This is a genomic window from Thalassobacter sp. HA4-2, assembly GCF_055693705.1.
In genome coordinates, this window is record NZ_JBVFUK010000001.1 from 1,855,024 (window position 1) to 2,085,709 (window position 230,686).

Here is a 230,686-nt window from a genome sequence, read left to right on the forward strand (position 1 = left end):
AGTCGAACATCCAAATGTCCTTTCGCGGTTGATCCAATAAAAAAGGCCCCCGGCGGGGACCTTAAAGCGTACGCACCTGCGGGCGGCTCCAGCGTCTGGCGGGGGTGATCATCCCCTCGGTGATCGCCCAGACAAGGGCATCGACCCGGTCCGGGCTGCCCTGCCCCTGAAACCCGTGATGGGTCATCTGCACCATCTCGTCCTCCAGCGGACCGAAGGCGCCGTAGTGCTTGACCCGCCCCTGTTCATAGAGCGCGGCCACAGGTTCGGCCCGCGCCGACTTGCCCCGGCTGGCCCGCACCGCACTGTAGGGGATCAGGGGATCCACCTGCCGCACGGTCGTCTCGACCAGATCGCCGCCTTGGTTCACCTCGGCCACCAGACGGTCGGCGTGGTGACGACGGCAGGCCTCCACGGCGGCCTCTGCCCATTCAAGGGGGCTGGCGGCAGCGATGCTGGCGTCCTCCATCACGTAGGCCGTCCAGTTCGCGGGCGGCCCCTGGGTCGAGAAGCCCACGACCATGATCCCGCAGGCGTCCGACCCAGCGTGCCCTGTGACGGGCGGGTCCACGGCCACCACGACCCGATCCAACTGGGGCAGCTTGTCGACCCGCGCGGCCTCCAGCGTTCGCGTGGTCCAGAACGCGCCCTGCACATCTTCCAGCAAGACGCCCTCCAACTCCTGCCGGCCCAGACGGGTGCCGGCGTAGCGGGCGGTCACTTCCTCCAGAAAGGACCGGGCCAGATGCGCCCGGTTGGCAGAGGTGGGGGCATGGGTGGTCACGGTACTGGGCCGGGACAACAGACGTTTCATTATTTCAACATTTCGGGGCGTCGTCGTCACGACAACGCGCGGGTCACCCCCCAAACGCACACAAAATTGCAACATATCCCAAGCATCCTGCGCCTTCTTCCACTTGGCCAGTTCATCGACCCAAGCGGCGTCAAATTGCGGCCCCCGCAGCGCCTCGGGCTCGGACGCGGAAAAGCACTGGGCCTCGGCCCCATTGGGCCAGACCAGCTTGCGCTGCGTGGCTTTCCACACGGGGCGACGGTCGGGGGGCTGCATTCCAGAATACCGCTGTCCCCCATGACCATCACGTCGCGGGCCTGATCGTAGGTTTCCCCCACCAAGGCCACGCGCCGCGCGCGCCCGGGATCGAGGGGGCGTGCCCCCTCGACCATGGATCGGACCCATTCGGCCCCGGCGCGGGTCTTGCCCGCACCGCGACCGCCCAGGATCACCCACGTCCGCCAGTCCCCCGGCGGCGGCAATTGGTGATCCAGCGCCCAGAATTCGAACAGCCAAGGCAATGCTGCAAGTGCCTGTGGGCTGAGCGATTCCAGAAACGCCTCAGCCGTTTTGAGCGGCGCGGAGGCGAGCCAGTCTGCGCCCGATCTCAGATCGGGCTGCGGACAGGTCGTGTGCGCCTCGGGTAAGTCCCCCAGTGGATTTTGCATGGGCGTCCTCCATCTTGCGCGCCTCCTCCAACGCGAGCATGAGGGCGCGGTTCAAGTCTTTGATTTCTTTGGTCAGTTCCGTTGTGCCGACGGCATCGCCCTCGGCCATGTTTTCGAGCAAGGCGATCCGATCCTTAATCACCTGTCTCATGCGATCCAGAACGCCAGAGGCGTCCTCGACCATGCCACGACTATCAAAACGTTCAATAATTTCGAAAGACATGTGGTCTCTCCCGTGCTTGAAATTCCCGCACGAGCGAAGGATGGGACCCACACACCGGTGTTCAGCGACCGGTGGGCGACTAACCCAACTTCTCCAGCATGTATGTTTTATTGTTTTGAGCGTGCGCTGCGGTCAACAGGTTTTGTGAAAAACCCTTTGGATACCGTGCGTTAACCGGACATTAACCGAACATCACCCGCTAAGTCGTTGATAAGTGGATGATGAACGAGATGTTAACGCAGAACGCCGCCCCCGGGGTCTGGGGACGGCGTGTCAGATCAGCGGTGGAATCACGTAAGGCTCACTCAGCCTGGCGCTGCCGTTCGATCTCGCGCCAGCGGGCCACGGCCGCGTTATGCCCCTCCAGCGTGACGTTGAACTCGTGCCCCCCGGTGCCATCGGCCACAAAGAAGATGTAGTCGGTGTCGTCCGGGTTCACCGCCGCCTCAAGGCTGGCGCGGCTGACGTTGGCAATGGGGGTGGGCGGCAGCCCCTCAATCACATAGGTGTTCCAATCCGTGCGCGTGCGCAATTCGCTGCGGCGCAGGCCTCGGCCCAGAACGCCGCGCCCCTCGGTCACACCATAGATCACCGTGGGGTCCGTTTGCAGGCGCATGCCGCGGCGCAGGCGGTTGGTAAAGACGCTGGCCACGGTGTAACGCTCTTCGGGGACGCTGGTCTCTTTCTCGATGATGCTGGCAAGGATCAGCATTTCCTCGGGCGTCTCGATGGGCAGGCCTTCGGCGCGCAGGGCCCAGACCTCGGCCATCTGGCGGTCGTGGATCGCACGCATACGGTTGATGACCTCGGCCCGCTCCGTGCCCCGGCTGACCTCGTAGGTATCGGGGGCCAGGACCCCTTCGGCGGGCACGTCCGCAATCTCGCCTGTCAGGAAATCCGCACCCTTCAACCCCTCGACGATCTGCCAAGAGGTCAGACCCGGGGCGATGGACACGCGGTAGACCATGGGCACGCCTTCGTCGATCAAGGCCTGATAGGGGGCCGGGATCGCCTCGCCACTGGCAAAAGTTGCAATGTCCTCAAGGGCCTGCTGGCCGGGGATCCGTTCGCGCACCCGCGTCTCGCCCCCTTGGGACCGAATGATGTAGGTGACGGTATAGCGGAACAGCGAGGGGCCACCGCTGGTCACGATGTCCAACACCTCTGCCATGGAGGCCCCGGCGGGGATTTCGTAATTGCCGAATTTCAGGTCCCCCGCCCGGTCCGCGTAGCGCGCGCCGATGCGGAAAATCTGGGCGCTGGTGATCGCGCCACTGCGTTCCAGCGCGTCCCCCACCCGCGACAGGCTGGCGCCGCGCGGCACTTCGAAGAAGATCGGCTGTTCCAGCGGACCCTCGGCCACGTATTGGCTTTGTCCCCAGCTGACCAGACCCGCAAGTGCCGCCAAAAGGACAATGCCAAGCGTCAGGGCGTTGGCGGTGATGTGTTTCCACATGGGCTAGACTTTCCCCATCACAAGCGAGGCGTTCGTCCCGCCAAACCCAAAGGAGTTGGACAGGGCGATGTTGATCTCCCGCGCCTCTGCCTCTTTGGGGGCCAGGGACAGCTTGGGCTCCACCGCCGGGTTGTCTAGGTTCAGCGTGGGCGGTGCCACCTGATCCCGGATCGCAAGGATGCTGAAGATCGCCTCGACCGCGCCAGCGGCCCCCAGCAAGTGCCCGATGGCGGATTTGGTCGATGTCATCGTGGCCTTTTCCGCCGCCGCACCCATCATCCGTTCCACAGCCCCCAGTTCAATGGTGTCGGCCATGGTGGATGTGCCGTGGGCGTTGATGTAGTCGATATCCTCGGCCTTGATGCCTGCGCGTTTGACTGCGGCGCGCATAGCACGCTCCCCCTTCGCCATCCTCGGACGGGGCGGTGATGTGATAGGCGTCACCGGACAAGCCGTAGCCCAGGATCTCTGCATAGATCTTGGCCCCACGCGCCTTGGCATGTTCGTATTCTTCCAGCACGACAACTCCGGCCCCCTCGCCCATGACGAAGCCATCGCGGTCCGCGTCATAGGGGCGGCTGGCGGCCTTGGGGTCGTCGGCGCGCTTGGTGGACAGGGCCTTGCAGGCGTTGAAACCCGCGATGCCGATCTCGCTGATGGGGCTTTCCGCGCCGCCCGCGATCATCACATCTGCATCGTCCAGCGCAATCAGGCGGGCCGCATCGCCGATGGCATGCGCCCCGGTGGAGCACGCCGTCACAACCGCGTGGTTCGGCCCCTTGAAGCCGTACTTGATGCTGACCTGACCGGACACAAGGTTGATCAGGGCGGATGGAATAAAGAAGGGCGAGACCCGCCGCGGCCCCCGTTCCTTGAGCAGCACAGCCGTGTCCGCAATGGACGACAGCCCGCCGATGCCGGATCCGATCATCACGCCCGTACGCTCTCGCGCCTCCGTGTCCTCGGGGGTCCAGCCAGCGTCCTCGACCGCTTGGGTCGCGGCGGCGATGCCGTAGAGGATAAAGTCATCCACTTTCCGCTGTTCCTTGGGTTCCATCCAGTCGTCGGGGTTGAAACTGCCGTCCGAACCGTCCCCACGGGGAATTTCGCAGGCGTATTTCGTCGTGACCCGTTCCGCGTCGAACTTGGTGATCAGCCCCGCGCCCGATTGCGCGTCCAGTATACGCTTCCACGTCTCTTCGACCCCGCAGGCCAAAGGCGATACCATTCCCAATCCGGTGACGACCACTCGACGCATGACATATCCTTTGCGTGACCCGTTTGCGCCTGTCTACACGGGTGGGTTTGGGGCCTCAAGGGGGGCAGGTGCGGGCGGCGGGCCTTAGCGCGGCAAAACGATTTCCGCGCGCAGACCGCCCATGGCGCTGTCGCCCAGGCGCAGGGTGCCCCCATGGATGCGCGCCACGTCGGACACGATGGCCAGCCCCAACCCGACAGAGCCTTGCGGCGTGGCCCCCCGCGCCTGATCGAGCCGGGCAAAGGGTTTGACCGCCTCCTCCCGCAGGGCCTCGGGGATGCCGGGGCCGTCGTCTTCGACCACGATGCGCAGGGCGGCGTCGCTGACGATCAGGGACAGACGCGCCCGGGTGCCGTAGCGCGCAGCATTGCGCAGCAGGTTTTCCACCGCCCGGCGCAGGGCCATGGGGCGCAACCGGGCCTGAGTGGGCGTGTCCGCGTCCACCTCGACCACCTGCCCCGCCCGTGCCGCGTCGATGGCAATCCCGCGCAAAAGGACCGACAGGTCCATACGCGTGGCATCCTCTCCGGCCCCTTCGCGGGCATAATCCAGAAAGGCATCCAACATGGTCTGCATCTCGTCCACATCCCGGGCGAGGGCCGCGACCTCCTCCCCCTCCATCATGCTCAATTCCAGCCGCATCCGGGTCAAAGGGGTGCGTAAGTCGTGACTAACCCCCGACAACATCAGGGTCCGCTGTTCGATCTGCCGCTCGATCCGGGCGCGCATGTCCAGAAACGCCGTGCCCGCCGCCCGCACCTCTTGCGCGCCCGAGGGGCTGTAGCGGACGACCCGACCCTTGCCAAAGGCCTCCGCCGCGTTGGCCAGCCGCCGGATCGGCCGCACCTGGTTGCGCAGGAACAAAAACGCCACCCCCGTCATCACCAAAGAGGCAAAGACCATGATCACCAGCAACTGGTGCGGGTTGGACGCCGACACCCGGGCACGGGGGAACCGTAACGCCCCCTCGGGCAGGGCCACCGTCACCACCTTGTCATCGGGGGCCAATTCGATCGCGCCGATGTCGTCGAACCGGTCCCGCAGGACTGACCGCACGACGATGCCGGAAAAGTCATAAAACAGCCGCCCCTGCCCCACAGGCCCCTCGACCCAGTCAAACCCCAGATCGCCCGCCAACTCCGGCATCCGCCGCACGAGGGCGATTTCGGTGGCTATGGTATCGGTCATCTGGCGGGTCACATCCTCGAAATGCCGTTGCAGGAAGTTCACGGACACGACAAGCTGGATCGTGATTACCGGCGCGATCAGGATCAGCGCCGCCCGGCCATATAGTCCCCGTGGGGACAGTCGTTTCAAAAGGGAGTGCGCCATGGATCGACCCTACCCCAGCCAAGGGGACGCGCCAATGGTCCAGTTGGCCCCGGGCCTGCAGCGCCTGACCGCCGACAACCCCTCGCCCATGACCCAGGCCGGGACCTGCACCTATCTCGTCGGGCACGGCACTGTTGCAGTGATCGACCCCGGCCCGTTGGGGCACAACGTGGCGATCATGGCCGCACTGGCGGGCCGCCCGCTCAGCCACATCCTTGTGACCCACAGCCACGTGGACCACTCCCCGGCCGCCCGGGCGTTGTCCCAAGCCACGGGCGCGACGATCTGCGCCTTTGGCCCCAGCGACGCGGGCCGCAGCCCCCTGATGCAAGCCTTGGCCCGGGACGGCGCGTTGCAGGGGGGCGAAGGGGTGGATGCCGACTTCGCCCCCGATATGACCCTTGCGGACGGCCAGACCGTCATGGGCGACGGCTGGACCCTGCGCGCCCACTGGACGCCCGGGCACATGGCCAACCACCTGTGTTTCGAATGGAGCGAGACGGGCGCGCTGTTTACGGGGGATCTGATCATGGGCTGGTCCACCTCACTGATCTCGCCCCCGATGGAGACGTGGCACAGTTCATGGCCAGTCTGGACCGGGTCGCGACGCTGGCCCCGCGCATCCTTTATCCCGGTCACGGCGACCCGGTGACGGACCCCGCCGCCCGCGTGGCAGAGTTGCGCGCCCACTGCGCCGCCCGCCGCGCCCAAGTGCTGGCCGCCCTGCGCGAGGTGCCCGAGGATCTGGCGACCCTGACCGCGCGCGCCTACGCCGACGTCCCCCCCGCCTTGTGGCCCATGGCCCAGCGTAACCTGTTGGCACAATTGATAGAATTCGTAGAAACCGGCGCCGCTACCGCCCAGCCGGCCCTGTCTTCCCAAGCCCTGTTCCATAGGGCCCGCCCCGAATGACAGGGCCGCAGACAAAAAGTGCAAAATCCCTCTGGACGCCCCCAAAGGCCATTGCTATACGGCCCTCAGTTCCGGCGTAGCTCAGCGGTAGAGCAGTTGACTGTTAATCAATTGGTCGTAGGTTCGATCCCTACCGCCGGAGCCAATTTCCCTACAAGCTACTGAAAACGTGTGATTTTCGGATTTAGCTCCGAACGCTTTTGGCGAGTTCTGCGCTCTGCTGACACACAGATGTCACAACGCGCGCACTTCGGGGGAACAGGTCAGTCCATCGGTGTCCCTCATCAGGAGGGCATCATGCGAGCCCAAACATACCTCTACCGCCAAGGCCGCCACTATCATTTTCGGCGGCGTATCCCGGGGTTATCCACATCTATTCGTCCTGTGCGTATCGCTCTGGGGACGACAGATGAAAAAACGGCGCATACGTGGTCCCGAACGCTGATTACAGAGTTCGAAGCCATGCTCGATGCATTCTTATTTGTCCTAGACCCGCTCCCCGAAGAGCTGATCGCGCAGTACTTTGATGCGCGGCTGAAGCAGACCCTGAATACCCTGCGCCGCCAGTCACGCATGGAACGAATGTCTGAGCGGAAAGGCACGTTAGCTACGGCCATCCATATCCAGCGTGTCGTGTTGACCAGCCTTTTGACCGACGGTCTTGGAGATGCTCTTCCGCCGTCGCGTCTTGATGCTACCTGGTCTTCCAACGAAGTGACGGCTGCGGTCAGCCTCTACGCCAGGGAGGTCGAAGTCCTACGATCTTCTGCATCTCGCAAATCCATTATCGGCGAATTCGAGGCTCTCACAGGATTGAAGCCCCGGTCTTCCGAACACGAGTATCAGGTGATCGAAACCCATCTACACGCACGACTCGCAGCTTTGGGAGCGGAGCACGAAGGTCAGCGTATCCGGGCGAAGGTGTTCGAAGACCGCGCTAAAGAGCTGGTTTCTTCACAGGGACTCTTTCACCCGATCGCAACGCGGCATCCTGAACCGCTTCCGACGATTGTCACTCATGCGCCAGTACAACACGGATCGCCACCGCCACTCGACACCAATGCGGTTCCCGGCACAGAAGATGAGGAAGCCGGATCGGCGGTTCAGCCTAGGCCGCCCTTTACCGAAGGTGTTGCGGAGATCGAGGGGCCCATCACCGTCGAAAAACTCCGGGTACAGCTGAACCAAGCCGAACACATCGCCAAGGAGGGTGCGCCCAGACCGGACGGGGCTGATATTTCCAGCGTTTTCTGGCGCATGGCTCTTGTGGACGGCTTTACCAAGCAGACCATCGACCAGCGCGTGACTGGTGTTCGATTGTTTTGCTTCGTTACTGGCCTTCAGCGCGTTGACCAAATTCGTCAGCATCAGCTGTCCAGTTTCCGCGATGCACTTGCCGAGTTCCCGTCAAACTTCTTGCGGTCCGAACATGATGCGAAGAAAACTTTCGGGGAGATCAGGTACGAAGCCAGACATTCGTCGAAACCACCCAAGGCACTGAGTGGAACGACACGCAAAAGGCACACCAAGACAATCGAACTGCTATTGGAAAGAGCTGAGTCCGAAGGCCATCAGGTCGATCAAAAACTTGGCATCAAGAAAATCAAACCCAAGCTGAAAGGCGCGGGCAAAAAGCACAATCGTCGCCCTGCATTCAGGTTCCCGGAGCTTCAGAAAGTGTTCGGTCACACTTTGTGGCAAGGCGCGCAGAGCAAGGGCCGTCGGCATTTGCCGGGCGAGGTCATCACCAAGGATTGCCGATACTGGATCCCCTTGATCCTTGCATACACCGGCGCACGGCGCGCCGAAATCGCTGGTCTCCTCGCCTCAGATATCCAAAAGCGCGACGGCCACCATTGCATCGTGATTCAGGCAAACCAATACCGCGGCATCAAGGGTGAAGAGCCCGACGAAACTGATCCCACGAAAAAGAAGCCCAGGGTCGTTCCGGTCCATCCTCACCTCATCGAACTTGGGTTTCTTGAGTTTTCGGAGAAGCAAAAGCGGGGGCGGAGTCCTCTTCTCTTTCCTGATGTCGTACCCAAACCGCGAAAAGACTCGAAAAGAGCACTCGCTCCTGATCCGGCCATGATGGTCGAAAAATTTGGCGAGTTGATTGACGATATGTGGCGGAACAGCCTCGAGAAGACATTGGATGGAAATCCACGGGGCTTGGTCATGCACTCGTTGCGCCATTACGTGAACAACGCGTTCCTTTTCGACCAGCACCTGAAAGCACCAGTGCGACTTGATTTGGTAGGTCACGTCGATGACGAAAAGGAGAATACGAACAGGGACGTTTACCGCGATGAGTCTCCGATGGAGTTAAAGGTGGCAGCTATTAATCTACTCCCAAGGATCTTTTAGTCAGAAGTCCCCTGGTACTCGCGGAATATGATCATCCCCCTCGAGATGAACGCCCTGCCGAGCACATCCTGTAGACGAACAAAACACCTCGATCAGTTCGGACAGGGGCCGTGACCGGCTGACATCGTCCTCGATGAGACACGCTTCGGACATGTCAATAACCAGACTTTCGCCGTCTGAAACAGATACCATGAGGGCGGTTCCCTGATGGACGTGGCGGTGACGCACACGGACTCCACAACCACGAGCCACAGCATGTAACCGCATCACCCAGTCGTATCGCGTTCGGGGTCGCCCAGAAGGAAGGCGATCGATTGCTTCATTTGCTCCATCTCGCGGCGGAGCTGGGACATCTCTAAGGCCATCTGGCGAAAGGCTTTCGCCTGCTGCTCCATCGCCTCCTCGTTGCGGATCAACAAACCGATCAGGCGCTCGGCGAACTCCATCGTGACGTCCGTCTGCTCGGGATCGAGGAGCTGCAGGAGAGGGTGAAGCGTCCGCACGTCCTCCCTGGTCAGGTCGAGTTTGCGATGAGTGAAGGTGTGGTTGTCGAGCATTTCGGTCACGGTCAGGTCCTTTATCGAGGTTCATGAGGTTTGGAATTTGTCGAAAGAGGTCGACGGCACGCCGAAACAGGAGCGCTATGCCCGCCAATCGCAGCCGGGCCGCCAGGACGAGCCGCCGCAAAATCATGGACGATGCGAATGCGTGACCCGCGTCTCGAGGATTCACGCCCCGTCCGGTCAAGATATTGGACGGAACCAGAAAGCCTAGACGATCAGGGGACGGCTCAACCCGCCACGGCGATCCCTGGGCCTCCAGTGCCATGTTCAAATCTGCCACCGTGGAGGGACCCACGGACCTCATCACGGCGTTAACGTCGGAGGCCAGCCATGCCGCCTGCCCCGCATGCCGCTGCGACCGCTTGGTGACGGGCGCCGATAGGACGCGTTTCGGATCTGGCCTCCATTGTGGCTCGGGCAGCCCAAGTCGCTGACACAGGTCCCTTTCGAGCGCGTCGGTTGAGCGGACAGATGTAGAAACCTCAAGAGGCCGACCGCCGAAAGTCTGGAGCGCAGACACGATATGAATGTGGTCACAGCGGGTGTCTTCACCGCCCCACAATGTCCAGGGAACCATCTCAGCTGGCAGCCCGCTGCGTGTCAGAACGAAGCGCGCAACGTCCGCCCACGTCGAGTGGCTCAATTCCGCACCCGCCGGCATCGAGAGCGTCATGTGAACGAGGCCCTTACCGTCCGGACGCTCGAACGGTTTCAGCATTCCGCGGGCTTGCCTCCAAGTCAGGACTGGCAATGAGCCGAATAAGATCTGACCATCTTTTGCGAGGTAACCATAAATCGAGGATGCCTCATTATGAAACGTCGTGTACCGTCTCATTGCGCATTCCGATCAATGACAGATCTTAGAGCCTCTCGGGCCTCCCGACCAATCGCAAGGATATCTCGCCGCTTCAGCAGGTGGAGGCGACCGGTTTCAGCGCGGTTGAGCTGATGCAGCGCGAAGCTGATCCGGGCCAGTTCAGCTGCGATCACAACATCGGTCTCGCCGCCGTATTGGAGCGCAGCATGTGTCATGAACTTTGCCCGTGTTCCGAAACCGTTCTTGCGGGCGATAGCATCTATCTGATCCGCAACTTCCTGCGGCTGGCGAACGGAATATGATATGATCTTCTCGGACATGGCTCGAACCTCGTTGGTAGGACTTCGTTCTACCGGTTTGGTTCAGCTGAGTGAAAACGATGCGTGCCTCTGCAATTTCGACTGACGCTAGGGAGGATGCCTAGTCGCCTTGTTTTTCAGGTTAAAATCAACCGAGCTATACAATCCCATTGCGAAATTAATTGCTTAGGGAAAAAGCGGCCTCTCAACCTTGGAAAACAAATTTCACGGGCGAATTGGGAAAATGACGCCACGCCTTAGGTTCTAAGATCAGGACTGACTGAGGGAACTTGTTAAACGATCCCCTAAACCTCATCGGCCCGCTTGCTGATGCGTATTGTTAAACGACTTCCGATTGCGCTCCTGAGGCGCAGGCGACATGATGGGGAAAACAATATCTTAGTGAGTTTTCCTTGAGCCACGACCTCAACCAAGATCCAGAGCAGATCGCCCGAGACCGGATCGACGAACGCCTGCGTGCGGCGGGCTGGCAGGTCCAGGACAAGGGCGCGATGGACTTCTCCTCAGGCCTCGGTGTGGCTGTCCGGGAGTATCAGACGGACGTGGGGCCGGCGGACTACGTCTTGTTCGTCGACCGTCAAGCCGCAGGCGTGGTCGAAGCGAAGCAGGACGACCTAGGCGTGCGCCTAACATCCGTAGAAGAACAGTCCGAGGGGTATGCCAAAGCTAAGTTGAAGTGGGTCCAGAACAGCGCGCCCTTACCGTTTCTCTACGAGGCGACAGGAGAGATCACGCGCTTCACAAGCGGTCTGGATCCTGCACCGCGCTCCCGCGAAGTCTTCACGTTTCACAGGCCAGAAACCCTGAAGACGTGGCTTGCCAACCCGGCATCTCTCCGCACCGGGATTGCGGCCTTGCCAGAACTGAAGACCGACGGCCTGCGGGACTGCCAGATCACCGCGATCACCAACCTTGAGGCCTCACTCAAGGCTAACAAGCCCCGGGCGCTGGTCCAGATGGCAACTGGATCAGGCAAGACCTTCACGGCGATCACCCAGGTTTACCGCCTTTTGAAGCACGCAGGCGCTAAGCGCATCTTGTTCCTCGTGGACACCAAGAATCTGGGCGAGCAGGCCGAGCAGGAGTTCATGTCGTTCCTACCCAACGACGACAACCGCAAGTTTACCGAGCTCTACAATGTCCAGCGCCTGACCAGCCCCTCGATCGCCGGCGACAGCCAGGTCGTGATTTCAACGATCCAGCGGATGTATGCGACGCTTAAGGGCGAGGAACTGGCCGAGGGTGCAGAGGATGAAGGTGGCGCGGCAACGCCCAACTACCGCAAGAAGCCCCTGCCAGTCGTTTACAATCCGAAACTCCCGCCCGAGCATTTCGACGTCATCGTCATCGACGAATGTCACCGCTCCATCTATGGGCTCTGGCGGCAGGTGCTGGACTACTTCGACGCCTTCCTGATCGGCCTCACCGCAACCCCGGACAACCGCACCTTCGGCTTCTTCCAGAAGAACGTCGTCAGCGAATACACCCACGAAAAGGCTGTCGCCGACAAGGTCAACGTCGGGAACGAGATCTACCTGATCGAAACCCAGATTACCAAGGCTGGAGAAACACTGAAGGCCAAACAGCTGATCGAGAAACGCGAACGCGACACCCGGGCCAAGCGATGGGAAAGCCAGGAAGATGAACAGGCCTACGCCGCCACCCAGCTTGACCGATCTGTCGTGAACCCCGACCAGATCCGCACGGTCATCCGCACCTATAAGGATAACTGGCCCGATATCTTCCCCGGCCGCAAGGAGGTGCCTAAGACGCTGATCTTCGCCAAGACCGACAGCCACGCAGACGACATCATCCAGACCGTCCGGCAGGAGTTCGGCCAGGGCAACGACTTCTGCCGCAAGATCACCGGCGGGGCGAAGAACCCGAAATCCTCGCTCGCGGCCTTTCGCAACAACTACGACCCGCGCATTGCCGTCACCGTGGACATGATCGCCACCGGGACGGACGTGAAACCGCTGGAATGCTTGATCTTCATGCGGGACGTGAAATCCAAGAACTACTTCGAACAGATGAAGGGGCGCGGCACCCGGGTGGTGAAGCCCGATGACCTGCGCAAGGTCTCCCCCTCTGCCGATGCCAAAACGCACTACGTGATTGTCGATGCCGTGGGCGTCACCAAGTCGCTCAAGACCGCCAGCCAGCCGCTCGACACCAAACCGTCGATCCCGTTCAAGGACCTCGCCATGGGGCTGATGATGGGCGACCGGTCAGAGGAGACGGTCAGCTCCCTTGCCGCCCGTCTGGCACGGCTGGATCACAAGCTCGGCGCGGAGGAGCAAGAGCAGATCACGCAAGCCGCAGGCAAACCCCTAACGGCCATCGTGCGCGATCTGTTTGACGCCATCGACCCGGACAAGGTGGAGGCCGATGCCAAGGCCGCAGGCCATGCGGAGCCGGACGATGCCGCAATGACCGCCGCGCGCGACGAACGGGTGCGGCAGGCGGCCAACGTCTTCACCGGCCCGCTGATCACCACGCTGGACACGATCCGCCGCGATACGGAACAGACCATCGACCATGACAACATGGACACCCTCTTGCGCGCGGAATGGGCGGGCGACGCGGACGCAAACGCCAAGACCATCCAGCAGGACTTCGAGGCCTACCTGACCGAGAACCGCGACGAGATCGAGGCGCTGACCATCTATTTCAACACCCCTGCCCGGCGGTCAGAGGTGACGCTGTCCATGCTCAAGGACGTGCTGACCCGCGTGAGGCAGGATCAACCCCGCCTTGCGCCGCTGACCGTCTGGCGCGCCTATGCGCATCTGGACGGCTACAAGGGCGACGACCCGGCCAGTAACCTGACCGCGCTGGTGGCGCTGATCCGGCGGGTGACGGGACTGGATCAGACCTTGACCCGCCATTCCGACAGGGTGCGGCGCAGCTTTCAGGACTGGATCCTGAAGCGCCACGCGGGCAAGGGAGAGAAATTCTCGGACGCGCAGATGGACTGGCTGCGCATGATCCGCGACCACCTGACGGCAAGTTTTACGATTGAGCGCGACGACCTGGAGCTTGCGCCTTTCGATGCCCATGGCGGCATGGGCCAGATGTATGCGCTGTTTGGCGATCAGACGGATGCGGTGATGGCCGAGATGAATGAGGCGCTTTCGGCATGACTACTAATCCTTGGTTAACAGAGGAACTACCGACTGGCTGGGCGCGCACGGAATTTCAGGAATTCTGCACAGTGGTCAGAGGCGGATCGCCACGCCCCAAGGGCTCGCCCAAGTATTTCGGCGGAACAATCCCGTTCATCAAAATCAGCGATGTAACCGCAAGTGACGGGATGACACTTCGAAAGACGGTAGACACCGTTAATGAGGAAGGCGCTAAGAAGAGCCGTCTGATTGAAGCTGGCAGACTAATACTTAGCAATAGCGGAACGGTCTGCGTTCCCATCTTCCTGGCAGTAGACGCATGCATACACGACGGATTCGTCGCGTTCGAAAGTCTACCCAAACATATCAATCAGAATTATCTATTTCACTTCTTCAAGTATATTCGCCCTTTCATCCTTGATCAAAACAGGCAAGGTGTTACCCAGGTCAATCTCAACACGGGAATTGTTTCAGAAATTCAAATTGACATTCCCCCCTCAACGAACAACGCCGCATCGTGGAGAAGATCGAGGCGCTGTTTGAGGAGATCGACGCGGGGGTCGAGAGTCTCAGGACGGCGCGGGTCAAGCTGGGGTTGTATCGTCAATCCCTGCTGAAATCCGCCTTTGAGGGCCGCCTCACCGCCAATTGGCGCGCGCAGAATGCGGACAAGCTGGAGCCCCCCGAGACCCTCCTCGCCCGCATCCAATCCGAACGCGACACCCGCTACAAAGCCGCCCTCGACGTCTGGCAAACCGCCCTCACCGAATGGCGCGCGGACGGAGAGCAAGGGAAGAAGCCCGGGAAGCCCAAGCGGCCTGCTGATCTTGACCCCAACTCGGACATCACTTTGGGACATATCGTGTTAGACGTTGCCCAAGGATGGTCGCCGAAATGCAAAAACCATGCGTCCAACGACGATAGCGTCTGGGGAGTAATCAAAACAACGGCCATCCAGGCTGCCAAGTTCCTACCAGCTGAAAACAAAGAACTGCCTGATGCACTTCCGCCCCGAAAATGGCTGGAATTGGAAGAAGGCGACGTGATCATTACTCGCGCGGGCCCTCGGTCCCGGGTTGGCGTCGCTTGTATGGTCAAGAACACCCGCCCGAAATTGATGCTTTGCGACAAGGCTTACAGGCTGAACTATTTGGAAACGATGGTTCTTCCCGAATTTCTTGAAGGGTATCTGAACGCACCCGACACCCAGAAGCGCATCGAGGTTATCAAGAGCGGGATAAACGACAGCGGGCTGAACCTGAAACAGGAACAGTTCTTAGCGTTGGACTTCTGGCTACCCAGTCTCGCCGAACAAACCGAAATCGTCCGCATCCTCGACGAAAAACTCTCCGCCGCCGACGCCATGGAGGCCGAGATCGACGCCGCCCTCACCCGCGCGGACGCCCTGCGCCAATCCATCCTGAAAAAAGCCTTCTCCGGCAAACTCGTCCCACAAGACCCAAACGACGAGCCCGCCTCCACCCTCCTCGCCCGCATCCAAACCGCCCGCGCCGCCGCCCCCAAGGCCAAGCGCCCCAGAAGGACACCCGCATGAACACCTCAGCCATCGTCAGCCGCGTCATGTCTTTCCGCAACACCTTGCGCGATGACGGTGTGGGCGCGGGCGATTACCTGGAGCAGCTGACCTACCTCATCTTTCTGAAGATGGCCGATGAGTACAGCAAGCCGCCCTACAACCGTGACGTCGGCGTGCCGGACGAGTTCGCCTGGCCCACCCTGACCGCCCGGCGCGGCGCCGAGCTGGAGGCGCATTACGTCCGCCTGCTGCGCGAGCTGGGCCTGTTGCCCGGAATGCTGGGACAGATCTTCACCAAGTCCCAGAACAAGATCACCGACCCTGCCAAGCTGTTCCGCCTGATCGACATGGTGGATGGGGTCACCTGGGTCACGCTCGGCGCCGACCTGAAGGGCGACATGTACGAGGAGATCCTGGAGGCGGACGCGGCCGACAAGAAATCCGGTGCGGGCCAATATTTCACCCCCGTCCCCTGATCCGCGCCATGGTCGAGTGTGTCCGGCCCGAGCCCGGCAAGACCATCGCCGACCCAGCCTGCGGCACGGGCGGCTTCTTCCTCGCCGCGCAGGAGTTTCTAACGGAGCCGGCGCACCATTCGCTGGACCGCGATCAGAAGCAATTCCTGAAGCACCACACTTTCTTTGGCAATGAGATCGTCGCGGGGACGCGCCGTCTATGCCTGATGAACATGTTCCTGCACGGGATCGGCGATATCACTGGGGATAATCTGATCTCCCCGGCCGATGCGCTGATTTCGCCGCCGTCTGATACTGTCGACTATGTCCTCGCCAACCCGCCTTTCGGCAAAAAAAGCTCCATGAGCTTCACGAACGCCGAGGGGGAACAGGAAACGGATGACCTGACCTATAACCGCCAGGATTTCTGGGCCACGACGTCGAACAAGCAGCTGAATTTCGTCCAACACATCCGCACCATGTTGAAGACCACGGGTCGCGCCGCGATCGTGGTTCCGGACAACGTGCTGTTCGAAGGCGGCGCCGGCGAGACGATCCGGCGCCAGCTGATCCAGACGACTGACCTACATACCATCCTACGGCTGCCGACCGGAATCTTCTACGCGCAGGGCGTCAAGGCGAACGTTATCTTCTTTGACAACCGCGCCGCTAGCCCGGACCCGCAGACATCGAAGATCTGGTACTACGACTACCGGACGAATGTGCATCACACCTTGAAGCAACGCCCGCTAACGTATGCCCACCTCGAAGAGTTCGTGCGATGCTATAACCCGGACAATCGGCATGGAAGAGCGGCGACCTGGAGTGAACAGAACCCGGACGGGCGTTGGAGATCTTTTGACCGCGATGAGGTTCTCTCTCGCGACAAGGCGAGCCTCGATCTTTTCTGGCTGCGCGATGCCTCGATGACGGATCTGGACAACTTACCCGAACCCGAAATCCTCGCCGAGGAGATCATAGACAACCTGCGCGCTGCTCTTGACAGTTTTGAAGCTGCGAAGGTGTGAGGGGCGGGAAGCGGTCGTTCGCTGCTCGAGCGATATCGAGTTCAAAGCTTGTCGAAAGCAGACGTTAGACTGCATGGGCGAGCGACCCTCACGAACAAATCTATGTTGTTATATGTCAATCACGATATATAGTGCCTATGCAGCAGGAACTTCGAGCATTTAGCGTAATCTGATATGCGACTTGACCCCGTCCGACCCAGTAGAGCCGGAGACCAATTTCACTACCTTTGGGCCGCCAGACGCAGTCTACGTCTTCTGACGCCTGCTTCGGATTTGGTCGCAATCGCGATCGAAGGTGTTTCAGAGTCTGAAACCAGTGAGTCAAGTATTGAGAGCGGCGAGGAAGTAATTGATGTCGCTGAGTATTTTGGAAGCGAAGAGCTCACCAAGTGCAAAAAAGTGACGTATCTGCAGCTCAAGCACTCGACCTTGAATAGAGGGAAAACTTGGGTACTAGGCGATCTGAAGACAACATTGGTGGGCTTCTACAAAAGGTACCATGCGTTTCTGTCAGGCATTGCGGATCCGGAAAAGCAGTCAGTAGAGTTTGTTTTTCTAACCAACCGGCCTGTTGCGGACTGGGTGCACAGTTTGCTGGACAGGATCAAATCAAGGAAACTTTTGCCTAGCGACAACAAAAAATGGCAGCAGATCAAACGGTACCTTTCGGCAGACGATGAGGCGGCATACGACTTCCTTGGCCATTTCAGTATTGCCGACTCGACGGATGGGTATTGGGAACAGCGAAACATCCTGCACCAGGAATTGACCGGGTATCTTCCTGGTCCCGATCAAGACGGGGCGGACCAACTCCTGCTGTTGGTAACCAAGAAGGCGTTGCCCGAAAGCGCTGGAAATCCTTCCATAAGAAAAGAGGATGTCCTTCGTGCTCTGAAGACCGACGAAGAGCGACTCTTTCCTGCGCCATGTCTTATTGAAGATGCAGCTGAACTGCTTCCTCGTGAGCAAGAAAATGAGTTCGTCGATGCTATTTTGAGTGAGCGCCATGATCCAATTATAATTCATGCTGGCGGCGGCGTGGGAAAAACAGCGTTAGCCCGTAGGGTGTCGAACCGGCTGCAAGAAGAATGTGAAGTCGTGCTGTACGATTGCTTTGGAAACGGCGGATACCGCAGCACAATCAGTCCCCGACATCGACACGAAGTTGCATGCTGTCAGATAGCAAACGAATTGGCCGCAAGAGGTTTGTGTCACCCACTTATCCCATCAAATCTCGCAAATGCGGCGGATTACTTAAGAGCCTTCAATCGACGCCTGACTCAGGCAATGGAAATACTGGCCGTCGCAAATGCGCACGCCAAAATCGTCATCATAATCGACGCTGCTGACAATGCTCAGATGGCAGCACAAGAGTGTGATGAACGAACGAGTTTTCCTCGTGATCTATTGAGGCAGAGCCTACCCAAGGGCGTTGTTTTGGTATGCTTGAGCCGATCGCACCGCGTCGCCGAATATCTCGCTCCGCCTCTGGACTGCAAAACCCTGGAACTAGCGTCTTTCTCACAGGCGGAGACAACGCAGTTTCTCCACAAGACCTACCCGAAAGCGTCCGGGCATGACTTGCTAGAGTTTCACCGGCTGACTTCCCAAAACCCAAGGGTTCAAGCAACAGCTCTTGAAACAACTTCGTCTCTGAGTGAAGCCTTGGAGGCATTAGGTCCCACAGCAACTACGGTCGAAGATACTATCCGCCAGTTGTTCGCTCGATCAATTGAAGCATTGAGAGATCAATCGCCCAACGCAGAATCGGCTCAGATTCAGTTGTTTTGCGAGGCGTTGGCAGCGCTCAGGCCGTTTGTTCCAATCAAAGTTTTATCGCTCGCTTCGGGCCTGCCAGAAGAAGCAATCAAGAGCTTCGTCGTGGACATCGGTCGCCCTCTACAGATCCGGTCCGATGCTGTTCAGTTCATAGATGAACCTTCCGAGACATGGTTTCGAGAGACCTACAAACCGAGCCACAGGGAAATGTCAGATTTTGTCGACAAGGTCATGCCACTTGCGACGAGCAGCAGCTATGTAGCATCAGCTTTACCGCAACTCCTGCTTGAAGCCGGTAGATACAACGACTTAGTGGAGATGGTCTTATCAGAGGCCGCGCTTCCTCAAGGCACTCCAGCAGAAATGCGGCAGGCGTCACTCAGCAGACTTCAGTTTGCTCTCAAGGCGGCGCTAAGAGACAAGCGTTTGGCGGATTCAGCAAAGCTGGCATTGAAAGCTGGCATTGAAACGGCAGGGGACGATCGTCAGCAGCAATTGTTTCAAGACAATGTTGATCTAGTGGCGCATTTTCTTTCGGACGATCAAGTGCGCGAAACAGCCGCAAACAACGGATTCTCCACTTCTTGGCATGGAGGTCAGCGCGCCTACGAGGCAGCCCTACTCGCAAACAATGAAAGCACAATCTCAGAAGCAAGAAACACTCTCCGCGTTGCGAAGAGATGGCTGAAAGCATGGGCTGGTCTCGACCCAAAGGCACGTGAAAAGGAGGAGATGTCGGATAGTGACATCGCCGCACTAGCACTCGCTTCATTGAAGGTCTCTGGAGCCGCCGCATTCGTAGCGGAGCTTGAGAGTTGGACTCCAAAAAGCGTGGCTTATCGTGCGGGGTTTATTGTTGCCGAGAAGCTAGTCGATCTCGGCTACTACGAACTCCTCGACGAGATCAGCAACGCGGCAAAGGATAACCTTTGTATTCTGCTCGCAATAACCCGAGCGCAGTCGAAGGTACTGCGGTTCCCACCGAAGGACGCCGTGCTACGTGCCTTCAACGGTGTGGCTGCTTCGCCGAAACGTTTGAAAAAATTGAGAACCAGCATGACTACAGGCAGCCGCTCCTATCGATCGTACGAGATGTAGCACTTGCTGCTGCCCACCACGGCGTCGCCCCCCGTGCAGCTATTGCAGCCATGCTCACGAAATACATTCCTGATCCGTCCAAAACCTACTTCAGCAAATTTTCGTCCGAGCCGAAGTCGACCATAATTTCTGCTCAGTGCCTAAGAGCCAAACTAGCTGGCGACAATATCAAGATGGAAGACTTGGCGAAATCAGAAATTCGAGAAGAGCTGGCTAAAGACCGACAGGTACATAGTAGAGAGGCGCGAGAGTTTCTTGACGAAGTTGGACCAGTGTTTCGGTGGCATATGCTTTGGGCCAGTGTCCAGCTTGGCGAAGCAATCACAGACCAACTCAACGACGAGATAACTCTCTGTATCAAAGACTATAACAAGAACCTAGAATACCGAGATCGCGATCGACGCCACATTGCCGGCGAAGTTTCGAGACTCTGGGTGCAGGTCCTCTCTCGGATCGATGATCCTGCTCCCTACATGTCTCGGTTCATCGAGTGGAAAAACGGCTTAAAGCGTCAGTTGTTCACGCCCGACCTGGGTCTCCTCGCACGTGTCTGTTCGAGTTCGAACCCGCTCAAAGGCTATGCGATAGACTTTGCGTTGGAAGCCGCCGACATCCTCCAGAACGAGCGTATGGAGGCTGAGCAAAAAGTTGAGGGTTTCTGCGAAATATCACGCTCTATCTTTGGTCTAAGTCCCGATGAAGCGAATTGCTATTTTGACCAAGCAGTCGAGGTTGCAGGTAGGATAGGCCAAGAGCACCTAGACTATTGGAAAGCAATCATCGAGCTGTCTGAGCAATCAGCGACGATAGATTCACCCCAAGCCGAGCTAGCATATCGTGTCTCTCGCGGAGCCGAGGTCGCTTATGAGTACGTCGCCCGCGACAAGTACTTTGACTGGGAAGGTACCGTTGAGGCAATCACGATGCTCTGTCCTGCATCGTCGCTCGCAATACTAAGCCGCTGGAGAGATCGAGGTTTTGGGTGGCAGGAGCGAATTCTACCGATCGCTTTGTCAAAGCTGGTTAATATGGGCGAAATCAGCCGTTTGGGGCAACTATCCACGATTGGATTTGATATTCACTCAACGACACCCGAGTTACTTGAGGCGGCTTTGGCCACCTGTGAAAATGAGCATCTCCGACGGAGGATCTTTGATGAGACCGCAAAATATACATTAGTCTCAGGCGCTTCGTCATCTCACCTCAGCAGTTTTGTTCAAATTGGCCAGTCAAATGGCTGGCCGGTTGAACGGTTGAGTTCGCATTTGTCTGTGGCAAAGTGCAGAGAAGCAAAATCCGACAACAACAGTGGTTTCGCGAGAACAGCCGGGAGAAACGAAGAAAAGGATTGGAACCAAATCTTCTCCGGAATGCGGTTTGATGATCCGGTTACCGTCCGAGGGTGTTATCAGCGGTTTAGGGACTCTGAACCTCCGTACCATTTATCGAGCTTTTCTGCTCGGTTTTTCGAGCGCATCAGTATAGGGAAAGAGGCCGACGCACTGAAGTCGCTGTTCTTGATGAAGGACATCAGCCTCTATGACGTGCAAGGTATATTGGAGGCGGTTCCTGAGGATTGGAAAAAGCTTCAAAGCGTAAGACGAGCGCTAAGAGAAATCATAGAAGAGGTGTGCCGAACCCACTTTTATGAAATAGCAAAGAGCAGATACTATCAACCTTTGCCCTTTGAATTTATTACTGAAGTGACGGGAATATCAACATCAGAGGTGTTTGCCTTTGTCGTGGACGAAAGTGCGAAGCATCCAGATCTTTTCGGTTCTCAGCGCTTGTTGACCCTTGTGGGGCTGATAGCAAGTCAGATCTCACCGCAAGAAGCACAAGATACCTTGAGCTACGGTTTGGCTCTCTTTGAGAAGGAAATGAACGAAAGTGATGGAGACGGGGAATGGAAGACTGAGCTCTTCCCACCTTCTGATGCGACAACTGGCTTAGCTGGGTACTTATGGTCCAGTTTGGCAGCTCCCGAAGTATCAACCAGATGGCAAGCGGCACACGTCGTTTGCCTATTGGCCAGTTTCGGTGAAACAAAGGTTTTGGGAGCTCTCGGTCGGCTGGCAAATGCCGAACAACCCAACGTTTTCTTTGATTTTTCGTTGCCGTTCTACAAACATGCCGCTGAGCAATGGTTGTTGATCGCACTTTGGCGAACGCTCAGTGCTGGCCATGGTATCCCCCAGGAGTTGATAGAGTTCATCATGAACTCCTGTTCGCCAACGGTGACCCACACAATCATACGCGGGGTCGCCTCTCAATGTGCGTTGTTGTTGAACAATAGCGGTACCGTAACGCTTGATGAGAAAGAGGTTGTCAGGTTGCAGCGGATCAATGCATCCGATTTTGCTCCTGTCTCTAAGCAGGACACGGCTACTGAACCAACGAGCCAAAACAAGCTGTTAAGTGAAGATGACCGTTACTACTTTGGTATTGATCTGCCTCAGTATTGGTTCAGCCCTTTGGGGCGGGTTTTTGGAATTTCGCAAAACGAAATCGAACGACGCGTTCTGGGTGTCATTCGGAACAAGTGGTCGTCAGCAGATACCGGTGCTTGGGTTGAAGATCCACGAGGTAAACGGGGCCATTATCGAGACATGATTGCTCATCACTCGCACGGAAGCTATCCGCGAGTTGAGAGCCTAAGCTTCTATCGCGCATATCACGCGATGATGGAGGTCGCTGGTACTCTGATCGATGAAGTTCCGGCACTTGAGAACCCAGATTACTATGATCGACTTGAAGATTGGATTGAACGACATTGGATCACCCGGCCCGATGGCAACTGGTTGGCCGATCGTCGCGATCCAAAGCCTCCTTATTGGCCCGATTGGAAAGACACCGAAGAGACGGATGAATGGCCAACTTCGGTATCGAAGGACGTTCTGCTTAGGCAAATCGAGCATCGAGATTTCATTCCGATTTGGGGCAGCTGGAGGGAAGTCGCCGGAGACAGAGAGCAGTTCGTCCGTATTTCTTCCGCACTTGTTTCGCCGGAGCGGTCAGGATCGCTGGTTCGAGCCCTGCAGACCGCCACAAATCCAATGGATTATCGCCTTCCGCCGGCGGACGATGAATTTGAGGTCAATGCGGGTGCGTTCCAGCTCCAAGGTTGGGTGGCCACGGATTCAAGAAGTGAAGGAATTGATGAGTTTGATCCTTGGGCTGGGGTTGTTCATTTTCCAAGCCTTCGTCCGGCGAATTGGCTTTGCGATGAGTTTGATCTGTCTCCAGATAGTGAATGTCGTGTCTGGCACAACCGCTCTGACCCAGATGGTGTTCAGTTCAGATCGCTGACATGGGGTCGAAAGGAACAAGAACGGGAATTCCGGACCGCCGAGACGGGCTCTCGCCTCGAGATGCAACGAGAAGCACTCTTGGCGTGTTTAGAGCGGCTAGATCGAGAACTAGTTTTTGAAGTTCAAGTTGAACGAGAATTCAGGAGAGACTCCTATCGAAATCGCGAAAGATCGATAGAGACTTACACTCCACCATACACACTCATTCTAACCATGGGCTCCGATGGAACATTCCGAACAACATAAGAGGGTAATTGAGCTTGGGAAAAGGATTGTCCAAGAACTGGAACTCGATAGGAGCTGCGATACACTAGGTCGCTGGATGGCTCATCATTTGGCCCAGCTTATTGCGGAAGCTGAGCAAGGACCTGAAGACGACGCGAGCGCGGCACAGCAGGAATGTAGGGCAGCAATCTTTGAGCTATGGGAGCACATACTCTCTGTTCCAACTGCGACCAGACCGTTTCGCGACCTGGAACCTATCGTTGAGACGATTAGAGCCCTGGACCCCGACGAGCGCATCTATTTCTATCAGACCCGCGCTCAGGAAGTCGCCGATAACTCAGATTTGCCTGTGGCGGCAAAGGATTGGCTGAAGCTATCCAGAGGGATTGATTATAGTGCAAGGCTCCTAATCCAAATGTGCTTCGACCGCGTCGCCAATGAGACTTCTGGAAAACTCAAAGAGTGGATCGAACTCGCGTCTGATGCTGGGGCACGCGACCTACCAATCGTAACGGTGATTCATCAGCTCGAAGATCAGCGCACCAGCAGTGAGCGAGGTGTGGAGGCGCAAAGAGAAAAGCTTCAGGAACGCCTAGAGCGCCTACACAGCGTGGTTCGGCTGTCTGAGTTGCTCGCGCGCGACATTCAGCATCAGCTTGATGAACTGAATGGAAGTTAAGCCGCTTTGTGTTGGAAGCTACCCGACCAATCTCCCCCGCCCGCTAAACGGGCCTTTTGGGCTTGCGGCAGACGTCAGTTCTGGTGGGCCGCACTGCAGCATCGTGGCCATCGGCTGGATGTCCGCTTAGGGCCGGTAGCGGTCTAAATATGGACAAGAGCGCTCGGTTGGCCCCTTGCGCTTCAGTCCAACCACTCTCGAACGTCATAGCCTTGGTCGCGTAGGCTCTGCTTTAACACACGCCGAATCATCTCGGGTCGAGATGGCTTGTCGTCGGCTTTGTCTATCAGATCATCGATTGCTTCGAGCGTGGCAGCATGAAGCCTTACCATGATCGCCTTGGTGTCTCTCTTCGGCGGCGCCATTTTACTACCTTTATTGATATTAATCTTAATAGCACACGTACCACCACGTCGCGAGAAAATTTACGGGGGCTCTTGCGATACTGATATTAATATCATATACAGTATCAGGCGTGAGGGAGTTGCACCTCCCAACACGCCCTAACCATCAAGATCTATAAGGAGATCATAATGGCTGAGACAATCACTATCATGTCCCCCGGCACGACGAAACTCGATGCATCCGTGTCGGACCGCAACGCCCTTCAGGCTACCAATGCGCTTTACGAAGAAGCGCTGAAGGCGGACTGGGCTCTCCACGCTTCGAAATCGTCGCAGGATTCGGCACATGGCGCGGATCTTGCCCATGAGGCCGCATGTGCCTGGGCGACCTGCGTCGAAGTACTGCAAGATCTACAGGACATGACCGAGGTCGATCCACGCATCGCCGAGGCCGCTGTCCATCTTGAAGCGATGATGCCGCCAGCATTCCCGGACATCGCGGAAATGAGCGCGCGTTTCTGCTCATTGGTCGAAGAGGCAAAGGCCGTCCGGAAATCTGACCCCGAATTGGCCGAGTTATTGCAGCAGACAGGCTGCCTCATCCATGTTCACGGTGCCAATCTGCAGCTCATGTCTGTGCGCTAGGCAGCCTGAACAAACCTACCCGATCGTGCAGTGATCAAGTCAGTCGATCCGCCTCGGGTCGACTGACCATACGGCTGCGCCTCCCTCGTCCCACGCGCTGACGTCTCCCTCTGGGAGAACGAATGCCTTCTGCTGTCCGGAGTTCAAATGCCCACAACGACCATGAACTATCCCTTTAAGATTGGCGGCGAGCATCCGCGCCTCTTCATTGGCCCAATTCATGACAACTGGCGCAATTGCGCTGAAAGCAAGGGTTTTGTGGTCCTCGGCCGCGGCGGCGAGGGCCATCAAACGCTGGTACTGGGATGTCGCACCTCCGGCGAGCCGCTTCTCCGTCGGATCAATGTTGTCCTGGGCAACCGGATCGAGTGCCGTTCTTGCATCCAAAGACCCAATAAACTGGCGGCTGAGAGTATCGGAGCTCGAGTGATCGCACAGGATCCCGAGGGAGATCGGCACTACCGTATCTGGCGGCTCTCCTGCGGGCATACAGTCCGGCTGCAACTCGGCCAGATGCTCACGGTGGAACAAGGGCTGGTTGACGTCGACTGCGTGCCGTGCCGGCATAAACGATATGCGAATGAAGCCGCAGCCCACGGCTGGAGTTTCCTCGAAACTTCATCGAGCCAGCAAGGCTATGCCCTCTACCGCCACAAATGCGGGGTCGAACATGAAGTTCACATCGGCAATATGCGCCTCGGCCAATGCGCGTGTCCGGAATGCGGGCCGAAGAATGGCCCAGTATCATCTGGGATCTACATCTTTCGGATCGACCTGCCCGGACTTCCCGTCGTCAAGCTCGGACATAGCCATCGGCACAATGATCGGCTTCGCCGCGACTTGAAGATCGCGGCCGATGTCCACACCGAAGTTCTTCGGTATCATCCCATGCGGACTAAGTATCTCGCTCAGACGCAGGAACAACCGCGCATGATTTTCTGAAGGCTCGGCACCCGGAGTGGGTCGTACCAAAACACCTCTTCGGTGACGCGATCGCCGTCAAATCCGAGATCTATCGGCCCGAAGCTCTATCGACGATCCATCGCCTCCTCGACGAGATCGCAGTGCGCCACCCGGCCCCATCTTCGGACACTCCCGCCCAGTTCTAACCTGCCCCCTTTTTCGGAACCTTCAACAATGTCTCCGTCATCAATGAACACGCGCGATAGCGCGCGCTCGTCGCATGCCCGGACACGGTCCCTCGCCCACCGCCTCACGCGGGCGATCATGGATCGCCATCGTGAGAGCCACGGCGACGAGCTTTCTAAATCGTGGGGTGCGGACAACGCACCCCGCCCGCCACGGCTCCCGGACATCGCACGCTTGCTCGCAATTTCCGGACAAGGCGTCACGACGGCGTCCCAAATGACGCCGGAGGAAATCGCAGACGCGATCAAATCCGGTATCGACCCGTACGCTGCTGCCATCGACGGAACAGCAGTTCGACAAGCCCTGCATCCGCCGCTCACGGACCTCCTCTGCGCGATCCATCTCGCGCGCTGGTTCGCGGACAGTGATCCGTTGATCGGGCCGTTTCCCCCTGGGCTGACGCTGATCCGGGTCGCAGATCTCGCGCTGCGGGATCGGCTCGAAGACGCAATGCAGCTCGTCTTGCCATTTGTGTGGGAGGCGATGACGGCGGAACAGAGGGCGTTCCCGGACAACGTCACATTTGTGACTTTGGAGCAGGCAAGCAGCTTCTTGAAGTCTGACCCACGGGAGAAGTTCCGCGAGAGCTTGGACGACGCGCTCGCGAAGGGCCTTGGCGTTGTCGCCCTCGCGACAGATCCGTCGGATCTCTCAGAGGGTGGCCGCATGTTGCTTGTCCGGGATGTAACGTGGCCTGCGTTCGACGGCGGCGCCGTCATTGAACTCCTGCGTGCGACCCATAGCGCGACGGGTGACCTTGCTGTGTCCGAGATTCGGACGAGGCTGGCCGCCAATGAACGGATCAGCGATGTGCCGTGGCCTGTCGTGAATCATGCCTTTCACGCCAAGACGACTCTGATGGTGGCAGACCGCTTGGCCAGCGTCCGTATCGCGGCCAATCCGTCGCCGCGCCGCACGCTGGACGACGTCTGCGGACTGCCCGAGGTCACCGGCCATTTCCGGCATCTCGTCGAGGATGTCCGGGAATGGCAAGCGGACCAACTCGACTGGTCCGATGTCTCCGCCAGCATCCTGCTCCATGGGCCGCCCGGCACGGGCAAGACGATGATCGCGGAAGCCCTCGCCGGAAGCGCGGGCGCGACCTTCATCGCCACGTCCTACGCCGAGGCGCAGAAAGCCGGACATCTGGGAGACTATCTCCGGACAATGGGGCAGCAGGTCGATCGCGCCATCGCAAACGCGCCATCGGTCTTCTTTCTCGACGAGCTGGATAGCTACAGGGCTCGGCAGAAGTCCGGAAGCCACTTTTCGACCTATATGCACTCGGTCGTCAACGGCCTCCTCGAGCAGTTGACGAAGTTGAATGAGGCTCCTGGCGTGATCGTCATTGCAGCGACCAACCACCCCAGCATCATCGATCCCGCCCTGATCCGCGCGGGCAGGTTCGATCGCAAGATCGCAGTCGGACTTCCGGACAAGGACGGCATCGCAGCCATCCTGTCCGGGCACCTTCGAACAGACGCGATCCCCCTCGACAACCTGTCGCCCCGTCTCGTCGGTCTCTCTGGCGCGGACATCGCTGGCATCGCAAGGACGGCAAAAGGAAACGCGCGGCATGCACGGGAACCGCTCGCCCTTTGCCACGTTCTCTCCGCTGTTGATCAGCGCGCGTCCCGGCCCGACCCCGAACACATCCGCCGCAAGGCGATCCACGAGGCGGGTCACACCGTCGTCGGCCATGTCCTCGGCCTCAAGCCCGGACACCGGATCTTCGTGGGCGCGATCGGCGGAGGCTATGACTCGCCAGTTCCTCCGGTCATGACCCCGGACACGGCTGATCGCGAACTGGCAATGCGGTAGATCAGACCGCAACCCGCGAAGACGTCATGACAAAATCAGCCACCCTGCCCGCCAAAAAAGTCGGCCTGTCCGTCGGCACCGTGAACCGGCACCTCGAGCACCTAAACCAGATCGCGGAATGGGCCCGTAACGAAGGGCTCGCCGTCGATGCGAACCTGAAGCCGTCACGCCTGAGAAAGCGCGAAACTGTACGGGCGCGCGACAAACGCGATGCGTTTACGCTGGATCAGCTTCACAGGGTGTTCCGGAACCCCGTTTGGACGGGGTCCCGATCCGAATACCATCAAACCGACCCCGGACACACAATCTACAAGAACGGCATCTATTGGTGCCCCCTCATCGGCGCGTTCACTGGAGCACGGCGCGAGGAAATCGGCGGACTGGCCGCTGCTGACATCATCCAAAAGGACGGCATCTGGTGCTTCTCAATCGAGCATTCCGAACTGCGCCGCGTGAAGAACCTGTCCTCCCACAGCGTCGTCCCTGTCCACCCGCAACTGATCGACCTCGGCTTCCTCGACCACGTCCAGACCGCGAAAGGCTCCGGCCAACGCGGCCTCTTTCCGGAACTTTACGAGCCCGGAAACAACGCCTTCGGCCACAAAGTGGTCCGTCGGATGCGCCAGGTTATCGACCAAGAATTGGGGGCCGAAGGATCAGAACTCTCATTCCAAAGCCTACGCCACTACGTTCAAAATGAACTGGACCATGCGGGAGTAGACGACCAGCTTGTCCGGGATATCGTCGGCCGTGAAGGCATCAATATCCATGACAACGTGTCCCGCAAAGCTGCACCTAGCCGGACACTCGCCGATGCAATCGCAACGTTGCCGGAGGTTATGTCGAGCTGAAAATGTTCGTGGGATCAGCGGTAAGCCGACCTTCGCTGCATTGCCGCGCTTTCTGATAGCTCTCGCCAAAGCAGGCGTTCAGAGTTACCAATCCCTTACTGCACACAATGAGTAGTCAATGCCTTTTGTGAACCGAAAAACCTTGTCTTTCGCTTTGCTACCTTCGCGAAGAATAATAAGGGCAGGCGCCGGGGTTTTGGATGAATGTTCTTTAATCGAGACGATCTAAAAGTTACCCGACCGGTGACGTTGAATAACATGGTTCGCTTGAAATTGTACCTGCACTATGAACGGGAGTTTAAGGTCAGTACGTATGATGTCGGAAGGTACTTACGAGAGGTCGTATCGCAGGCATAGACTGCGGAAAAGACTAGCATTACACGCCCTCGTGCCTGCTTTTGAGGCAAAACAGAGGGGAAGTTAACGTTCCATTGAAGGCGCGGTTGACGTTACCGCAGGCTAGGCAAAACAAGTCTGCATGGACCGAGACCTGCGTATTCTTGTAGTTGAGCCCGACCCTGAACGGGTTCAAGAGATCATCGATGCCCTCAGCGATACGGGATGGTCTGACGTAAAGGCTTTGGCGCAGATTTCAGCGTTAGACCGGACGGTCAAGGAATTCGCGCCTGATATAGTACTGATTGATCTGGCCAACCCGGACCGGGACACGCTTGAACATATCTCTTATGCATCGGGGCCTGCGAAACGTGCTGTGGCATTGTTTGTGGATCAAACCGATGCGACGCTGACCCAGGCGGCATTGAATGCGGGCGTCAGCGCCTATGTCGTAGATGGCCTGCAAAGGGAACGGATCAAGCCCGTGTTGGAAACTGCAATCGCGCGGTTCAAGGTGATGCACCAGATGCGTTCTGAACTGGATGCGGCCAAGCAAGCCTTGCAAGACCGTAAGACGATCGACCGGGCCAAGGGCCTACTGATGCGCAAGCGGAATATGTCCGAGGATGAAGCCTATACCCTGCTGCGCACCACGGCGATGAGCCAGAACCTCAAAGTCATTGATGTGGCCCAGGCATTGGTGACAGCCGCGGACCTATTGGCATGAGCGGGACCGTGCTGAACTGCGGTTATGTGCCGTTGGTGGATTGCGCTCCGCTGGTGATCGCCAAGGAACTGGGTTTTGCGGCCGAACAGGGACTTGATTTGAACTTGGTCCGGCAGCCATCGTGGTCAGCCTTGCGCGATATGCTGGCGCTTGGGCATCTGGATGCGGCGCAAATGCTGGCACCGCTTGCCGTGGCCATGTCCATCGGGATGGGCGGACTGCAAGCGCAGGTCGATGCTTTGATGGTCTTGTCTGTGAATGGGACGGTCTTTGGCGTTTCGAACAGGTTACAAGTCGACGTGCAGTCTGTGCCTTTCGGGGATGCAAATGGGCTTCTTGCCGCACTTGTAGAGCGCAACGGCCCGCCTCTGCGCATTGGCGTGCCGTTTCATCAATCCATGCACCGTTTGCTTTTGTCTTACTGGGCGGCTGCGGCCCCCAATTTGCAGATCGACACGATAACCATCCCGCCACCGCGCATGGCCGATGCAGTAGCCGACGGTGTCGTCGATGCCTTTTGGGTGGGCGAACCGTGGGGCAGCGTCGCTGTGCAACAGGACTGCGCGCAACTGATGATGGTCGGGCGCAATGTCTGGCAATTCGCACCGGAAAAAGTACTGGCGGTGCGGCGCGAATGGACCGAAGGCCATCAGGATGAGGCGCGACGCTTGATGCGCGCTGTCTATCAGGCAGCGGCTTGGCTGGATCTGCCACGGAACAAACCACTTGCGGTGGAAATACTCGGGCGGAGCGAACACCTTAGCATGTCGCCCGATGTGATTGACCCAGCACTCAGCGGACAGATCGTCCCCAAGCGGGGAGCACCGCCGGTGAATGTGCCGGGGTTCCTGCAATTCCACAAACACGCCGCCACTTTCCCATGGCGCAGTCAGGCGGCATGGATCGCGCAGCAGCTTGGGGCAGACTCTACTGGAATCGCGAAAGCCAAGGCCTGCTTCCGTTCGGACCTTTACCGTCAGAACCTGACAGATATCGGGGTCGATATGCCCGGTGCGTCCGAAAAAAACGAAGGGGCGCTGCGCTATGAAACCGCCGTCGCCTCGACCCGTGGGCATATGATTCTTGCACCTGATGCTTACTTTGACGGCAGGACCTTTGATTTCAGCCAAAATGTCTGATCAATAAATGGGCAGTTTCTGCATCGCCGCAAAAACCCATGCGGCAGCGCAGAAATTTCATTGAGACCGCCCCCGTCCTGCGTCAATCTACCGACAAGGGGCAACGATGCCCACATCCCTCGCGCTGATCGCTGCTGATTGCGCACCCTCAAAGAGCAATGCCGCTCGTTTGGATCACGGACCTCCTCCCCCGTGACCCGAACGTGCGGCTTTTTTTGTTTTTGCCCACCTCCCGGGCGTTGAAAAGGAACTGATCATGAAAAAAACACTATCCATGTTGATGCTGACCTCCAGTCTGGTCGCGACCTCGGCTGTGGCACAATCGCTTGATCTTGAAAAAGAAGACCTGACATTTGGGTTTATCAAGCTGACAGATATGGCACCGCTCGCGGTGGCTTATGAGCTTGGGTACTTCGAGGACGAAGGCCTTTTCGTCACCCTCGAAGCGCAGGCCAACTGGAAGGTTCTTCTGGACGGTGTGATCAGCGGACAGCTGGATGGCGCGCACATGCTGGCCGGTCAGCCGTTGGCTGCCACGATCGGCTATGGGACCGAAGCGCATATCATCACGCCTTTCTCCATGGATCTGAACGGCAACGCGATCACCGTATCCAATGAAATCTGGGACGAGATGAAGCCAAACGTCCCGCTGATGGACGACGGCCGCCCGCAGCACCCGATCAGCGCCAGCGCACTTGCCCCTGTGGTTGAAGACTACAAAGACCGGGGGAGCCTTTCAACATGGGCATGGTGTTTCCCGTGTCAACTCACAACTACGAAATCCGCTACTGGCTGGCCGCCGGTGGGCTAGAGCCTGGGTATTACAGCCCGCAGGATATCTCAGGTCAGATTGGCGCGGATGTTCTTCTTTCCGTGACACCACCGCCGCAGATGCCTGCGACGATGGAAGCGGGCACGATCTTTGGTTACGCCGTGGGCGAGCCTTGGAACCAGCAGGCCGTGTTCAAGGGCATCGGTGTTCCGGTGATCACTGATTACGACATGTGGAAGAACAACCCTGAAAAGGTCTTCGGCATCACCAAGGAATTCGCCGAAGAAAACCCCAACACCACGCTGGCCCTGACCAAAGCCTTGATCCGCGCCGCCATGTGGCTCGATGAAAACGACAACGCCAACCGTCCCGAAGCGGTCGAGATCCTGTCGCGCTCTGAGTACGTTGGCGCTGATTACGAGGTGATCGCCAACTCGATGACCGGCTTCTTTGAGTTCGAAAAAGGCGATGTGCGCCCGGCACCGGATTTCAACGTATTCTTCCGCTACAATGCCACGTACCCTTACTATTCGGACGCGATCTGGTATCTGACGCAGATGCGCCGCTGGGGCCAAATCCCCGAAACCATGTCTGATGAGTGGTACTTTGAAACCGCCGCCGACGTTTACCGCCCTGACATCTACCTTGAGGCCGCCCGTCTGCTGGTCGACGAAGGCATGGCGAATGAAGCGGACTTCCCGTGGGACAGCGATGGCTTCAAGGCTGCGACTCCAGCCGCCGATATCATCGATGGCATCCCTTACGATGGGCGCACACCGAACGCTTATATCGACAGCCTGCCGATCGGCCTGAAGTCCGGGCAGACCATCGTGGATAGCGAAATCCAAGGCTAAGCCAAAGGCTGCGCGGGGCATTGGCCCTGCGCAGCATACGTCCTTCCCAATTTTTACAGATTGAGGCACAGATCATGACCGCCATCGACCCCGACACACTTAACGCAGAGGCCCGCCGCGCCCGCCGTTTCACCCGCATTAACAAAGCGGATAAGTGGTTTCAGGTGCTTGGACTTGCATGGCTTACGCCGATCCTGAAAGCGGTCGCAGGGGACAACCCGCGTGCGCAGATGGGCGAAATCTGGCGGTTGCTGGGCGTGCCACTTTTGGCCATTACAGTCTTCCTGATGCTCTGGGGCACGCTTGCGCCACGGGTGCAAACATCGCTTGGGGCCGTGCCCGGCCCGGCAGAGGTTTGGGAGCAAGTTGGCGCGTTGCGCCAAGATGCAATCCGCGAGAAAGAGAAGGAAGTCGCCTTCTATGAACGGCAGGAGGCCCGCAACGCCGAACACATCGCCAATGGCGATACGGATAAGGTCCGCGATCGACTTTATACCGGTAAGCCAACTTACTACGACCAAATCTGGACCTCGATCAAAACTGTTTTCTTCGGCTTCCTTATCGCGTCTATCGTGGCCATCCCACTTGGCATCGCCGCTGGGCTTTCGATTACGGCGAATGCGGCGCTGAACCCTTTGATCCAAATCTTCAAACCCGTCTCGCCACTTGCGTGGCTGCCAATCGTCACGATGATTGTCTCGGCCGTCTACACGACCAACGATGGCTGGTTCGAAAAGTCCTTTCTTGTGTCCGCGATCACCGTGACGCTCTGCTCACTCTGGCCGACGCTGATCAACACCGCGTTGGGTGTATCCAGCATCGACAAAGACCTCGTCAGCGTCTCCCGCGTCCTGAAAATGAACACCTATACCAAGATCACAAAGCTGGTCCTCCCATCTGCCTTGCCACTGATCTTTACAGGTCTGCGCCTGTCCCTGGGTGTGGGCTGGATGGTGCTGATTGCGGCGGAAATGCTGGCGCAGAACCCCGGCCTTGGGAAATTCGTCTGGGATGAGTTCCAGAATGGCTCGTCCCAGTCGCTTGCACGTATCATGGTTGCGGTGTTCACCATCGGCATCATCGGGTTCCTGCTGGACCGTGTGATGTATGCCCTGCAGTCCATGTTCACCTTCTCGAACAATCGGTGATCGCAATGAGCATACTTTCCCTCAAAGACGTCTCGAAGAGCTATGGCGACACGCCGGTTTTGAAGGACATTAATCTGGATGTGGCAGAAGGAGAGTTCGTTGTGCTCCTCGGCTTCTCCGGTACCGGCAAGACGACGTTGATCAACCTGATGGCTGGGCTAGAGCAGCCCACCAGCGGCACCGCGACTTTCAAAGGCGTGCCGATCAAAGAACCCGGGTGCGAGCGTGGCGTGATCTTTCAAAGCTATTCGCTGATGCCGTGGCTGACGGTGAACGGCAATGTGGCGCTGGCGGTGGACACGATGTTCCCTGAGCTTTCAAAGGACGAGCGCGCCAAGAAGGTCGATCACTACGTCGCCATGGTCGGCCTGTCCCACGCCGCCACCCGCCGCCCGGCAGAGCTGTCAGGAGGGATGCGCCAGCGCGTGAACGTCGCCCGCGCCCTAGCGATGGACCCGGAGATGCTGCTGCTGGATGAGCCGCTTTCGGCTTTGGACGCGCTCACCCGTGCGAACCTTGCCGATGAGATAGAGGCGATCTGGGACAAGGACAAAAAGACCTGTGTCTTGATCACCAACGACGTGGACGAGGCGATTATTCTGGCCGACCGCATCATTGCGCTGAACCCGGACGGGACGCTGGGCGATGAATTCAAAGTCGACATCCCGCGCCCCCGCGACCGCGTCGCGATGAACAATGACGCAACCTTCAAAGCGCTGCGTGCAAAGGTCACAACTTACCTCATGGACGTTGGAATAGCAGCCAAAGTCGAAGAAACGCGCATCCTGCCAAACGTCACCCCCATTCATGGGGTGCCAGCCGCCGTCGCCATAGCACAAGAAGGCGGCATCGAAGAACGTTTCCTGAACTTCTCGCAACTCGACAAGGTTTATCCAACGCCCAAAGGGCCGCTGACGGTCGTCGAAAACTTCGATCTCAAGATCAGCAAAGGCGAATTTATCTCGCTCATCGGGCACTCCGGCTGCGGCAAATCCACGGTGTTGACCATGGCTGCCGGGCTGAACCCGATCAGCAAAGGCGCGATCCGTCTGGATGGATGGAACGTCGAAGGGGCCGACCCGGAACGCGCCGTGGTCTTCCAATCGCCCAACCTGTTTCCATGGTTAAGCGCCAAGGAAAACGTCGCAATTGGGGTTGATAAGGTCTACCCCAAAGCGTCCCAAGCCGAACGGCAGGATGTGGTAGAGTATTATCTCGAACGGGTCGGTCTGGCCGACAGCATGGATAAGAACGCAGCCTCCCTGTCCAACGGGATGAAGCAGCGTGTAGGCATTGCGCGCGCCTTTGCGCTGTCTCCAAAACTCCTGCTGCTGGATGAACCTTTCGGGATGCTCGACAGCCTCACCCGCTGGGAGTTGCAAGAGGTGCTGATGGAAGTCTGGTCGCGCACCAAGGTCACAGCCATCTGCGTGACCCATGACGTGGACGAGGCGATCCTTCTGGCTGACCGCGTGGTGATGATGACCAACGGACCGCAAGCGACCATCGGTAAGATCACGGATGTGAACCTGCCCCGGCCCCGCACGCGCAAGGCGCTGTTGGAGCATCCTGATTACTACGCTTACCGCCAAGAGGTGCTCGATTTCCTTGAGGAATATGAGCACGGCGCGAAGCCCAAGTCCCCCACCGCCGGCGGTGCGCCAAAAAAGACTGAAGCCCCTAAAGCCGTCGCAGCGGAGTGAATGATATGACCCAGAAACTCATCGTCATCGGCGCGGGCATGGCCACGGGGCGGATGCTGGAAAAGCTGCTGGATGCGGGCGCGGACTACGAAATCACCCTGATCAACGGCGAGCCGCGCGGCAACTACAACCGCATCATGCTGTCCCCGGTCTTGTCCGGCGACAAAACCTACGCGGAAATCGTGACCCATGACGACGCATGGTACACCGAGAACAAGATCACCACGCGCTTTGGCTGTTTCGTCGAAACCATCGACCGCGCGGCCAAGACCGCGACCCTGACGGGCGGCGAGGTGCTGGCTTACGACAAGCTGGTCTTTGGCACCGGGTCCAACCCCTTCATGATCCCACTGCCGGGGGCTGATCTGGAGGGCGTCATCGCCTACCGCGACCTCGAAGACACCGAGCGGATGATGGCCCTCGGACCCAGCAATAAGTGCGTCGTCATCGGCGGCGGACTTTTGGGGCTGGAGGCCGCTGCGGGCATGGCCGCCCGGGGTGTCGATGTGACCGTCGTGCACATCATGGGCCACCTGATGGAGCGGCAGTTGGACGAAGCCGCAGGATACCTCCTGCGCAAGGCGCTGATCGACAAGGGCATCACGGTCAAATGTTCCGCCAACTCGACGGAGATTTTGGGCGCGGACGGCCATGTCCGAGCGCTCTTGCTTGACGATGGGACTGAGCTGCCCTGTGACTTGCTGGTGATGGCCGTGGGCATTCGCCCCAACGTGAAGCTGGCCCAAGACAGCGGCCTCGCCGTGGGCAAGGGCATCCATGTGGACGACCAAATGGTGACCTCTGACGCGGATGTTCTGGCTGTGGGCGAATGTGTGGAACACGACGGCGCGATCTTTGGCCTTGTCGCCCCGCTTTACGATCAAGCGGCGGTCGCGGCGCAAACCCTCATGGGGGAGCCTGCGCAATTCGTGCAAAAGGAGCTGTCGACCAAGCTGAAGGTCACGGGCTGTGATCTCTTTAGCGCGGGCGACTTTGCCGATGGCGACGGGCGCGAGGATATCGTCTTCCGCGATCCAGCGCGCGGCGTCTACCGTCGCCTCGTGATTGAGGACAATGTTGTCAAAGGCGCCGTGATGTACGGCGACACCGCCGACAGCAATTGGTTCTTTGGCCTGATCCGCGACAAGACCGATATCGCAGAAATGCGCGATACGTTGATCTTTGGCCCCGCCTACCAAGGGGGGACCCCCTGGACCCTTTAGCAGCTGTTGCAGCCTTACCGCGTGATGCGGAGATCTGTGGCTGCAACGGAATATGCAAAGGGCAAATCGAAGATGCGATTGCTGCGGGCGCCACTGATCTAGGCGCAATCAAAGCCACCACAAAGGCCAGTGCCTCTTGTGGGACCTGCACCGGTTTGGTGGAACAGGTCTTGGCCGTCACGCTGGGGGACGATTTCGTGATCCCGGCGGCGGCTTCGGTCTGTGGCTGCACGGACATGACCCACGAAGACGTGCGGCGCATGATCAAGTCGCAGCGCCTGACCTCCATGCCTGCGGTCTGGCAGGAATGTGGTTGGAAAACGCCTGATGGTTGCCACGTCTGTCGGCCTGCGTTGAATTTCTACCTGTTGGCCGATTGGCCGCTAGAGTATCAAGACGACCCGCAATCGCGGTTCATCAACGAACGCAAGCACGCCAACATCCAAAAGGACGGCACCTATAGTGTCGTGCCGCGCATGTGGGGCGGGATCACCACGCCCGCCGAGCTGCGCGCGATTGCCGATGCCGCCGACAAATACATGGTGCCCACAGTGAAGGTCACCGGGGGGCAGCGGATTGATCTGCTGGGCGTGAAGGGCGAGGACCTGCCCGATATCTGGGCCGATCTGAACGCGGCGGGCATGGTGTCGGGCTATGCCTATTCCAAAGGTCTACGCACGGTGAAAACCTGCGTCGGCACCGATCATTGTCGGTTCGGAACGCAAGACAGCACGGGGCTTGGCATCAAGTTGGAGAAGACCCTTCACGGGGCTTGGACACCGCATAAGTTGAAGCTGGCCGTGTCGGGATGCCCGCGCAATTGTGCGGAGGCGACCTGCAAGGACATCGGTGTCGTCTGTGTCGATAGCGGCTATCAGGTCAGCATCGGCGGGGCCGCTGGCATGGACGTCAAAGAGACGGAGTTGCTGTGTCAGGTCCCCACCGAGGACGAGGCGATCTTGGTCATCAAAGCGGTGACGCAGCTGTATCGTGAAAACGCCAAATACCTCGACCGGATTTACAAATGGATGGCCAAGGTGGGTCTGGATTGGATCAAGGAGCGGGTCGAGGCCGAGCGCGATGCGCTGGTCGACCGGTTCGAGGTGAGCCAGACGATCTATCGCCACGACCCATGGGCGGAGCATGCCACCAAACAGGCAAAGCGCTACCAACCCCTTGCCAACCTTGCGCTGGAGGCTGCGGAATGAGCGACTGGATCGATATTGCGGCCCTGAACGACGTGCCCCAACGGGGCGCACGCATGGTCAAAACCGCCCTTGGCTGCGTCGCTGTGTTCCGCACGGCGGACGACGCGGTCTATGCGCTCGACAACGCCTGCCCGCATAAGGCGGGACCCTTGGCCGAAGGGATCGTCCATGGGGCGTCGGTCACTTGCCCTTTGCACAACTGGGTGATCTCCTTAGAGACCGGCGAGGCGCAGGGCGCGGATGAGGGGCGCGTTGCGACCTACCCCGCCCGGGTCGAAGACGGGCGTATATTGCTCGACCGCACCTTCTTGCAAGCGCGGCCTGCGGCATGACCCTGACGCGGACCACCTGTCCTTATTGCGGCGTGGGCTGCGGGGTGCTGGCCGGGGCGGACGGCACGATCAAAGGCGATCCGGAGCACCCGGCGAACTTCGGGCGGCTCTGCTCCAAAGGGTCGGCGCTGGGTGAAACGATTGATCTGGAGGGGCGGCTTTTGCACCCACAGGTGCATGGGCAGCAAGCCGATTGGGACACGGCGCTTGATCTGGTGGCCGGGAAATTCAGCGCGGCGATTGCAGAACACGGCCCCGAAAGCGTGGCTTTCTATGCCTCCGGCCAACTGCTGACCGAGGATTACTACGTCGCCAACAAGCTGATGAAAGGCTTCATTGGCGCGGCAAATATAGACACCAATTCAAGGCTTTGCATGGCCTCTTCGGTTGCCGGGCACAAGCGGGCATTCGGCACAGACACAGTGCCTGGCACCTATGAAGACCTCGAACAAGCCGACTTGATCGTGCTGGTCGGATCAAACCTCGCGTGGTGTCACCCGGTTCTCTACCAGCGGATCGCGGCGGCGAAAGAGGCCCGTCCCGACATGCGCGTCGTCAACATCGACCCACGCCGCACGGCGTCAACCGATCTGGCCGACATGCACCTGCAAATCGCCCCCGACGGCGATGTGGCGCTGTTCAACGGGTTGCTTGCGCATCTGGCCGATACGCATGCTGTCGATCTGGGCTACATCCAAAACCACGTCAACGGCTGCTTTGGTGCGATTGAAGCGGCGCGCAAAAGTGACCCGTTCAGCAGTGGCATCGATGCCGAGGCCATCATGCACTTCTATCAGATGTGGGCGGGCAGAAAGAAGGTCGTGACGATCTATAGCCAAGGGGTGAACCAATCATCCTCTGGCACCGACAAGGTCAACGCGATCCTGAACTGCCATTTGGCCACGGGCCGCATCGGCAAGCCCGGCATGGGTCCATTTTCAGTCACCGGCCAGCCCAACGCAATGGGTGGGCGCGAGGTGGGAGGGTTGGCCAATATGCTGGCCAATCACCTTGAACTTGGGAACGCGGACCACCGCCAAGCGGTGCAGGGTTTCTGGGACAGCCCGACGATCTGCACAGAGCCGGGACTGAAAGCGGTTGATCTGTTTCAGGCCTGCGCGGAGGGCAAGATCAAGGCGCTCTGGATCATGTCCACGAACCCGGCGGTATCCTTGCCCGATGCCGACGGGGTCGCCGCCGCGATCAAGAACGTGCCTTTCGTTGTAACCTCTGACATTATGAAGCGCACAGACACCAACGATCTCGCCCACGTGCTGCTGCCTGCCACAGGCTGGGGCGAAAAGGATGGCACCGTCACGAACTCCGAACGGCGCATTTCACGGCAGCGGGCGTTTTTGCCCGCGCCCGGCGATGCGCGGCCCGATTGGGCGATCATCAGCGCTGTGGCGCAGCGGATGGGATTCGGAGACGCGTTCGCCTTTGAAACCCCGCGCGAAATCTTCGTAGAATACGTCGCGCTTGATGCGGCTGTGTCCCAATTCCCGCGCGATCTGGACCTGAGCATCTTTGCTGATGCCGACTACGCCAACCTGATCCCAACCCAATGGCCCCACGACGGAAAGCGCTTCTTTGCGGACGGTCAATTCTATCACGAAGACGGCAAAGCCAAGATGATCCCCGTGCAGGCCCCTGCGCTGACGAAACCACGCTTTGCGCTCAACACCGGGCGCAATCGCGACCAGTGGCATACGATGACGCGCACCGGCAAGGCGCCGCGCCTTGGGGCACATCTGGCCGAACCTTACGTCGAAATTCACCCGAACGATGCCGCCGCACTCAAGGCCGGACCGGGCAGTCTGATCGCAGTTGAAAGTGTCTACGGGCGCACGATCCTGCGCGCCTTGATCACCGACAGGGTCGCGCCGGGCCAGCTCTTTGCCCCCATGCACTGGACACGGCAGCGCACGACGCAAGGGACGGTGAACGCGATCACCGCACCGGTCACGGACCCGGTCTCGGGCCAGCCTGCGCTGAAGTCGGGCAGCGTGACAGCCGAAGTCTACAAACCCAAATGGTACGGGTTCCTTGCCTGCACCGCAGAGCCTACGCCTCAAACGTACTATGCCGCAATCGCACGCACACAAACCGGCTGGCAGGCAGAGCTTGCGGACACACAAACGCCAACCGATTGGGAAACCCAGGCCCGCCAGCTTTCGGGCATCGCGGGTGGCGAGGTCTCTGTTCAAACAGACTTGGTTAACGGCACGCAACGCGTGGCGCTGTGCCGCGACGGGCGCATCACCGCGCTTTTCTTTGCTTCCCCCAACCCGGTCATCCTGTCCCGCGCGTCGATCGTATCGCTCATCGGGACCGAGACGCCGGCACTCGCCGCGCTAGCCGGGCGGGCCCCTGCGGACCAACCCGATCCGGGCGCGACTGTCTGTGCCTGCTTCAACGTTGGACGCAACACGTTGCTGGCAGCAGTCGCCAATGGCGCCCGCAGTGTGACAGCTTTGGGCGAAGCCACATGCGCCGGGACGAACTGCGGGTCTTGCAAGCCCGAACTCACCGCGCTTTTGGCGGACGCCACGCTTCCGATGGCCGCCGAATGAGCCTCGGGCCCTTTGTCCAGATCGTCGCGCGCGGCAAGGGCCGGGCGCGGGCGATGACATTGGCCGAGGCGCAAGAGGCCATGACCCTGATCCTGCAAGGCGATGCGGCCCCCGAAGCGGTCGGCGCTTTGCTGATGGTCATGCGCCTGCGGGGCGAAACGGCGGAAGAGATCGCAGGTTTCACCGCCGCCCTGCGCGCCCATGTTGACGGGAAACTGCCTGCCGCCGACCTCGATTGGCCCTCATATGCCGCGGGGCGCAGCCGGGGCGCGCCGCTGTTTCTGTTGGCCGCAAGGCTAGTCGGCCAAGCTGGCTATAGCGTGTCGATGCACGGTTGGAATTCGCACCAATCTGCGGCGGCCTCTGTCCGGGTTGCGCTCGATCTGGCCGGGCCGCATGTGCAATATACACCGCTCGAAACGCTCAGCCCCGCGGCCTTCAACCTGCTGAAACTACGCGATACATTAGGGCTGCGGTCCTGCTTCAACACCGTGCTGCGCATGTGGAACCCGGCCCAAGCGCGCGCCAGCGTGCAAGGCGTGTTCCATCCCTCCTATCGCAGTTTGCAGGCCGAGGCCGCGCAGATGCTGGGCGCAACAGACCTCAGCATCATCAAAGGCGGCGGCGGCGAATTTGAGCGTCACCCGTCCAAAGAGATCTCCATTTTCGGGCTGCGCGACGGGGGGCATATTCAGGAACCTGCCACACCGCTGATCCAAGACACCCGGCGTCTGCACGATCCGGGCACCACGCTGGATCTGCATGCCCTATGGGAAGGGCGCGTGGATGATCCCTTTGCAGTTGCGACCATCACCGGCACTGCCGCACTGGCGCTTTGGACGCTCAAAGCCGCACCAACGCTGAACGCCGCCGATCAACTGGCCACCCGCCTTTGGGCGGCGCGCCACCAACCAGAAAGCCTGTCCGCATGAAGACCTTTCCAATGTTCCTGCAAATGGCAGGCCGCCGCGTCGTGATCGCAGGTGGGGGCGAGCAAGCCGCGCAGAAGGCGCGGTTGATCCTGAAATCCGAGGCGCATGTAGAGATCTGGGCCCCAACGCTGGACGCGGAACTGAACGGCCTAGCGCAAGACGGCCGCATCACTCACCACACAGGCCCAATCACGCCGCAGAGCTTCCGAGACACGGCCCTAGTCTTCATCGCCAACGGCTGTCCGGGGATCGACATGGCGCTGCACGCGCTCGCCAAAGAGGGTGGCGCGACGGTGAATGTCGTCGACCAGCCGCAGCTATGCGACGCCATTACACCTTCTATCGTGGACCGCGACCCGGTTGTGGTGGCGATTGGCACCGAAGGCACCGCCCCGGTGCTCGCGCGCCAAATCAAGACCAAGCTGGAAGAATCCCTTGAACCGCGCCTTGGCGATCTGGCGTCCCTCGCGGGGCGCTTGCGCAGCGCCGCAGCGGCACGGCTTGGCCCACGGGCACGGCGCGATCTGTGGCGCTGGGTGTTTAACGATGAACCCCGCCAGATGTTCACCAGCGGAGCGGAACGGGACGCTGCCAAGCTGATCAAAACGGCGATTGAAACGGGCGAATTCGGGGCCTCAAAAGGCGGCAGCGTCAGTCTTGTCGGGGCTGGGCCGGGGGCCAAAGACCTGATCACCCTGCGCGGTGTGCAGCGCCTGCAAGAGGCGGATGTGATCTATTATGACCGGCTGCTCGACCCCGAAATCCTCGAACTCGCGCGGCGCGATGCAGAACGCATCTATGTGGGCAAAGCCCCCGGTTGTCACAGCTGGCCGCAGGACAAGATCACGCAGACGCTGGTCGCAGCAGCCAAGCGCGGGCAACGCGTCGTGCGGCTGAAATGCGGTGATCCCGGTGTCTTCGGGCGCAGTACTGAAGAAATGGACGCTTTGCGCGGGGCGGGGATCCCTGTCGAAGTTGTCCCCGGCGTCACAGCTGCTTGCGCTGCGGCTGCAAGTGCAGGCCATAGCCTGACAGATCGCGGTAAAATCGACACGCTTGTGTTCACAACAGGCCATCGTGCAGACGGGTATACGATTCCCGATCCTTTGCATTACGTCAGGCCCGGCACTTGCGTGGCGCTTTACATGGCCGTTGGCGCAGCACCCCAAATCATCGCTCACTTAAAGGCACAGCACCCAGACGTTCCATTTGTTGTCCAGATCGCCGCCAAAGCCCAACGAAGCGGACAAATTCTATGTGACTGCACCCTTGAAGATCTAGAGGAGACAATGCGTATCCATGACATTCGTGGGGAAACGATGATTTTTGTGAAGTGGCCGCGCAAATGCGAGGAAACGCAATTTCATGCTTTGCGGTTTGCCTGAGGCGTTTGCCCGACTTTCGTAACTGTCTTTCAACTTGCCTTAGAAGACATCGCGGCACCGTTGGATGAGTTGCAGGATTATGCATTTTGCCCAGCCATGAACGAACTTCCAGCGCAAGAATGCCCGCAGTTGCAGCTGATTTACTTGAGCGAGGACAGTCGCTTTTCCACAGTTCGATTGAAGAAATCCGCTTTGCCCTTATGGAATCACGCGGTGGTGCCAAGGCGACATCATCTTCGGATCGGGCATCAGCTGGGATACGTGGATGGTCAACGGTCGGCCTGAATGGGGTTATCGTGCCCCTACTCCCGCTCCATGATCATCTCATCGACCTCGGCTTGATCGAACACTGCGCCCGCCTTCGCGCACGGGGCGAAACGCTTCTGTTCCCAGAACTGCGCCCAAAAAGCCGAAAAAGAAGGTCATGTCTGCGTTGAGATACAACTGGGAAAAGATCAGAGAGATCCAACTGGACGGCAATCCCAAAGCCCTCGACGGCCATAGCCTGCGGCACACCTTCAACCAGTTCCTGAAAAACCGGCCTGTGGTCTTGAAGGATGTTCGGCTGGACATTCTCGGTCACGCTGGTTCTGACCGCAACGAGGAGACCTACGGTGACGAACCCAAGTCGAAATCCAGCTCGAGAAGGCGCAAACCTACCCAGGCCTTAGGATCCTCGAGCGGTAACGGCCTCTTACCCAATCAAGCAGATTTGCCATTCATCGAACAAGATCAAGCAACGGTCCAAGACATTGAGAGACACGATAAGCTGCAGAGCAAGCAGTGCGACTTCGCAGTTCCGACTGCCTCTGGAAAGACGTGCCATGCCCCCAGCAACCTGCCTTCATTGCGATACCGTTTTGGACCGAAATTCAATGTTGAAAGGGCACTCGTGAGACGCCACTCCAGGTCACTTGTCCACAACCAGCTGCGCGAGGTCGACGATGCCCACATTCGGAAGCAGGTCTCGCGCGATGTCCACAAGGTGCTGGTGGTGCGTGAACATGATGGCTTGACCGGCAAGGCCGATCTCGGCGCAAAGCGTCAGGGCCGCACGGGCCCTGTCGTCATCAAAGGTTTCCATGATGTCGTCGAGCACCATGGGAAGCGGGCCGGGACTGCGCGCAAAGCTTTTGTAGCCCGCCAGCCGCAAGGCGAAGTAGAGCTGGCCCATGGTGCCGGTCGACATTTTGTCGGCAGGTGTGGTGCGCCCATCGGCCCCGATGCCCACAAGCTTTTCGCCTTCTGCTTCTGACCAGACTTCGACGCCGCGCCATTTCGGGGCTGTCATCTGCACGAACGCGCGCTCGACATCCTTGAGCATGTCGCCGCGCCGTTCCGCCGCCAAGCGTTTCAAGGCCCCCCGCGCCGCGAGGGTGCCCAGCCGGGCGACCGCTGCATCGCGCGCGCCATCGCGCAGCACCTCTTGCAGGGCTGCGGCCTCTGTGGCGAGGTCGGCGCGCGTGTCGGCCCCCAGTTCGGCCTCGTAAACCCGCGCCGCTTCGGTCTTGTTTTTGAACGCCGCATCGCGCGCGCTTTGTGCATCTTTCAGGATTTGCGCCACTTCCCCCGCGCGGGATGCGTTCGGCAACAGCGCAAGTTCGTGGGAAAAGAGCGCTTTGTCCACCGCGTCGCGGGCGGTTTGCCGGGTGCGGTTTGCCTGGCGCACCTGCGCACGCAAACGGTCCCGCTCTTCCAGCAGGCTTATCCGCGTTGCTGGGGCGAGGTCCGCTCCGCCTTGATCCGCAAAGAGAGTGTCCAGTTCCCCTTTGGCCCGTGATACCGCTTGGTCTGCCTCCTTTGCCACCTGCTGTGCGGTGTCGATCTGGGTCTTTAAGCCTTGCGCCTGCGCCTGTGCCGCGCGGGCCCCGTCAAGGCGCGATTTGGCCCCTATGATCGTGGCAAGGGGCGTGTCCAGTTCCTCGGCACCAAGGGTCGCAAGGCGTTCCACAAACCCGCCCGCCAATTTCAAGGCATGTTCCATGTTCTCAATGCGGCCGGTCAGCGAGCCCTGCGTTTCAGCCTCCCGCGCCATGGCCTGCAAAACGGGCAGAGCACTTTGCAGCGCCGCAGCAGACCTGTCTTGGAGCGGCAAGGCACTGGCGCATGCATCCATATCCACAGTGGCACGCTCGGCATTGTCCGCTGCGTGCTGCGCGCGCTCGCGCAATGCGTCCAATTCCTCGTGCGCCTTTTTCCAGCGCGCCCAAGTATCCGCCTGTTGGCCTGCCGTCGCCAGACGCGTCGTTACGTTCTGCTCAAACCCGTCCCCATCGACCGCAAGGTCGAACGACTGCGCCACTTGGCCAAGATCCGTGCGCGCGGCGCGTTCTGATTTGGCGGCGCTGTCCCATGCGGTCTGCGCGACCTGCAATGCGGCGGCCGCCTTCTCTGCCGTCCGCAGCGCGACCAACATCGGTGCAAGATCGGGCGGCGTGAAACCCGCTGCGAGGCCAAGGCGGGTGGCCATCTCTGCCACTTCGTCTTTGCAGGCAGCCAGCTCGGTTTCGCACCTGTGTTCCGTCTTTTGAGCGGTCTCCAGACGACCACGCGCTTTGGCCTCTGCCTCCGCCGCTTGGGTCAGGCGCTGCCGCGCGGCGGCACTTGCGAAGAATTGCGCGCGCGCGGTGTCGTCGGCGTGCATCTGCGCCTCGAAGGCCTCGGCGCTTGCGCTATCCAACGCGGCCCTGTGCGTCTGCCACGCCTCATCCCGGGCCCGGCGCGTCATCTCAATGGCGGCTTGATCCGTGGTCGCATCGTCGGAGCTGCGCGCCGCGCACAGCTTTGCGGCCTCCAGGGCCTCGGCTTCGGCGGCGCGGGTGGCGGCGCGGGCTTGCTTGCACTCGAATGCAGCCTTGGACAGCCGCGCAACGGCATCCTCGATGGCCGCAGGGGTGGGCAAGCCGGACTTCACCAAGGCTCGCCAACGGTCCGGCAAGCCCAACGCGGCCTCTTGCGCCTGCCCCTCGGCCAACCGCAGCCCTTCGCGCTCTGACGCAGTGTCTGCGACACGCTGCCATCTGTCGAAAGCCTTTTGCAGGGGGGTGACGTCCTTAGGTTGCGGCGGTTCGGCACCCAACATCTCGTCCATGCGCTGAACCTCCGCATTGGCGGCGCGCGCGGCCTCAGCCTTTTCGCGCGCCTTATCCACTGCGTCGGTCAGCCGGTCCAGATCTGCAGCGCGCAGAACCAGCCTGTTCCGATCGGCCTCGGCCACCTCAAGCCGCGCCGCAAAATCACGTAACTTGCCGGTTGAGACGTCCCGTTCTGACGTGCGCCGATCAAGATCGGCCCAAGCCGTGCGCGCACGATCCATCAGCGGCGCGTCATCAATCTGCGTGGCCTCAAACTCCGCAAGGATCGGTGCCAAAGCCTCTGCCTCTGGATCAAGGTCCAGAGCGTTCAAGTCACCTTCCAGAGCCTTGACGTTGTCCCGGGTCCGTTCGGCCTGCGTGGATTGCGTCTCAATCGTTGCGATCAAGGCCGTGATCTGCCCCGCAACACCATTGCCCAAATCCGGGCCGGACGGCAGCTGATCCAAACGCGTTTGCCACTCCGACAACTCCTCCTCTGCGTCGTACCATGTCTTTGCGGCTTTGGCGGCCTCCTCGCGATTACGGGCAGACCTAAGTTCGTCATCGGCCTGCGAAAACAGCGCATCGGCGTCGTCAACAGCCGCTTGCAATTCCTGCTCGCGCTGTGCTGTCAGTCGGCTGGCTTTGAGCAGCGCCGCAATCTCGTTCAGACGCTTCTTTCCCTGCGCCAACGTACTCTTCTGTGCGCCCTTGCGGTGGAACGTGGTCGCTCGGGCTTCTATTGCCTCCAACGCCTCGGACACGCCGGTCAGGCCCGAAAGACCCGCGTGCAGCAGCTCGCCCAGATCCCCTTCGGCCTTGGCAATCCGCGCCCCGCCGGTCCTGAGACTGTCATCATTGAGACTGAGACGTTCGACATAGGTCTCGCGCGTCAATCCGTGCAGCGCACTGGCCAGCACCGCTTCGTCCACGGCGCGCCCGCTGTCATCCAATAGGGTCTGTCTGGTCTTGCTGGTGCGTTGAAACGCCACCACGCCACGGCCGGGGATCTCCAGCTCCGCCCCGACGCGCAAATCGGCACGATCAAACCGGAAGGCGTAGGAATGCTCGCCCCTTTTCATTCCGAACACGAACTCAAGATAGGCCTCAAAGGCGGTCGATTTGCCCGCCTCATTCGGGCCGAAGACAAGCGTGACGTCCGGCGCACCGGGCTCAGGCTTCGGGAACCGCAACGCTGCATCCTGAAACCGCCCATAGCGGATAAGATCGAGCCTGTTCAGCCTCATGGCACAGCTCGGATGCGCCGCAGGACGTCGGTCACCGCATCCTCCAGCAGGGCCGCCTCGTCGTCCAACACATCCCGCAGGTCTTTCGGCAAAGCGTCGCGCAGGTCGCGCATGGTCTGCGTCGCCACCAATGCGAACGCGTCCGAGCCGATCTCGTCGCGCAACAGCCGTGCCATATCATCACTGGCCGCCTCTGACGTCGTCGCCGGTCCCAGAACGATCTTGTCGAGGAACACACCCGCCATGTCGTCCAGCGCCACGTCCGCTATGCCCTGCACATCCTCAGCGGTCAGATGGTCGGAGGCCACGCGCAGTCGAACGGCCACGTCGACGCCGGGCCGCGCGGCGGTGTGCAAAGCCGCGCGGATTTGATCGTCAGGGGGCGCATCGGGGTCCAGCGTGACGTCGGCCGCCGCAAAGGCAAGCCGTGCGATCGGCCGCGTGTCCACCTGAACGCGACCCGGCGCCACCGTGCACAGGGCAACCTGTCCGCCGTGGAGTTCCCCGTAGTGGCGCGGCTGTGGGATGCCGGGCATGACCCACGCCCTGCCCTCCCGCGCCCCTGTGGCGGGTTTGTGGATATGGCCAAGGCACCACAGATCGTAGCCATGGGCCAGCAGGTCCGCCTCTGAACAGGGCGCATAGGGGTCGTGCCCCGCCGCGCCGCCCAGCGACGTGTGCATCAGCCCCACATTCGCGCGCACCGGGTCAGGGGCCGGATAGTCGGGCAAAACGCTGCCCTTGGTGTGGGCGGCGTCAAAGGACAGACCGTGAAAGGCCACATCGCCCAGGATGACGGTGGGTCTGTTCCGGTCCAGCAGATGGATGTCCTCGCCAAGGCGGCCCAACCGGTCGTGGTCGAAGGTCGCGTCGTGATTGCCCCGGATTAACACCGACGGCACGCCCGCTTTTGCCGCGCGGCCCAGTTCGGACCGCAGCTTGGCCACCATCCGCACATCCGGCGCATCGGTGTCGAACAGGTCCCCGGCCAGGGCCAGAACATCCGCCCGCTCTGCGATGGCGAGGTCTACGATACGGGTCAGGGCATCCTCGCTCGAACGCAGGACGCGGGCCCCGAGTGCGGGGCTTCGCGTTGCAAGGGACCGGATGGGGGAGCCCAGATGAAGATCAGCCGTCGCCAGTATGCGCATTGTGCAACCCTATCGACTTCGCCCGCCACGACAACCCACGGCATCGCCGGGAGGGCGGTTTAGGCCGCGGCCCGTTCGGCGGGGATCACAGCGCCTTTTCCATGACCACGGACAGGCGGCGGACATAGGCGGCGGGATCGAGGGGGCCTTCGCCCTCCACGATGCGCGCCTGATCCAGCAACAGGTGTGCCGCGTCTTTCAGCAGCGCGTCGTCTGCATCCCCTGCCCGTTCGGCCAGCTTGGTGATGACGGCGTGCGTCGGGTTCAACTCCAGCACGCGGGGCATCCCGTGTTGCAGCTGCCCGTGACGTTTCAGCAGACGTTCCAGGTTCACATCCATGTCCCCCTCGTCCGCGATCAGACAAACGGGGCTGTCCGTCAAACGCTTGGACGGGCGCACGTCCTTGACCGCCTCGCCCAGTTCCGCCTTGATCGCGGCGATAAGGGCCGTCAGATCGGCGGCGTCGGGCGTCTCGTCTTCGGATGTATCCTCTCCCTTGATGCCCTCCAGATCGGCGGCCCCCCGGGTAATGGACCGAAGCGGCTTGCCCTCGAATTCGGTGATGTGTTGCAGCCAGAACTCGTCCACGTGATCGGACAGCAGCAGCACCTCGACGCCCTTGGCCTTGAAGCCCTCAAGGTGCGGCGACTGCGCCAGCTTGGCCGCATCCTCGCCCGCGATGTAGAAGATCGCCTCTTGGCCCTCTTTCATCCGCTCCACATATCCCGCAAGGCTGGTAAGCGGCGCACCGGTCGAGGCAAAGCGACAAACCTCAAGGATCCGGTCGCGCAGGGCCGGGTCCTCCACCAGCCCCTCTTTCAGCACCGCGCCGAAGTTGCCCCAGAATTTGGCATACTCCTCGGGCGCCTTGCTGGCCTTTTTCTTCAGCTCACTCAGCACTTTCTTGGTGACTTGCGTCTTGATCTTGGCCAGTTTCGGGTCGGTTTGCAGCATCTCGCGGCTGACATTCAGGGACAGGTCCTGACTGTCCACCACCCCGCGCAGGAACCGCAGGTAGGCGGGCATCAGGTCGGTGGTGGTCTCGGAGATGAAGACGCGGTTCACGTACAGCTTCACGTGGCTTTTGCGGTCCGCGTCAAACAGATCAAAGGGCTGGACCGATGGCACGAACAGCAGGCTGGTGTGGTTCAGCGTGCCCTCGACCCGATTGTGCATCACGTGCCAAGGGGTGTCGAAGGCGGCGGCGCTGGCCTTGTAGAAGGCGGTGTATTGATCTTCGGTGATGTTCTTGGGCGTTTTGGTCCAAAGCGCCTCCGCCGCGTTCAGCGTGTCCTCGCCCAGACGGATCGGAAAGCTGATATGCTCGGAATAGGTCTTGATGATCTGGCGCAGGCGCGCCTCTTGGGCGAATGCCTTGGCGTCTTTTTTCAGGTGCAGCGTGACGGTGGTGCCGGCCTCCTCGCGGGTGGCCGGTTCGATGGTAAACGACCCCTTGCCGTCCGACGACCACAGCCACGCCTCGGCCTCGCCCGCCTTGCGCGTGGTCACATCAACGCGGTCTGCGACCATGAAGGCCGAATAGAACCCCACGCCGAATTGCCCGATCAGGCCCGGTTTGTCGCCTTCGGCCTTCAGGGCCTCGATAAACGCCCCCGTGCCGGACTTGGCGATGGTGCCCAGCGTGTCCAGCAGGTCCGCGTGGTTCATCCCGATGCCGTTGTCCGCGATGGACAGCGTTTTTTTCCCCACCTCCAGCGTGATCGCGAAATCCCCCTCCGGCGCAAGGCTGGCGTCGGTCAGCGCCCCATAGCGCCGCTTGTCGCAGGCGTCCGAGGCGTTGGACACCAGTTCGCGCAAAAACACCTCGCGGTTGGAATACAGCGAACCCGCCACGATTTCGAGCAGTTGGCCCACCTCGGTCTGGAAGGAAAACGTCTCTTTCTCAATCACTTCGGTCATGTCGGAAACCTCCAATCTTCGTCTTTGGTGCGGATGTAGGAACCTTGAGGCGGGGTTCAACTACCCCCATGGCCCGGTGTTTTGCTGCGGGCGCGCACGTCCCATGGACGCGCCCCCTTTGGACCCGCTCAACTTGCGCAATTCGGCAATACGCTTGTCGATAGGCGGGTGCGTGGCGAACAGGCTGTCCACCGCCTGCATGTGTAGCGGGTTGACGATGAACATATGGGCTGTGGCGGGGTTACGCTCGGCTGCGATATTGTCGATCCGGCCCGACAGCACGCCCAGCCGGTTCAGCGCCGAGGCCAGCCATTCAGGATTGCCGCAGATCTCTGCGCCCACGGCGTCCGCCTCATATTCGCGCACCCGGCTGATCGCCATCTGCACCATCCCCGCCGCCATGGGGGCAAGCATCATCATCGCAATCGTACCGATGATCCCAAAGGGCCGGTCGCGGCCCCCGCCGAAGAAGAACGCAAAATTGGCCAGCATCGACACCGCCCCCGCAAGCGTCGCCGTGATCGTCATCGTCAGGGTGTCGCGGTTCTTGATATGGGCGAGTTCATGGGCCACGACGCCCGCCACCTCTTCGCGGGACATGTTCTGCATCAGCCCCCGGGTCACGGCGACGGCGGCGTTTTCGGGGTTGCGGCCGGTGGCAAAGGCGTTGGGCTGATCCGTCTCTATGATATACAGCGCGGGCATCGGCATCCCGGCCCGCCGCGCCATGCTTTCGGTCATGGCCCAAAGCTCTGGCGCGGACCGCTGATCCACAGGGCGCGCACCATGCATCCGCAGCACCGCCTTGTCCGAATTCCAGTAGGCGTAGAAATTCATCCCAAAGGTGACGATCAGCGCAATCAAAAGACCCGCCTCGCCGCCCAGCAGCAATCCGATCACGCCCACAAAGGCCGTCATTGCCGCCATCAAAAGAAATGTCCGCGCCATCTCGCAAAGCCCTCTCGACCTCAAGTCCCTTGTATATAAGCGCACCCACGGCCCCCGACAATGCCCGCGGATTACAGGAGAGTGCGCCCTAACCTTCTGCTTTTATTTCACAATTTATCGCAGACATTGAGCCACAGAAATGACCCCTTACAAAGACCCGGCCTTGACACTGCGTCGATCCAGGCGTGGCGCGGCCCGGATCAGTCGCCAGATTGTCGATGCCATACGAAAGGTCGGCAATGGCGGCGTGATCACCGTTGCGGCCATCAGGGGCCCAAAGACACAAGCTGTCCCGGCGCGATACACTCTGGACCCGCACCACGGACGTGACCGGGGTCCACGCTGCCGCGAGGCGCATAACGAAAATTTCACCATCCGTGAAAGTGACCTTACGATCCGCCTGCGTTCGCGCAACGATTGGGCATGTCCCTGACGCTTAAAATGTTGAAGGCCTTTCCAAAAGGTCGTTCTACCGAAGACGTCTTGGTCCTGACCGGGGCGGCGTTTTCCCATGACAAACGCCTTGCCACCTTGGCAGAGTTGCAAGACCTCGTGTCCCAAGGGGCTGTGCGGCGCACCAGTGCTGGATTATGGTGCGCGACCGTCTACGATCCGGGGGCGCGCAGCACGCCGCCACAGCGGACACCCCTGCCCGGGGCGCAGGGGTCGGACGCTCTGCTGGACGCCTCTGTGGCCACCTTCAAAACCACGTCGCTTGACACGCTCGACGGCACGCAAACAGACACTGAGGCCGACACCGAGGCCGATTTTGCGCCACAGCCCAAACAGCTGTTGCAATACTGGCGCGGGGCGTTGCGCTCGGACCCGCGCGGCGCAACCACCCAAGTGGTGGACAAACACGGGTTTGAATGGGCGCTGATTTCAGGGCGCGGCCCGCTGGTGCTGGAAGAGGGGCAAGCCCTTACGATTGAGATCGCGAAGGACGCGCTGCCCGCCTCGTTCCGAGAGGCGTTGATGCGGCGCGAGGGCAGTGCCAATGCGCTGGCGGTGGGCTGGCCCCTAGCCGTGGGCAACAGTACGATGCCACAGGTATTGCCCGTGGGCATGTTTGCGGCGCAGTGGACCAGCGACGCGCAGACGCTGCAGGTGATCATTGAACGCGATGACATTCTGGTAAACCCCATTGGGTCAGGGCCGCCGCGCGTCTGAGCGGTTGGAGCAGAACGGACCTTCAGGACGTTTTTGCAGACCACGGGACCCAGGGCCTGCCCGGGGCAGAGTTTGTGGAGCGGTTACGCTCTGCCGTCGCACGTCAGATCAAGGGGACGCTCAACGGTCAGGATCTTGCCGCGCAACTGGATGCGGGCGCCCCCGGGATCTACGATGCCTGCGCGCTGTTTTTGCCCAGCGACGCGTCGTTTACGGCGGGGGTGTCACGGGATTTGGATGCCATTTCAAACTGGCCCACGGACCGGATCGCGGCCACCGGGCTGGGCGCGGCCCTTGGGTTGGACCGCCCCTCCATCGCGCCCCCTGTCGCACTGGACGCGGGTCCCTTGAACAAGGAACAGCTGACAGCGGTGCGCTATGCCTTGGGCGGCGGGATCACTGTGGTCACAGGCCCCCCGGGGACCGGTAAAAGCCAAGCCATCGTCTCTATGGCCGCATCTATGATGGCTGCGGGCCAAAGCGTGCTGGTGGCGTCAAAGAACCACCAAGCGCTGGACGCCGTCGAAGACCGTCTGAGGGCCCTGGCACCCGGTGTGCCCTTTGCCGTGCGCACCCGTGATCCCAGACGGGAACGGGACACTGATTTCAAAAAGACCCTTGCCGCGGTGCTGAACGGGGACACCCAGACCGCGCCCCGGGGTCTGGATGACATGGCCGTCGCGCGATTGCACGATCTGGCCCAGCAGCGCGCGCAGGCCTTGGACAGTCTCGAACGGCTGTCGCATATCGAGGTGGCCTTGGCCGATGCCTTGGACACCATCGCCTTTCGCGAGGCACGTGATGATGCGGCGGCGGATACCCCCTCTCTCCACGCGGACAGACCCGGTCTGTGGGTGCGCCTGTTGCACAGGCTTGGCCTGCGGCGGGCGGTGGCACCGGCAACATCGCAGCCGGGGGTCCGAACGCTGCGCGACCTCAAGCGCCACGTGACCGGCCTGCGCCGGGACAAGGCCGCCCTTGATGATATCGCGGACCCAATCGCCCTTGGCCAAGAGGTGCAGGACCTCGTGCAGCAGCTTGTACCCAAGATGCTGGGCAATCGGACAATCCTGTCCCACCAGCGCCGCCAAAGCCTGACGGAAGCGTTTGAGAACTGGGATTTCAGCGACGGGAAGGGACAGCCGCCCTCCGATATCTCGCGCGCATTGATTGCCCACCGCCCCCTGTGGCTGGCCTCGGTTCTCGGTGCGCCCAAGCGGATCCCGCTGGACGATGGGCTGTTTGACTATGTGATCTTTGACGAGGCCAGCCAGTGCGACGTCGCCTCCGCCGTGCCCCTGATGGCCCGGGCCCGTCACGTCGTCGTGGTGGGCGATGACCGGCAGCTGTCGTTTATCCCGCAACTGGGGCAGGCACAGGACCGCAACCTGATGCAGGCACACGGCCTGCCCCCGCGCGCATGGGTCGCTTTGCCCAAAGCCGGCGGTCCCTGTTTGATTTCGCCGCCCGCATCCCCGGGGCCAAACGCGTCACCCTGCGACAGCAATATCGCTCTGCGGGACCGATCGTCGATTATATCAGCGGCACGTTTTATGGTGGGCAATTGTCCGTCGCCTACGACCCCAAGGGGCTGACTGTCCCCATGGGGACAAAGCCCGGGATCGCGTGGTCCCATGTCCCGGCCCCTGCCCGCACCTACGAAGGCAACGTGAATCCCGCCGAGGTGCAGGCCATCGTCGCGCATCTGAAAACCCTTCTGCTGAACCAGAACTATACGGGCAGCATCGGAGTAATCTCGCCCTTCCGGCCACAGGTCGCCGCCCTTGAGGCCGCGATCTGGCAGGCCATCCCGGAACCCCGGCGGATCACCTGCGAATTGCGCGTGGGCACCGTGGACAGCTTTCAGGGGCAGGAACGGGACCTGATCCTGTTCTCGCCCTGTGTGGGGCCGCGCAGCCGGCAAAGCGCGCTCACCTTCTTTTCCCGCGACGCCCGGCGGTTGAACGTGGCGATATCCCGGGCCCGCGCCGTGGCCATGGTGTTCGGGGATCTGGAGTTTGCCCAAAGCGGCAAGATCGCCGCCCTTGGCAGGCTGGCGGGTTTTGCAACGACCCCACGCGCCAAACCGGGCGAGGCCGTGTTCGACAGCGACTGGGAACGGCGGGTCTACTATGCCCTCAAGGCGCGGGGCCTTGACCCCCACCCACAATACGACATCGCGGGCCGGCGCTTGGACTTTGCCCTGTTTGGCACGGGCGACATCAAGCTGGACCTCGAAGTGGACGGGCGCCGGTGGCACGAAGGCCCGGACGGGCGGCGCAAGACGTCCGATCTGTGGCGCGATCATCAACTGAAATCGCTCGGCTGGCGCGTGCGCCGGTTCTGGGTGGATGAATTGGCAAAAGACATGGAGCGGTGCATTGACCTCGTCGAACAAGACCTCACCTAAGGGCAGCCGACACGGCCTTTTCGCAGCCCTCATGGGCACGGCCACCATTGGCGCCTGCGGCTACCTGATCTATGCCGTGAACGATCTGGACACCCGCTTTGGCCGGATTGCCGAGGATCGGGACTTCTATCTGGGCGAGGTCCGCACCGCCGAGGCGGATTTGGCCACATTGCGCGCGGAAATCGCCCTGCTGTCGGCGCAAAAGCTGGACCTGACACAACAGGCATCCGCGGCACAGGCCCAAAGCCAGAGTGCCGCACAACAAGAGGGTGACGCCCTCGCCCGGGCCGAGGCCGCGCGCGCCGAACTGGCGGATCTGCAACAGGACCTCGCCGCCGCGCAATTGGCCATCGCAGAGGCTCAGCGCGCCGAACGCCTGACCACAGAGCGTCGCGCACAGGCCGTCCAGTTGGAAAGGGATCTGGCTAGCCTGCGCGATCAGGCCGACCAGACCCGATCCGCCACCGCAGACCTGGAAACCCGCAGGCTGGATGTCGAACGCCAGCTGTCCCAGCTGCAAGATCGCCAGTCCACCCTGCAAGCGGAGGTGGACCGCCTTGCGCCCTTGGTCGAGGATCTGCGCGCCCAGGAACGCCGGGTGGCCGAGTTGCAGCGTGACGCGGATCGCCTGTCGGCCAGCGTCACCAGCCTGACGGATGCGCAATCGGCCCTGCGCGCGGACAGTGCCGCCGCACAGACGCGCCTTGGCGAGACACGGACGCAGCTTGCAACACTTGGCACGCAGATCGCCACCGCAGCGGCACAGCGCACGGGCCTGCGCCAGGAGGTGGACACCCTGACCCAGACGCGCGACGGGCTGGCCGCACAGATCGCCGGGGCCGAGGCGCGCCTGCGCACCTTGCAAAACGAGGCAGAGGTGCTGGAGGGCGCGCGCCAACGCAGCGCCGCCCAGTTGGAGGCCACCCGCGCCGCTGCCCAGTCCGAGGGCACAGACCTTGCGGCCTTGCGCGTGGAATACACCCAATTGCAAAGCGATGTGGCCCAAGCCCGAGATGCCTTGGCAGATCTGGACCAACAGCGCGCCACCCGTGATGCCCTGCTGGCGGAGGTGGACCGGTTGCAAAGCCGCGAGGCCGCGTTGACCAGCGCTCTGCCCGACCTTGAGGCGCAGGTGGCGGAACAGCGCGCGGCCTTGGTCCAAGTGCAAAGCGACCTGACAGAGGCGCAAGACCAAAGCGCCGCCCAGCTGGGCCGCCTTGGCGCTTTGGAGGCGGAGGTGCAAAGGCTGCAATCGGCGCGGCAAGACAGCGACGCCCGGGCAGCCTCTGCCCAAGCCGCCGCCGAGGTCGCCTCGGCACAGCTGGCCACGGTGCGGGCCGAATACGACCAAATGCAGGCAGAGATGGCGAGCGCACGGGCACAGATGGCAGAGCTGGACCAACAGCGCGCCACCTTGGCCGGCCTGCAATCGGAAGTGGCTTTGTTGCAGGCGCGCGAAGACGCCCTCGGCCCCCAGATCGCCACCGCGCGCCAGACACTGGCCAACACCATACAGGCCCGCGACAGCGCACAGGCCCAGTTGGCCACGCTGGAACGCCAGATCGCCGCCGCGCAGGCCCGGTTGGAGGCCCTGCCCGCGCCCGCCCCCGAAGCCGAAACCGCCACTGATGCCGTTGAATAAGGAAAAGCCAGATGTTGACTGACAATACCATCATCGTGCTGGTGATCACCGGGGCCGTGGCCATCGTCGCCATCGTGCAGATTATCCTCGCGGTGCAGCACGATCGCGCCGTGGCTGCCGCTGGCCCCATCGCGAAGCTGGAAATCTACGAAGAGCGCCTCGCCGCCAAGCGCGCGCTGATGGAGGAGCTGGACGGCGAGTTGGCCAAGATGCGCGACGATCTTGCCGACGTGGCCCGTCTCAATGCGGATGTCGACGGGCTCCGCCGTCAGAAAGAGGAACTGTTGGCGGAATGGGCCAGCATGGAAGACCGCCGCGCGGCTGTCGCCGAATTGCGCCAAGAGATTGAGGACGCGGTTGTGGAACAATTGGGTCTGACAGAAAAGTTGGTCCCCCTGCGCGCAGAATATCTGGAGGTCAAGGACCGGTTGGAGGCCGCCGAACGCCTGCAAGGCGACATCTCGGACATGCAGGCACAGCACGCGCAACTGGCCCAAGACATCGCCGCCCAACAGCAGACGCTGGCACAGTTGGACGCCGCACATGCCAAAGTCGAACGGCTTGAAAAACACGCGCTTGATCTGGAAACGGATCACGCCCGCCTGTCGGGGCAGATCGAGGCCCAGACCGCCACGCTCGCGACCTTGGAAACCAGTGTCGCGGCCCAGAGACAGGCTTTGGAACAGGCCCAGACCGAGGCCTCCGCGCTGCAGGCGAACGTCGCGGCGGCCCGCCAGACCATCAGCGAAAAAGAAGACCAGCGCAGCACCCTGGAGGCCCGGCTGGCGTTCTTGACCGACGAGATCAAACGCAAGACCGACACCGTTGGCGCAGACCCGGACACCGACCCCTTGCGCGCGTTGAAACAGGCCCCGCCCGTGATCACGGAGATGTTGGGCTGGCCCAAAGCCCCGCAAGAGAATGAAAGCGAGGCGCTGAAACGTGTGCAACGGCGGTTCAAGGCCAAGGGGCTGATCTACCCCGAGCGGACCCTTCGGGCCTTCCACACCGCCATGAAGGTGAACGAGACCACCCAAATGGCCGTGCTGGCCGGGATTTCTGGCACGGGCAAAAGCCAGCTGCCCCGCCAATACGCCGCCGGTATGGGGATCGGGTTTCTACAGGTGCCGGTACAGCCCCGCTGGGACAGCCCGCAGGACCTGATGGGCTTTTACAACTATATCGAAGGACGGTTCCGTCCCACGGACATGGCTCGCGCCCTATGGGCGTTGGACACGCAAAACAACCCCGATCCGGCCTTGGAGGACCGCATGATGATGGTGCTCTTGGACGAGATGAACCTGGCACGGGTAGAATACTATTTCTCGGACTTCCTCAGCCGGTTGGAAAGCCGTCCCGGGCGGGATGCGGTGGACAACCCCAACGAACGCAAGGACGCCGTGATCGAGTTGGAGATCCCCAACATGGACCAGCCGCCCCGGATCTTCCCGGGCTACAACCTGTTGTTCGCGGGCACCATGAACGAGGATGAAAGCACGCAAGCCCTGTCGGACAAGGTCGTGGACCGAGCCAATGTGCTGCGCTTTGCAGCGCCCAAGACCCTGCGGACCGGCACGCCCCAGGGCCAGCCCGAAGGCCCGATGCACCTGTCGAAGGCGCGCTGGAACAGCTGGATCAAACCGCCCCAAGACAGCGCCGACGTGAACGCCCATATCGACAAGATGGCCGATGTCATGCGCCAGTTGGGCCGCCCCTTCGGTCACCGCTTGGGCGGCGCCGTAAAGGCCTATATCGCGAATTATCCGCAGGTCGAAGGCCGCGAGGCCCTAAGCGATGCCCTGGCCGATCAGGTGGAAATGCGCCTGCTGCCCAAGTTGCGCGGAATCGAAGTCGACACTTGCGCCCCGGGTTTGGACGCCTTGCAAAAGCTGGTCGAGGCTGACTTTGATGACGCCCCCTTGGCCGATGCCATCGCCAAGTCCCGGCAAATGGCCGAAGACACAACGGGCCAATTCGTCTGGCACGGGGTGGAGCGCGGATGAACCTGCTGGCGCGGCCCTGGGCGTCCTACCTTGCGCACGATCATGCCTTTGGCCCCGGCGACTGTGTGTTGGGCGAAACCCACGCAGGCGGGCCCAAGGGAATGGACCACACCGTCTTGCAACGGGGCCGCGTGCGCGGGCAGGACACCGCGCTGGTGTTGTTCCCCTACCCCAAGCGCGAGGCGGGCCAAGGACCGGTCCGCGCAGGCTTTCCCACGCGGCCCAAACGCGGCCAAGACCCCAGTACCCCGGCCGAACACCACGGCAGCCACGTTCTGAAAACCATGAATGCGGTCCTTGCCCGGGTCCAGGAATTGCAAGAGGCCCTTGCCGATCCCGGCCAAACCTGGCCCCGCCTGCGCGCCGCATGGAAACGCGCCGAGGACGAGGCGGACCCGCGCATGGCCGACATCGTGCGCCAAGCCCGCGAGATGCAGCCGGTGCTGGGCGATCTAGAGGGCCGTTTGCGCCGGGTGCTGCGTCGGGTGCGCGAGATGACGCCTCTGGACCGGGTCCAAGAGATGGACCGCGCCGCGATGGTGTGGCTCAGCCGTCAACCGGGCGCCAGCGTGGCACAGCGGGCCGGGGCGGCGCAACGGATCCTGGCCACCGCCCGCAAAGAGGATTTCAACACGCTCGAAAATCAGGTCCTGCGGGCCTATTGCCTCTTGGCCTTCGAGGTGGCGCGGACATGGATGCGCGATCACGCCAGCGCCTGTGATACGGTGCGGTTCAAACAGGTGGCGCTTTTCGCCCGGGCCTGCCGCCGACTGGACCGCGCCCTGCACGCCAAGGGCGTCAGCGTGGCCGAGGCCGACATCACCCCGAACTACGTGCTGATGCAAGACCGCAGCTACCGACGGCTTCATGCGAACTGGCTCAAGCTGTTGCGGCGCAAAAGGATCGAAGACGACCTGTGGGCCTGGCAGGCGGAAACATGGACCGACTTTGCCGTGCTGGCCATGATCCTTGCCATCGAAGGCTTGGACGACAGTGTCGTCGTGGCGCAATCTCCCATCCGCTGGCGGGCCGAGGCGGACCGGGGACGCCTGTTCGACATGGACCGCCCGTTGGCCGTCTTCTGGCTGCGCCGACACAACCGGATCGTCGAAATCCTGTCCAGACCTGCGGCCCCAAGCGAAGGGCTGGTTTCAGCGCGGGCCCATGTTTCCCTGAAAATCACCTCCCTTTATGATCAAAGGGATCCGGCCACCCGGGTGGCGGTCTGGACCCCCCACGCCTTGACCGCGCTGGATGTGCACGAGGCCGCAACCCAGGCCGCCGCACGCCTTGCGCAGGTGCGCGCGGCCTCTCCCGGTGACAAGCTGACCAAGGGTCTGGTGCTGACCCCGGCTTGGCAAGGCTATGCCCGGCACAGGGTCGGGGGGTGACGGCCGTAGCCATCGGGCCCACCGGTGCCCCCTTGGCTCAAGGGTTTGCGGCCATCCGCGACTTTGTGCGCGACGAAGTGCAGACGGTTGCGCCATGAAACTGTGCGGGTTCGACATGAACGGCTGGCACGACCGGGTGGCCAAGAACTGGGTCTCGACCCCGGGCGAAGAGGATGACCTGACGCGGACAGAGGTCTTGGCAAACGGCCCCCTTTCAAGTGTCGTTCAGACCGGCACGGACAATGGCAAGGGCGGAACATGGATCGGCGGCCCCCAAGCGGACTTGGCCCCCCATGGCTTGGGTGGGGGCTGGGGCGACGTCGGGTCGGAGGAAAAGCGCGTGCGTGTGCGCGATTGCCTGCAGGACCCGGCCGACCACGGTCCACAGATCGGCGCAGCACTGGCCGGAATGGCGCGCGGGGCGGCCCACACTGTCTTGGCCATCGACGAGGGCTTTGACGAAAGGGCGCGCGAGGCGCTGTTGTCGGCCCTAGCGGCCGCACGGATCAAGAACCCGCTTTTGGTCTGGCGCCCGGTGCTGGCCGCGCTGACAGCGATCGAGGACCATGCCCTCGCCGCAGATCAAACCGTCGCCGTGATCTGCCATGACGCCGAGGGCGTCTCGATTCAGAGGCTGCGCATTTTGCGCGATGCGGACGGCAGCCTTGCGCCGGAACGTCGCCAAACCGCCCGCGCCCTTGTCTGCCATTTGGGCTATGGGGCCTTGGTTCAGCGATGCCGCACCGCCGCCTTGGCGGGTGCCCCCTATAACGCGCGGACAGCGCACCGGGTGTTGGCCGCTTCGGTCGGGCGCTGCGCCTTGGGCCAAGCCACCCCGCCCGAGGTGCTGCGCACGTGGGACGGCGGGTGGGATGTCATGGACCTGAGCACCGTGCGCCTTGTGGATGACACAGCGCCGATGCCCATCCTGCCCGACCTGTCCGGGTGTGATGCCGTTGTACTGGAAACCGTGGCCGAGGGGCCCGTCCGCGCCGCCCTGCACACTTGGGTCAAGGCCCATGTGCAGGGACCGGTGACGGCCCTGCCACCCGACACCGTGGCGCGGGGTGCCCTGCTGGCCGCCGGGCGCGTCGCACAGGGGCGGGCGGTCTATTTCGACTTTCTGCCGCAACTGTCGACCATAGTCTTCGACCGGCATGCGGCCACCAACTTTGACCTGATCACCCCGGGCGATACCGTGCGCGCCGGTGCCCTTTACCGCAGCCCCAAACCCGCCGTGCTGACCATTCCCGCGGGCAAGGATGCGATCACGGTGTACCTGCGCAAAGAGGCCGCGCCTGCCCCGCGCAAGGCCATCGTTCCCTTGGGGCGCACCGTGGCCACGCAGACCGATGTCGCCTTGCGGGTGGAACAAAAGCCCGCAGCCGGGCGCGCCAAGATCCTGCTGGACGCCCCCGGCTTGGGCCGCAGCTTCACCGTGAACTGGGACGAGGCCACCCCCGAGGATCAAGACTGGGACGCGATCATCGACAGCCTGAAATTCAAGGTGTCGATCCCGAACCGCATGGTGCTGCCCTGTGGCCCACAAGGGTGGCAGGGCCCCGGCGGTCTGGGCGCGCTGTTGCAGGAAAACGCAGACAAACGCGTGCCGGACTGGGAGGTTTTGGCAAAGCGCATGGCCAATCGGCTGGATGGGGTGCACTGCATTTCCAGCGATGGGGACATTCCAGCCGGGCCAGACGGGCCACCTGCGCATCAGATCGACGCATTGACCGCCGCCAACGCGCGCGCCTTGGAGTTGATCGCGGACCGCCTGAAGGGTCGCGACGCCCATGGCTACAACAGGGCGCTGCGCTTTGTGACGTGGCAGTTCAAACACTGCCCGCGCCCGGTGGCGGACTGGCTGTGCGACTGTGTCCGCGACCAATCCAATGCCCACCCGTTCATGGCCGCCTATGAACGCAGCGGCGCCTATCATTTCGGGTGGAAGCTGATCTACCACGGGTTGGGCCGTATCTGCCACGGCCCTGACATGGAGGCCAAGGCCCTGCGCACCCTTCTTGGTACGGACCTCAAAGGCTGGACCTGGGATCAGCAAACCGCAGGCGTGGCCTTTCTGCTCAGCCGTTCGGACAGCGCGGCCGCGGTGCTGACCCGGCGGGACGTGGAGGCCTTGTGCAACCGGGCCATCTGGGAAATCTACGACGCCCGCGAAAACCTGAGGGCCCGGCGATGGACGCTGGACTACGCGCCCTTGTTGATTGTCGGGCTGATGCGGCACCGGATCAAGGATCCCACCACGCTTGTGCTGGGCATGGATCCCCTGGCGCAAGAGGTACAGGCCGCGCTGGACACTTTTGAACAGGCCCTGCCCGCCCGGTCGTCCTTCGGGCAGCGCGTGCAAAACAAGCTGCGCAAATTCAACACCAATGCCGCCGGCATCCGCAAGGAGTTGGAAGGCGCGGGCACCAATCCGGACCTGCTGATGAACCTCTACGACGCGACGTCCTGATGGGGTCTGATGGGGCGCATCGCTGTGCGCCCCGTCAAGGCCCCTACTCAAGCCCCCGCATCTTGGCCCGCATCTTGGCCCGCATTTTGTCCGGCGCATCGGCCAAACACCGCGCCGGATGTCAGGCCCGATCCGCCGGGATACCCTTCGAAAAACACGCCGCCCACCATCTCACCGGCCGCATACAGCCCCGCAATCGGCGCGCCCTGCCCGTCCAGCACCGCACAGGTGTCCGACACCTTCAGCCCGCCGTAGGTAAAGGTAATGCCCGCCGTCACCGGATAGGCCTTGAACGGGGGCGTGTCCAACCGCTGCGCCCAGTTGGATTTGGGCAGGTCCAGCCCTTGGGTGCCCTTGCCGTCCAACGTGGTCGGATCAAACGGCACCGCGTCATCCACCGCTCCGTTGAAGGCATCCAGCGTGGCGCGGGCGGCGGCGGGATCCACCCCGTCCAGCTTGGCGCACAGATCGTCCAGCGTATCGGCCTGCACGAAATGGGCATCGTGGAACCGGTACTCGGCGTACAGCAGATCATCCACCTTGGCGTCAAAGACCTGCCACGCGAAATGCCCGGGCTGATCCAACACCGCCTTGCCGAATTGCGCATAGGTGTAGTTGCGGAAATTCTCGCCCTCGTCCACAAAGCGCGCGCCCTCGGCGTTCAGCATCACCCCGAGGAAGTAACAGATCTTGCGGTAGTTCTTCCGTTCTCCGGCGGGCAGGTCGAGGTTGGCGTAATCGGGCATATGCAGGTCCATGGGCGTGGCGTGGCAGCCATCCATCAGGCCGTAGGTCTGTGCGCCCACGGCCACCGCCATCTCCAGACCGTCCCCGGTGTTCATGGGGGTGCCCCGGACCTTGGCCTTGTCCCAATGCCCGCCCATCCAGTCGCGCCGCCGCTCCGTGCTGGCCTCAAAGCCGCCACAGGCCAGAATGACCGCATCGGCGGGAATGGCCTCTGCGCCCACCTGCACGCCCGTGACCCGGCCCGCGTCGTACAACAGGCCCGTGACCCCACTGTTGTACCGGATCGTGCCGCCCAGCCGTTCAAAGGCCGCCAGTTCCATGTCAAACAGGCCCACGCCCTCGTTCTCGGCGGCCAGGGTCAGCCCCCCCAAAAGACGTGCCGCCCGTCCTTTTCAAAACTCTGCCGTGAATAGATCGGTTCGAACTTCACCCCGTGGGACCCCAGCCACTGCATCGCGGGCAGGGACTGCGCGATCAACTGCTCCTGCTCGGGCGACAGGGGACGGCCGCCGTTGAACATCAACAGATCCTCGGCGAACTTCGCGGTGGTGTAGCCCCCGAAATCCGTATGGGCCAGACGCGGGTCGTGCGTGTCTTTCAGCAAGGGCATCAGATCCGCAACCCCGTCATAGGCGAACCGCATGGCCCCGGCGGTGTACTTGGTGTTGCCCCCCGCAAGGGCCGCATCCGCCTTTTCCAGCATCAGGACCTCGGCCCCCGCCTCCAACGCGGCAATCCCGGCACACAAGGCCGCGTTGCCCGATCCGACGACGATAATCTTCTTTGACATCTGCGATTCTCCTCTTTAGGGAATTGTGTATCCAAGCGGATACAATTTGCAAAGAGGGTTCCAGGATGCGGGCCGATCCCACCGACATGTCGCAAGACAAATCCCAGGGCGCCGTCGCTTTTGCCAAGCTGATGCAGGCCATTGAAACGGGGCTGTATCAACCGGGCGACCGCCTGCGCGAGGTCGAGATCGCCGAGCGTTTGGCCCTGTCGCGCACCCCCATCCGCGAGGCCCTGCGCCGATTGGAGGCCGAAAACATCGTCGAACACCGCCCCCGCGTGGGGGCCGTGATCCGCAAGCTGGGCCAGTCAGAGGTGGTGGAGCTGTACGAGATGCGCCTTGTCCTTGAACGCACCGCCGCCGAGATGGCCGCAAAACACAGCGCCGAGGCCGAGACCGACACATTGGCCAGCCTGAACGCGCAAATCGCCCAGACCCCGGACAACGCCGCGCGCGCCGCCGCGATCAACCAGAAGTTTCACCGCGCGATCTATCTGGCCGGGCGCAACCGCTTCTTGCTGGATGCGGCGCGGGCGATCAACAATGCGCTGTTGCTGTTGGGGCCGACGACCCTTGCGGATGCCGACCGGATCACGACCGTGGTCCATCAGCACTGCCAGATCATCGACGCGATCAGCGCGGGCGACATCGAAGGGGCCGGAGCCGCCGCCGAGGCGCATCTGCAAACCTCCCTGCGTTACCGCCTACAGGTCATGCGAGGATGAAGAACATCCTGCAAACCCATGTGATTGCTGGCCTTGGCGTGCTGGTCTTTCACACCCTGGGCCTGCCGCTGCCGTGGCTGCTGGGGCCTATCATCGCCTGCCTGATTGCCGCCCTCATGGGCGCGCAAATGCGCAGCGTGGCCTTTGTGAACAACGCAATGCGCTCGATCCTCGGGGTGGCGGTGGGGGCCACGTTCACCACGGCCCTTGTGGTCAGCATGGCGGGATACTGGACGACCCTGCTGCTGGTGCCGGTGATGGTGTTTCTGATCGGCCTGATCGGCGTGCCCTATTTCCAGCGCCTGTGGGGGTTTGATTTCGCCACCAGCTATTACTCGGCCATGCCCGGCGGGTTGCAGGACATGCTGCTGTTCGGCGAGGAGGCGGGCGGCGACGTACGCGCCCTGTCCCTGATCCACGCCACCCGCGTGATGGTCATCGTCGTGGCCCTGCCGTTCATCCTGAAGGGGTACTGGGGCGTTGATCTGAGCAATCCGCCCGGCGCGCCCGCCGCCAGCCTGCCCCTGTCGCAACTGGCGCTGATGGTCGTGGCCGGTCTGGCGGGGTGGCGCATCGCCAAGGCGGTGGGGCTGTTCGGGGCCTCGATCCTTGGGCCGATGATCCTTGCGGGGGTGATGGCGCTGACAGGGGTGCTGGAACACCGCCCCCCGGCCGAGGCGATCTGGGCCGCGCAATTTTTCATCGGCATGACCGTGGGCACCAAATACGCGGGCGTCACAGGCGAGGAGGTGCGCCGCGACGTGGCCGCCGCCCTTGGGTTTTGCGTTCTGCTGCTGATCCTGTCGGCGGCCTTTGTCGAGGTGATCTACCTGTTCCAGCTGGCCCCGCCCATGGAAACCCTGCTGGCCTTTGCCCCCGGCGGTCAGGCCGAGATGACCGTGCTGGCCCTGATTGCCGGGGCGGACATGGCCTTTGTCATTGCCCACCACGTGTTGCGGATCGTCACCGTGATCGTGGGGGCCCCCATCGCCGCGCGTCTGTTCAGTCAGTCCCCTGAAGATTGATCATTGGGGTATGATTACTGGGGTTTGATCATTGGGGATTGATCACATGGATCGGCGCGCCTGCGGCATAGGCGTTGATCTGGTCAAAGATGTCGCTGAATTGCAGGTCGTACTCATCCTCGGTCACAAAGCCGATGTGGGGCGTGGGCAGCACGTTTGGATGGGTCAGCAACGGGTGCGCCGTATCGCGCAGGGGTTCGGTGTCAAACACGTCTACCGCGGCGTGCAGCCCACCCCGGGTCACTGCATCCTCTAGGGCGCCGGGGGCGATCAGACCGGACCGCGCAGTGTTCACCAGCAGGCTGCGCGGGGCCATGGCGGCCAGATCCTCGGCGGTGATGATCCCGCGCGTGGCCGGTTTCAGGCGCACATGCAGGCTGACGATGTCAGAGGTGGCAAAGAAGGCCGCGCGGGTGTCGGCCACCCGCTGTCCGTCGGCACGCGCCCGGGCACGCCCCGCGTCAGAGGCCCACCACTGCACCCGCAGCCCCATGGCCCCGGCATACTCCGCCACGGCCCGCGCAATGCGCCCATAGCCATAAAGACCCAGCGTCCGCCCCCGCAGGGTGCGGCCCACGCCCATCTGCCAATGGCCCGCGCGCAGGCTTGCGACCTGTTGCGGGATCTGGCGATAGCTGGCCAGGATCAGGGCCAGCGTCATTTCCGCCGCCGCATAATTCGCCCCGCCCCCGGACATGTTGGAACACAGCATCACGCCGTGGGCCGTGCAGGCGGACACATCGATATGGGGATAGACGCTGCGCTGGCTGATCAGCTTCAGGTTCGGGGTGCGCTGCAACAGATCGGCCCCGATCTGCGTGCGTTCGCGGAACAGGACCAGCGCCTCGGCCTCCTGGATGCGGGCGGCCAGTCGCACGGGGTCGGGTTCGTGGTCTGTCCAGACGGTGACGTCATGGCCCGCCAGCTTGGCAAAACAGGGCAAGCCGCGCAGGGTGTCAAACCAATCGTCGAGGATATGGACCTTCATGGCCTGCACCAGACGGTTGCGGGGACCATGACCGCGCCCCGGGCCAACAGGCGGGCAGTGCGCACCAGACCGGCGGACCGCAGGTCGATGCCGTCCCCGGTCAGGTCATAATCCACCAAAACGTCAATCTGGCCCGCGGCGTGTTCCAGGGTCACGGTCGCGGGCCGCGCGTCGGACCGGGCGGCCATCCCCTCGGCCACGGTGCCCGGCGTCAACACGCACGAGGCCAGACATTGCGCCCCGGTGACGGCCATGGTCGGATGCGCCTTCCACGGCATGAAATAGCGCGTGGCGATGGTGCCGCCGTCCCGCGCGGGGGCCAAAAGACCGAACTTCGGCGTGACAGAGGACGCCACATCCTTGATCCCCATCGCCGTGCCCGCCTGAATCCGCACCGCCTCCATCGCGGCGAGGAAATCGGCGTTGTCGTTCAGCGCCTCGGCACTTTCATAACCCGTCAGGCCAAAGGCGGCCGCCCGTGCAATCACCATGGGCATGGCCACGTCCATGCAGGTCACGTCCACCCCGTCAAAGGTATCCACCAGCCGCCCCGTGGGCAGAAACGCCCCCGTGGCCCCGCCGATGGTGTCCATGAACTGCAACCCCACGGGGGCGGCGGTGCCGGGCACGCCGTCAATGGCCGCCTGCCCTGCATAGTCGACCACGCCGCCCGGGGTCTGGACCGTTGCGATGACCCGCGCGCCCGTGTTCACGGCGCGGATGTTCACGGTCGTCTGGCCGGGCACGGCGGGGACCAGCCCCATCTCGATCGCCGCAGGGCCCACGCCGGACAGGATGTTGCCGCAGGTGGGTTTGAAATCCACCGTGCGGTCCGTCACGCTGACCTGGGCAAAGAAGTAATCCACGTCCGCCCAATCCTCTTGCGCGGGGGACAACATCGCCACCTTGGTCGTCACGGCATTGCCGCCCCCGATCCCGTCGATGTTCAGGGGATGGCCCGCGCCGACCATGGCGATCAGCACCTGCGCCAGCGTGTCCAGATCCTGCGGCAGGTCCGCGCGGTTCAGGTAGGGGCCACGGGATGTGCCGCCGCGCAGGAACAGGAAGGGGATCTCGGTTTGGCTCGCGAAAACCGGCACGGGATTGAGATTGGAATTTGGTGTGGAATTTGGCATGGGCACACTCACGTCAGGGGCCAGGGCAGGTCGAAATAGGCTTGCAGCAGGCCCGGTGGGAAATCCCGGTTCAGCGTCCACGCCATGGCACAGATGAAGGCGATGCCCGCGCACGTATACAGCGCCGCATAGCCCCAGCCCTTGCCCGCGCGGATGCGGATGAACAGCAGTAGAAAGCCTGCAAGGGCGAGGATGAACCCAAACACCGCCGAGGCCAGCAACAGGGCCGCGAACCAGCCCAGGGTGGGCCACAGGCCGTGGACGTTGTCCGCCGCCTCCTCCGCCTCGCGGTCGGCAAAGATCGGCGATGTCTCGGGCGCGCGCATCATCTGCACCAGCAGCAGGGCGCAGCCCACAAGGGCGACCGTGGCCACAAAGACCGGGAACACACGGTCCATGCGGGCATAATCCGGGATGATCGCCGCGTTCCAGTAGGTCAGCGCGATATACCCCGTCACCGCCAGCAGAAAGATCAGCGGCGCCCGTTTGCTGCCTGCGGCCACGGCCCCTTCGGCCTGGATGTTCTTGGCCTGACGCAGGCCGATGACGACCGACAGCAGGGTGATGATGATCAGCACGATGACGATAGGGCTGAAGATGTATTCGATCCCCTCTTCAAAGCCGCGCCGAAAGCGGGACGCCCCGATCTGATAGGCTTGGTTGGTGTAGCGTTCCGCAGGCCCCGCCAGCACGAAACCGATCAGAAAGGCCGGGCGCGACCAGTCAAAGCGGCGCATCAGGATGCCCAGCAGGCCGATGCCGAACAGGGCCACCAGATCCCAGATTTCCTGACGGGACTGGAAGGCGGCAAAGGCGATGATCATGAACAGGAACGGGGCCAGCAGGGCAAAGCGGATCTCGGTCAGCTTGGCGATCCCACCCGAGGCGGCGATGCAGATCAGCGTGCCCACCACATTGGCCAGGGCCAGCAGCCAGACAATGGCATAGGTGAAATCAAGGTTGTTCTTGAGCATGGACGGCCCGACCTCGATCGAGCCTGTGCCCAGCAGGGCCACCGCCGAGATGAAGATCGCCATGGAGCCGGAGCCGGGGATGCCGAACAGCAGGGTCGGCACCAGACCGCCGCCCTCCTTGGCGTTGTTGGAGCTTTCGGGCCCGATGACCCCGCGCACATCGCCCGAACCGAACTGGGATTTGTCCTTGGCGGTCTGCACCGTGTGGCCATAGGCGATCCAATCCACCACGGACCCGCCCAGCCCCGGGATCACACCCACGATTACCCCGATCAGCGAACAGCGCACCGACAGCCATTTGTTGGCCCACCAATCCTTGACCCCTTCAAGCCACCCGCCCCCCAGCGGCGCGCGGTCCGAAATGGCCTTGTCCCGGCGCAGCAGGGCCACGATTTCGGGAATGGCAAAGATGCCAAGGCCAACGATCACCAGTTTAAGCCCGTCCACAAGGTAGGGCATGTCGTAGGTGGACATGCGCAGGGCGCCGGAACTGGCCCCCTCGCCGATGGTGCCCACAAGGATGCCAAGGCAGGCGGCGACCAGCCCCTTCAGGGCGATGCGCCCCGCAAGGATGCCCACCATGGACAGGCCAAAGATGGTGATCATCAACAGCTCTGGCGTCTGGAACAGCAGGACGATGGGACGGGCGGCCAGAATGAACACCGTCAGGAACGCCGCCCCCACCAGCCCGCCAAACAGCGACGCGGCAAAGGCGGCGGACAGGGCCCGCGCGGCCTTGCCCTTCTTGGCCATGGGAAAGCCGTCCAGCACCGTGGCCTGAGACGCCGAGGACCCCGGTATCCCCATCAGCACAGAGGCAAAGGTGTCAGAGGTCGGCACCACCGCCACCATGCCCACCATCAGGGCCAGCCCGGTGACAGGCTCCATCCCGAACATGAACGGCAACAGCAGGGACAGCCCCGCAATGCCCCCCAATCCGGGAAACACCCCGATACACAGCCCCATCATGACCCCAAGGACCAGAAAGCCGATCACGTGCGGTTGCAGGATCATGGCGAATGCGTCGTTCAACGCAGGCAATGCTGTCGCAAAGACCTCCATGGCGTCGTACCCCGAGTGTTAGGAATGGTGGGTTGTGTGGCTGCACGGCAAAACCCCACCCGCCCGGGGGCGGATGGGGTCGGTCGTGTGGCGTTACTGAAGGACGACGCCGTAGCGGTCCGCCAGCCAGCCAATGACATAGTCCTTGGCCTCTTGTGGCACGTCCGTGGCGCTGGCCATGGCTTTTTGCGCCGCCGCACCGGTCAGCTGCGGGTAGACACCCAGTCGCGCCTTGCTGATTTCGGCAAAGTCGTCACGCTCCTGAATGGCGGCAAAGGCCTCTGTAAAGGCGGTGATGGCCTCTTCAGGGGCACCGCGGGGCAGGAAGACCATCTTCTGGGCGGGGAAACCGGCCACGAAGAAGGCTTTCCACGCATCCCACTGCGCACCCGAGGTTTCGCAACCCTCGGTCGCATCGCAGACTTCCTTGAACGTCGGCATGTCAGGGAATGTGGGGTCGCGCACGATGTTGCCATCGGCGTCCAGCGCCCCGAAGGAGAACCACGGCACAGCCGTCCCCGCCTCGACCAGTGGCGTCACACCGGACAGAAAGCTGGACGAGGTCTGGTAGTCGATATTCGCCTCGCCCCGTTCAAACATCAAACGGCCATCGCCCCGGCCTTCGATCCCGAACACAGGCTCCACCTGCAGGCCCAGCATTTCCCAGGCCAACAGGGGCACAAGGTCCAGACGGGTCGCCCCCTGGGAGCCGTAGATGAAATCCTCACCCGCCAGCGCAGTGGCATCGCCGCCCTCGCCCAGTTGCCCATGCAGCGCAGGCGGCAGATAGGCCACACCGCCGGTGCCCGAGGCCAGAACCACATTCCAGTCGCGGTATTCATACCGCACCCGAGGATCGTTCAGCAGATAGGGAAACTGCGTGGACCCGGACGACCCAAAGATGGTCGTGCCATCCTCGTATTCCATGGCCTGAAACGCATTGGCCCCCTTGGTGGACCCAGCGCCGGGGTTGAACGTCACCACCACCGTGGGATTGCCTGGCAGCGCCTCGGACAGCAGGGGCGCATAGAAGTTGGCCCATTTCGCGGACCCACCGGTTTCCGAGAACGGGATGATCCATTCCACCGTCTTGCCGGACAGATCGAACCCATGACCATCGGCCATGGATTGCGTGGCCACCAAAGCGGACGTCAGCGCAAGCGCGCCAAGTGTTTTCTTGAGCATTGTTTTCCTCCCAGAAGGACCTGCTAGGCCCTGATCAACAGAATCAGAAGGTCTCCACACCTTCTTGATGCCGCGACCATGGGGTGGCATCCTTGCGTGAACCTTGCATCGCCCATCAAAGTTTAAGGACGCCGCCCGTGCGCATACTCGTCGTCGAAGACAATATCGCGGTCGCCAAGGGCCTGCGCTACCACCTGCAAGACAGCGGCCATGCCGTGGACATGGTGCACACCGGGGCGGACGCCGAGGCCCTGTTGCGCGGCGAGGACGTGGACATCGTGGTGCTGGATATCAACCTGCCCGAAATGGACGGGCTGACGGTGCTGCGCCGGATGCGCGCCCGGGACGACCTGCGCCCTGTCCTGCTGCTGACGGCGCAATCGGAAACCGAGGACAAGGTCACAGGGCTGGACGCGGGCGCCGACGACTACCTCAGCAAACCCTTCGAGATGGCCGAATTCGCCGCCCGCATCCGCGCCCTGTCCCGACGGGTGGTGGAAAAGCCCCGCGCGACACGGACCATCGGCGCGCTGACCTTCGACCAGACCGCGCGGATGATCGAGGGGCCAGGCGGCCCCCTTGATATCCCCCGACGCGAAGTGGCGCTGTTTGAACGGCTGTTGATGGCCAATGGCCGCATCGTCTCCAAACAGGCCCTGCTGGACAGCCTCTATGGCACCGGGGCCGAGGTGGACGAACCCGTGGTCGAGGTCTACGTGTCGCGCCTGCGCAAACGCCTTGCCCCCCATGGGGTGAAGATCACGGTCAAACGGGGCTTGGGCTATATGTTGCAGGCCGCCCCATGAAGCCCCCTATACGGCACAGCCTGTCCCTGCGCGCGCGCCTGACCCTGATCATCCTGCTGCCCCTGATGGGGGTCGCGGCCTTTGTGGGGGCTTGGGCCTACCGCGATGCACAGGACAACGCGGCACAGCAGTTCGACCGGTCCTTGCTGTCCACGGCGCTTGCGATCTCGCGGGATACGGCCGCCACCGGGGGCGATGCCCTGAGCGAAGAGACGCGCGACCTGTTGCGCGACACCTCTGGTGGGCTGGTGTTCTATCACGTCTATGCGCCCGACGGCGTCTTCGTCACCGGGTATGCCACGCCCCCCGTGCCGCCCAACGCCATCGGACCGGGCACGACGCAGACCTATTACAACGCCGTCTACCAGGGCGACCCCGTGCGCGCCCTGCGGTTTTCGCAGACCACCACCATTGACCGGATCGCCGGACCCTTCACCTTTACCGTGTGGCAACGGTTTTCCGTGCGCGATGGCTTTCTGGCGGCGCGCACGCGTCCAGTGTTCCTGATCATCGCGGCCCTGATTGGGGCCGTCGCCATCATCGTTTGGTTCGGCGTGGCCCAGGGCCTTGCCCCCCTGATTGATCTGGAAGAGGCGATTGCCCGCCGTTCCGCCCGGGATCTGTCCCCGATCAAGCGGCGCATCCCCCAAGAGGTGACGGGCATCGTGGGTCAGTTCAACGCCCTGTTGGCCGAACTGTCCCGCACCCTGGAGGTCAAGAACGCCTTTATCTCGGACGCGGCGCACCAGCTGCGCAATCCCATTGCCGGGGTGCTGGGCTTGGCGGAATCCGTGGCCAGCGCCAAGACCCCCGAGGCCCTGCGCGAACGCACCGCCGACCTGCTGGACGCCGCCCGGGACGCAGGGCACCTGGCCAACAACCTGCTGACCCTCGAACGGGCGCAGGCGGGCCTGTCGGACGATCAGTGCACCCGGTTCAGCCCCGGGCCAACCCTGCGCACCATCGCCGACAAAGCGGCGGCGCAGGCGCAGGCGCAGGGCGTCACCCTGCACACCGCCATAGGCGACGCCCTGCCCCCGGTCCAAGGCGACCCGGTGATGTTTGAACAGGCCCTTTTGAACATCCTGCGCAATGCCCTGAACCACGGCGGCCCGAACCTGTCAGGGATCTGGATCACAGCCACCCACGCGGCGGGTGCCCTGGTCGTGCAGATCACCGATGACGGCAAGGGCATCGCCGAGGCGGACTTTGACCGCGCCCTCGGTCGGTTCAGTCAGATCGGCCCCAGTGCGGGGTCCGGTCTGGGCCTGCCCATCGCCGCCGCCGTGGCCCGGGGCTTTGGCGGCGATCTGACCCTGTCACGCACCGGCGGGGCGCAGGGGTCGCAGGGCACCTTCACGGTGACATTCCGCTGCCCCGTGTGACGGGCTTGGTCAGGGGCGCGTTGTAAGGTGGGTCAGGCATCGCACATCCGCCCCGATTTCACCGACCTGCGCGCAAACATGCACGGGTCGCGCCCGACCCGAGCGGGATCGTGCACGCATCAGCGCGCCCCCTTTGCCGGGGCAAAAGCGCCCTGACCGGCCCATGGCTGCGCACCGACAGCACGCGTGGTGCCCGTGCGGGGGGACCGCGCCCGCCCCCCGGTTTCGGGCCGGCGGATCGGCACGCAGCGGTCCGCGAGGCCTTTGGCGGTGCGGGTGTCGTGGGGGTGGTTGTCGTGGGGTGTGGCGGGGTGAAAATTCGCTTATTTATCAGTGACAAAGCGGTCGATCAGCGCGCCCACATCCACAAAGGCCCCCAACCGCGCGCCCAGCAGAAACACGCCCCCCAGCTTGCGCTGCACCAGCAGCACATCCAGGGGCAGCGGCGGCGGGACATAGCCCCCCTCGGCCAGCTTTATCCCCTCGGCCTGCATGGCGCGGTTCAGGGTCGGGTCCGCAAAATCAAACGGCACCTGATCCCGAATCGCCCCAAACGCCAGCCGCACCATGGCCACCAATCGCTCCGCGTGTGCCGCGGCGGTGTCGGGCGTCAGCACCCCCATCTCGGTCAGGCCTGCGTGCAGCGCGCCCGCATCATCCGCCCGCGCCGCGCGCAACATCCGGCGGTATTGGTCCAGGATCACCGGGTCAATCGCGCGACTGGCCCCGAAATCCAGCAGGATAATCCGTTCGTTTTCAGTATCATAGAGGTAGTTGGCAAAGTTCGGGTCCGTCTGCATGACGCCAAACACGAACAACTCGCGCAAGGTCAGTTCGATCATGTCATGGGCGATGCGGTTGCGGGTGTCCTGATCCAGATCCCGCGCGGCCTCGATGGGGCGGCCGGCCACATACTCCATGGCAAGGATCTGATCCGTGCTGAAATCCGGGTACATCCGGGGCACCTTGAAGCGCGGCTGATCCGCCAGCAGAGCGCCAAAGCGCGACAGCTCCGCCCCCTCGCGGGCATAATCCGTTTCCTCGTGCAGCTGCTTGCGCGCTTCCTCCAGATAGGGGGCCAGTTCGAACCCCTTGGGCAAAAGGCCCGACATCTTGATCAGCACACCGACGTTGGCCACATCGCTGTCGATGCTTTGGGCAACACCGGGGTATTGCACCTTGATCGCCATATCGCGGCCATCGTGCGTCTGGGCGCGGTGGACCTGCCCGATCGACGCCGCCGCGATAGGCCGCACGTCGAACCGCTTGAACCGGCGCAGCCAGTCGGGCGACCACTGGGTGGTCAGCACCTGTTTCAACTGCGCAGGCGGCATGAAATGGGCATCGTCCCGCAGGCGCGCCATGATCTGCGCAAGCTCCGGCGGCAGCATGTCGCCCGTATCCATCGAGACCAGCTGTCCGATTTTCATCGCCGCCCCGCGCATCTTGGCCAGCTGATCGGCCACTCGGGACACATTGCCGGGCGTCAGCAACAGGTTTCGCATGCGCGGGCGTTGCCCCTGACCCAACTGCACCAGCCCGCCCACGGCCATGTTCCCCGCGACCCCAGCGGTCATGGCAGACAGGCGGGCCACCCGGGACAAGCGGCTGGCGGGGACGGGCATGGGGCGGGGATCGGGGCGCTGTGTGGTCATGAAGGGAAGGTAGGGCGCTGTGCCAACGCGCCTACTTGTAATGGGCGCGGCGGTCGGAAAAGCTGCGCACCCGCTTGCGCCAAGCCCTGTAGCTGCCCGGTTTCAGGGTGTCGCGCATCAAGGCTTTGACCTGTTTTTCGGACAGCCCGTACTCTGCCTCGATCTGGGCAAAGCTGGCGTGATCGGACAGGGCCATTTCGACAATGGCGCTGACGTATGCGGGGGGCAGGGTTTCAGGTGCATCTTGTGACATGGCACACAGGTAGGGGGCGCGGCCCTCTGGGCAAATGGGTCGGGAAAACTAGCTGGCGGGTCATGGACAAACTGAACCGCCTGATCGCTTTGGCCCTTGGGGCCCTGCGCCCGCCCCCGGGGCGGGGCCGCATTGCGCTGGCCTATGCCTATGGGATCACTTGCCACACGATCTTTGCCGCCGCCGTGCTGGCCATGATCGTGGCGATGTTCTTTGGCATGTCGCGCAGTTTCGGGGCGGTGCCTGCCCCTTGGGGCTGGCTGGCCAACCTTGCCCTGATCGTGCAATTCCCGCTGCTCCATTCGATCCTGCTGACCCCGCGCGGCGGCTGGGTCTTGGGCCGCCTTGCGCCGGGGGGCCACGGGCGCACCCTGTCCACCACGACCTACGCCATCATCGCCTCGATACAACTGTTGGCGCTGTTTGCCCTGTGGACGCCCAGCGGCGTGATCTGGTGGCAGGCCACGGGCACGGCGTTTTACGCCATTTGCGCCGCATATGCCGCATCCTGGCTGTTGTTGATGTGGGCCAGCTTTGACGCCGGGGCCGAGGTGCAGTCGGGTGCGCTTGGCTGGATGTCCCTCGCCGCCGCCCGCGCGCCTCGGTTCCCCGACATGCCCGAGGCGGGCCTGTTCCGCGTGATCCGACAGCCGATCTACGTGGCCTTTGCCCTGACCACGTGGACCGTGCCGGTCTGGACGCCGGACCAGTTGATGCTGGCGGTGGGGCTGACAAGCTACTGCCTGCTGGCCCCCATCCTGAAGGAGCGGCGGTTCCACACCCGCTACGGCCCCCGCTTTGCCGCCTACGCCGCCCGGGTGCCCTATGCCCTGCCCCGCCTGACCCGCTTGCGCGGGAAATAAGGAGAAGTGGGGGTTTGCGCCCCCGCGCGCCGTATCCTAGGACAGATGCATGACTGATATGCCCGCCCCCCAGACCACCCGTTCCCAGACCGCGCGCTCCCGGTTCTCCGGCATTGGGGCCATGATGATCCTTGCGGCCGTGATCGCGGCCCTCTGCGCCCTGCCCCTGATCGGTGTGGCTCTTGTGGGGCTGCTGTCGGACGGGGCCACCTTTGCCCGGCTGGCGGACACGGTCCTGCCCGGCTATGTGGGCAACACGCTGGGCCTTGTGGCGCTGGTGGCCACGGGCACCTTTGTGATCGGTACGGGCACGGCGTGGCTGGTGACGACCTGCGCCTTTCCGGGCCGCCGCGTGTTGGAGGTGCTGCTGGTCGTACCGCTCGCCTTCCCGGCCTATGTGCTGGCCTATGCCTACACCCATGTGCTGGACCATCCGGGCATCGTGCAATCGACCTTGCGTGATGTGATGGGCTGGGGCCCGAGGGACTATTGGTTCCCCGAAATCCGGTCCCTGGGCGGGGCGGCGGCGATGCTGACGATCGTGCTGTACCCTTACGTCTATCTGCTGGCCCGCACGGCGTTCGGTGCGCAAGGGGCGGCGGTGGTGCTGGCCGCGCGCAGCCTGGGGCAATCGGCCTGGGGCACTTTCCTGCGCGTGTCCCTGCCCATGGCGCGGCCTGCCATCGCCTCGGGCGTGCTGCTGGCCACGATGGAGACCATTGCCGACTTCGGCACCGTCGCCCATTTCGGAGTGCAGACCTTTGCCACGGGCATCTATACCAGTTGGTTCACCCTCGCCGACCGCGGGGCGGCGGCACAACTGGCCCTTGGCCTGCTGGCCTTTGCCCTGCTGCTAGCCCTGTTGGAGCGTTATGGCCGCAGGCGGGCCACCTACGCCACCAAGCACACCCGCGCCATGGACCGGGTACACCTGACCGGCACGCGCGCCTGGGCCGCCACCGCCGCCTGTGCCCTGCCCGTCCTGCTGGGTGTCGTGATCCCGACCGTGACCCTGCTGATCATGGCCGTGGGGTCGGGGCAGGACCTGACGTCGCGCCGCTACATGGGCTTCATCACCAATTCCCTGACATTGGCCAGCGTGGCCGCCCTGATCACCGTGGCCGCCGCCATCATCCTGGGCAGTGTGCAGCGCGCGGCACCGGGGCGTCTGACCAACGGTGCGATCTACATCGGGCGGCTGGGCTATGCGGTGCCGGGCGGGGTGATCGCCGTGGGCCTGTTCGTGCCCTTTGCCGCCTTTGACAATGCGTTGGATGCATGGATGCGGGCGACCTTCGACATCTCGACGGGGCTCTTGTTCACAGGCTCCATCTGGGTGCTGGTGATCGCCTATCTGGTACGCTTCATGGCCGCGGCCCTTGGCGCCTACGAGACCGGCGTGTCCAGCATCGGCCCCAACCTCGACGCGGTCTCGCGCGTGTTGGGGCAATCGGCGGCGGGAACGGTACGGCGCATCCACATTCCGCTGATGACGCCCGCGATCCTGACCGCAGGCCTGATCGTGTTTGTGGACGTGATGAAGGAGTTGCCCGCAACCCTGATCATGCGCCCCTTCAACTATGACACGTTGGCGGTCCAGGCCTTCCGCCTTGCGGCCGATGAACGGCTGGAGGGGGCGGCGGTCCCCTCCTCGTCATTGCGGGCATCGGGTTGATCCCGGTGATCCTGCTGTGCCGCCGGGTGCGCCAAGGCGTCTAGGCGCGCCACCCGAAACGCAAACAGGCCCCCGAAGGGGCCTGCCGCGCACCGCTGATCGGGGGATTATTCCCAGCCGACGCGCCCAAAGATCTCGTTCGCCGTGGCCACATTGGCCGCGATGTCAGAGGCCTTCAGATCGTCCGGCTTGAACAAACCCAGTGCGGCCACCGATGGGGACAGACCCACACCTGGCACGGCGGGGTATTCATCGTTGCCCGCGCTGAAGTACTGCTGCGCCTGATCGCTGGCGAGATACTCCAGGAACTTCACCGCGTTTTCCTTGTTGGGCGCATTGGCTGCCACACCGCCGCCCGACAGGTTCATATGCGCCCCTTCGGCGTCCTGGGCCGGGAAGACCCAACCGATGTTGTCCAGCGCCTCTGCGTCCAGCCCGCTGACGTCTTTGCGCAGGGCCCGTGCAAAGTAGTAGGTGTTGGAGATCGAGATATCACACTCCCCCGACGCCAGCCCGCGCAGCTGGTCCGTGTCGCCGCCCTGTGGGTCACGGGCAAAGTTGTTCACAAAGCCTTGGGCCCAAGCCTCGGCTGCCTCAGCCCCGTGGTTGGCGATGACAGCCGCCGTCAGTGTTTGCGAATACACGTTGGTCGAGGACCGATGGCACACCATGCCCGCATAGGCCGGATCGGCCAGATCGGTGTAGGACTTCGGTGGGTTTGCTACGTCCGTCTTGTCGTAGAAGATGATCCGCGCGCGCTGGCTGAAGCCGAACCACTGGTTGTCGTCATCTTGCAGATAGGCCGGGATGCGCGCCTCCAGGACATCGCTGTCCACGGATTGCAGCACGCCTGCGGCCTTGGCCCGCTCCAGACGCGAGGTGTCGACTGTCAGCAGAATGTCAGCCGGAGAGTTGGCCCCCTCTGCCTCCATACGTGCGATCAGCTCGTCCGCCTTGCCTTCGATCCGGTTGATGGTGATGCCTGTCATCTCTTCGAAATCCGAATACAGACGCTCGTCCGTGTCGTAGTGACGCGACGAGTACAGGTTCAGCTCGCCTTCTGCAAAGGCAGGCACGGCAGGCAAGGCAACGGTCGCGGCCAGAACGGCCATGATGGTCTTGGTACGCATGGTGTGTTTCCCTGAGTGTTAAAAACGCCCTCTGCATACCCGACCAATTTACTTGGTCAATCCTTTTCCGACAAAAACACTCTGTAAAAGAAAATCGCCAAGCGCACCGCCGCTCCGTCCCCACGGGGACAGAGGCCACGGGCGCCCCAAAACATCGCGTCGCGCGTCAGCGCGTCCTTTTGGTCAAACAACCAGCGGCGTTATTGTGCGGCCATGGCACTGCGCGCCAGCTTGCACTGGCCCCACAGGTCAGACAGCGCCCCCACCAGCCGATCCAGGTCCGCTTGGCTATGCACCGGGCCGGGCGTAATCCGCAGGCGTTCCGTCCCCTTGGGGACAGTGGGGTAGTTGATCGGCTGGATATAGATCCCGTGATCCCGCATCAGCATGTCGCTGATAAATTTGCACTTCACCGGACAGCCGACCATGACGGGGATGATGTGGCTCGGGTTCGGCTCGTGCGGGATTCCGGCGGCGTCCAACAGGGCGCGCAACTGTCGCACCCGGTCCCTTTGGGCCGTCCGCTCGGCGCTGCTGTCCTTGAGATGCCGGATCGAGGCCGCGGCCCCGGCGGCCACTGCGGGCGGCAGGGCCGTGGTAAAGATGAACCCGCTGGCAAAGGACCGCACGAAATCGCACAGATCTGCGCTGGCGGCGATATAGCCGCCCATGACGCCGAACGCCTTGCCCAGCGTGCCCTCGATCACCGTGATCCGGTCCATCAGCCCCTCGCGCTCGGCCACGCCGCCGCCGCGCGCGCCGTACATACCGACGGCGTGCACCTCGTCCAGATAGGTCATGGCATTGTACTTGTCGGCCAGATCGCAAATCTCGGACATGGGGGCGATGTCACCGTCCATGGAATAGACGCTCTCGAAGGCAATCATCTTGGGCGCATCCAGGGGCAGGCTGGCCAGGTGCCGCTCCAGATCTTCCAGATCGTTGTGTTTCCAGATGATCCGGTCCGCCTTTGAATGACGGATCCCTTCGATCATGGAGGCATGGTTCAACGCGTCAGACAGGATCGTCAGCCCGGGGATTTTCGCGCCCAGCGTGCCAAGGGCCGCCCAGTTCGACACGTAGCCGCTGGTGAACAGCAGGGCCGCCTCCTTGCCGTGCAAGTCCGCAAGCTCGCGCTCCAGCACCACGTGGTGGTGCGTGGTGCCGGAAATGTTGCGCGTGCCCCCCGCGCCCGCGCCGCAGGCGTCAAGGGCCGCGTGCATGGCCGTCAGCACCTTGGGGTGCTGGCCCATGCCCAGATAATCGTTGGAACACCAGATCGTCACCGGCGCCTCTGCGCCCGATCCATCGCGCCATGTGGCGTGGGGAAAATTGCCCTGCTCGCGTTCCAGATCGGCAAAGACGCGGTAGTTGCCCTCCGCGCGCAAGGCATCCAATCGGTCGGCGAAAAAGGCGTCATAGTTCATCTGGGCGGTCTCCGAATAGGCGAAGCGAAGGGTCACCCCGGTTCAGCATGGGGTGCGGTTGCGCACCCGTCCTACCAAAGCGACCCTCAACGCCCTTTGATTTAGATCAAAACGCCGCGTGCCCAACCGTGCCGGCCCTTGTTTTGCGGGACATCCCGTCGCACCATGAGCCATGGGTTTGTCATGGAGCCACAAGATGCAGGATTTGAACGACGCCCTTCTGGCCGCTCACGCCGCCGGGGATCACCGGGCCCTTGTGGGCCTGTACAGTGCCGCCGCAGACGCCACGGCGGATCTGGATGCGGCCTGTTTCTACCTGACACAGGCCTATGTCTTTGCCCTGGACACCGGTGCGCCAGAGGCCAGCGCGATCAGCCGCCGTCTGGCCGCCCATGGCCGCGAAGCCCCGCTTTAGACGCACATCTCAAACGCACATAGGGCGCAGTGCTGCAACACCGCGCCCCATGGCCCCCAAGGTGGCACCCTTGGGACAGGAACGGAGACCTCCGATCCTATGACGTGACCCTATTGCGCCGCGATGGCCGCAGGCTGGGTCTGTTTTTGCGTGGGCTTCCACCCCTCCCGCGTCCAGCGGTGGGACAATTGACCGTCTGCCTCCAGGGACATCAGGTGCAGCCAACCGTTGTCGAACAAGGCTTTGACACCGGGGTGTTTTTCCAGGATCGCCTGCATGGCTTCACGTGGGGCCTCGATCACAACAGTCAAGCGCAAAGGCTGGTGCATCGCCTTTTCGCCGTCATGGATCGACTGCATCGGCAAGCCCCCGCGCAACAGACCGCCGTTGCCCTCGACCACACCGATGCCACCGGTCACATTGTGCAGCAGCTTGTTGCCGCCACCAAAGATTTCCGGTGCCAGAGCGGACCCGTAGTATTGCAGCCCGATCCAGCTGGCCACGACCACGGGGGCAGTCATGATGGTTTCCAACAGGCCGTAGCCTTCGTCTTGGGTGTGGTCGTAGGTGTTCAGAAACGCCCGACCGTCCAGCTTGCGCCCCCGGGTCCGGGCGCGCGGGGCGGCGATGAACGCTGCACAACCCGCAAGGCCCCATTCGGGGCGCGTCTCGGCCCAGTCCAGCGCGCGGTCCGCCACATCCCGCGCCGTGACCGCCCGAGGCAGATCGCCCGCCCGCGCCGTGGCCGCATCGACGGTCGCCTGATCGCACCACTGTTGCAGTTGGTTCAGGGCGTCCGACCCTTCGATCCCCGCATCCGCCCCAAACAGCTTGATCCGGTCGGTGGTGGTGTAGTGCATACCGGCCACGAAAACCGTGTCTTCGGGCACCGCGTCGCCCAGGGCCGCGCGCACCTGCGGATCGTTCAGCAGGCCCGCGGCCAGCCGCGCGTTCACGTCACCCGCGTGCCCGCCACAGGCCCCGCAGTTCAAACCGCTTTCGTGGGGGTTCAGGGTGACGTGGGACCCGTGCCCGATGATCGCGACAATGGGGGCCAGGGGTTTGGGCAGACCCATCAGGGTCAGGATGCCCTTGGCCATGCCGATCTTGTCCTCCAACGTGATCTCTGGGCCGAAGTTGGGCATGGGGTCCGCCTCGGCTTTGGATTTGGGCAATGGCACGCCGCTGTCCTTGAGCAGCTTGGCGATGTAGAGCGGGCCTGCCGCCTCCACAAAGGCGAAAGAGCTGACAGCCGCCCCCGGAACCGACCCCAGGCGCGCAGGGCGCGGGCCTGGATCCGCAGGTCCACTTCATCCTCCGCATGGGCCTCGGACGGGGTGGACACGGGCACCAGCACGGGGCCCCGCGCCTCGGTCACGTCAGAGCCGGAGCCCTTGTGCGCGGGCAGCACCCCGAAGAACCCGGCAACGCCCCCGGTTTCGATGCCCGCGTCCTGTGCCTCCAGGGCGCGGCGGAACGGCTCTGACCGGACATCGATGCAAAAGGCGGCCTGGGCCTTGGCGCGGCCCGCGTGGCTATGGGTGGCAGGCGTGGTCAGTGTCGCGCCCAGCTTGCGCTGATGGGCCAGTTCTGCCGCCGTTTGCAGGGCGGCATCCACATGCTGCGCCGGGGTGGCTGTCAGGGGTTGGGCGTGGGCCGCGACGATATCCGCCCACTGCGCGCCGATCTGGTCGCGGTAGAAATCCAACAGCGCCGCTTCCCACTGAATGCGGATGGTCAACAGGTCCGTCACCGTGCCTTTTTGCTGGCCCGTCCAATCCAGATGCCGGGCATATTGCGCCCAGCCCACCAAGGTGATCAGCAGCCTGTGAAAGGCGGTCTCGGCGGCGTCAGGGTCAATCCCCAGCGTGTAGCACGCTTGCCCAAGGGCCGTGGGCGCAGACCGGGACGTATCGGCAATGCGCGCGGCAAAGCCGGTCAGCCCGTGCAATTCCACAGTCAGGTCGCGCCGGGCAAAGCCGTGCCAGCTGGTGTACGCGTCCCGCTGGGGCGCGGGCCACAGGGCCTGACCTTGGTCAAAATGCCCCGCCGCCCACAGGCCGAACCGTTCGGCAATGATGGCGGGCCAGTCCACACCGCTGACACCGGCGGCCAAGTCGGCAACGGTTGGCAGGGCCTTGGGGTCTGTGCCTGTCTCTTGCGCGGCCTGCAGCAAACCGTCAGCGGTGGTGATGCCCGCCACGGGCGACAGGGTCAGCGCCTCGGCCAGATCGGCGTCAGTGATCTCGCCCGCTGCTACCTGCGCCAACAGATCGGCACGCGGGGTGGTCACGCGGACCCCGGCGACCCGGTCCAGCCGGGCGGCGGTCAGGGACAGCGGCTCTTCAGTCTGGCCCAGAAAGGGGTTCACCGCGACCGATGTGGACAGGGGCCACAGGGGCGGGATGGCATTGGCTGCAGTGTCGGCCAAGGCGAACAGGCGCAGGGTGTCACCGGAGTGTACGTTTTGCAAAATCATCTTACTGTTCCTTCACTTTCCAGCCGCCCAGGGCGCGGTCAAAGATTGCATTGAGATAGAGGCCGTTCATCAGGTGCACCCGCAGCCCTTCGGTCGCGGGGTGGCGCGCCCACAGGGGGAAACAGGCCTGCGCCAGCGCCACGGCGCCAAACGACACCACAGCCACCTTGATCAGCACCCATTCCAGCGCGCCCGGCGCGGGGGCTGGGGCAAGGCCCCTGCGGTCAGGGCCGTGGCCGCCAGTTGCAGGGTGAAATAGCCCGTCGTCACCGCCAGCGAGATCGCCGCCGTGTAGATCGTCAGCTTTTTGGGTGCCGCATCCGCCAGACCCTGGGCCAGCATGTAGGCTACGCCGAACACAAGGATCGCCCCCAAGGCCACCGCTTGGACCGACTTGTCCCCGATGCCGAACAGCATCGCCACCGCCGCGTAGATCGCCAAGGCGATGATGAAAGCGCGGCTGACGGCCTTGAGGTTGGGCACAGCCACCGGGCCGGGCCGCTTGATTGCCGCCACTGCGTTCACCGCCCCGCCCGAGGACAGGAAGGCGTGGGCCTTGTAAAGGGAGTGTGCCACGATGTGCAGCAGGGCCAGAGGGAACAGGGCAAAGCCCGCCTGCAACAGCATGAACCCCATCTGCGCCACGGTGGACCACGCCAGCGCGGTCTTGATCGCCGGCTGCGTCAGCATCACCAGCCCGCCGATCAGGGCCGAAATGCCCCCCAGCATGACCAGAACCGACATCACCCCCGGGGCTACGAGCAGGACGTCCGCGAACCGGATCAGGACGACCCCGCCCGCGTTCACCACGCCCGCGTGCAGCAGGGCAGAGACGGGCGTTGGGGCCTCCATCACCTCTGTCAGCCAGCCGTGCAGCGGGATCATGGCCGAGGCCAGCACCGCAAACAGCGCCAGCAGGGCCGCAGCGGTGATCGTCGCGCCGTCCCGGGTGGCGGTGTCAAGGATCGTGGCGATGTCGCCGGTCCCTGCCCCGCGCGCCAAGATCAGCCCCGCAAGGACCAGTGCGGCGGTCGAGGCCAAATCAACAACCGTCTTCTTGCGCGCCGCCCGTTGGGCCGCCCGCCGTTCAGGGTAGAACAACAGCAGCGACCGCAACCCGATGCAGGTGCCGATCCAGCCCAGGATCAACTGCACCACGTTGCCCGTGGTCACGAACAGCAAAACAGCGGCCAGCGTCAGGGCCAAGGTGCCAAGGAACCGGGCTTGGTTCCCCTCGCCGTCGGTGTAGCGGATCGCAAACCTGGTCACGACCCAGCCGATGAAGCTGACGAGCGTCAACATGGTCACCGACACGATGTCCAGCCGCGCCGAGAAACCCGCACCCTGCGCCCCGATCAGCCCGCTTGTGGCCGACCCGCCCGAGATCAACGCGGCAATGGCCAGCACCGAAGTGCCCATGGCCACAAACGCCGCCCATTCGCCCACGCGCAAGGCGCGCGCCGTGCGACAGGGGGTCTGTGTCAAAAGGTAAATGCCCGCCAGCACAAAGGCCAAGGGCGCGAGGTAGATCATCAGCATCGGGGTGCCTCCTATTGCGCTTGAAGGTCAGGTAGCCCGGTGCGACAAAATAGAAAAATATATTGTTTGCGCCCTATCGTTCGATATAAATGAACGATGGACCTGAATTACCACCATCTGCGCTATTTCTGGGCCGTGGCCCATGACGGCAACCTGACCCGCACCGCAGAGCGGATGAACCTATCTCAATCGGCGCTTTCGTCCCAGATCAAGGCCTTGGAGGCGCGATTGGGCCACAAGCTGTTTGACCGCCGGGGCCGGACGCTGGCCCTGACCGAGGCCGGGCGCATCGCGCTGGATCACGCGGATACGATCTTTGACGCGGGCGCGGAACTGGTCGGAACGCTCAAGGGGGCGGGGCCTGCGCAACAGGTCTTGCGCGTGGGCGCCCTGTCTACCCTGTCGCGCAACTTTCAGATGACCTTTCTCAGGCCGATCCTGGGCCGCGCGGATACGGAGATCATCTTGCGCTCCGGCTCTGCCACCGAACTTTATGCCGCCCTGACGGCCCTGAACCTTGACGTGCTGCTGACCACACGGCCGCCCCCCGCCGACAGCGCGCAACCCTTTGTGGCCCAAAGGCTGGATGCCCAGGGGGTGGACCTGATCTGCCTGCCCGGGGTGGCGCGGGAGCGGACGCTGGATCAACTGCTGGCAGAGGAACCCCTGCTGGTGCCCACCCGCGAATCCGCGATCCGGGGCGAGTTCGACGCCTTGATGGCCCGCATGGCCCGCCAGCCCGTCATCGCGGCGGAGGTCGACGACATGGCCATGCTGCGCCTGCTGGCGCGGGCGGGCGCGGGGTTGGCCGTGGTGCCCCCCATCGTGGTGCAGGATGAATTGGCCAACGGCACGCTGGAGGTGGCCGCCGAACTGCCCCTGACCGAAAGCTTCTACGCCGTCACCGTGGACCGCCGCTTTCCCAACCCGCTGGTGGCCGACCTACTGTCCCAGCCGTAGGATCCGCCCGCCCGGGGGCACGTCCTCGGCGTCGTGAGTGACAAGGATCACCGGCAGGCCCCGGTCTCGCGCCTGGGCAAAGACCAGATCGCGCATCTGGGTGCGCAGGTCCGCATCCAGACGGCTGAACGGCTCGTCCAGCAGCAGGGCCTTGGGGTCCGACAGCAACATGCGCATCATGGCCACCCGGGCACGTTGCCCGCCCGACAGGCTGGCGGGGTCCCGGGGCCCGTAGCCGGGCAGACCGATTGCGGCGAGGGCGGCTTCGATCCGGGCGGCGCGGTTGTCCCGCGCGCGCAGACCAAAGGCCAGATTTCCCGCCACGGACAGATGGGGAAACAGCAGGTGATCCTGGAACAGGATGCCAAGGGCGCGGTCCTCGGGGCGTTTGTCGCACAGCGCCTCACCCGCCAAGAACGCTTGTCCCTCGGCCCGAAATCCCTGGGCCAGCGTGCCCGTCAACCACGCCAGCAGGGTGGATTTGCCAGACCCCGATGGCCCCATGACCGACAGCACCTCGCCCGGGGCCACCTGCGCGGAGAACGCCATCAGGGGTGTCCCCATGGGGACACGGATCACCAATCTGTCTATCTGCAAACCGCTATCCATGCCGCATCCCCCTGCGCCGGGCATACACCACGGCAGGCACAAGCAAGGCCAGCGCAAAGGGCACCAGCGCGGCCCCCGTCTGCACCAGACCCCAGACGCCGATGGCCCGCCGGTCCCCACCGGACGCAAGCGTGACGGCCTCGGTCGCAAGGGTCGCCACGCGCCCGCCCCCGATCAGCAACGTCGGCAGGTATTGCCCCACGCTGACGGCCATGCCCACGGCCAGCGCCACAAGGATCGGGCCCAGCAGCATCGGCAGGCGCAGCCGCCACAGCACGGCCTCTGGCCCCCGGCCCATGGCGGCGGCGATCGTGGCCTGCCGCCGGTCCCAGGCCCGAAACGGCCCAGCCAGCGACAGGAACACGTAAGGCAGCACAAACACCAGATGGGCCGCCAGAACCGGGCCAAAGCCGCTGTCCCAGCCCACCAAAAGGGCCAAATGCTGCAACCCCGGCAGGAAGGCGACCTGGGGTACGATCAGGGGCAGGTACAACAACCACACGGCCCCCGGTCCCATGGGGCGGGCGCGGCGGTGCTCGGCCTCCAGACAGCCGATGGTGAGGATCAGGGCGATCAGGGCCGTGGCCCCGGCCAGGGCCATGGTGATCAGGGCGGTGTCCGCGACCTCGGGGCCATGACGGGCCCAAGTGCGCAAGGTGAACCCTTGCGGCAAGGCATCGGGGAACCGCCAGCGCGCCGCGACCGACCACACTGCGAGGGATGCGATCCCGGCCAGCACTGCCAGCGCCGCCCCTGCCCCAAGTCCAAGGCCCGCCCAGCGGAGCGCGCCGTCGCGCCTCGCCCGGCCCCCGCCCGTGGCCCAGCGAGTGCCCAGGCGGGCCACGGCCCCCTCGCCCAGACGCCAGGCACCCAGAACCGCCACCACCAGCGCCAGTTGCACCAGGGCTCCGGCGGCGGCGGGCATCCGCAGGGCCAGATCTGGGTCCGCCATCCAGCGCACGATCTGCACAGACAGGGTCGGCGGAGTGTTGGGGCCAAGGATGATCGCCACGTCCACCACGCTCATGCCATAGGCCAGCACCACGTAAACAGGCAGGCGGATCTGGGCATAGACCGCCGGGAAGACCGCCACCAGCCAGGCCTTGATCCGGCCATAGCCCAAGGCGCGGGCCACGGCCATGCGGGGCCCCGGGTTGGCTTGGGGCAGCGCAGCAAGGGTCATCAGCAGAATAAAAGGCACCTCCTTGGCGATCAGCCCCGCGATCAGGGCCAGCCCCCAAGGGTCCTGCACCGTCAACAGGTCAGGCGGGCGGTCCCAGCCGGTGATCCCGGGCGACACCGCCCGCGCGATCCAACCCGAGGGGACGATCAGAAATGCCAGCCCCAAGGCGGCGGCCGCATGGGGTACGGACAACAGCGGCGACAGCAGGCGTTCCAACGCCGTAAAGGCCCGCGACCCGTGCCAGCCCGCCACCACCAGCATGGCGATGGTCAGCGCACCCAGGGTGGCCAGCACCCCGACCCAGACCGACAGGAAGGCCGCGCGCGGCAGGCCCGGCCAGTCCAGCAACATGGCCGTTGGTTTCAGGGACAGCCCCGTGCCGCCCCCCGATGGAAAATACCCCAAGGCGGGCGCCAGCGTCCCCGCCAGCCCCGCCGCCACGGGCAGGGTCAGCACCGCGACCGTCAGGGCGGGGATGGGGCCCAGACGTGTCTTGCTCAAACCCTACGCCCCCACCTTGTTCGGGCCAAAAATATACGCGCCCCAAAAACCTTCGGGACGCCCACGCATACGCGGGGGCTGGCCCGCCGACGCCGCTTGCACAGGGCACAGGTCTAGTTGGCAACGCCGTACCGCTCGACCCAATCGGCCTCGATCCGGGTGGCCCAGCTGGGGTGTGGTTCCGGCAGGGCCGTGCCCAGTTCGGCCGGTGTCAGGGTGGCCACGCCCAGCTCCAACGCATCAAAGGCCGCGCGTTGTTCCGCGCTGATCGCGTCCATATCCAGAACCGTGCCATAGCCCAGCACGTTGGGGTCCTGGGCGCGGGCCTGAGCCTCGGGGGACATTAGGAAGTTGGCCACCACCATGGCCCCGGCCTGCGCGTTGGCGTTGTAGGGGATCGCCACAAAGGACGCGTTGCCCAAGGTCCCCCCGTCCAGCACAAAGGTGCGCGCGGTTTCAGGCAGTTGGAAGTTTGCGATGGCCGCCGAAGCCTCGCCGGGGCTGAAGCTGATGGCCATGTCCACTTCGCCGTCATTGATCAATTGCAGCTGGCGCGGGCCGGTCTGGGGATAGGCGCGCCCCTCGCGCCACAGGCTGGGTGTCAGCGCCTCCAGGAAGGCCCACATGGGCGCCGTCACCGCCTCGTAATTGTCGCCTGCGGGGGCTTGCAGGACCGATGGGTCGTCGACCAACTCGATCAGCATCTGTTTCAGGAACGTGGTGCCAAGGAAATCGGGGGGCTGGGGGAAGGTGAACCGCCCCGGATTGGCCTGCGCCCATTCAAGGATGGCGGCTGCGGATTTCGGCGGCTCTGGCAGGGTGGCGCTATCATAGATGAAGACCACTTGCGCCATGGCCCACGGGGCCTCGTACCCCTCTGTGGGGACGGTGAAATCCGTGGTCACGGTCTTGCCGTCCACATCCACGAATTGCCAGTTCGGCAGGTCCTCGGCAAAGGGGCCGAACAGCAGGTCAGCCTCTTTCATGGCGTTGAAGTTGGCGCCGTTGATCCAGATCATGTCAACGGCACCACCCTCGTCTTTACCGGCGGCCTTCTCGGCCACAACGCGGGACACGGCGTCGGCGGTGTCTGTCAGTTTGACGTGTTCGAGGGTAACGCCATAATCCTCGGCCACGCGGGACCCGACCCAAGCGATAAAGTCATTGGTGGTCGTGGACCCGCCCCAGGCGTTCCAATAGACGGTCTGGCCCTTGGCCTCGGCCAGAACGGCGTCCCAGTCGGCGGGATTTGAATCGGCATAGGCCGGCAGGGTCAAGGCGGTCAGGGCCGCCAGCGTGGCAAAGGGTTTCATGGGTCTTCCTTTTCAGTATCGAACACGGTGCGGGCCAACAGGACCCGGGATATGGCAGTGACAAAACACAAGGCACCGAACACAAAGGCCAGCGGTGCGAAATAGGCGGGCAGCAGGCACAGGATCACGAAAAACACGATGGTTTCCGTGCCTTCCAACAAACCGCCCGTGAAGTACAGGGATTTGGACCCGCGATCGGACGTGGTCATGTCGCGTTTTTCGGCCAGGATCGCGTAGCCCAGAAAGCTGGTTCCGTTGACGTAGAACGCCAGCAGCAGAAACGCCCCCGCCACCCCATTGGCACCGGGGTCCATGACCACAAAGGCAAAGGGGATTGCGCCGTAGAACAGAAAGTCGCTGGCAATATCAAGGTAGCCGCCAAAGTCGGTCTTGGCCGTGGCCCGCGCGACCGCGCCGTCCAGCCCATCCGCGATGCGCGACATCAGCAGCGGCACCAACGCCAGCCCCACCAGCCCCACCATGATCAACGCCGCCGACAGCAGGCCAAGGCCCAGACCCGCCAGCGTCACCCCGTTGGCAGTGATCCCCGCACCTGCCAGAACTGCGCCCAGGCGGCTGAGGGGGGATCAATCAAAGGGCGGATATGGACGTCGAGCATGGGGTCTTTCAGCGTTTTACCCGTGGTGCCCCATTGCCGCGCCCAATATCAAGGGGGACACGCAACTGTGAGCGCTAGCGCAGTCCCCGCAGCGTCAGGGCCGAGGCGGTAGCCATGACGCTTGCCACCCCCAGACACAGGGGCAACCCCCCGACTTGATAGCTGACCCCGGACATGAGCGTGCCCACCAAGCGCCCCGCCGCATTGGCCATGTAGTAGAAGCCGACGTCCATGGTCACCCGCTCTGCCCGGGAGAAGGACAGGATCAGGTAGGAATGAAGGGCGGAGTTCACGGCAAAGACCGCTCCGAACGCCAACAGGCCCGCCACCAGTACCCAGAACAGTGTCCCCGTGGGGACGGTAAGCGCTGCAAGGGTCAGAGCCGCGGGCACAAGGGCCAGCGCCGTGGCCCAACCCCAAGCCTGGGTCGCCGTGCCCTGCCCCACCAAACGCGGCGCGCCGGCCTGCACCGCCCCATACAGGATGATCCAGAGCGCCATGAAGCTACCGACCACGAAAAACGCCCACCGCGCGCCCTCGGGCGTGCCGTCGGACAGGGCGGTCTTGAAATAGATCGGCACGCCCACGACGAACCACACGTCCCGCGCCCCGAACAGGAACAGGCGCGCTGCCGAAAGGCGGTTGATGCGGGCGTCGCGGCTGAACACGGCAGTGAACTTGGTGCCCTTGGTCCCCCCGGGCAGGCCACCGGGCATAAAGGCCACCACGGCGATCAGGATCACCGCCAGCCCGCCCGCCATGCCCAGAACCGCGCCCTGAAACCCGACCACCGCCAGCAGCCCCGCGCCCACAAAGAACCCAAGGCCCTTGACCGCGTTCTTCGACCCGGTCAGCACGGCCACCCATTTGAACAGGCCCGCCTCGGGGGCCAGCAGTTTCACGGCGGATTTGCTGGCGGTCTTGGACAGATCCTTGGCCACGCCAGACACGCCCTGAACGGCCATGACAAAGGCAACACTGGCCGGGATGGTCCAAGCGGGGTCGAGCTGCGCCAAGGCCACCAGCGCGCCCACCTGCAAGGCGAGGCCCGCATAGAGCGTCACCGCCAGCCCGAACCGCGCCGCCAGCCAGCCCGCCGACAGGTTGGTGACGATTCCCGCCACCTCGTAAAGGACGAACAGATAGGCCAGCTGGATCGGCGAAAAGCCCAGCGTGTGAAAATGCAACAGCACCAACATGCGCAAGGCCCCATCCGTCAGCATGAACGCCCAATAAGCCGCTGTGACCGCGATATAGGCCGACAGACCGGCCGGGCGTGCGCGGGTCATCGTCCGGTCATCCCGCCATCATCCGCGCGATGTCACAGGTCCGCGCGGCGTAGCCGTATTCGTTGTCGTACCACGCATAGACCTTCAGGTGTGTGCCCTGCACCACCACCGTGGACGGCCCGTCGATGATCGTGGACCGGGGGTCATTGGTGTAATCGGTGCTGACCAGCGGCTTGGCCTCAAAGCCCAGAATGCCGCGCAAGGAGCCTTCGGACGCAGCCATGAAGGCTTCGTTCACCTCGTCTGTCGTGGTCGCGCGGTCCAGCTCGAACACGCAGTCGGTCAGGCTCGCGTTCAGCAAGGGCACCCGTATCGCATGCCCCATCAAGCGCCCTTCCAGATCAGGGAAAATCTGCATGATCGCCTTGGCGGACCCGGTGGTCGTGGGCACAAGGTTCATCAGGGCCGAGCGCGCGCGCCGGGGATCTTTGTGCGCTCGGTCGACGATGGTCTGCGTGTTGGTTACATCATGGATTGTCGTGAAAGACCCGTGCTTTATACCAAAGGCTTCACGTATCACCTGCACAACGGGGGCCAAACAGTTGGTCGTACAGGACGCAGCCGTGACGATCCGCTGCGACCCGTCATAGAGGGCGTGGTTTACCCCATAGACCAGGTTCAACGCGCCCTCTTTCACCGGTGCACTCACCAGCACCCGGCCCACGCCTGCGTCGAAGTAGGGCTGCAACGCCTGCGGGGATTTGAACGCGCCGGTGCAGTCAACCACCATGTCAATGCCGGACAGGTCCAGATCCTCGATCCGCGCAGCGTGGCTCAGGGGCAGCACCCGGCCTCGCATATGCAGAGCGCCGTTCTGGCCCACCACTTCGTGCCAGCGACCATGGACACTGTCACGTTCCAGCAACAGGGCGTGGATCTCTACGTCCCCGGTTGCGTCGTTCAGGGCCACAACCTCCGCCTCGCCGGGACTGTCGATCAACATGCGGGTGACCAGCTTGCCGATCCGCCCCAATCCATTCACCATCACTCGCATCGCATTCTCCTTCCCCCGCGCAGCTAGACCGCGTTCGTAACAGTTTTGCGACAGGGTTCCAGAATCAATCGACCTGTCCTAGGCAATCGCCAGCGGAGGTTTGGCAGAGTGGTCGAATGCACCGGTCTTGAAAACCGGCGGGCGTGAAAGCGTCCCCAGGGTTCGAATCCCTGAGCCTCCGCCACAATCACTCGACAACGTCCCGCGGGAGGGCGGGTGGGGCGAAGCGCGTTCGCGCGAGCGTCCCGGCCTCCAGCGTACTAGCGCAGAGGCAAGCGGCGCAGGACGGTTTTGAGCATCAGCGCCAAGTCCAGACACAGGGTCCGGTTTTTCTGATAGATCAGGTCCAGCTTGGCCTTACGCGGCACGCAAGCGCGGCCGTAGACTGCCTCCGCCTCTGCCCCGGTTTTGCAATCACGCATCAGCCATTCTTCGTGGCCGTGAAAAATGATCGACGCCAGACCCGTTACACCGGGCCGCGATTGCAGCACCTCTGCATAGACCTGCGGGTATTTTTCCACCACAGATCGCAGGGGCGGCCTTGGCCCGACAAAACTGATATCCCCGCGCAGGATGTTCCAAAGCTGCGGCACCTCGTCCAGCCGGGTACGGCGCAGAAAATGGCCTGTGCGCGTGATCCGGTCAGTCTTGTGCCCACCTGTCACCCCGGTGTTGTTGTCCGACGGCTTCATGGTGCGGAATTTCACAAGGGCAAAGCCCTGGGTCGGGCTGCGCATCCTTTCAGAAACGTAGAAAACCGGCCGCCCGTCCATCACCAAGATCACCAGCCCCACGACAATCATCACCGGCAGCAGGATGCACCCAAGGGCTAAAGCCGCAAGTACGTCCAGCACACGTTTACCTAGAGTCATGGGGTCGTCCTTTGGTCACAGAAGAGGCGTTGCACCCGCGCGAAGTGACCGATTTGGGCAGCTGCGACAAGTGGCAAATTGAGGGCGATTATCAGAGCAGTCTCGAGGCAACAAAATCAGAAAGTATCCATGGCCAGTCCGTCATACATCAAGCGGCTGGTGTCCAGCGCGGCCCCTTCGTCCCCGAGGGGACGGTAAATCACGTTCCACGGCGAGGGGTGCAAGCGGTCGGGCAATTGCATGCTGCCCTTGGGGATCGGGAAGATCGGCGTAAGGTTGGGCAACCACGGCAACCTGTGAACCGGCGCGTCAAGACCTGTAGCTGGGATCTGATCTGCGGGCACCACCCCCATGGTGACACCCAACCCCTTTTCGCGGGTCTGGATACGCACCATGCCCCCTGCCGCCCGGGACAGGCGATACTGCGCCCCCGGGCGCGCCAGCCGCCACGACAGCCAATCGGGCCGCACATCCAGTGCAAGGCCATCCGCAGAGGTCTGGCCTCGGTTCAACCATGCGACCATGCGGATCTGGCCCAGATGCTCAAAGCCAAGGCTTTTGACAAAGCCGTGGGTGGAATTGCCGTTGGCCGCCCCCACGACGAACTGAAAGCCCGCGCCCTGCCCGGCCTCGTAGGTGGCATTGGCCAGACGTTTGAACAGGCCCTTGCGCTGGTGGCCCGGATGGGTGGCGGTGTTGACCGACAACAAGGCGCGATGTGTGGTGTTGCCCATGCGATACGTGCGCGGGATGGTGACGTAGTGGGCCGCAAGTTCGTCCCCCATATAGGCGTCCACCCCCACCGCACGGCCATCGGGATTGTGCAAGTACAGCCATTCAAGATAGCTGCGCCCCAACTTATCATTTCCCGGGAAGGCCAGATCGAACAGGTGGATATAGTCGTCGATGCTGGCGCGTTCCAGCGCCGGGTGCAGGGTGTAGTCTGTCATCTCGTATCCCCTTTGACCTTGGCGTTTGTGCCCAATTGCGCGGCGTAAAACTCGCGGAAGTGTTCTATGATCACCGATTGCTCGAACGCGGCGCGGGTGCGGGCCACGCCGTTCTGACCAAATGTATGGCGCAGATCCGGGTCCGACAGCAGGCGGTCCATCTGATCGGCCATGTCGCTTGCGTCACCAACGTCAAACAGCAGTCCGGTCTCCCCTTCGGCCACGGCACAGCTGATGCCATAGATGCGAGAGGCCACGGCAGGCACTCCCATGGCCGCTGCCTCGATCAGGACCATGCCGAACCCTTCGCGAAAGCTGGGCAGTACGAGGATGTCGGCGGCCGCGATAAAATCCTCGGGCCGTTCGGAATAGGGTAACACGGTCGCATCCGCGCCGAACGCATCCAGCAGGCCCTGCCCCAACTCGTCCTCGTCCGGCCCGACAGCCAACAGTCGAATGGGCGCATCACTGCGCGCCTTCAGCTGTTGCAGCGCCTCCTGCAGGATGTGCAGACCCTTGTCGCGCTGCAATCGGCCCAGATAAAGGATCACCTGATCCTCATTGCGATAGCCAAGCTGATCGCGCATGGCGGCGCGCTTCGGCGCGTCAGGTTTGAACCGTTCGGTGTCCACCCCGCAGATAGAGCCCGCACCCAGAACAATCCCTTGATCGGGACGCAGCACGCCCTGGGCGCGCAGAAAATCACGCTCTGACTTTGACACCACAGTGATTTCGGTCGCCATGCGCGAGACCAGCCAATCCACCCCCTTGAACACAGCGCGTTTGACGCCGGTGAAATGGGGCCAAACCTCTCCTTGAAAGGTGTGCACGCGGCGGGGCACACGGGCCAGATAGGCAGCCATCATTCCGATCAGGCCGCCCTTGGCGGTGGTGCTGTTGACCAAATCGGGCTGATCCCGGCGCAGGGCCCGCCACAGAACCCAAAGCGCCTTGAGATCGGCCCAAGGGTCCACGTGCCGGGCGATGGGGATCTCCACGACCGTGGCCGGAATATCCAGATTGGCCAGAATGTCCGGCGCGTCGTTGTGCAGGTACAGGTACACATCGTGATCCTCCCCCAACATGCGCAGGTGGGGGATCAAAAAACTTGGCGTTGTAGACACTGTGCATGACCCACGCCACGCGTGGGCGACGCTGTTGCGGGTCAGAGGCCTGGGACATGGGTGCCTCGGATCATTTCGATATCGGCCTTCACCTTGGCGATCAGTGCGGCGTCCGTCAGCGGAGCAGAGCGGCGGCGCACCAGCCAGTCCAGTCGCCCCGTTGCCACGATCAGGGCCAGAGCGGCGGTCTTGAGGTAGGACTTAAGGACAAAGCGCGCCTCCCACAGGTTGGCGCGATTGCGCCACAGGGCGCGCCGATCAATGCGGTATGACCGGAACATCTTTGCCGGTGTCACGCTGCCGACCTCGCGCACATAGTACAGAGGTTCTTGCAGGATGCGCACGGGTAATGGCGCCTTGGCGCTGGCACGCAGCCAAAGCTCGTAGTCTTGGGCGATGGGCATCGTCGGGTCATAGCGATTGGCCAGAAACCATGCCCGCCGCCCCACCACGGCCGCGTGTACGATGCCCGCCCCCTGTTTGCGCAGAAGATTGTCTCGCGTCACGGTATCTGCAAAGTGGGTCCGCGCGCCAAAGGGCGTGTCCGACCCATCAATGGACACAAGACCGGTCGAGACGAATTGCACCTCCGGTTCGCGATCCAGCACCGCCAGCTCTTTCTCGATCCGGTCGGGGGCCATCAGGTCATCGGCATCCATGCGCACTATGATATCCGTCTGGGCCAGATCGACGATCTGATTCAGGCGCGTGGCCAAGCGGTGGTTTTCGCCATCGGACACCACGCGCACGCGCGGATCATCGACCGAACGCGCAATCTCCAGCGACCGATCGGTGGAGCCGTCGTCGACCAAAATCAACTCCCAATCCTGATGGGTCTGCGCAAAGACCGACCGGATCGCGTCCGGCAGATCATCCTCGGCGTTGAAGAACGGCAGGCCGATGGTGACTTTCATGGGCTGTGCCCCCTTGGGACTGGGTTTGCCGTAGTCCGTGTCCAAAAGTTGGCACATGCGGCCTGCGTGCTGAAACTCATCAAAAATGCGGCCCAGCTTGGTCAGGGCCCCTTTGTTGCCCACCAGGTGCCATTGCCATTGCCGCGCCCGATACCAAAGGCGCTGTCCCCATGGCAAGCCTGCCAAATCGCCCCACCGCAACATGAACGACTGGTCATCGACGAACTCATAGGGATGCAGATACATCATTGGCAGCAGATCGTTGGCCGTGGTGGTGCGCATCAGGTCCAGCGTGTACTTGACAGGGAACAGCTTGAAATAGGATCCGCCCGTGCGCAAAGGCTTGGGAAACCCCGGAACCTTATGACGGCCCACAGGAAATTCGCGCAGACGCGTCAGGCCAAGGTGATCGGTCTTGCGCTGCAAATCCTGCGGCGTGTCCACGACGATAGAGCTGTCGTAGTCAAAGACCTGTTCTAACATCGCAAAGCGCGCCCGATCCCCTTCGGGCAGCGAGAACTGCGGCGCGCGAAACCCGCGCACGGGCTGTCCGCTGACGTCTTGCAACACAGCTTGGGCGTCCCGGATGTAACGGTCAAACTGGGCCGGGGTGTCGTTGTAGATTTTCTGCTCGTAGTAGTAGTGACAGGCCACTTCATGCCCGTGATCGGCAATCCGGCGCACAACATCGGGGCATTTCTTGGCCACGATCCCGGTGCAGAAAAACGTCATGCGCGGATCGTCAAATCGCGCCTCTGCAAAGGCCTGAATGATATCAAAGGACCTGTGCAGCGCATCGCGGCGCATCTCGTAGCCCGACATCAGCCCCTTTTCGCGGCGCTTGTCATAGGCGAAGTCTTCGAAATCAATGCTCATATACACAGGCCGCGCGACTTGGGTCATATCCATTCCTTTGTCACCAACAGATCAGCGCGTGGCGTAGGGGACATAGGCCCCGACCTGGCTTAGATAAACGGCGTAAAACGCACAGCCGCCAAGGACAGTGCCCACAATACCCACCAACCGAAGCGACGGGTGACGCTGGGACCGGATCAAAATCGGCATCAGCATGGCCATAGAGACCGTGAAATACAGGGCCATCCGCGTGGTCTCAATATACAACCCTCCCACCACAACAACCACATAGATCATCGCGCCGAAGGTCATCATCATCAAAAAAATGTCGTAGTCCCGCCGCCATGCCTGACGCACAGTCTTGCGCCCCAGCCAAAAAATCACGGTCAAAAGCACGTAGGACAGCGCCAGCAGCTGCCCGCCGGTCTCGGACCGATCCCCGTACAGCAGATACCGATCATGCGCCAAACCGCCCAACTGAAAGATCACACTGTTGAAATTGACCGCAATCGCCGTTGTGCCCACCAAAAGCGGGATGGACCAGATAGAGATCTTCTGTCGAAAAAACCAATACAGCGGCAAGGCAAACACGACCGAGACATGGAACAGCGTCGCAGCCGCCACCACACCCACGTAGTAAAGCGGGCGCCCTGCGATCAGGTAGGGGATGGCATGCATGTAAACCCCAAGGGCCAATCCTTGCCGCAACCCGTTCATATGGAACACAAAGTACCCAAACGCCATGAACACAAACAGGCCGAGTGGAGCCACGACATTCAACCGGTACAAGGCCGTGACATACAATGTCGACGCGACAATGGACGTCACCAAAAGATTCGCCGTGGGATCATCAGAGATCAGGCGCGCCACCGCCATCAGGGATTTGTATCCCGGTTCGGATGACCCAAGGGTGTCCCATACTGCGTTGATACTGACCAAGTAGACAAAGCGGCCGACATAGCCCGCGGTGTCAGCCCCGACGCTGTCAGCCCGCAAACCCGCAAACAAGGCCAGCATCAAGATCAGGACAGCCCATATAAGCTTTCGGATGCCTGATGAAAACCGCGGCCTGTGGGCGAATATCGCCAATGAAGACACACCGAACAATAGGACGAAATGAGGTAACATCGATTACACGATCACTTCTAACGGACTAGTAGACAAGGCCCGCCGCGCGCAGCGGTTTACCGCGTTCTCCATCACAACTGTACCGTCCCGTTACACTCACTGACGCGTCCTTAGCAGGTCACTTCCCCTGTGGCCAGATCACCACACATCTGAGCACAGGCATAGGCAAGAATGGCCCCGTCCGCGCGGGACGGTGGGTGGGGCGACGCGCAGGGCGCGAGCGTCACCCCACTGGCCTTACCCGGCCCGGCGAGCCCCTTCCGACAGGGCCGACAGCTTGGCATAGGCGATATCGGGGTCCACGGCGCCAAAGCCTGCAAATGTTCCAAAACCACAATCACTGCCCGCAATCACGCGGTCTTCGCCCACAATATCCACGAAACGTGCAATACGTTCGGCCACCAAATCGGGGTGTTCGACAAAGTTCGTCGTCGTATCCACCACCCCCGGCACCAGCACTTTGGTGTCGGGAATGTCCGCCTTGCGGTCCCGGAACACGGACCATTCGTGCCCATGGCGCGGGTTTGAGGTTTCGAACAAAACATAGCGGGCCTTTGCCGACATCAGCGTGTCGAACATCTTGGCCATGGGAATATCACAGATGTGCGGTCCTTCGTAATTGCCCCAACAGATGTGAATCCGAACCTTGTCTTCGGGCACGCCCTTCAGGGCGTGGTTCAACGCTTCCACGTGGCTGGCGGCGACCTTGATGAACTCCGCGTCCGTCAGATCCTCGAACAGCATATGGCGCGACAGGGCAAGGTCAGGGCAATCAAGTTGCAGATCAAGCCCAGAGGCGACGATGGTCTCGTATTCCTCCTTCATCGCATCGGCCAGCGCAGCCAGATAGGCCTCGCGCGTCTTGTAGTGCCGGTTGGCCAGAAACAGGCTGATCACCCCTGGGGAAGCCGCGTTCATGAACCCACGCTCGACCCCGTGTTTGGCCATCCCCGCCTTGAGGTTGGCGATATCCTTGTGCAGCTCGTCCTGGCCCTTGGACTTCACCTCGCCCATACACATGGGACGGGCGTATTGCGGGGTGCCGCCGTCATCGGCCAGACGCTTCAGAAAGGACGGAAACTTCTTCAGGTCCCCCGGCGCGTTGCGTGGGCTGTCCCCGTCGAACCCGGTGTAGCGATCCTTGACGTAGGTCGCGTAGCTGATCTTGGAGGTCTCGCCGTCCGACACAATGTCGATCCCGGCGGCAACCTGTTTGGCCACAGTGGCATCAACGGCTGCCGTCATGCAGGCATCAAAGGCCCCTTGGTCGTAATCCTTACCATGTTCCCGCTGAAAGATGAAATCGACCACATCTTGTGTGCGGGGCAAGCTGCCTACGTGGGTTGTCTTGACGGTCATGCGGGGCCTCCCAGCCTATTGTTTTCTGCGTGGAAACTACGCCGGGGGCGTGTCAGCCTCAAGCGTTTGACGCTCCAAAAACCAAGTGTTCAGCCGCCACAGCCCCCAAGCCGCCGGGATCGCCACCAAACCGCCGATCACATAGGCCAAGGGTTGGTCATAAAAGGTCTCGAAGGCTTGAGTATAGGCATGGATGCCGCCGAAGGTGACCGCCGTGTTGAACAGCCCCCGTCGGTGGGTGTGGGCCGCCCAGAACGCCGTTACAGCCAGCGCTGTGGCCCACAAAACGGAATAGACGTGTTCGTGGATGGTCAGCGCAGCGGCGCGGTAGGCGGCGCGGGCGGCGGTCCAAGCCTCCAATCCCTCGAAATCGCTGCGTGTATTGGCGGCCCGCCAGAAGCTTTCGCCAACCACATCACCCCAAAGGCTGCCAACCAGCGCACACAGGTTGGCCACGATGAACCCCATCAGGGCCAAGATCCGCAGGTGTCGCTGGCCTCGGTCTGTCAGGCGCGATGCTGCCCACAGGCACAGCCCCATCAGCGCCACCATCTGCAAGATCGACAGGGTGGATTCGGGTGAATAGAACACATAGGCCGCGTGGAAATAGGCGGTCCCCGTGTCCAGCATCTGGGCAAAGGGGGCAATGGCCAGGGCCGTAATGAACCGCACATCCGTGATCCAGCCCGTAGCCAGCACAACCGCCGCGCAGTAGCCGTAGAAGGCCGCGATTGGCGCGCCGGTCAAGGCGTAATCCTCGACCAGTGCAAACAGGCCCAGCAGATGCAATGCTACGCCCATGCACCCCACAGCGCCCAAAACAAAGGAAGGCCCCCGCCCCATGAGTCCAAAAGCAACCCCCGCGACAACCGCGCCAAGGGGCAGCATCACCCAACCGGCGATCTCTTCATAGTTGGAAGATAACTCGGCGGCGGCCCCGCCCAGCAACAGACCCGCGCCGATCAGCACGGCGGCATTGCCGAACATGGCATAGAGCGGCTTGCCCCGGGTCAGCACCGCTGCCCCGACCACCACTAGGACCAGACCGCAGATTGCCACCGCCAGCGCATCGGCCAACCACACAATCAGCCCGCCTGTTGCGAACAGAATGCCCGCACACAGCAGTGTGTTGATCGCCAGCATGATCATGATCTGGCGCGCGCGGGCTTGGATTATCCGGGCGGCGTCAGGGGTAATGATCCCCTCGTCGACCAATTGCGAAGTGTTTACGAGACTGTACATGGCGCGCCCTTCCTTGAACTGCGTTCAGGCAGCTATCGCAGGATTTTGAACTGCGTTCAAGGTAAAAATGAACACAGTTCAATCTAAGCAAGCCATCAGGACAGAATGACGGTCCACCTGCACGTCTTCGGCCAGAAACCCGATCAGGCGCAGACCGTTGTCGGCCAGACATTGGGCATACTCTAGGGGCGACAGGGACGCATGATAGACGGGTTCACCGCCAACCGTGCCCACGGCCTCGCCCGCTTTGGGGCCCACGGTTGTCAGAAAGATGCCGCCGGGGTCCAGGTGTGCTGCGACCCGTGCGATACAGGCCCGTTGCGCCTGCGGGGTCAGGTGGAAAAAGCTGTCCCAGGCGATGATGCCCGCAAATCGGTCAGGCAGGTCCAGCGCGACCATATCGCCCTGCCGCCAGTCCCCGTCCGGCCAGCGGCTGCGCGCGATATCCAGCATGGCGCGGGATTGGTCCACGCCCGTGACACGGTAGCCTTGGTCGATCAGCCAAGCGGTGATCGGCTCCCCCGCGCCGCAGCCCAGATCCAACACCGCCGCCCCTTTTGGCAGCGTCGCAGTGAACCGGCTCAACCACGGCAACTCAAACAGGGATTTCAGGCGTGCGGCGTCATAGGCCGCCGCCTGCCGTTCATAGACGCCCAGGATATCCCCCGGGCGGCCTGTGCTTACCCCATCCATGTTGCGCCCGGGGCGTCGTCCGTGGCAATCACGTGATACAGGGCCGCATCCCCGGTCATGGACGGCACGACTGCGTGGGCCAACCCTTCGGGCACGGACATGGTGTCACCGGGGGCCAGCGTGGTGGTGCCCCCGTCCCAGGTCACGCGCCAATGCCCTGTGACGGGCATCAGGACGGATGGTTTGTCATGGCTGTGCATTTCAGCGCTGGCAGAGCCGCGGGTCACGAAGGACACCTCGAAGCCGGGTTTGTCGCGCAGGATCCCGGTCGCCCCGATCACAGTAGCGGGGGATTTGTCGGCCAGCGCGTGCATGTCCCAATACCGGGCCACGTAGTTCGGGATGACGTCCGCGGTGGTAGGCGCCGGATAGGCATCGGCCTCTGCATCGCTCATGACGGGCATGGGGGCGACGCCCTCGGGCAGGGTTTCCCCCCGCTTGGTGTCATAAAGCTTGCCTGTTTCGGCAAGTACCAGCCCGTGGTCCGCCGCATCCGTGATTACCTGCGGGGCCCAGATCACGCCGCCGCCTGCATCGTCACCGCCCAGGATCGCCATGATCATTCCATAATCGTCACCGATGTTTTCAAACCCGCGAAAAATGCCCGTGGGGATGTTGAAGATATCGCCCTTTTCCAGCACCACTTCGCCCGCGTCCCCGTAGCGGCCCCAAAAGAACCGCCAACGCCCGGACAGCACAAAGAACACCTCTGCCGTGCGGTGGGAGTGGAGCGAGTTGCGGCACTTGGGCGGCTGGCCCGCCGCCCCGATGTTGAACCCGTGCGGGATGCCAATGTGCACGTGCTGATCAGGGGACTCGGATACGCCGCCGCCGATGATGGTGAAGTTTTCCTTTTGGTCGGACCCGGGCGTGTGGGCGTCGATAAAAGCAGTCCGGCAAGGCATCAATTCGCCATAGCGAACAATGCGGTCTGACAGGTCGGTCATGTGGTCTTCCTAAGGTTGGGTGCGCCCCGGTCTGGTGGGGCGCATGGATATTACGCCTGATGCATCAAAATTTGTTTCCAGATCGCGATTTCGTCATACAGGCAGAATTCGCGGCGCAGGCCCCAGGGTCCGAATTCCGCGTGGCACATCCCCATCACATGCACGGGCGCACCCGTGGGCTTGCCGAACGCTCCCCAGCCCTCGTGGATGCCATCAAGGCTCCAACGGATCGAGGCACGGGGCGAAAGCATATCTGCGTCCATGCCGATCTGGTGGTGGATCTTGAACTCGGCATTTGGGAAGGACGACCGCAGGCCGATCCAGAATTTCACCACCTCCTGAGCCGACACCAACTGCTGCGCCCCGGCATATTCGCCGATCACCGCGCGATCGTATTCTGTGTGGATGTGGTTGAAATCGGTCGCCATGATGCGGTGCAGGATATCTGCGTATTTCTGGCCCCACGCGTTGTCGTTGCCGGTGCCCTTGTAGTCCCCTTCCACATCCATCGCAGGCGTGAACACGGGCGTCCCGCCGTCGGCGTCGATCAACCCTTGGGCAAAGGCGCGCGGGTCCATACCCATCTGGCGCACCATCCCGCCATAGTCCCGGATCAGCCATTCGTCATAGATGCAATCGTCCTTGGCCGCACAATCGGCAATCACCCGGATCGTCCATTTCTTGCCCGTTGCAGGGCCAAACTGGCCATCCGCGCTGTGGGTCGCCACGGTCAGCAAGCGGTGCGACGACAGCAGCCCATGTTCCGAGTCGTCGGAATAGATGACATCCTCGGCGAACAACTGACGGTCAGGAAACTCGTTGCAGGTTGCCATGGTCGAGGCTTTGACAGCCTCGTTTCCACGCTGCACGCCCATGGGGCTGCGCACGGGGATGTCCTTGGCGTAGTAGTGATCGAGGGTCGCGATTCCGCGATCCTCCCAGATCTCTTTGGTGACCCCGATGATGTAGTCGGGAAAGTCTTTCCAGCGGTTGGAAAAGCCCTTCATTCTGTGCGTCCTTCTTTGGTGCGGGCAGAGCCGCGAATGATCAGCGGTCCCCCGATGGCCAGCTTTTGCGGCAGGCTGTCGGGGTGTTCGAGGTGTTGCAAAAGGGTGTCCACGGTCGCCTCGACCATACGGTTGATCGGCTGGCGCAGGGTGGTCAGGTCGTAGCCGCCCCACGCGGCCATGGGCACATCGTCATAGCCGACGACGGACACATCCTCGGGCACGCGCAGCCCATCGGCACGCAGGGCATCCACGACCGCAAAGGCCATGTGATCGTTGCCCACAAAGATTGCATCCGGCGGCGTCGCGCTGTCCATCATGGTGCGCGCGGCGGCGGCAGCGATATCGCGGTTGAACATGCCGCAGATCACGGGGCCGGGCGTAATGCCAGCGGCCAACAAGCCCTGTCGGAAGCCAAGGGCACGGTCGCGGCCCGTGGACGACCCTTCCCACCCCGAGATGTGGGCGATGCGTGCGTGCCCGCCTGCGATCAGGAAATCCGCCACGGCGCGCCCGCCCGCAAGGTTGTCAGAGGTGACTTGGCTGAACGTCGCCTCGTCTTGGCCCCGGTTGAACAGGACGACAGGGATCCCCGCTGACTGACAGCGCTCGGTCAGTTCCGACCCAATGGAAACGCTTGCCGCAATGATCCCGTCCACTTGGTAATCCATCAATTCCCGCACCGTGCTGTCCACGGCGTCGGTGCCGTTCTCGGCCATGAAGACAAGGATGTGATAGCCCTCGTCCTTCAGGCGCTTGGACAGACGTTCCAGAGCCTCGGGGTAGAATTGGTTGTCGAGATAGGCCACCAGCAGACCAATGATCCGGCTTTTGCCGGTGATCATCGCACGGGCCATGGCGTTGGGGCGGTAACCCAGCGTATCGGCCGCCGCGCGCACCTTGGCCGCCGTGGCCTTGGACGCGCTGCGCCCGGAGAACACGCGGCTGACGGCCGACTGGCTGACGCCTGCCATACGCGCCACATCCAGCGAGGTTATGCGCGTCTGTTCCCCCATCAGTCTGCCGTCCAGCCCCCGTCGATCAGCAGGCTGGTACCCGTGACCAGCGCGCTGGCCTCGGACGCCAGATAGAGCACGCCGCCCATAATGTCCGAGACCTCGCCCACGCGGCCCAGCTTGATCTTTTCCTCGATCCACGCGACGCGGTCGGGATTGTCGAAGGTCTGTTCGGTCAGGGGGTGCGGATGAATGTGGGACAGATCGTGTTCACGCGGATCCGTTTCGGCCCCCATTCGATGGCCATGGATTTGGTGAAGCCCTCGACGGCGTGTTTGGACGCGCAGTAAACCGCCCGATCGATGCCCCCCACATGACCCATCTGGCTGGACACCGTGATGATCGAACCCGGCTTGCCTGCCTTGGCCATGCCGCGCGCCACCCCTTGGGCCAGAAAATACGCGCCCTTCACGTTGGCATCCATCACCGCGTCGTAATCACCGGGGTCCGTGTCCAGCGCAGGGGTGTGCCGCGCCAGCCCGGCGGAATTCACCATGGCGTCCAGTGGCCCGATCTCGGCCAGTGCGGCCCGGATGGCGTCCACGTCCGCGACATCCACCACCCGCGCCTCGGCCGACAGACCCACTGCGCGCATCTCTGCCACGGCGGCCTCCAGCTTGGATACGCCACGGGCGGCAAGGATCACATGGGCCCCCGCCTCGGCCAGCGCCACGGCGCAGCCCAACCCGATGCCAGAGGACGCGCCCGCGACCAGCGCACGCTTGCCATCCATGCGGAAGGAGGGTGTCTTGGGCAGGGTCATGCGTCCCTCCAATCCAACGGGGGCACTACCCCGGGCACGCGCATCTTGTTGAACTCGCGCATCCGGGCCAGCACATCGACACCCAGCTGACGGTACACATCCAGCAGGTCCACAAGCACCCAGTTTTCTCGGATCAGGCCATCCTCCATGCGCCAGAAGTCGAGGGATTTCATCAGGACCTCGGTACCCGAGGGCGCGATGCCCATCCAGCCATCCCCCGAAACCGTCAGCCGCATGTTGGGCCAACCGGTCTCGCAAACATAGTCCCCCGTGGCAAACCAGTGGGACAACAAATCCCCAAGGGCATCGAGCTTGCGGTCCGGCATACCGCGTAAAAACGGGCCCTGGTGGAAATTGCGAAAACCCTCGATCCCGCGGCAGGTGCCGATGCCTGCAGGCCCGTACCAGTTCACCTGCGGGTGCCAGTAGTCGTGCAGGTTCATCACCACCGGATCAGGATTGCCGGGAAACTTGCACAGGTCGGTAAGCATCGCGATCACGTGATCCATCGCCCCCTGCCCGTCCCCATTGCACGTCAGCCCATCACCCGAGGCCGGCGCAGGTGTGCACAGGAAGGCGCCCAACTGTGGGCCCATGGGCCACGCGCCCGCCTGCATCATCAGCTCTGGCAGGTCCCAGATGATCTGCGCCTCGGTGACCTTGCCGCCCTCAATGCGGAAAAACTCGTGATAGCGCATGTGCACCAGGCGACCGTTTGGCGGAATGTCCAGGAAGGGCGCGCGGAAGGTGCCCATGTAATTGCCCATGCACCCGACCCACGACTGGCCCTCAGGCGTCACCCCCTCCATCACGATCATGTCGCGGCGTTCCAGATCGGGCATGGCGGCAAACAAAGGGGCCCAGGCTGCGTCGAACGCCTCTGCCCCAGTGATATCTCCAAAGGGGTGACACATCTGCCAGTGCGCATCGCGGGCGACCACGGCGTCAAAGGCAACCCGCGCGGCCTTCACACCACCGCTGGAGGCCGCCACCTGCCAATCCGCCAAAACCGTCTTCAAACCAAGCGCCACGCCTAACTCCTCATTGCTCTAGAAATACCCTCGGTGGGGGCTTGGGGGAGGCAGAGCCTCCCCCAATTGGCTCGGGGATCCGGGGGCTTGGCCCCCGGCGGGTCGCCGTCAGGCGAAACTACTCAGCCGCTTTCAGGGGCATGGCGGCCTCGCCATAGGGCACATTGCGCCCACCGTAGCGGCGCACGCGGATGTTGCACTGCTCGGCGTGGCCAACGAAGCCCTCCAACATGCAAAGGCGTGACCCATACTCGCCAATCATCGCCGCCGCTGCATCCGTCGTCACGCGCTGGTAGGAGTGGGTTTTCAGGAATTTACCAACCCAAAGCCCGCCCGTATAGCGACCCGCCTTCTTGGTGGGCAGGGTGTGGTTGGTGCCAATCACCTTGTCGCCATTGGCCACGTTGGTGCGCGGCCCCAAGAACAGCGCGCCGTAGCTGTGCATGTTCTCCAGATACCAATCGTCGCGGTCCGTCATGATCTGCACATGCTCGTAGGCCATGTCGTTGGCGACCTCCAGCATCTCCTCGTGGGTGTCGCAAAGGATCAGGTCGCCATAGTTGTCCCACGAAGCCCGCGCCGTCTCGGCGGTGGGGATGATGCCCAGCAGCCGGTCAATCTCGCGCAGGGTTTCTTCGGCCAGCTTGCGGGACGTGGTGATCATGCAAGCTGGAGAGTTATAGCCATGCTCCGCCTGGCCAATCAGGTCCGTGGCGCACATCTCGGCGTCCACGGTGTCGTCTGCGATCACCATCGTCTCGGTCGGACCTGCGAACAGGTCAATGCCCACACGGCCATAAAGCTGGCGCTTGGCCTCGGCCACAAAGGCGTTGCCGGGGCCGACCAGCATGTGAACAGGCTCGATCGTCTCTGTCCCGATGGCCATGGCACCTACCGCCTGCATGCCGCCCATGACGTAGATCTCGTGCGCACCGCCAAGGTGCATGGCCGCGACAATGGCCGGATGTGGCTTGCCGTTCACCGGGGGCGCGCTGGCCACGATGCGCGGGACCCCCGCCACGGAGGCCGTCAGCACCGACATATGGGCGCTGGCGACCATCGGGAACTTGCCGCCGGGCACATAGCAGCCCACCGATTGGACGGGGATGTTCTTGTGGCCCAGGATCACACCAGGCAAGGTCTCGACCTCCACATCCGTCATGGATGCGCGCTGCGCCTGCGCAAAGTTGCGGATCTGGTCTTGGGCGAACTTGATGTCGGCCATATCCTGATCGGACACTTGGGACATGGCTTCTTCGATCTGTTCGGGCGTCAGGCGGAACGCCTCCGGCTCGTAGCCGTCAAACTTCTTGGACAGATCCCGGATTGCCGCGTCGCCGCGCGCCTCGATATCGGCCAGCGTGGTTTCGACAATGGCGCGAACCTTGGCGTCCTCTTCCTTCTTCTCGGATTCAGGTTTGGAGCGTTTGAGGTATTCGATGGTCATCACTCTCTCCTACAGGTGGGCGCCGGTCTTGGCGTCGAACAGATGGCAGATGCTGGCGGGTATATCGGCGCTGAAGGGCGCGCCGATGTCGATGCGGTAGTCCTTGGGGGCCTTCACGGACACCAGCCCGCCGCCCGCCTTGACGGTGATCATGGTGGCGTCGCCCAGCAATTCGATGGAATAGGCGGGCGCGTTGATCTGGCCGCCCTGCCCCACGGATGCATCTTCGGCGCGGAAGCCCAGGGTAATTGGCCCATCGGGCGCATCCAGACCGGGGATCGAAACGCCGTCACAGGTGAACGTGCCGCCCTTCATCGTGCCGTCCATCAGGTTCATGGCCGGGGAGCCGATGAAGCTGGCCACGAATGTATTGGCGGGGGTGTCGTAGATTTCGGTCGGAGTGCCCACCTGCTGTACGACCCCCTTGGACATCACGACCACACGATCGGCCAGGGTCATCGCCTCGATCTGGTCGTGGGTCACGTAGATGGTCGTCACCTTCAATTCGTGGCTGAGGTTTTTGATCTGGGCTCTGGTGGACACGCGCAGTTTGGCGTCGAGGTTCGACAGCGGCTCGTCCATCAAGAACACATTGGGTTCGCGGACAATGGCGCGGGCCAAGGCCACGCGCTGACGCTGACCGCCGGACAGTTCGGACGGTTTGCGGTGCAAGAACTCGTCCAATTCCACCATCGCGCTGGCGCGCATCACCCGCGCGTCATGTTCCTCCTGCGGGATTTTGCGCACCTTCAGGGGAAAGCGGATATTTTCATAGACGTTCAGGTTTGGGTACAGCGCGTAGGATTGGAACACCATGGCCACGTCGCGGTCCTTGGGATCGAGGTCATTCACTCGCACACCGTCCACGACGATGTCGCCCTCGGTCGCATCCTCGAGGCCCGCGATCATGCGCATGGTCGTCGTCTTGCCACAGCCTGAAGGGCCGAGCAGGACCAGAAACTCTTGATCCGCAATCGTGAGGTCGAAATTGTCCACCCCGACAAAGGACCCCCATCGCTTCGAGATGTTTTTAAGCTGAATCTCTGCCACGGGTCCACCCTCCTTGCAAACGTATGCAACAGGTGTAAGGGCGATTCTGCCCACGGCGCAAGCATTATTCTTATGAGTTAAATCGTTTGCGCGCAGAGTGTCATACCTCTTGCAATGACGCAGGGACTTCGCCCATGCTTGCACACGTATGCACAGGTCGGGTCGATTCGGCGCGTCCTTGGCGACCCACACAACTGGCATCCATGCCGGGACCTAAAACCAAGGCGCACCCCTCCCCGGGGGCGTCACGACATGGGAGAATTGGGGAATGAAACATATGAAAACGACTGCTTTCGCATCGGTGGCCGCCGTGCTGCTGTCCGGCACATCGGCGCTGGCCGCCTGCCCCGTGACCGAAGGATCCGTGCGCGTGCTGTCCAACGACTTTGCCGCCATCCACGCCGTGATCGGCGGGGCCGAGGCCTGCATCTCCGGCAACGCCACGATCGAGTCCAACAAAACGACAGAGCACCGCGACCTACAGGTCGCAGCACTGACCGCCAACCCCGCGCAGTACACCTCTGCGATTGTTGCGAACTCGTCCATTGTGCCGCTGATGAACAACGACCTGATCCGCCCTCTGGACGATCTGATCGCAGCCCACGCCCCGGATCTGCCAGCCGTGAACAAGGTGATGATCGACGGGCAAACCATGGCGATTGCCTTCATGGCGAACGCACAACACCTGTTCGTCCGCTCCGACATTCTAGAGCAGGTCGGCGCAGACGTTCCCACGACCTATGAAGAAGTGGTGCAGGTGGCGCAGGCCATCAAAGATGCCGGCATCATGGAGCATCCCTTTGCCAAGAACACCAAGACCGGCTGGAACCTTGGCGAAGAATTCGTGAACATGTACCTCGGCATGGGCGGGGAGTTCTTTGAACCCGGCACCGCCAACGCCGCGATCAACAACGAAAAGGGTGTCGCCGCCCTGGAGATGATGAAACAGCTGGCAGACCTGTCCAACCCGGACTTCCTGACCTTCGATTCCAACGCAACGGCGGCCCTTTGGGAAGCGGGCGAGCTGGCCATCGCACAGATGTGGGGCTCTCGCGGGGGGCCGATCCTTGATGACGAAGGCTCCACCGAGGAGATCACCTCCAACACCTTGCTGGTCTCCGCACCGACCGTAGGCGGTAATGCCACGCCCGCCTCCACCCTCTGGTGGGACGGCTTCACCATTGCCAAGAACATCTCGGACGAGGACGCAGAGGCGACCTTTATCGCCCTGATGAACGGCCTGCGCGACGAGGTGATCCAGGAAAACAACGATGACACCGTCTGGCTGTCCTCGGCCTATGTGCCCGGCAAGGCCGCCGAAGGTGTGGCTGCAACCGCCGCCAACGGCACCCAGCCCTACCCCATGCTGCCCTTCATGGGTCTGATGCACACAGCCCTCGGCGCTGAACTGGCTGACTTCCTGCAAGGTCAGGAAAGCGCAGAGCAGGCCTTGATGGACGTCGAGGCCGCCTACACCGAGGCCGCCAAGGAACAAGGCTTCCTGCAATAAGACCCATGGGCGCGCCGGGACACTGGCGCGCCCTTTTCCCATCCGGGAAACCGTAATCTGGGGGGCAACCCATGCCGCATCGTACCTTTATCATGTTCATCGCGCCGTCCCTTGTGGCGATGATCCTGTTTATCCTGCTGCCCCTTGTGTCGGTGGTGGCGCAGTCGCTGTTCGTGGAACATGAACAAGTCCTGGTGACGGTGGAGAACTGCGGCCCCTTCGGATGTACCCAGTCCACGCGCGTGGACACCGACGCGACCGCCGCCCTGCGCGAGGCTCAGCCCATGGGCCAATTCAACGGCTTTGGCACCTATTTCAACCGCGGCCACCTTGCCACCACCGAGATCGGCGAGGCCTGGCGCACATCCGAGACGATGGGCGCGTTCTGGGGCGAGGTGATGAACCTGCCCTTTTACCGCGCGCTGGCCTTTACCCTGACCTACACCTTCGTCTGCACGCCCCTGCTGATCCTGCTGGGTCTGGCGATTGCCTTGGGCGTCAACGGCCTGCCCAAGCTGTTGAAGGGGCCGACCATCTTTCTGTCCCTACTGCCGATGATCGTCACACCCCTGATCGGGTCGCTGATCCTGTTCTGGATGATCGACGCGGACGGGGTGCTGGGGGCGACCTTGCAGATCCTGTTCGATGACCCTGACCTGTCGCTCAAGGCCTCGCCGACCCTGACGTGGGTGATGTTGATCACCTATGGGGTCTGGTCCTCTGCCCCCTTCGCGTTTGTCGTGTTCTACGCAGGCCTGCAAACCGTGCCGGAAGAAACCCTAGAGGCCGCGATGATCGACGGGGCCACCCGCTGGCAGCGCATCCGCTATGTCGTGATCCCGCATCTGATGCCCCTGACCGTGTTCATCACATTGATCCAACTGATGGACAACTTCCGGGTGCTGGAACCGATCATCGGCTTTTCGGCCGAGGCGAATGCCACATCCCTGTCCTACATCATCTTCTCAGACCTGCGCGGCGATATCCAACGCTTCAACTCCGCCGCGGCCACTTCCGTGCTGACGATCCTCGGGGTCGCCATCCTGCTGACGCCCGTGCTGATCCGCACATGGCGCGATTTCAACGCAAAGAGGGCCTAATCCATGGCATCCGTCGCACATCGCAAATCCCCGGCCCTCGTCTTCATCTGTACGGCCCTTGTGGCGGTCTGGATCGTCGTCGCGGCCTTCCCCTTCCTGTGGACCCTTTGGGGCAGCTTCAAGGTGCAAGGCGACTTCTTTTCCAAGGCCGACTGGATGAACGCCATCCGGGGCACCTTTACCACAGCCGAGACGGGCGGCGCCTTTACCGGGCAAGGGTACTACGGCGCTTGGGTGGAAACAGAGTTCTGGCGCGCCGCCCTTAACACCTTCATCGTGGTGTTTTTCACAGTTGTGATCTCCCTCACGCTTGGGACACTCGGGGGCTACGCGCTGGCCCGCTCCGGCTTTCGCTATGCATTCTGGCTGCTGATGATCGCGCTTGTGTTCCGCGCCATGCCACACATCACGCTGGTGTCGGGCTACCTGCTGCCGTTCTTTGAATGGAACGTCTGGGGCCACCTGCCCACGACGATTATCGTGCTGGTGGCAATCAACCAGCCGTTCACCCTGTGGATGTTGCACAGCTTTTTCCTGAACATCCCCAAGGATCTGGACGAGGCAGCCATGGTGGACGGCTGCACAAGGTTCCAAGCCTTCCGTCACGTGATCATCCCCGTCATGTGGCCCGGCGTGATCACCACGGGGCTGTTCAGCTTTCTGCTGGCCTACAACGACTTCACCGTCACCGCGATGCTGCTGTCTCAGGAAAACCAGACCATGGTCCCCAAGATCGCCAGCTACTTGGGCAGCACGTTTGAAGAAGGCAACGTCATGTTCGCCGTGGCGGCCGTGGTTTCGGCCACTGCCCCCCTGTTCGTGCTGGTCCTGTTCTTCCAACGCCAAATCGTCAGCGGCCTGACAGCGGGGGCCGTAAAAGGATGAGCACGCTCGTTTCGCGCCACTGGGGCGGCCAACCGCGCCGCCCCTACCGTCGCTACCGCCATGGGCCTGTGTTGACGGCGCCGCCTGCCTAAGCGCAGCCAAGCCCGACAACAGCCATACAGACCTGGATATACAAATGACCGACCTTCAATCCGCCAAGGCCGTGGTGCGCACACATCACGCCGCCCTTGACGCTGCCACGGGCAACGACCTCGTCACCGTCATGGCAGACACTCTCACCGAGGATCACCTCTGGCGCGGGTACTTCCCGTTTCACGAAGTCACCAACGGCCTGGACGCCGCCCGCCAGTTCTGGGCGCCCCTGAAACAGGCGCTCACGTCCCTGCAGCGCCGCGAGGATATCTTCTTTGCCGGCACCAACGAGATCGACAACCACGCCACCACATGGGTCGTCTCCATGGGCCACCTCATGGGCAATTTCGACCGGCCTTGGCTGGGCATCCGCCCGAACCGCAAGGTGGCTCTTCTGCGGTACTGCGAGTTCAACCGGGTCGAGGGCGACAAGATCGCCGAAACCGCCCTCTATATCGACATCCCCCACCTCATGGTGCAGGCCGGACAAAACCCCTTCGGCCCGCAAACAGGTCACCACCTTGTGCAACCTGGTCCCCGGTCCGGCCAAGGGGTGCTGACCAAGCCACAAGACCCCGCCGAGGGTCGCGCCACCATGGCCGCCATCGAATTCATGATCAACGATCTCGCCCGATGGGCCGGCGGCAAATCGGAACCCCTCGTGGACGAGCTGCGTCGCAGCTGGCACGAAGACATGCTGTGGTGGGGGCCAGAGGGCATCGGCGCCAGCTACACCATCCCGCGCTACGCCGAACAACACTCCGGCCCCTTCCGCGCGGCCTTTGTGGAGCGTAAATTCAACGGCCACGTCGCCAAACTGGCCGAGGGCAACTTCGGCGGCTTCTTCGGCTGGCCCAACCTCGCCGTTGCCCACCACGGCGGCTTCATGGGTATGCCCGCCACCCAAACATGGGCCGACATGCGCGTGATCGACATCTACCGCCGCGAGGGCGACAAACTCGCGGAAAACTGGATCTTCATCGACTTGCTCTACTTCTGGCACCAACAAGGCGTGAACATCCTCGATCGCACCACGGGGATCACAGGTATGGGCACCCTGTCTTCATTGGGTTGAAAATACCCCCGAGAGCGCGAGAGTGGCACTCTCGTCCGCTCAGGCGGGGCTCGATGCCCCGCCTGAGCGGCCCCTGCCCCTAGTTGCAAGCACCAAGGCTTTCGGCAACGCCGCTCATCAAACCGACGTAGTGGTCGGGACCCGCTGCGACATCTGCCCCAAGCAGGTCAATCTCGACGATAGGCGTATCGCCCCCCTCCAACACCGCTTCGATACTGTCGGGGCGGTTGCCGAATTCATACAGACCACAGCCCACATCCCCGGATTGAGCCGCATCACGCAGGTCTTGCATCGTGCGCGGCGCGGCGGAGGCATCATCGGCCCCCGTGACCGCCCCATAAACCTGCAGGCCAAAGCTGGCTTCTAGGTATTGCAAGGCATCGTGGCGCAGCACGACCGGGGATGGCGGAATTGCGGCTTGGATCACAGGGACGACAGCCGCGATCTCGGCTTTGCCCGCGGCTGCATTGGCTCGGTAGGTCTCCGCCCCTTCGGGGTCTGCGGCGCTGAGCGTCTCGGCAATCACGTCCAGCCAAGTCATGGCGTTCACCGGGTCCAGCCAACCGTGTGGGTCCGTCAAACCCATCTCAGCATGGTCATCGTGGCCATGGGCGGCGTGGTCATGCGTATCGTGATCATGATCTTCGTGGGCATGATCTTCGTCGTCTTTGTGATCTTCGTCCCCGTGGGCATGGTGATCATCATGGCCGTGATCATCGTGATCCTTGTGATCATCGTCGCCGTGCGCGTGGTCGTCATGCCCGTGATCATCATGATCGTCATGCTTCTTGTCCCCATGAGCATGGTCATGCTCGAACAAGCCTCCCTCGCGCATGTTCAGCTTGGCCGTCGCGGGGTGCGCCATCAGGTTGATCACCTGCGCGTCTTGCGCCAGCGTCTCGATGGGCCGCTCCAGACCCGGGGTCATGATCGGCCCCATCCATATGACGATGTCCGCCTGCTCCAACGCCCCGGCCCGGCTGGGGCGCAGCGCAGCGTGGTGCGGATCATCGTTTTGCGCAAACAGGGCCGTTGGGGTGCCACGATCCCCCATCACGCGGGCCACGAGCCCCTCGGCCACGGCGAAATCGGTAACCACCGTGGGCACATCTGCCATAGCGGGCAAGGCAACGGTGGCGGCAAGGATCGAAAGGACGGTGCGCATGGCAGGCTCCTGTTATGTTGTAACATGTCTCGGGCTTGTTAGCTGTTACAATATATCATATCAACCCCTTATGACAGTTCTCGGCTTTTCCCCTCACGACCACCACCAGTGCATCACAACGGGCGTCGCCCACGCGAAAACCGTTTGCGCGGAACGGGGTCTGCAATTCACCCCCACCCGCCAGCGGGTGCTTGAAATCCTGTTGGAACGGCACACCGCCATGGGCGCTTATGATATCCTTGAGGTCCTGCGCGCCGAGGGCTTGGGCAGCCAGCCCCCCGTGGCCTACCGCGCGCTGGACTTTCTGGTGCGCGAGGGGTTCGCCCACAAGATCGAACGCCTGAACGCCTTTATCGCCTGCGCCCATCCCGGCGGCGATCATGCGCCCGCCTTCTTGATCTGCCGCAGCTGCGACCGCGTGGCCGAGGCCCATACCGATCTGACCAAGGGGCGCCTCGGGGATACCGCAACGGACACCGGCTTTCAGATCGAGCGTTTGACGGTCGAGGCCTTGGGCCTGTGCGCCGCATGCGATGCCCAACCATGACCGCCCTGATCGAAACGCGCGGGCTGACCCTGTCCCATGGGGCCCATACGGTCCTGCGAGACATGAACTTCACCCTACAACCCTCCGAAATTGTGACTATTGTCGGACCTAATGGTTCGGGAAAATCCACGTTCCTGCAGGCCTTGATCGGCGCACTTGCGCCCTCTGGCGGCTCCATCACCCGTAAGCCTGGGCTGACCATTGGCTACGTGCCGCAAAAGCTGCACATCGACCCAACCCTGCCCATCACAGTGGAGCGTTTCCTGAACCTGCCCCGCCGCCAACCCCGCGCGGCCGTGGCGGAGGCGCTGGCCACCGCCGGGGTCGGCGCGCAGGCCCGTGCGCAAATGGCCAACCTGTCGGGAGGGCAGTTCCAGCGCGTGTTGCTGGCCCGTGCCCTGCTGACGAAACCCGATCTGCTGATACTGGATGAGGCGACACAAGGTCTGGACCAACCGGGGTCGGCGGCGTTTTACCGGCAGATTGAGGACGTGCGCGCACAGCTTGGCTGCGCCGTATTGATGGTAAGTCACGAGTTACACGTGGTCATGGCTGCCAGCGACCGGGTGATCTGTCTGAACGGGCACATCTGTTGCGAAGGTCGCCCCGAACAGGTCGCCAGCGCGCCCGAGTACAGGGCCCTGTTTGGCACAGGCACCGGCGGAGCACTGGCCCTGTACCGCCACCAACACGACCATGAACACGACGCCAGTTGCGGGCACGATCACGGCCCCGAGATCGCGCCCCTGCACCTGCCCGAGGATGCCACCCCATGACCTTGTTCGATTCGTTCCTGACCCGCGCCTTGTTTGCCGGGGTGGGTGTTGCGGTGGCGGCGGCCCCCTTGGGATGTTTTGTCGTCTGGCGGCGCATGGCGTATTTTGGCGATGCCACAGCCCATGCGGCCTTGCTTGGGGTGGCCCTGTCCTTGGCCCTGTCGCTGCCGTTCTTCGCAGGCGTCCTCGCCGTGGCCTTTGTTACGGCCACGCTTGTGACCCTGTTGCCCCGGGGCGGACAAACCACAGACGGGCTGCTGGGGGTGATTGCCCACGGCGCGCTGGCCTTGGGCTTGATGTCGGTATCCCTGCTGCCGGGGGCGCGCCTGAACCTTGAAGGCTGGCTGTTCGGGGACATCCTTGCCGTGTCGGGCATGGACCTTGTGACGATCTGGGTCGGAGCCGCGGTCATCGTGGCCCTGCTGGCGTGGCGCTGGTCGGCCCTGCTGACTGTGACCCTGAATCCAAGCCTTGCCCAAGCGGCAGGCCTGAACCCGCGCCGCGAAGAACTGGTCCTGACCCTGACCCTTGCACTGGCCGTCGCCGTGGCGATCAAGGTCGTGGGTGCCCTTTTGATCGGCGCGCTGTTGTTGATGCCCGCCGCCGCCGCCCGCCCCTTTGCCGCCACGCCCGAGCGTATGGCCATAATGGCGGGCGTGCTGGGCATCGCCAGCGCGGTGTTGGGGCTGGGACTGGCCTGGAACCTCGACACCCCCGCAGGCCCGTCGATCGTGACGGTTGCCCTGCTGATTTTCGTGGCAAGCCAAGGCGCATACGCCCTGCGCAACCGTCGCGCCTGAACCGTCGCAGATCGCCCCTTGCTATTGGGACGAATCTTTGTATTTTCCGCGCTCATTCACCGCTCAAGCCAGATTGCCTCTGGACCGTTCTGATGGACCGGGTTAAGCGGTGTGGAAATCATACACCGGGCCACGCTAGGCCCCCCAGCATTAAGGGTGCGACATGGCCGTCCCTCAGAATAAGATCACACGCTCGCGCCGCAACATGCGCCGGTCTCACGACGCACTGGTTGCAGGTAACCCTGCAGAGTGCCCCAACTGCGGCGAGTTGCGCCGTCCACACCACGTGTGTGGCGCATGCGGTCACTATGATGACCGCGAAGTCGTGGCGCAGGCCGACGACATTGATCTGGACGACGACGCGGCCTAAGGCCGGTTGTCCGACACCGATCCGCCCGGGGGCCAGATGAACCAGCGGTCCGACTCACATGTCCAACGCTGATCTCAAGGCGCCCCCGGTCCGCGCCCCCATTTTGTCGATTGACGCGATGGGGGGCGATCACGGTCCGGCCACGGTAGTGGCCGGGATCGCAAAATTTGCCTCCAAACATGACGACGCGCGATTTATCGTGCACGGTGATAGCGCACAGCTGACGCCCCTGCTTGCCAAGCGCAAGTGGTTGGAGGCGCGCGTGGAGATCCGCCACGCGGATGCCGTTGTGAGCATGGAGGACAAGCCGTCCCACGTGCTGCGCACGGGCAAGAACACCTCCATGTGGTCTGCGGTGGATGCGGTGCGCGAAAAGGACGCCGACGTCGTCGTGTCCTGCGGGAACACTGGCGCCCTGATGGCGGTCAGCATGATCCGTCTGCGCAAGCTGCCCGGCGTCAACCGCCCCGCCATTGCGATCCTGTGGCCCAGCCGGAACCCCGGTGGGTTCAACGTGATGCTGGACGTGGGCGCGGACATTCGCGCGGATGCCAGAGACCTGCTGCAATACGCGCTGATGGGGATGTCCTACGCGCGCAACGGGCTGGGCCTGCAATCGCCGCGCGTGGGCCTGTTGAACGTGGGCACCGAGGAGCACAAGGGCCGGGCAGAGCTGAAAGAGGCGCATGAGCTGATCGCCGCCGCAGCCCCCCACAACCGCTTTGAATTCAAGGGATTTGTCGAAGGGGGCGATATACCCGGCGACACCGTCGACGTGATCGTCACGGATGGGTTCACCGGCAACGTCGCCCTGAAAACCGGCGAGGGCACAGCCGCGCTGATCCGCGACTTTCTGAAAGAGGCGTTCAAGGCCACGCCCCTGTCCCGCATTGCGGCGCTGCTGGCGCTGACGTCCCTTCGCCGCCTGACCAAACGCATCGACCCGCGCCGCGTGAATGGCGGGGTGTTTCTGGGCCTCAACGGCACGGTCGTGAAATCCCACGGATCGGCGGACGAGACCGGGGTCGCGGCGGCAATCCAGTTGGCGTGGGACCTTGCGCAATCGGGCTTTGCAGATCGGCTGGCTGCGCGTCTTGCATCCCTCCCGCAACAGGTTCAAACTGCCCAGAACGATCAACCATCGGACGGCTGACCCCATGAAGACCACCCGCGCAGTCGTAACAGGCGTCGGCCACTATCTGCCCGAACGTGTGGTGGAAAACAGCTGGTTTGAAACCTTCCTCGACACCTCTGACGAATGGATCAAGTCCCGCTCCGGCATCGAACGCCGTCACTTCGCGGCCGAGGGGCAGACGACATCCGACCTCGCGATCCGGGCTGCGACGGCTGCTTTGGCAGATGCGGGCTGCACCGCCGACGATATCGACGCGGTGGTTGTGGCAACCTCGACCCCCGATTTCACCTTCCCGTCCGTGGCCACCATGGTACAGGCGGGCCTTGGCATGACGCGCGGCTTTGCCTTTGACATCCAGGCGGTCTGCGCGGGCTTTGTCTATGCGCTGACCAACGCCAACGGGTTGATCCTGTCGGGCCAAGCCAACCGCGTGTTGGTTATCGGGGCCGAAACCTTCAGCCGGATCATGAACTGGGAAGACCGGGGCACCTGTGTCTTGTTCGGAGATGGCGCAGGCGCATTGGTGCTGGAGGCCGCCGAGGGCGCGGGCACCCCCGCCGACAGGGGCATCCTGGCCACGGACCTGCATTCAGACGGACGTTTCCGCGACATCTTGCAGGTGTCGGGCGGGGTATCGTCGTCGCAAACCACCGGCCATCTGACCATGGAAGGCAAGGAAGTCTTCCGCCACGCCGTTGAAAAGCTGGCAAAATCCACCTTCGACGTGTTGGAAAAGGCAGGTGTGTCCGTGGCGGATGTGGACCGCGTTGTCCCCCATCAAGCCAACCTGCGGATCATCAACCGCACCGCTGCGAAACTGGGCCTGTCCACAGACAAGGTTGTGATCACGGTGCAAGACCACGGCAACACCTCTGCCGCCTCGATCCCACTGGCCATGTCCGTGGGCAAGGCGCGCGGCGAAATCAACCCCGGAGAGCTGGTCGTGACCGAAGCCATCGGCGGTGGGTTGGCTTGGGGCGCCGTCGTCCTGCGCTGGTAGGCGCACAAAGACCACCCCGCAAACCCTTGATATTGACTCGGAAAACCGTATCGCCCAAGGTGCGTTAACGGGATGTAAAGGATTGGGATATGGCCGATAAAACTCTGACACGCATGGACCTCAGCGAGGCTGTTTTTCAAGAGGTCGGCCTGTCGCGCAACGAATCTGCGCAGATGGTGGAACAGGTTTTGCAACACATGTCCGACGCTTTGGTGAGGGGCGAACAGGTCAAGATCAGCTCTTTCGGGACGTTTTCCGTGCGCGAAAAGACCGCCCGCGTGGGCCGGAACCCCAAAACTGGCGAAGAGGCCCCGATCCCGCCCCGCCGCGTCCTGACCTTCCGCCCCAGCCACCTGATGAAAGACCGCGTCGCCACCGGCAATCGGAGCTAGTCATGGCCAAAAGCGCGGACGCCTTTCGCACCATCCGCGAGGTGGCGGATTGGATCGGAGTGCCGACCCATGTCCTGCGGTTCTGGGAAAGCAAGTTTCCTGCCGTCACCCCCGTCAAGGGCCCCGGCGGCCGCAGGTACTACCGGCCCGAGGACATGCAACTGCTGGGCGGTATCAAGGTGCTGCTCCACGATCAGGGCATGACCATCCGCGGCGTGCAAAAGATGATTGAAGAAGGCGGCGTGGATGACGTGATCGCCGAGGCGCCGGAACTTTCGGCAGCCCCCGCCACGGCCCCCGCCGCGCCCCGCGCCGGGTGATCCGTATGGGCGACACCCCGTCTGAGACCTCCGGCACCACCGAAAAGGGCGGTGTTTACGACATCGCAGCTTTGGCAAAAGACAAGACCGAGGCCAACGATCGGGCCAAAGACACGCCCGACGGCGCGCAAGGATCCGAGGAGGACGTGCGCGAGGCACCCTTCATGGAGGTAAGCGACGCCGAGGCCGCAGAAATGGAGGCCGAACGCGGTGAGGGTCCAACCACGGCGGAGGTTGTGCACATTGGTAAATCGCCAGACGACGTTGATGCAACAGTCGCCTCAACGCCCCCGCCCGAGACCGTAACGGCCACCGAGTCAGATCCCGCGCCTGAGCCTGAGCCTGAGCCTGAGCCTGAGCCTGAGCCTGAGCCTGAGCCTGAGCCTGAGCCTGAGCCTGAGCCTGAGCCTGAGAACGCGGACCCTGCAGCAAATGCAAGGGCAAGCGACAAAATGCTTCGCCCCGAAAGCGCTGCCCTGCTGGCGCGTATCCAATCCCGCCGCGCCCATCCGCGCCCCTTTGATGTGGCCGAGGCCGCGCGCCTCAAGGTGGTCACCCGCCGCCTGCGCCGCCTTGCGGACGATCTGGCGGATGACCTGGCGGAGTGATCCAATTCACCGTGCCTGTAGCGCCGCGAAACTTCGCGCGAAGGGTGGTTTTCACCCTTGCACCGGGCCACAGAATCTCTATGACTGCGCGTCAGTCGGGCTATGGCGCAGCCTGGTAGCGCGTCCGTCTGGGGGACGGAAGGTCGCAGGTTCGAGTCCTGCTAGCCCGACCAAAACAACAACCGCCCGGCCCTTTGGGCTTGGGCGGTTTTGTCATTCAAAGGGGTGCGCATGACCGCCACGCAAACGGGCGTTCTGCCCAGCCAAGTCATTTCCCAAATGCTGGACCGGGGCCAGATCACGGTGACCGCGCCGGTGGTGGATGGCCAAGTGCAACCCGCATCCCTCGACCTGCGACTGGGCACCGTAGCCTATCGCGTGCGCGCCTCGTTCCTGTCGGGGGGTGGGCGCACCGTGGCCGAGCGGTTGGATGAATTCCAGATGCACGCCATCGACCTGGGCGGCGGCGCGGTACTGGAAAAGGGCTGCGTCTACGTTGTTCCTCTGATGGAGGGCCTCGCCCTGCCCGACGGCATAACCGCAGTGGCCAACGCCAAATCCTCGACCGGGCGGCTGGACCTTCTGACCCGCACCATCACCGACGGCGGCACAGAATTCGACCGCATCGGCGCAGGCTATACCGGCCCCCTGTTTGCCGAGATTTGCCCCCGATCCTTCAGCGTTCTGGTCCGCCCCGGCATGCGCCTGAACCAGATCCGGTTTCGCCACGGACAGGCGGTGCTGGACGACGCCGCCCTGACCGCCCTGCACGCGGACACCCCACTGGTCGACGGCCCCGCCCTGATCTCCGAAGGGTTGGGGTTTTCCGTCGATCTGCAACCGGACACAGGCACCTTGGTGGGCTACCGCGCCAAACCCCACACCGGGGTCATTGACCTCGACAAATTGGGCCACTACGCCCCCGCGGATTTTTGGGAAGAAGTGCGCAGTGACGCAGGTTCCATCATCCTCGATCCCGGCGCCTTCTACATCCTTGTCAGCCGCGAGGCTGTCAGCATCCCACCCGACTACGCCGCCGAAATGGCCCCCTTTCTGGCCATGGTCGGCGAGTTTCGCGTGCACTACGCGGGCTTCTTCGATCCGGGCTTTGGCCACGGCGTGCCTGCGCGCGGGGTGCTGGAGGTGCGCTGCCACGAAGCCCCCTTCGTGCTGGAACACGGACAAACCGTGGGCCGCCTGGTCTATGAACGCATGGCGGCCGTGCCAGCGGTCCTCTATGGCGCGGACCTGTCCAGTAACTACCAAGGCCAGGGGCTGAAACTGTCCAAACACTTCGCCGCTCCATGAGTGAAACACGGGTCTTTCCATACCGACCCAAGGTTTGGGTCTTTGCCGCCTGCATCGCCTTTTTTGGGTTTTGCGCCGCGATGATCCTGCCGTGGGCCCTAGGGGCCACACGGCCCCTTTCCATGCTTTTCGGCACTCTGAACTTCCCCCACACCAAGCCGTCTATGTCTGGTGGGCCATGGTGCTGGCCAACTTTTGTTTCATCGCAATCGGCCTTCTGGCCCTCTACGTGCGCGCAACGCGCGACACCTATGTCCAACTGACACCCACCACCCTGTCGGCGCCCCGTCGCATGTGGTCGCAAAATCAAACTCACGTCCCGCTGCGCTCCATCCGCCGCGTCCGGCGTGTCAATGTCTCCGGCCAAAGGTTTGTTGAAATCACGCACACCACAGGCTCTCTGACCCTACAGGCCCAAATGTTTGCCAACCGTAAAGCCTTCGAAGATTTCTACACCGCCCTAATGGCCGCCCGTCCCCGCTAGCGTGCTTCATTGGGTTTCAAATACCCCCAAGAGTTTGAGAGCGGAGCGTCTCAACCGGGGCCGGCGGGCTCGATGCCCGGTGGGACCGGCCACCGCCGCGACGATGGAATCGGCGCAAGATGTTACGCATGCGCAACAATAGATTGAATTCTATGTATTTTCCCGTTGCCGTCCCGCAACAGACCAATGTCTGACATTCCTGACCCCCACGACCCTTCACAGGTTCTTAACGCAGCGGACAATGTGCACGTTGCGCAGGGGTGAGTCGCTCGAACGGTACGACATAGGTGTGGATCAGAAACGCCACAGCATCCGTGCACGACAAACGCAAAATAGTCTGCCGTTCCGACCGCAAGAACCGGGGCACCCCCTCGGGCGGCACCCTTGGATCATTTTCCGACCGGGGCTGATGCAGCTCCGCGTCGTGATACATCAAGGCGTTGGCCCGCCAAAGGGGCTGTCCCGGGCGAACCCAATCGAACATCCGCTGCACCCGTCCGGCAACGGTGTCGTACGCCGGCACTGGCCCGTGGATCGCAGAAAGCGGTTTCATGAACTTCTCCGCCAGGGTCCAAGATGCCGGAAAACACAGCAGCGCCCCGGTCAGCACATGCTCAGCCTCGCGTTTTTGCAAGATCGTCACATCTTCTTGAATCAACGCACCAAGGGTCTGCAAAGGCTGCGCAAAGTCTGGCACCACCCGCCGCCCATCGGGGCATAGGACGCTTTCGCCCCGGGTGAAGCCCGCAGGCAGGGCGTCAAGAACCATGTCCAACAGCTCGCTCGCCGCCGCCACCGCACCGGGGTCCAACGCCAAGACCTCCGCCCCTTTTTCCGCCATCAGCTTTGCTTTATAGGCCATTTGCGCGTCATAGACCTCCTCCACACACAGCCAGTCCCCCGCCACAGGCTGCACCCCTGGCAGGCGCGACAGGGCAGGATCGTCCCATGGGGTATAGGGCAGATGGTCGTTGAGAATATCCATTTGCGGCACCCTCGCCCGAACCCCGTGCCGTTTTCAAGCGAGAACGCCAGCACCCTTTGAGGCCAGCCTGACGGGGACGGAGGGCCCCATGAACCAACACTACCGCGACACTCGCAAGATTGACCCCACCAAGGGCAGCCACCTGCCCGACGGCACCCCCAACGACAACGACCGGATGGAGATCGGGCCCACCAAGCTGGCCTATGACGCTTGGGACGCGGCCGGACTGGACCTGCCCAACCTGCCCGCCATGCGCGCCTATCGCCACCAGCGGCTGGTGCAAGGCGTGCAGCAACGCGACCTCGGCGGGCTTTTGGTGTTCGACCCCCTGAACATCCGTTACGCCACCGACAGCACCAACATGCAGCTGTGGAACACCCACAACCCGTTCCGGGCGGTGTTGGTCTGCGCCGACGGCTACATGGTGATCTGGGACTACAAGAACGCCAAGTTCCTCAGCACATTCAACCCGCTGGTGCGCGAACAACGCAGCGGCGCGGATCTGTTCTACTTCGACCGAGGCGATAAAATCGACGTGGCCGCAGATGTGTTCAGCAACGAGGTCCGCGCCCTGATCCACGCACACGGCGGCGGCAATATGCGATTGGCTGTGGACAAACCCATGATCCACGGGCTGCGCGCCCTCGAGGCGCAGGGCTTCGAAGTCATCCCAGGCGAAGAGCTGACGGAAAAAGCCCGCGCCATCAAAGGCCCCGATGAAATCCGCGCCATGCGCTGCGCCTCCCACGCCTGCGAGGCTGCCGTATCCGAGATGGAGGCCTTCGCCCGCCGGGAAATCCCGAACGGCCATACCTCCGAAGACGACGTCTGGGCGGTGCTTCACGCCGAAAACATCCGACGCGGTGGCGAATGGATCGAAACGCGCCTGCTGTCCTCGGGCCCCCGCACCAACCCTTGGTTTCAGGAATGCGGGCCACGCATCATCCAGAACAACGAAATCGTGGCCTTCGACACCGATCTGGTGGGCAGCTACGGCATCTGCGTCGATATCTCCCGCACGTGGTGGGTGGGCGATGAAAAACCCCGCCAAGACATGATCGACACCATGAAACACAGCGTCGAACACATCCAAACCAATATGGAGATGCTCAGACCCGGCGTGCCCCTGCGCGATTTAACCTTCAACGCCCATACGCTCTGGCCCCACCTGCAGGACCTGAAATACGGCTGCCTGATGCACGGGGTGGGCCTGTGCGATGAATGGCCCCTGATCGCCTACCCTGACCAACACGTGCCCGGCGCCTTCGACAGCTATGAACTGCAACCGGGCATGGTCCTATGTGTCGAGGTGCTGGCTTCGCCAAAGGGCGGCGACTTTTCGATCAAACTCGAAGACCAGGTGCTGATCACCGAAACGGGCTATGAAAACCTGACCAAATACCCCTTCGATCCGGCCCTCATGGGGCACTGATCCCCCCTTCATTGGGTCCGAAATACCCCCCGAGAGTGTGAGAGCGGCGCGTCTCACCCGGGCGCGTGGGGGCTCGATGCCCTCCAAGCCCGGCCCGCCACACCAGCCACCCTTGTGCCACAGACAAAGCGGCAATGCGTCACTGGCGTTGGTGCCCCGCAAGAATTAGTTTAAGCCTCAACAAACGCCCGCCTCAGGAGCATCTCTGATGACGACCCAAACCCGCGACCTCAAGATCCCGCAGCAGCGCCATCCTGAAAAGGCCCACCGCCCGGACAAGCCGCAGCCAAAGAAACCACACTGGATCCGCGTCAAGGCCCCCGTGGGCGAGGCGTACCAGCAAACCGCCGACATCATGCGCGAGAATAAACTCGTCACCGTCTGCGAAGAGGCCGGCTGCCCCAATGCGGGCGAATGCTGGTCCCAGGGGCACGCCACCATGATGATCATGGGCGAGATCTGCACCCGCGGCTGCACCTTTTGCAACATCGCCACGGGCAAACCCCAGACCCTGGATGCCTTTGAACCCGGGCGCGTGGCGGACGCCGTGCAAAAGCTGGGCCTGAACCACGTCGTCATCACCTCTGTGGACCGCGACGACCTAGAGGATGGCGGCGCCGAACACTTCGCCCAGACCATCCGCGCGATCCGCCACCGGTCCCCGGGCACCACGATCGAGATCCTGACGCCCGACTTTATCAAATGCGACGACAGCGCGCTGGAAACCGTGGTGGCGGCCCGCCCTGACGTGTTCAACCACAACCTTGAAACCGTGCCGGGCCTCTACCCCGAGGTGCGCCCCGGCGCGCGCTACTTCCACTCCCTGCGCCTGCTGCAACGGGTCAAGGAACTCGACCCCAGCATCTTTACCAAATCCGGCATCATGGTGGGCTTGGGCGAGGATCGCCAAGGGGTGACACAGGTGATGGACGACATGCGTGCGGCCGACATCGACTTCCTGACCATCGGACAATACCTGCAACCGACCCCGAAACACCACGCGGTGGATCGTTTTGTGCACCCGGACGAATTCAAAGCCTATGAAAAAGCCGCCTACGGCAAAGGCTTCTTGATGGTCTCGGCCACGCCCCTGACCCGGTCGTCCTACCACGCGGGCGATGACTTTGCCCGCTTGCGCGCCGCTCGAGAGGCAAAGCTGGCCTAGACGCCCCAATCTTGCCCAACTGCCGTCCCACTCTCGCCAGAGAGAGGGGGCAGCGTCATTCTCAGGCAAGGCACGAGGGCGCGATGGAAAACCAACCGCAGCACATCAAAGACAATGGCATGATCCGGTCCTACCGGGTCTTCAACCTGATCCTTTATGCCGCCTATGGCGCGGCCCTGATCTATACGGCCCTTGTGGTGCGGGTCTGGGCCGAAACGGACAATCCCGCCCTTGATGCGTTGATGGTGGGTGTCCCCTATAGCCCCGTGTTCGGCGCGGGCCTGATGGGGCTGGGCGGTGGGATGATCCTGTGTTGCATCCTGCCCCTGCTGCGTCGCGGCCCGACCTCCATCGGCGGGGGCGTTGCGGCCGCGCTGGCCATGGTGGCGCTGTCGGTGCTGCTCTATCACATCCTGAACACGTTTCTGGCCAACGGGCTGACGTCCCATTTCGAGGAGTTCTCGGAGATCACGCCCTTGCTGTTCAAATCCTTCGCGGGCATGTCCGTCACAGGCCACGTCCTGATCGGGTTTTCCCGTCAGATGGCACGCCCGGCGGCCCCCTCCGCCAAGGGCAAACGCGCGCGCAAAACCGCCCCAAAGGCGACGCAAGTCGGCCCGCAAAAGCGCCCCAAACACGAGGGCTGGCGCCCCGAGGAAAACAGCTTTGGCAAGGCCCGTCTCGACAACGACGCCCTGCGCAGCCTGCGCCACGCGCGCATGCCCTCTAATCCGTAAAGCGAACCTTGCCGATATAGGGCAGGTTGCGATTGCGCTGCGCGTAGTCGATGCCGTAGCCCACGACGAATTCATCGGGGATTTCGAACCCGGTCCAGCTGGCCTTCACATCCACCTCGCGCCGGGCTGGCTTGTCCAACAGGGCAATCGTCTCCAGCCGTTTCGGACCGCGCGTGCGCAACAACTTGATCACCTGGTGCAAGGTGTGGCCCGTGTCCACGATATCCTCGACCACCAGCACATCGCGCCCGGCAATCTCGCCCCGCAGGTCCTTGAGGATCCGCACCTCGCGCGAACTCTCCATCCCGTCGCCATAGCTGGAGGCCTCGAGGAAATCGACCTCCACAGGCAGGTCCAACTCGCGCACAATGTCTGCGATGAACACGAACGACCCGCGCAACAGACCCACAACCACCAGCTTGTCGGTCCCCACATAGGCCGCCTCGATCTCGCGGGCCAGCTCTTCGATCCGGGCGGCAATGGTCTTGGCACTGATCATCTGATCAATCACATAGTTTGGCTGCGCCATTATGGCCCTCCCGCCGGGTTTTCCTTGAAATTCAGCCCCAACATACGACATCAACAGGCACTGTCACCCGGGAAAAGGCCGACCATGCCCACACATTCCGAGACCCGCGCCCTGCCCTACAGCGCCCAGCAGATGTATGATCTGGTGGCGGATGTGGCGAACTACCCCAAGTTTCTGCCCTGGACCGCCGCCGCGCGCATCCGGTCTGTCACGGACAAGGGCGACCGGCAGGTGATGCTGGCCGATCTGGTGATCTCGTTCAAAGTCTTCAGGGAACGGTTCGGCAGCCGGGTGGACCTCTATGCGTCGGACAAGAAGATCGACACCGCCTACCTGGACGGCCCCTTCAAGCACATGATCTCCACCTGGACCTTCGAGGACACCGAGCAGGGGTGCAACGTGCATTTCCACGTGGATTTCGAGTTCAAGAACCGCATCCTGCAATCGGCCGCTGGCATGTTTTTCAACGACGCCATGCAACGGGTGGTGCGCGCGTTTGAACGCCGCGCCGCAGAGCTTTACAGCTAACGCCTCATTGTTCCCGAAATACCTCGGGGGTGTGTGAGGGGGCTGGCCCCCTCATGACAGCGCGCGGGCGACCAGCCCGCACATTTTGGTGACAGCGGCTTATGACAGCGGCCTACAGGAACGGCAGGGCCACCAGTTCCGCCGACACGGGGCCGGTGTTGCGGTCCACCACCACGTGGTCGCCTACCTGCATCTCACGGCTGATCAGGGCATAACCGATGTTTTGCTGCATCCGGTAGGACCACGCGCAATTGGTCATGTCGCCCACTTTGACCCCGTCCTTCAGGATCGGCTCCCAGGCAAAGCCTAGGGGCTGTGGGCTCACGCCCTCCAGCTTCAGGCCCAGTTGATGGCGCACGGGCCTCTCGGCATGGATTCGGCGCAAGGCCTGGATGCCCACGGTGTCATCGGGCACATCCAGATTGGTGAACGGACCCATCCGCACTTCAAACGGGTTGGTCTGGTCGTCCGTATCGGCACCCACGGAGACCAACCCGCTTTCGGTCCGCTCCGGCGTGGCAGGGGCACCGGGGCCGATGTCATAGGGTTCTCCGGCTTCGCGCACGATGTTCCACAGATCAACGCCACGCGTCTCGTCCTTGAGGTAGATTTCAAAGCCCCCCTGCTTTGACCAACCGGACCGCTGCACGGCCACGGGGATGCCTTCGATCTCCGCCTCTTTGAACCAGAAGTACTTGAGGTCCCGCACCCAGTCGCCGAACACATCGGCTACGACGTCCTCCGCCATGGGGCCCTGCACGGCCATGGGGGACACACCGGGATCGCAGACCTCTACATTCAACCCGCGCTCCGCCGCGATCGCCCGGGCCCAGAACCAGATGTCGCTGTCTGCGATAGACAGCCACCACAGGTCCTCGTCGAACTTCAGCGCGATGGGGTCGTTGATCAGCGTCCCCTCGTGGTTGCAGATCGGCACGTATTTGCCCTGCCCCGGTTTGCAGGTATCCAACTTGCGCGCCGACAGCGCTTGGGCCAGCACGCTCGCGTCGGGGCCTTTCAACTGCACCTGCCGTTCCACCGCGACATCCCACTGGGACACACCGTTGATCAGACGCCAATACTCCGCCTCTGGGTTGCCATAGGACGTAGGCAGGATCATCGAGTTGTAGATCGAGGCCGTGGCCAACCCTTCGGACATGGTGGCCGAGAAATAGGGCGACGGTTTAATCCGCGCCGTAGGAAAAATCTGAAACATCGAAGCCTCCCCGCCAAATGTCAGACATTTATTTGTAGGACAATTGCCCAAGGCGGCCACAGCGGTCTGCGCATTTCCGACAAAAACTTGTCCACAGGCGGCGCAAGGGGGACAGGCCTGCAAAAAACTGCGACATTTTGGCTTGCCTAAGAGGCCGCGTGCCTTAGCATTTAGTGGGACCGGACCTGACGCCGTGCGAGGATCGCTATGGCCCAGTTGAAATTGATATGGTTCGCCCTGTGCAATTATTCCGCCTACGCCACCCACCGCGCAGGTGCCGAGATGTACGGCGGAGAGTTACGCCGTCAGCGCTGCATGGCACGGCGAGACCTGACATTAGACGCGCTGGATGCGCTCAAGACGCGGGATCCACACGCCCGCGCCGTCCCCCACGACGACCCGTCCTAGCGTGGGATTGCAACCCTTCGGCCAAAACCTCGCTCATGGGATGGTCAGCGGCTTCATGGGCATGGCGGGCTTGTAGCTTCAGGATCGCGGCTTTGTGCGGTTCACTGTCGGGCAGGCTCAGGGCCCAATCCAGAAAGATCGACCGACATTCGGGCTTGGTTATGCCCTCGATCCGGTAGGCCTCCCAGATGACGGCCTTGGGGTCAAACGTATCTCGTCCTTGCATGGGCTAACCCTTTGCTACCCTTCCAATAAAGCAGTGATGACCTGATCGGCGGCCCGGGGTCGGTCCACCAGCGCCGCGCCAAGGTCTGCAAGCGACGCAAGTCCCGTGGCCCGCAACATGAACCCCTGCGCCCCGCGTGCCAGCGTGTTTGGATCCGGGGTTCCGTCGGTCAACAGGCGCAGGCCTTGTTGGTAGTCCGACAGCAAGGTGTAGGTGGATTGCAGCACCTCTGCCGCCGATCTATCCACGATGCCGCCGCCCTTTCCCGGGCGCAGCTGCGCGCGCAGGGCCCGTTGGGTGTGACCTGCGACCAGCGCATTGGCTTGGGCCATCAGCTCGATTTCCTGCAAGCGGCCCGGCCCCTCTTTCGGGGAATGCCCGGCCCCGGTACGCCCCGCAGCAAGGAACCGTTCGCGCATGTCGATCAGCCCTGCACGCACGGCCGCCGCGTCAAACCGGCTGGACCCGATGATGTCGCAGCGCAGCGCCTCGAACCGCTGCTGCAACTCCGGCACACCCACCAGCACCCGCGCGCGGGTGAGGGCGAGGTGTTCCCAGACCCACGCCTCTTCGCGCTGATACCGCTCAAAACTGCTCAGGGACGTGGCCACTGGCCCGCTGTTGCCCGAGGGGCGCAGGCGCATGTCCACCTCGTACAGACGCCCCTCCCCGGTGGGGGCGGTCAGCGCGGTGATCAGCGCTTGGGTCAGGCGCGCGAAATAGGGCCGCGCGGACAGGGACCGGGGGCCGTCCGACACCGCGTCCGGGGCCGCATCGTAGACCACGATCAAGTCCAGGTCGGACCGGGCGGACAGACGCCGCGCGCCCAGCGATCCCATGGCAACAACCGCGGCCCCCAGCCCCGGAACCAGCCCGTGTTTGCGGGCAAATTCGGCGCAGACCTGGGGCCACAGCCCTTGCAGGACCGCGTCCGCCAGATCGGCATAGCGCGCGCCCGCCTCCTCTGCGCTGATCTTGCCGCGTAGGAAGTGGACGCCGATGCGAAAATGCGCCTCTTTTTGCCACCGGCGGGCGTGATCCAGCTGCCCCTCGTAATCCTCGCAGGCCCGCAGACCCGCGCATAGATCATCGCGCAGGGTGCTGCGCAGGGGCAGCGGTTCAAAGAAATCCCCCCGATTACCGCATCAAACACCTGCGCGTTGCGCGACAGGTAGTGGGCCAAGTCCGGAGCCGTGGCACAGATATCCACAATCAAATCAACCAGCTGCGGGTTGGCCGCGAACAGGCTGAACAGCTGTACGCCCCCCGGCAGACCCGCCAGAAACCGATCAAAGGCCCGCAGTGCATCGTCAGGCACGGCGGCCCGGGACAGGCAGCGCAGGATGTCCGGGCGCAGACGTTCGAACAACGCGCGCCCCCGTTCGCTGCGCAAGGCGGGATAGGTGGTCCACCGGTCCGTGATGGCCAGCGCGTCGTCGCTGAACCCGTCCGGCGGGGCGTCGTCAGCGGGGGCATCGGGGGTAAAAAAGTCCTCGGTCTGCGCCTCGGTGGCACGGATGCGAGCGGTCAGGTCGGCGGCCAGCGCCGCACGGTCCGTACCACAGAAGGCGGCGAGCCTATGCCACTCCTCGTCCGATTTCGGCAAGGCATGGGTCTGGGCGTCCTGTACCATTTGCAGGCGATGTTCCACCTCGCGGTACATCTGGTAATTGTCGGACAATTGATGGGCGACTTGCGGTTCGATCCAACCCTTTTCGGCCAGGGTGGCAAGGCTTTGCAGGGTGCGCCGGTCGCGCAGATCCGGGTCGCGGCCACCTGCGATCAACTGCCGGGTTTGGGTAAAAAACTCGATCTCTCGGATGCCGCCGCGCCCCAGTTTCAGGTCATGGCCCACCAGATCCAACGGCCCGCCCAGCCCCTTGTGCGCCTTGATCTTCAGGCGGATCGAATGGGCGTCCTCAATGGCGGCAAAGTCCAGATGGCGCCGGTACACGAAGGGTTGCAGCCGGTCCAGATAGGCTGCCCCTGCCCCCACATCCCCCGCACAGGCCCGCGCCTTGATGTGGGCGGCGCGTTCCCAGGTGCGGCCCAGAGCTTCGTAGTAGCGCTCCGCCGCCTCCATGGAAAGGCACACGGGCGTCACGCTGGGATCGGGGCGCAGGCGCAGATCTGTGCGAAAGACATAGCCCTCGCCGGTATTGTCGGACAACAGCTTCATCGCCACGCGCGTCGCCTTGATGAAGCCCGCGCGTACCTCGCCGTAATCCTCGGGCGCGTGCTGGGTCTCGTCGAACAGGATGATCAGGTCGATGTCGCTGGAGTAGTTCAGCTCGCCCGCGCCCATCTTGCCCATGGCCAGGGCGGTCATGCCCGCACAATTGTGCAGATCGTCCAAGGTCTTACCCGGGATCTTACCCCGGCGCAGCAACGGCTCCAGCCCCGCGCGCAGGGCGCGGTCCGTGGCGGCATCGGCAAAGTCGGTCAGGGCTTGGGTCACCTGCATCACCGGCCAGACGCCGCCCAGATCCGCCAGCGCGGTCAGCAAGGCGGCCTGCCGTTTCAACCGTCGCAGGTCCGACGCGGCGCTCGCCGTGGGCAGATCGCGGGTCTGGAACAAAAGGTCGGCCAGCACGTCCTCGGGCGCACGGCCCCAAAGATCGGTAACGAAATCCGCCTCTTTGGTGATCAGGCCGCTCAGATAGGGGCTGCACCCCATGGTGCCCGCCAGCAGATCGCGGGCGGCCTCCGGCGCGGTGGGCAGATCGCAGGAACGAAAGGCGCGCGGGGCGCGGGTGATGCGAGACAGGAAATCCATAGCCTATGTTTTGACCCTTGCGCCGGGCGCGTCAACGACCCACCCTGCCCCCATGAGCAAATCGTTGAAAAGAGTGGTCGCGGCCCTGAACGCCGCCGGGATCGACAGCACCCCCGTGGAAATGCCCGACCAGACCCGGACCGCCGCGCAGGCTGCCGCCGCCGTGGGCTGTCAGATCGACCAGATCGCGAAATCCATCATCTTTGCCCGCGCCGACACCGGGGCGGCGGTGCTGTTCGTGACGGCCGGGGGCAATCAGGTGGACGCGGCCAAGGCGGCAGGGCTTGTGGGGGCCCCGCTGGCGCGGGCCGACGCCACTATGGTGCGCGCACAAACCGGCTTCGCCATTGGCGGTGTCAGTCCCGTGGGGCACCTGACGCCCTGCGCCACTTGGTTTGACCCCAGACTGTTGGACTTTGACACGGTCTGGGCTGCGGGCGGCACCCCGCGCCACGTCTTTGCCATCGCACCCAACGATCTGTGCCGGATTGCCGGGGCGATACGCGCTGATTTTACGTAAAGCCGCGGCGGGATAAATCCCGCCCTACCGGTAGGGTGGGACTTGTCCCACCACCCCCGCGCCGCAGGCCCCTTAGGCGAACAGATCGTGGCACAGCTCCAACGCATCCACGAGGGCGTCCACCTCTGCCTCGGTGTTGTACATGCCAAAGGACGCGCGGCAGGTGGCGGGGATGTCCATGAACTCCATCAGCGGTTGCGCGCAATGTTGACCTGCGCGCACGGCCACACCCTTTTTGTCCAGCACCGTCGAGATATCGTGGGCATGGGCCGCCCCTTCCAGCGTGAAGGAAAAGATCGCCCCCTTATCGGCACTGTTGCCCTGCACGTTCAGCCAGTTCAACCCATCCAGACGGGACCGGGCGTAGTCGCGCAAGGCCCGTTCGTGGGCCGCGATGTTGTCCATCCCGATCTCCATCATGTAATCCAGCGCGACGCCCAGGCCGATTTGCTGGACGATGCCCGGGGTGCCCGCCTCGAACTTCATGGGCGGATCGTTGTAGATCACCGTGTCCCGGTGCACATCGCGGATCATATCGCCGCCGCCGATGAAGGGGCGCATTTCGGCCATGCGTTCCTTGCGGATATAGATCGCCCCGGACCCCGACGGACCATAAAGCTTGTGCCCCGTGATCGCGTAGAAATCGCAGCCAATCTCCTCGACATTCACAGGCCCGTGGACCGCCCCTTGGGACCCATCCACCAGCACCGGCACGCCCTTTTCGCGCGCGCCTGCGCAGATGGTTTTCACATCCACCTGCGTGCCCAGCACGTTGGACATTTGCGTGACCGCAATCAGTTTGGTGCGCGGCGTAATCGCGTCCAGCACCGCTTGGGGGTCCAGATCGCCCTTGGCGTCCACCTCGACCCATTTGATCACCACCCCCTGGCGTTCGCGTAGGAAATGCCACGGCACGATATTGGCGTGGTGTTCCATGATCGACAGGATGATCTCGTCCCCCGCCTGCAGGCGCGGCGCGGCCCAGCCGTAGCTGACAAGGTTGATCGCCTCGGTGGTGCCGGAGGCAAAGACGATCTCTTCCTCGTCACTTGCCCCCAGAAAGCGGGCGATCTTGCCGCGCACGGCCTCGTACTTGTCCGTGGCGAGGTTGGACAGATAGTGCAGGCCCCGGTGCACATTGGCGTATTCGTGGGAATAGGCCTGCGTCACCGCATCAATCACCACCTGCGGTTTCTGCGCGCTGGCCCCGTTGTCCAGATAGACCAGCGGCTTGCCGTTGACCTCGCGGCTCAGGATCGGGAAATCGGCACGGATCTTTGCGACGTCATACGCGGAGTTCGTCATGGTTTCACCTATAGGTTCGGTGGGGGCGGGCGCGGCTACGCCGAGGATCGACAGAAGCACGCTAAGCAAAAGGGCGGTGGCGAACATGGTCACGATGATCATCACAAACACGGACCACGGATTGTCGAAGCCGTGCAGTTCCGCCACAAAACCCGTCAACACGTAGAAAAAGAGCGCCAGTGACAGCATACTGACCAGCGAGGCCAGCGCCGGGGCCGCCGGGATCAGGACCAGTTGCACGACCTGTACGGCGATCAGGATGGCTTGCAACCAGACCACGAGGGCCATCGCCTCGTGCAGGCGGCCGCGGCCGCCGAACCAGCTGCCCACCTGGAACGCCACAAAGCCCAGAACCGCCGTCATCGCACCCTGTACCATGGCCGTCAGGATCGGCGCGCCGCGGAACGGGTCCACCAGCCAGCCCGCCTCGACTTGCGCAAAGGTGCTGATGCCAGCGGTCATCAGGGTGGCCACCACGGCCGTCAGGGCCAGCGCCAGCCAGACCACGGGCATGGGCAGGCCAAGGGCCAGCACCGCCGCCGCCCCTTCGCGCGGGGACCGGACCGACAGGATCATCAGATCAATCAGGGATTTCAGGGTCATAGCGCCGCTCCGCCTCGTAGACTGCATTGCCGTAAATCCACACAAACCCGATGACCACAAGGGTGGATGTGATGTTCAGCTCCACCCCCGGTCCGATGAAGCCCGCCGTCAGCCCCTGCAACAGCATCAGGGGTGACACCGCCAGAAGGGACCAGAACAGGGCGACCCGCGCGCCGTAGGGCGTGCCGTGGCCGCGAAACAACCGGGCGACGAATCGGGCGAACATAGCGATCCCGTACAGGATCAGAGGCATGAAAAAGACCCACGCAATCAGCGCCCCGCCCATGCGCGCATCCAGCGGCACGGTGGGGTCCAGGTGCGCTTGGCGCGACAACAAAGGCCACTGGGCGATAAAGATCAACACGCAGGCCCCCATCATATAGGCCAAGGCGCGGCCCTCGTGGTAGGGCAGCGCCAGCTTGCGCGCTATGACCGCCCGGGGGCGGACATAGCTTTGGGCGATGTCGGTGGTCAGGGGCACGTCAGCCGCGCCGCCGTGCCAGCCAGGCGTCCAGCCGGTCGATGATCTCGTCCCGCAGGGCCTCGTCCTCGATCTCTTCGATGGCCTCGGCCAGGAAGGACAGCACCAGCAGGTCCGTTGCCGGCCCTTCTGGCACCCCGCGCGAGCGCAGGTAGAACAGCGCATCTTCATCGATCGCACCGGTGGTGGACCCGTGAGAGCACGCCACATCGTCGGCATAGATCTCCAACTCCGGCTTGGCGAGGAACACGCTGTCGTCGTCCAGCAACAAGGATTGGCTGATCTGATAGCCGTCGGTTTTCTGGGCGTCTTCCTTCACAAGGATCTTGCCCTGAAACACGCCCGTTGCCCCGTTACGCAGCACCTTTTTGAACACCTGGCGGCTTTCGCAATTCACCGCGTCATGGGTGATGAACACCGTATCGTCGTGGTGAAAATCGCCGTCCCCCGCGCAAGCGCCCGCCACCGTAGCGGTGGCGTTGTCGCCCGTCAGCTCGATCACATGTTCGTTGCGGGTCAGCACGCCGTTCACGGTCAGGGTGAAGGATTTGTAAACCGATTCCGTGCCTAGGCGGGCAAAGGCGTGGGTGATCGCCTGCCGTTCGTGGTCGCGGCCTTGGGTGCGGATGTGGTGGAAGGTGCCGCCATCGGCCACATCCACTTCCATGCACTTGTTGAACCGCGCCGCCGCCGGGCCGTTTTCCAGCAGCGTCAGCTCGACCCCCGCCTCGACCTTGATCACATGGTGCAGAATCACGTCCGAGGTTTCGGATTGGTGCAGATAAACCAAAGACACGGGGCGGCTGACCTTGCCCGTGGCGCGGATCAGCACGCCATCCGTGGCATAGGCCGTGTTCAGGGCCGCAAAGGGGCGGTGGACAGGGTCCTGGCCCCGCGCCTCCAGCACGCCGTAAAGGTCGCTGGCCCAATGGATGTCGGCGGCATCGGCAAGGCGACCAATTTCAAGGCCCTCGCCCGTCAGATCGTCCGAGGCCGCTGCGTCGAACACACCGTCTACAAAGACCACGCGCAGGCGGTCCACGGTGTCGAACATCGGCGTCTCTTTGGGATCAAACAGCGCCGCTTGGGGTGCCCCCGCATCGTTCAGCCGCGCGGGATCGGTGTATTTCCAATACTCGTCCCGGCGAGCGGGCAGGCCCATGGCCCGCAACCGCCCCAATGCGTCGGAGCGTGCGGACAACGACCACCCTTCGGTTGGCAGGTCCAACCCCGCCAAGCGCGCCTCGGTCACGTCTGCTTGTGCTAGTGGCAGTGCCATTATGCCATCTCCGCCAGAATGTCGGCATAGCCGTTTTGCTCGACCTCAAGGGCCAGCTCCGGTCCGCCGGTTTTCACGATCTGGCCGTTGGCCATGATGTGCACATAGTCGGGTTTGATGTGATCCAGCAGGCGCTGGTAGTGGGTGATCACAAGAAAGCCGCGCCCGGCGTCGCGCAGGGCGTTCACACCGTCCGACACCAGTTTCATGGCGTCCACGTCCAGACCCGAATCCGTTTCATCCAGGATGCACATCTTGGGTTCCAGCATGGCCATCTGCAGGATTTCGTTGCGCTTTTTCTCGCCACCCGAGAAACCGACGTTCACGGGACGTTTCAGCATGTCGGCGTCGATCTTCAGGGTCTTGGCCTTTTCGCGCACGACCTTGAGGAATTCGCCCGCGCTCAATTCGTCCTCGCCGCGCGCCTTGCGCTGTGCGTTCACGGCGGTGCGCAGGAAGGTCATGTTGCCGACGCCGGGGATTTCCACGGGGTATTGGAAGGCCAGAAAGACGCCCGCCGCCGCGCGCTCTTCGGGTTCCATGTCCAGCAGGTCTTCGCCCAGCAATTCGGCGGAGCCTTCGGTCACCTCATAGCCGTCCTTGCCGGACAGAACATAAGACAACGTGGATTTGCCCGACCCGTTGGGCCCCATGATGGCATGGACCTTGCCAGCCTCGACCGTCAGGTTGACGCCCTTCAGGATCTGCTTGTCCTCGTCTTCAAGTTTGACGTGCAGGTTCTTGATTTCTAGCATTTTCTTCCCCTCGAAGAGGTGGGACAAGTCCCACCCTACCGTTCTGTGCCCACTGGGCGGATTGTGTTGCGGGCCGCGGCCCTAGTTGTTCTCTGCGTTTGCGATCATCACCAGCACCACGCCAAGCGCGCCACCGGACAAGGCCCCGCCGATCAGGCCGCCCCAAAACAGCTGGGACGCGATTGACCACGCGATCCCCCCGCCCACCACGGCGCCAAAGGCCGTGGTCAGGGTCATGATCTGTTTGGTCCGGCTCACCCCACGGACCCTTCCAGGCTGATGGCGACCAACGCCTGCGCCTCCATGGCGAATTCCATGGGCAGGGCTTGCAGCACCTCTTTGCAGAACCCGTTGACGACCAGCGCCACGGCTTCTTCCTCGTCCATGCCGCGCTGGCGGCAGTAGAACAGCTGCTCGTCGTCCACCTTGGAGGTGGTCGCCTCATGCTCCACGCGGGACGAATTGTTCTTCACCTCGATGTAGGGCACCGTATGGGCCCCGCATTTGTCGCCGATCAGCAGGCTGTCACACTGGGTGTAATTCCGGCTGTTCTTGGCCTTGGGGTGCATCGACACCAAACCGCGATAGGTGTTCTGGGCCTTGCCCGCGCTGATGCCCTTGGACACGATGCGCGACTTGGTGTTCTTGCCAAGGTGCACCATCTTGGTGCCGGTGTCGGCCTGCTGCATGTTGTTGGCAATGGCGATCGAATAGAACTCGCCTTGGCTGTCGTCCCCGCGCAGGATGCAGCTTGGGTACTTCCACGTCACCGCAGACCCGGTCTCGACTTGCGTCCACATCACCTTGGAGCGATCCCCCCGGCAATCGGCGCGCTTGGTGACGAAGTTGTAGATCCCGCCCTTGCCGTTCTCGTCCCCGGGGAACCAGTTTTGCACAGTGGAATACTTGATCTCCGCGTCGTCCAGCAGGACCAGTTCGACCACCGCCGCATGCAGCTGGGCGATGTCGCGCTGCGGCGCGGTGCAGCCCTCCAGGTAGGACACGTAGGAGCCCTTGTCGGCGATGATCAGGGTGCGTTCAAACTGGCCCGTGTTTTCTGCGTTGATGCGGAAATAGGTGGACAGCTCCATGGGGCAGCGCACCCCCGGCGGGATGTAGACAAAGGACCCGTCGGAAAACACGGCCGAATTCAGCGTCGCGTAGTAATTGTCCGACTGCGGCACTACGGTGCCCAGGTACTTTTTCACCAACTCCGGGTGTTCCTTCACCGCCTCGGAGATGGAGCAGAAGATCACCCCCGCCTTGGCCAGTTCCGCCTGAAAGGTCGTCCCCACAGAGACGGAGTCGAACACCGCATCCACGGCCACCTTGCGCGGGGCCTCGGCGTCGATATCTTCGGCCCCCTCGACCCCCGCAAGGATCATCTGTTCCTTCAGCGGGATGCCCAGCTTTTCGTAGGTCGCCAGCAGCTTGGGGTCCACCTCGTCCAGGGACTTGGGCTTGACCTCCATGGACTTGGGCCGGGCGTAGTAGTACTGGTCCTGAAAGTCGATCTCGGGATAATCGACCATGGCCCAATCCGGCTCTGTCAGTTTGACCCAACGGCGATAGGCGGCCAGACGCCACTCCAACATCCATTCGGGCTCTTCGTTCTTTTCGGAAATCAGGCGCACGATGTCTTCGGACAGACCCTTGGGGGCATATTCCATCTCGATATCGGTTTCCCAGCCGTGCTTGTAGGTGCCCGCTAGGGATTGGACCGCATCCACGGTGTCCTGATCTACGCCATCTTTGACCTGTGTCTCGTCAAGGCTCATCTCTGTCTCTCCCGTTTCACGCCGCCTGGTCGCGGTGTTTTGATTGCAATGTGACGAAAGCGTCGGCGAACCGGGCCACGTCTGTTTCTGTTGTCTCTGGGCCAAGGCTGACGCGGATCGCGCTGGCAGCCTGCCCCTCGTCGTATCCCATGGCGCGCAGCACGCGGCTGGCACGCACCTTGCCCGAACTGCAGGCCGACCCCGCCGACACTGCGAACCCCGCAAGGTCCAGACGCATCACCTGCGTCTCCCCCTTCCAGCCGGGAGTGATCAGGCAACTGGTGTTGGGCAGGCGAGACGACCCTTTCCCGACAAAAATAGTCCCCGGGGCGCGGGCCTCAAGGTCTGTTTCTAGAAAAGTTCTAAGTTTCTCGACCCGGGTCCACGCCCCCGCGTCCACATCTTGCGCCGCAGCCGCAGCGGCAGCCCCAAATCCGGCAATGCCGATGATGTTCTCTGTGCCCGACCGGCGGCCCATCTCTTGACCCCCGCCCCGGATCTGCGCCACCACATCCAGCCCGCGCCGGATCACCAGCGCGCCGATCCCCTTGGGACCGCCCAGCTTGTGAGCCGACACCAGCGCCATGTCGACGCCCGACCAGTCAAAGGCCAGGGGCACCTTGCCAAAGGCCTGGGTCATATCCGACAAGGCCAGACCCGCGGGCAGGTCCTGCATCACGCCCGTCTCGGAATTGGCCATCTGCACCGCCGACCCCGCCGGGTCGTCCACCGCCACAGCCCCCGCGCCGTCCACCGCCAGAGTGTCATCGCCCCACGCGCCCACGGCGTCATGCTCGACCATGGCCGTTGCCAGACCGCGCCCCGCCATGGCCAGCGCCGCACCCTCGGTGGCGCCCGACACGAACACCACGTCCGAGGCCACGGCCCCCATGGCCGCCGCCACCTGTGCGCGCGCCCGCTCCACCAATCCCTTGGCCGCGCGCCCCTCGGCGTGCACGGAACTGGGGTTGCCCACCAGATCCATGGCCGCCACCATGGCCGCGCGCGCCTCGGCTCGCAAAGGCGTGGTCGCGTTGTAATCCAGATAGACCCGGTTCATCACACCCTCATTGTTCCCCAAATACCCTCGGGGAGCGCGAGGGGCTGGCCCCTCGCTCCCGCCCGCTCAATCATCGACGACCTCGAACAAGTTGGGCACCGCCGGACAGGGCACCAACCCGTTGTTCACCACATCCGACAACCGCGTCTGGTGCAAAAAGACATAGACATGGGCCGACAGGCTTTCCCACAACCGGTTCGTCACCGACTGGGCCCGGCTGCCCGACACGGCGCCACTGGCCCCGGCCCCGGTGTGCATGGCGCTCACGGTCTCGTCCACGGCCTCCAGGATATCGGACACCCGGATCTCCGCCGGCGGTTTGGCCAGCTTGTAGCCGCCCCCCGGCCCCCGCACAGACACGACCAACCCGGCCCGACGCAGCTTGACGAACAATTGCTCCAGATAGGGCAGGCTGATGTCCTGACGCTTGGACAGCTCGGTCAGGGAAATCAACGTCCCCTCCCTCTGGCCCGCCAGATCGGCCAATGCCACCATCGCGTAACGCCCCTTGGTACTCAGCTTCATGCACACACCCTCTGTCGATTGACGCCAGCGCCCGAGTTGCTTAATCCACACCCAACCCGAACCGCGCCCCGGCGCTTGTTTAGAAACGTTCTAAAGTGCCCGACCAAAGTCGTCAAGTTTGGTCCCACAATCAGAGGTGAGATAATGCCCGAAGTGATTTTCCCCGGACCCGAGGGTCGCCTAGAGGGCCGCTACCACCCGCAAAAGGCCAAGGACGCCCCCATCGCCATCGTCCTGCACCCCCATCCGCAGTTCGGCGGCACCATGAACAACAAGGTCGTCTACAACCTGCACTACGCCTTCTACAACATGGGCTTTACGGTGCTGCGGTTCAATTTCCGCGGCGTGGGCCGGTCCCAGGGCGAATACGATCAAGGCATCGGGGAGCTGTCGGACGCCGCCTCCGCCCTCGACTACCTGCAATCCATGAACCCCAACGCCAAACACTGCTGGGTCGCGGGTTTCAGCTTTGGGGCCTGGATCGGGATGCAGCTGCTGATGCGGCGGCCCGAAATCACGGGCTTCATCTCCGTCTCGCCCCCCGCCGACCGCTATGACTTCAGCTTCCTCGCCCCCTGCCCGTCCTCGGGCCTGATCATCAACGGCACCGCCGACCGCGTGGCCCCCCCGTGGACACCCACGGGCTGGTGAACAAACTGCACGAACAGAAAGGCATCACCATCACCCACCAAGAGGTAGAGGGCGCGGGCCACTTCTTCGAAGAGCCGCACATGGACACCATGATCGGCAGCGTCGAATCTTACGTCAAACGCCGCCTGACTGAAAACACACGATGAGCAACGGCGGCCTCGCAGAGACACTGGCCGAACAGATGGCCATCGACGTGGTGAACTACGTCGATGCCTCTGGCGATGAAGAATTCATCAACATCGTCTCCAAGACCATGGGCGACACGTCCCAGACCCTGCAAGAGGCCTTCATCACCGCCGTCCGCGTGATCCGCGCCGAACGCCGCGCGCGCACCCTGCTGGAACGGCGCATGGCAGAGCGGCCCGGCGGGGACTGACAGCATGGCGGTTGATCCGGCGACGGCGCGCCTGGACGCACAGATGGCCTTTCTGGTCGAGGCGGGGAAACTGTCCGCCATCACCCGCGCCACCCACGTGGTCGACGGCACTCGGTTCGAAAATTCGGCCGAACATTCGTGGCACCTTGCCCTGTTCGCCATGACCCTGTGCGAACACGCGCCCGAACAGGTGGACCGGTTCCGCGTGATCCAGATGCTGCTGATCCACGACCTTGTGGAAATCGACGCAGGAGATGCGCCGATCTTTGACGATATCGACGCCGAGGCGCTGGCGGCCCGGGAACAGGCCGCCGCCGACCGCCTGTTCGGCCTGCTGCCCGCTGACCAGGCCGCCAGCTTCCGCGCCCTTTGGGACGAGTTCGAGGCGAACGAGACCCCGGACGCGCGCTTTGCCAAATCCCTGGACCGGTTCCAGCCGCCGAACCTGAACCTTGCCAACGGCGGCGGGTCGTGGACGGACTACAACGTCTCCGAGGATACCGTGCGCACCCGGGTGGGCACCCGGATCGAGGCGGGCGCCCCGGCCCTGTGGCGCTGGCTGTCGCCAAAGGTGGCCGCCTTCTTCGCGCGCGGCAACGTCTGACCCAAAGGCGCGGCTGCGCCGCACGCGATTTTTCGTCTGGCGCCCCGCCCGCGCCCGCCCGCACGGTTTCGGGGGGCTTTTCGGGGTGGGTTTCGGGGGCTTTTCGGGGGGGCCGGTTTGGTCGGTCTTGCGACCCCTTCCCAAGCGCCTTTCGGGGCGCTATGTCCCGGGGCATGACACAGACACTCCACATCATCGGCGGCGGCATGGCCGGGTCAGAAGCAGCATGGCAGGCGGCCAATATGGGCGTGCAGGTCGTCCTCCACGAGATGCGCCCAAAGGTAGGCACATTTGCCCATCGGACCGGCAATCTGGCCGAGATGGTGTGTAGCAATTCCTTCCGCTCTGACGACGATGAACAGAACGCCGTGGGCCTGCTGCATTGGGAAATGCGCGCCGCGGGCGGGCTGATCATGGAAGAGGCCAGCAAGCACCGCCTGCCCGCCGGTGGGGCCCTGGCCGTGGACCGTGACCCCTTTGCCGCCAGTGTTACTGCGCGGATCATGGCGCACCCCAATATCACCGTGGAATACGGCGAAATCAATGCCTTACCGGACGCGGATCAACTCACGATCATTGCCACGGGGCCCCTGACCTCCGAAGGGTTGGGCGGCGCGATTGCCGCCGAGACGGGTCAGGACGCGCTGGCGTTTTTCGACGCGATTGCGCCGATCGTCTACCACGACAGCGTGGATATGGACGTGGCTTGGATGCAAAGCCGCTACGACAAGGGCGAAACAGTCGAGGAGCAGACCGCCTACCTCAACTGCCCCATGACGCGCGACGAGTACGAGGCCTTCATCGACGCCCTTCTGGCCGCCGACAAGACCGAATTCCACGAGGGCGAGACGGCCGGGTACTTCGACGGATGCCTGCCCATCGAGGTCATGGCCGAACGCGGCCGCGAGACCCTGCGCTTTGGTCCGATGAAGCCTGTTGGCCTGACTAACCCCCACAAACCAAACGAAAAACCCTATGCGGTGGTGCAGTTGCGCCGGGACAACAAACTGGGCACGCTCTACAATATCGTAGGCTTTCAGACCAAGATGAAATACGGCGCGCAGACCGAAGTCTTCAAGATGATCCCCGGTCTGCACAACGCCAGTTTTGCCCGCCTTGGCGGCATCCACCGCAACACGTTCATCAACTCACCCAAGCTGCTGGACGATCAGATGCGCCTGCGGTCCAAGCCGCATATCCGCTTTGCGGGTCAGATTACCGGGGTCGAGGGCTACGTCGAAAGTGCCGCGATGGGGCTGGTGGCGGGCCGTATGGCGGCGGCCGAGATCTTGGGCCAAACCCTTGATCCCGTTCCAGAAACCACCGCCATGGGCGCCCTGCTCACCCATATCACCGGCGGCGCGGATGCCAAGACGTTCCAACCCATGAACGTCAACTTCGGCCTCTTCCCCCCGGTCGAAGCCAAGGGCGGGCGGCGCAACCGGAAGGAGCGCTACAAGCTTTATACGGACCGCGCCAAGGTGGATTGGCAAGGCTGGCTGGACCCGCAAGCAATGGCAGCCGAATAGAGACGAAGCACGCTGTATCAATGGCTTACCGGATGAACTTGATGTGATCCGTACCCGTTTCGCCCCTTCACCCACCGGTCCACTCCACCTTGGCCACGCCTATGCGGCCCTCATCGCCCAGGATCGAGGCGACGAGATGTTGCTGCGGATTGAGGACATCGACCAGACCCGCGCGCGGCCGGAGTGGGAAGCGGCGATATACGCCGATCTGAAGTGGTTAGGGGTGACTTACCCATCACCCGCGATGCGGCAGTCGGATCGCCTTGACGCCTACAACGATGCGTTGGACCGGCTCTGGTCTGCGGGCCTGCTGTACCGCTGCACCTGTACCCGCCGCGACATCCAGGCCGCCGCCAGCGCCCCGCAAGAGGGCGCGCCGCTGCTGGGGCCGGATGGCGTGATCTACCCCGGCACCTGTCGGCGCACTCCACGCGATGGCCCGCGTCCGGTAAGTGCTGTCTTACGGTTGGACATGGCACAGGCCGTGGCACAAACGGGGGCCCTAACCTATTGGGATACGGGCGAAAACGTAACCTTGCCCCCTGACGAAGCGATTTCGAAAATCGGCGACGTTGTCCTCGCCCGGCGGGACTTTGGCACTTCCTACCATCTATCCGTGGTGGTGGACGACGGTGCTCAGGCGATTACCGAAGTGACCCGTGGCCTAGACCTCGCCGAGGCGACTCCGATCCACGTGATCCTGCAACGCCTTCTGAACCTGCCCACGCCCGACTATCACCACCATGCCCTGATCCGAGATGATAACGGCAAGCGGCTGGCCAAGCGTGACGATGCCCGGGCCTTGTCGGCCTATCGTGATGCCGGGTGGGACGGTCCGGCGCTGGCGGCACGGCTGCTTGCGCAGCCGGATGTTGTAATCCCACTCCGCCCTGATGAAATTTTACCTTGATTTTTCACGCTTTGGATTGTGAAATATGGAGGTATATTTTCACGATCCAATGAGTCGTCCCGTGGCACACCTAGGCACAGACCTGCGCACCTTGCGCAAACATCGCGGCTTGACCCTGCAGGCCTTGGCGGATGCGGTGGGGCGTTCCGTTGGATGGCTGTCTCAGGTGGAGCGTGGCCTCTCCGCCCCAGAAGACAATGATATCAAACAGATGGCGAACGCTCTTAATGTAACGCCTGAACTTCTTGCGCCAAATGGACCGACCTATATCGTGCGCAAAGACGCCCGGCGCGCACTGCCCGACCGCGTGCCCGGTCTGTCAGAGGCGCTCCTGTCGCCTGACCTGACCGACGATTTTGAAGTGGTGCATTCGGTCTTTGCCCCCGGAACCGCACGCACGGACCCGGTGCAGCGCGAGACACAGGAACTGGCCTATCTGATCTCGGGCCAGTTGGACCTGTGGATCGGCGATCATGCGTTTACCCTGACCCCGGGCGACAGTGCCCGACTGCGCGGCGAGCCGTTCCGCTGGGCCAACCCATACCAACACGACGCGGTGGCCATCTGGGTCATCTCGCCGCCGATTTATTGAAGGAGACGACCATGTCCGACTTTCCCACCACGGCCCGTGTGGTCATCATTGGCGGCGGTGTCGTCGGCACTTCGACCCTGTTTCATCTGGCCCGCGCCGGTTGGACCGACAGCGTTCTGCTGGAAAAGAACGAACTGACAGCCGGGTCCACATGGCACGCGGCGGGGAACTGCCCGAACTTTGCGCCCAACTGGGCGGTGATGAACATGCAGCGCTTTGGGTTGGAGCTGTACCGGGGGCTGGCCGACGCGGTCGACTACCCCATGAACTACCACGTCACCGGGTCCATCCGCCTGGCCCACAGCCGTGAACGGATGCAGGAGTTTGAAAAGATCGCCGGGCAAGCCCGCTATCAGGGCCTGCAGATGGATGTGTGCACCCCCGACGAGTTGAAGGCGCGCCATCCCTTCATGGAAACTCATGATATCGAGGGCGGCCTGTGGGACAGTCTGGACGGTGACATCGACCCCGCCCAGCTGACCCAAGCCCTGGCCAAGGGCGCGCGGGACGCAGGCGCTCGGATTGAACGGTTCTGCCCCATCATCGGGCTGGACCGCGATGGGGATGAATGGATCGTCAAGACCGACAAGGGCGAGATCCGCTGCGAGTACGTCGTCAACTGCGCGGGCTACTACGCCCAGCGTGTGGGCGAGATGTTCAAACCCTTTGGCGGACGCACGGTGCCCATGGTTGTGATGAGCCACCAGTATTTCCTGACCGGCCAATTGCCCGAGCTGGAGGCCTATACCGCCGAGACCGGGCACAAGGTCCCCCTGCTGCGCGACCCCGACATCAGCTACTACCTGCGGCAGGACAAACACGGGCTGAACCTTGGCCCCTATGAGCGCAACTGCAAGGCGCATTGGGTCACGCCAGACGATCCCATGCCCGAAGATTTCAGCTTCCAACTCTACCCCGACGACCTGGAGCGGTTGGAATTCTACATCGAGGACGCCATGGCCCGGGTGCCCCTGCTGGGCGAAGGGGGCGTTGAGCGCAACATCAACGGCCCCATTCCCTACGCCCCCGACGGCCTGCCCATGATCGGGCCTATGCCCGGCGTCAAGAATGCCTTTGAGGGGCACAGCTTTACCTTTGGCATCGCCCAGGGCGGCGGCGCGGGAAAGGTCCTGTCGGAATGGATCATGCACGGCGAGACAGAGATGGACATGTGGTCCGTCGATCCGCGCCGCTACACCGATTATGCCGATCACGACTATTGCCACGCCAAGGCGTTGGAAACCTATGGCCACGAATACGCCATGCACTTCCCCCAGCATGAATGGCCCGCGGGTCGCGACAAAAAGCTGTCACCTTGCCACGACAGCCACCTCGCTGCAGGCGGACAGATGGGCGCCTACAACGGCTGGGAACGGGTCAATTGGTACGCCAAACCCGGCGATGACACCTCCGAAGAAGCGACCCAGACATGGTCCCGCAACGGCCCCTGGACCCCGCGCGTGCGGGAGGAGGTGTTGGCCGTGCGCGACGGTGTGGGCGTGCTGGACCTGTGCGGGTTCTCTCGGTTCCGGCTGACAGGTCCCGGCGCGCGGGCGTGGTTGGACACGCGCACCGCCTCGCGTTTGCCTTCTTCGGGCCGCGTGGGTCTGGCCTATTTCGCGGACGACCGGGGCCGCATCGTGACCGAGATGTCCGTGATGCCCGACAGCGACGAGGCGATCACCCTGATCACCGCCGCCGCGGCCCAGTGGCACGATTACGAATTGCTGTGGCGCACCCTGCCCGAGGGCCTGACCCTGACCGACATCACCCGGCAGGCCAGCACCCTGATCGTCACCGGCCCCAAGGCGCGCAACTTGTTTGCGGGTCTGGGCACAGATGCGGACCTGTCCAAGGGATGGTTGACCTTCCAGGACGTGGAACTGGCAGGCAAGCCCTGCCGCCTGGCGCGGGTATCCTTTGCGGGCGAATTGGGTTGGGAGATCCACTGCGCCACCGACGACACCCCTCATTTTTGGGACGCCGTGGTGGGTGCAGGCGCGATCCCCTTTGGGATGTATGCGCTGGACAGCATGCGCATCGAAAAGGCCTACCGCGCCTGGAAGGGGGATTTGTCCACGGATTACACCCTGCGCGAGGGGGCCTTGGAACGCTTCATGCGGCTGGACAAGGCCGCAGACTTCCCCGGCAAATCCGCCCTCACAGCCGAAACGGCCACGAAACGGTTCAGCGTGATGACCCTGGAGTGCGAGGATTTTGCCGCCCCCTACATGTCGCCCATCTGGAAAGACGACCAGATCGTGGGCGAGACGACATCGGGCGCCTGGGGCCACCGGGTCGGGGCCAACATCGCACTTGGCATGCTGCGGCTGGACTGCGCCGCCCCGGGCACGGAGGTCGAGGTCGAAATCTACGGCAAACGCTACGCCGCCACCGTGCACGGCGACGGCCCTCTGTGGGACCCCGCCAACGACCGCCTGCGCGCCTGACCCATGCGAAACGCGCCTTTGTTTTCCGTCGATTATCTGGGGTTCAAGGCCCTGGCCATCGGCTACACCCTTGCAATCCCCCTGTCCCACGGGCTTCTGCCGCGCGGCTGGGTCTGGGGCATTGCCTGGGTCTTTCTGGCGCTGATGCTGATCCCCTACCCTGTTACCGCTTGGCGCATGGGACAGGGTCTGAGGGCGGAGGTGGTCGTGGCCGCAACCCTACTGGTCCTTGCCACCCTTGGGCTGATCCTGACCCCTTGGGCCGTGATCGCCGCCATCGCGGGCCACGGCCTTTGGGATAGTGTCAAACATCGCGGCCACGGGGTGCCTTTCTTTGGCTGGTATCTATCCGGTTGCGCCCTGATCGATTTCACCTATGCAGCGGCCCTGACGGTACACCTATTGGGGACACAGCCATGACAATCCAACTTCTTGACGGCGGCATGGGCCAAGAACTGATCCGCATGTCAGACGACGACCCGACCCCCCTGTGGTCCACCCAGGTGATGATGGATCACCCCGAATACGTGCGCCACGTCCACGACGCCTATTTCGGGGCAGGCGCTCAGATCGCCACCACCAACACCTATGCCATCCACCACGACCGGCTGGCCCATGCAGGAGCCAGCGAGCAATTCACGATCCTGCATCAAACCGCCTGCGCCATAGCCGTGGCCGCGCGCGATGCCCATGGGTCGGGGTTGGTGGCGGGGTCCATGGGGCCGCTCTACGCCTCTTACCGCCCGGACCTGACACTGCCCGTGGCCGAGGCGTCCGAACTCTACGCTGAAATCGCCGCCCTGCATGGCATGTTCGTGGACCTGCACATCATCGAAACCGCATCGTCCGTAACGGCCGCCCAAGGGGCGTTGGCCGGATGCAAGTCCAGTGACAAACCCGTTTGGCTGGCCGTGTCCGTGGATGACGAGGACGGGACCAAGCTGCGCTCCGGTGAGCCGATCGAAGACATCCTGAAACTCGAAGGATACGCCGCACTGCTGATCAATTGTTCCCGCCCCGAGGCCGTGACGGACGGGCTGCGCGCCCTGCGGTGGGCGCCCGTGCCCATCGGCGGCTACGCCAATGGGTTCACCCACATCGCGGATGGGTTCAAGACCGACAACCCCACCGTTGATGCGCTGACCGCGCGCCAAGACCTGGGGCCCCTGGACTACCTGGCCTACACCACCCAATGGGCGGACCTCGGGGCGACCATCATCGGCGGCTGCTGCGAGGTGGGACCAGACCACATCCGCACCCTGGCCGAACACTTCCACCCGACCGAACCCGCCTCTTCATTGGGTTGAAAATACCCCAACCCGCCCCCGCAACCGGCCACGCCGCCAGACCATAGGACACCGCCATGCCCACACCACCCAAACACGCCCGCGTCGTTATCATCGGTGGTGGGGTCATCGGCTGTTCCGTGGCCTACCACTTGGCCAAGCTGGGCTGGACGGATGTGGTCCTGCTGGAACGCAAACAGCTGACCAGTGGCACCACATGGCACGCCGCGGGCTTGATCGCCCAGCTGCGCGCCACCCAGAACATGACACGGCTGGCCAAGTACTCCCAAGAACTCTACGGCGGGCTGGAGGCTGAGACCGGCGTGGCCACGGGCTTCAAGCGGGTGGGCTCCATCACCGTGGCCCTGACCGAGGCCCGGCGCGAGGAAATCCTGCGCCAAGCCTCCATGGCGCGGGCCTTCGGCGTGGACGTGGACGCGATCACGCCCGATGAGGTCAAGGCAATGTACCCGCACCTGGAAGTGGGCGATGTGACCCAAGGCGTCTACCTGCCCAAGGACGGCCAGGGGGACCCGGCCAACATCGCACTGGCCTTGGCCAAGGGTGCGCGCCAGAACGGGGCCCAGGTCATCGAACAGACCCTTGTGACGGGCGTGGCCCGCAACGGGCGGCGCATCACGGGCGTGGATTGGCAACAGGGAACGGAGACAGGCCACATCACTTGCGACACGGTGGTCAACTGTGGTGGCATGTGGGGGCACCAGGTGGGGCGGATGCTGGGCACCAACGTGCCGCTGCACGCCTGCGAACACTTCTACATCGTGACCGAGGCGATCGAGGGCATGACCCAACTGCCCGTTCTGCGGGTCCCCGACGAATGCGCCTATTACAAGGAAGATGCAGGCAAAATCCTGCTCGGCGCGTTCGAGCCCCACGCCAAACCCTGGGCCATGGACGGTATCCCCAAGGACTTCGAGTTCGACCAACTGCCCGAGGATTTCGACCATTTCGAGCCGATCCTGGAGGCCGCCTGCAACCGCATGCCCCTGCTGGCCGAGGCGGGTATCCACACCTTCTTCAACGGGCCAGAGTCCTTCACACCCGACGACGCTTACCACCTGGGCCAAGCGCCCGAGATGGACAATGCCTGGGTGGCGGCCGGCTTCAACTCCATTGGCATCCAGTCGGCGGGGGGCGCGGGCATGGCCCTGTCCCAATGGATGGATGCGGGCGAGAAACCCTTTGATCTGGGGGATGTGGACATCGCCCGGATGCAGCCCTTTCAGGGCAACAAGACCTACCTTTATGAACGCTCCAAGGAAACGCTGGGCCTGCTTTACGCCGACCACTTCCCCTACCTGCAAAAGCGCACCGCACGGGGCGTGCGCCGTACGCCGTTTCACCAGCACCTGCTGGACCGGGGCGCCGTGATGGGTGAGCTTGCGGGCTGGGAGCGCGCGAATTGGTTCGCCAATCCGGGCCAGACACCGGCCTACGAATACGCTTGGACCCGGCAGAACTTCTTTGACAACGTGGCGGCCGAACATGCCGCCGTGCGGACGAACGTGGGCCTTTATGACATGTCGTCCTTCGGGAAAATCCGGGTCGAGGGGCCGGATGCCGAGGAATTCCTGAACTACGTCGCGGGGGGCAACTATTCGGTGCCCGTGGGCAAGATCGTCTACAGCCAATTCCTCAACAGCCGTGCGGGGATCGAGGCGGATGTGACCATCACGCGCCTGTCGGACACCGCCTATATGGTCGTCACCCCCGCCGCCACGCGCCTGGCCGATCAGACGTGGCTGCAACGCCACGTGGGCGACCGGCGGGTGGTGGTCACGGATGTCACGGCGGGCGAAGGGGTGCTGGCGGTCATGGGGCCACGGTCGCGCGAGCTATTGCAAAGGGTCTCACCCAACGATTTCAGCAACGAAGCCAACCCCTTCGGCACCACCCAAGAGATTGAGATCGGCATGGGGCTGGCCCGCGTTCACCGCGTCACCTACGTGGGCGAACTGGGCTGGGAGGTGTACGTCAGCACCGACCAAGCCGCCCATGTGTTCGAAACCCTGACCGAGGCCGGGGCCGAAATGGATCTGAAATTGTGTGGCATGCACATGATGGATACCTGCCGGATAGAAAAGGGCTTTCGCCACTTCGGCCATGACATCAGTGCCGAGGATCACGTGATGGAGGCGGGATTGGGCTTTGCCGTGGCCAAGGACAAAGCCGACTATATCGGGCGCGACGCCGTGCGGCGCAAACAGGATGAAGGGCTGCAAAACCGCCTTTTGCAGTTCCGCCTGACCGATCCCGAGCCGCTGCTGTACCACGCCGAACCGATCCTGCGGGATGGAGAGGTCGTTGGCTACCTGTCTTCGGGCGCTTACGGGCACCACTTGGGCGCAGCCATGGGGCTGGGCTATGTGCCCTGCGTCGGCGAGACGGCTGCCGATCTCTTGGCCTCAAGCTACGAGATCGAGGTGGCGGGCACCCGCGTCAAGGCCGAGGCAAGCCTGAAACCAATGTACGACCCCAAGTCCGAGCGAGTGAAAGCCTAGCGAGGCGGTGGGACAAGTCCCACCCTACCCGTAGGGCGGGATTTATCCCGCCTGCCCCGCGCCGCAGGCCATGACAGCGCGCGCGGTCATAACCGTGACCAAATGCGCACGATACGCCGCCGACCCGTGCATGTCTGCGATCATATCAGCGTCCGGCGCGGCCAACCCAGCGATGGCTGCGGCGCTGAAGTCCGCGGACAAGGCCGCCTCCGCCTCGACCCAGCGGAACACTCCATCGCTGGACGCACCGGTTACAGCGACCCGTACCCCGTCCACGAACTTGGCCACGAAGACGCCCACCAGGGCAAACCGCGATGCGGGCTGGACGAACTTTTGGTAGTTCGACACTTCTGGCACGGGAAACTTCACCTCTGTGATGAACTCCCCCTCTTCCAGATCCGTTGTGAACATGCCCTGAAAGAAATCATCCGCCGCGATCTCGCGCGATTGCGTCACCACCGTTGCCCCCGCCCCCAGCACCGCCGCCGGATAGCAGGCCGACGGATCGTTGTTCGCCACCGACCCACCGATGGTGCCCCGATTGCGGACCGCCGGGTCCCCGATATGCGCCGCCAACCCGGCCAGTCCGGGGAACCGATCCGCGACCTCGCGCGCGACGGTGGCATGGGTCGTCGCCCCACCGATGCAAATGCGCCCCGCATCATCCGTGCACATGCCCTGCATCTCTGCGATGCCGGCCAGCGACACCAGCACGTCGGCCTGTGCCAAACGCTGCTTCATGGTGGGGATCAGGGTCTGACCGCCCCCAAGGGCCTGGGCCTCGTCACTGGCCAGCGCCTTTGCCGCTTCGGCAATCGTTTTCGGTCGTTCCAGATCAAATGCGTACATTCACCCATCTCCGCTTACCCAACTTCCTTGGGCCAAAACACCTGCCAATGCCGGCCCATGCGCGGCACCTCAGGCCAAGACGCGGGACCGGGAAAAGGTGGGGGTGCGGCTCCTCCCTTCCGCGACCCCCGGGGATGTGGGCACCTCGGCACCCACCCCTACTCTGACCGCCTATTCGGCAGCCACCGCCGCCACATCCTGGCCCGAGGCCGCAAGGATGGCTTTGACGATGTTGTGATACCCGGTGCAGCGGCAAATGTTGCCTTCCAGATAAGTCCGGATTTCCGCTTCGGTGGGTTTGGGTGTCTCTTTCAAAAGGGCCGCCGCCGACATGACCATGCCGGGGGTACAAAACCCGCATTGCAGGCCGTGGTACTGCTGAAACGCGGCTTGGATCGGGGCCAGAGTACCGTCCGCCCCCGCCATGCCTTCGATGGTGGTGACCTCTGCGCCCTCCGCCTCCATGGCAAACATGGCACAGGCTTTCACAGCCATGCCGTTCACGTGCACAGTGCAGGCGCCGCATTGGCTGGTATCGCAGCCCACGTGGGTGCCGGTCAGATGCAGTCCTTCGCGCAGAAACTCGACCAGTAGGGTACGTCCCTCGGCCTGGGCCGAGACTGCGCGTCCGTTCACGGTCATTGAAACTGTGCTCATACACCCCTCCCTGTTGCGCAAAGTCTAAACACGTCCGAAAGGGTTTGAGAACCAAAAAATCGCGTGATACCCCACTTTGCTTACCCTTGGGGCAAGTCAGTCCGCCGCGCGCGGGCGGGGGCGGTCGGGGATCTCTTTCAGCAGCCCACCGACGCCCATTTGAATGATGTCTTCGCGCGTGACGTCCAACCCGCAGCAGACCCGCTCCAGCACCCAATCCGCCCCGTTCAGCGCGGGCGAGCGTGCACACCCCGGCAGGCCGATCACGGGCCGCCCCTTGTGTTTGGCGAGGAAGAGCAGGTTCCCGGGGTCCACGGGCATCCCGAAATGTGTGATCTCGCCCCCGGCCCTGCGCACCCCCGCAGGCCCGGTGTCGCGGATATCGCAGGTGGCAGAGGCGGTCAGCAGAAAGACCACATCAACGCCCGACACGCAGAGCGCCTGTGCAATCGCAGCCTCATCGTGGGCGACGTCGAGGGTTTGGGTCAGCGTCACACCCAAGCGCGCCAGCCGCTGCTGCAACGCCGCGCGGCCCTTGGGGTTGGGGGTTTGACCGGGGTGATGGGTCTCGATCAACGCGGCCTTTTGGGCCATCGCAGCCCGTATGGACAGGGTCGGCGATCTTGCCCCCTCGGGGTGCGACGGTGCCAAGACAGTGGCGGCCAGATCCACGGACGACGCTGCAACCCCGTAAGAGATGATCTTGATCGTGGCCACCATCTCCCCCGTCCCCACCCGGCGCAAGGGGGGCAAGGTGGCCAAGGTGATCATCGGGTCGATCGCGTTCGCCGCGTGGATCACCTGCGCCTCCAGCATGACCAAGCCCGGCCTGTCCGCGATGATATTGACCCGGCCTGTGGAGGCTGCGCTGGCCCGCAACCCTTGCCGCGATTGATCCACCACAAGCGCGTCCGCCAGCCTTTGGGCGGCAATGTTCTCCTCTATATCGCCGGTCTCAAGCTGCGCGACGGTGACCTGCGTCATACCTTCGGCCTGCATCGCGGCGATGTCGCCAGCCTCCAACACCCGCCCCTTGCGCAACCGCAAGGAGGGCAGACTATGGGCCAGAATTGCACCCATGGCCTCGGCCACTGGAACGGGTCCGAACCTCATGGGCGGCGCAGCTTTTGGGTGACGGCCGCCAGCACCGCCACCGCAATCTCAGCCGGAGTTTTCGCCCCGATGTCCAGACCCACCGGCGCGTCCAGCCGCGCGATATCCTCGGGGGCAAAGCCCGCCTCGGTCAAACGCGCGACCCGTTTGGCATGGGTGCGGGTGGACCCGAGGCAGCCGATGTAGAACGCCTGCGACCTCAGGGCCGTGACCAGGGCCGGATCATCGATCTTGGGATCATGGGTCAGGGTGACGACGGCGGTGCGGGCATCAAGGGCCAGCCCCGCCAGCGCCGCATCCGGCCAGTCGTGGGACAGGTCCGTGCCCGGGAACCGCGCCGCGCTGGCAAAGGCCGCACGCGGGTCCACTACGGTCACGGCATAACCCGCCAGCCGCGCCATGGGCACAAGGGCTTGCGCAATGTGCACAGCCCCCACGACCACCATGCGCAAAGGGGGATTGAACAGCGTGACAAACAGGCCGCTGTCCACGAACCCACTGCGATCGGCGCGAAAGCGGTCGCTGTAGGCGTCCGGGGCGGCCACGCGGGTGACCCCTGTCTCGGTGTCCGTCTCAAGCGCCACGGGGGCTGCCTTGGCGCGTGCCGCCGCCACGGCCTGTAGGGCGGGATTTATCCCGCCGCCCCCTTGCACCAGCACCCGGATCCGCCCGCCACAGGCCAGGCCCACGGCAAAGGCCTCGTCATCGCTGACCCCGAACTCCAACACCCTGTGCCCGCCGCCGTCCATCAGCTCCAGCGCTTCGGCCACCACCGCGCCTTCGACACAGCCGCCCGAGACGGAGCCGACCAACTCTGCGTCCTCGGAAACGGCCAACAGGCTACCCACCGGGCGCGGGGCCGACCCCCATGTCTCGATCACCGTGGCCAGAGCCGTCCCTTTGCCTGCCTCGGCCCATGCCAAGATAGCCTCTATCGGATCGTCCATCGTTCCCCCTTCCGCCGCGCACAGATGTAAATGTGCGCAACCGGACCCTGCTTTTGTCGCTCTGTGACAACTTAGGGCCGCATCCTCCGCTACGGTATACCCAAAGGCCATGGGAGACTTGAAATCATGAAAACGCAAGCGCGTGTTGTTGTCATCGGGGGCGGGGTCGTCGGGTGTTCAGTGCTGTACCATCTGGCCAAGGGCGGTTGGACCGACGTTCTGTTGCTGGAACGGTCCGAACTGACCAGCGGGTCCACGTGGCACGCGGCGGGCGGGTGCCACACGATCAACGGTGATCCGAACGTGGCCAAGCTGCAAAAGTACACCATCGAGCTGTACAAGGAGATCGAGGAGCTGTCGGGCCAATCCACCGGATTCCACATGACCGGCGGGGTGATGCTGGCCTCTACCCCCGAACGCTTCGACTGGCTGAAGTCCACCGCTGCCAAGGGACGTTATCAAGATATCGAGGCCGAGGTCATCACCCCCGAGGAAGCGCACGCCATCATGCCCCTGCTGGACCCCAGCCAATTCGTGGGCGCGCTGAAAACGGTGGTGGACGGGCACCTCGACCCCTCGGGCGTGACATGGGCCTATGCCAAATCTGCCAAAAAGCTTGGCGCAGACTTTGAACAACACTGCAAGGTCGAAGAAATCCTGCGCGCGCCCCAGGGCGGTTGGATCGTCAAGACCAACAAGGGCAATGTGGCCTGTGATCACGTGGTGAATGCAGGCGGCCTCTGGGCGCGCGAGGTGGGGCGCATGGTCGGGCTGGAACTGCCCGTGCTGGCCATGGAACACATGTACCTGATCACCGAGGACATGCCCGAGGTGGCCGAAATCAACGCCGCCACCGGCACCGAAGTGGTCCACGCCGTCGACTTCGATGGAGAGTTGTACCTGCGCCAGGAACGCGGCGGGATGCTGATGGGAACCTACGAGAAGGCCTGCGTGCCCTGGTCCGAACGCAGCACCCCTTGGGATTTCGGCCACGAGCTGTTGCAGCCCGACATCGACCGGATCGCGCCCTCCCTTGAGGTGGGTTTTGAGCACTTCCCCGCCTTTGCCAACGCCGGGATCAAACAGATCATCAACGGTCCCTTCACCTTCGCCCCCGATGGCAACCCGCTGATCGGCCCCATTCGCGGGATGCCGGGGATGTGGTCGGCCTGTGGTGTGATGGCGGGGTTCAGCCAGGGGGGCGGCGTGGGCCTGACACTGGCCAATTGGATCATACAGGGCGACCCGGGCTACGATGTCTTTGCCATGGATGTCGCCCGTTATGGCGACTGGGCGACGATGTCCTACACCAACCCAAAGGTGCAGGAAAACTACGCCCGCCGGTTCAGCATCAAGTTCCCCAACGAAGAACTGCCCGCCGCCCGACCCTTCAAAACCACCCCGATCTACGACAAGCTGTTGGGTATGGGCGCGCAGATGGGCGACAGCTGGGGCCTAGAGGCACCGCTGTGGTTCAGCCCCGATGGCACCACGGACGAATTCAGCTGGCGCCGGTCCACCGACTTTGACCACGTAGGCGCCGAGGTGAAGGCCTGTCGCACGGGCGTCGGCATCATGGAAATCTCGGGCTTTTCCAAGTTTTCTGTCAAAGGCCCCGGCGCGCGCGACTGGCTGGACCGGGTCTTTGCCTGCAAAGTGCCCCACCCCGGGCGCATGACCCTAGCCCCCATGCTGAAAGAGGACGGCAAGATCATCGGCGACCTGTCCCTGGGCTGCCTGGCCGAAGATGACTATTTTCTGGCCGGATCGGGCATGGCCGAGGTCTACTACATGCGCTGGTTCGAACAGCACCTGCCCGATGACGGATCTGTCAGCGTGGAAAGTATCGGCCTTGGCATGTGCGGCCTGTCCATCGCTGGCCCCAAATCGCGCGAGCTGCTGCAACGGGTGTGCGGCGATGACGTGTCCAATGCCGCCTTCAAGTTCATGGCCATCAAGCCCATGGACGTCGGAATGGCCCCCGCAATCGTGGGCCGGGTCAGCTTTACCGGGGATCTGGGCTATGAGATCTGGATGAAGCCCGAGTACCAGCGCCACATCTTTGACCGCTTGATGGCCGAGGGGGCCGACCTTGGGATCACACCCTTTGGCCTGCGCGCGCTCAATGCCATGCGGTTGGAGAAGAACTTTGGCGGCTGGGGCCGCGAATACCGCCCCATCTACGGTGTCATGGAAACCGCCATGGATCGCTTCGTCGCCTTCGACAAGCCCGCCGATTTCATCGGCAAAGCTGCGGCACAGGCGGAACGGGCCGAGGGCGGTGCGCTGCGCCTGAAATCCTTTGTGCTAGAGGCCAAGGACGCCGATGTGATCGGGGACGAACCGATCTGGCTGGACGGTGCGGTTGTGGGCTGGGTCACCTCGGGCGGGTATGCGCATCACACCGGAGCCTCCGTCGCCATGGGCTATGTGCCCCGCGAACACTCCGGAGCCGAGGGCGCGTGGGAGATCGAGTTGTTGGGGGAACGATTGCCCGCGCGCTTGCAACATGCGCCATTGTTTGATGCCAATGCCGAACGGATGCGCGGCTAGGTCAACCTGCCAAGGGGGCCGGTCGTGCGGGGCATCGAGCCCCGCACGACCGGATGAGAGGCGCTGCCTCTCAAACTCTCCGGGAGTATTTGTGACCCAATGAAGGAGGGGGTGTGCACAGTTTGAGTATAGTTGTTTTAGCGGCTGGCGCGTCCTCACGCATGGGGGGGCGGACAAACTGTTGGAGGATGTGGGCGGCATGCCCTTGGTGTTGCGCCATGTGCGGGCGGCCTGTCGTTCGTGTTCGGACGTGGTTGTGGTTTTGCCCAATTCGGATCGGGCGCGGCGGGCGTGGTTGTCAGATACGGCGGCGCGGGTGGTCCATGTGGACGTGCACGCCATGGGGGCCAGTATTGCGACGGGCGTGGCGGCCTGCACCACGGATCACGTGTTGATCACACTGGCAGATATGCCGGATTTGGAGGCTGGTGACTTCGAGGCGGTGATTGCCGCCAGTGCAGCGCACCCCGGGCGTATTGTGCAAGCCACGGCGGCGGATGGCCGACCGGGCCAGCCGGTGGTGTTTCCCCGGGCGCTGTATCCGCAGTTGATGTGCCTGTCCGGTGACAGGGGGCAAAACACCTGATCGCAGACGCGGTCCACTGCCCCCTGCCCGGCACGCGTGCCTTGGTGGATCTGGACACGCCGGAGGCTTGGGCCGCGTGGCGCGCGCGGCGTTAGAGGACGCCTGTCGCCTCGCACTTTTCGTTGCGGGCGTAGAGCCACAGGAGCAGCGACAGGGCCACGCTGCCCCCCATGATCGCCACACCGATCCAGCCTGTGACCGACTGCATCGGCGGTGTGACGATCACCAGCAGACCAGCTGTCAGGGCGATGTTGGTAAGAAAGGCAAAGCCCAGCGACCAGACCGCCACGCGCGATCCGAACAGCAGGGCGATCCCGCCGATCAGGGCGAAGACTGCCTGCGCGCCCCATACACCATCCAACCATGCAGGCATGGCGGCGAACCACGCCTGTTGATCGGGTGTGAAAAGTTGCAGGTACAGGGGCACCTTGTATTGCGCCATGACGTAATCTGCGGTCAGGATCACGCCGAGAGCGCTGCCCAAAAGGCCCATGAAGTATAAGTGCCAACGGTCCATTATCTGCTCCTCCGCGCTTTGACCCAGCATAGGTGCTGCGGCGGCGGGATGCCAGTTAACTGAACAGAATTTCGACTTCGCGGCGTTTCAGGGACCGGCGGGCGGGGCCTGCGGAGGGCACGGGACGATCTGGGAACATGGCAGCCATTTCAAGGTTTTGCGCCGTAGAGATCGGGCGACCGGCCGTATCGCAGGGCTGGAAGCTTTCGGTCCAGATGCCGTCGCACAGGATCACCTCGTGGTGATCGAACTGGATCTGGACGTAGGTAATGTCAGTCATGGGCTCGACCACGTCGATCCCGTCCAACATCGTGAGGTGTTTGGCGGGCACTAGGACCTCGCGGTCCTCAAAGTAGGCTTCGGTCTTTTCGTTGCAGATCAGAACACGTTGTTCGGGGGACACCAGCATATCCGCCTCCGGCAAGCCTTTGCCGAGCGCACCCTTCGCGATCATTACAGGTTTCAGCGCCCCTTTGTCGGCCCAATCGGAGGCGGTCAGAACGCAGGTCCCAACCCAGCGGACGGTCTGCATACCGTTGTCGCGGGTGATGACGCGATCGCCAACCTCCAGCGCTTCAATCAGCCGTTCGCCCTGGGGCGTTGCAACCTTCGTACCTTTGGAAAAACTGGGCATATGCGCCTTTAGACCGACTTCCCAAGCGGGAGTGTAACCAACAGTGGACGTAACCTGAGCGCACATGACCATGCACCTTTCACTCTACAGGCCCCCACCTGCACGAACGGTGTACCGCAAAACATGCCCGATACGCGACTTATTTCTGTCAAAGCTGTTAATTTTCGCCCGATTTCTGCCATGATCCACGGCGCGCAGAAACAATCATACCCGGCGGATCGTGGCGTTGCCGGGTCGGAAACGTCAGGCGGATGCCTCGAATCAAAAGGGGGCGCAGACAATAGCCCACGCCCCCTTTAAGGGTGAACACCCCGGACCGATCACTCGGCCCGGGGGTATCCCAGCTGCATATTACTTAAACAGAAGTTCCACTTCGTGCTTCTTCAGGGCGCGGCGCGCGGCGGTATAGGCCTCGCGGCCCTCCGTTTCGGCCAGTTCTGGGAACAGGGCAAAGATCTCTTCGCGCTGCGCATTCCCCAGACCCTTGAGGCTGTAGTCACCGGGCTGGAAGCTTTCGGTCCAGGCGCCATCGGACAAGACCACCTCGTGGTTGTCGAACATGACGTGGATGTAGGTGACATCCGCATCCGCTTCGACAATCTCGACGCCGTCCAGACCCAGCAGGTGCTTGGCCGCGACCAGAACCTCGCGTTCCTCGAAGTAGAGGGAGGTCTTGTCGTTGGACACCAACACACGGTGCTGTGGCGAGACGATCAGATCCCGTTCCGGCAGGCCGTGGCCCAGAGCGCCTTGGGCGATCTTGATGGCCCGCAGGATAGGCTGCGCGGACAGGTCCTTGGCGGACAGTTCCTTGCGGCCCACCCAGCGGATCACCTGAATGCCGTTGTCGCGGGTGATGACCCGGTCGCCGACCGTCAGGGTTGCCACGTCCACTTCGCCCTTCGGTGTCGCAATCAGCGTCCCGGGGGTGAAGCAGGGCACGACAGTCTCGATATCCGCGAAGGTCATGGTGGTGCCGTCGTTGAAGGTCACCACACCGTCTTCTTGGCTGGCCGAGGTGTAGGTGATGAAGTCCACTCCTGCCCCGGTCAGATCGAGCGTATCCTGATCAACCCCGCCAGAGCCACCGTCGACCACGTCGCCTGTGGTACCGCCGAGGATCAGGTCCTGATCATCGCCGCCGTCGATGATATCCATACCGTCGCCGCCGGTGATGGTGTCATCGCCGGCCTTGCCGAACAGGCTGTCATCGTCAGCGCCGCCGTCGATCAGGTCCGCGTCGCCATCACCCATGATGGTGTCGTCGCCGGCCCCGCCGGACAGATCGTCCACTTGGCCGTCACCGTTTATGCCAGCGGTGTTCGAGAACAGGGAGTCGTCGCCAGTCCCACCTTCGATGGTATCAGCACCGGCCCCGCCGAACACGGTGTCCGACCCTTCGCCGCCTTCGACCACATCATCGCCCGCTTGGCCAAGGATACGGTCGTCGCCTGTGCCACCGTCAATGACGTCATCTCCGGTTCCGGCGTTGATCGTATCGTCCCCGCCTTTACCAGTCAGGTCATCGTCACCAGTGCCACCGACCAGCGCATCGGCATCGTTGTCACCCATCAGGGTGTCATCGCCCGCGCCACCGTTCAGCGTATCCACAGACCCATCTGCGGCCATGCTCGGATCGTTGGAATACAGCAGGTCATTGCCGTCTTCACCGAAGATTTGATCCGCGCCTGTGCCGCCGTCGACCGTGTCTTCGCCCAATCCGGCAAAGACAGTGTCATTCCCTTCATTGGCTTCGATGCTGTCGTCGTTGGACCCCAGATCACCCGAGATGCCGCCAAGCGCGTCGTTGTTGTCAACGAAGTCGCCCTCTGGATCGCCGGTGTAGTTGACGTCGATCAGGTCATTGCCAGCCGTGCCATCAACGATCCCGTCAGGTTCCACAAGATCGCCAAGGATGGTCTCGATTTCCGTAAAGGTCATCGAACCCGTGACATTGCCGTTGCCATCAAGGAACTGGATCGTACCGGAGGTGGAGTTTCCGTCCGCATCCGTGGTTTCACCCACGATTTGGAAGGGCCCGAACCCGGTCAGGTCCAAGGTGTCCGCGTCCAGCCCGCCAGAGCCGCCGTCAACCACATCGCCAGCGTTGCCGCCCACGATCAGGTCAGCGTCGTCGCCGCCAGAGATTTCGTCAGCACCCATGCCACCCGTCAGACGGTCGCCGCCAGCGCCACCCAGCAAGGTGTCGTTACCAAAGCCGCCTTCCAGCGTGTCACTTTCGGTGCCGCCATCCAGAACGTCGTTGCCAGTGCCCCCTTTCAGGGTGTCTTCGCCTTGGCCACCGATCAGGCTGTCGTTGCCAGACCCACCTTCGATGCTGTCCTCGTCGATGCCACCGTCGATGGTGTCGTCGCCGGCATCCCCGAACAGGGTGTCGTCGTCGTCTTGACCAAAGATCACGTCATCGCCGTCGCCGCCGAACACAAGGTCAGTGCCGTTGTCGAGGACCGGATCAATCGCATCCAGCGCATCGAGGATCGCAGGGTCGAAGCCTGGGGGCAGCAGCGGGTTGTTGGGATCGATACCGGCGTAGATGGTGTCGTTGCCGACGCCGCCTTCGATGGTGTCAGACCCTTCGCCGCCTTCGAGGAAGTCGTCGCCCTCGTTGCCCTGTACGCTGTCGTCGTCGAAGCCTGCGCGGACCGTATCGTCGCCCACGCCTGCGATGATCGTGTCATCGTCGTCGCCGGTCGAGATGCTGTCGTCGCCAGCGCCGCCGTCCACAAAGTCCAGGTCATTGCCGGGCAGCGGATCGGGCGCAAAGAGACCCGGGTAGCCGCGATCCGGAGTGCCAAAGACGCCCGACGTGATGGTGTCGTTGCCGTCACCGCCGTCGATGGTGTCGTTGCCAACCTCGGCCTCGATCTCGTCGTTGCCGTCACCGCCATCAACCAGATCGTCACCGGACCCGGACAGGATCGTATCGTTGCCCGTGCCGCCGTCGACTTCATCATCACCGGAGCCGGTCAGGATGTCGTCGTTGCCGCTGCCACCGTCGACGCTGTCATCACCAGCCCCGCCAGAGATCTCGTCGTTGTCGGCCCCACCGTCGATGGTGTCGTCGCCGTCACCCGCGCTGATGCTGTCGTCGCCGTCTTTGCCCAGCAGGGTGTCTTGACCGTCGCCGCCGTTCAGGCTGTCGGCGTCGTTGTCACCCATCAGGTTGTCGTTGCCGACGCCACCGATCAGGGTGTCCACTTCGCCGTCCGACGCCATGGTGCTGTCGTTGGAGAACAGGGTGTCATCACCCAGGCCCCCAAAGATGCTGTCAGCCCCATCATCACCTTGCAGGATATCGTCGCCCTGGTTGCCCTGGATCGAGTCGTCCCCAGTGCCACCGGACACAGTGTCGTTGCCTTGGCCGGCGATGACGGTGTCGTCGCCTTCGTTGGCTTCGATGCTGTCCTCGTTGGTCCCCGGCGTGCCCGAGGGCCCGCCAAGCGCGTCGTTGTTGTCAACGAAGTCGCCATCCGGGTCATCGTCGTAGTTGACGTCGATCACATCGTCGCCGGTGGTCCCGTCCACGATCCCGTCAGGCTGTACCTGATCGCCCAGGATAACCTCGATCTCGGCAAAGGTCATGGAGCCTGTGACGTTGCCATTGGCATCCAGGAACTCGATGGTGCCAGAGGTCGAGTTGCCATCCGCATCGGTGGTCTCGCCCACGATCTGGAACGGGCCAAAGCCGGTCAGGTCCAGCGTATCGATGTCCAGACCGCCGTCGCCGCCGTCCACATCGTCCCCATCGGTGCCGCCGAGGATCAGGTCGGCGTCATCGCCGGCCTCGATCGTGTCAGCGCCCGTGCCGCCGGTGATGGTGTCGGTGCCCTCACCGCCCTGGATGAAGTCATCGCCAGACCCTCCGTCGACACTATCGTCCCCGGATGGACCGTTTGCGTTCGTCGACCCGGCGTTGATGGTGTCGTCACCGGCACCGCCAAAGATCGTGTCGCTGTCCACACCGGCCCAGATGTCGTCGTTCCCGGCGCCACCTTCGATGTAGTCATCCCCTTGGCTGGCCTCGATCGTGTCGTTGCCATCGTTGCCAAAGATGCTGTCATCCCCAGAGCCGGAGGCGATCAGGTCATTGCCGTCATTGCCCTCGATGGTGTCGGCCCCTGCACCGGAATTGATGGTGTCGTTGCCGTCCTTGCCAAAGATGTCGTCAGCCCCGTTTCCGCCAAGGATGCTGTCTGCATCATTGTCGCCCATCAGGACATCGTCGCCATCGCCACCGTTGAGGGTGTCGATTTCGCCATCGGCCACCATAGACGGATCGTTGGAGAAGATGGTGTCGTTGCCTTCGCCACCGAACAGGGTATCCGCTCCGGTGCCGCCCTCGATGCTGTCGTCGCCGCTGCCACCGTCCACAGTGTCATCGTCGTCGCCGGCCAGAACGGTGTCGTCCCCGCCGCCTGCAACAATGCTGTCATCGTTGGATCCAGGATCTCCGATCCCGTTGGTGGCGTCGTTGTTATCAACGAAGTCCCCATCCGGATCACCTGTGTAGGTGTCGTCGATCAGATCGCCGTCATTGGTGCCTTCGACAATGCCGTCAGATTGGGTCGGATCGCCCAAGATCACCTCGATCTCGTGGAACTCCATCTCGCCGGTGACATTGCCGTTGGCATCGAGGAACTGCACCGTACCAGAAGTGGAGTTGCCATCGGGGTCCGTCGTCTCGTTTACGATCTGGAAGTCGCCCAGACCCGTCAGGTCCAGCGTATCGCTGTCATTGCCGCCAGAACCGCCGTCGACGACGTCACCGTTGTTACCGCCGATGATCAGGTCGGCATCGTCGCCACCTTTGACCACGTCCGCACCGGCACCACCGATCAGAGTGTCGTTGCCGTCGTTGCCGTAGATACGGTCATCGCCGGTGCCGCCATCCACACTGTCATTGCCAGTGCCTGCGTCGGTTTTGTCGTTGCCGCTGCCGAGGGTGATGGTGTCGTTGCCCGACCCACCGTGGACTGCGTCATCATCCGCGCCAGCGTCGATCAGATCGTTGCCAGCGCCGCCGGAAATCTCGTCGGACCCGGTGCCGCCAGTGATCGTGTCATCGCCGTCTTTGCCAGCGATGCCATCGTTGCCAGCGCCGCCGATCAAAACGTCTGCGTCGTTGTCACCCATCAGGATGTCATTGCCCGCACCGCCGTCCAGCGTGTCGACGGAACCATCGGCGACCATGCTTGGATCGTTGGAGAACAGCTGATCATTGCCGTCTTCGCCAAGGATGCTGTCCGCACCAGTGCCGCCTTCGACGGTGTCATCCCCGTCACCGGCCAGAACATCGTCATCACCGCCAAAGGCAAGGATGCTGTCGTCGTCAGACCCGGGATCACCGATCCCGTTGGTGGCGTCGTTGTTATCTACGAAGTCTCCATCTGGATCGCCCGCGTAGTTCACGTCAATGACATCATCATTGTCCGTGCCCTCGACGATACCGTCGCTGCCGGGGTCCACAGGCGTACCAAGGATCGTCTCGATCTCGGTAAAGGTGAAGGTGCCGGTGATGTTGCCGTTTGCATCCAGCAGGTTCACCGTTCCGGAGGTCGAGTTCCCATCAGGGTCCGTCGTCTGGTTCACGATCTCGAAGTCGCCAACACCGGTCAGGTCCAGCGTATCGTTGTCGTTGCCGCCGGATCCGCCGTCCACGGTGTCCCCATCGGTGCCACCCACGATCAGGTCGGCGTCATTGCCACCCATGATCATGTCCGCGCCTTCACCACCGATGATGGTGTCGTTACCGGCCTCACCCTTCAGCTGGTCGTTGCCGCCTTCGCCTTCGATCAGGTCATTGCCGTTGCCGCCATGGACCCAGTCGTTGTCTGCGCCAGCAAAGATCGTGTCGTTCCCGTCGAAGCCCTTCAGCTCGTCGTTCCCGTCCTTGCCTTTGATCAGGTCGTCGCCGTCGTTGCCGTACAGGAAGTCACGATCGTTGTCGCCAACAAGGGTGTCATCCCCGGCACCGCCGCTGACGTAGTCAATCTCGCCATCGGCCTCCATGGCGAAGTTGTTGGAGTAGATGATGTCGTCACCATCTTCACCAAAGAGGGAGTCACGCCCGGTCCCACCGGTGATCGTGTCGTTCGCATCGCCAGCGCGCACACTGTCATTGCCTGCGCCTGCTTCGATGCTGTCCTCGTTGGAGTTCACGGTGCCAGAGGCGCCCCCAAGGGCGTCATTGTTGTCGACCATGTCGCCATCTGGATCGCCGGTGTAGTTGACGTCGATGGTGTCATTGCCGCTGGTGCCTTCGACGATCCCGTCCTGCGTGGGCGCGCCGCCAAAGGGCTTGCCAAGGATGGTTTCGATTTCAGCAAAGGTGAAGGTCTGGCCGGTTGGATTGCCGTTGGCATCCAGCAGACGCACGGTGCCAGAGGTGGAATCCCCGTCCGCATCGGTGGTCTGACCAATGATATCAAAGTTGCCGATCCCGGTCAGGTCCAAGGTATCTTGGTCCACGCCGCCGGTGCCACCGTCAATGGCATTGCCCGCAAAGCCGCCAATGATCAGGTCGGCATCATCCTCACCCGCAACCATGTCGTTGCCCGTGGTGGCCACGATTGTGTCATTGCCGTCGCCGCCTTTGACTTGGTCGTTCGAGTTGCTGCCATACAGCAGGTCGTCGCCGTCCATGCCCTTGACCCAGTCCCCGTTGGAACTGTTTTCGCCTGCAAAGATGGTGTCGTCGCCGCTACCGCCGTTGATCTCGTTGTGGACACCACCACCGCCGAACAGCAAGTCGTCGCCGTCGTTGCCGTAGATCCAGTCGCCGTTCACGCCGCTCAGGATCGTATCGTCCCCGGTGCCGCCATAGACGTTGCCCAGCACGTCGCCAGACGTGATACCGTTGCCAGTGTGGATGATATCATCACCCGCGTCACCGTAAATCGTATCCGTGCCCGAACCACCGTCGATGGTGTCGTTTGCATCGCCCGCATAGATGGTGTCGCGCCCGGCCCCGGCCTCGATGCTGTCCTCATTGGAATTCAAGGTGCCCGACTGGCCCCCTTCCGCATCGTGGTTGTCCACCCGGTCCCCATCGGGGTCACCAGTGTAGGCCGCGTTGATCAGGTTGTTGCCTGCGGTGCCCTGAACAATGCCGTCCAACGTGTCACCCACGGGCTGGCCCAGGATCACCTCGATTTCCGAGAAGGTGAAGGTGCCCGCAACGGTCCCGTTGGGGTTCAACACCTGGATCGTGCCAGAGGTGGAGTCGCCATCGGCATCCGTGGTCTGATTCAGCATATTGTAGTTGAACCCGGACAGGTCCAGCGTGTCTTCATCGTTGCCGCCTGTGCCGCCGTCGATGACATCGCCCACGCCTGCGCCCACGAACAGGTCGGCGTCATTGCCACCCTGCATGGTGTCGCTGCCGCCGGTGTAAACACCGTCTTGGTAGCCTGCGTAGAACACGTCGTTCCCAGCACCACCCTGGGCCAGGTCGTCGCCCGCGCCCAGAACCAGCAGGTCGTTGCCGCCATTGCCGATCAGGTGGTCGTCGCCGATGCCACCGTCCACAGTGTCATCGCCGTCGCCGCCTTCGACAAGGTCGTTGCCGGTCTGACCGAACAACAGGTCATCCCCGTCTTCGCCCCAGACAGAGTCGTTGCCCGACCCGGCGGTGACCGTATCGTCGCCAGCCCCTGCGGTGACGTAGTCGTCATTGGACCCGTTGACGCCGTTAAAGCCATTGGCCGCTGTCTGGATGTGGTCTTCGCAGTCGATCATGTCCCCTTCGGGGTCACCCATGTAGCTGCCGCTGATGTAGTCGTTGCCGCCATGACCCTCGACAATGCCGTTCAGGCCGGGGCCCACGGGCAGACCGAGGATCGTCTCGATCTCGGAGAAGGTGAAGGTGCTGACCACCTGACCTTGAGCATTTAGGATATTCACGGTGCCCGAGGTGCTGTCGCCGTCGGCATCCGTGGTTTCGTTGACGATGGCGAAGTTCCCCAGACCCGTCAGGTCCAGCGTATCCTGATCGTTGCCACCGGTGCCCCCGTCGATGACGTCGCCATGGGTGCCCCCGATGATTAGGTCGCGGTCGTCTTCGCCCAAGATCGTGTCGGCGCCGCTGCCGCCTTCGAGGGTGTCGTTCCCGTCACCACCGGTCATGCTGTCGTTGCCCGACCCGCCGTCCAGCACGTCCCAGCCATCGAAGCCGTCCATGGTGTCATTGCCTGACCCGCCTTCCAGCGTGTCGTGACCAAAACCACCGTTCATGTGATCGTCGCCGCCCTTGCCTTGCAACAGGTCGTCGTCGTTACCGCCCAGCATGACGTCAGCGTCATGGTCGCCCATCAGGACGTCATCGCCGTCGCCGCCCACAAGATAGTCCACCGTCCAATCGCTGTTCATTGTCTGATCGTTGGCCAGCAGGGTGTCATTCCCGTCGCCGCCATACAGGTCGTCGGCCCCGGTGCCGCCGACCAAAAGGTCGTTGCCCTCTTCGCCATAGACCGTGTCGTTGCCCGTGCCACCGTCCACCGTGTCATCGGCCAGACCTGCAAGGACCGTGTCGTTGCCCGCACCGGCCTCGATGCTGTCCTCGTTGGACCCTTGGGTGCCGGACACGCCGCCAAGGGCGTCGTTGTTGTCAACCATGTCCCCATCGGGGTCACCGGTGTAGTTCACGTCGATCAGATCGCCCCCGGCGGTGCCGTCAACGATACCATCCAAGTTACCGCCCGGGTTGGTGGGCGTGCCGAGGATCGCTTCGATCTCGGTGAAGGTGAAGGTGCTGACGATCTGGCCCTGCGCATTGAGGATGTTGATCGTGCCAGAGGTGGAGTTCTGGTCCGCGTCGGTCGTCTGGCTTGCGATGTTCCAGAACGGAACGCCTGTCAGATCCAGAATGTCGTGGTCGTTGCCGCCCGCGCCCCCGTTGATCACGTCACCGTGGGTGCCGCCGATGAAGGTATCGGCATCGTTGCCACCGTTCATCGTATCCGCACCTGCGCCACCATTAAAGATGTCGTTGCCGGATCCGCCTGCCATGGAGTCGTTGCCGTCGCCACCGATCAAAAGATCGTTGCCGGAATTGCCGATGATGTGATCATCGCCCGCATCGCCAGACAGGGTGTCGCTGCCGTTGCCACCCTCGACGAGGTCATTCCCGGCCCCACCGTGCAGCGAGTCATTGCCGTCTTCCCCCCAGATGGAGTCGTCGCCGTCACCGGCCAACACCGTGTCATTGCCACCGCCCGCGGTGATGTAGTCATCGTTGCTGTTCGGCGTGCCTTGGAACCCGTTGCCCGTGGACTGCACGTGATCATTGGCGTCAATCATGTCGCCATCGGGATCACCGGTGTAGTTCACGTCGATCAGATCGCCGCCCGCTGTGCCCTCGACCACACCGTCGAGGTTGTTACCGGGGTTCACAGGGGTCCCGAGGATTTCTTCAATCTCTACGAATGTGAACGTACCGGTGATGTTTCCATTGCCATCCAGAAGGTTGATCGTGCCAGAGGTGGAGTTACCGTCCGCGTCTGTGGTCTGGCTTACAATTTCGAAATCGCCAACACCCGTCAGGTCAAGCACGTCGTGATCAGTGCCAGCCGACCCGCCGTCGATTACATTCCCGTCAAATGCGCCAATGATCAGGTCGGAATCGGCCTCACCCATAATGACCGTGTCGTTGACGCTCGCGTGGATCGTGTCGTCTCCAGAGCCGCCCTTTATCATATCGTCATTGGTGCCGCCGAACAACAGGTCGTCGCCGCTGCCACCGATGACCCATTCACCTTGACCGGTTGTGTTGCCCGCAATGATCGTGTCGTCGCCAGCACCACCGATCAGCTCGTTATGCGTCCCGTCACCACCGACGATCGAATCGTCGCCGTCGCCGCCGAGAAGGATGTCGCCAGCTGCGCCACCGATCAGGGTGTCATTGCCATCGTCCCCATAGATCCAGTTAAACGTATCACCGTTGTCATCTTGTTGCCCGGCATAGATCAGGTCATCTCCGTCGCCGCCGCGCACGGTGTCTTTGCCATCACCTGCATCAACAGTGTCGTTACCCGCACCCGCAAGCACGGAGTCGTTGCCTGCACCAGCCTCGATGCTGTCGTCGTTGGACCCGACCGCACCCGAAGCACCGCCCAGGGCATCGTTGTTGTCGACCATGTCTCCTTCGGGATCACCGGTATAGTTGACGTCGATGGTGTCATTGCCAGACGTCCCTTCCACAATCCCGTCCAACACGGGGTTCGGGTTTGTCGGCGTGCCCAGGATCGTTTCAATCTCGGTAAAGCTGAAGGTGCTTGTGATCTGCCCCTGCGCGTTCAGGATATTGATCGTGCCAGAGGTCGAATCCCCATCCGCATCAGTTGTTTGGCTTGCAATGTTCCAGAAGGGCACGCCGGTCATGTCCAGTGTGTCGTGGTCATTGCCGAAGGTGCCGCCATCGATCACGTCGCCGTGGGTGCCACCAATGAAGGTATCGGCATCGTTGCCACCGATCATCGTGTCGGCACCTGCGCCACCGATGAACACATCGTCCCCGGTGCCGCCAGACATCGAATCCGCGCCCGTACCGCCGACCAGCACATCATGGCCGCTGTTGCCGATGATGGTGTCGTTGCCGCTGTCCCCCATCAGGGTGTCATTGCCGTTGCCGCCTTCGACCAGGTCATTGCCCGTGCCGCCGGACAGCTCGTCGTTGCCATCCTCGCCCCAGATGGAGTCATTGCCCGCGCCCGCAATCACAGTGTCGTCGCCAGCACCTGCGGTAATGTAGTCGTCATTGGACCCCACCACACCGGTAAATCCGTTGCCCGCAGACTGCACATGGTCGTTGGCATCGATGCAGTCCCCATCGGGATCGCCGTTGTAGTTGGCGTCGATCAGATCGCCACCTGCGGTACCTTCGACCACACCATCAAGGGCGGGGGTGGGCACAAACGGAGTGCCGATGATCTGCTCGATCTCCGAGAACACAAAGGTGCCGGTGATGTTGCCGTTGGCATCCAGCAGGTTGACCGTCCCCGAAGTGGAGTTGCCGTCGTTGTCGGTCGTCTGATTGACGATCTGGAAGTTGCCCACACCGGACAGGTCCAGCACGTCGTGATCATTGCCACCCGCGCCGCCCATCAGGTTGTCCCCATCGGACCCACCGACGATGGTGTCCGCATCATCCCCGGCCCAGACGGTATCCGCCCCGGCACCACCAATGATCAAGTCGTTGCCGGCACCTGCTTCCAGTTCGTCGTCACCATCACCGCCCACAAGAGTGTCGTTGCCCTGCTCGGCGTTGATGAAGTCGTCCCCGTCGCCGCCGGTCAGGCTATCGTTGCCCGTGCCGCCGGACATGACGTCATGGCCCGCGCCCCCGTCAACCGTGTCATCGCCCGCGCCGCCGCTCAGGCTGTCGTTACCCTCTTGCCCCAGCAGCGTGTCGTTGCCGCTGTCGGCCGAGATGGAATCGCTACCAGCGCCGCCCTCGCTCAGGTCGTCGCCGTGGCCGCCCCAAAGGCTGTCGTTGCCGTCTTCGCCGTAAAGGGTGTCATTGTCCTCTCCGCCATAGATCTCGTCGTTGCCAGACCCGCCATACAAGAGGTCATCGTCGTCACCGCCGATAACTGTGTCATGGCCGGTGCCGCCGTAAACCGAGTCGTCGCCTGCGTCGCCGTCCAGATCGTCGTTGCCGTCCTGACCCAGGATCAGGTCGTCGCCATCCACACCAAACACAGTGTCATCGCCCGACCCTGCGTCGACGGTATCGTTGCCCGCGCCCGCATAGACATAGTCATCACCGGCACCCGCTTGAATGCTGTCATCATTGGATCCGATCGCACCCGAGGCTCCGCCAAGGGCGTCATTGTTGTCGACCATGTCTCCATCGGGATCACCGGTGTAACCAAGGCCTATGATGTCATTGCCGGACGAACCCTCAACTATGCCGTCCAAGCCGCCACCGCCAACGGGGCCTGCGGCAGGAATGATGACCGGCAAATTTGCGTTGTTTACAGGCAATTGAAGCCCGGTAGCCGCTGCGAGCTTCTCCGCCTGCGCGTCGGACAGGGCAAAGACCAGGTTGTCAACGGACCCCGAGCCCTTCAGGGTCACGTCCATTTTCACCACATCTTCGGCTTTCAACGGAACTTCGATCGCACCGTTATCGTTCGTCTTGGCCTCGATCACAGTCGTTTTGCCATCGGCGCCGTACAACGTGATCTGCGCGCCCTCTTCGACGTCAAACAATGTGATCGATGTAGGGTTTGTCGCTTGTTCGAACGTAAACGAAAGGGTGCCACCGCCTGCATTGTCGTCAGGGTCTGTCTTGTCGCCGTCCTCGGACAGGATCAGCACCTTACCCAATGTGTCGGACGCAAGGTCCGTATCACCGCCGGTTGGATTGGCCGTATCAAAGATCATCGGCGGATTGCGCCCGGACCCTTCGACCGAGATACCCAAGACGCTGTATTGATCCTTGATGATCTCGCCAGTTGGCACATCGTTGAAGTCGATTGCTACGAAAGTGGTCATTGGTAAGGTCTCCTATGCCGCGCCGTGGCGCGCAGGCCGCGCGGCATTTCGGCTGTGATCGTTAAAACTAGGGGGAACCGCATCGCCTGTACGAAAGCGCACACCGGCTGGCGCGGCCCAAAAGGCCGAGGTCAGTGTCAGTTGTTCAGATTTAAGGCGCATATTGCGGTCCTTTGATTGGTTCACAAACCCTTTCAAAGGACGACACCTAGAGGACACACGCGGACGCACACGCCGAGATCCATGTGCTCAAAACGAGCATACTCTTCCACACCGCCACGATAAAGCAGCGCGCAGACGCACGGATTTCGTCACTGCACACAGATGTGCAGTGCGAGTGTGCGGCCGCCCCCGTGGCCTACAGACATCGCCCCCCAGTTGGGCTTGATAGTTAGATACAGGACTCCGTCACACCGGACAAAGGTCTTTTTAGACAGGTTTTTCCCCCGCCCCATTGTCGCGGCAAGGATGCGGCAGAATTGGACAAGGCACACAGACGATGATGCCTCGACTGTTCTTCAAATTGAAAACAATCGCGCTCAAGGGCCCGCCCTGCGTGAGCGCCAACGCCCTACAAACCCCTAGAATTCATCGTTTATTAACCTTTGGTTGCAGAGGTCGCGAAATACTCGCCCGAGGCCATTGTTTCACCATTAGAAACAGTCGCCCCGATTTTGTCCAAGTTTCGCCACAGGTCATCGGAACGGTATGTTTCCGCCTAGGCGACAGTCGTTGCAGGAATATCTCACTTTTTTCCGTTTGCCGATTGATCAACGCAGACCAAATGACCGAATCGTAAAGTGAAACGGAATCGCCAGACCCCCTTGCAATGGGCAAAACCCAAGCGGACGCAGCGGACTAAAGCCCGCCCGTTCATGCTATATTTATGAGGAAAAGTGCCTGGTACCCGTGGCCGGACTCGAACCGGCAAGCCTCGCGGCGGGGGATTTTGAATCCCCTGCGTCTACCAATTCCGCCACACGGGCACTTGCACCGCCGCTCTAGCGAACCACGCGAGGGGCGTCAATCGCCCTTTGCATCTATTGACCTTGGCGCGCAGTCATGGGACCCGGGCGCATGATACGCAGCCTTTATAATTGGACCCTGTCCATGGCCAATCACCCCCGCGTCCTTTGGGTGCTGGCGGTCGTGGCCTTTGTCGAATCCTCGTTCTTTCCGATCCCGCCCGATGTGCTGATGATCCCAATGATCCTGGCCGCCCCGCGCCGGGCGTTTGTGATCGCAGGCGTGGCCACGGTCGCCTCGGTTCTGGGGGTGCTGGGCTATGCCATCGGGGCCTTCGCCTTCGAGACCATCGGCCAGCCGATCCTGGCAGCCTTGGGCAAGGGGGACGCCATGGCGGCCTTCAACACCCGGTTCAACGACGTGGGCTTCTGGGCGGTGTTGATCGCAGGGCTGACTCCCTTTCCCTACAAGGTCATCACGATCATGTCGGGCTGGACGGCCATGCCCCTTGGCACCTTCATCGTGACCTCCATCCTTGCGCGCGCCCTGCGGTTCTTTATCGTGGCAGCCCTGTTGTGGAAATTCGGCGTGCCGATCAAGGGTTTCATCGAGCGGCGCTTGGGCCTGATGTTCACTCTCTTTTGTTTGCTGCTGGTGGGCGGCTTTTTCGCGGTGAAGTTCATATGACACTGACACGTCTTCAATGGGTGCTGCTGGCCGCAGGCGGATCGACCGCCCTTTTGGCCGGGGCCTTCGTCTTTCAGGCCCTGGGCTATGCGCCTTGTCAGATGTGCCTGTGGCAACGCTGGCCCCACGCGGCAGCCATCGCCATCGGGGCAGCAGCGGTCGCCGTGCCGCACCGGATCTGGTGCTGGCTGGGGGCGGCGGCGGCGGCCACCACGGCGGCGCTTGGCGGGTTCCACACAGGGGTGGAGCGGGACTGGTGGGAAGGGCCCACAACCTGCGGCGCAGGTGTTGAAAACCTGGGCGCATTGTCCGCGGCGGATCTGATCAGCACGGATTTTTCGGGCGGCATCGTCATGTGTGACGAGGTGGCGTGGTCCCTGATGAGCCTGTCCATGGCCAGCTGGAACATACTCGCCTCGCTGGTGCTGGTGGCGTTCTGGATCAAGGCCGCACGGAAAGCGGCCTGATTTCTGCGCCGTAGCAGTCTACGCGGCGCACCCTTATTCACCGCCCTAATGCAAGGGAAATTCGCCCACCACGTTGCGCCATTCCCCCGGCGCGATCATCTTGCGGTGCGTGAATTGCACAGAATGCAGCGGCCCGTCGATTTCACGCTGCCAAAACTCGATGAACTCGAACAGGCGGGGGTAATCGGGGGCCAGATCGTACTCTTGCCAGACGAAGGTGTTGAGAACATGGGTAAAATCCGGCATGTGGTAAAACATCTGGGCGGTGGTCAGACCATATCCCTTCAGCATCAACTCTGTCTCCATCGGGTCCTCCGTGTTGCATGATACGGCCCAAGCCTGCCACGACCGTAAATTTTGTCAATAAACTGAATGTGTTAGCATCCACCTGATCCGGGTGCTATCGCCGCGACAGACAGACGTTGCACCCTATATCCAGCGTCTGCTAAGGTCGGGCCAACGAGATATAGCAGGGCCAAGCCCAGCATGGAGGCCACGTGACCGACACACCCGAAACTCCTGAAAACACTGACGATTTGCCCGTCCCCACGGGGACACAGATCTCTATCGTGGACGAGATGAAGACCTCCTTCATCGACTATGCCATGTCTGTGATCATCAGCCGCGCGATCCCCGATCTGCGCGACGGGTTGAAACCTGTGCACCGCCGCATCCTCTATGCCATGCACGAGACCGGCAACAGCCACGACAAATCCTACCGCAAGTCCGCTCGCCCCGTGGGCGACGTCATGGGCAAGTACCATCCCCACGGGGACAGTGCGATCTATGACGCGCTGGTGCGGATGGCGCAAGATTTCTCCATGTCGCTGCCCCTGCTGGACGGGCAAGGCAACTTTGGGTCCATGGACGGGGACAACCCCGCCGCCATGCGCTACACCGAGGTGCGCATGGACAAACCGGCGGCCAGCCTGCTGTCCGACATCGACCGCGACACCGTTGATTTCGTCCCCAATTATGACGGCAAGGATATGGAACCCAGCGTGCTGCCCGCGCGGTTTCCGAACATGCTGGTCAATGGGGCGGGCGGCATCGCCGTGGGCATGGCCACCAACATCCCGCCCCACAACCTGGGCGAGGTGATCGACGCCTGTCTGGCCCTGATCGAAAACCCCGATCTGGATTCCGCGCAATTGATGGAATACGTCCCCGGCCCAGACTTCCCCACGGGGGGCATCATGCTGGGTCGCGCAGGCGCGCGCAAAGCCTATCTGGAGGGGCGCGGATCGGTCATCATCCGCTCCAAAACCCGGGTCGAGCAAATCCGCAAGGACCGCTACGCCATCATCATCGACGAGATCCCCTATCAGGTGAATAAGTCCACTATGATCGAGCGGATCGCCGAAATGGCCCGCGACAAGAAGATCGAGGGCATCGCCCACGTCCAGGATGAATCCGACCGCGTCGGCGTGCGTGTGGTGGTGGAACTGAAGCGCGACGCCACCGCTGAGGTGGTCCTGAACCAGCTGTTCCGCTTTACGCCCATGCAGACCAGCTTTGGCTGTAACATGCTGGCCCTGAACGGCGGGCGGCCAGAGCAATTGACCCTGCGGGGGTTCCTGACGGCCTTCCTAGATTTCCGCGAAGAAGTCATTGCCCGCCGCACTGCCTTTGACCTGCGCAAGGCGCGCGAGCGGTCGCATATCTTGTGCGGTCTGGCCGTGGCCGTGTCCAACGTGGACGAAGTGGTCGCCACCATCCGCCAGTCTGCCGATGCACCCGAGGCGCGCGCCGCCCTGATGACCCGCCGCTGGCCCGCCGAAGATATCGCGCCCTACATCCGCCTGATCGACGACCCATCCCACACGATGAATGACGACGGCACCTATAACCTGTCGGAAACCCAGGCCCGCGCGATCCTTGAGCTGCGCCTGCAACGCCTGACCCAGATCGGTGTCAAGGAGGTAACGGACGAGCTGCAAGAGCTGGCAGGCAAGATCAAGGATTACCTCGACATCCTGTCTTCCCGCGCGCGCATCCTTGCGATCATCTCGCAAGAATTGACCGAGATCCGGGACCAGTTCGCCGTACCCCGCCGCACAGAGATCACCGATTGGTCCGGCGACATGGACGACGAGGATCTGATCGAGCGGGAGGATATGGTCGTCACCATCACCTCGGGCGGGTACATCAAACGCACCGCCTTGGCCGATTTCCGCGCCCAAAAGCGTGGCGGCAAAGGCGTCAGCGGCATGGCCACCAAGGAAGAGGATGTGATTACGACCCTGTTCGTGGCCAACACCCACACGCCGCTGTTGTTCTTCACGACCGACGGCATGGTCTACAAGCTCAAGACATGGCGTCTGCCCTTGGGCGGTCGCACCGCCAAGGGCAAGGCCCTTGTCAACATCCTGCCGATCCCCGCCGGTGTGTCCATCGCCGCCGTCATGCCCGTGGACCGGGACGAGGACGAGTGGAGCGAGTTGCAGATCGTCTTTGCCACCAGCGCCGGCGACGTGCGCCGCAACAGCCTGTCAGACTTTGCCAAGGTCATGCGCAACGGCAAGATCGCCATGGAACTGCCCGAGGGCGTCACCCTGGTCAACGCCCGCATCTGTGGCCCCGACGATGACGTGATGCTGGTGACAGCCGCCGGGCGTGCCATCCGCTTCCCCACCACCGAGGTGCGGGTGTTCCAATCCCGCAAGTCCACAGGGGTGCGTGGCATCAAGCTGGGCGCCGGGGACAGTGTCGTCTCCATGTCCGTGGTCCGCCACTTCGACGCGGATCCGGCGGAACGCACCGCCTACCTGAAACAGCGCCGCCTGATGGCCGGTGTCACCGAAGAGGTCGAGGCCGACGAGGATGATGTCCCCGCAGGTGATCTGTCCCCCGAACGCTACGCCGAAATGTCAGCCGCCGAGGATCTGATCCTGACCATCACATCCCAAGGTGCGGGCAAGCTGTCGTCTTCCCACGATTATCCCGTGCGGGGCCGTGGGGGCCAAGGGGTGCAATCCATCGACAAGGCCATGCGCGCAGGCGGCATCGTCGCGTCCTTCCCGGTGACGATGGACGACCAGATCATGCTGGCCACTTCCAAGGGTCAGTCGATCCGCTGCCCCGTGGACGGCATCAGCTTCCGGTCGCGCAGTGCGGGCGGAGTCAAGGTGTTTGACACCGGCGCCGGTGAAGAGGTCGTTTCCGTCGCATGGATCGCCGATCAGAGCGATGATGAGGCAACCGACGCCTAGGTGTGCGTTTGTATACCGTTGCGTGCTGCGACCTTTTGGACTAAACACGCCCCAACTCTTTGACCGGGAGGGTCTCGAATGGGGCGTGTGACAAGCGGCATCTTATGTGTCTTGGCGATCTGGCTTGTAGCCGCAGGCTATGCCGGGTGGCGCGATGCCCATGTCCAAGCGAGCACCCATTTGGCCGAGGCCGCAGCCCTGATCACCACGGATCGGGGCGGATTGGCCCTGGGCGAGCATCGGTTGAATATCCTGCTGGCCGTGCAGGACCCCAACTTCTGGAACCACAACGGCGTGGACCTGACGACCCCGGGCAACGGAATGTCCACCCTGACGCTGGCCCTCGCCCGGACCCAAGCGGCATCGCGCCTGACCCCCGGCCCCTTTGCCCTTGTGCGCCGCACCACATATGCGCTGGCGCTGGACGAATTGGTCCCGAAACACGCGCAGATCGCGTTGTTTTTGGACCAGGTCGAAATGGGCCATGACACGGATGGCAATTGGATCGCAGGGTTCTTCCGCGCCTCTGACGCGGTGTTCGGTCGCAAACCCCGCGAATTGTCGGACGAAGAGTTCCTGACCCTTGTGTCCGTCATGATCGCGCCCCAAGACCTGCGCATGGTCGCCCCGGACGACGTGCTGGCGACTCGCAAGGCCCGGGTCATGGCGCTGGTCCAAGGCCGTTGCGCGCCCCACGGGGTCAACGATGTGTGGCTGGACGGCTGCGCCTGACCCCTCCCCTCCTTTCCTTCAATCGACCGAGTGCCCCATGACCAAAATCAAAGTCGCGAACCCTATGGTAGAGATGGACGGGGACGAAATGACCCGCATCATCTGGCAGTTCATCAAGGACAAGCTGATCCTGCCCTATCTGGACATTGACCTTCTGTACTACGACTTGGGGATCGAGGAACGGGACCGCACGAACGACCAGATCACCATCGACGCGGCGGAAAAAACCCGCGAGGTCGGTGTCGCCGTCAAATGCGCCACCATCACCCCCGACGAGGCCCGGGTCGAGGAATTCGGCCTGAAGCAAATGTGGCGCAGTCCCAACGGCACGATCCGCAATATCCTGGGCGGTGTCGTCTTTCGTCAGCCCATCATCTGCAAAAACGTGCCCCGCCTAGTGCCCGGTTGGACCCAGCCCATCGTGATCGGCCGCCACGCCTTTGGCGACCAGTACAAGGCCACGGACATGAAGTTCCCCGGCCCCGGCAAACTGACGATGAAGTTCGTCGGCGAAGACGGCACCGTGGACGAGCGGGAGGTCTTCAACGCCCCCTCTGCGGGCGTGTTCATGGGCATGTACAACCTTGACGACAGCATCCGTGATTTTGCCCGCGCATCGTTCAACTATGGCCTGAACATCGGCTGGCCCGTGTACCTGTCCACCAAGAACACCATCCTGAAACAATACGATGGCCGCTTCCTTGAGCTGTTCCAAGAGGTCTTCGACGCCGAATTCGCCGACGCGTTCGCGGCCAAGGGGATCGAGTACCAGCACCGCCTGATTGACGACATGGTCGCCTGCGCCATGAAGTGGAACGGCGGCTTTGTCTGGGCCTGTAAAAACTACGATGGCGATGTGCAGTCTGACACCGTGGCCCAAGGCTTCGGCAGCCTTGGCATGATGGCCAGCCAGCTGATGACCCCTGACGGCAAGATAGTCGAGGCCGAGGCCGCCCACGGCACCGTGACCCGCCACTACCGGCAGCACCAAGCGGGCGAGGCGACGTCCACGAATTCCATCGCGTCGATCTATGCCTGGACCGGGGGCCTGCGCCATCGGGCCAAGCTGGACGACAATGCCAAACTCCTTGAATTTGCAGAAACATTGGAACGGGTGATCGTCGAAACGGTCGAGGCCGGGTTCATGACCAAAGACCTCGCCCTTTTGGTGGGCCCCGATCAAGGTTGGCTGACGACCATGGGTTTCCTCGAAAAGATTGACGAGAACCTGAACGCCGCCCTAAACGGCTGACATGAACGAACCACACCGATCCGTCGATCACACATTGCTCGAAGATGCGCAGGCCTTTGTCTTGGGCACTGGGCTATGCGCGCTGTCGATCCAGTTCCTGACCCACCTTGGCCTGATCACGGGCCAGACGGCGGGTTTGGGCGTTCTGGGGGCCTACGCGACGGGCCTGTCCTTCGGCACGGTGTTCTTTGTCGTGAACCTGCCGTTCTATGTGCTGGGGTATCTGCGCATGGGCGCACGGTTCACAATCAAGTCCTTCATCGCCGTGGCCATGCTGTCAGTGATGACAGACCTGATGCCCCGGTTCCTGACCTTCGACACCCTGAATCCGGCCCTTGGCGCGTTTTTGGCGGGGGCCACGGCGGGCATGGGCCTGATCGTCCTGTTCCGCCACGGCGCGTCCCTTGGCGGTGTGGGCATCTTGGGTCTGTGGCTGCAGGAGCGTGCGGGTATCCAGGCGGGCTGGGTCCAACTGGGCTTTGACGCGGTGCTGTTCACCGTGGCCCTTTTCGTGCTGCCGGATTTATGGTTGGTCTTGTGGTCCTTGCTGGGGGCGGTCATCGTGAACCTGATGATCGGCGTGAACCACCGCCAAGACCGCTATATAGGACGCTGACCCATGCCCAAAGAATACGTCTTTCTGGTGCTGGCCATCTTGACCGAGACCGTCGGCACCACCGCACTGAAAGCGTCAGAGGGCTTTACGCGTCTGTGGCCTTCCCTGATCGTCGTGGTCGCCTATGCGGCCAGTTTCTATCTGCTGGCGCTGGTGCTGCGGGTGGTCCCCGTGGGGATCGCCTATGCGATCTGGTCGGGCCTTGGGATCGTGTTCATAGCCATCATAGGCTGGCTGGTGTTTCGCCAGACCCTCGACCTCGCCGCGATCATCGGGCTGTCGATGATCATCGGCGGGATCGTGGTGATGCAGGTGTTTTCCAACACCACCGGTCATTGATCAGGGCCCTAGGCCCCGATCACAGCCTCTGCCGCCTTGATCGCGGCTTCGGCGTTTTCTGCGGATGCACCGCCGCCTTGGGCCATATCGGGACGGCCACCGCCGCCCTTGCCGCCCAGTTCCGCCACCGCTGCCTTAACCAGATCGGGCGCTTTGACTTTGTCCAACATGTCCTTGGTGACCCCCGCGGCCACCGCTGCCTTGCCGCCTGTGTCCGCGATCAGCAGCACCGCACCGGACCCGATCTTATCCTTGTGGGCGTCGATCAGCCCGGGCAGGTCCTTGCCCGACACGCCGGTCAGCACCTGCGCGATGAAGGGCACGCCGTTCACGTCCCGGGCCTCAGGCTCTGCCGCGCTGCCGCCGGACATGGCGAGGTCCCGGCGCAGTTGTGCGACCTCCGCCTGTAGGGCTTTGCGTTCGTCCAGCAGGGCCTTGACCCGGTCCGGCACATCTGCGGGCTGCGCCTTCAACGCGCCTGCGACCTGCGCCACCCGGGCGTCTTGCTGGGCCAGATAGTCAAAAGCCGCCGCCCCCGTCAGCGCCTCGATCCGCCGCACACCCGAGGACGACGCACTGTCGCCCAAGGCCACGAACAGACCGATATCACCCGTTTGCCTCACATGGGTGCCGCCGCATAGCTCCAGCGAGTAGGTGTCGCCACCCGTGCCCTTGCCAGAGCCCTCCAAGGCCCCCATAGACACCACGCGCACTTCGTCGCCGTATTTCTCCCCGAACAACGCCTGCGCCCCAAGGCTCCGCGCATCATCCGGTGTCATGATCCGCGTCTCGACCGATGTGTTCTGGCGAATATAATCATTCACCTCAGCCTCGACCTGCTTCATCTCGGCTGCACTCAGGGCCTTGCCGTGACTGAAATCGAACCGCAGGCGGTCATCCGCATTGAGCGACCCGCGCTGCGCCACATGATCCCCAAGCGCCCGGCGCAACGCCTCGTGCAGCAGGTGCGTAGCGGAGTGGTTGGCCCGGATTGCCGTGCGACGGTCATGGTCAACGGCCAAAGCCGCGCCCTGCCCGGTCTTGACCGCGCCCTCCGTGACCTCGCCCACATGGATGAACACACCCGCCACCTTGCGCGTATCCGTGACGGTGATGGTCGCGCTCTCGGTCTTGATCGTGCCCTGATCACCCACCTGCCCGCCGCTTTCGGCGTAGAACGGGCTTTGGTTCAGGACCACGCTCACCGCGCCTGTCGCAGTCTCCACGAGCGTGCCGTCTTGGACCAGCGCAGTGATCACGCCCTCGGCCACCTCAGTGTCGTAGCCCAGGAATTCCGTGGGGCCATGCTGATCCGCGATTTCCAGCCAGACCGTTGCGTCTGCTGCGTCGCCTGACCCGGACCACGCGGCGCGAGCCTTGGCCTTTTGCGCAGCCATGGCGGTGTCGAACCCCTCCGTGTCCACGGCGCGGCCCTTTTCGCGCAGGGCATCTTGGGTCAAATCGAGGGGGAAACCGTAGGTGTCATAGAGCTTGAACGCCGTCTCGCCGGGCAGGTCCGCCGCATCGTCCAGCCCTGCCAACTCATCATCCAGCAGGCGCAAGCCCCGGTCCAGCGTGGTGCGGAACCGCTCTTCCTCCAGGCGCAAGGTCTCTGTGATCAGGGCCTGGGCTTGGGTCAACTCGCCGTAGTGCTGGCCCATCTGGCTGACCAAGGCGGGCACAAGGCGGTGCATCAACGGATCGCTGGCGCCCAACAGATGCGCATGGCGCATGGCCCGGCGCATGATCCGGCGCAGCACGTACCCTCGCCCTTCGTTGCTGGGCATCACGCCGTCGGCAATCAGGAAAGAGGTGGACCGCAAGTGATCCGCAATCACGCGGTGATGCACATTCTTGTCGCCGTAGGGATCAACGCCCGTCGCCTGCGCCGACGCCTCGATCAAGGCCTTGAACAGGTCCGTGTCGTAGTTGTCATGGCTGCCTTGCAAAAGCGCACCAATCCGTTCCAGCCCCATGCCGGTGTCGATCGACTGCATGTCCAATGGTTTAAGCGAGCCATCCTCGAACTGTTCGTTCTGCATGAAAACAACGTTCCAGATTTCAATGAACCGGTCGCCATCTTCCTCAGCCGAGCCCGGAGGCCCGCCCCAGATGTGATCGCCGTGATCATAGAAAATCTCGGTGCACGGACCGCAGGGCCCCGTCGGCCCCATCTGCCAAAAGTTGTCGTTGGTCGCGATGCGAATGATCCGATCCTCGGGCACACCGACCTTTTTCCAAATCTCGAAGGCTTCGTCATCGGTATGGTAGACGGTGGTCAAAAGACGGCTTTTATCGATGCCGAATTCCTTGGTGATCAGGTCCCATGCGAAAGGGATTGCATCTGACTTGAAGTAGTCGCCAAAGCTGAAGTTGCCCAACATCTCAAAGAACGTGTGGTGCCGCGCGGTGTAGCCCACATTGTCCAGATCGTTGTGTTTGCCACCCGCGCGCACGCATTTCTGCGAGGTCGTCGCGCGCACATAATCGCGCCGTTCCTGTCCCAGAAAGCAGTTTTTGAACTGCACCATGCCCGAGTTGACGAACATCAAGGTGGGATCGTTGCGCGGCACGAGCGGTGAGCTGTCGACAACCGTGTGCCCTTGCTTTGCAAAGTAGTCTAGGAATGTGGACCGGATATCATTCAGGCTGGCCATTTGGCGGCTCCGCTTCGCATTTTCAGTTGAAACGGATGTAGCGGCGCGCCCCGTAGGTGTCCATGGCAAGCACAAAAAAGGGCGACCCGAGGGCCGCCCGTTTGTCAGATCGTCATTGCGCTAGTCGTCAACGACATCGGCTTTATCCGCGTGTGACATGTCGAAGTCCAACCCGTGGGCGGCGCGGATTTTGTCTTCGATGTCCAAAGCGACCGCCGTGTTCTCCCGTAGGAAGGTCTTGGCATTCTCGCGACCCTGCCCGATCCGCTCGTCCCCGTAGGAGTACCAAGCGCCGGACTTGTCCACGACGCCCGCCTTGACGCCCAGATCCAACAACTCGCCCATTTTAGAGATGCCTTCGCCATACATGATGTCGAATTCCACCTGTTTGAAAGGTGGGGCTACCTTGTTTTTCACCACCTTCACACGGGTCTGGTTGCCGACCACTTCATCCCGGTCTTTGATCGCACCGATGCGGCGGATGTCCAGACGAACCGACGAGTAAAACTTCAGCGCATTGCCGCCGGTCGTCGTCTCGGGCGAGCCGAACATAACGCCGATTTTCATCCGGATTTGGTTAATGAAGATCACCGTGCACTTCGTACGCGAGATCGACCCGGTCAGTTTCCGCATCGCTTGGCTCATCAAGCGCGCATGCACACCGACGGAGCTGTCGCCCATGTCGCCTTCCAACTCCGACTTCGGGGTCAGGGCTGCGACCGAATCAACGATCACCATGGACACCGCGCCCGACCGCACCAGCGTGTCTGTGATCTCAAGGGCCTGCTCGCCGGTGTCGGGTTGCGAAATCAGCAACTCGTCCAGATTTACGCCCAACTTCTTGGCATATTGAGGGTCCAGAGCATGTTCGGCATCCACAAACGCGCACACCCCACCCTTTTTCTGCTCTTCAGCGATGCAGTGCAGGGTCAAGGTCGTCTTGCCCGAACTTTCGGGGCCATAGATTTCAACCACACGCCCCTTGGGCAAACCACCGATCCCAAGCGCGATATCGAGCCCCAACGAGCCCGTGGACGTCGCGTCGATCTCTTGAGCGGGGTTGTCGGCGCCCAACTTCATGATCGAGCCTTTGCCGAACTGTCGTTCGATCTGCGCCAGCGCCGAGTCGAGCGCCTTTTGCTTATTGTCAGAGCTTTTGTTTGCCATATCGAGAAGGTTCGCCGTTGCCATGTTTCATACCCTTATTTCATAGGCAGCGCTGCGCGGCAACGCGACCTGTGTTCTATTCTTGTTCCACCCATGTATCGGATCAAAACAAGAACATTTCAAGTTAATTCTTATAAAGGTAGTGTTGGTCGCATTTCCTTAATAAGATGTTAGTGTTGGATATTTGCATCCAAGATGAAATCTAAGGATTTGTTTTTGCTTGTATTTTGGAAGGCAAAACTGGTGCTGTTTGCGGTACCTAAGACCGGAACAACAGCTCTAGAGGCGGCTTTGGCGCCTAAGGCGGACGTCGCGATTCTCAATCCTCCCGGATTGAAGCACTGTAATGTCCAGAAGTATCGACGCGAGCTTTCGGATTTCGTCGAGAACAAAGGCAAGCAGCCTATGGAGAAGATGGCGCTTGTGCGGCATCCAGTTGATTGGCTGGGCAGTTGGTATCGGTACCGCAGTCGCGCACAACTGAACGGGCAGCCCAATTCAACCGCTGGCATTTCCTTTGACGCGTTTGTCGAGGCATGGCTGTCAGAGGCGCCTGAACCTTTTGCCGCCATAGGGTCGCAAGCACGGTTCCTTGGGGCGTTGAATTCGGGCAAAGCAAAAGTAGATCACCTTTTTCAATACGAACAGCTGCAGAAAGCGGTTGCGTTTTTGGAAGCTAGAACGGGCTACACGATCGCTTTGGACCGGCGCAATGCGTCGCCCGAGCGATCTGTGACACTGGACCCCAACCTGCGCAAGCGCCTGGAAAACGAGCGAAGCGTTGAGTTTGAGGTTTGGGATGCAGCGCGCAAATAGCTCGATTGGCCGTCCATCGCGTATTCGAGCAAGGGCTAGTGCAGTTGGTCGTGCACCGTGTTTGTCAGCTCACTGAGAGAGAACGGTTTGGGCAAGAAAACCGAGTTCGGAACGGATGAACGATCTGCACCAAAGGTCTCTTCAGCATACCCCGATACGAAGACGGTCTTAACGCTTGGACGGTCTTTGAGCGCGATCTTGACCCAAGTTGGCCCATCCATCCCCGGCATCATCACGTCGGTCACAATCAGGTCAATCGCCAGAGTTTTGTCAGTCAAAAGTTCAAGTGCGTCTTCAGCTGATGGCGCTTCGAGAACGTGAAAGCCCCTCAGTTGCAACGCGCGGGATGCAAAGGCGCGTACGGGGGCTTCGTCCTCAACCAAAAGCACCACTTTGTTACCCTCTGCCAACTCAACCTTAGGCATGCGGTGGGTGTGCTTCGTCTCATCGTCGGGTTGCGCCTCTGGAGGTGCGACGCGACGCGGTTTTTGCTTTACCGGTGCTTCACTTGGTCCTTTTACGTCCTCATCCTCGGCAAACGCAGGGAAATAAAGGGAAAAAGTTGCCCCTTGCCCGACTTCACTATCGGCAAAAATGAAACCACCCGTCTGTTTTACAATGCCATAGACCATTGAAAGGCCAAGGCCGGTCCCCTCGCCCGTGCGTTTTGTGGTCACAAACGGTTCAAAGATGCGATTCAAATTGTCCGGCTCAATACCGACGCCCTCGTCTATGACACGAATGACGACGTACTGACCGGGCGGTACAGTTACTCGATCTCTCTCCAGCGGCGTTTCGAGATACTCACATCGCGTGTTGATGCGAACAACGCCTCCGTCCGGCATGGCGTCCCTCGCATTGACGACAAGGTTCATCATCACTTGTTCCATCTGCCGCCGATCGGCACGCACGGGCACAACTGCAGGATCGTGCGCGACCTCTAAGGTCACTCGTTCGCCAACGAGCCGGTTTAAAAGATGGGTCAGATCACCGAGGGCATCATGCAAATCAAGGCGCTCAAGCTGCAGCGTCTGCTTCCTGGAAAAGGCCAAGAGTTGCCCAACAAGAGCTGCCGCACGATTGGCATTCTGCGTGATCTGCACAAGATCGCCGTAGTCTTCGTCTGTTTTGTCATGCCGCAGCAGCAATAGGTCACAATGACCGGAGATCGCGGTGAGCAGGTTGTTGAAATCATGGGCCACCCCGCCCGCCAATTGACCAATAGCCTGCATTTTCTGGCTTTGGACAAACTGGGCCTCCAACGTTTTCAATTCCGTGGCATCGTTCAAAACGGCCAAGATCGTGGAGTTTCCGGCGGTCACCACGCGGCCAAGGGTCACTTGCAAGAACTGATCCGGAACGGCGCCCGTGACACGCATCACCTCTGACCGATTGAGACCTCGGCCACGGCTAGCCTCGGCTATCCAATCCGTGACGGAGCGACCAAGCCCTTCCAGCATTGATTGCAACTTAACACCGGGTTGCAAAACATCTGGCAAAAGCTCCAACCCCAAACGATTGGCACGCAACACTTCTCCCGAGGCGGAGAGGTAAAGCACCGGCACGGGCAAACCGTCGAAATCTGCGCTGAAATCCGCGTCCAAATCAGCGGCGCCCTCGCTGGCCGGTACCAAATACACCTCTGTCCGGCCACCTGGACTGTCGATCTTAAAGATGCGCACCAACTCGGACTTGTCGCCTACGCGCAAGGCATGAAGCCCACCATGTTCAAGAGGCAGATCGTCAAACAGCTCGCTCAGACGTTTGCACCGCTTGCCAAGGGCATTGAGCAGTGGATCGTTCATATGCAAAATGATCCCGGACCGGCTTACGGTCATCATCGGCATGGACACCGTTTCAGCAGCGACGCCACGCCCCATCAGGCCCTCATCCAGACGCCAGAAAAATCCATCCTCTTTTTTCTGAACTGAAACCCGCAGCTGTCCGGTGCGGGCAACGATATCTTCACGCGCAAAACCATTGTTTTCTGCCCTGGCCCGTAACCGCATGATCACAGCATCGGGGTTGGCCAAAAGGTCGCGCAGGGCAAGGCCCATCGTCGCGCCTTTCTGAACGCCTACGCGTTCAAGGGCCGCCCGATTTTGGAAATAAATGGCCCCGTGCAGGTTCGTTAAAAAACTAAGCGCGGTGTCGTGTTCCACCATCTCCATGATGGCGTTGCGGGCAATACGCTCTTGGCGATCCCTGCGAAGGTGGTCAATCAAGGCGAATGCCGCCACAGACAATACGGTCACCCCAAGCGCCCACAGACCTGTTTGTTCTACGAAGCCCGTCTGAAACTGGCCCAGCACCAGCATCGCAAGGGCGAATACGACTGCGGGCAATACAACGGGCCGCAAGCGCAACAAAAGCTGCCTGCGGGCCTCTTTCTGATCTGGGCTGATTGTCAGGGCCAAGGAACGCTCCACGCTAACTACGTGTCCAGAGTAAGCCGCTAAAGTGTTAACTGCTGCTTAAGATTTTGTCCCAAACCTACCACAACAGGGTTTTTTGTCCAAATCAGCGCTCAAATAGCGCGAGAAAAAAGCCATCCGTCTGCTGCAAGGGTGTCGTGGTCCACGTCTCGACCAGCCTTAGGTCCGTGATATTCGGAATTGTTTTCGCCTGTGCATGATTCTCGGCTTCGAACAATGAACAGGTCATGTACGCCAACCATCCACCGGGCCTAAGGAACGTCGCAGCCTTTACGACAATCTGTTGTTGCAGGGTGCGCAGTTCATCCAGACGCTCGGGTCCCATGCGCCATTTCGCATCAGGTGTGCGCCGCCATGCGCCACTGCCTGAACACGGCACGTCACAGATCACACCATCAAACAGCCCGGACACTTCCGCCGTGGTCCGGATATCGATCTGCACACCTGCGCGCGCAGCACGGGCGGGAAGGTCACGCATCCGTTCGGGGTGCGCATCATGGGCCACGACGGACACATCTTGCTGCGCCATGACAGCCAACGCTTTGCCGCCACCGCCTGCACAATAGTCCAACACCTTTGTGCATGCGCGCAAAGGCAATCGCGCGACAAGTCCTTGGGATCCGGGATCCTGCAACTCCAACCCGCCGTCGAGCATCAAGGGATGCCGGGCCAAGGCGCGTGTCCCCGGCGGCACGGTCAAGGCATGGGATGCTGAAGGATGTGGTTGCGCCACAATCCCACTGTCTGCCAGCGCGGCAATTGCCGTGGGCACATCCAAGCGGCGCGCATTGACACGCAGCCCAACGGGCGCGCGGTCGCGCAGCGCGCTTAGAACCGCATCGGTATCTGGGCCCAGTTGCGCTTGGAACAGGGGCAATACATCTTCGGGCACATCCAGCTGAACGGAGCGCGGTGCGGTTACAAGGTCTTGCAAGGCCGCGCGCTCATCATCCGAGACGGGCGCCGGTCCATGACCGATCCCCGTGAAAACACTGTTTAAATCAGCACCGGCTTGCTGCAACAGACCCAAGATCAAGTGACGACCGGACCTGCCGCCGCCGACCCAAGCGCAAGACGCGCGCCGCCGCAGCACATCAAACACGATGTCACGTACGGCGGCCCGGTCCTTGGACCCGGCGTAACGCGCTCCACGCGCCCAACGCGTCAGGGCCTGCTCGGCGGCCATGGCATCATTCACCGCATCCAGCACACCGATGGCGGCGGCATATCGCGCGGCCGGTGTCATGCGCCGCGGTAGTTCGGGCTTTCACGCGTGATTTGGACGTCGTGCACATGGCTTTCTTTCAGACCCGACCCGGTGATCCGCACAAAGCTACAGTTGCTGCGCATTTCGGCCACCGTGGCACATCCGGTGTAGCCCATGGCCGCCCGCAGCCCCCCACCAGTTGGTGTATCACCGCACCTGCCGATCCTTTGTAGGGCACTTGACCCTCGATCCCCTCGGGCACCAGCTTGTCGCTGGCTGCGTCTTTCTGAAAATACCGATCTGCCGACCCGCGCGCCATGGCACCCAAGGACCCCATACCCCGGTAGGATTTGAAGCTGCGCCCTTGGTACAAGATCACCTCGCCGGGGGACTCGTCCGTGCCCGCGATCATGGATCCAACCATCGCGCAAGAGGCCCCGGCGGCAATGGCCTTGGCAAAATCACCGGAAAACTTGATCCCGCCATCCGCGATCACCGGCACATCCCTCGCGCCGGAGGCAGCATCCAATATCGCCGTCAACTGGGGCACGCCGACACCGGCCACAATCCGAGTGGTACAAATGGACCCCGGGCCGATCCCGACCTTTACCGCATCCGCGCCCGCATCGATCAAGGCGCGCGCGCCATCTGCGGTGGCGACGTTACCTGCCACCACTTGCACGGAATTGGACAGGGCCTTGACCCGCTCCACCGCTTTGCCAACGCCATCGGAATGACCGTGGGCCGTGTCAATCACCACCAGATCGCAGCCCGCGTCGATCAAGGCCTCGGATCGCGCGAACCCGGCGTCCCCCACCGTAGTGGCCGCGGCGACCCGTAGGCGCCCCATCTCATCCTTACAGGCGTCGGGGTTTACCACGGCCTGTTCAATATCCTTGATGGTCAACAGGCCCGTCAGCTCGTCACGATCATTCACGATCAACAGCTTCTCAAGGCGGCGGGCGTGCATCAACGACCGCGCCTCGGTCAGATCCACAGGCTCTTGCAAAATGGCCAGATTGTCCGAGGTCATCATCACCGACACCGGCGTCGCGTCGTCGGAGGCAAAACGCATGTCCCGGTTCGTCACGATCCCCAAAAGCCGACCATTCTCGCCCACGACAGGAAATCCTGTGACCCGGTAGCGGTCCTGCAACGCCTTGGCATCGGCCAGGGTCTGGTCCGGGGTCAAGGTGTGCGGCTTATAGACAATCCCCGACACAAAACGTTTGACCCGGCGCACCTGACGCGCTTGCTCTTCCACATCCAGATTTCTGTGAATGACACCCATCCCGCCCGCCTGCGCCATGGCAATCGCCATACGCTGCTCGGTGACGGTGTCCATTGCAGACGACAAAAGCGGGATGTTCAGGCCAATGGTTTTGGTCACCTGCGTGCGCGTATCGGCCGTGGCAGGCAATACGGTCGAGGGGCCGGGCACCAAAAGGACATCATCAAATGTAAGGGCTTCGCGAATCTGCATTGCAACCTCCAAGGCTTGGCGTAAGCGGTTGCCGCTGTCCTATTTCACGCACGCACGAAAAGGGAAAGGCCTAAGGCACCTCCGCGACGCCTTGTGCTTCATTGGGTCACAAATACCCCCTCGCATCCGGCCAAGAAGTACCGCAGTTCGTCATCCTGCAAACCCGTTCCACAGGCGCCCCAAAGCATCGCGTGCGCCGTTAGGCGCTCCGTCAGGTCACGCCACCTCGGAACCCTTGGGCAACGACGAACTTTTCGGAACTGTCGGACCGGCTGGCCCCGGGTTTGAAATGCGCGACCTTGGTGAAGTTCTGCTTCAACAGTTTTTGCAAGTCGCCCTCGGCCCCGCCTGCCAGCACCTTGGCCACAAAGGTGCCGCCCGGGTCCAGGACGTCAAAGGCAAAGTAGGCTGCTGCCTCGCACAGGGACATGATCCGCAGGTGGTCGGTCTGCTTGTGGCCCGAACTGGCCGCCGCCATGTCCGACATGACCACATCAGCCTTGCCGCCCATCCATGCCTTGACCTGTTCGTCCGCACCCTCGTCCATGAAATCAAGGACATGGAACTCCGCGCCTGCCAAGGGCTCCACCTCCTGCAGGTCGATGCCAAGAAACGTGCCCACGCGTTTGCCGGACTTTTCGCCCAGGGCGTTGATCCGTGGGATCGCGATCTGGGCCCAGCCCCCGGGCGCACAGCCAAGGTCGACCACACGCGCCCCGGGCACCAGAAAGCGGTATTTGTTGTCGATGTCTTCCATCTTGAACGCGGCGCGCCCGCGCATCCCTTCGGCTTTGGCGCGCTGGACATAGGGGTCGTTGAGCTGCCGTTGCAGCCAAAGCGTGGACGACAGCTTGCGCCCGCGCGCGGATTTCACACGCACGCGCAACTCGCGCAAACCACGGCCAGAGGTGCCTTTGGGCTTTTTGGTCATCTTCGTAAGGTCCGTCTCAATAGGGGCCGTCTTCCAACACGCCGTCCGCTGACATCTGTGCGTACAGCAGGCCTTCCCTAAGGCCCCTGTCCGCCACAGACAACCGGTCCGTGGGCCACGCCCGCAACAGCGCCTGCAAAATAGCAGCCCCCGACATGATCAGCGCGTGGCGGTCGCGGCCGATGCGAGGATCCTTGCGCCGCCCCTCTGGCCCCATGGCCAGATACCCTGTGATCACCTTGTCAATCTGGTCAGAGGTCATGCGCAGCCCGTCCACCTTGTTCCGGTCATACCGTTTCAGGCCAAGGTGCGTCGCGGCCACCGTCGTCACCGTGCCGCTGGTGCCGATGATCTGGAACCCCTCGCGCGCTTGATCGGCTGCGTCGTCATAGGGCGAAAACTCCGCCAGTTTTTCCTCAAAGAACCAACTCATCAGGGCAAAGCGCGCGGCGTCGTCCGTCACATCGCGAAACTGGTCCTTCAGGGTTGCCACACCCAAAGGGATCGAGATCCAGTCCACAACCTTGACCCCGGTGCTGCCCTGAAATCCTGCGTGCAGGCCCATGATCGCGGCGGGGCGTTCCAGGCGGGGCACTTGGCACAGATCCATCCACACCAATTCTGTGGAGCCGCCGCCGATGTCCACAACCAATAATTGTTCCGTCTTGGTCGACACCAAGGGCGCGCAGGATACGACCGCAAGGCGCGCCTCTTCCTCGGGCTTGATGATCTCCAGCCTCAGACCGCTTTCACGCTCCACCACCTTGATGAATTCGGCGGCATTGCTGGCGCGGCGGCACGCCTCTGTCGCCACAAGGCGCATGCGTTTCACACCGTGGCGTTCCAGTTTGCGCTGGCAAATCTTGAGCGCCCCCACCGTGCGCGCCATGGAGGCGCGGGACAAACGGCCAGACGCCTCCAGGCCGTTGCCCAGCTGCACGGACTTCGAAAAACTGTCCACCACATGCAACTGCGCGCCCTTGGGCTGCGCAATCAACATGCGACACGAATTGGTGCCAAGGTCCAACGCGGCATAAAGGTCCGCGGGGTCTGGGCGCTCTGTGCGCGGTTCGGCGGCTGGCTTGCGAGGCTTGCCCCGGTCCAGATGATGCACCCCGGGACCGCGCCTGGGATGTTTGGGCGACATATGCGCCTCCGAATGTTTGGTTGTGTTGAACTTACGCGCGACGAGGCGCTCAAACAAGGGACTCATAGTTTTCATGCGAATTATGACCCCTGCGCCCCCTCGCCCTTGGGATGGCAAAGCCCTAGGTGTCGCGCATTGGCCCATGAATGTCGAAATTCGCGCGCCAAGGGGGCGCCATGGCCCCTACACCAGACGTAAGACACGGGAGAGTCGCAGATGGCACAGGTTACAATCGTTTACTGGCGGGACATTCCGGCCCAAGTGATCGTCGGCAAAGGTCGTCGCGGACACAAGGTGCAACTGCCCGAACGGTTTGAACAGGCCATCGACCGCGCCGCCATGAAATCGGGCGCTGCCGAAACCGACGATTATCTGGCCGAATGGCGCAAAGCCGATCCCTACACCGTGGACGGCGACGACAAAGAGGTGGCCGAGGCAGAGGCCGCCCGTCTGGATGCAGAATACGACCGCGACAGGCTCAAATCCCTGATCGCCAATGATGGCCGGGCGGCATAGCCACCCCATGGACTTAAGGGAGAGGCTCATGGCGCTTCTGAACTTCAAACGCAATGACGCTGAAACGACGGGTGCGACGCCCGAGATGGAGGCCCTGCTGAACGGCTACTCGATCGAGGTGATGCCCCGCACCGCCGAAAAGATCGACGATTTCAAGGCCCTGCTGCCCAAGGGTACACGCGTCTACATCGCCCATATCGAAGGCACGCCCATCGACGACATGGTGCGCACCGCCGCCCGTCTGGCCGCCGATGGTTATCCGGTCATGCCGCACTTTCCAGCGCGGATCATCAAGGATGCCACGACCCTGAAGGACTGGATCGCGCGCTATCAGGGCGAGGCAGGCGTGGACCAAGCACTGCTGCTGGCCGGTGGTGTGGACCAACCCCACGGCGACTTTCACTCCTCCATGCAACTGCTGGAGACCGGGGCCTTTGACGCCGCCGGGTTCAAGCGCCTGCACGTCGCGGGCCACCCCGAGGGGAACAAGGATATCGACCCCGATGGCGGTATGAAGAACGTCACCGACGCGCTGCTGTGGAAACAGGGCTTCAAGGACAAGACCGACGCCGAGATGGCCATTGCCACCCAGTTCTGCTTCGAAGCCGCGCCCGTAATCGCATGGGCTGACAGCCTGAAAGCGGCGGGCGTGGGCCTGCCCATTCATATCGGTGTGGCGGGGCCTGCGAAACTGCAAACCCTCATCAAGTTCTCCATTGCGTGCGGTGTCGGCGCATCCCTGCGGGTGCTGCAAAAGCGGGCCAAGGATGTGACCAAGCTGCTGCTGCCCTTCACCCCCGATGACTTCCTCTCCGACCTGGCCGCCCACAAGGCCGCCCACCCGGATTTCAACATCACCAACGTACACTTCTTCCCCTTGGGCGGCATCAAGACCAACGCCAACTGGGCCATCGAAAACGCAGGCGCCTCTGGCGTCCCCGCAGACCAATCCTAAGGACGACCCATGACCCGCACCGTCATCGAAAGCAAAACCAAGACCACCGTGATCGGCTTTGACGAGCCGTTTTGCGTGATTGGCGAACGGATCAACCCCACGGGCCGCAAAATCCTGAACGAAGAGTTGGAGCGTGGCGATTTCACCCGGGTCCAAGTCGATGCGGTAGCCCAGGTCGCCGCAGGGGCCACGGTGCTGGACATCAACTCGGGCGCGGTGTTTTCGAACAAAATGGCCGAAGATCCCCGCTACGCCGACAACAACTTTGTCGAGCCGACCCTGATGGCCGAACTGGTCGCAAGGGTGCAAGAGGTCACAGATTGCCCCCTGTGCATCGACAGCTCTGTCCCCGGGGCGCTTGAAAACGGGCTTGCGGCGGCCGAGGGGCGGCCCCTGTTAAACTCCGTCACCGGCGAGGAAGATAGGCTGGAACTGGTCTTGCCCCTCGTCAAGAAATACAACGTACCCGTGGTGGCCATTTCCAACGACGACACCGGTATCTCCGAAGACCCCGAGGTCCGCTTTGCCGTGGCGAAAAAGATCGTGGAACGGGCGGCAGATTTCGGCATCCCGGCCCATGACATCGTCGTCGATCCGCTGGTGATGCCCATCGGGGCCATGGCAACGGCGGGCCAGCAAGTCTTTACCCTTGTGCGCCGCCTGCGCGAGGAATTGGGCGTGAACACCACCTGCGGGGCCTCCAACATCAGCTTTGGTCTGCCCAACCGTCACGGGATCAACAACGCCTTTCTGCCCATGGCCTTTGGTGCGGGCATGACCAGCGCCATCATGAACCCGGTCGCCCTGCCCGTGGGCCCCAAAAAGATCGCCGAGAGAAAGGCGCTGATCGAGGCGGCGGGCGTCATCCTGCCCGAAGGCATGGACGACGAGGCTTTCGTCAAACTGTTCGGCATGGGGTCCACCAAACCCCGCCCGGGCAAGGAGATGGAGGCGATCCGTGCCGCCAATTTCCTGATGAACCACGACGACGGTGGCGCGGCCTGGATCAACTTCAACAAAGACCCCGATGCCGCCCTTCAGGGGGCCGCGCAGGCGGTCGTCGTCGGCGTCGTGGTTAAGGGACGTTTAACTTTTAGGCGGCAAACATGGCGGGATCATGCAAATGCGCCCCGCCATACCTTTGCCCGCGAAACCCTGGGTCGATCAAGTCTTCTCAGCGCGCACCGTCCAATACGGCGGTGTGGTGCGGCGCAATCTACGCTGGATCGAAGCCGAAGTGGGTCGACAGGAATTTATCGACGAAGTGAAGCAACGTGGCTGGCACCTGATCGAGTGCAACGGTCACATGGTCGTCTTCTGCACACCCAAACCCGTATTCGTTCACTTCTAAATCAAAAATTCGTACGAATTTTTGCACCAATCGAATTTTCGTACGAAAATTCGTAATGTGAGGCTTTCCGATGTCCCAAGACCCCCTCGTCGTCTTTACCCCATCCGGCAAACGCGGGAACTTTCCCATCGGCACCCCCATCCTGACCGCCGCGCGACAGCTTGGGGTGGATTTGGACAGTGTGTGCGGCGGACGCGGGATCTGTTCCAAGTGCCAGATTTCGCCCGGTGTCGGGGACTTCCCGAAACATGGCGTGACCGTATCCGCAAACGCTTTGTCCGAATGGAACAGTGTCGAACAACGCTACAAGGACAAGCGCGGCCTGCTGGACGGGCGACGCCTGGGGTGTCAGGCCACGGTGCAAGGCGACGTTGTCGTGGATGTGCCCCCCGAAAGCCAAGTGCACAAACAGGTCGTGCGCAAAGCCGCCAGCGACCGCCCCATCACCATGGATCCCGCCACCCGCCTCTACTATGTAGAGGTGCAGGAACCCGACATGCACGAACCCACAGGCGATCTGGAACGCACGGCCAAAGCCCTTGCAGATCAATGGGATATCCATGGCCTGACCGCGCCCCTTGGCGTTCTGACCCGCCTGCAGACGATGCTGCGCAAGGGCCATTGGACCGCAACCCTTGCGGTGCACCAACCGACCGGATCCGACCCCGTGTTGCTCGACCTATGGCCCGGTTTCTTCGACGGCCCTCTCTACGGGTTTGCGGTCGATCTCGGCTCGACCACCATCGCGGCGCACCTGTGTGATCTGTCTGACGGCACGGTCAAAGCGTCCTCCGGGTTGATGAACCCGCAAATCCGCTTTGGCGAGGACCTGATGAGCCGGGTCAGCTACGCCATGATGAACCCCGGCGGCGACGTGGAGATGACCCGCGCCGTGCGCGAAGGCATGGACACCCTGTTCGCCGACATGGGGCAAGAGGCCGGCGTGGACCCGCGCCAGATCGTGGAAACCGTGATCGTCTGCAACCCCGTCATGCACCATCTTTTGCTGGGCATTGATCCGGTGGAACTGGGCCAGGCGCCCTTCGCCCTTGCCACGTCCGGCGCGCTGCACCTGAACGCGCGGGACCTTGATCTCAAGGCTCTGAACGCCGCCGCACGCACCTATCTTTTGCCTTGTATCGCGGGGCACGTGGGCGCGGACGCAGCGGCTGTGGCCCTGTCGGAACGCCCCGATCAGTCCGACGATCTGGTCCTTGTGGTGGACGTGGGCACCAACGCCGAGATCCTGCTGGGCAACCGCGACAAGGTGCTGGCCTGCTCCAGCCCCACGGGCCCCGCCTTCGAGGGCGCGCAGATCAGTGCGGGCCAGCGCGCGGCCCCGGGGGCGATCGAAAAGCTGGAGATTGACCCCACCACCAAGGAGCCGCGCTTCAAGGTCATAGGCTGCGACCTGTGGTCCGACGATCCAGACTTCGCCACACAGACCGCCGCAACTGGCATTACCGGCATCTGCGGCTCTGGCATTATCGAAGCTGTGGCCGAAATGCGCATGGCGGGCCTGCTGGACCCCTCGGGCCTGATCGGGTCGGCGGATCAGACGGGCACCCCCGGTGCCAGCCAGAGGGGCGCGTGAACGCCTATCTGATCCATGACGCCAGCGCCGACGGCGGGCCGCGCATCACGGTGACCCAAGGGGATATCCGTGCTATTCAGCTCGCAAAATCAGCGCTTTACGCGGGCGCACGCCTATTGATGGACGAGATGGGCGTGGACAAAGTGGACCGCGTCACGCTGGCCGGGGCCTTCGGTGCGCACATCAGCCCCAAGCATGCCATGGTGCTGGGCATGATCCCCGACGCCACACTGGACCAGGTCACAAGTGCGGGGAACGCCGCAGGTCATGGGGCGCGCATGGCCCTGTGTTCGCGCGGCGCGCGTACCGAAATCGAGGGACTCGTAGGGCGGATCGACAAGATCGAAACCGCGATTGAACCCAAGTTTCAGGAGCATTTCGTGAACGCCAACGCCATCCCCCACGCCACGGATCCCTTTCCCGAATTGGCCAAGGTTGCCCCCTTGCCGATGAACAATTTCGGGGCGTCTGGCGGGGATCAGGCCGGGGGCCGCCGTCGCCGCAGACGGGGGTAAAACAGGGCCAATAGGCCATTGACGCGCGCGCCCCCGCTGGCTATCTGACGCGGGAGCGCGGGTATGGTGAAAAGGTATCACGCGAGCTTCCCAAGCTTAAGTTACGAGTTCGATTCTCGTTACCCGCTCCATCCCCCACCCGTGCATGATCCCGCACGCGTCGCGCGAAACCCGTGCATGGTCTCGCGCAGGTCGGTTTTTTGGGGCCTAAAATCATGCGTCCAAAATTCCGCCACAATCGCCTGCTAGACATCCATCGAAAGTATGGAGCGTGCGATGCACTTTTTGAATTCCGAAGACGGCGCTGTGACCGTCGATTGGGTCGTCCTGACGGCCGCACTTGTGGGTCTGGGACTGGCCACCATGTCTGTGGTGTCAAGCGGGGTCGAGGACCTGTCGAATGATGTGGACACTGAACTCAAATCCCAGATCATCCGCACCAATTTCAACCAGAACCACCGCGTGGACATGGCGAACTGTAGCGATGGCTATGATCACCTTTATGATCTTGTCGAACCCGCGCGCGTCATCGTGCCAGGCGGTTTGGATACCGAAACCGATGGCTATGACCACATTGACCAAGCAATCGCAGCTGATCTTGCGGAGGCACAAGAAAAGTATGCGGAATACGGCAGTGCGGTGGATCCAAGCCACTTTGACACCCCTGGCTTCAGCCTTGCCGAAGACGACACTGGCCTTGGCGGGGATGAGATCATGGAATACGCGGGCCTCCACTGCCGCGCGATCCGCGAAGGGTGGTAGGACGCGGGTTGCACCCTGCCGGGATCGGGATAATGTCTGTGCCATGACCTTGCCCTACCTCACCCCCCTGTCCGCCGCGGAACGCGCCGCCCATGGTGTCACGCCCGAATTTCCCTTCGCCGTGGCCGACCGGGTGCGGTTCCATGAATTGGACGTGTTGGATCACGTGAACAACGCGGTCTACCTGTCGTGGTTCGAAACCCTGCGCATCCATTACCTGCGCGCCTATGGCATTTCGGAATACGCCGACAGCGCCAACCGCCCGGTTCTGGTCCTGCGCAATGTGGATTTGGAATATCGCGCGCCGCTTTATCTGGACGAAACCTACGTGCTGGCCGCCCGGTCCCTGACCTTTCGCCGCACGTCTTGGAAGATGCAGTACGCGGTGTTCGCGCGCGGGCAGATGTGTGCCATCGGCCATGCGGTGATCGTGTTGATGGAAAACGACACCGTGACGCGCAAACCCCTGCCCCAAACCCTGATCGACGTGATCACAACCCGCGACGGTGCCCGGTCAGAGGGCTGACGCCCCCCTTCATTGGGTCAAAAATACCCCAACACCGCCGTCCGCAACATGGTCCGCCCGGATGTCAGGCGCGCCACGTCGCCAGTTGCGCCAGCAAGGCTTGGGTCGAGGGGTCCTTGCCGCTGGCATCTGCGCCCTCGATCAGGGGTTGCAGGGCAGTGGCCAATTCCTTGCCCAGTTCCACCCCCCATTGATCGAAGGAATTGATCCCAAGGATCACCCCCTCGACAAACACGCGGTGTTCATAAAGCGCGATGATCTGGCCCAGAACGAAAGGCGTCAGGCGCGGGTACAGCAGGGTCGTAGAGGGGCGGTTGCCCGGGAACACCCGGGCGGCGGCCTGACGGTCCAGCTCGGCCCCCTCGAACTGGCCTGCGATCTTGGCGGCCGCCTCGGCGTGGGTGCGGCCGCGCATCAGCGCCTCTGACTGGGCCAGACAATTGGACAGCAGCAGGCGGTGGTGGTGGTCCAGATCCGCCTCGTGCCCAAGGGCCGCCACCATGAATTCGCACGGCACCGGCGTCGTGCCTTGGTGGATCAACTGGTAAAAGGCGTGTTGCCCGTTGGTGCCCGGCTCGCCCCAGACCACGGGGCCGGTCAGGCCCGTAGGCGTGCCGTCCATGGTGACGGATTTGCCGTTACTCTCCATCTCCAGCTGTTGCAGGTAGGCGGGCAGACGGGACAGGCGGTTGTCATAGGGCAGCACGGCGCGGGTGGGATAGCCGCAGACCTGATGGTGCCACATCCCCACCAGCGCCAGCAGGACGGGCAGGTTTTCGGCCAAGGGGGCGGTGGCAAAGTGGTCGTCCATGGCGGCGCCACCGGCCAGAAACGCCTCGAAGTTTTCGGGCCCCACGGCGATCATCATGGGCAGGCCGATGGGCCCCCACATGGAATAGCGCCCGCCGACCCAATCCTCGAACCCGAACATCCGCTCGGGCGGGATGCCAAAGGCCGTGACCTTGTCGTCTGCCGTGCTGACGGCGGCAAATTGCGCCGCAGGGTTTGCCAATTCCGCCATCCACGCCCGGGCCGTGGCCGCGTTGGTCATGGTTTCGATCGTGGTAAAGGTCTTGGAGGCGACGATCACAAGGGTTGTCGCAGGGTCCAGCCCCCGGGTGACATCGGCAAAATCCGCGCCATCCACGTTGGACACAAAGTGCAGGCGCGGGCCGTCGTGGTAGGGGGCCAGGGCGAGGGTGCCCATCTTGGGCCCAAGGTCGGACCCGCCGATCCCGATGTTGATCACATCGGTGATCTTGCCCCCCTGCCCCTTGAAGTCACCGCTGCGCACGGCCCGGGCGAAGTCGGCCATGCGGGCGCGGGTGTTTAGGATATCGGGCATGACGGGGGTGCCGTCCACGCTGGGCCCCTCGGGACCGCTGCGGCGCAGGGCGGTGTGCAGAACGGCGCGCCCCTCCATCTCGTTGATCTTGTCGCCGCGCAGCATGGCGTCGCGCCGCACCACCACGCCCGCGTCCTCGGCCATGGCCAGCAGGCCCTGCATGGCGTCCGGCGTGATCGTGGTCTTGGAGAAATCGAGGACAAGGTCCCCAAGACGCGCGGTCATGGCGGGCACCCGAGCCGGGTCCGTCAGCAGGTCGCGCATATCCGCGCCGGTCAGGCCGCGCAGGTGATCGAGGTGTGTGGACAGGTCGGGCATCATGGGCACCAGTGGACAATTGCGTTGGACAGGACACAGGCGACGGGGGCCACCTGTGGCGCGGCGGCGCGCGCGACTTCGAGGGCTGCGCGCTTTTCGGCGCCTTTGATCACGATATGGGTTTCCATCGCCCCTTGCAGGACGGGGGCAGTCAGGGTGATGCGCGGCTCTCCGGCACCGCTTGCGCGCATGGCCATCAGGGGGGCGCATCCGGGGCAAGGGCCGCCGTCAGGTTGTCGGCCCCCGGAAACAGGGAGGCCGTGTGCATATCCGCCCCCATCCCCAACAACAGGACCGAGATCGGCAGCGCGCCCGCCACCGCCCCTTGCAGGCGGGGCAACCCCTCTTCGGGCGTGGGCGTATCGGTGTACAGCGGCACAAGGGTCGCGGCCGCCGCCCGCCCGGTCAAAGGCGCGCGCGCAGCAGGGCGGTGTTGGACCGGGGGCTGTCCTCGGGCACCCAGCGTTCGTCGTTCAGGATCACCCGCACCCGCGCCCAATCCAGATGGGTGGCGGACAGCGCGTCAAAAATCGGCCCCGGCGTTGTCCCCCCGGGGACAGACAGGGTGGCGTGGTCCTGGGTCAGCAGGACGTTTTCCAAGGCCCCCGTGATCACGTTGGCCAGATCCAGCATCATCAGCTCGGCGTCGGGGTATTCGATCAGCTTCATTGTTCCAGATCCCCCCAGCGGCGGCCATCCTTGTGCATCAGCATCAGCGCCTCTTCGGGGCCGGAGGAGCCTTGGGCGTACAGATGGGGCTTGTCACCCCGCGCGGTCCAGCCCTCGATCATCGGGTCGGTCCATTCCCACGCGGCCTCCACCTCGTCCCCGCGCATGAACAGGGTCTGGTTCCCCCGGATCACATCCATGATCAGGCGTTCGTAGGCGTCCGGTGTCTCGGCCGCCTCGCCCAAGGCGTCCGCAAAGGTCATGTCCAGGGGCACATCCATCAGGCGCATCCCCCCGGGGCCGGGTTCCTTGATCGTCACCGACAGCTCGATCCCCTCATCCGGTTGCAGACGGATCGTCAGGACGTTGGACTTGGTGCCCGCCTCGTCGCCAAAGATGTTGTGGGGTGTATCCTTGAAATGCACGACGATTTCGGACAGGCGCGTGGCCATGCGTTTGCCCGTGCGCAAGTAGAAGGGCGTACCGTTCCAGCGCCAGTTAGAGACCTGGACCTTCATGGCAATGAAGGATTCGGTCCGGCTGTCAGGGTTTTCGGAGTGTTCGATATAGCTGGGCTGTTCGCCCGCCTTGTACTGCCCGCGCACGATGTCGGCGGGGGCGACAGGGTCCAGCGCGCGGATCACCTTCAACTTTTCGTCGCGCACGGCATCGGGGAAAACCGGCTCGGCGGTTCCATCGCCGTCAGGCACAGCAGCTGCATCAGGTGGTTTTGCACCATGTCCCGCATGGCCCCGGATTTGTCGTAATAGGCCCCGCGCCCGCCCACGCCCACGGTCTCGGCCACGGTGATCTGGACGTGGTCGATGTACTGGGCGTTCCACAGCGGTTCAAACAGCACATTGCCAAAGCGGATCGCCATCAGGTTCTGCACCGTCTCTTTGCCCAGATAATGGTCGATGCGGTAGATCTGCGTTTCGTCAAAGCTGGCGGCGAGGTCCGCGTTCAACTGCCGTGCGGTCGCCAGATCGCGGCCAAAGGGTTTTTCCACCACGATCCGCGCATTGTCATCGGTCACCCCGTGGCTGCGCAGGCGCGCGGCGATGTCGCCAAACAGGCCAGGGCCCACCGAGAAATAGAAGGCATGGACCACACCGGGGCGCATGGTCTGGGCCAGTGCGTCCCAGCCGTCAGTGCCCCGGGCATCCACGGTGATATAGCTGATCTGCTCCAGAAACGCGGCCAGAACGGCGGCGTCCTGACAGCGTTCGGGCACGAATTCCGCCACGGCCTGGGCCACGAAATCACGGAACGCAGCACTGTCTTGCTGGGTCCGGGCCGCGCCGATGATGCGCGCGGTCTCTGGCATCTGCCCTGCCTGGAACCGGCGGTAGAGGCCCGGCAGGATCTTGCGTCGCGCCAGATCGCCGGTGCCGCCGAAAATCACCAAATCAAAGTCGTCGACCGGAATGACACGTGACACCATGGGGCTGATCCTCGTTGTTCCTGCGCGCGTGTTAGCGCTAACCATCGGCGTGATAACGGCGCGCGCACCCGTTGTCCAGCACCCTAGACCCGCGCGATTTGGCCGCCCCCCACACAGGCGGCCACGCCGGTGGTGCCGGGATAGGACGTGGCCCAGCCGCGCGCAACACGCACCGCGAGATAGGCAAAGGCCTGCGCCTCCAGCATGTCACCGTCCAGGCCCACCGCCTCGACCGGGGCAACATCGCAGGGGATCAGCGCCGACAACCGCGCCATCAGGGCCGGGTTGTGCCGCCCGCCGCCGCACACCAGCACCCGCGCAGGCGGGCTTGGGCAATGGTCCAGACCTGCGGCCACGGACCGCGCCGCCACCTCGACCATGGTGGCCAGGGCATCCTCGGGCGACAGGGCGGCGGTGGCGGCCATCGCATCGGCAAAGGCATCGCGGTCCAAGGATTTCGGCGGCATCCGTGCATAAAAGGCCCGCGACAGGGTGGCTTGCACAATCGCGTCCGACGCGCGCCCGGCCATGGCCCCCGCCCCGCCCTCGTCCCGGGCCCGGCCCAGCCGGGCGGCGGCGATATCATCCAGCGGTGCATTGGCCGGGCCTGTGTCAAAGGCCAGCAGCGCCTGAGGCCCCTGCGCCGGGTCCACCCACGTCAGATTGCCCACGCCCCCAAGGTTCAGAAACACCAAAGGGGCCGTCGCGCCGATCTGCCGGGCCAGCGCGTGGTGATACACCGGGGCCAGCGGTGCCCCCTGCCCGCCAAGGGCCACGTCCGCCGTGCGAAAGTCCCACACGATGGTGCGGCCAGTCGCCTCGGCCAGGCGGTTGCCGTCCCCGGCCTGATGGGTGCCGCGCCCGCCGGGATCATGGGCCAGGGTCTGTCCGTGAAATCCTACATAGGCCGCCCCGGGCAAGCAGGCGATCACCTCGGCATGGGCGGCCTCGACCACCGCCGCCGCCTGCGCCACCGCATCCCCGGGCCACTGCCCAAGGGCCGCGCGCAGCACCGCGCGTTCGGCGTCGGTGTAGGGGCGGTAGTGGCTGTCGCCAAATTCGGCCACCGTGTCGCCATCGGTGCGGATCATCGCCCCGTCCACCCCGTCCAACGATGTGCCCGACATCAACCCAAGGGCCCAAACTGGTTCCATATGCCCTTCACCTTCCTGCACCGCCGCGTTACACGATCCTGATCACAAGATGGACGCCCGTGCTATGACCTACCACCCCAAATCTGACTTTCTGCGCGTGATGATGGAACGCGGCTTTCTGGCCGATTGTACGGATTATCAGGCGCTGGACGACGCATTGCTGGCCGGGGTCGTGCCCGCCTATATCGGGTTTGACGCCACGGCCAAGTCCCTGCACGTGGGCTCGCTGATCCAGATCATGATGCTACGCTGGCTGCAAAAGACCGGGCACAAGCCCATCGTCCTGATGGGCGGCGGCACCACCAAGGTGGGCGATCCGTCCTTCCGCGCCGATGAACGCCCCCTGCTGACCCCGGACCAGATCGACGCCAATATCGCAGGCATCAAGCAAGTGTTCGCGGCCTATGTGGACTTCGGTGACGCCGCCACGGACGCGGTGATGGTCAACAACGCCGAATGGCTGGACGCGCTGAACTACCTCGATTTCCTGCGTGACGTGGGCCGGCATTTCAGCGTGAACCGCATGCTGGCCTTTGAATCCGTGAAATCGCGGCTGGACCGGGAACAAAGCCTGTCGTTCCTCGAATTCAACTACATGATCCTGCAAGCCTATGATTTCATGGAACTTCACGCCCGCTACGGCTGTCTGTTGCAGATGGGGGGCTCGGATCAATGGGGCAATATCGTCAACGGGATCGACCTGACGCGCCGCACCCTGGATGCGCAGATTTTCGGGCTGACCTCGCCCCTGCTGACCACCTCGGACGGCAAGAAGATGGGCAAAAGCCAGGACGGCGCGATCTGGCTGAACGCAGACATGCTGTCGCCCTACCAGTTCTGGCAATTCTGGCGCAACACCACGGACGCGGACGTGGGCCGGTTCCTGAAACTCTACACCGAATTGCCGCTGGACGAATGTGACCGCCTCGGCGCGCTGGAAGGCCAAGCGATCAATGACGCCAAGATCGTGCTCGCCAACGCCGTCACAACCCTGCTGCACGGGGCCGACGCCGCCGCCGCCGCCGAGGCCACAGCCCGCGAAGTGTTCGAGAAGGGCGGCGCGGGCGACGACCTGCCGACGCTGACCCTGACGGACGCGGACGTGGCCGATGGCGGCATCTCCGTGGCACAACTGATCGTGCGCGCAGGCCTAGCCAAATCCGGCAAGGACGCCAAGCGCCTGATCCAGGAAAACGGCGCACGCCTCAACGACGCCCCCCTGACCAGCCCGGGCCAGATGATCACCGCCCAAGATCTTGCCGACCCGATCAAACTCAGCGCGGGCAAGAAGCGCCACGCCCTGATCACCTTGGGCTGACCAACGCCCTCATTGTTCCACAAATACCCTCGGTGGGGGTCTGGGGGAGGCAGCGCCTCCCCAGCGTCGCGACGGGCCGCAGGCCCGGCGCAAACCCTTAGGCGGACTTTGCCACGCCCGGGCGCACACCCGCATTCCAGTCCCGCAAGGCTGCGCCAAACGCCTCGAACAGGGGCCGCGAAACGGGGTCTTGCGCCGCGCGGTATTCCGGGTGCCACTGCACCGACATCGTGAACCCCGGCGCGCCGTCGATATAGATCGCCTCGGGCGTGCCATCGTCCGCATGACCGTCGATCACCACCCGCGCGCCGGCCCGCTTGATCCCCTGCCCGTGCAGGGTGTTGGTCATCACCTCGCGCCCGCCGAAAAGCCGCGCGAAGGGGCCGCCTTCGGAAAACGTCACCTTGTGGCGGATCGCGAATTTTTCTTCCAGCGTGCCGTCGGGGGGCATGCGGTGGTTCATGCGGCCCGGCAGATCGCGGATTTCGGGGTGCAGGGACCCGCCCATGGCCACGTTCACCTCTTGAAAGCCCCGGCAAATCCCCATGAAGGGCTGGCCCCGCGCCACACAGGCCCGCACCAGCGGCAGGACAATGGCGTCGCGGGCGCGGTCAAAGGTGCCGTGGGCGTCGGTCTCCTCCTCGCCGTATTCCTCGGGGTGGACATTGGGCCGCCCCCGTCAGCAGAAAGCCGTCGCAGGTCTCCATCAACTCTTCCACGGTCACGAACCGCGGGTCCGAGGGCACCAACATGGGCAGGGCGTCGGACACCTCTGCCACCGCTTCGGAGTTCATGGTGCCGCCTGCGTGGGCGGGGTATTCATCGTTGATCAGATAGTGGTTGCCGATAATGCCTACGATTGGACGCGCCATGGGACCCCCGGTGACTGCGAGATTTTGCCCCAGATACACCATGCCCGCCCGCGCGCCAAGGCGTGCGCCCGCGCAAGACGACCTGCGCGGGCGCACATGCACAGGATTTAGGCGTCCCCGATCAGTCCGGCCGCCTCGATCCCGACCAGTGCTGCCGCCGCATCATTGTCCGAGGTGTCCCCCGTCACACCCACAGCCCCGATCACAGCGCCCTTCTTGTCGCGCACCAGCACGCCACCGGGCACGGGGATCACCTGCCCGCCATAGACGCCGTTCACAGCGGCCATGAAATAGGCCTGTTGTTCGGCACGGGCCATCTGGGCGCTGCCGGGCATGCCCAGCATGATGGCGCCATAGGCCTTGCCGTGGGCGATCTGGAACCGGCCCGGGGCGGCCCCGTCCTCGCGCTCGAACGCTTTGACGTTGCCGCCGGCGTCCAGCACCACGACCGACAGGGGTTTCAGGTCCATCTCGCGGCCCTTGGCGAGGGTTTTGGAAATGATCGTGCGCGCCTTGCGCAGGGTGATCTCGGCCATGGGTTATCCTTTCGCTTTCAGTTCCAGACGGCGGGCATGCAGCACCGGTTCGGTGTAGCCCGAGGGTTGCACCCGGCCCTTGAACACCAGATCGCAGGCCGCCTGAAACGCCACACCTTCAAAGCCCGGGGCCATGGGACGATACAGCGGGTCGCCCGCGTTCTGGCCATCCACGACCTCGGCCATCTTTTTCAGGGTCGCCATGACCTCCTGCTCGCCCACGACACCGTGGTGCAGCCAGTTGGCGATGTGCTGGGCGCTGATCCGGCAGGTCGCGCGGTCCTCCATCAGGCCGACGTCGTTCAGGTCGGGCACCTTGGAACAGCCGACCCCCTGGTCGATCCAGCGCACGACATAGCCAAGGATGCCTTGGGCGTTGTTCTCGACCTCGCGCATGACCTGTTCGGGTTTCCATTTGCGGAACGTCGCCAGGGGGATGTCCAGCACCGCATCCACATGGGCGCGCCGCCCGCCCTTGCGCAGCTTGTCCTGCACCGCAAAGACATCCACCTGGTGGTAGTGCAGCGCGTGCAGGGTCGCGGCGGTGGGGGATGGAACCCAGGCACAATTGGCCCCGGCCTTGGGGTGTTCGATCTTGGCCTCGATCATGGCGGCCATCTGGTCGGGCATGGCCCACATGCCCTTGCCGATCTGGGCGCGGCCCGACAGGCCACATTCCAGCCCGATGTCCACATTCAGGTTTTCATAGGCCCCGATCCACGCCTTGCGCTTGATGAAGTCCTTGCGGCTGAAGGGCCCGGCCTCCATGCTGGTGTGGATTTCGTCGCCCGTACGATCAAGGAAGCCCGTGTTGATAAAGGCCACCCTGGATTTAGCGGCGCGGATACATTCCTTGAGGTTGACGGTGGTGCGCCGTTCCTCGTCCATGATACCCAGCTTGACCGTGTATTGCGGCAAGCCAAGGGCCTGTTCCACGCGCCCGTACAGCTCGTCCGAGAAGGCGACCTCTTCGGGGCCGTGCATCTTGGGTTTGACCACATAGACCGACCCGTGGACCGAGTTGCCGCCCGCCCGGTCCAGGTCATGCTTGGCGATCAGGACGGTCATCATGGCGTCCATCATGCCCTCGAAGACCTGGTTGCCGTCGCGGTCCAGGATCGCGGGGTTGGTCATCAGGTGGCCCACGTTGCGGACCAGCAAAAGGGCGCGGCCCTTCAGGGTCAGGTCGCTGCCATCCGGGGCGGTGTAGGTGATATCGTCATGTAAGCGGCGGGTTACGGTCTGGCCGCCCTTCTCGAACGTCTCGATCAGGTCGCCCTTCATCAGGCCCAGCCAGTTTCGGTAGGCCAGCACCTTGTCCTCGGCGTCCACGCAGGCCACGGAATCCTCGCAGTCCATGATGGCAGAGACGGCGGATTCCATGCGCACATCGGCCAGCCCGCATTGGTCGCGCGATCCGATGGGATGGGTGCGATCGAATTTAAGTTCGACGTGCAGGCCATTGTTTTTCAACACAACTGCATCGGGGGCCTTGGGGTGGCCCCGGTAGCCCACGAATTGCGCAGGGTCCGCCAAGGGCAGGTCATCCACCAACAGCGCACCGTCATTGACGTAGTAGCGCCGCGCATCCGCGTGGGAGGTGCCCGCCAGCGGAAAGGCTTGATCCAGAAACACACGGCCGCGGGCCACAACCCGGGCCCCATGGCCGCGATCATAGCCGCCCTTGGGGGGCGTCGTGCCCATGGCGTCGGTGCCGTAGAAGGCGTCATAGAGGCTGCCCCACCGAGCGTTGGCGGCGTTCAGGGCAAAGCGGGCGTTGGTGATCGGCACCACCAGCTGCGGCCCGGCGACGCTGGCAATCTCGGGGTCGGTGCCTGCGGTGTCGATCTCGAAGGCCGGGCCCTCGGGCACCAGATAGCCGATGTCCTGCAAAAACCGGACATAGGCCGCGTGGTCATGGGGCGCGTCCCGGTGCGCGATATGCCATGCGTCGATCTGGGCCTGAATATCCTCGCGCTTTTGCAGCAGGGCGCGGTTATTGGGGCCAAGGTCGTGGACCAGATCGGACAGGCCCTTCCAGAACGCCTCGGAGGCAACGCCTGTACCCGGCAGGGCTTGGGTTTCCACGAAATCATGCAGTTCGGCGGCCACTTGCAGGCCATGTTTTTCAATGCGGCTCACGGTATTCTCCATCCCGGTATTCCTTTGTGCACCGAGATAGAACGCTTGTTTCCGATAGGCAACAAAAGGGGTCAGATTTTTTGACCAATTTTGCCATCAGGTGTTTCGCGATTTTTCGAACGACCCTTGGACGTGCGGCACCGGTCCGAGCAATAGCGCACCTCGTCCCAGACCTTTTCCCACTTCTTGCGCCACGTAAACGGCAGACCGCAGGTGGCGCAGGTCTTGGTGGGCAGGTCGGATTTTTTGCGCATTTTCGGCATGTTACAGGTCCAGGCTCATCTGCCGGTCATCGCCCTTGCGCGGGCGGGCCACGGGGTCGCGGGTGAACCGGCGCGCGCCGTCCTTGCGACTGGCATGTTTGGCCACGATCTGTTGCGCCTCGGCGTGAAAGGTGTTGGACCGGCGCACGGCCCAGACCCGGTCGCGCGCGGCGCGCGCGGCGGCGGCCACGTCCACGATCGGCGCGGGGTATTTCAAACCGCCGAACCCGCCCCACGCCCAGGGCGTCTGCAACAGGCCATCGGGCACCTCGGCCAGTTCGGGACACCAGCGGCGGGTGAAGGCGCCCGTCGGGTCTTGATCCGTGCCCTGTTTGACGGGGTTGTAGATGCGCAGGGTGTTGATGCCCGTGGTGCCCGATTGCATCTGGCATTGGGACCAATGGATGCCCGGTTCATAATCGGTGAACATGCGCGCAAGGTGTGGCCCCGTGGCGCGCCAGTCCAGCCACAGGTGATAGCTGGCCACCGCCATCAGCATCGAGCGCATGCGAAAGTTCAGCCAGCCCGTGTGGATCAGGCTGCGCATGCAGGCGTCCACAAAGGGCAGGCCCGTTTCCCCCTTTTCCCAAGCCGCAAGGCGCGCGGCGTCGGGGGTGCGGGGGCGCAAATCCTCGTAGGCGGAATGCAGGCAGCGGCGGTCGAGAGCGGGAAAATCCTCCAACTTCTGCATGAAATGATCGCGCCACGCCACGCGGGACACAAAGCTTTGCATGGATTTGGCCCAAGGCGTGCCCTTGGTTTCCGCCCGCCGGGCCAGCCCCGCCTGATGCGCCTCGCGCACGCTGAGGGTGCCCCAGGCGATGTGCGGCGACAGACGGGAACAGGCGGTGGCCCCTTCCAGGGGGCTGGACATGGCGCTGCGATAGTCGCGGCCCCGTTCGGTCAGAAACCCGCCGAGCAGGGTCAACGCCTGCCCGCGCCCGCCCTTTTGCCGCCCCGGACACGGATCAAACGGCAAGCCCAGATCCCGGGCCGAGGGCCAGGTGCCCGGGTCCACCCCGTGGGGCGGCAGGGCGGGCGGGGCCAGTTGTTCGGCGCGCATGACCTTTTCGCGCCCCTGCGCCCACCCATCCCGAGAGCCCAGGCGGCGGGTCACGCCCAATTGCGGCACCTCTTCCCAGTCGATCCCGGCCCCGCGTGCCCAAGCCGCCACGCGGCGGTCGCGGTCAAAGGACCACGCGGTGCCGGTTTCCTCGGTCGCCACGATCCGCCCAGCGCCTGTCTGGTCGACCAAGGCACGCAAGACCGCCACGGCGTCGCCCGTGCGCACGACCAGCGGTGCGCCAAGGGCACCAAGGTCTTGGGCCAAACCGTCCAGACATTCTTCGATGAACCGCCATTGGCGCGCGCTGGCATCCGGTTGGGCCCACATCATAGGCTCTGCGATATATACAGGCACCACGACGCCCCCCGCGCGCGCCGCATGCACGAGGGCGGGGTTATCGTACACGCGCAGGTCGCGCTTGAACCATAGAATCGTGGGGCGGGGATTGGTCATAAGTTAGAACATTTGCGGAACGCTTTGGTTAATACAAGAGGTAGATTTTAGGCAGCCCTCGCCAAGGCATTGCACATAAATTAGGCAGCACAGTGCAAAAGCGCCCGGAGAGGCGGCGGAAACCGCCGCAGCGGTTGCCATGCCTGTCGGGACAGGTTTGGTGAGCGTTATGAAAGACCTGTCCACCATGCCCGCGCAGCGCGCCAAGGGGGCCGCGCGCCTGACCGCCAAGCAACGCGATGGGGCCAGCCGGATTGGCGACTTGCGCATGGAAGGGTCGCTGAAGGTTCTGTTCCCGCGCAGCACCGGGGCCCTGCAGGCGGTAACGATCAACACGGCGGGCGGCATCACCGGGGGAGACCGGTTTACCTTGCAGGCCCGGGCCGAGGCTGGGGCCACCCTGACCCTGACGACCCAAGCCGCAGAGCGCGCCTACGCCAGCATCGACGCGGCCCCGGGACGGGTGCGCACCACCCTGACAGCGGAGGCCGGGGGGCGGATCAACTGGCTGCCGCAAGAGACAATTCTGTATGACGGCTGCGACCTGGACCGCGCCTTGACCGTCGAACTGGCCGGGGACGCGCGCCTGACATTGGTGGAGCCTGTGTTGTTCGGCCGGACCGCCATGGGCGAGGCCCTGCGCGCCGCGCGCCTGCGCGACCGGATCGACGTGGTCCGGGGGCGTGCTGGTCTACCGCGACGGCGTGGACCTTGCGGGCGACATCACCGCAACTCTGGCCCGCGCGGGCGTGGCGGACGGCGCACAGGCCATGGCCAGCCTTGTGCACATCGGCCCGGATGCCGAGGCCATGCGCGACGCCCTGCGCCCGGAGTTGCCTGCCACGGCGGGTCTCAGCCTGCTGGCCCCGGATATCCTTGTGGGCCGCGTGCTGGCCCGCGACGCCCACGCCCTGCGCGTGACCCTGATCCCTTTGCTGGAGCGGCTGTGCGACGCCGCCCTGCCCCGACCTTGGAAGCTGTGACATGAACCTGACCCCCAGAGAAAAAGACAAGCTGCTGATCGCCATGGCCGCCGAGGTCGCGCGCAAGCGGCTTGCGCGCGGCGTCAAGCTGAACCACCCCGAGGCGATCGCCCTGATCACCGATGCCGTGGTCGAGGGTGCGCGGGACGGGCGGTCTGTGGCGGATATGATGGAGGCCGGTGCCCAGATCATCACCCGCGACATGTGCATGGAGGGGGTGGCCGAAATGATCCACGATGTGCAGGTGGAGGCGACCTTTCCAGACGGCACCAAGCTGGTCACCGTCCACAACCCGATCCGATAGGCCCGATCCGACAGGCCCGATCCGACAGGGTTGTGGGTATTTGGAACCCAATGAAGGAGGCGACAGCGCCATGATTCCAGGTGAAGTTCTAACCCCGGAGGGGGAGATCACCCTGAACGCCGACAAGACCGCGATCACCTTGCGGGTGGCCAACACCGGCGACCGCCCGGTGCAGGTGGGCAGTCACTATCATTTTGCCGAGGCCAACGGCGCGCTCGATTTCGACCGGGATGCGGCACGGGGGCGGCGGCTGGATATCGCCGCGGGCACCGCCGTGCGGTTCGAGCCCGGCCAAGTGCGCGAGGTGCACCTGATCGAGATCGGTGGCGCGCGCCGCATTTACGGGTTCAATCAACAGGTGATGGGCGCGCTGTGATGGAACGGGCCGCCACGACCCCGAAGGCAGAGCCGGCGAATGCCTTGCCCCTGTGCGATTGACTGACCACGATGGAAGGAAAACCGGTGCAGATGAAACATACCCTCTTGGCGGCACTGTTGATGACGGGCCTGTCCCAAGCCGAAGCGCAAACCGTGGATTGCGAAAACGCGATGAACACGTTTGAGATGACCTATTGCGCAGACGCGGCCTACCGGGCCGCAGATGAGGACCTGAACCTGGCCTACGGGCTGGCCATGGACCAAGCGCGGGCATCCGACGAAGGCATGGACTGGACCCCGACCAACGCGGAGATGCTGCGCGATGCCCAGCGTGCTTGGATCACATTCCGCGACCGGGCCTGCGGGGCCGAGAGCACAATGTGGCGGGGCGGCACCGGGCAGAACATGATCTTCCTTGGCTGTCTGGAGAAACTGACCCGCAGGCGCACGGAAGACCTGCGGTACTATGGCGAAACGAACTGAAAGGACGGCTACATGGCCACCACGATCTCACGCGCTGACTATGCCGCCATGTATGGCCCCACCACGGGCGACAAGGTGCGGCTGGCGGACACCGAACTCTTCATCGAGGTCGAGCGTGACCTGACCGCCGAAGCCGTGGGCCGGGCCACGGGCGGATCCGGTGCCAATGCCGCCATCTACGGCGAAGAGGTCAAGTTTGGCGGCGGCAAGGTCATCCGCGATGGCATGGGACAGGCGCAAACCACCCGGGCAGAGGGGGCGGTGGACACGGTGATCACCAACGCGCTGATCCTGGATCACACGGGCGTTTACAAGGCCGATGTCGGCCTGCGCGGCGGACGGATCGCCGCCATCGGCAAGGCCGGCAACCCCGACACGCAACCCGGCGTGGACATCATCGTTGGCCCGGGTACCGAGGCCATCGCGGGCGAAGGACGCATCCTGACAGCAGGCGGCTTCGACAGCCATATCCACTACATCTGCCCGCAACAGATCGAAGATGCCTTGCACTCTGGCCTGACCACAATGCTGGGCGGCGGCACGGGGCCTGCGCACGGCACGCTGGCCACCACCTGCACGCCCGGCCCTTGGCACATCGGGCGCATGTTGCAGGCGGCGGATGCCTTTCCGATGAATTTGGCCTTCGCGGGCAAGGGCAACGCCTCTCTTCCTGCCGCTCTGGAGGAGCAGGTGCGCGCAGGCGCCTGTGCCATGAAACTGCACGAGGATTGGGGCACCACCCCCGGGGCCATCGACTGCTGCCTGTCGGTGGCGGACGCTATGGACGTGCAGGTGATGATCCACACCGATACCCTGAACGAGAGCGGGTTTGTCGAAAACACGGTCGCGGCCATGAAGGGCCGCACGATCCACGCCTTTCACACCGAGGGCGCGGGCGGCGGCCACGCGCCGGACATCATCAAGATCTGCGGTGACGCCAATGTCCTGCCGAGTTCCACCAACCCGACCCGGCCCTATACGGTCAACACCCTTGAAGAACATCTCGACATGTTGATGGTGTGCCACCACTTGGACAAATCGATCCCCGAGGATGTGGCTTTTGCGGAATCCCGTATCCGGCGCGAGACCATCGCCGCCGAAGATATCCTGCACGATATGGGCGCGTTTTCCATCATCGCATCCGACAGCCAGGCCATGGGCCGGGTGGGCGAGGTCATCATCCGCACGTGGCAAACCGCCGACAAGATGAAACGCCAGCGCGGGCGACTGGCGGACGAGACAGGTGCCAACGACAACCTGCGCGCGCGGCGCTACATCGCGAAATACACGATCAACCCCGCCATCGCCCATGGCATCAGCCATGAGATTGGGTCCATCGAGGTCGGCAAGCGCGCAGACCTGTGCCTGTGGAACCCCGCGTTTTTCGGCGTAAAGCCCGAGATGGTCCTGCTGGGCGGTATGATCGCCTGCGCGCAGATGGGCGATCCCAACGCCTCGATCCCCACGCCGCAGCCTGTCTATTCGCGCCCCATGTGGGGGGCGTTCGGGCGCGCGGTCGAACGCTCGGCGGTGACCTTTGTGTCGGCAGCGGCCCAGGCCGAAGGCATCGGCGCGGCCCTTGGTCTGGCCAAGGACACAGTGGCGGTGCAAAACACCCGTGGCATTGGCAAACGCGACCTCAAGCTGAACGACGCCCTGCCCCATGTCGAGGTGAACCCAGAGACCTACGAGGTGCGCGCAGACGGCGAATTGTTGACCTGCGAGCCGGCCGAGGTGCTGCCCATGGCCCAGCGGTATTTCATGTTCTAGCGCTGCCCCCCGAACCAACCCAAGGTGATTTGCCCATGAACTGGCTTCTCTTCATCCCCGCCTGTTTTGCCCTGAACGCGTTGCCGCGGCCGAACAACCTCACGGCCTTTGTCGCGGGGCTGCGCGGCGTGCTGGGACACGGCATGATCCTGCACCGGCTGAGCCAGGGGTTCGGCGGCCTCTTGGTCGTTACTAGCGTGGTCATGGCCACGGGGCGCACATGATCCACGCCCGCGCATACCACGGCCATCCCCACGGCACGCCCGCAGATACGCTGACCCTGACCTACGAGGACCGGTTTCTGCGCCGCAAGGTTTTGACAACGGACAGCGGGGCGCAGGTTATGGTGGATCTGCCCCAGACCACCTCGCTGGAGGCAGGCGGTGTCTTGGTCTGCGAGGACGGGGCCGAGATCACAATCCTTGCCGCGCTCGAGCCCTGCCTGGAGGTGCGCGGCGACCTTGCGCGCCTTGCATGGCACATCGGCAACCGCCACACTCCCTGTCAGGTCGAGGCCGACAGGTTGGTCATCCGCGCCGATCATGTTCTTCAACAGATGCTTGAACACCTAGGCGCAACCCTTTGTGATACAACAGAACCCTTCACCCCCGAAGGTGGCGCTTACGGTCATGGGAGGACCCATGGTCACACCCACTGATCTGTCCACTCTGGCCCAATGGTTCTCGCCAGCCTACCCCGTGGGCGGCTTCGCCTATTCCCACGGGCTGGAGGTGGGAATCGAGGCGGGTGCCTTGCGTGATGCGGAAACCCTAAAGGACCAGATCACGGACATCCTGCGGTTTGGCGCAGGGCGCGCCGATGCCCTTTTGTTAGCCGCCGCTTACCATGCAGAGGATCCGGCACCCGTGGATGAGACCGCCCGCGCCTTTGCCGCCAGCGCGGAGCGTGTGTTGGAAACCACCTTGCAAGGCGCGGCCTTTGCGCAAACCACGGCCCATGTCTGGGACCACACCCTGCCGGACCTGACCTACCCGGTGGCCGTGGGCCGCGCGGCCCGACTGACCGGTCTGCCGCTGGTGCCAACGGCCCAGATGTACCTGCACGCCTTTGCGGCACAGCTTGTCTCGGTGGGCGTGCGGCTGATCCCGCTGGGCCAGACAACCGGGGCGGCGATCGCCCATGCCCTCGCCCCCCTGTGCCACCAGATTGCGCTGGCCACGGAACACGGCGACCTCGACACCCTCGCCGCCGCCGCATGGACCAGCGACATCGCCGCCATGCGGCACGAGACCCTGACCACAAGGACCTTTCGCACATGACCTCTCCCAACGGACCCTTGCGCATTGGTATTGGCGGCCCCGTGGGCGCGGGCAAGACGACCCTGACCGCCCGACTGGCCGAGGCGCTGAAAGACGCACACTCCCTCGCCGTGATCACCAACGATATCTACACCCAAGAAGACGCCGAGGCCCTGATGCGTATGCAGATCCTGCCCGCCGACCGGGTCATGGGGGTCGAAACGGGGGGCTGTCCCCACACCGCCATCCGCGAGGACGCCAGCATAAACCTCGCCGCCGTGGCCCAGATGAACGCACGCCACCCGGACCTAGACCTGATCTTGATCGAATCCGGTGGTGACAACCTGTCGGCGACCTATTCGCCTGAACTGGCGGACCTGACGATCTATGTGATCGACGTTGCCGCAGGCGAAGAGATCCCGCGCAAAGGCGGCCCTGCCCTGACACGGTCCGACATCCTCGTGATCAACAAGACCGACCTTGCTCCTTACGTCGGCGCCAGTCTGGACGTGATGGACCGAGACGCCACCGCAAACCGCAACGGCCGCCCCCATGTGTTTGCCCAGTTGAAACATGGCCAAGGCACCGACGATATCATCGCCCTGATCCGGCAGATCGGCGGGCTTTGATCCCTTCATTGGGTTTGAAATACCCCCGGGGTTTGGGGCTGGCCCCAACGAAAAAGCACCCCTCGATGGGGTGCTTTTTTCGGCACGTGGTGCCTAAACAACAGTGGCGCGGTTGACGGGGCTCGAACCCGCGACCCCCGGCGTGACAGGCCGGTACTCTAACCAACTGAGCTACAACCGCTCACTGTGTGCACGCTGACTAAGCCTATGGCGCACCCCCGTCAAGCGCCTTTTCAGACATTTTGCGCGCTTTTCTTTCACGCCACACAACATAAAGTCCCGACCCCGCAATCAGGGCAATTCCGGCCCAGATGGCGGGGGTCGGGACCTCGCCAAAAACGCTCCACCCCCAGAAGATCGCAAGGGGCAAGGCGATGTATTCAAACGGGGCCACCATGGCCGCGTCGCCCAGGCGGTAGGCCTGTGACAGGCAATAGGCGATACCGGCCACGTTTAGGCCGATTACACCAAAGATCCATAGATCCTCGGGCGCGGGCCAGACCCAGGGACGCAGCAAAAACACAAGACTTTCATTCTCGACCAGCCCGACAAAGCGACCATCGCCCGCGATAAAAAACGCCATGACGCTGACACAGATGAACATGGACTGGATATAAATGGCCAGGGCCGAAGCGCGGCTGACCACGCCCAGCTTGCGGGTCATGATCTGGTTCGTGGCATAGGCCAGTGCGGACACCAGCGGCAGGCCATAGGTCCACCACGCAAGGCCCTGCCCCTGCCCGCGCAGCTCTGGCGCCAGCATCACGATCACGCCCACGAACCCCATCCCAATGGCCGCCCAACGGTGGGGGCCCACGACCTCGCCCAGCACCACGATGGACAGCAGGGCGATCAGAAGTGGGGCGATAAAGAACAGGGCCGTGACCTGTGACAGGGGCATGACCGCGATGCCCAGAAAGAAAAACATATTGGCCATGACCACCATGAACGCCCGCAGGGCATGCAGGCCGGGCGCGCGGGTGCGCAACAAACGCCAGCCCCCTCCCACCACAGAATCGGCAGGCTGAACAGCAGCCCGCCCACGGACCGGGCAAAGACGATCTGATACAGCGGATAATCCCCGGACAGATGTTTGAACATCATGTCGTTGAAGGTGATGAACAGCATCCCGAGGGACACCATGAGAATTGCAAGCTGGCTGGGACTTTTGATCATCCCCGCACCCTGCGTGCAGGCTTGCAAGCTGTCCAGTCAAACAACGTGACCGGGCAGATCACGATCCGACATAAAAAAAGCCAGCACCCCGGGGACAGTCGGGGGCTGGCAAGTGAACCCTGGCGCAGAGGCAGTTTCGGATCAGGCAGTGATCCTTCGGCAGCAGAGCCGAATTCCCGAACGGGACGCGCGCCAAGGTATCGGCAAGAATGGGGACCTAGGCGGCTTGCGGCTGTGTTTCGCCCCATGCCTCCACAAGGCGATGTGTGCGCGCGGCCTTCATAACCAGACCAACGCGGGCCTGCTGTCGGTTCAGGCCCGCGGCATCCAGCGACACGTAATAGCTGGGGATTCCCGGTCCGGGCCATGGCCAAGGTGCAACGTGACCCGCGCCTGATAAATCTCGCGGTGGGGATCATAGTGAAGGCCTTTGACAAGGCCATAGTCGATCTCTTGAGGGGCCTGTTGCATTTGAAATCCTCCACAGGGTGTATGTTTCTTCTGTGGATGACTTGGGGATGGCTGCCCCTACTTTCACGGGGAATCGGAGTCACAGATTCCCACATCCGCGTGATTTTGCCGTGAAATCACGCGGAAATAGGCGGAAATCTACCGATCCGGGGCCGGGATGTGCTCCTTATCGTCGCCGGGGGGCAGTTTGAACCGCCCGTGTGCCCAGTCGCCTGCGCGCCACGCTTCTTTGGCGGCGTCGATGCGGTCCCGGCTGCTGGCCACAAAGTTCCACCAGATGTAACGCGGCCCTTCCAGAGTGGCACCGCCCAGCATCATCAGCCGCGCGCCCTGCGCACCCGCCTTCAAGGACACGCGGTCGCCCGGGCGAAAGACCATCATCTGACCGGCGTCAAAGGTCTGTCCGGCCACCTCGACGGCGCCCTGCACCACGTAGACGCCCCGGTCCTCGTGGTTGTCAGGCAGCGGGATCGACGCCCCGGCCTCCAGCACCGCATCGGCATAGAACATCTCCGAGGCGGTTTCGACCGGCGCGCGTTCCCCCCACGCGTCGCCAAGGATCAGGCGCACTTCCTTATTCTCCCCCTCCAACAGGGGCAGGCTGTCCTTGGGGGCGTGGATGAAATCGGCGGGCCGATCCTCGTGGTCCTTGGGCAGGGCCACCCATGTCTGGATGCCGAACAGGCTGTGGGGCTTGGCGCGCACGTCGCCATCGGTGCGTTCGGAATGGGTGATGCCGTGGCCTGCCACCATCCAGTTCACCGCCCCCGGTTCGATCCACTGGTCCGTGCCAAGGCTGTCACGGTGGTGGATCTTGCCCTTGTACAGATATGTCACCGTGGCCAGACCGATATGGGGGTGCGGGCGCACGTCGATCCCCTGCCCCGTGACGAATTCCGCAGGCCCCATCTGATCGAAAAAGATGAAGGGGCCGACCATCTGGCGCTTGGGCGCGGGCAGCGCGCGACGCACCTCGAAACCGCCAAGGTCGCGGGCCCGGGGTACGATAACCGTCTCGATCGCATCTACGGCATCGCCCGTGGGGCAGTCGGGGTCTAGGGCGGGGTTCCAGCTCATGGTGATCTCCTTCGTGTGTGATCCACAGATAGCACGCCTTCTTCGCGCACCAAACACCTAGCGATAATCACTTATTGTGCTTAAATGCACAGATTGTCATCGCCGCGGCAGTGCCCCACTCTGACCCGAAACATCGGGAGGGTTCGACATGAAAACCGCATTGATCACCGGGGGCGCACGGGGCATTGGACTGGCAACGGCGCATCTGTTTCTGGACGCAGGCTGGCGCGTTGCGATCCTGGACTACGACGCCGCAGAGCTGAAGGCCGCGACCGCCCCCTGGACAACGTGCTAGCCCTGCCCCTCGACATCAGCGACGAGGCGCAGGTGAAGGACGCGGCGTCCCGTGTCGCGGATTGGGCGGGGGACGCATTGCACGCGCTGGTCAACAACGCAGGCTACGCCGATTTCGGCCCGATCGAGCAGACGGACTTTGCCCGCTGGCGCAAGGTGATGGCCACCAACCTTGATGGCACCTTTCTGATGACCCACCATTTCACCCCGGCCCTGAAGGCGGGCAAGGGGGCCATCGTCAACATCGCCTCGATCAGCGGGCTGCGCGCCTCGACCCTGCGGGTGGCCTATGGCACGTCCAAGGCCGCCGTGATTCACCTGACCGAACAACAGGCCGTAGAGTTGGGCGAATACGGTGTGCGGGCGAACTGTGTGGCCCCCGGCCCCGTGCGCACGAAACTGGCCATGGCCGTGCACGACGCCGCGATCATACAGGCTTACCACGACGCCCTGCCCCTGAACCGCTACGGGTCAGAGCGTGAGATAGCCGAAGGGATCTACTGGCTGTGTTCCGACAAGGCCAGCTTTGTCACCGGGCAGACCCTGTCCATCGACGGCGGGTTCGAGAGCACGGGCATCGGCCTGCCTGCCTTGCGGGGCTAGTCCACCGCGCCCTTGCGTGCGGGGTCAAACCGCAACCAGCCCCGGATGCGGTCCGGGCCGCCCGCGTCCTTGGGGTGGGATTGCCCGTTCAGGACCGTCACCTCGGGCAGGAAGGGATCAAATCCGTCCAGACAGGCAAGGTTGACGCCCACCTCTGCCGGGTTGGACCGGCGCTGGTGGTGGGTGTAAATCCCGCATGTGCCGCAGAAATGGTGGCGCGCGGTTTGGGTGTTGAACTGATACAGGCGCAGTGCTTGCGCGCCCTCGGTCACGTGCAGATCCTCGACCCGGGCCGAAACGGCCACCGCCCCGCGCATCCGGCACAGCGAACAATCGCACCGCCGGGCAGAGGCGAGGCCGTCCGACAACACCACCTCGAACCGCACCGCGCCGCAGTGGCATCTGCCCTTGATCGGCGCGGTCACGCGTAATCCGTCCGCAGCCGGGCCTTTTGCACCTTACCCATGGTGTTGCGCGGCAGGGCGTCCAGCACCACGTAGCGGCGGGGGTGCTTGTAGCGGGCAAGTGTTTCGGCCACCCGCGCTTCGGTCGCCTCGATATCCACATGCTCGCCCACAAGGGCGGCGACGACGCGCTCTCCGAACTCGGGGTCCGGCACGCCGAACACGGCGCTTTCGGTGATGCCGGGGATGTCGTTCAAGACGTCCTCCACCTCTTTGGGATAGACGTTGTAGCCGCCCGAGATGATCAGGTCCTTGGCCCGTCCCACGATCGTCACGCGCCCTTCTGCGTCCTGCGTGGCCAGATCGCCGGTGATAAAGAACCCGTCGGCGCGCAGCTCTGCGGCGGTTTTGTCGGGCATGTTCCAATAGCCCTTGAACACGTTGTCGCCGCGCACCTCGATCATGCCGATCTGGCCCGGGGCAAGGGGCGCGCCGGTCTCGGGGTCGGTGATCTTGACCTCCACCCCCGGCAAGGGAAAGCCGACCGTGCCCGCGACCCGGTCCCCGTCATAAGGATTGGAGGTGATCATGTTGGTTTCCGTCATGCCGTAGCGTTCCAGGATACGGTGTCCCGTGCGCGCCTGAAACGCGCTGTGCGTCTCGGCCAGCAAGGGGGCAGAGCCGGAGATGAACAGCCGCATGCCGCCCGCCGCCCGGTCCAGTCGCGTGTCCGACAGCAGCCGGGTGTAGAAGGTGGGCACCCCCATCATCAGCGTGGATTGCGGCATCTCGGCCAGAACGGTGTCCAGATCGAACCCCGCCATCAGCCGAATCTGCGCCCCTGCAAGTAGGGTCGTGTTCACGGCCACGAACAAACCGTGGGTGTGAAAGATCGGCAGTGCGTGGATCAGGCGGTCCGCATCCGTAATCTGCCACAGGTCCGTCAGGCTGCGCGCGTTGGACAAAAGGTTGCGGTGGGTCATCATCGCGCCCTTGGACCGCCCCGTGGTGCCAGAGGTATAGAGCAGCCCTGCCAGATCGTCCGGGCCGCGCGTCACGGTGTCGAACCGGTCCGGGGCCGCGTCCGCCGCCTGCCCCAGCGTCCCGCCCGCACCAAGGCTTAGAACGGTGGCATCGGGTGCGATGGCCTGCATCGCCGCCACATCCGCGACGTCGCAGACCACCACGCGCGGCGCGGCATCGGTGACGAAATAGGCGACCTCGGCCATTGTGTAGGCGGTGTTGAGGGGCAGATAGACCCCCCGGCCTGCAGCGTGCCTGCATACAGCGCCAATGTGTCGGGCTCCTTGGGCGCCTGGACCACGACCCTGTCGCCCGGCGCCACACCTGCGCCTGCCAGGACATGGGCCATCTGTGCGGCGCGCGCGACAAAGTCACCGTAGCTTTGGGTGCGCCCCGTATCGTCGGTCAGAAACGCCCTGTCCCTGTCCCCGTGGGGCGCGATCAAGGCATCATAAAGCGTGTTCATTCCCTACCCCCACACCAGTTGCGTGACGTGATAAAAGACCGGCGCGGCAAAGATCACGCTGTCCAGTTGATCCAGCAGCCCACCCTGCCCCGGGATCAGATGGGACCAATCCTTGACCCCCTTGTCCCGCTTGATCGCGGCAAACACCAGACTGCCGAACAGGCCCACGAGGGCGGCCAGACCTGCCATGGCCGCCGCCTCCAGCACCGAAAACGGCGTGATCCAGTGCAACAGCCCACCGATCAGCGCGGCGGACAGGACGCCGGTCAACACCCCCTCGTAGGTCTTGGGCGAGATGCCCGGCGCAATCCGCCGCCGCCCGAACAGCCGCCCGGCGTAGTAGTCCGCCAGATCGCCAAATTGCACCACCATCACCAGAAAAACGATCAACAGGATCGCACGATCCGACCCAACCATCAGATCCACGGTCAAAAGCGCGGGCACGTGGCTGATGCAGAACACACTGATCATCAAACCCCATTGCGCCTCGGCCACCCGCCCGACAAAGCGGTTGGTGTCCCCGCGCAGGGCACTGACGATGGGCAGCAGCAGAAAGGCGTAGACCGGGATGAACACCGTGAACAGCCCGGTCCACCCCAGCCCCACGAACAGATATTGCAGGGGCAGGATCACAAAACACCCAAGGGCCAGGGACAGGTGGTCCGCCTGCCGTTTATAAGCATAGGTCAGGAATTCGCGCAGGGCGGCAAAGCTGGCAAAGGCGAACAGCAGGATCACACCAACACGGCCCAGCAGCACCGCAAGGGTCAGCGCCACCACCAACCCCCACCACGTGTGCACCCGCATCATGAAGGCCTCGACGCCTGGGCTGCCGCGCCCCGCAGGCACCCGGTCGCGCAGGATTTCCCCAAACACCGTCAGCGCCACCAACAGACCCGCGGTCGCAAAGGCCAGGGTCAGGATATCAAGGGTGGTTTCGGTCATGAGTGATCCCTGCCTGCGTCCTGCGTCGGGGCCAGATCCACCAGCGCCTTTGCGGCACGGGCCAGAAACGCGTCCTTGCCCTCGCCTTCCTGCACGTGGATCGGCGCGCCAAAGGTCACGGTGCAGATCAGGGGCAGCGGGATGACCTCGCCCTTGGGCATGATCTCGTTCAGGTTGGCCACCCACGTCGGCACCAGATCAATCTCGGGCCGCGCACACCCCATGTTGTACAGCCCCGCGCGAAACGGCAGCAACGGATCGTCGGTCATGTTGCGGTTGCCCTCGGGAAAGATGATCAGCGACGATCCCTCGTCCAAAGCTGCGAGGATGTTGGCCATCGGGTCCTCGGTCCGCGCCTCAGGGCGGCGATCCACCAGCACGCAGTTGAACACCTCCGGGCCCACAAAGGCACGCAGCTTGTTCTTGAGCCAGTAATCCGCCGCTGCCACAGGCCGGGTTTGGCGCCGGATGGGGCCAGGGAGCACCGTCCAGATCATCGGCATATCGGCGTTGCTGACGTGATTGGCGTAGTAGACGCGCTGTTTGACCGTCGGCTCGATCCCGCGCCAATCGGCCCGCACTGCGGTGATGAAACGCGCAACAAGGGCCAGGGCATGGCCCACAAGGCGCGCCGCAAACCTGCGGAAAAGGCGTGTCAGACGTGTCATGCACAATCTGTTGCAGAGGCCCCGGCCAATGGAAAGCCCCCGCGTCCAGAGGCTCGCGGGAAAATTGCACAAGCGTGGTCTTTGCACTTGCCCCCCCTGCCCACACAGCTAGACCCGTCGGCGGAGACGTGGCCGAGTGGTCGAAGGCGCTCCCCTGCTAAGGGAGTGGGCGGGAAACCGTCTCGAGGGTTCGAATCCCTTCGTCTCCGCCATTTCACGGCTATCCCGCTGATATTAAACGATACTTGTTTTCGGGAAGGCCGAAATCCGCGCCCTGGTACAGTTTACTGGTACAGTGGGGCAAGGATGGCCACGACACCTAGGCTGGTTACACGCGGGCGGACCTTCTATTTTCGCGCCTCCGTTCCGCAGGATTTGTGGGATGTCGCAGGCCGAAAAGAGGTTAAGATTTCATTAAGGACTGCTGAGCGATCCTTGGCACAACTGAGGTGTCGCGTGTTCAGCAACCATCTCGATCTCGTGGTGAAGGAGGCGCGAAGGATGGGCCAAGGGCAAGATGCAGCTATAGATCAAGCGATCCGGGACTACTTCCGCGATGCGCTCGATTGGGGGCAGGAGTTCGCCGACATCTTCGCGCCCGATGGTGAAGTCGATGTTGATGACTGCATTTCGACGCTAGAGGCCCGCCTTGCCGAGCATCGACGCCGCCTTGTCGTCAAAAGCTACCCCAGCGACATCCAAGCAGACGCTGAGGCACTTGTGGGGGCTATCCCCCCAGAACAGCTTACCAGCCACTATCAGGCGCTACAGCGCGCCCATGCAGGCCTTATGCGGGCAAAAATCGAGGCAGACCGTCTACTGATTGCAAAACTCAATGGCGACTATGCGCAGACGGGGATCGCAGACCCGCTTTTCGCAGGAATTGAGGCGCAATCGGACGCAACCATCCCAATTCAGGTGGTCGCACATGCGCAGGCCGCCACGCTGACGGTTCCACAGACACCACCTCTGGACGAATTGGCGAAGTCCTATGAAGAGGTTCTCACGGCTCAGGGGATCAAAGCCAAGACGATTGGAGACCTTCGGCTGTCCTTTGATCTTGCGCGTGCAGTGATCGACTTCGGAAAGCCCGCCTCCCTGCTGGACACCAATGACATGAAGGCGCTCCGCGACATCATCGGGCATATCCCAGCGCACTACCAAAAGAAGCCCGAAACACGTGATCTCGACCCGAATGCCGCCGTCGAAGCAGGCAAGCATCTGCCGAAGATGGGGTATGAAACCCAGAAAAAGCGTTTTGATTTCTTTAAGCGGTTTGTCGCGTGGATGGTTGCAGAAGAACATCTGCCCAAGGTTCCCGGTGCAGACATCAAACTGCTGGTGAAAAAGCCACCGAAAGGGAAGCCGAAACGCCTTCCGTATGACGCCGATCAGCTCCAAAAGATTTTCAAGACCCCGATCTACACGGGTCGCCGCAGCGTCACGCATTCCGGCGTGCCGGGTGATCTACGTTTGAAAGATGGTCGGTATTGGGTGCCTGTGATCGCGCTTTATGCTGGGATGCGTTCGGGTGAGATCATCCAGTTGCTGAAATCGGACATTCGCACTGAGGACGGCATCTCTTATTTTGACATTTCCAAGTTAGAAGACGGAAGTGAAGAGGAGATCAAGAGCATTAAAACCGGGTCCAGTTATCGGAAGGTGCCGATCCATTCAGCGATCTTGAACCTCGGTTTCCTCGATTACGTTGCGGATCGTGGTTCTGGACGTTTATTCCCCGACCTGAAAATCGGCACTGATGGCACCTACAGTCAGCCGTGGTCCAAGTTCTGGGGCAATCTTGGTAGCAAGTGGGAGTTCGCGACCTCGCTCCATGTGTTCCACAGCTTCCGCCACAACTTCGTGGATGCCTTGCAAGATGCCAACGTGACAGACGCCATCGCGATGCAACTCTGCGGCCACGCCGATGACGCCGCGCACTGGGGCTATGGCAAGGGCGCATCTATGGCACGGCTGAAAGAAGAGATTGAGAAGGTAGAATATAAGGGATTGGACTTGTCACATTTGAAAAATGGAGCATGGTCAAAATGACTGCAATAGTATATGCGTACAAAGGCGGTTCGGGCCGGAAGGTTCCGCGTAACAGCACAGCGTATGAGCATGTCAGTCTGACGTATTTTGGTCGCGCAAAATTGGATGGTGTTCTTTTACAAGACCCAAACCCTGCTCAAAAATGATCACAGTAAAGTATGGAAAGGGGTGCACTCCCCGCCTCTTCATTGATCGTATAGTCGTAAAACTGGACTTTCTGCCCGGTGAGGCCGCTCATCATACACACAATGCCCTGTTCCCGCTGTTCGACGACCCAGAGTGCTTCTCCGGGACAAAGCCAGCCAACACCGTGCAGATCGAAAAGAAGATCGTTCTGGCCAGCGTGGCGAAAAGCAAGCACCACCCTCATTTTCTCTACCGGTATGCAGACCAACAAGCGCAGTGGATGCGCTTGACCCTGCACCCGAGAGACATGGGACTTCTGGGTTTCGAGGAATTACACAACGTGTTGGGGATGTTCACCGATCACGGCTGGGGCAGCTTCGTGACTGGTGCAAAGGTCACCCAGATAGAGGTATCCATCGACTTGGAGGGTATCCCGTTCAACAACGTGCATGTGCTGCCCGATCAGGCCCAGACGATCACCCGGTTCAAATCAGGTGAGAAGGTCGAAACCATCTATTTCGGCAAGTCTAAGAGTAATCAGACGGTCGTTTATGACCGGGGAGCAAAAAGAAAGAAGCAAGGTCAGGAAGACAAGGCCGGTCCCTGCACGAGGATTGAGCGTAAGAAGTCGAGCCTCAACCTGCATGTGCATGAGTTGGAAAAACTCACGAACCCATTCTCCCACGTAAAGTTCGTGGATGTTCCCGCCATTCCCCCGCCTGACGAAGCCAAGGAATATCTCTGGACGCTTTTCACAGATGCGGTTGCGCAGCGGGGTCTTGATCCGGCATTAAAACTGCTACCACAGGCAAAGCGCAGCGCATATCGCAAGTATCTCGCTGCCCAGAAGAAGAATTGGTGGTTGCCTACGACCATCTGGCAATCGTGGCCACAGGTTCTCGACGACGTGAAACTGACGCACCCTAAGTTCTGGACTTAGCCAAGGACAAAGCTGTCTCAGGGACAGTTTCAGCGACAGACATGGACGCAGTGCTCTGCCAACCCCGGTTGGGTCCACCCAACGCGCAATAATCTTGGAAAAGCCAAGTTTTTGGGGGCTTCTCTTGCAAAGGATGCAACGACACGGCTGATTTGCAGTTGATTGCACTGGGTCGCAATCAGTTTCAGAAGTGGTAATCCGAGCGAGGATCGACACAGGGACAATCTGCGAGGGGGGCTATGTGTCCATCAGACCGTCATGGACCCGTAGGCGTCTTGCACCTTAGAAGTCCAGCAAGTTCAATTCTCTCAGCGCCGCAGCCGATGCCCTTCGCAGGTTGCATGGGGACACCCGTGTACCGACGAACTGGCCTTCGGGAATTCCGGGGCCGGTGTGACCATGCCCGACGCACTAGACGGATAAACCGGCAAATTTTCCGGCGAATTTCGTGCGAGATTTCTCTCTGATTTGCCGCAATTTTCTTCTCTGTACTGCGCTAGCAGATACGACGAACGAGGGCATCACCGTTCCAGCTCCCCTAAGCTCAAGGAGGAGCCAATGCCATCAATTTCACCCGAAACCCGGTTCGAGAAGCTATTGATCGAACGCGCCCAAGCATGGCCTCTGCGCGGCCATACGACCCCGATAACTATGTCACGTTGGCAAGCAACCAGTTTGCTGCAAAAGGCTATCCGCAGGGGTGATGTTCCACGCACCCAGCTTGCGGTATCCTCGCTGATGACGACTGACCCCGCCCGGTTCTGGCGCAGGCTAGGTGTTATCGCCTTCGAGGATGTCGGATTGGCCAACCTTCCACTGGTCGGGCAGGTCATGATCGCGTTGCGAGGCAAGACATTCCGGCGCTCGTTTGGTGGAGATACCCGCGTTGCTGTGGGGTTGGCGACAGACCTCGCAATGTCACCTAAAAACAGGGCTGCGGATGATTTGCTCTGTATTCTGACCGACCACCCCTCCATTCATGGTGTGGCGGAGAAACTGAACAGGATGTCAGAACGGCAAATGTTCAATGTCGTAACGGGCTGCTCCGATGTCATCATCAGAAGTTACACCGCGCAGAGAATTGCAATTGATTGCAATAACCCTTTGTCCGCAACAGCAACCCAGTTGCTTGAGGCCTGTGGAGCGTGTCCATCGGTTGTCTGGTTGGGGAAAGAGGGAAGCGCTCGGACACAAACGATGCTCCCGCTGCTTGTTGGTCTGCTGACCCAACACAATCAGCTTCGTCAGCCAAATCCCGACGACCTGGTCCCGGAAGTGGTCGAGATTGCAGGCCTCCCAAGCTGGGCGCTCGACATGTTCACCCGCGAAGGCAAAGCGGCCATCCGCCGCCTCATGGTCGGTGACAGCGATGTAGCGCGGTATGCGCGGGACACATTCCCCTACGCAGGCAGAACGCGGCTTTTGGGTGATGCGGTGTTTCGGGTGGAAAGCGGTCTGCTTCGCAACCGTCTGGATGGATCGCAGGGCCAAAGGTTGCGATCCCAGATGGAGCGGGAATGCCTGGGGATCGACCCCGGTCAAGCGGATACGCTGCTGAAACTGATGCGTGACGCGATCCCCGAACTCAACGCCTGCCGCATTGAAATCATGGAGGGCCAGCGCAATGACTGATCCTTTGATCCTACACCTGGATAACATCCTCTTATCACGGCCCAAAAATGACGCTCTTGCAAGGTCGGAGGCCCTGTCTGAGGCTGCGGAAACCTTCATCCGCGCCAGCATTTCTGAGAACACCCGCAAGGCCTATCGCTCCGACCTCGCGCATTACACGGCTTGGGGCGGCACTCTGCCCGCCACGCCGGAACTGGTCGCCCGCTATCTGGCCGACCATGCCGACGCGCTGGCCCCGTCCAGTCTTGCGCGGCGTGCAGCAACCCTGAGCAAGGTGCATGCCGCGAACGACTGGTCCAACCCCTGTCAAAGTGAGGTCGTGCGGGCCACGATGCGGGGGATTAAGCGGATGAAAGGCACTGCACAGGATCAGGCCAAGCCGTTGCTGCGCGAAGACCTGTTTCTGGTCCTTGACGCGATGGGCGACACGCCACGCGACCAGCGCGACCGCGCATTGTTGCTGATCGGCTGGGCCGGGGGCTTCCGCTGTTCGGAATTGATTGGGCTTGATCGTGTTGACATCGATGAGGTCCGCGAGGGCCTGATACTGACCCTGCGGCGCTCAAAAACCGACCAGACCGGACAAGGCCGTAAGATCGGTATCCCCCTTGGCCGAACCCGCCATTGCCCTGTCGCCGCCCTGACAGCGTGGTGTGATGTTCTGGCTGATGACACTGGCCCCCTGTTTCGTCCGGTTGATCGTCACGGCAGTGTCTCGACCGACCGCCTGCGCAGCGATGCCGTTTCCACGATCCTCCGGGACCGTGTTCGCGGGGCCGGGATCGCGCCCGATGGCTACAGCGGCCACAGCCTGCGGGCTGGCCTAGCCACCAGCGCGATCAAGGCCGGGGTGCCAACTTGCAAGGTGCGGGCGCAAACTGGACATGCCTCGGATGCGATGCTGAGCCGGTATGTGCGTGATGGTGAGATGTTCGATGGCAACGCCGCCGGGGCGTTGTTGTGACGATGGCCGGGACAGTCCGGTTACATCTGTTTCCCGGCCAGTGCCTCGATCTGCACCGCGACCACTTCAAGCGTGGTTTCCGAAATGCCTTGCGCGGCGGACAATATGCGTTGGGTCAACACGTCATGCGCCGAACGCTGCGGTGCGTCTTCCAGCCCCAGCAATTGGTTCGGCGTTGCAGCAAGCGCATTTGCAATCCGAATAAGGGTGGCAAGGTCAGGTTCGCGGTCCCCGCTGACATAATGTGCATAGCGCCGTTCGCTCAACCCGCTCCGTCGGGCGACCTCCGCATTCGAGATGCCCAGTCCAGCAGCCCGGTTCCTCAAGTTTTTGCTGAACATTTCCATAGGAACGTTTTGTTCCGGATCGGCAATACGTGCTACGAACAATGTGTGGGCTTTCTTGCGCCCATAACGTTCTGGTTTGATTTGGGAGGAACAGGATGAGCAACACAGACAAAAAGAGCTTTGATGATCGTCTGAAAGAGTTCAATGAGAAGAACGCGGCGGAACGGCGCAAGTTGTGGGCCGAGACACAGACGGCTTGGCAACCCATCAAAAAGCCATTTCTCTTCACTATCATGGCCGTTGTGTTGATTGCCGTTCTCGTTGCGAATGGCCCTTCGGATCAAGAACGCTATTGCGAAGATACTGAAACTGCATCGTTCTATGCCACGGCCTCGGCGGAATATCACATCAAGCAACGTTTGCATGACCCTGATAGCGCCGAATTTCCGGCGCAGGCGGTTCGCGTATCCCGCACTGGCGATTGCAGTTTTGTGGTGGCTGGCACTGTCCGGGCGCGAAACGCCTTTGGCGGGCTGGTTCTGAACACCTATGTCGCCCAAACCGAATACGACATCGAAGCGGATTATACGCGCACCACCCTGATTTCGTTGGAGTAGTGCAGGAGTAAGGTTCTTCTCCGGCGGCGATGCCATTCTGATGGTTGGGAAATTCCGCTTGTGGGCTGAGTTGCCTAAACCGCGTCGCAATGCAGTTAACTGCAATCCCCCCGTGGACATCGCCTCTTAAAAAATGTCTCTTGACGGACAAAAAGGCCAATTGGCGGGGAAGAATTTTAGTGAACGTTCAACAGCATAAGAAACTTACAGACGACATCTGGGAGATCGCCAAGCGCCTGCGCGGCCCCTACCGCCCCCCGCAATACCGCCTTGTCATGTTGCCCATGGTGGTTCTCCGCCGTCTAGACTGTGTGCTTGAAGACAGCATCGACAGGGTTCATGCCGAATACACCCGCCTCAAGGCAGCGAGCACGCCGGAAAAGGCGATGGAGCGGATGCTGGCCCGTGCCGCGGAGCCCGACCGCAAGCAGCCCCTCTATAACACTAGCAAATACACCTTCGCCCGCCTGACCGCTGACGCCGAAAACATCGCGCCGAACCTCGTCGCCTACATCAATGGGTTCTCCCCCACGGCCCGCGCGATCTTCGAGAAGTTCAACTTCGCCGAACAAATCCAGAAGCTCGACGACAGCAACCGCCTGTTCCACATCGTCCAGCAGATGGCCACCGTCCCCCTGCACCCCGACGAGGTGGATAACCTCCAGATGGGTTACCTGTTTGAACATCTGGTGATGAAATTCAACGAACAGGCCAACGAGGAGGCCGGGGATCACTTCACTCCGCGTGAGGTGATCGAGCTGATGGCGAACCTCGTCTACACGGGCGAGCAGGACGTTTACAAACCGGGTATCTACCGCACAATATATGATCCGACCTGCGGCACGGGTGGGATGCTCTCGGTCTCGGAGCAGCACATCCGCGCGGGCAATGACAAGGCAAACCTTGCGCTCTACGGTCAGGAATACAACGACGAAAGCTGGGCAATCTGCTGCTCGGACATGCTCATCAAGGATGAAGAGACCGACAACATCATCCTTGGCGACACGCTGGGCGACGGCAAAACGGGCGACGGCTTTGAGGGGCACCAGTTCCACTACATGATGGCGAACCCGCCCTTCGGGGTGGACTGGAAGGACCAGAAAAAGGTCGTCGAGAAGGAACACAAGACGCTGGGTTTCAACGGACGTTTCGGTGCGGGGACGCCCGACATTGATGATGGGTCGCTGCTGTTCCTCCAGCACATGATTTCAAAGATGCACCCCAGCCCGGACGATCCCGAGAACCCCGGCGACGGGTCCAAGATCGCGGTGGTGTTCAACGGCTCGCCGCTCTTTTCGGGCAGCGCGGGCGGTGGTCCGTCCAGCATCCGCCGCTGGATTATCGAGAATGACTGGCTGGACGCAATCATCGGCCTGCCGGATCAGCTTTTCTACAACACCGGCATCTACAC

Annotated in this window: 179 protein-coding genes, 7 tRNA genes and 19 pseudogenes (2 of these 205 running past the window's edge); 110 read left to right on the forward strand and 95 right to left on the reverse strand. The window is 62.6% G+C overall.

Translation table 11 applies throughout. The annotated features are described in order from the left end of the window. From ACZ1G0_RS09475 to ACZ1G0_RS09500, 6 genes and pseudogenes are all read right to left on the reverse strand, one after another. Positions 1-10, reverse strand: the 5' portion of a protein-coding gene (locus ACZ1G0_RS09475; protein WP_472736721.1) for a phage portal protein. It extends 1,148 nt beyond the left edge of the window; only the first 10 of its 1,158 coding nucleotides appear in the window; its start codon is at positions 8-10; its stop codon lies off the left edge, out of view. Between the two features lie 51 nt (positions 11-61). Further along, positions 62-1,461 (reverse strand): annotated as a pseudogene (locus ACZ1G0_RS09480) (DNA-packaging protein). Then, a complete protein-coding gene (locus ACZ1G0_RS09485; RefSeq protein WP_472736722.1) occupies positions 1,355-1,684 on the reverse strand; it encodes a hypothetical protein in 330 nt (109 codons plus the stop codon). Before ACZ1G0_RS09485 ends, ACZ1G0_RS09480 begins: the two are co-directional and overlap by 107 nt. A gap of 301 nt (positions 1,685-1,985) precedes the next feature. After that, positions 1,986-3,140, reverse strand: a complete 1,155-nt coding sequence (mltG, locus tag ACZ1G0_RS09490; protein ID WP_472736723.1) for an endolytic transglycosylase MltG — start codon at positions 3,138-3,140, stop codon at positions 1,986-1,988. Between the two features lie 3 nt (positions 3,141-3,143). Continuing rightward, positions 3,144-4,398: pseudogene (gene fabF, locus ACZ1G0_RS09495) on the reverse strand (beta-ketoacyl-ACP synthase II). An 84-nt stretch (positions 4,399-4,482) separates the two neighbouring features. Further along, the gene (locus ACZ1G0_RS09500) at positions 4,483-5,730 is read right to left on the reverse strand and encodes an ATP-binding protein (protein WP_472736724.1); all 1,248 of its coding nucleotides are present in this window, start codon (positions 5,728-5,730) and stop codon (positions 4,483-4,485) included. Here ACZ1G0_RS09500 and ACZ1G0_RS09505 point away from each other — a divergent pair. The 4 genes from ACZ1G0_RS09505 to ACZ1G0_RS09520 all read left to right on the forward strand — a co-directional run bounded on the left by ACZ1G0_RS09505 (position 5,729) and on the right by ACZ1G0_RS09520 (position 9,009). Beyond that, the gene (locus ACZ1G0_RS09505; protein ID WP_472736725.1) at positions 5,729-6,382 is read left to right on the forward strand and encodes an MBL fold metallo-hydrolase; all 654 of its coding nucleotides are present in this window, start codon (positions 5,729-5,731) and stop codon (positions 6,380-6,382) included. The two genes, ACZ1G0_RS09500 and ACZ1G0_RS09505, sit on opposite strands and share 2 nt — an antisense overlap. After that, entirely contained in the window at positions 6,301-6,642 is a 342-nt protein-coding gene (locus ACZ1G0_RS09510) for a hypothetical protein (RefSeq protein WP_472736726.1), read from the forward strand. The genes ACZ1G0_RS09505 and ACZ1G0_RS09510 overlap by 82 nt, the downstream gene beginning before the upstream one ends. Positions 6,643-6,712: 70 nt before the next feature. Further along, a tRNA-Asn gene (locus ACZ1G0_RS09515) sits at positions 6,713-6,787 on the forward strand. Positions 6,788-6,939: 152 nt separating this feature from the next. After that, positions 6,940-9,009 (forward strand): hypothetical protein, encoded by a 2,070-nt coding sequence (locus tag ACZ1G0_RS09520; RefSeq protein ID WP_472736727.1) that lies wholly within the window; start codon positions 6,940-6,942, stop codon positions 9,007-9,009. Between the two features lie 266 nt (positions 9,010-9,275). Here ACZ1G0_RS09520 and ACZ1G0_RS09525 read toward each other — a convergent pair whose 3' ends face one another. Both ACZ1G0_RS09525 and ACZ1G0_RS09530 read right to left on the reverse strand, forming a co-directional pair. Then, positions 9,276-9,575 (reverse strand): hypothetical protein, encoded by a 300-nt coding sequence (locus ACZ1G0_RS09525; protein WP_472736728.1) that lies wholly within the window; start codon positions 9,573-9,575, stop codon positions 9,276-9,278. 828 nt (positions 9,576-10,403) lie between these two features. Continuing rightward, positions 10,404-10,709: a hypothetical protein gene (locus tag ACZ1G0_RS09530; RefSeq protein WP_472736729.1), complete on the reverse strand. Its 306-nt coding sequence runs from the start codon at positions 10,707-10,709 to the stop codon at positions 10,404-10,406. Positions 10,710-11,101: 392 nt separating this feature from the next. On the opposite strand from ACZ1G0_RS09530, the gene ACZ1G0_RS09535 reads away from it, so the two are divergent. The 22 genes and pseudogenes from ACZ1G0_RS09535 to cysG all read left to right on the forward strand — a co-directional run bounded on the left by ACZ1G0_RS09535 (position 11,102) and on the right by cysG (position 43,088). Then, complete coding sequence (locus ACZ1G0_RS09535) at positions 11,102-13,852, forward strand: type I restriction endonuclease subunit R (protein WP_472736730.1); 2,751 nt, start codon at positions 11,102-11,104, stop codon at positions 13,850-13,852. After that, a complete protein-coding gene (locus tag ACZ1G0_RS09540; protein ID WP_472736731.1) occupies positions 13,849-14,451 on the forward strand; it encodes a restriction endonuclease subunit S in 603 nt (200 codons plus the stop codon). Before ACZ1G0_RS09535 ends, ACZ1G0_RS09540 begins: the two co-directional genes overlap by 4 nt. Further along, positions 14,352-15,389, forward strand: coding sequence for a restriction endonuclease subunit S domain-containing protein (locus ACZ1G0_RS09545; protein ID WP_472736732.1), 1,038 nt, complete (start codon positions 14,352-14,354; stop codon positions 15,387-15,389). Before ACZ1G0_RS09540 ends, ACZ1G0_RS09545 begins: the two co-directional genes overlap by 100 nt. Then, entirely contained in the window at positions 15,386-15,847 is a 462-nt protein-coding gene (locus ACZ1G0_RS09550; RefSeq protein WP_472736733.1) for a type I restriction-modification system subunit M N-terminal domain-containing protein, read from the forward strand. Before ACZ1G0_RS09545 ends, ACZ1G0_RS09550 begins: the two co-directional genes overlap by 4 nt. 8 nt (positions 15,848-15,855) lie before the next feature. Beyond that, positions 15,856-16,854, forward strand: a complete 999-nt coding sequence (locus tag ACZ1G0_RS09555) for an HsdM family class I SAM-dependent methyltransferase (RefSeq protein WP_472736734.1) — start codon at positions 15,856-15,858, stop codon at positions 16,852-16,854. Positions 16,855-17,127: 273 nt separating this feature from the next. Continuing rightward, complete coding sequence (locus ACZ1G0_RS09560) at positions 17,128-19,731, forward strand: ATP-binding protein (protein WP_472736735.1); 2,604 nt, start codon at positions 17,128-17,130, stop codon at positions 19,729-19,731. A gap of 50 nt (positions 19,732-19,781) precedes the next feature. After that, entirely contained in the window at positions 19,782-23,288 is a 3,507-nt protein-coding gene (locus ACZ1G0_RS09565) for a hypothetical protein (RefSeq protein ID WP_472736736.1), read from the forward strand. Between the two features lie 76 nt (positions 23,289-23,364). Beyond that, positions 23,365-23,946, forward strand: a complete 582-nt coding sequence (locus tag ACZ1G0_RS09570; protein ID WP_472736737.1) for a hypothetical protein — start codon at positions 23,365-23,367, stop codon at positions 23,944-23,946. A 533-nt stretch (positions 23,947-24,479) separates the two neighbouring features. Beyond that, the gene (locus tag ACZ1G0_RS09575) at positions 24,480-24,935 is read left to right on the forward strand and encodes a hypothetical protein (protein ID WP_472736738.1); all 456 of its coding nucleotides are present in this window, start codon (positions 24,480-24,482) and stop codon (positions 24,933-24,935) included. Between the two features lie 147 nt (positions 24,936-25,082). Next, a complete protein-coding gene (locus ACZ1G0_RS09580) occupies positions 25,083-25,877 on the forward strand; it encodes a hypothetical protein (protein ID WP_472736739.1) in 795 nt (264 codons plus the stop codon). A 423-nt stretch (positions 25,878-26,300) separates the two neighbouring features. Next, a complete protein-coding gene (locus ACZ1G0_RS09585) occupies positions 26,301-27,905 on the forward strand; it encodes an AAA family ATPase (protein WP_472736740.1) in 1,605 nt (534 codons plus the stop codon). A gap of 26 nt (positions 27,906-27,931) precedes the next feature. Beyond that, positions 27,932-28,756, forward strand: coding sequence for a site-specific integrase (locus ACZ1G0_RS09590; RefSeq protein WP_472736741.1), 825 nt, complete (start codon positions 27,932-27,934; stop codon positions 28,754-28,756). Positions 28,757-29,234: 478 nt separating this feature from the next. Then, a complete protein-coding gene (locus ACZ1G0_RS09595; protein ID WP_472736742.1) occupies positions 29,235-29,819 on the forward strand; it encodes an ANTAR domain-containing response regulator in 585 nt (194 codons plus the stop codon). Further along, positions 29,816-30,958: a CmpA/NrtA family ABC transporter substrate-binding protein gene (locus ACZ1G0_RS09600; RefSeq protein WP_472736743.1), complete on the forward strand. Its 1,143-nt coding sequence runs from the start codon at positions 29,816-29,818 to the stop codon at positions 30,956-30,958. The genes ACZ1G0_RS09595 and ACZ1G0_RS09600 overlap by 4 nt, the downstream gene beginning before the upstream one ends. A 256-nt stretch (positions 30,959-31,214) precedes the next feature. Continuing rightward, positions 31,215-32,584: pseudogene (locus ACZ1G0_RS09605) on the forward strand (CmpA/NrtA family ABC transporter substrate-binding protein). A gap of 74 nt (positions 32,585-32,658) precedes the next feature. Beyond that, positions 32,659-33,732, forward strand: a complete 1,074-nt coding sequence (locus tag ACZ1G0_RS09610; protein ID WP_472736744.1) for an ABC transporter permease — start codon at positions 32,659-32,661, stop codon at positions 33,730-33,732. A gap of 5 nt (positions 33,733-33,737) precedes the next feature. Beyond that, positions 33,738-35,435, forward strand: coding sequence for an ABC transporter ATP-binding protein (locus ACZ1G0_RS09615; RefSeq protein ID WP_472736745.1), 1,698 nt, complete (start codon positions 33,738-33,740; stop codon positions 35,433-35,435). 5 nt (positions 35,436-35,440) lie between these two features. Beyond that, positions 35,441-37,866, forward strand: a pseudogene (gene nirB / locus ACZ1G0_RS09620) (nitrite reductase large subunit NirB). After that, positions 37,863-38,198 carry a nitrite reductase small subunit NirD gene (gene nirD / locus ACZ1G0_RS09625; RefSeq protein ID WP_472736746.1) on the forward strand — a complete coding sequence of 112 codons (336 nt, stop codon included), beginning with the start codon at positions 37,863-37,865 and terminating at the stop codon, positions 38,196-38,198. The pseudogene nirB and the gene nirD overlap by 4 nt, the downstream one beginning before the upstream one ends. Further along, positions 38,195-40,771 (forward strand): nitrate reductase, encoded by a 2,577-nt coding sequence (locus ACZ1G0_RS09630; protein ID WP_472736747.1) that lies wholly within the window; start codon positions 38,195-38,197, stop codon positions 40,769-40,771. Before nirD ends, ACZ1G0_RS09630 begins: the two co-directional genes overlap by 4 nt. Continuing rightward, complete coding sequence (locus tag ACZ1G0_RS09635; protein WP_472736748.1) at positions 40,768-41,703, forward strand: glycosyl transferase family protein; 936 nt, start codon at positions 40,768-40,770, stop codon at positions 41,701-41,703. The genes ACZ1G0_RS09630 and ACZ1G0_RS09635 overlap by 4 nt, the downstream gene beginning before the upstream one ends. After that, the gene (cysG, locus tag ACZ1G0_RS09640; RefSeq protein ID WP_472736749.1) at positions 41,700-43,088 is read left to right on the forward strand and encodes a siroheme synthase CysG; all 1,389 of its coding nucleotides are present in this window, start codon (positions 41,700-41,702) and stop codon (positions 43,086-43,088) included. Before ACZ1G0_RS09635 ends, cysG begins: the two co-directional genes overlap by 4 nt. 910 nt (positions 43,089-43,998) lie before the next feature. Here the strand turns inward: cysG and ACZ1G0_RS09645 are convergent. From ACZ1G0_RS09645 to htpX, 4 genes are all read right to left on the reverse strand, one after another. Further along, positions 43,999-47,409: an AAA family ATPase gene (locus tag ACZ1G0_RS09645; RefSeq protein WP_472736750.1), complete on the reverse strand. Its 3,411-nt coding sequence runs from the start codon at positions 47,407-47,409 to the stop codon at positions 43,999-44,001. Then, positions 47,406-48,560, reverse strand: a complete 1,155-nt coding sequence (locus ACZ1G0_RS09650) for a metallophosphoesterase family protein (RefSeq protein ID WP_472736751.1) — start codon at positions 48,558-48,560, stop codon at positions 47,406-47,408. Before ACZ1G0_RS09650 ends, ACZ1G0_RS09645 begins: the two co-directional genes overlap by 4 nt. An 85-nt stretch (positions 48,561-48,645) precedes the next feature. Beyond that, the gene (htpG, locus tag ACZ1G0_RS09655; protein ID WP_472736752.1) at positions 48,646-50,481 is read right to left on the reverse strand and encodes a molecular chaperone HtpG; all 1,836 of its coding nucleotides are present in this window, start codon (positions 50,479-50,481) and stop codon (positions 48,646-48,648) included. Positions 50,482-50,541: 60 nt separating this feature from the next. Further along, on the reverse strand, positions 50,542-51,429 hold the full coding sequence (gene htpX / locus ACZ1G0_RS09660; protein ID WP_472736753.1) for a zinc metalloprotease HtpX: 888 nt from the start codon (positions 51,427-51,429) through the stop codon (positions 50,542-50,544). Between the two features lie 423 nt (positions 51,430-51,852). On the opposite strand from htpX, the gene ACZ1G0_RS09665 reads away from it, so the two are divergent. The 7 genes from ACZ1G0_RS09665 (at position 51,853) to ACZ1G0_RS09695 (ending at position 62,518) form a co-directional block, all read left to right on the forward strand. Further along, a complete protein-coding gene (locus ACZ1G0_RS09665) occupies positions 51,853-52,599 on the forward strand; it encodes a hypothetical protein (RefSeq protein ID WP_472736754.1) in 747 nt (248 codons plus the stop codon). Between the two features lie 74 nt (positions 52,600-52,673). After that, the gene (locus ACZ1G0_RS09670; protein ID WP_472736755.1) at positions 52,674-54,194 is read left to right on the forward strand and encodes an AAA domain-containing protein; all 1,521 of its coding nucleotides are present in this window, start codon (positions 52,674-52,676) and stop codon (positions 54,192-54,194) included. After that, positions 54,095-55,009: an AAA domain-containing protein gene (locus ACZ1G0_RS09675; protein WP_472737788.1), complete on the forward strand. Its 915-nt coding sequence runs from the start codon at positions 54,095-54,097 to the stop codon at positions 55,007-55,009. Before ACZ1G0_RS09670 ends, ACZ1G0_RS09675 begins: the two co-directional genes overlap by 100 nt. 31 nt (positions 55,010-55,040) lie before the next feature. Then, on the forward strand, positions 55,041-56,651 hold the full coding sequence (locus tag ACZ1G0_RS09680; RefSeq protein WP_472736756.1) for a coiled-coil domain-containing protein: 1,611 nt from the start codon (positions 55,041-55,043) through the stop codon (positions 56,649-56,651). Positions 56,652-56,662: 11 nt separating this feature from the next. Further along, positions 56,663-58,654 (forward strand): McrB family protein, encoded by a 1,992-nt coding sequence (locus ACZ1G0_RS09685; RefSeq protein WP_472736757.1) that lies wholly within the window; start codon positions 56,663-56,665, stop codon positions 58,652-58,654. After that, positions 58,651-60,045: a hypothetical protein gene (locus tag ACZ1G0_RS09690; protein ID WP_472736758.1), complete on the forward strand. Its 1,395-nt coding sequence runs from the start codon at positions 58,651-58,653 to the stop codon at positions 60,043-60,045. Before ACZ1G0_RS09685 ends, ACZ1G0_RS09690 begins: the two co-directional genes overlap by 4 nt. Positions 60,046-60,139: 94 nt before the next feature. Next, entirely contained in the window at positions 60,140-62,518 is a 2,379-nt protein-coding gene (locus ACZ1G0_RS09695; RefSeq protein WP_472736759.1) for a hypothetical protein, read from the forward strand. Positions 62,519-62,565: 47 nt separating this feature from the next. Here the strand turns inward: ACZ1G0_RS09695 and tcuA are convergent, their stop codons facing one another. Both tcuA and ACZ1G0_RS09705 read right to left on the reverse strand, forming a co-directional pair. Next, positions 62,566-63,636, reverse strand: a complete 1,071-nt coding sequence (gene tcuA, locus ACZ1G0_RS09700) for an FAD-dependent tricarballylate dehydrogenase TcuA (protein ID WP_472736760.1) — start codon at positions 63,634-63,636, stop codon at positions 62,566-62,568. Further along, positions 63,624-64,055 carry an FAD-binding protein gene (locus tag ACZ1G0_RS09705; RefSeq protein ID WP_472736761.1) on the reverse strand — a complete coding sequence of 144 codons (432 nt, stop codon included), beginning with the start codon at positions 64,053-64,055 and terminating at the stop codon, positions 63,624-63,626. The genes tcuA and ACZ1G0_RS09705 overlap by 13 nt, the downstream gene beginning before the upstream one ends. Positions 64,056-64,120: 65 nt before the next feature. Here ACZ1G0_RS09705 and ACZ1G0_RS09710 point away from each other — a divergent pair, with 65 nt between their 5' ends. Continuing rightward, positions 64,121-64,780, forward strand: coding sequence for a GntR family transcriptional regulator (locus tag ACZ1G0_RS09710; RefSeq protein WP_472736762.1), 660 nt, complete (start codon positions 64,121-64,123; stop codon positions 64,778-64,780). Further along, positions 64,777-65,805, forward strand: a complete 1,029-nt coding sequence (locus tag ACZ1G0_RS09715; protein ID WP_472736763.1) for an AbrB family transcriptional regulator — start codon at positions 64,777-64,779, stop codon at positions 65,803-65,805. Before ACZ1G0_RS09710 ends, ACZ1G0_RS09715 begins: the two co-directional genes overlap by 4 nt. 28 nt (positions 65,806-65,833) lie before the next feature. Here the strand turns inward: ACZ1G0_RS09715 and ACZ1G0_RS09720 are convergent, their stop codons facing one another. From ACZ1G0_RS09720 to ACZ1G0_RS09735, 4 genes are all read right to left on the reverse strand, one after another. Then, positions 65,834-66,793: a D-2-hydroxyacid dehydrogenase family protein gene (locus ACZ1G0_RS09720; RefSeq protein ID WP_472736764.1), complete on the reverse strand. Its 960-nt coding sequence runs from the start codon at positions 66,791-66,793 to the stop codon at positions 65,834-65,836. After that, on the reverse strand, positions 66,790-67,893 hold the full coding sequence (locus ACZ1G0_RS09725) for a 4-oxalomesaconate tautomerase (protein ID WP_472736765.1): 1,104 nt from the start codon (positions 67,891-67,893) through the stop codon (positions 66,790-66,792). The genes ACZ1G0_RS09720 and ACZ1G0_RS09725 overlap by 4 nt, the downstream gene beginning before the upstream one ends. Before the next feature lie 44 nt (positions 67,894-67,937). Then, the gene (locus ACZ1G0_RS09730) at positions 67,938-69,965 is read right to left on the reverse strand and encodes a tripartite tricarboxylate transporter permease (RefSeq protein ID WP_472736766.1); all 2,028 of its coding nucleotides are present in this window, start codon (positions 69,963-69,965) and stop codon (positions 67,938-67,940) included. 93 nt (positions 69,966-70,058) lie between these two features. Next, entirely contained in the window at positions 70,059-71,150 is a 1,092-nt protein-coding gene (locus ACZ1G0_RS09735; protein ID WP_472736767.1) for a tricarboxylate transporter, read from the reverse strand. A gap of 137 nt (positions 71,151-71,287) precedes the next feature. Between ACZ1G0_RS09735 and ACZ1G0_RS09740 the strand changes: the two genes are divergently transcribed. Together ACZ1G0_RS09740 and ACZ1G0_RS09745 are read left to right on the forward strand one after the other, a co-directional pair. Beyond that, positions 71,288-71,956, forward strand: coding sequence for a response regulator transcription factor (locus tag ACZ1G0_RS09740; protein WP_472736768.1), 669 nt, complete (start codon positions 71,288-71,290; stop codon positions 71,954-71,956). Beyond that, positions 71,953-73,341 carry a sensor histidine kinase gene (locus ACZ1G0_RS09745; RefSeq protein WP_472736769.1) on the forward strand — a complete coding sequence of 463 codons (1,389 nt, stop codon included), beginning with the start codon at positions 71,953-71,955 and terminating at the stop codon, positions 73,339-73,341. The genes ACZ1G0_RS09740 and ACZ1G0_RS09745 overlap by 4 nt, the downstream gene beginning before the upstream one ends. 323 nt (positions 73,342-73,664) lie before the next feature. On the opposite strand, the gene ACZ1G0_RS09750 is transcribed toward ACZ1G0_RS09745, so the two are convergent. Both ACZ1G0_RS09750 and ACZ1G0_RS09755 read right to left on the reverse strand, forming a co-directional pair. Beyond that, positions 73,665-74,996 (reverse strand): ABC1 kinase family protein, encoded by a 1,332-nt coding sequence (locus tag ACZ1G0_RS09750; protein ID WP_472736770.1) that lies wholly within the window; start codon positions 74,994-74,996, stop codon positions 73,665-73,667. 31 nt (positions 74,997-75,027) lie between these two features. Beyond that, a complete protein-coding gene (locus ACZ1G0_RS09755) occupies positions 75,028-75,249 on the reverse strand; it encodes a DUF2805 domain-containing protein (protein WP_472736771.1) in 222 nt (73 codons plus the stop codon). A 62-nt stretch (positions 75,250-75,311) separates the two neighbouring features. Here ACZ1G0_RS09755 and ACZ1G0_RS09760 point away from each other — a divergent pair, with 62 nt between their 5' ends. Then, positions 75,312-76,112: a methyltransferase family protein gene (locus tag ACZ1G0_RS09760; RefSeq protein WP_472736772.1), complete on the forward strand. Its 801-nt coding sequence runs from the start codon at positions 75,312-75,314 to the stop codon at positions 76,110-76,112. Between the two features lie 49 nt (positions 76,113-76,161). Beyond that, a pseudogene (locus ACZ1G0_RS09765) lies at positions 76,162-77,831 on the forward strand (ABC transporter permease). A gap of 63 nt (positions 77,832-77,894) precedes the next feature. Here the strand turns inward: ACZ1G0_RS09765 and ACZ1G0_RS09770 are convergent. Both ACZ1G0_RS09770 and hemA read right to left on the reverse strand, forming a co-directional pair. Then, complete coding sequence (locus ACZ1G0_RS09770) at positions 77,895-78,917, reverse strand: extracellular solute-binding protein (protein WP_472736773.1); 1,023 nt, start codon at positions 78,915-78,917, stop codon at positions 77,895-77,897. Positions 78,918-79,117: 200 nt separating this feature from the next. Then, positions 79,118-80,344, reverse strand: coding sequence for a 5-aminolevulinate synthase (hemA, locus tag ACZ1G0_RS09775; protein ID WP_472737789.1), 1,227 nt, complete (start codon positions 80,342-80,344; stop codon positions 79,118-79,120). A 196-nt stretch (positions 80,345-80,540) separates the two neighbouring features. Here hemA and ACZ1G0_RS09780 point away from each other — a divergent pair, with 196 nt between their 5' ends. After that, positions 80,541-80,759 (forward strand): hypothetical protein, encoded by a 219-nt coding sequence (locus ACZ1G0_RS09780; RefSeq protein ID WP_472736774.1) that lies wholly within the window; start codon positions 80,541-80,543, stop codon positions 80,757-80,759. 110 nt (positions 80,760-80,869) lie between these two features. Here the strand turns inward: ACZ1G0_RS09780 and ACZ1G0_RS09785 are convergent, their stop codons facing one another. The 3 genes and pseudogenes from ACZ1G0_RS09785 to ACZ1G0_RS09795 form a co-directional block, all read right to left on the reverse strand. Then, positions 80,870-81,958: a putative inorganic carbon transporter subunit DabA gene (locus ACZ1G0_RS09785; protein ID WP_472737790.1), complete on the reverse strand. Its 1,089-nt coding sequence runs from the start codon at positions 81,956-81,958 to the stop codon at positions 80,870-80,872. After that, positions 81,841-83,238, reverse strand: a complete 1,398-nt coding sequence (locus ACZ1G0_RS09790) for a putative inorganic carbon transporter subunit DabA (RefSeq protein ID WP_472736775.1) — start codon at positions 83,236-83,238, stop codon at positions 81,841-81,843. Before ACZ1G0_RS09790 ends, ACZ1G0_RS09785 begins: the two co-directional genes overlap by 118 nt. A gap of 1 nt (position 83,239) precedes the next feature. Continuing rightward, a pseudogene (locus tag ACZ1G0_RS09795) lies at positions 83,240-84,777 on the reverse strand (proton-conducting transporter transmembrane domain-containing protein). Between the two features lie 96 nt (positions 84,778-84,873). Here ACZ1G0_RS09795 and ACZ1G0_RS09800 point away from each other — a divergent pair. Beyond that, positions 84,874-85,737 carry a LysR family transcriptional regulator gene (locus tag ACZ1G0_RS09800; protein ID WP_472736776.1) on the forward strand — a complete coding sequence of 288 codons (864 nt, stop codon included), beginning with the start codon at positions 84,874-84,876 and terminating at the stop codon, positions 85,735-85,737. Here ACZ1G0_RS09800 and ACZ1G0_RS09805 read toward each other — a convergent pair. The 6 genes and pseudogenes from ACZ1G0_RS09805 to ACZ1G0_RS09830 form a co-directional block, all read right to left on the reverse strand. After that, positions 85,720-86,346 (reverse strand): ATP-binding cassette domain-containing protein, encoded by a 627-nt coding sequence (locus ACZ1G0_RS09805; RefSeq protein WP_472736777.1) that lies wholly within the window; start codon positions 86,344-86,346, stop codon positions 85,720-85,722. The genes ACZ1G0_RS09800 and ACZ1G0_RS09805 overlap by 18 nt on opposite strands. Further along, complete coding sequence (locus ACZ1G0_RS09810; RefSeq protein ID WP_472736778.1) at positions 86,339-88,030, reverse strand: ABC transporter permease; 1,692 nt, start codon at positions 88,028-88,030, stop codon at positions 86,339-86,341. Before ACZ1G0_RS09810 ends, ACZ1G0_RS09805 begins: the two co-directional genes overlap by 8 nt. A gap of 113 nt (positions 88,031-88,143) precedes the next feature. Beyond that, entirely contained in the window at positions 88,144-89,343 is a 1,200-nt protein-coding gene (locus ACZ1G0_RS09815) for an ABC transporter substrate-binding protein (RefSeq protein ID WP_472736779.1), read from the reverse strand. Beyond that, positions 89,340-89,962 (reverse strand): annotated as a pseudogene (locus ACZ1G0_RS09820) (CDP-alcohol phosphatidyltransferase family protein). The gene ACZ1G0_RS09815 and the pseudogene ACZ1G0_RS09820 overlap by 4 nt, the downstream one beginning before the upstream one ends. A 74-nt stretch (positions 89,963-90,036) precedes the next feature. Then, positions 90,037-91,251: an organoarsenical effux MFS transporter ArsJ gene (gene arsJ, locus ACZ1G0_RS09825; protein WP_472736780.1), complete on the reverse strand. Its 1,215-nt coding sequence runs from the start codon at positions 91,249-91,251 to the stop codon at positions 90,037-90,039. A 7-nt stretch (positions 91,252-91,258) separates the two neighbouring features. After that, positions 91,259-92,245, reverse strand: a complete 987-nt coding sequence (locus ACZ1G0_RS09830; protein WP_472736781.1) for an ArsJ-associated glyceraldehyde-3-phosphate dehydrogenase — start codon at positions 92,243-92,245, stop codon at positions 91,259-91,261. A 94-nt stretch (positions 92,246-92,339) separates the two neighbouring features. On the opposite strand from ACZ1G0_RS09830, the gene ACZ1G0_RS09835 reads away from it, so the two are divergent. After that, positions 92,340-92,429: transfer RNA gene (locus tag ACZ1G0_RS09835), tRNA-Ser, on the forward strand. 76 nt (positions 92,430-92,505) lie between these two features. On the opposite strand, the gene ACZ1G0_RS09840 is transcribed toward ACZ1G0_RS09835, so the two are convergent. The 15 genes and pseudogenes from ACZ1G0_RS09840 to ACZ1G0_RS09910 form a co-directional block, all read right to left on the reverse strand. Continuing rightward, positions 92,506-93,117, reverse strand: coding sequence for a sugar transferase (locus tag ACZ1G0_RS09840; RefSeq protein WP_472736782.1), 612 nt, complete (start codon positions 93,115-93,117; stop codon positions 92,506-92,508). A gap of 116 nt (positions 93,118-93,233) precedes the next feature. Further along, a complete protein-coding gene (locus ACZ1G0_RS09845) occupies positions 93,234-94,067 on the reverse strand; it encodes a GNAT family N-acetyltransferase (protein WP_472736783.1) in 834 nt (277 codons plus the stop codon). Beyond that, entirely contained in the window at positions 94,064-95,170 is a 1,107-nt protein-coding gene (locus tag ACZ1G0_RS09850) for a glycosyltransferase family 4 protein (RefSeq protein ID WP_472736784.1), read from the reverse strand. The genes ACZ1G0_RS09845 and ACZ1G0_RS09850 overlap by 4 nt, the downstream gene beginning before the upstream one ends. A gap of 62 nt (positions 95,171-95,232) precedes the next feature. After that, entirely contained in the window at positions 95,233-97,008 is a 1,776-nt protein-coding gene (locus ACZ1G0_RS09855; RefSeq protein WP_472736785.1) for a glycosyltransferase, read from the reverse strand. A 24-nt stretch (positions 97,009-97,032) separates the two neighbouring features. Beyond that, entirely contained in the window at positions 97,033-98,088 is a 1,056-nt protein-coding gene (locus ACZ1G0_RS09860; protein WP_472736786.1) for an EpsG family protein, read from the reverse strand. 237 nt (positions 98,089-98,325) lie between these two features. Then, positions 98,326-99,447 (reverse strand): cobalamin-independent methionine synthase II family protein, encoded by a 1,122-nt coding sequence (locus ACZ1G0_RS09865; protein ID WP_472736787.1) that lies wholly within the window; start codon positions 99,445-99,447, stop codon positions 98,326-98,328. A gap of 36 nt (positions 99,448-99,483) precedes the next feature. Then, entirely contained in the window at positions 99,484-100,689 is a 1,206-nt protein-coding gene (locus ACZ1G0_RS09870) for a hypothetical protein (protein ID WP_472736788.1), read from the reverse strand. Positions 100,690-100,767: 78 nt separating this feature from the next. Further along, on the reverse strand, positions 100,768-101,382 hold the full coding sequence (locus tag ACZ1G0_RS09875) for a class I SAM-dependent DNA methyltransferase (RefSeq protein ID WP_472736789.1): 615 nt from the start codon (positions 101,380-101,382) through the stop codon (positions 100,768-100,770). Then, on the reverse strand, positions 101,370-102,329 hold the full coding sequence (locus ACZ1G0_RS09880) for a cupin domain-containing protein (RefSeq protein WP_472736790.1): 960 nt from the start codon (positions 102,327-102,329) through the stop codon (positions 101,370-101,372). Before ACZ1G0_RS09880 ends, ACZ1G0_RS09875 begins: the two co-directional genes overlap by 13 nt. Positions 102,330-102,379: 50 nt before the next feature. Next, positions 102,380-103,336: a nuclear transport factor 2 family protein gene (locus ACZ1G0_RS09885; RefSeq protein ID WP_472736791.1), complete on the reverse strand. Its 957-nt coding sequence runs from the start codon at positions 103,334-103,336 to the stop codon at positions 102,380-102,382. Further along, the gene (locus ACZ1G0_RS09890; RefSeq protein ID WP_472736792.1) at positions 103,333-104,352 is read right to left on the reverse strand and encodes a LacI family DNA-binding transcriptional regulator; all 1,020 of its coding nucleotides are present in this window, start codon (positions 104,350-104,352) and stop codon (positions 103,333-103,335) included. The genes ACZ1G0_RS09885 and ACZ1G0_RS09890 overlap by 4 nt, the downstream gene beginning before the upstream one ends. After that, positions 104,352-105,115, reverse strand: a pseudogene (locus ACZ1G0_RS09895) (SDR family NAD(P)-dependent oxidoreductase). The gene ACZ1G0_RS09890 and the pseudogene ACZ1G0_RS09895 overlap by 1 nt, the downstream one beginning before the upstream one ends. Further along, positions 105,112-106,146, reverse strand: a complete 1,035-nt coding sequence (locus ACZ1G0_RS09900) for an ester cyclase (RefSeq protein WP_472736793.1) — start codon at positions 106,144-106,146, stop codon at positions 105,112-105,114. The pseudogene ACZ1G0_RS09895 and the gene ACZ1G0_RS09900 overlap by 4 nt, the downstream one beginning before the upstream one ends. Before the next feature lie 118 nt (positions 106,147-106,264). Beyond that, positions 106,265-107,593, reverse strand: coding sequence for a histidinol dehydrogenase (hisD, locus tag ACZ1G0_RS09905; protein WP_472736794.1), 1,329 nt, complete (start codon positions 107,591-107,593; stop codon positions 106,265-106,267). 9 nt (positions 107,594-107,602) lie between these two features. Then, complete coding sequence (locus ACZ1G0_RS09910) at positions 107,603-108,643, reverse strand: ABC transporter ATP-binding protein (RefSeq protein ID WP_472736795.1); 1,041 nt, start codon at positions 108,641-108,643, stop codon at positions 107,603-107,605. Positions 108,644-108,911: 268 nt separating this feature from the next. On the opposite strand from ACZ1G0_RS09910, the gene ACZ1G0_RS09915 reads away from it, so the two are divergent. The 4 genes from ACZ1G0_RS09915 to ACZ1G0_RS09930 all read left to right on the forward strand — a co-directional run bounded on the left by ACZ1G0_RS09915 (position 108,912) and on the right by ACZ1G0_RS09930 (position 113,306). After that, positions 108,912-110,153 (forward strand): ABC transporter substrate-binding protein, encoded by a 1,242-nt coding sequence (locus ACZ1G0_RS09915; RefSeq protein ID WP_472736796.1) that lies wholly within the window; start codon positions 108,912-108,914, stop codon positions 110,151-110,153. Positions 110,154-110,224: 71 nt separating this feature from the next. Continuing rightward, positions 110,225-111,253 carry a carbohydrate ABC transporter permease gene (locus ACZ1G0_RS09920; RefSeq protein ID WP_472736797.1) on the forward strand — a complete coding sequence of 343 codons (1,029 nt, stop codon included), beginning with the start codon at positions 110,225-110,227 and terminating at the stop codon, positions 111,251-111,253. 3 nt (positions 111,254-111,256) lie between these two features. Continuing rightward, positions 111,257-112,138: a carbohydrate ABC transporter permease gene (locus tag ACZ1G0_RS09925; RefSeq protein ID WP_472736798.1), complete on the forward strand. Its 882-nt coding sequence runs from the start codon at positions 111,257-111,259 to the stop codon at positions 112,136-112,138. Between the two features lie 136 nt (positions 112,139-112,274). Then, on the forward strand, positions 112,275-113,306 hold the full coding sequence (locus ACZ1G0_RS09930; RefSeq protein WP_472736799.1) for a nuclear transport factor 2 family protein: 1,032 nt from the start codon (positions 112,275-112,277) through the stop codon (positions 113,304-113,306). 79 nt (positions 113,307-113,385) lie between these two features. Here the strand turns inward: ACZ1G0_RS09930 and ACZ1G0_RS09935 are convergent, their stop codons facing one another. Next, positions 113,386-114,471 (reverse strand): zinc ABC transporter substrate-binding protein, encoded by a 1,086-nt coding sequence (locus ACZ1G0_RS09935; protein WP_472736800.1) that lies wholly within the window; start codon positions 114,469-114,471, stop codon positions 113,386-113,388. A gap of 70 nt (positions 114,472-114,541) precedes the next feature. Here ACZ1G0_RS09935 and ACZ1G0_RS09940 point away from each other — a divergent pair, with 70 nt between their 5' ends. From ACZ1G0_RS09940 to ACZ1G0_RS09995, 12 genes are all read left to right on the forward strand, one after another. After that, on the forward strand, positions 114,542-115,018 hold the full coding sequence (locus ACZ1G0_RS09940; protein ID WP_472736801.1) for a transcriptional repressor: 477 nt from the start codon (positions 114,542-114,544) through the stop codon (positions 115,016-115,018). Beyond that, positions 115,015-115,794, forward strand: coding sequence for an ATP-binding cassette domain-containing protein (locus ACZ1G0_RS09945; RefSeq protein WP_472736802.1), 780 nt, complete (start codon positions 115,015-115,017; stop codon positions 115,792-115,794). The genes ACZ1G0_RS09940 and ACZ1G0_RS09945 overlap by 4 nt, the downstream gene beginning before the upstream one ends. After that, the gene (locus tag ACZ1G0_RS09950) at positions 115,791-116,594 is read left to right on the forward strand and encodes a metal ABC transporter permease (RefSeq protein ID WP_472736803.1); all 804 of its coding nucleotides are present in this window, start codon (positions 115,791-115,793) and stop codon (positions 116,592-116,594) included. Before ACZ1G0_RS09945 ends, ACZ1G0_RS09950 begins: the two co-directional genes overlap by 4 nt. 163 nt (positions 116,595-116,757) lie before the next feature. Beyond that, entirely contained in the window at positions 116,758-116,964 is a 207-nt protein-coding gene (rpmF, locus tag ACZ1G0_RS09955) for a 50S ribosomal protein L32 (protein WP_472736804.1), read from the forward strand. 58 nt (positions 116,965-117,022) lie between these two features. Continuing rightward, on the forward strand, positions 117,023-118,117 hold the full coding sequence (gene plsX / locus ACZ1G0_RS09960) for a phosphate acyltransferase PlsX (RefSeq protein WP_472736805.1): 1,095 nt from the start codon (positions 117,023-117,025) through the stop codon (positions 118,115-118,117). Positions 118,118-118,121: 4 nt separating this feature from the next. Then, positions 118,122-119,099 (forward strand): beta-ketoacyl-ACP synthase III, encoded by a 978-nt coding sequence (locus ACZ1G0_RS09965; RefSeq protein WP_472736806.1) that lies wholly within the window; start codon positions 118,122-118,124, stop codon positions 119,097-119,099. An 89-nt stretch (positions 119,100-119,188) separates the two neighbouring features. Further along, positions 119,189-119,491 (forward strand): integration host factor subunit alpha, encoded by a 303-nt coding sequence (ihfA, locus tag ACZ1G0_RS09970; RefSeq protein WP_472736807.1) that lies wholly within the window; start codon positions 119,189-119,191, stop codon positions 119,489-119,491. A gap of 2 nt (positions 119,492-119,493) precedes the next feature. Then, positions 119,494-119,811 (forward strand): MerR family transcriptional regulator, encoded by a 318-nt coding sequence (locus ACZ1G0_RS09975; protein WP_472736808.1) that lies wholly within the window; start codon positions 119,494-119,496, stop codon positions 119,809-119,811. Between the two features lie 5 nt (positions 119,812-119,816). Next, entirely contained in the window at positions 119,817-120,419 is a 603-nt protein-coding gene (locus tag ACZ1G0_RS09980; protein WP_472736809.1) for a hypothetical protein, read from the forward strand. Positions 120,420-120,515: 96 nt separating this feature from the next. Beyond that, positions 120,516-120,592: transfer RNA gene (locus tag ACZ1G0_RS09985), tRNA-Pro, on the forward strand. Between the two features lie 58 nt (positions 120,593-120,650). Continuing rightward, positions 120,651-121,727: a 2'-deoxycytidine 5'-triphosphate deaminase gene (locus ACZ1G0_RS09990; RefSeq protein WP_472736810.1), complete on the forward strand. Its 1,077-nt coding sequence runs from the start codon at positions 120,651-120,653 to the stop codon at positions 121,725-121,727. A 178-nt stretch (positions 121,728-121,905) separates the two neighbouring features. Then, the gene (locus ACZ1G0_RS09995) at positions 121,906-122,211 is read left to right on the forward strand and encodes a hypothetical protein (RefSeq protein WP_472736811.1); all 306 of its coding nucleotides are present in this window, start codon (positions 121,906-121,908) and stop codon (positions 122,209-122,211) included. Positions 122,212-122,437: 226 nt separating this feature from the next. Here the strand turns inward: ACZ1G0_RS09995 and ACZ1G0_RS10000 are convergent, their stop codons facing one another. After that, the gene (locus ACZ1G0_RS10000) at positions 122,438-123,196 is read right to left on the reverse strand and encodes a heme-dependent oxidative N-demethylase family protein (RefSeq protein WP_472736812.1); all 759 of its coding nucleotides are present in this window, start codon (positions 123,194-123,196) and stop codon (positions 122,438-122,440) included. Positions 123,197-123,284: 88 nt separating this feature from the next. On the opposite strand from ACZ1G0_RS10000, the gene dddP reads away from it, so the two are divergent. The 3 genes from dddP (at position 123,285) to ACZ1G0_RS10015 (ending at position 126,530) form a co-directional block, all read left to right on the forward strand. Beyond that, positions 123,285-124,628 carry a dimethylsulfonioproprionate lyase DddP gene (gene dddP, locus ACZ1G0_RS10005; protein WP_472736813.1) on the forward strand — a complete coding sequence of 448 codons (1,344 nt, stop codon included), beginning with the start codon at positions 123,285-123,287 and terminating at the stop codon, positions 124,626-124,628. A 208-nt stretch (positions 124,629-124,836) separates the two neighbouring features. Next, positions 124,837-125,793, forward strand: coding sequence for a lipoyl synthase (gene lipA / locus ACZ1G0_RS10010; RefSeq protein WP_472736814.1), 957 nt, complete (start codon positions 124,837-124,839; stop codon positions 125,791-125,793). 119 nt (positions 125,794-125,912) lie between these two features. Further along, positions 125,913-126,530: a hypothetical protein gene (locus tag ACZ1G0_RS10015; protein ID WP_472736815.1), complete on the forward strand. Its 618-nt coding sequence runs from the start codon at positions 125,913-125,915 to the stop codon at positions 126,528-126,530. Here ACZ1G0_RS10015 and hpt read toward each other — a convergent pair. Next, positions 126,520-127,059 (reverse strand): hypoxanthine phosphoribosyltransferase, encoded by a 540-nt coding sequence (gene hpt, locus ACZ1G0_RS10020; RefSeq protein WP_472736816.1) that lies wholly within the window; start codon positions 127,057-127,059, stop codon positions 126,520-126,522. The genes ACZ1G0_RS10015 and hpt overlap by 11 nt on opposite strands. 84 nt (positions 127,060-127,143) lie before the next feature. Between hpt and ACZ1G0_RS10025 the strand changes: the two genes are divergently transcribed. Next, positions 127,144-127,587 (forward strand): type II toxin-antitoxin system RatA family toxin, encoded by a 444-nt coding sequence (locus ACZ1G0_RS10025; protein ID WP_472736817.1) that lies wholly within the window; start codon positions 127,144-127,146, stop codon positions 127,585-127,587. A 112-nt stretch (positions 127,588-127,699) separates the two neighbouring features. On the opposite strand, the gene ACZ1G0_RS10030 is transcribed toward ACZ1G0_RS10025, so the two are convergent. From ACZ1G0_RS10030 to ACZ1G0_RS10045, 4 genes and pseudogenes are all read right to left on the reverse strand, one after another. Next, on the reverse strand, positions 127,700-128,803 hold the full coding sequence (locus ACZ1G0_RS10030; protein WP_472736818.1) for a glycine cleavage T C-terminal barrel domain-containing protein: 1,104 nt from the start codon (positions 128,801-128,803) through the stop codon (positions 127,700-127,702). Between the two features lie 355 nt (positions 128,804-129,158). Further along, positions 129,159-129,437, reverse strand: coding sequence for a hypothetical protein (locus ACZ1G0_RS10035; protein ID WP_472736819.1), 279 nt, complete (start codon positions 129,435-129,437; stop codon positions 129,159-129,161). Positions 129,438-129,451: 14 nt separating this feature from the next. Beyond that, a complete protein-coding gene (locus ACZ1G0_RS10040) occupies positions 129,452-130,552 on the reverse strand; it encodes a hypothetical protein (protein WP_472737791.1) in 1,101 nt (366 codons plus the stop codon). A 437-nt stretch (positions 130,553-130,989) separates the two neighbouring features. Further along, positions 130,990-132,213, reverse strand: a pseudogene (locus tag ACZ1G0_RS10045) ([protein-PII] uridylyltransferase family protein); the annotation flags it as partial. Positions 132,214-132,265: 52 nt separating this feature from the next. Between ACZ1G0_RS10045 and ACZ1G0_RS10050 the strand changes: the two are divergent. Further along, positions 132,266-132,733: a YbaK/EbsC family protein gene (locus tag ACZ1G0_RS10050; protein WP_472736820.1), complete on the forward strand. Its 468-nt coding sequence runs from the start codon at positions 132,266-132,268 to the stop codon at positions 132,731-132,733. Positions 132,734-132,805: 72 nt separating this feature from the next. Here ACZ1G0_RS10050 and ACZ1G0_RS10055 read toward each other — a convergent pair whose 3' ends face one another. The 9 genes and pseudogenes from ACZ1G0_RS10055 to iscR all read right to left on the reverse strand — a co-directional run bounded on the left by ACZ1G0_RS10055 (position 132,806) and on the right by iscR (position 140,519). Continuing rightward, a complete protein-coding gene (locus ACZ1G0_RS10055; protein ID WP_472737792.1) occupies positions 132,806-134,038 on the reverse strand; it encodes a cysteine desulfurase in 1,233 nt (410 codons plus the stop codon). A 72-nt stretch (positions 134,039-134,110) separates the two neighbouring features. Next, a pseudogene (locus ACZ1G0_RS10060) lies at positions 134,111-134,668 on the reverse strand (Yip1 family protein); the annotation flags it as partial. Continuing rightward, positions 134,619-135,122 (reverse strand): YIP1 family protein, encoded by a 504-nt coding sequence (locus ACZ1G0_RS10065; RefSeq protein ID WP_472736821.1) that lies wholly within the window; start codon positions 135,120-135,122, stop codon positions 134,619-134,621. The pseudogene ACZ1G0_RS10060 and the gene ACZ1G0_RS10065, both read right to left, overlap by 50 nt. 1 nt (position 135,123) lies before the next feature. Beyond that, a complete protein-coding gene (gene sufD, locus ACZ1G0_RS10070; RefSeq protein ID WP_472736822.1) occupies positions 135,124-136,401 on the reverse strand; it encodes a Fe-S cluster assembly protein SufD in 1,278 nt (425 codons plus the stop codon). Further along, positions 136,401-137,156 carry a Fe-S cluster assembly ATPase SufC gene (gene sufC / locus ACZ1G0_RS10075; RefSeq protein WP_472736823.1) on the reverse strand — a complete coding sequence of 252 codons (756 nt, stop codon included), beginning with the start codon at positions 137,154-137,156 and terminating at the stop codon, positions 136,401-136,403. The genes sufD and sufC overlap by 1 nt, the downstream gene beginning before the upstream one ends. Positions 137,157-137,237: 81 nt before the next feature. Next, entirely contained in the window at positions 137,238-137,414 is a 177-nt protein-coding gene (locus tag ACZ1G0_RS10080) for a hypothetical protein (RefSeq protein WP_472736824.1), read from the reverse strand. Beyond that, positions 137,411-138,934: a Fe-S cluster assembly protein SufB gene (gene sufB / locus ACZ1G0_RS10085; RefSeq protein ID WP_472736825.1), complete on the reverse strand. Its 1,524-nt coding sequence runs from the start codon at positions 138,932-138,934 to the stop codon at positions 137,411-137,413. Before sufB ends, ACZ1G0_RS10080 begins: the two co-directional genes overlap by 4 nt. Positions 138,935-138,950: 16 nt before the next feature. After that, a complete protein-coding gene (locus ACZ1G0_RS10090) occupies positions 138,951-139,994 on the reverse strand; it encodes a cysteine desulfurase family protein (protein WP_472736826.1) in 1,044 nt (347 codons plus the stop codon). Positions 139,995-140,060: 66 nt separating this feature from the next. Next, on the reverse strand, positions 140,061-140,519 hold the full coding sequence (gene iscR, locus ACZ1G0_RS10095) for a Fe-S cluster assembly transcriptional regulator IscR (protein WP_472736827.1): 459 nt from the start codon (positions 140,517-140,519) through the stop codon (positions 140,061-140,063). 144 nt (positions 140,520-140,663) lie between these two features. On the opposite strand from iscR, the pseudogene ACZ1G0_RS10100 reads away from it, so the two are divergent. The 10 genes and pseudogenes from ACZ1G0_RS10100 to ACZ1G0_RS10145 all read left to right on the forward strand — a co-directional run bounded on the left by ACZ1G0_RS10100 (position 140,664) and on the right by ACZ1G0_RS10145 (position 151,439). Beyond that, positions 140,664-141,316: pseudogene (locus ACZ1G0_RS10100) on the forward strand (alpha/beta hydrolase). Then, complete coding sequence (locus tag ACZ1G0_RS10105; protein ID WP_472736828.1) at positions 141,313-141,546, forward strand: hypothetical protein; 234 nt, start codon at positions 141,313-141,315, stop codon at positions 141,544-141,546. The pseudogene ACZ1G0_RS10100 and the gene ACZ1G0_RS10105 overlap by 4 nt, the downstream one beginning before the upstream one ends. 4 nt (positions 141,547-141,550) lie before the next feature. Further along, entirely contained in the window at positions 141,551-142,150 is a 600-nt protein-coding gene (locus ACZ1G0_RS10110) for an HD domain-containing protein (protein WP_472736829.1), read from the forward strand. A gap of 173 nt (positions 142,151-142,323) precedes the next feature. Continuing rightward, positions 142,324-143,679, forward strand: a complete 1,356-nt coding sequence (gene trmFO, locus ACZ1G0_RS10115) for a methylenetetrahydrofolate--tRNA-(uracil(54)-C(5))-methyltransferase (FADH(2)-oxidizing) TrmFO (RefSeq protein ID WP_472736830.1) — start codon at positions 142,324-142,326, stop codon at positions 143,677-143,679. 43 nt (positions 143,680-143,722) lie between these two features. After that, a complete protein-coding gene (gluQRS, locus tag ACZ1G0_RS10120; RefSeq protein WP_472736831.1) occupies positions 143,723-144,589 on the forward strand; it encodes a tRNA glutamyl-Q(34) synthetase GluQRS in 867 nt (288 codons plus the stop codon). A gap of 49 nt (positions 144,590-144,638) precedes the next feature. Further along, positions 144,639-145,181, forward strand: a complete 543-nt coding sequence (locus tag ACZ1G0_RS10125; protein ID WP_472736832.1) for a helix-turn-helix domain-containing protein — start codon at positions 144,639-144,641, stop codon at positions 145,179-145,181. A gap of 11 nt (positions 145,182-145,192) precedes the next feature. Continuing rightward, positions 145,193-147,631 carry a GcvT family protein gene (locus ACZ1G0_RS10130; RefSeq protein WP_472736833.1) on the forward strand — a complete coding sequence of 813 codons (2,439 nt, stop codon included), beginning with the start codon at positions 145,193-145,195 and terminating at the stop codon, positions 147,629-147,631. Positions 147,632-147,634: 3 nt separating this feature from the next. Further along, positions 147,635-148,051, forward strand: coding sequence for a hypothetical protein (locus ACZ1G0_RS10135; protein WP_472736834.1), 417 nt, complete (start codon positions 147,635-147,637; stop codon positions 148,049-148,051). Further along, positions 148,048-148,938, forward strand: coding sequence for a homocysteine S-methyltransferase family protein (locus tag ACZ1G0_RS10140; protein WP_472736835.1), 891 nt, complete (start codon positions 148,048-148,050; stop codon positions 148,936-148,938). Before ACZ1G0_RS10135 ends, ACZ1G0_RS10140 begins: the two co-directional genes overlap by 4 nt. Positions 148,939-148,994: 56 nt before the next feature. Further along, a complete protein-coding gene (locus tag ACZ1G0_RS10145) occupies positions 148,995-151,439 on the forward strand; it encodes a GcvT family protein (RefSeq protein ID WP_472736836.1) in 2,445 nt (814 codons plus the stop codon). A gap of 42 nt (positions 151,440-151,481) precedes the next feature. Here ACZ1G0_RS10145 and ACZ1G0_RS10150 read toward each other — a convergent pair whose 3' ends face one another. The 4 genes from ACZ1G0_RS10150 to ACZ1G0_RS10165 form a co-directional block, all read right to left on the reverse strand. Next, complete coding sequence (locus tag ACZ1G0_RS10150) at positions 151,482-152,288, reverse strand: FAD binding domain-containing protein (RefSeq protein WP_472736837.1); 807 nt, start codon at positions 152,286-152,288, stop codon at positions 151,482-151,484. A 171-nt stretch (positions 152,289-152,459) separates the two neighbouring features. Continuing rightward, positions 152,460-152,945 carry a (2Fe-2S)-binding protein gene (locus ACZ1G0_RS10155; protein ID WP_472736838.1) on the reverse strand — a complete coding sequence of 162 codons (486 nt, stop codon included), beginning with the start codon at positions 152,943-152,945 and terminating at the stop codon, positions 152,460-152,462. 96 nt (positions 152,946-153,041) lie between these two features. Beyond that, positions 153,042-154,058 carry a molybdopterin-binding protein gene (locus tag ACZ1G0_RS10160; protein ID WP_472736839.1) on the reverse strand — a complete coding sequence of 339 codons (1,017 nt, stop codon included), beginning with the start codon at positions 154,056-154,058 and terminating at the stop codon, positions 153,042-153,044. Continuing rightward, the gene (locus tag ACZ1G0_RS10165) at positions 154,055-155,005 is read right to left on the reverse strand and encodes an XdhC family protein (RefSeq protein ID WP_472736840.1); all 951 of its coding nucleotides are present in this window, start codon (positions 155,003-155,005) and stop codon (positions 154,055-154,057) included. The genes ACZ1G0_RS10160 and ACZ1G0_RS10165 overlap by 4 nt, the downstream gene beginning before the upstream one ends. A 126-nt stretch (positions 155,006-155,131) precedes the next feature. Between ACZ1G0_RS10165 and ACZ1G0_RS10170 the strand changes: the two genes are divergently transcribed. Both ACZ1G0_RS10170 and ACZ1G0_RS10175 read left to right on the forward strand, forming a co-directional pair. After that, entirely contained in the window at positions 155,132-157,558 is a 2,427-nt protein-coding gene (locus ACZ1G0_RS10170; RefSeq protein ID WP_472736841.1) for a GcvT family protein, read from the forward strand. 199 nt (positions 157,559-157,757) lie between these two features. Next, a complete protein-coding gene (locus tag ACZ1G0_RS10175) occupies positions 157,758-158,144 on the forward strand; it encodes a nucleotidyltransferase family protein (RefSeq protein ID WP_472736842.1) in 387 nt (128 codons plus the stop codon). A gap of 91 nt (positions 158,145-158,235) precedes the next feature. Here the strand turns inward: ACZ1G0_RS10175 and ACZ1G0_RS10180 are convergent, their stop codons facing one another. From ACZ1G0_RS10180 to ACZ1G0_RS10195, 4 genes are all read right to left on the reverse strand, one after another. Beyond that, a complete protein-coding gene (locus tag ACZ1G0_RS10180; protein WP_472736843.1) occupies positions 158,236-158,661 on the reverse strand; it encodes a hypothetical protein in 426 nt (141 codons plus the stop codon). 55 nt (positions 158,662-158,716) lie between these two features. Continuing rightward, entirely contained in the window at positions 158,717-159,295 is a 579-nt protein-coding gene (locus ACZ1G0_RS10185) for a Hint domain-containing protein (RefSeq protein ID WP_472736844.1), read from the reverse strand. Between the two features lie 351 nt (positions 159,296-159,646). After that, on the reverse strand, positions 159,647-171,811 hold the full coding sequence (locus ACZ1G0_RS10190; RefSeq protein ID WP_472736845.1) for a Hint domain-containing protein: 12,165 nt from the start codon (positions 171,809-171,811) through the stop codon (positions 159,647-159,649). A gap of 901 nt (positions 171,812-172,712) precedes the next feature. Further along, a tRNA-Leu gene (locus tag ACZ1G0_RS10195) sits at positions 172,713-172,797 on the reverse strand. Between the two features lie 91 nt (positions 172,798-172,888). Between ACZ1G0_RS10195 and ACZ1G0_RS10200 the strand changes: the two genes are divergently transcribed. Next, positions 172,889-173,464 carry a YqaA family protein gene (locus ACZ1G0_RS10200; protein ID WP_472736846.1) on the forward strand — a complete coding sequence of 192 codons (576 nt, stop codon included), beginning with the start codon at positions 172,889-172,891 and terminating at the stop codon, positions 173,462-173,464. Further along, positions 173,461-173,931, forward strand: coding sequence for a disulfide bond formation protein B (locus ACZ1G0_RS10205; RefSeq protein ID WP_472736847.1), 471 nt, complete (start codon positions 173,461-173,463; stop codon positions 173,929-173,931). The genes ACZ1G0_RS10200 and ACZ1G0_RS10205 overlap by 4 nt, the downstream gene beginning before the upstream one ends. A 45-nt stretch (positions 173,932-173,976) precedes the next feature. On the opposite strand, the gene ACZ1G0_RS10210 is transcribed toward ACZ1G0_RS10205, so the two are convergent. Continuing rightward, positions 173,977-174,237: an usg protein gene (locus ACZ1G0_RS10210; RefSeq protein WP_472736848.1), complete on the reverse strand. Its 261-nt coding sequence runs from the start codon at positions 174,235-174,237 to the stop codon at positions 173,977-173,979. Positions 174,238-174,428: 191 nt separating this feature from the next. Between ACZ1G0_RS10210 and gyrA the strand changes: the two genes are divergently transcribed. The 5 genes from gyrA (at position 174,429) to ACZ1G0_RS10235 (ending at position 180,082) form a co-directional block, all read left to right on the forward strand. Further along, positions 174,429-177,143 (forward strand): DNA gyrase subunit A, encoded by a 2,715-nt coding sequence (gene gyrA / locus ACZ1G0_RS10215; protein WP_472736849.1) that lies wholly within the window; start codon positions 174,429-174,431, stop codon positions 177,141-177,143. Positions 177,144-177,221: 78 nt separating this feature from the next. Then, positions 177,222-177,875 carry a transglycosylase domain-containing protein gene (locus ACZ1G0_RS10220; protein ID WP_472736850.1) on the forward strand — a complete coding sequence of 218 codons (654 nt, stop codon included), beginning with the start codon at positions 177,222-177,224 and terminating at the stop codon, positions 177,873-177,875. A 37-nt stretch (positions 177,876-177,912) separates the two neighbouring features. Beyond that, positions 177,913-179,127 carry an NADP-dependent isocitrate dehydrogenase gene (locus ACZ1G0_RS10225; RefSeq protein WP_472736851.1) on the forward strand — a complete coding sequence of 405 codons (1,215 nt, stop codon included), beginning with the start codon at positions 177,913-177,915 and terminating at the stop codon, positions 179,125-179,127. A gap of 1 nt (position 179,128) precedes the next feature. Further along, positions 179,129-179,743 carry a YitT family protein gene (locus ACZ1G0_RS10230; protein WP_472736852.1) on the forward strand — a complete coding sequence of 205 codons (615 nt, stop codon included), beginning with the start codon at positions 179,129-179,131 and terminating at the stop codon, positions 179,741-179,743. A gap of 3 nt (positions 179,744-179,746) precedes the next feature. After that, positions 179,747-180,082: a DMT family transporter gene (locus ACZ1G0_RS10235; RefSeq protein ID WP_472736853.1), complete on the forward strand. Its 336-nt coding sequence runs from the start codon at positions 179,747-179,749 to the stop codon at positions 180,080-180,082. A gap of 8 nt (positions 180,083-180,090) precedes the next feature. Here ACZ1G0_RS10235 and alaS read toward each other — a convergent pair whose 3' ends face one another. Next, positions 180,091-182,739, reverse strand: a complete 2,649-nt coding sequence (gene alaS, locus ACZ1G0_RS10240; RefSeq protein ID WP_472736854.1) for an alanine--tRNA ligase — start codon at positions 182,737-182,739, stop codon at positions 180,091-180,093. A gap of 120 nt (positions 182,740-182,859) precedes the next feature. Continuing rightward, positions 182,860-183,930, reverse strand: a complete 1,071-nt coding sequence (recA, locus tag ACZ1G0_RS10245) for a recombinase RecA (protein ID WP_472736855.1) — start codon at positions 183,928-183,930, stop codon at positions 182,860-182,862. A 171-nt stretch (positions 183,931-184,101) separates the two neighbouring features. Between recA and ACZ1G0_RS10250 the strand changes: the two genes are divergently transcribed. Then, positions 184,102-184,722: a gamma-glutamyl kinase gene (locus ACZ1G0_RS10250; protein WP_472736856.1), complete on the forward strand. Its 621-nt coding sequence runs from the start codon at positions 184,102-184,104 to the stop codon at positions 184,720-184,722. A gap of 35 nt (positions 184,723-184,757) precedes the next feature. Here the strand turns inward: ACZ1G0_RS10250 and ACZ1G0_RS10255 are convergent, their stop codons facing one another. The 5 genes and pseudogenes from ACZ1G0_RS10255 to ACZ1G0_RS10275 form a co-directional block, all read right to left on the reverse strand. After that, positions 184,758-187,040: an ATP-binding protein gene (locus tag ACZ1G0_RS10255; RefSeq protein ID WP_472737793.1), complete on the reverse strand. Its 2,283-nt coding sequence runs from the start codon at positions 187,038-187,040 to the stop codon at positions 184,758-184,760. 202 nt (positions 187,041-187,242) lie between these two features. Further along, positions 187,243-188,403, reverse strand: coding sequence for an RsmB/NOP family class I SAM-dependent RNA methyltransferase (locus ACZ1G0_RS10260; RefSeq protein WP_472736857.1), 1,161 nt, complete (start codon positions 188,401-188,403; stop codon positions 187,243-187,245). Beyond that, positions 188,400-189,847 (reverse strand): annotated as a pseudogene (gene guaB, locus ACZ1G0_RS10265) (IMP dehydrogenase). The gene ACZ1G0_RS10260 and the pseudogene guaB overlap by 4 nt, the downstream one beginning before the upstream one ends. Positions 189,848-190,058: 211 nt before the next feature. Beyond that, positions 190,059-190,778, reverse strand: a complete 720-nt coding sequence (locus tag ACZ1G0_RS10270) for an RlmE family RNA methyltransferase (RefSeq protein WP_472736858.1) — start codon at positions 190,776-190,778, stop codon at positions 190,059-190,061. Between the two features lie 16 nt (positions 190,779-190,794). Beyond that, positions 190,795-191,925, reverse strand: coding sequence for a Ppx/GppA phosphatase family protein (locus tag ACZ1G0_RS10275; protein WP_472737794.1), 1,131 nt, complete (start codon positions 191,923-191,925; stop codon positions 190,795-190,797). Between the two features lie 216 nt (positions 191,926-192,141). On the opposite strand from ACZ1G0_RS10275, the gene ACZ1G0_RS10280 reads away from it, so the two are divergent. The 8 genes and pseudogenes from ACZ1G0_RS10280 to ACZ1G0_RS10315 all read left to right on the forward strand — a co-directional run bounded on the left by ACZ1G0_RS10280 (position 192,142) and on the right by ACZ1G0_RS10315 (position 198,144). Next, positions 192,142-192,441, forward strand: coding sequence for a virulence factor (locus ACZ1G0_RS10280; protein ID WP_472736859.1), 300 nt, complete (start codon positions 192,142-192,144; stop codon positions 192,439-192,441). 28 nt (positions 192,442-192,469) lie between these two features. Continuing rightward, a complete protein-coding gene (locus ACZ1G0_RS10285; protein ID WP_472736860.1) occupies positions 192,470-193,396 on the forward strand; it encodes a methylenetetrahydrofolate reductase in 927 nt (308 codons plus the stop codon). Between the two features lie 9 nt (positions 193,397-193,405). Continuing rightward, a pseudogene (locus ACZ1G0_RS10290) lies at positions 193,406-194,475 on the forward strand (methyltetrahydrofolate cobalamin methyltransferase). Between the two features lie 38 nt (positions 194,476-194,513). Beyond that, positions 194,514-194,747: an N-(5'-phosphoribosyl)anthranilate isomerase gene (locus ACZ1G0_RS10295; RefSeq protein WP_472736861.1), complete on the forward strand. Its 234-nt coding sequence runs from the start codon at positions 194,514-194,516 to the stop codon at positions 194,745-194,747. Between the two features lie 70 nt (positions 194,748-194,817). Continuing rightward, positions 194,818-196,856: pseudogene (locus ACZ1G0_RS10300) on the forward strand (ASKHA domain-containing protein). A 57-nt stretch (positions 196,857-196,913) separates the two neighbouring features. Further along, positions 196,914-196,987, forward strand: a tRNA-Gly gene (locus tag ACZ1G0_RS10305). A 145-nt stretch (positions 196,988-197,132) separates the two neighbouring features. Continuing rightward, on the forward strand, positions 197,133-197,618 hold the full coding sequence (locus ACZ1G0_RS10310) for a hypothetical protein (protein WP_472736862.1): 486 nt from the start codon (positions 197,133-197,135) through the stop codon (positions 197,616-197,618). Between the two features lie 43 nt (positions 197,619-197,661). Beyond that, entirely contained in the window at positions 197,662-198,144 is a 483-nt protein-coding gene (locus ACZ1G0_RS10315) for an acyl-CoA thioesterase (RefSeq protein ID WP_472736863.1), read from the forward strand. A 64-nt stretch (positions 198,145-198,208) separates the two neighbouring features. Here the strand turns inward: ACZ1G0_RS10315 and pgi are convergent, their stop codons facing one another. The 4 genes and pseudogenes from pgi to ACZ1G0_RS10335 all read right to left on the reverse strand — a co-directional run bounded on the left by pgi (position 198,209) and on the right by ACZ1G0_RS10335 (position 203,074). Then, complete coding sequence (gene pgi, locus ACZ1G0_RS10320; RefSeq protein WP_472736864.1) at positions 198,209-199,807, reverse strand: glucose-6-phosphate isomerase; 1,599 nt, start codon at positions 199,805-199,807, stop codon at positions 198,209-198,211. Next, a pseudogene (pgl, locus tag ACZ1G0_RS10325) lies at positions 199,807-200,476 on the reverse strand (6-phosphogluconolactonase). Before pgl ends, pgi begins: the two are co-directional and overlap by 1 nt. Beyond that, a pseudogene (gene zwf, locus ACZ1G0_RS10330) lies at positions 200,473-201,920 on the reverse strand (glucose-6-phosphate dehydrogenase). The pseudogenes pgl and zwf overlap by 4 nt, the downstream one beginning before the upstream one ends. An 83-nt stretch (positions 201,921-202,003) precedes the next feature. Continuing rightward, entirely contained in the window at positions 202,004-203,074 is a 1,071-nt protein-coding gene (locus tag ACZ1G0_RS10335; RefSeq protein WP_472736865.1) for an anhydro-N-acetylmuramic acid kinase, read from the reverse strand. Between the two features lie 64 nt (positions 203,075-203,138). Between ACZ1G0_RS10335 and tyrS the strand changes: the two genes are divergently transcribed. Beyond that, entirely contained in the window at positions 203,139-204,392 is a 1,254-nt protein-coding gene (tyrS, locus tag ACZ1G0_RS10340; protein WP_472737795.1) for a tyrosine--tRNA ligase, read from the forward strand. 97 nt (positions 204,393-204,489) lie between these two features. Here the strand turns inward: tyrS and ACZ1G0_RS10345 are convergent. From ACZ1G0_RS10345 to ACZ1G0_RS10365, 5 genes and pseudogenes are all read right to left on the reverse strand, one after another. After that, positions 204,490-205,264: pseudogene (locus tag ACZ1G0_RS10345) on the reverse strand (gamma-glutamyl-gamma-aminobutyrate hydrolase family protein). Positions 205,265-205,371: 107 nt separating this feature from the next. Then, entirely contained in the window at positions 205,372-205,800 is a 429-nt protein-coding gene (locus ACZ1G0_RS10350; RefSeq protein ID WP_472736866.1) for a GlcG/HbpS family heme-binding protein, read from the reverse strand. Between the two features lie 3 nt (positions 205,801-205,803). Beyond that, positions 205,804-207,942, reverse strand: a complete 2,139-nt coding sequence (locus ACZ1G0_RS10355) for a malate synthase G (protein WP_472736867.1) — start codon at positions 207,940-207,942, stop codon at positions 205,804-205,806. A gap of 71 nt (positions 207,943-208,013) precedes the next feature. Continuing rightward, complete coding sequence (locus ACZ1G0_RS10360; RefSeq protein WP_472736868.1) at positions 208,014-208,205, reverse strand: DUF2256 domain-containing protein; 192 nt, start codon at positions 208,203-208,205, stop codon at positions 208,014-208,016. Position 208,206: 1 nt separating this feature from the next. Next, positions 208,207-209,724, reverse strand: a complete 1,518-nt coding sequence (locus ACZ1G0_RS10365) for an FAD-binding domain-containing protein (protein WP_472736869.1) — start codon at positions 209,722-209,724, stop codon at positions 208,207-208,209. Positions 209,725-209,992: 268 nt separating this feature from the next. Between ACZ1G0_RS10365 and ACZ1G0_RS10370 the strand changes: the two are divergent. The 9 genes and pseudogenes from ACZ1G0_RS10370 (at position 209,993) to ureG (ending at position 215,530) form a co-directional block, all read left to right on the forward strand. After that, a pseudogene (locus tag ACZ1G0_RS10370) lies at positions 209,993-210,707 on the forward strand (urease accessory protein UreD). Position 210,708: 1 nt separating this feature from the next. After that, the gene (locus tag ACZ1G0_RS10375; RefSeq protein ID WP_472736870.1) at positions 210,709-211,011 is read left to right on the forward strand and encodes an urease subunit gamma; all 303 of its coding nucleotides are present in this window, start codon (positions 210,709-210,711) and stop codon (positions 211,009-211,011) included. Positions 211,012-211,081: 70 nt separating this feature from the next. Next, positions 211,082-211,387, forward strand: coding sequence for an urease subunit beta (locus tag ACZ1G0_RS10380; protein WP_472736871.1), 306 nt, complete (start codon positions 211,082-211,084; stop codon positions 211,385-211,387). Between the two features lie 92 nt (positions 211,388-211,479). Beyond that, the gene (locus ACZ1G0_RS10385; RefSeq protein WP_472736872.1) at positions 211,480-211,872 is read left to right on the forward strand and encodes a lysozyme inhibitor LprI family protein; all 393 of its coding nucleotides are present in this window, start codon (positions 211,480-211,482) and stop codon (positions 211,870-211,872) included. Between the two features lie 12 nt (positions 211,873-211,884). Continuing rightward, the gene (gene ureC / locus ACZ1G0_RS10390) at positions 211,885-213,642 is read left to right on the forward strand and encodes an urease subunit alpha (protein WP_472736873.1); all 1,758 of its coding nucleotides are present in this window, start codon (positions 211,885-211,887) and stop codon (positions 213,640-213,642) included. A gap of 35 nt (positions 213,643-213,677) precedes the next feature. Then, positions 213,678-213,866, forward strand: coding sequence for a hypothetical protein (locus ACZ1G0_RS10395; protein WP_472736874.1), 189 nt, complete (start codon positions 213,678-213,680; stop codon positions 213,864-213,866). After that, a complete protein-coding gene (locus tag ACZ1G0_RS10400; protein ID WP_472736875.1) occupies positions 213,863-214,300 on the forward strand; it encodes an urease accessory protein UreE in 438 nt (145 codons plus the stop codon). The genes ACZ1G0_RS10395 and ACZ1G0_RS10400 overlap by 4 nt, the downstream gene beginning before the upstream one ends. Beyond that, positions 214,284-214,922, forward strand: a complete 639-nt coding sequence (locus tag ACZ1G0_RS10405) for an urease accessory protein UreF (protein WP_472736876.1) — start codon at positions 214,284-214,286, stop codon at positions 214,920-214,922. The genes ACZ1G0_RS10400 and ACZ1G0_RS10405 overlap by 17 nt, the downstream gene beginning before the upstream one ends. Then, the gene (ureG, locus tag ACZ1G0_RS10410; RefSeq protein ID WP_472736877.1) at positions 214,919-215,530 is read left to right on the forward strand and encodes an urease accessory protein UreG; all 612 of its coding nucleotides are present in this window, start codon (positions 214,919-214,921) and stop codon (positions 215,528-215,530) included. Before ACZ1G0_RS10405 ends, ureG begins: the two co-directional genes overlap by 4 nt. Before the next feature lie 104 nt (positions 215,531-215,634). Here the strand turns inward: ureG and ACZ1G0_RS10415 are convergent. The 3 genes from ACZ1G0_RS10415 to ACZ1G0_RS10425 all read right to left on the reverse strand — a co-directional run bounded on the left by ACZ1G0_RS10415 (position 215,635) and on the right by ACZ1G0_RS10425 (position 218,254). Continuing rightward, a tRNA-Asp gene (locus ACZ1G0_RS10415) sits at positions 215,635-215,711 on the reverse strand. Between the two features lie 24 nt (positions 215,712-215,735). After that, positions 215,736-216,521, reverse strand: coding sequence for a DMT family transporter (locus ACZ1G0_RS10420; RefSeq protein WP_472736878.1), 786 nt, complete (start codon positions 216,519-216,521; stop codon positions 215,736-215,738). Between the two features lie 794 nt (positions 216,522-217,315). Next, complete coding sequence (locus tag ACZ1G0_RS10425) at positions 217,316-218,254, reverse strand: pirin family protein (RefSeq protein WP_472736879.1); 939 nt, start codon at positions 218,252-218,254, stop codon at positions 217,316-217,318. 148 nt (positions 218,255-218,402) lie between these two features. Between ACZ1G0_RS10425 and ACZ1G0_RS10430 the strand changes: the two genes are divergently transcribed. Then, positions 218,403-218,549 (forward strand): SDR family NAD(P)-dependent oxidoreductase, encoded by a 147-nt coding sequence (locus ACZ1G0_RS10430; protein ID WP_472736880.1) that lies wholly within the window; start codon positions 218,403-218,405, stop codon positions 218,547-218,549. Beyond that, entirely contained in the window at positions 218,543-219,151 is a 609-nt protein-coding gene (locus ACZ1G0_RS10435; RefSeq protein WP_472736881.1) for an SDR family NAD(P)-dependent oxidoreductase, read from the forward strand. The genes ACZ1G0_RS10430 and ACZ1G0_RS10435 overlap by 7 nt, the downstream gene beginning before the upstream one ends. Here the strand turns inward: ACZ1G0_RS10435 and ACZ1G0_RS10440 are convergent. From ACZ1G0_RS10440 to ACZ1G0_RS10455, 4 genes and pseudogenes are all read right to left on the reverse strand, one after another. After that, positions 219,148-219,564 carry a GFA family protein gene (locus ACZ1G0_RS10440; protein ID WP_472737796.1) on the reverse strand — a complete coding sequence of 139 codons (417 nt, stop codon included), beginning with the start codon at positions 219,562-219,564 and terminating at the stop codon, positions 219,148-219,150. The genes ACZ1G0_RS10435 and ACZ1G0_RS10440 overlap by 4 nt on opposite strands. Positions 219,565-219,572: 8 nt before the next feature. Beyond that, positions 219,573-221,044, reverse strand: a pseudogene (locus tag ACZ1G0_RS10445) (AMP-binding protein). A 3-nt stretch (positions 221,045-221,047) separates the two neighbouring features. Beyond that, a complete protein-coding gene (locus tag ACZ1G0_RS10450) occupies positions 221,048-221,989 on the reverse strand; it encodes a phosphatidate cytidylyltransferase (protein WP_472736882.1) in 942 nt (313 codons plus the stop codon). Further along, positions 221,986-222,657, reverse strand: coding sequence for a lysophospholipid acyltransferase family protein (locus tag ACZ1G0_RS10455; RefSeq protein ID WP_472736883.1), 672 nt, complete (start codon positions 222,655-222,657; stop codon positions 221,986-221,988). Before ACZ1G0_RS10455 ends, ACZ1G0_RS10450 begins: the two co-directional genes overlap by 4 nt. 122 nt (positions 222,658-222,779) lie before the next feature. Between ACZ1G0_RS10455 and ACZ1G0_RS10460 the strand changes: the two genes are divergently transcribed. The 5 genes from ACZ1G0_RS10460 to ACZ1G0_RS10480 all read left to right on the forward strand — a co-directional run bounded on the left by ACZ1G0_RS10460 (position 222,780) and on the right by ACZ1G0_RS10480 (position 228,371). Then, positions 222,780-222,869, forward strand: a tRNA-Ser gene (locus ACZ1G0_RS10460). Positions 222,870-222,963: 94 nt separating this feature from the next. After that, the gene (locus tag ACZ1G0_RS10465; protein WP_472736884.1) at positions 222,964-224,709 is read left to right on the forward strand and encodes a DUF6538 domain-containing protein; all 1,746 of its coding nucleotides are present in this window, start codon (positions 222,964-222,966) and stop codon (positions 224,707-224,709) included. A 142-nt stretch (positions 224,710-224,851) separates the two neighbouring features. After that, entirely contained in the window at positions 224,852-225,775 is a 924-nt protein-coding gene (locus ACZ1G0_RS10470; RefSeq protein WP_472736885.1) for a hypothetical protein, read from the forward strand. A gap of 558 nt (positions 225,776-226,333) precedes the next feature. Next, complete coding sequence (locus ACZ1G0_RS10475) at positions 226,334-227,407, forward strand: hypothetical protein (RefSeq protein WP_472736886.1); 1,074 nt, start codon at positions 226,334-226,336, stop codon at positions 227,405-227,407. After that, positions 227,400-228,371 carry a site-specific integrase gene (locus ACZ1G0_RS10480; RefSeq protein ID WP_472736887.1) on the forward strand — a complete coding sequence of 324 codons (972 nt, stop codon included), beginning with the start codon at positions 227,400-227,402 and terminating at the stop codon, positions 228,369-228,371. Before ACZ1G0_RS10475 ends, ACZ1G0_RS10480 begins: the two co-directional genes overlap by 8 nt. 20 nt (positions 228,372-228,391) lie before the next feature. Here the strand turns inward: ACZ1G0_RS10480 and ACZ1G0_RS10485 are convergent, their stop codons facing one another. After that, complete coding sequence (locus ACZ1G0_RS10485) at positions 228,392-228,718, reverse strand: helix-turn-helix domain-containing protein (protein ID WP_472736888.1); 327 nt, start codon at positions 228,716-228,718, stop codon at positions 228,392-228,394. A 95-nt stretch (positions 228,719-228,813) separates the two neighbouring features. On the opposite strand from ACZ1G0_RS10485, the gene ACZ1G0_RS10490 reads away from it, so the two are divergent. Both ACZ1G0_RS10490 and ACZ1G0_RS10495 read left to right on the forward strand, forming a co-directional pair. Beyond that, entirely contained in the window at positions 228,814-229,275 is a 462-nt protein-coding gene (locus ACZ1G0_RS10490) for a hypothetical protein (RefSeq protein ID WP_472736889.1), read from the forward strand. 179 nt (positions 229,276-229,454) lie between these two features. Beyond that, positions 229,455-230,686, forward strand: the 5' portion of a protein-coding gene (locus ACZ1G0_RS10495; protein WP_472736890.1) for an N-6 DNA methylase. The gene runs 901 nt beyond the window's last position; 1,232 of the gene's 2,133 nt are visible here — the first part of the coding sequence; it begins with the start codon at positions 229,455-229,457; its stop codon lies off the right edge, out of view.

What these genes read in the sequence shown, in the direction of transcription:
- ACZ1G0_RS09770 (WP_472736773.1), bottom strand. Translation starts at nt 78,917, where the DNA reads ATGCGTACCAAGACCATCATGGCCGTTCTGGCCGCGACCGTTGCCTTG.
- hisD (WP_472736794.1), bottom strand. Translation starts at nt 107,593, where the DNA reads ATGACCATCGAATACCTCAAACGCTCCAAACCTGAATCCGAGAAGAAG.
- ACZ1G0_RS09720 (WP_472736764.1), bottom strand. Translation starts at nt 66,793, where the DNA reads ATGAAGGTCCATATCCTCGACGATTGGTTTGACACCCTGCGCGGCTTG.
- ACZ1G0_RS10235 (WP_472736853.1), top strand. Translation starts at nt 179,747, where the DNA reads ATGCCCAAAGAATACGTCTTTCTGGTGCTGGCCATCTTGACCGAGACC.
- arsJ (WP_472736780.1), bottom strand. Translation starts at nt 91,251, where the DNA reads ATGACCCGCGCACGCCCGGCCGGTCTGTCGGCCTATATCGCGGTCACA.
- nirD (WP_472736746.1), top strand. Translation starts at nt 37,863, where the DNA reads ATGAGCGACTGGATCGATATTGCGGCCCTGAACGACGTGCCCCAACGG.
- ACZ1G0_RS09705 (WP_472736761.1), bottom strand. Translation starts at nt 64,055, where the DNA reads ATGTCAAAGAAGATTATCGTCGTCGGATCGGGCAACGCGGCCTTGTGT.
- cysG (WP_472736749.1), top strand. Translation starts at nt 41,700, where the DNA reads ATGAAGACCTTTCCAATGTTCCTGCAAATGGCAGGCCGCCGCGTCGTG.
- plsX (WP_472736805.1), top strand. Translation starts at nt 117,023, where the DNA reads ATGTCCAACGCTGATCTCAAGGCGCCCCCGGTCCGCGCCCCCATTTTG.
- trmFO (WP_472736830.1), top strand. Translation starts at nt 142,324, where the DNA reads ATGACACAGACACTCCACATCATCGGCGGCGGCATGGCCGGGTCAGAA.
- ACZ1G0_RS09930 (WP_472736799.1), top strand. Translation starts at nt 112,275, where the DNA reads ATGACCGACCTTCAATCCGCCAAGGCCGTGGTGCGCACACATCACGCC.
- ACZ1G0_RS10295 (WP_472736861.1), top strand. Translation starts at nt 194,514, where the DNA reads ATGCAAATGCGCCCCGCCATACCTTTGCCCGCGAAACCCTGGGTCGAT.
- ACZ1G0_RS10315 (WP_472736863.1), top strand. Translation starts at nt 197,662, where the DNA reads ATGACCTTGCCCTACCTCACCCCCCTGTCCGCCGCGGAACGCGCCGCC.
- ACZ1G0_RS09750 (WP_472736770.1), bottom strand. Translation starts at nt 74,996, where the DNA reads ATGACCACACAGCGCCCCGATCCCCGCCCCATGCCCGTCCCCGCCAGC.
- ACZ1G0_RS09860 (WP_472736786.1), bottom strand. Translation starts at nt 98,088, where the DNA reads ATGTTACCTCATTTCGTCCTATTGTTCGGTGTGTCTTCATTGGCGATA.
- ACZ1G0_RS10125 (WP_472736832.1), top strand. Translation starts at nt 144,639, where the DNA reads ATGAGTCGTCCCGTGGCACACCTAGGCACAGACCTGCGCACCTTGCGC.
- ACZ1G0_RS10150 (WP_472736837.1), bottom strand. Translation starts at nt 152,288, where the DNA reads ATGTACGCATTTGATCTGGAACGACCGAAAACGATTGCCGAAGCGGCA.
- ACZ1G0_RS10230 (WP_472736852.1), top strand. Translation starts at nt 179,129, where the DNA reads ATGAACGAACCACACCGATCCGTCGATCACACATTGCTCGAAGATGCG.
- ACZ1G0_RS10485 (WP_472736888.1), bottom strand. Translation starts at nt 228,718, where the DNA reads ATGGAAATGTTCAGCAAAAACTTGAGGAACCGGGCTGCTGGACTGGGC.
- ACZ1G0_RS09630 (WP_472736747.1), top strand. Translation starts at nt 38,195, where the DNA reads ATGACCCTGACGCGGACCACCTGTCCTTATTGCGGCGTGGGCTGCGGG.
- ACZ1G0_RS09840 (WP_472736782.1), bottom strand. Translation starts at nt 93,117, where the DNA reads ATGACTCTAGGTAAACGTGTGCTGGACGTACTTGCGGCTTTAGCCCTT.
- ACZ1G0_RS09800 (WP_472736776.1), top strand. Translation starts at nt 84,874, where the DNA reads ATGGACCTGAATTACCACCATCTGCGCTATTTCTGGGCCGTGGCCCAT.
- ACZ1G0_RS09940 (WP_472736801.1), top strand. Translation starts at nt 114,542, where the DNA reads ATGACAGTTCTCGGCTTTTCCCCTCACGACCACCACCAGTGCATCACA.
- ACZ1G0_RS10160 (WP_472736839.1), bottom strand. Translation starts at nt 154,058, where the DNA reads ATGAGGTTCGGACCCGTTCCAGTGGCCGAGGCCATGGGTGCAATTCTG.
- ACZ1G0_RS09880 (WP_472736790.1), bottom strand. Translation starts at nt 102,329, where the DNA reads ATGACCGACCTGTCAGACCGCATTGTTCGCTATGGCGAATTGATGCCT.
- ACZ1G0_RS10185 (WP_472736844.1), bottom strand. Translation starts at nt 159,295, where the DNA reads ATGCCCAGTTTTTCCAAAGGTACGAAGGTTGCAACGCCCCAGGGCGAA.
- ACZ1G0_RS10130 (WP_472736833.1), top strand. Translation starts at nt 145,193, where the DNA reads ATGTCCGACTTTCCCACCACGGCCCGTGTGGTCATCATTGGCGGCGGT.
- ACZ1G0_RS09715 (WP_472736763.1), top strand. Translation starts at nt 64,777, where the DNA reads ATGAAGAACATCCTGCAAACCCATGTGATTGCTGGCCTTGGCGTGCTG.
- ACZ1G0_RS09760 (WP_472736772.1), top strand. Translation starts at nt 75,312, where the DNA reads ATGGACAAACTGAACCGCCTGATCGCTTTGGCCCTTGGGGCCCTGCGC.
- ACZ1G0_RS10155 (WP_472736838.1), bottom strand. Translation starts at nt 152,945, where the DNA reads ATGAGCACAGTTTCAATGACCGTGAACGGACGCGCAGTCTCGGCCCAG.
- tyrS (WP_472737795.1), top strand. Translation starts at nt 203,139, where the DNA reads ATGACCTACCACCCCAAATCTGACTTTCTGCGCGTGATGATGGAACGC.
- ACZ1G0_RS10280 (WP_472736859.1), top strand. Translation starts at nt 192,142, where the DNA reads ATGGCACAGGTTACAATCGTTTACTGGCGGGACATTCCGGCCCAAGTG.
- ACZ1G0_RS10175 (WP_472736842.1), top strand. Translation starts at nt 157,758, where the DNA reads ATGCCCTTGGTGTTGCGCCATGTGCGGGCGGCCTGTCGTTCGTGTTCG.
- ACZ1G0_RS10285 (WP_472736860.1), top strand. Translation starts at nt 192,470, where the DNA reads ATGGCGCTTCTGAACTTCAAACGCAATGACGCTGAAACGACGGGTGCG.
- ACZ1G0_RS10205 (WP_472736847.1), top strand. Translation starts at nt 173,461, where the DNA reads ATGACACTGACACGTCTTCAATGGGTGCTGCTGGCCGCAGGCGGATCG.
- ACZ1G0_RS10350 (WP_472736866.1), bottom strand. Translation starts at nt 205,800, where the DNA reads ATGGCCGAGATCACCCTGCGCAAGGCGCGCACGATCATTTCCAAAACC.
- ACZ1G0_RS10335 (WP_472736865.1), bottom strand. Translation starts at nt 203,074, where the DNA reads ATGGAACCAGTTTGGGCCCTTGGGTTGATGTCGGGCACATCGTTGGAC.
- ureG (WP_472736877.1), top strand. Translation starts at nt 214,919, where the DNA reads ATGACCTCTCCCAACGGACCCTTGCGCATTGGTATTGGCGGCCCCGTG.
- mltG (WP_472736723.1), bottom strand. Translation starts at nt 3,140, where the DNA reads ATGTGGAAACACATCACCGCCAACGCCCTGACGCTTGGCATTGTCCTT.
- ACZ1G0_RS09885 (WP_472736791.1), bottom strand. Translation starts at nt 103,336, where the DNA reads ATGAAGGGCTTTTCCAACCGCTGGAAAGACTTTCCCGACTACATCATC.
- ACZ1G0_RS10385 (WP_472736872.1), top strand. Translation starts at nt 211,480, where the DNA reads ATGAAACATACCCTCTTGGCGGCACTGTTGATGACGGGCCTGTCCCAA.
- ACZ1G0_RS10470 (WP_472736885.1), top strand. Translation starts at nt 224,852, where the DNA reads ATGATCACAGTAAAGTATGGAAAGGGGTGCACTCCCCGCCTCTTCATT.
- ACZ1G0_RS10490 (WP_472736889.1), top strand. Translation starts at nt 228,814, where the DNA reads ATGAGCAACACAGACAAAAAGAGCTTTGATGATCGTCTGAAAGAGTTC.
- ACZ1G0_RS10425 (WP_472736879.1), bottom strand. Translation starts at nt 218,254, where the DNA reads ATGAGCTGGAACCCCGCCCTAGACCCCGACTGCCCCACGGGCGATGCC.
- ACZ1G0_RS10035 (WP_472736819.1), bottom strand. Translation starts at nt 129,437, where the DNA reads ATGCAAGGACGAGATACGTTTGACCCCAAGGCCGTCATCTGGGAGGCC.
- ACZ1G0_RS10220 (WP_472736850.1), top strand. Translation starts at nt 177,222, where the DNA reads ATGGGGCGTGTGACAAGCGGCATCTTATGTGTCTTGGCGATCTGGCTT.
- ACZ1G0_RS09585 (WP_472736740.1), top strand. Translation starts at nt 26,301, where the DNA reads ATGACGCCGGAGGAAATCGCAGACGCGATCAAATCCGGTATCGACCCG.
- lipA (WP_472736814.1), top strand. Translation starts at nt 124,837, where the DNA reads ATGACGACCCAAACCCGCGACCTCAAGATCCCGCAGCAGCGCCATCCT.
- ACZ1G0_RS09685 (WP_472736757.1), top strand. Translation starts at nt 56,663, where the DNA reads ATGTTGACTGACAATACCATCATCGTGCTGGTGATCACCGGGGCCGTG.
- ACZ1G0_RS09735 (WP_472736767.1), bottom strand. Translation starts at nt 71,150, where the DNA reads ATGCTCAAGAAAACACTTGGCGCGCTTGCGCTGACGTCCGCTTTGGTG.
- ACZ1G0_RS09830 (WP_472736781.1), bottom strand. Translation starts at nt 92,245, where the DNA reads ATGCGAGTGATGGTGAATGGATTGGGGCGGATCGGCAAGCTGGTCACC.
- ACZ1G0_RS09580 (WP_472736739.1), top strand. Translation starts at nt 25,083, where the DNA reads ATGCCCACAACGACCATGAACTATCCCTTTAAGATTGGCGGCGAGCAT.
- ACZ1G0_RS09505 (WP_472736725.1), top strand. Translation starts at nt 5,729, where the DNA reads ATGGATCGACCCTACCCCAGCCAAGGGGACGCGCCAATGGTCCAGTTG.
- ACZ1G0_RS09650 (WP_472736751.1), bottom strand. Translation starts at nt 48,560, where the DNA reads ATGCGCATACTGGCGACGGCTGATCTTCATCTGGGCTCCCCCATCCGG.
- ACZ1G0_RS10015 (WP_472736815.1), top strand. Translation starts at nt 125,913, where the DNA reads ATGATCCGGTCCTACCGGGTCTTCAACCTGATCCTTTATGCCGCCTAT.
- ACZ1G0_RS10145 (WP_472736836.1), top strand. Translation starts at nt 148,995, where the DNA reads ATGCCCACACCACCCAAACACGCCCGCGTCGTTATCATCGGTGGTGGG.
- ACZ1G0_RS10360 (WP_472736868.1), bottom strand. Translation starts at nt 208,205, where the DNA reads ATGCCGAAAATGCGCAAAAAATCCGACCTGCCCACCAAGACCTGCGCC.
- ACZ1G0_RS10170 (WP_472736841.1), top strand. Translation starts at nt 155,132, where the DNA reads ATGAAAACGCAAGCGCGTGTTGTTGTCATCGGGGGCGGGGTCGTCGGG.
- ACZ1G0_RS09855 (WP_472736785.1), bottom strand. Translation starts at nt 97,008, where the DNA reads ATGACCCAAGTCGCGCGGCCTGTGTATATGAGCATTGATTTCGAAGAC.
- ACZ1G0_RS09975 (WP_472736808.1), top strand. Translation starts at nt 119,494, where the DNA reads ATGGCCAAAAGCGCGGACGCCTTTCGCACCATCCGCGAGGTGGCGGAT.
- ACZ1G0_RS10395 (WP_472736874.1), top strand. Translation starts at nt 213,678, where the DNA reads ATGAACTGGCTTCTCTTCATCCCCGCCTGTTTTGCCCTGAACGCGTTG.
- ACZ1G0_RS09600 (WP_472736743.1), top strand. Translation starts at nt 29,816, where the DNA reads ATGAGCGGGACCGTGCTGAACTGCGGTTATGTGCCGTTGGTGGATTGC.
- ACZ1G0_RS09615 (WP_472736745.1), top strand. Translation starts at nt 33,738, where the DNA reads ATGAGCATACTTTCCCTCAAAGACGTCTCGAAGAGCTATGGCGACACG.
- ACZ1G0_RS10465 (WP_472736884.1), top strand. Translation starts at nt 222,964, where the DNA reads ATGGCCACGACACCTAGGCTGGTTACACGCGGGCGGACCTTCTATTTT.
- ACZ1G0_RS10380 (WP_472736871.1), top strand. Translation starts at nt 211,082, where the DNA reads ATGATTCCAGGTGAAGTTCTAACCCCGGAGGGGGAGATCACCCTGAAC.
- rpmF (WP_472736804.1), top strand. Translation starts at nt 116,758, where the DNA reads ATGGCCGTCCCTCAGAATAAGATCACACGCTCGCGCCGCAACATGCGC.
- ACZ1G0_RS10030 (WP_472736818.1), bottom strand. Translation starts at nt 128,803, where the DNA reads ATGTTTCAGATTTTTCCTACGGCGCGGATTAAACCGTCGCCCTATTTC.
- ACZ1G0_RS10165 (WP_472736840.1), bottom strand. Translation starts at nt 155,005, where the DNA reads ATGGACGATCCGATAGAGGCTATCTTGGCATGGGCCGAGGCAGGCAAA.
- ACZ1G0_RS10450 (WP_472736882.1), bottom strand. Translation starts at nt 221,989, where the DNA reads ATGACCGAAACCACCCTTGATATCCTGACCCTGGCCTTTGCGACCGCG.
- ACZ1G0_RS09915 (WP_472736796.1), top strand. Translation starts at nt 108,912, where the DNA reads ATGAAACATATGAAAACGACTGCTTTCGCATCGGTGGCCGCCGTGCTG.
- ACZ1G0_RS09680 (WP_472736756.1), top strand. Translation starts at nt 55,041, where the DNA reads ATGGGCACGGCCACCATTGGCGCCTGCGGCTACCTGATCTATGCCGTG.
- ACZ1G0_RS09920 (WP_472736797.1), top strand. Translation starts at nt 110,225, where the DNA reads ATGCCGCATCGTACCTTTATCATGTTCATCGCGCCGTCCCTTGTGGCG.
- ACZ1G0_RS09695 (WP_472736759.1), top strand. Translation starts at nt 60,140, where the DNA reads ATGAAACTGTGCGGGTTCGACATGAACGGCTGGCACGACCGGGTGGCC.
- ACZ1G0_RS10210 (WP_472736848.1), bottom strand. Translation starts at nt 174,237, where the DNA reads ATGGAGACAGAGTTGATGCTGAAGGGATATGGTCTGACCACCGCCCAG.
- ACZ1G0_RS10190 (WP_472736845.1), bottom strand. Translation starts at nt 171,811, where the DNA reads ATGACCACTTTCGTAGCAATCGACTTCAACGATGTGCCAACTGGCGAG.
- hpt (WP_472736816.1), bottom strand. Translation starts at nt 127,059, where the DNA reads ATGGCGCAGCCAAACTATGTGATTGATCAGATGATCAGTGCCAAGACC.
- sufD (WP_472736822.1), bottom strand. Translation starts at nt 136,401, where the DNA reads ATGGCACTGCCACTAGCACAAGCAGACGTGACCGAGGCGCGCTTGGCG.
- ACZ1G0_RS10430 (WP_472736880.1), top strand. Translation starts at nt 218,403, where the DNA reads ATGAAAACCGCATTGATCACCGGGGGCGCACGGGGCATTGGACTGGCA.
- ACZ1G0_RS09565 (WP_472736736.1), top strand. Translation starts at nt 19,782, where the DNA reads ATGCTCACGAAATACATTCCTGATCCGTCCAAAACCTACTTCAGCAAA.
- ACZ1G0_RS10135 (WP_472736834.1), top strand. Translation starts at nt 147,635, where the DNA reads ATGCGAAACGCGCCTTTGTTTTCCGTCGATTATCTGGGGTTCAAGGCC.
- ACZ1G0_RS09935 (WP_472736800.1), bottom strand. Translation starts at nt 114,471, where the DNA reads ATGCGCACCGTCCTTTCGATCCTTGCCGCCACCGTTGCCTTGCCCGCT.
- ACZ1G0_RS09790 (WP_472736775.1), bottom strand. Translation starts at nt 83,238, where the DNA reads ATGATTTTGCAAAACGTACACTCCGGTGACACCCTGCGCCTGTTCGCC.
- alaS (WP_472736854.1), bottom strand. Translation starts at nt 182,739, where the DNA reads ATGGCCAGCCTGAATGATATCCGGTCCACATTCCTAGACTACTTTGCA.
- pgi (WP_472736864.1), bottom strand. Translation starts at nt 199,807, where the DNA reads ATGCCCGACCTGTCCACACACCTCGATCACCTGCGCGGCCTGACCGGC.
- ACZ1G0_RS10105 (WP_472736828.1), top strand. Translation starts at nt 141,313, where the DNA reads ATGAGCAACGGCGGCCTCGCAGAGACACTGGCCGAACAGATGGCCATC.
- ACZ1G0_RS09530 (WP_472736729.1), bottom strand. Translation starts at nt 10,709, where the DNA reads ATGTCCGAGAAGATCATATCATATTCCGTTCGCCAGCCGCAGGAAGTT.
- ACZ1G0_RS10200 (WP_472736846.1), top strand. Translation starts at nt 172,889, where the DNA reads ATGATACGCAGCCTTTATAATTGGACCCTGTCCATGGCCAATCACCCC.
- ACZ1G0_RS09875 (WP_472736789.1), bottom strand. Translation starts at nt 101,382, where the DNA reads ATGGATGGGGTAAGCACAGGCCGCCCGGGGGATATCCTGGGCGTCTAT.
- ACZ1G0_RS09730 (WP_472736766.1), bottom strand. Translation starts at nt 69,965, where the DNA reads ATGGAGGTCTTTGCGACAGCATTGCCTGCGTTGAACGACGCATTCGCC.
- ACZ1G0_RS09595 (WP_472736742.1), top strand. Translation starts at nt 29,235, where the DNA reads ATGGACCGAGACCTGCGTATTCTTGTAGTTGAGCCCGACCCTGAACGG.
- ACZ1G0_RS09550 (WP_472736733.1), top strand. Translation starts at nt 15,386, where the DNA reads ATGAACACCTCAGCCATCGTCAGCCGCGTCATGTCTTTCCGCAACACC.
- ACZ1G0_RS09590 (WP_472736741.1), top strand. Translation starts at nt 27,932, where the DNA reads ATGACAAAATCAGCCACCCTGCCCGCCAAAAAAGTCGGCCTGTCCGTC.
- ACZ1G0_RS09645 (WP_472736750.1), bottom strand. Translation starts at nt 47,409, where the DNA reads ATGAGGCTGAACAGGCTCGATCTTATCCGCTATGGGCGGTTTCAGGAT.
- ACZ1G0_RS10055 (WP_472737792.1), bottom strand. Translation starts at nt 134,038, where the DNA reads ATGACGAACTCCGCGTATGACGTCGCAAAGATCCGTGCCGATTTCCCG.
- ACZ1G0_RS10475 (WP_472736886.1), top strand. Translation starts at nt 226,334, where the DNA reads ATGCCATCAATTTCACCCGAAACCCGGTTCGAGAAGCTATTGATCGAA.
- ACZ1G0_RS10110 (WP_472736829.1), top strand. Translation starts at nt 141,551, where the DNA reads ATGGCGGTTGATCCGGCGACGGCGCGCCTGGACGCACAGATGGCCTTT.
- ACZ1G0_RS09995 (WP_472736811.1), top strand. Translation starts at nt 121,906, where the DNA reads ATGGTGCTGGCCAACTTTTGTTTCATCGCAATCGGCCTTCTGGCCCTC.
- ACZ1G0_RS09925 (WP_472736798.1), top strand. Translation starts at nt 111,257, where the DNA reads ATGGCATCCGTCGCACATCGCAAATCCCCGGCCCTCGTCTTCATCTGT.
- ACZ1G0_RS10025 (WP_472736817.1), top strand. Translation starts at nt 127,144, where the DNA reads ATGCCCACACATTCCGAGACCCGCGCCCTGCCCTACAGCGCCCAGCAG.
- ACZ1G0_RS09950 (WP_472736803.1), top strand. Translation starts at nt 115,791, where the DNA reads ATGACCTTGTTCGATTCGTTCCTGACCCGCGCCTTGTTTGCCGGGGTG.
- ureC (WP_472736873.1), top strand. Translation starts at nt 211,885, where the DNA reads ATGGCCACCACGATCTCACGCGCTGACTATGCCGCCATGTATGGCCCC.
- ACZ1G0_RS09520 (WP_472736727.1), top strand. Translation starts at nt 6,940, where the DNA reads ATGCGAGCCCAAACATACCTCTACCGCCAAGGCCGCCACTATCATTTT.
- ACZ1G0_RS10480 (WP_472736887.1), top strand. Translation starts at nt 227,400, where the DNA reads ATGACTGATCCTTTGATCCTACACCTGGATAACATCCTCTTATCACGG.
- ACZ1G0_RS10140 (WP_472736835.1), top strand. Translation starts at nt 148,048, where the DNA reads ATGACAATCCAACTTCTTGACGGCGGCATGGGCCAAGAACTGATCCGC.
- ACZ1G0_RS09485 (WP_472736722.1), bottom strand. Translation starts at nt 1,684, where the DNA reads ATGTCTTTCGAAATTATTGAACGTTTTGATAGTCGTGGCATGGTCGAG.
- ACZ1G0_RS09815 (WP_472736779.1), bottom strand. Translation starts at nt 89,343, where the DNA reads ATGAAACCCTTTGCCACGCTGGCGGCCCTGACCGCCTTGACCCTGCCG.
- ACZ1G0_RS09710 (WP_472736762.1), top strand. Translation starts at nt 64,121, where the DNA reads ATGCGGGCCGATCCCACCGACATGTCGCAAGACAAATCCCAGGGCGCC.
- ACZ1G0_RS09870 (WP_472736788.1), bottom strand. Translation starts at nt 100,689, where the DNA reads ATGTACAGTCTCGTAAACACTTCGCAATTGGTCGACGAGGGGATCATT.
- ACZ1G0_RS10225 (WP_472736851.1), top strand. Translation starts at nt 177,913, where the DNA reads ATGACCAAAATCAAAGTCGCGAACCCTATGGTAGAGATGGACGGGGAC.
- ACZ1G0_RS10455 (WP_472736883.1), bottom strand. Translation starts at nt 222,657, where the DNA reads ATGACACGTCTGACACGCCTTTTCCGCAGGTTTGCGGCGCGCCTTGTG.
- ACZ1G0_RS09665 (WP_472736754.1), top strand. Translation starts at nt 51,853, where the DNA reads ATGTCCCTGACGCTTAAAATGTTGAAGGCCTTTCCAAAAGGTCGTTCT.
- ihfA (WP_472736807.1), top strand. Translation starts at nt 119,189, where the DNA reads ATGGCCGATAAAACTCTGACACGCATGGACCTCAGCGAGGCTGTTTTT.
- ACZ1G0_RS09540 (WP_472736731.1), top strand. Translation starts at nt 13,849, where the DNA reads ATGACTACTAATCCTTGGTTAACAGAGGAACTACCGACTGGCTGGGCG.
- recA (WP_472736855.1), bottom strand. Translation starts at nt 183,930, where the DNA reads ATGGCAACGGCGAACCTTCTCGATATGGCAAACAAAAGCTCTGACAAT.
- htpG (WP_472736752.1), bottom strand. Translation starts at nt 50,481, where the DNA reads ATGACCGAAGTGATTGAGAAAGAGACGTTTTCCTTCCAGACCGAGGTG.
- ACZ1G0_RS09500 (WP_472736724.1), bottom strand. Translation starts at nt 5,730, where the DNA reads ATGGCGCACTCCCTTTTGAAACGACTGTCCCCACGGGGACTATATGGC.
- ACZ1G0_RS09845 (WP_472736783.1), bottom strand. Translation starts at nt 94,067, where the DNA reads ATGACAGACTACACCCTGCACCCGGCGCTGGAACGCGCCAGCATCGAC.
- ACZ1G0_RS10270 (WP_472736858.1), bottom strand. Translation starts at nt 190,778, where the DNA reads ATGACCAAAAAGCCCAAAGGCACCTCTGGCCGTGGTTTGCGCGAGTTG.
- dddP (WP_472736813.1), top strand. Translation starts at nt 123,285, where the DNA reads ATGAACCAACACTACCGCGACACTCGCAAGATTGACCCCACCAAGGGC.
- ACZ1G0_RS10260 (WP_472736857.1), bottom strand. Translation starts at nt 188,403, where the DNA reads ATGACACCGGCCGCGCGATATGCCGCCGCCATCGGTGTGCTGGATGCG.
- sufC (WP_472736823.1), bottom strand. Translation starts at nt 137,156, where the DNA reads ATGCTAGAAATCAAGAACCTGCACGTCAAACTTGAAGACGAGGACAAG.
- ACZ1G0_RS09575 (WP_472736738.1), top strand. Translation starts at nt 24,480, where the DNA reads ATGGCTGAGACAATCACTATCATGTCCCCCGGCACGACGAAACTCGAT.
- ACZ1G0_RS10255 (WP_472737793.1), bottom strand. Translation starts at nt 187,040, where the DNA reads ATGCTGGTGCTGGGCCAGTTTCAGACGGGCTTCGTAGAACAAACAGGT.
- ACZ1G0_RS10400 (WP_472736875.1), top strand. Translation starts at nt 213,863, where the DNA reads ATGATCCACGCCCGCGCATACCACGGCCATCCCCACGGCACGCCCGCA.
- ACZ1G0_RS09890 (WP_472736792.1), bottom strand. Translation starts at nt 104,352, where the DNA reads ATGGGGGAACAGACGCGCATAACCTCGCTGGATGTGGCGCGTATGGCA.
- ACZ1G0_RS09780 (WP_472736774.1), top strand. Translation starts at nt 80,541, where the DNA reads ATGCAGGATTTGAACGACGCCCTTCTGGCCGCTCACGCCGCCGGGGAT.
- ACZ1G0_RS09980 (WP_472736809.1), top strand. Translation starts at nt 119,817, where the DNA reads ATGGGCGACACCCCGTCTGAGACCTCCGGCACCACCGAAAAGGGCGGT.
- ACZ1G0_RS09805 (WP_472736777.1), bottom strand. Translation starts at nt 86,346, where the DNA reads ATGGATAGCGGTTTGCAGATAGACAGATTGGTGATCCGTGTCCCCATG.
- ACZ1G0_RS09965 (WP_472736806.1), top strand. Translation starts at nt 118,122, where the DNA reads ATGAAGACCACCCGCGCAGTCGTAACAGGCGTCGGCCACTATCTGCCC.
- ACZ1G0_RS10375 (WP_472736870.1), top strand. Translation starts at nt 210,709, where the DNA reads ATGAACCTGACCCCCAGAGAAAAAGACAAGCTGCTGATCGCCATGGCC.
- ACZ1G0_RS10090 (WP_472736826.1), bottom strand. Translation starts at nt 139,994, where the DNA reads ATGAACCGGGTCTATCTGGATTACAACGCGACCACGCCTTTGCGAGCC.
- ACZ1G0_RS10310 (WP_472736862.1), top strand. Translation starts at nt 197,133, where the DNA reads ATGCACTTTTTGAATTCCGAAGACGGCGCTGTGACCGTCGATTGGGTC.
- ACZ1G0_RS10365 (WP_472736869.1), bottom strand. Translation starts at nt 209,724, where the DNA reads ATGACCAATCCCCGCCCCACGATTCTATGGTTCAAGCGCGACCTGCGC.
- hemA (WP_472737789.1), bottom strand. Translation starts at nt 80,344, where the DNA reads ATGAACTATGACGCCTTTTTCGCCGACCGATTGGATGCCTTGCGCGCG.
- ACZ1G0_RS09610 (WP_472736744.1), top strand. Translation starts at nt 32,659, where the DNA reads ATGACCGCCATCGACCCCGACACACTTAACGCAGAGGCCCGCCGCGCC.
- ACZ1G0_RS09555 (WP_472736734.1), top strand. Translation starts at nt 15,856, where the DNA reads ATGGTCGAGTGTGTCCGGCCCGAGCCCGGCAAGACCATCGCCGACCCA.
- ACZ1G0_RS09865 (WP_472736787.1), bottom strand. Translation starts at nt 99,447, where the DNA reads ATGACCGTCAAGACAACCCACGTAGGCAGCTTGCCCCGCACACAAGAT.
- htpX (WP_472736753.1), bottom strand. Translation starts at nt 51,429, where the DNA reads ATGGCGCGGACATTTCTTTTGATGGCGGCAATGACGGCCTTTGTGGGC.
- ACZ1G0_RS09635 (WP_472736748.1), top strand. Translation starts at nt 40,768, where the DNA reads ATGAGCCTCGGGCCCTTTGTCCAGATCGTCGCGCGCGGCAAGGGCCGG.
- ACZ1G0_RS10180 (WP_472736843.1), bottom strand. Translation starts at nt 158,661, where the DNA reads ATGGACCGTTGGCACTTATACTTCATGGGCCTTTTGGGCAGCGCTCTC.
- ACZ1G0_RS10250 (WP_472736856.1), top strand. Translation starts at nt 184,102, where the DNA reads ATGAAATCTAAGGATTTGTTTTTGCTTGTATTTTGGAAGGCAAAACTG.
- ACZ1G0_RS09745 (WP_472736769.1), top strand. Translation starts at nt 71,953, where the DNA reads ATGAAGCCCCCTATACGGCACAGCCTGTCCCTGCGCGCGCGCCTGACC.
- ACZ1G0_RS10405 (WP_472736876.1), top strand. Translation starts at nt 214,284, where the DNA reads ATGGTCACACCCACTGATCTGTCCACTCTGGCCCAATGGTTCTCGCCA.
- ACZ1G0_RS10000 (WP_472736812.1), bottom strand. Translation starts at nt 123,196, where the DNA reads ATGGATATTCTCAACGACCATCTGCCCTATACCCCATGGGACGATCCT.
- ACZ1G0_RS09570 (WP_472736737.1), top strand. Translation starts at nt 23,365, where the DNA reads ATGGCTCATCATTTGGCCCAGCTTATTGCGGAAGCTGAGCAAGGACCT.
- ACZ1G0_RS09990 (WP_472736810.1), top strand. Translation starts at nt 120,651, where the DNA reads ATGACCGCCACGCAAACGGGCGTTCTGCCCAGCCAAGTCATTTCCCAA.
- iscR (WP_472736827.1), bottom strand. Translation starts at nt 140,519, where the DNA reads ATGAAGCTGAGTACCAAGGGGCGTTACGCGATGGTGGCATTGGCCGAT.
- ACZ1G0_RS09945 (WP_472736802.1), top strand. Translation starts at nt 115,015, where the DNA reads ATGACCGCCCTGATCGAAACGCGCGGGCTGACCCTGTCCCATGGGGCC.
- sufB (WP_472736825.1), bottom strand. Translation starts at nt 138,934, where the DNA reads ATGAGCCTTGACGAGACACAGGTCAAAGATGGCGTAGATCAGGACACC.
- ACZ1G0_RS10275 (WP_472737794.1), bottom strand. Translation starts at nt 191,925, where the DNA reads ATGTCGCCCAAACATCCCAGGCGCGGTCCCGGGGTGCATCATCTGGAC.
- ACZ1G0_RS10050 (WP_472736820.1), top strand. Translation starts at nt 132,266, where the DNA reads ATGAGCAAATCGTTGAAAAGAGTGGTCGCGGCCCTGAACGCCGCCGGG.
- ACZ1G0_RS09690 (WP_472736758.1), top strand. Translation starts at nt 58,651, where the DNA reads ATGAACCTGCTGGCGCGGCCCTGGGCGTCCTACCTTGCGCACGATCAT.
- ACZ1G0_RS09755 (WP_472736771.1), bottom strand. Translation starts at nt 75,249, where the DNA reads ATGTCACAAGATGCACCTGAAACCCTGCCCCCCGCATACGTCAGCGCC.